Source organism: Pseudomonas sp. MC6 (genome assembly GCF_054790575.1).
In genome coordinates this window covers 3788089-4018774 of the sequence record NZ_CP186504.1, presented here as the reverse complement: position 1 = coordinate 4018774, position 230686 = coordinate 3788089, and the positions used below count along the sequence as shown (strand labels likewise).

Genomic DNA, 230686 nt, shown 5'->3' with positions numbered 1-230686 from the left:
CTGGGCAGGCTGCTGGCACTGGTCTGGTAGACGTCCTCCCAGGCGGTGTCGACCGGAAGTTCGTTGGGAATACGCTCGTTCCATTCGCCGTCCTCGAGATTGTCGACCGTCGGGGCGGTTTCCTGATAGGAGGGTTCCTGGATCTCGGTGTTGGGCTTCTGTTCGGCGTTGTCGGCCATGGGGTCGGAATTGTCGAAGTCTTCGCCTTCTTCCTGGCGTTCGAGCATCGGATTGGATTCCAGCGCCTCCTGGATTTCCTGTTGCAGATCCAGGGTCGACAATTGGAGCAGACGGATGGCCTGTTGCAGCTGCGGTGTCATCGTCAGCTGCTGGCCCATTCTCAAGACTAGCGATGGTTTCATGGCAGGGGCTTAACACCTTATTCGCCGGCGCTATGCGCCATCCACTACAGGGCGCCGAAGCGCCAAACTTAAGCAAATTATATGCCTGAAACTGAAGTGTTTGCCTAGAGCGCTGTAACAATTAAAGCGTATTAAATCCTGCTTGAATCGATACAGCGCCCGGGCGGCGCACCGGGCACTGTTGCGCTTACAGGCGGAACTCGTGGCCCAGATACACTTCCTTGACCAGATCGTTGGCCAGGATGGTTTCTGCATCGCCCTCGGCAATCAACTGACCGTCGTTGACGATGTAAGCGGTTTCGCAGATGTCCAGCGTCTCACGGACGTTGTGGTCGGTGATCAGTACACCGATGCCCTTGGCCTTGAGGTGGTGGATGATCTGCTTGATATCGCCGACCGAGATCGGATCGACACCGGCGAACGGTTCGTCGAGCAGGATGAATTTCGGTGCCGTTGCCAGCGCGCGAGCGATCTCCACCCGGCGGCGTTCACCACCGGACAGGCTCATGCCGAGGTTGTCGCGGATGTGACTGATGTGGAATTCCTGCAGCAGGCTTTCCAGCTCTTTGCGACGGCCGGCCTTGTCGAGCTCCTGGCGGGTCTCGAGTATGGCCATGATGTTGTCGGCCACCGACAGTTTGCGGAAGATCGACGCTTCTTGCGGCAGATAGCCGATCCCGGCCTTGGCACGACCGTGCATCGGCTGGTGGCTGACGTCCAGATCATCGATCAGCACGCGGCCCTGATCGGCCTGTACCAGGCCGACGATCATGTAGAAGCAGGTCGTCTTGCCGGCGCCGTTCGGGCCGAGCAGGCCGACGATCTGGCCGCTGTCGATCGACAGGCTGACATCACGCACGACCTGGCGGCTTTTATAGGCCTTGGCCAGGTGCTGAGCTTTCAGAGTTGCCATTACTGGGTTTTCTCGTCGGTTTTCTTCTTCGGCTGGATCACCATATCGATGCGCGGACGCGCTTCGGTGACCTTGCTGCCGGTAGCGCGACCGGCGCTGGCCAGTTTCTTCACGGTGTCATAGACGATTTTCTCGCCTTGCGTCGTGTTGTTGTCCTTGTCGACCACCTTGGCCTTGTCGATCAGCACGACGCGGTTTTGCGCAGCGTGGTACTGGATCGTTACGCCCCAGCCCTGTACAGGCTTGGCATCACCTTGAGTCTGCAGCTGTTCGAAGTAGGCGAGGTTGCCCACCGACGTCACGACGTCGATATCGCCAGCCGGCGTACGGGTGATGGTCACCGTGTTGCCTTTAACGATCATCGAACCCTGGGTAATGATCACATCACCTTTATAGGTGGCGATGCCGTTCTTGTCATCCAGTTGGGCGTCGTCGGCCTGAATGCGGATAGGTTGCTGCTGATCGTTCGGCAGAGCCCAGGCGCTCACGCTTCCCAGTGCTGCGCCCAGACTGAGCAAAATAGGGAGGGTTTTAACGAGCCTCATACTGTCCTCTTACGTTCGATTGCAGGTGTATCCTGCTTTCCTTCAGGTACGCTTTCATTCCGACGCCAGTCGATACACCGCCAGCACCCTCGATTCTAACGGGTTGCTCGGTCTGCGCATATTCTTGCTGCGGGAACACGGTCATGCGGGTGCTGGTGATCAGAGTGCCGCGTTTTTTCTCATCGGTGCGCTGTACGCGTACCGAATCGATCAGTTCAACTTCGGTACCGCCCGAGTTCACTTCGCCGCGTTCGCTGGTCACGTGCCAAGGGAAGTCGGTGCCGCGATACATGTTCAGGTCCGGCTTTGTGACCAGGGTGACATCGGTAGCCTTGACGTGCTCGGCCTTGTCGGAAGTCATTTCGTACTGCACTTTGCCGTCCGGCAAATATTGCAGGGTATGCGTGTTGGTTGCATACCAGTCGATAGGTGTTTCGACCGAGGTGACCGGTGGCTTGTCGAGGAAGCGTTCCGGGCTGATGTTCCAGTAGCCAACCGCGGCGAATATCGCCGCGATGCAGCCGAACAGCAGGAAGTTGCGAAATTTTTTGCTGAACATGGTTTGGCTCACAGGTACGCGGCATTGGCCGCATCAAGGCGGCCCTGGGCGCGCAGGATCAATTCGCAGAATTCGCGGGCGGCACCTTCGCCACCACGGGCTCGGGTTACACCATGGGCGTGTTCGCGGACGAAATCGGCAGCGTTGGCCACCGCCATGCCCAGGCCAACGCGGCGGATCACCGGCAGGTCGGGCAGGTCATCGCCCAGATAGGCGACCTCTTCGTAGCTTAGGCCCAGTTGCTCAAGAAGACCGTCGAGAACAACCAATTTGTCTTCACGGCCCTGAAACAGGTGGGGAATCCCCAGATTTTTCGCTCGACGCTCGACCACCGGGGTCTTGCGGCCGCTGATGATAGCGGTCTGCACGCCAGCGTTCATCAGCATTTTGATGCCTTGTCCGTCGAGGGTATTGAAGGTCTTGAATTCGCTGCCGTCTTCAAGGAAATACAGGCGCCCGTCGGTGAGGACGCCGTCGACGTCGAAAACCGCCAGTTTGATCGCTTTGCCGCGTTGCAGCAGATCGTTACTCATTACATGACTCCTGCGCGCAGCAGATCGGAGAGGTTGAAGGCGCCGACCGGGCGATCCTCTTCGTCCACAACAACCAGTGCGTTGATTCGGTGATCTTCCATGATTTTCAGGGCTTCGGCGGCCAGCATCTCTGGCCGTGCAGTCTTGCCGTGGGCCGTCATTACCTGGTCGATGGTGGCGCTGCGAATGTCGATACTGCGATCCAGCGTGCGGCGCAAGTCGCCGTCAGTGAAGATTCCAGCCAGTTTACCGTCAGTTTCAAGGATGACGGTCATGCCCAGACCTTTACGAGTCATTTCCATCAATGCGTCTTTGAGCAACGTGCCGCGTTGTACTTGCGGCAATTCCTGCCCGGCGTGCATGACGTTTTCCACCTTCAGCAACAGGCGACGACCAAGAGCACCACCCGGGTGTGAGAACGCGAAATCTTCGGCGGTGAAACCGCGTGCTTCCAGCAGTGCTACAGCCAGCGCGTCACCCATGACCAGCGCTGCGGTGGTCGAGGAGGTCGGGGCCAGGTTAAGCGGACAGGCTTCATGCTCGACGTGAACGTTGAGATTGACCTCGGCAGCCTTGGCCAGCGGCGATTGCGGGTTGCCGGTGACGCTGATGAGCTGGATGCCCAGGCGTTTGATCAGCGGCAGCAGGGTAACGATTTCATTGGTCGAGCCGGAGTTCGACAGGGCCAGGATCACGTCGTCGCGGGTGATCATGCCCATGTCGCCATGGCTGGCCTCGGCCGGGTGCACGAAAAATGCCGGGGTGCCGGTGCTGGCCAGGGTCGCGGCAATCTTGTTGCCGATGTGCCCGGATTTTCCCATGCCGACCACGACTACACGGCCTTTACTGGCCAGAATCATCTCGCAAGCGCGTACGAAATCGGCGTCGATATGGGGCAACAAGCCTTGTACGGCTTCCACTTCGAGTTGGATGGTGCGTTGTGCCGATTGAATCAGGTCGCTGGATTGGCTCATGTCAGAAATCGTATAGCCCGATGAAAAGGCGGCGATTATAGCGGTTATGTTGCAAAGCCTCACGCAAGTTCGTCGTGCTTTGTCATTCCTCGTTACCAAAACCCGGCAAAACAGCCTCCAAGCCTGTCATATCGCCGAACACAGGGCGGTACAAGCCTTGGGCGCGCAGCCTTTGCAGTGATATAGTTCGCCGCCAGTTCGGCCTGCCCGGGATGTACGTACTTTTTAAGTAAAGACAGGCGTCCGAGTGAGAGGCTGCATCGCAAGGAGTTTAGATGAGTGCCGATAACGCCTACGCGGTCGAGCTGAAGGGAGTCTCCTTCAAGCGCGGTGCGCGCAGCATTTTCAATAACGTCGATATTCGCATCCCGCGCGGCAAGGTCACCGGCATCATGGGACCTTCCGGGTGTGGCAAGACCACGCTGCTGCGATTGATGGGCGCACAATTGCGTCCTGCCAGCGGCGAAGTCTGGGTCAACGGCCAGAACCTGCCTGCGCTTTCGCGCAGCGATCTGTTCGATGCGCGAAAGCACATGGGTGTGCTGTTTCAAAGCGGCGCGCTGTTCACCGATCTCGACGTGTTCGAGAACGTGGCTTTCCCTCTGCGTGTTCATACCGATTTGCCGGAAGAAATGATCCGCGACATCGTCCTGCTCAAATTGCAGGCGGTCGGTCTGCGCGGTGCCATCGAGTTGATGCCGGATGAGCTGTCCGGTGGCATGAAGCGCCGTGTCGCACTGGCGCGGGCGATTGCGCTCGATCCGCAGATCCTCATGTACGACGAACCGTTCGTCGGCCAGGACCCGATCGCCATGGGCGTGCTGGTCCGTCTGATCCGTCTGCTCAACGATGCGCTGGGGATCACCAGTATCGTGGTGTCCCACGATCTGGCTGAAACCGCGAGCATCGCCGACTACATCTATGTTGTTGGTGATGGTCAGGTGCTTGGGCAGGGTACGCCGGACGAGTTGATGAATTCGGACGAGCCGCGTATCCGTCAGTTCATGACCGGCGATCCCGATGGCCCGGTGCCGTACCATTTTCCAGCGACGGATTACCGCGCAGATCTTCTGGGGAAGCGCTGATGCGCAGAATTTCATTAATAGAGCGCGTGCGCCGGTTCGGCGAGGCGGCGATCGACGCCGTTGCGGTGTTCGGTCGTGCGACGCTGTTTCTGTTTCATGCCCTGCTGGGGCGTGGCGGGATCAGCGGTGGCTTCGGCCTGCTGGTCAAGCAACTGCATTCGGTCGGCGTGATGTCGCTGGTGATCATCGTCGTCTCCGGGATATTCATCGGCATGGTGCTGGCGCTGCAGGGCTTCAGCATTCTGTCGAGCTACGGTTCGGAACAGGCCGTAGGGCAGATGGTCGCACTGACCCTCTTGCGTGAACTGGGTCCGGTGGTGACGGCACTGTTGTTCGCCGGTCGTGCCGGTTCTGCACTGACTGCCGAGATCGGCAACATGAAGTCCACCGAACAGCTTTCCAGTCTGGAAATGATCGGCGTCGATCCGCTCAAGTACATCATTGCCCCGCGCCTCTGGGCCGGTTTCATTTCCCTGCCGGTGCTGGCGATGATTTTCAGCGTGGTCGGGATTTGGGGCGGTTCGTGGGTGGCTGTCGACTGGCTGGGTGTGTATGAAGGCTCTTATTGGGCGAACATGCAGAACAGCGTGAATTTCACCAGTGACGTGCTCAATGGCGTGATTAAAAGTATCGTTTTTGCCTTTGTAGTGACCTGGATCGCCGTATTCCAAGGCTACGACTGTGAGCCCACTTCCGAGGGAATCAGCCGTGCCACTACCAAGACCGTGGTGTTTGCCTCTCTGGCAGTGCTCGGCCTGGACTTTATTCTGACCGCTTTGATGTTTGGAGATTTCTGATGCAAAACCGCACCCTGGAAATCGGTGTCGGCCTGTTCCTGCTGGCAGGGATCCTGGCTTTGTTGCTGCTTGCTTTGCGGGTCAGTGGTCTGTCTCCGACTTCGACCACCGACACCTATAAACTTTATGCCTACTTTGACAATATTGCCGGTTTGACGGTCAGAGCCAAAGTGACCATGGCCGGTGTAACTATCGGCAAGGTCACGGCGATCGATCTGGATCGCGACAGCTTCACCGGTCGGGTCACTCTGCAAGTGGATAAAAAGGTCGACAATCTTCCGACCGACTCCACAGCGTCTATCCTGACCGCTGGTCTGCTGGGCGAGAAGTACATCGGTATCAGCGTCGGCGGGGAAGACAAACCGTTAAAGGATGGTGGAACCATCCATGACACGCAGTCGTCACTGGTACTGGAAGATCTTATCGGTAAATTCCTGCTCAATACCGTTAGCAAAGACGCCAAATGAGGAGCTTTTGAATGATTTCTACCTTGCGACGTGGCCTGTTGGTGTTGCTCGCGGCATTGCCACTGATGGCTAACGCTGCGCCTGGGCAATCCGCGCATGAACTGGTGCAGGACACTACCACCCGACTGCTGGCCGACCTGGCTGCCAACAAAGAGAAATACAAGCAGGATCCGACTGATTTCTACGCGGCGCTCAACAGCATCGTCGGGCCAGTGGTGGACGCCGAAGGCATTTCCAAGAGCATCATGACGGTCAAGTATTCGCGCAAGGCCACGCCGGCGCAGATGCAGACCTTCCAGGAAAACTTCAAGAAAGGCCTGTTCCAGTTCTACGGCAACGCTCTGCTTGAGTACAACAACCAGGGCATTACCGTTGACCCTGCCAAGGACGAATCGGGTGACCGCACCAGCGTCAACATGACCGTCAAGGGCAGCAGCGGCGCAATCTATCCTGTGCAGTACACGCTGGAGAAGATCAACGGCGAGTGGAAGCTGCGCAACGTGATCATCAACGGCATCAATATCGGCAAACTGTTCCGTGATCAGTTCGCCGACGCGATGCAGCGCAATGGCAACGATCTGGACAAGACCATCAATGGTTGGGCCGGTGAAGTGGCCAAGGCCAAAGAAGCCACCGAGAAACCCGCGCAATGAGTGAGGCCGCAGTTCGTATGAGTGATGTCGACGAGCTTCTGCTCAGCGGAGTGCTGGACTATCGCACCGGTGCCGACCTGCGCAAGCAAGGCCAGACGCTGATCAAGTCCAGCAAGGCTGCTTCGCTGGTGATCGATTGCTCGGCGGTGAAGAAGTCCAGCAGCGTCGGCTTGTCGTTGCTGCTGTGCTTCATGCGCGATGCGAATGCGGCCGGCAAGGCTGTCAGCATCCGTGCGATGCCCGAAGACATGCGCGAAATTGCTCAGGTCAGTGAACTGACCGAACTGTTGGCGCACCCCTGAACCCACATCTATAAAGAAGCCCCCCGTCAGAGTCCTGCCATGCGGGGTTCGCAGGCGCGGGGCTTTTTTGTATGATGTCCGACCCGTGCGCACAGGGCGCCGATTGAGGTTGAGCATGCAGGCCGTAGAAGTGAAGAGCTTCCTTGAAGGAAAGCTGCCCGGAACGTTGGTAGAAGTTGAGGGCGAAGGCTGCAATTTCCAGCTGAACGTGATTAGCGATGAACTGGCGGCGTTGAGCCCGGTGAAGCGTCAGCAGCAGGTCTATGCCCATTTGAACCCATGGATCACCGATGGCAGCATCCATGCGGTCACTATGAAATTTTTCAGCAGCGCGGCCTGGGCCGAGCGCACCTGAGCCTAAGGGCGTCGAGATTCTTATGGATAAATTGATTATTACCGGTGGCGCTCGTCTTGATGGCGAGATCCGCATTTCCGGCGCAAAAAACTCCGCCCTGCCGATACTGGCCGCCACCCTGCTGTGCGATGGCCCGGTGACCGTTGGCAACCTGCCGCACCTGCACGACATCACCACCATGATCGAGCTGTTCGGTCGCATGGGCATCGAGCCGGTGATCGACGAGAAACTCAGCGTCGAAATCGATCCACGCACCATCAAGACCCTGATCGCGCCGTACGAACTGGTGAAAACCATGCGTGCGTCGATCCTGGTTCTGGGTCCGATGGTTGCCCGTTTCGGTGAAGCCGAAGTCGCCCTGCCTGGCGGTTGCGCCATCGGTTCGCGTCCGGTTGACCTGCACATCCGTGGCCTCGAAGCCATGGGCGCGGTGATCGACGTTGAAGGCGGCTACATCAAGGCCAAGGCGCCTGAAGGTGGCCTGCGTGGTGCGCACTTCTTCTTCGACACCGTCAGCGTGACCGGTACCGAGAACATCATGATGGCCGCTGCTCTGGCCAAGGGCCGCAGCGTGTTGCAGAACGCCGCTCGCGAACCTGAAGTGGTTGACCTGGCGAACTTCCTCAACGCCATGGGCGCCAAGGTTTCCGGCGCTGGCACCGACACCATCACCATCGATGGCGTCGAGCGTCTGGGTTCGGCTTTCTATAAGGTCATGCCTGACCGTATCGAAACCGGCACCTACCTCGTTGCCGCTGCCGTGACCGGTGGTCGCGTCAAGGTCAAGGACACCGATCCGACCATCCTCGAAGCCGTTCTGGAAAAACTCCGTGAAGCCGGCGCAGAAATCACCTGTGGTGAAGACTGGATCGAGCTGAACATGCACGGCAAGCGCCCGAAAGCGGTCAACGTGCGCACTGCACCGTACCCTGCTTTCCCGACTGACATGCAAGCGCAGTTCATCTCGCTCAACGCCATTGCCGAAGGCACGGGTGCGGTGATCGAGACGATCTTCGAAAACCGTTTCATGCACGTGTACGAACTGCACCGTATGGGCGCCAAGATTCAGGTCGAAGGCAACACTGCCATCGTTACCGGTACTGAAGTCCTCAAAGGTGCGCCAGTCATGGCCACCGACTTGCGTGCTTCGGCCAGCCTGGTGATCTCGGCTCTGGTTGCCGAAGGCGATACGCTGATCGACCGCATCTACCACATCGACCGTGGTTACGAGTGCATCGAAGAAAAACTGCAGATGCTGGGCGCCAAGATCCGTCGCGTTCCGGGCTGATTGCTGCATTGGGACACAGGGACGTGTCCACTGATTTTAAGAGTCGAGCCGGTTTCCGGCTCGATGTGTGTCCGGCGCCGATTGCGACCGGACATGAGTACCTTGATAAGGACTGACGTTTCCCATGTTGACCATCGCACTGTCCAAGGGCCGCATCCTTGACGACACTCTGCCGCTTCTTGCCGAAGCGGGCATCGTGCCGACCGAGAATCCGGACAAGAGCCGCAAGCTGATCATCCCCACGACGCAGGACGACGTTCGTCTGCTGATCGTGCGCGCCACTGATGTGCCGACTTATGTCGAACATGGCGCGGCTGACCTCGGCGTTGCCGGTAAAGACGTGTTGATGGAATACACCGGTCAGGGTCTGTACGAGCCACTGGATCTGCAGATCGCTCAGTGCAAGTTGATGACTGCCGGCAAGATCGGCGCGCCTGAGCCCAAGGGCCGTCTGCGTGTGGCGACCAAATTTGTCAACGTTGCCAAGCGTTACTACGCCGAGCAGGGCCGTCAGGTCGACATCATCAAGCTCTACGGTTCGATGGAACTGGCGCCGCTGATCGGTCTCGCTGACAAGATCATCGACGTGGTCGACACCGGCAACACCCTGCGCGCCAACGGCCTGGAACCTCAGGAACTGATCGCCACGATCAGCTCGCGCCTGGTGGTCAACAAGGCTTCGATGAAAATGCAACACGCCCGAATCCAGGCGTTGATCGATACCCTGCGCAACGCAGTGGAATCGCGACACCGCGGCTGATTTACCTGCGCGACCCCAGGTCGCGCCGTCTATCCGCCTCATAGCCAGAATTCTCAGGTGCCTAAGCGGATCGAATGATAGTTTCGGGCGCCTGAGTTTTTTGCCATTCCTATGAGGCTCTCGCTATGACCGCAACGACTGCAATTCGCCGACTCAACGCTGCTGACCCGGATTTCGCGCATCATCTGGATCATCTGCTGAGCTGGGAAAGTGTGTCTGACGACTCGGTCAATCAGCGTGTGCTGGACATCATCAAGGCTGTGCGCGAACGTGGTGACGCGGCGCTGGTCGAGTTCACCCAGAAGTTCGACGGCCTCGAAGTCGCGTCGATGGCTGACCTGATCCTGCCGCGCGAGCGTCTGGAACTGGCGCTGACGCGCATCACTGTGCAGCAGCGCGAAGCACTGGAAAAAGCGGCGGCCCGCGTGCGCAGCTACCACGAAAAACAGAAACAGGATTCCTGGAGCTACACCGAAGCCGACGGCACGGTACTCGGCCAAAAGGTCACACCGCTGGATCGTGCCGGCCTGTACGTGCCGGGCGGCAAGGCGTCGTATCCGTCGTCGGTGTTGATGAACGCGATTCCGGCCAAGGTCGCTGGCGTGACCGAAGTGGTCATGGTCGTGCCGACCCCGCGTGGTGAGATCAACGAGCTTGTGCTGGCGGCGGCGTGCATCGCTGGCGTTGACCGCGTGTTCACCATCGGCGGCGCGCAAGCCGTTGCCGCGTTGGCCTACGGCACCGAAAGCGTGCCGAAAGTAGACAAGGTGGTTGGCCCGGGCAACATCTACGTCGCCACCGCCAAGCGCCACGTATTCGGTCAGGTCGGCATCGACATGATCGCCGGCCCTTCGGAAATCCTCGTGGTGTGCGACGGCCAGACCGATCCGGACTGGATCGCCATGGACCTGTTCTCGCAAGCCGAGCACGACGAAGATGCGCAGGCGATTCTGGTCAGCCCGGACGCCGAGTTCCTCGACAAGGTCGCCGCGAGCATCGACAAACTGCTGCCGACCATGGACCGTGCGACCATCATCGAAACCTCGATCAATGGCCGTGGCGCACTGATTCACGTGAAGGACATGGCCCAAGCCATCGAAGTCGCCAACCGCATCGCCCCGGAACACCTGGAGTTATCGGTCGCTGACCCGCAAGCCTGGCTGCCGCTGATCCGCCACGCCGGTGCGATCTTCATGGGCCGTCACACCTCCGAAGCGCTGGGCGACTACTGCGCAGGCCCGAACCACGTGCTGCCGACCTCCGGCACCGCGCGCTTCTCTTCGCCGCTGGGCGTGTACGACTTCCAGAAACGTTCGTCGATCATCTTCTGCTCCGAGGCTGGTGCTTCCGAGCTGGGCAAAACGGCATCGGTGCTGGCCCGTGGCGAATCGCTGAGCGCCCATGCACGCAGCGCCGAATACCGCATCAAAGACGAAGACTTTCTACAAGGGCAGGGGAACTGAGCGATGAGTAAATTCTGGAGCCCGTTCGTCAAGGATCTGGTGCCGTACGTGCCGGGCGAACAGCCGAAGCTGACCAAACTGGTCAAGCTCAACACCAACGAAAACCCGTACGGCCCGTCGCCAAAAGCCTTGGCAGCGATGCAGGTTGAACTGAATGACAACCTGCGTCTGTACCCGGACCCGAACAGCGACCTGCTGAAAACTGCCGTCGCCAAATACTACGGTGTGCAGAGCAATCAGGTGTTCCTCGGCAACGGTTCGGATGAAGTGCTTGCGCACATTTTTCACGGCTTGCTGCAACACGATAAGCCGCTGTTGTTCCCGGACATCAGCTACAGCTTCTATCCGGTGTATTGCGGTTTGTACGGCATCGAGTTTGATGCGGTCCCGCTGGATGCGCAGTTCCAGATCGACCCGGCAGACTACGCCAAGCCGAATGGCGGGATCATTTTCCCGAATCCGAACGCACCCACCGGTTGCCTGCTGGCGCTGGACGCGGTTGAGCAGATCCTCAAGGCCAGCCCGGATTCGGTGGTGGTGGTAGACGAGGCGTACATCGACTTCGGTGGCGAAACGGCGATCAGTCTGGTGGATCGTTATCCGAACCTGCTGGTGACGCAGACCCTGTCCAAGTCGCGCTCGCTGGCGGGCCTGCGTGTGGGCTTTGCGGTGGGGCATCCGGACCTGATCGAGGCACTGGAGCGGATCAAGAACAGCTTCAACTCATATCCGCTGGATCGTCTGGCGATTGTCGGCGCGGCGGCGGCGTTCGAGGATCGCGAGCATTTCGACAAGACCTGCCGACTGGTGATCGAGAGCCGTGAGTGGGTGATTGCGCAATTGCAGACCAAGGGTTTTGAAGTATTGCCTTCGGCGGCGAACTTCATTTTCGCGAGGCATCCGCAGCATGATGCGGCGCGGCTGGCGGCTAAATTGCGCGAGCAGGGCGTAATCGTGCGGCACTTCAAGCAGGAGCGGATTGCGCAGTTCCTGCGGATTTCGATTGGCACGCCGGAGCAGAATCAGGCGTTGATCGATGGGCTTGGCGACCTCTAAAAGCAAGAGCCCCTCACCCTAACCCTCTCCCAGAGGGAGAGGGGACTGATTGGGGGATATTGCAGAGCTTCGTCGACGTGAAAGTGCTGTACCGAATCCATAATCGACTCGGTCTTTCAGGTCGACGTACTTCGCAAGACAACTCGGTCGGCTCCCTCTCCCTCCGGGAGAGGGCTGGGCGGGCGGCGTTTCCGATGAGGGTGTGCTTTTATTCGTGATGCGGCTCGCCAAGGAAAGTCAGTGAGGTAAACAGCCCACGACTATCCACATCCGCGCTGCCCTTCACCGGCACCTCAACCTGCGCCGCAATCACATTCAACCCTTCATTCCTCACCAGCACCTGCGCCCGACCCTCCTTGTCAGTCTCGGTGCTCAACGTGTTCGGCGCACTGCGATAGTCGCCAATCAACTTCACCCCAGCCGCCGGTTTGCCATCGAGCAACACCCGCACCGGCAATGACTTGCCCGGCCCAACCGTCAGCGGATCAACCTCCGGCAGAATCAACAATTTGATCTGATCCAGCTTCGGCAACTTCGCCCCCGGCTGATAAATCGCCAGGCTGTATTTGAACGTCTCCGTCGCCTCGATAGCTCCAGGCACTTTGCTGCGACCTTGGTTGATCCACTTCTTGTCAGCTGTCTGCGACCACATGCCGTTGTTCAGCGCTACGGCCAGGACTGCCGGAGCTTTCAGTGGTTTCAGTCGTGCGTGATCCGTCAGGCGCTCGACGCTCACCGGAATCATCTTGCCGCCCGCGTCATAAGCCCAGGCGCCGCTGATCTTTTGTGCCTTGAACGCGTTGTCTTCGGCGCCATGGCCATAAACCACTTCGATATTGCCGCGCCGTTGTTCGGTCCACAGGCCATGGGCCGAGACTTCGCCTACGAACAGCGCGGCGATCAGCACAAAGGTTTTGCCGAATTGCATGGTGACGTCCTTTTACAGGTTGAGTGTCAGGCTGACGGTGAAGTTGCGCGGTTCGCCGGGGTTGACCCAGTAGTTGCTGTAGGAGCGCTCGTAATACTTCTCGTCGAAGAGGTTGTTCAGGTTCAGGCCGACAGTGACGTTGTCGCTGGCCTTGTAATGCGCGAGCAGGTCGACGGTCTGGTAGGCCGGCAATTCGAAGTCGCTGCCGGATTCTCCGGAGCGGTCGCCGACATAAGTGAACGCTGCGCCGACGTCCGAGCCGCGCAAATGGCCATCCTGGAACTCATAAACCCCGAGCAGACTGCCGCTGCGTTTGGCCACGCCGAGGATGCGACTGCCGGTGGGAATTGCCGCGTCGCCCTTGGTCACTTCTGCGTCAATGTAGGCAAAGGCACCAATGACTCGTACAGCGTCGGTGACCTGTCCGGTGACTTGCAGATCGAAACCACGACTGCGCGCCTTGCCCATGGCGCGGCTGGTGTCGGTGCCAGGATCAAGGGCGAGGACGTTTTCCTTGTCGATGTGGAAGAAGGCGAGGGTGCTACTCAGGCGTTCGTCAAACAACTCGTTCTTGATCCCGACTTCGTAGCCGACGCCTTCTTCCGGGTCGAAGGATTTTCCGGAGGCGTCGAGGCCGTTGTTCGGTTTGAAAGAGGTCGAGGCATTGGCGAACAGGCCGGTGTTCGGCGTCAGTTGGTAGAGCAGGCCGGCGCGCTGGGTGAGGGCGTCATGGCGCTGACTGCTCTTGGCGTTACGGCTGTGATCGTCGATGCGCTGGTCGAAATGTTCGAAACGTGCGCCGATCATTCCGCGCAATTTGTCGGTGAAGATGATCTGATCCTGCAGGTTCAGTGCATGACTTTCGACGTGTTCGAAAAAATCGCTGCCCGAGCGTGCGCCGTTGGGTTTTGGCTTGCCGTAGATCGGCTTATAGATGTCGATGGCGTACGGGCCGCCAGCAATCGTGGTGACGCGCTCGTTCTTGCGGAAGTTTTCATACTCGGTGCCGATCAGCAGTTCATGCTGCCAAGGACCGAGGTCGAACAGACCGCGCAATTCCAGTTGGGTGATGCTGTCGTGCCAACTTGTATCGCGTTCGCGCAAGCGACGGTTGACCGTGTGGCCGTCGGCGTTCAGCGCCCGTTGTTCCGAGGCGTCGCCCCAGAGTTTGCCTTCCTTGTAGTGGCTGGCCAGGCGCAGTTTCCAGCTGTCGTTGAGGTGATGTTCCAACGTGGCCTGAAGCAGATTGTTGTGGTTATCGATGTTGCCGTCGTTGGGTTCACCGAGAAACGTCGAGCGCGGCACGCCGCTCCATTTGTTGTTCGGCGCGACGATGCCGCGATCGAAGGTGGAGCTGTGACGGACGATCTCGCTTTCCACCAACAGCGACGTGTCCGGGTTCAATTGCCAACTGATCGAAGGCGCGACGAACACACGCTTGCTGTCGACGTGATCGCGAAAGCTGTTGTTATCTTCGACTGCGAGGTTGATCCGCGAAAGCACATCACCTTGTTCATCAAGTGGCGTGTTGACGTCCAGCGCGGTGCGATAGCGGTCCCAACTGCCGGCGCTGGTCTGTAGGGTGGTGAACGCTTCGGGCTGCGGTTTCTTGGTGACGATGTTTACCGTGCCGCCGGGATCGCCTCGGCCATACAAACTGGCGGCGGGCCCTTTGAGCACTTCGATGCGCTCGATGTTGGCCGCATCCGGTGTGCTCGGATAGCCGCGATTGGCGCTGAAGCCGTCCTTGTAGAACTCCGAGGTGGTGAAGCCGCGCACGCTGTATTCGTACAGCGTCAGGCCGCCGAAGTTGTTCTGCTTCGATACGCCACCGGCAAAATCCAGCGCGCGCTCGACACTGGTGCTGCCCAGATCTTTGAGCACGCTGGCGGGCACTACGCTGATCGCCTGCGGGATATCACGGATCGCGGTGTCGGTTTTGGTTGCACTGGATGAACGTGTGGCGCGATAGCCCTTGACCGGGCCGGTCGGCGATTCGTAGTCGGAGATGACGCTGATGGCGTCCAGTTCGAGGGGTTTGGATTCTTCGGCGAAGGCTGGGTCGACCAGCAGACCAAGGCTCAGGCCGAGCAGTGAGGCCTTTGTTCGAGACGACATGTTATGTTGTTCCAATTCTTAGAATTGAAACAATATAACATGCCTGTTGAGAATGTCTTTTATTCGCGTGCTTAGCGCGAAGAAAATTTTATTCTTCTTTTTCTTTCACCGGCGCCGGTGGCGGACGCAGGCCGATTTCAGCGGTGAGCTTGAGCTCTTTGCCGTTGCGCATCACCTGAATCGTCACTTTGTCAGTCGGTTTGATCCGCGCGACCTGGTTCATCGAACGACGGCCATCACCGGCTGGCTCGCCATCGATGCTCAGAATCACATCGCCCAATTGCAGGCCGGCCTTCTGTGCCGGGCCATCGCGGAAGATCCCCGCGACGACAATCCCCGGACGCCCGGACAAACCGAACGACTCGGCCAGTTCCTGGGTCAGCGGTTGCACTTCAATGCCCAGCCAGCCACGAATCACCTGACCGTGCTCAATGATCGACTTCATCACCTCCATCGCCAGTTTCACCGGGATCGCAAAGCCAATGCCCTGCGAACCGCCGGACTTGGAGAAAATCGCCGTGTTGATGCCGGTGAGGTTGCCGTTGGCATCGACCAGCGCGCCGCCGGAGTTACCCGGGTTGATCGCCGCGTCAGTCTGGATGAAGTCTTCGTAGTTGTTCAGGCCCAGCTGATTACGCCCGGTGGCGCTGATGATGCCCATGGTCACGGTCTGGCCAACGCCGAACGGGTTGCCGATGGCCAGCGCGACGTCGCCGATACGAATGTTGTCCGAGCGGCCGACGGTGATCGCCGGCAGGGTTTTCAGATCGATCTTCAACACCGCGAGGTCGGTTTCCGGATCGCTGCCGATGACGCGGGCGAGGGTTTCGCGGCCATCCTTCAGCGCCACGACGATTTGGTCGGCACCGCTGGTCACGTGGTTGTTGGTGAGAATGTAGCCTTCCGGGCTCATGATCACGCCGGAACCGAGGCTCGATTCCATGCGTTTCTGCTTCGGCGAGTTATCACCGAAGAAACGCCGGAACTGCGGATCTTCAAACAGTGGATGCGCCGGTTTGTTGATGACTTTGGTGGTGTAGAGGTTGACCACTGATGGCGCGGCGATGGTCACCGCGTCCGCATAGGACACCGGCCCCTGCTGCACGCTGGTGGTTTGCGGGGCCTGTTGCAGGTTGACGTCGAGGCTCGGCAGCCCGACCCACTGCGGGTAACGCTGAATAATCAACAGAGCGATAAGCACACCGGCCAACAACGGCCAGCCCATAAAACGCAGCGCCTTGAACATTAAGCACGTCCTGGAAGAGTTGCAGGCGGGGTCAGACCGCCCATAATGTCGCGCATTATACGAGGCCGCGCGTGCCTCTGAACGGGATATTTAGGAGTCTTTCATGGCCGTTGCCCTCAGCACCCTCGTCGAAGAAGCCGACCGTTACCTCGGCAGTGCGAAAATTGCCGATTATTGCCCGAACGGATTGCAGGTCGAGGGCCGTCCTCAGGTGATGCGTATCGTCAGTGGCGTCACGGCCAGCCAGGCGTTGCTGGACGCTGCCGTCGAGGCCGGGGCCGATCTGGTGCTGGTGCATCACGGTTATTTCTGGAAGGGCGAGAACCCTTGCGTCACTGGCATGAAGCAGCGTCGACTGAAGACGTTGCTCAAGCACGATATCAGTCTGCTCGCTTACCACTTGCCGCTGGATTTGCATCCCGATGTCGGCAATAACGTGCAACTGGCGCGTCAACTGGACATCACTGTGGAAGGCCCGCTGGACCCGGACAATCTCAAAATCGTTGGTCTGGTCGGGTCTTTGAAAGAACCGCTGACCGCTCGCGATTTCGCCCGCAAGGTGCAAGAAGTGATGGGTCGAGAACCTTTGCTGATTGAAGGCAATCCGATGATTCGCCGGGTTGGCTGGTGCACCGGCGGTGGTCAGGGCTATATCGATCAGGCCGTCGCGGCGGGCGTCGATCTGTATCTCAGCGGTGAAGCCTCCGAGCAGACCTTCCACAGCGCCCGCGAAAACGACATCAGCTTCATCGCCGCCGGCCACCACGCGACCGAGCGCTACGGCGTACAGGCGCTGGGCGACTACCTGGCGAAACGCTTTGCCGTCGAACACATCTTCATCGACTGCCCCAACCCGATCTGACGAACGCCACTCACCTGTGTAGGAGCTGCCGAAGGCTGCGATCCTTTGATCTTGTTTTTTAAAAGACCAGATCAAAGGATCGCAGCCTTCGGCAGCTCCTACAGGACCGTCATCGCCCAAACGAGTGGGCATATTCATATGCCCTTTCGATCTAGTTGGCGTCCTGATTAGAAGAGGTCGCTGTGCTAGGATTCCCCGCTCGAACACGGCCCGCTGGCCGTTCATAAGAAAGTTTTCGTGAGTAGCCATGGTCGACAAACTGACGCATCTGAAACAGCTGGAGGCGGAAAGCATCCACATCATCCGCGAGGTGGCCGCCGAGTTCGATAACCCGGTGATGCTGTACTCCATCGGTAAAGACTCCGCCGTGATGCTGCACCTGGCACGCAAGGCGTTCTTCCCGGGCAAACTGCCGTTTCCGGTGATGCACGTCGACACCCGCTGGAAATTCCAGGAAATGTACAAGTTCCGCGACAAGATGGTCGAAGAACTGGGCCTGGACCTGATCACCCACATCAACCCCGATGGCGTGGCGCAGAACATCAACCCGTTCACCCACGGCAGCGCCAAGCACACCGACATCATGAAAACCGAAGGCCTGAAGCAGGCACTCGACAAGCATGGTTTCGACGCAGCGTTCGGCGGCGCCCGTCGCGATGAAGAGAAATCCCGTGCCAAAGAGCGCGTGTACTCGTTCCGCGACAGCAAGCACCGCTGGGACCCGAAAAACCAGCGTCCAGAACTGTGGAACGTCTACAACGGCAAGGTCAACAAGGGCGAATCCATTCGCGTATTCCCTTTGTCAAACTGGACCGAACTGGACATCTGGCAGTACATCTACCTCGAAGGCATCCCGATTGTGCCGTTGTACTTCGCCGCCGAACGCGAAGTGATCGAGAAGAACGGCACGCTGATCATGATCGACGACGAGCGCATCCTTGAGCACCTGTCCGACGAAGACAAAGCGCGCATCGTCAAAAAGAAAGTGCGTTTCCGCACCCTTGGCTGCTACCCGTTGACGGGGGCCGTGGAGTCCGAGGCCGAAAGCCTGACGGACATCATCCAGGAAATGCTCCTGACGCGAACTTCCGAGCGCCAGGGCCGAGTCATCGACCACGATGGCGCAGGCTCGATGGAAGATAAAAAACGTCAAGGCTATTTCTAAGGGGCTGTCATGTCGCATGTTTCTGATTTGATCAGCGAGGACATCCTCGCCTACCTGGGCCAGCACGAACGTAAGGAACTGCTGCGCTTTTTGACCTGCGGTAACGTCGATGACGGCAAGAGCACCCTGATCGGGCGCTTGCTGCACGACTCGAAGATGATCTACGAAGATCACCTCGAAGCGATCACCCGCGACTCGAAGAAAGTCGGCACCACCGGTGACGATATCGATCTGGCATTACTGGTCGACGGTCTGCAGGCCGAGCGGGAGCAGGGCATCACCATCGATGTCGCCTACCGCTATTTCTCCACCGCCAAGCGCAAATTCATCATCGCTGACACGCCCGGCCATGAGCAGTACACCCGCAACATGGCCACCGGAGCGTCCACCTGTGACCTGGCGATCATTCTGGTCGACGCGCGTTACGGCGTGCAGACCCAGACCCGTCGCCACAGCTTCATCGCCTCCCTGTTGGGGATCAAACACATCGTCGTCGCCATCAACAAGATGGACTTGAAGGGCTTCGATGAAGGTGTGTTCGAGTCGATCAAGGCTGACTACCTGAAGTTCGCCGAAGGCTTGAAGATGAAGCCGACCAGCATGCACTTCGTGCCGATGTCTGCCCTAAAAGGCGACAACGTGGTGAACAAGTCCGAGCGCTCGCCTTGGTACAAAGGCCAGTCGTTGATGGAAATCCTCGAGACCGTGGAGGTCGCGGGCGATCGCAACTTCACCGATCTGCGTTTCCCGGTGCAGTACGTCAACCGTCCGAACCTGAACTTCCGTGGTTTCGCCGGCACGCTGGCCAGCGGCATCGTGCACAAGGGTGACGAAGTCGTGGTGCTGCCGTCGGGCAAAAGCAGCCGGGTGAAATCCATCGTCACTTTCGAAGGTGAGCTGGAACACGCCGGTCCAGGTCAGGCCGTAACGCTGACCATGGAAGACGAAATCGACATCTCCCGTGGTGACCTGCTGGTGCATGCCGACAACGTGCCGCCGGTCACCGACAGCTTCGAAGCGATGCTGGTGTGGATGGCTGAAGAGCCGATGCTGCCGGGCAAGAAATACGACATCAAACGCGCCACCAGTTACGTGCCGGGCTCGATTGCCAGCATCGTTAACAAGGTCGACGTGAACACGTTGGAAGAAGGCCCGGCGAGCGCGTTGCAGCTCAACGAAATCGGCAAGGTGAAGATTGCACTTGATGCGCCAATCGCCCTCGACGGTTACGAAAGCAATCGCACCACCGGCGCGTTCATCATCATCGACCGCTTGACCAACGGCACCGTTGGCGCCGGCATGATCGTCGCGCAGCCAGTGACGCATGGCACTGCCACGCACCACGGCAAACTGGCGCACGTGGCGACTGAAGAGCGTGCTCAGCGCTTCGGCCAGCAACCGGCGACCGTGCTGTTCAGCGGCCTGTCGGGCGCGGGCAAAAGTACACTGGCTTATGCGGTCGAGCGCAAGCTGTTCGACATGGGGCGTGCGGTGTTTGTGCTGGATGGCCAGAACTTGCGTCAGGACCTGAACAAAGGCCTGCCACAGGATCGCGCCGGTCGCACCGAGAATTGGCGTCGTGCCGCGCACGTCGCGCGTCAGTTCAACGAAGCAGGTCTGCTGACCCTGGCCTCGTTCGTCGCGCCAAGCGCTGAAGGGCGTGAGCAGGCGAAGGATCTGATCGGCAAGGATCGTCTGCTGACGGTCTACGTTCAGGCCTCGCCGGCCGTGTGCGCCGAGCGTGATCCGCAAGGTCTGTATGCCGCCGCTGGCGACAACATCCCGGGCGAATCCTTCCCGTACGATGTGCCGCTGAATGCCGATCTGGTGATCGACACGCAGACGCTGAGTCTGGAAGAAAGCGTCAAGCAAGTGCTGGATCTGCTGCGTCAGCGTGGCGCGATTTAAGCATTAGCTGCCAAATAAAAAGCCCGCCGATGAGTGATCATCGGCGGGCTTTTTTATTGGGGCCAACTCGGTCAATTGTAGGAGTGAGCCTGCTCGCGATAGCGGTGTGTCATTCAACATTGTTGGTGGCTGATCCACCGCTATCGCGAGCAGGCTCACTCCTACAGGGGGTTAGTGTTTGGCTGGATACTCGCGGTGCATCTGTTCGAGCAGCGCATCCTTGTCCAGCCACAGCTGGTTGATCCAGCCCTGAAACTGCAAACGATACTCGCCGTCCTGATCGTAGTTCTTGCCAATGAATTGCTGCGGAATCTTCAGCTCTTCAAAATGCACCACCACATCGCGCACATTACCGCAGAGCAAATCCCAGAACCCCGGACGCCCGGCCGGGTAGTGGATCGTCACGTTGACGATCGACTCCAGTTGCTCGCCCATCGCATCCAGAACAAACGCAATCCCGCCAGCCTTGGGCTTGAGCAGATATTTGAACGGCGATTGCTGCTGCGCATGTTTGCCTTCGGTAAACCGCGTGCCCTCGACGAAGTTGAAAATCCCCACCGGGTTATTACGAAACTTCGCGCAGGTTTTGCGCGTGGTTTCGAGGTCTTTGCCTTTCTTCTCCGGGTGCTTGGCGAGGTACGCCTTGGAGTAACGCTTCATGAACGGAAAGCCCAGCGCCCACCAGGCCAGACCGATTATCGGGACCCAGATCAGCTCCTGCTTGAGGAAGAATTTCAGCGGCTGAATCCGGCGGTTAAGCACGTATTGCAGCACCAGAATATCAACCCAGCTCTGGTGGTTGCTGGTGATCAGGTACGAGTGCTTGTAGTCGAGCCCTTGCAGACCGCTGATGTGCCAGCGCGTGCGCCGAACCAGGTTCATCCAGCCCTTGTTGTTGCTGATCCACGCTTCATGGGTGTGGCTCATCAGCCACAGTGAGGCACGCCGGGCGAGGTCGAACGGCAGCGCTTTGATCAGCGCCACGCAGAACAGGAACGAGCACAGCAGAATGGTGTTGAGGGCCAACAGCAGCGAGGCGATCACGCCGCGCACGGGTGCAGGTAGAAAATCCAGCATTTACACATCCATAGGTCGGTTGGCGGCTTGAATCGCGGTGAGGGCGATGGTGTAGACGATGTCATCGACTTGCGCGCCGCGCGGCAAGTCATTGACCGGTTTGCGCAGGCCTTGCAGCATCGGCCCGAGGCTGACGCAATCGGCGCTGCGCTGCACGGCTTTGTGCGTGGTGTTGCCGGTGTTCAGATCCGGGAACACAAACACGGTGGCACGACCGGCGACCTGACTGTTTGGCGCCAGTTGCCGGGCGACGTCTGCGTTGGCAGCGGCGTCGTATTGCAACGGGCCGTCGATCAGCAGCGAATGCTGTTGTTCGTGGGCGAGGAGGGTGGCCTCGCGGACTTTTTCGACTTCTTCACCGGTGGCAGATTCGCCGCTGGAATAACTGATCATCGCTACGCGCGGAGTGATACCGAACGCGGCGGCCGAGTCGGCGCTTTGCAGCGCGATTTCGGCAAGTTCGGTGGCACTCGGATGCGGGTTCATCACGCAGTCGCCATAGACCAGCACTTCTTCCGGGAACAGCATGAAGAACACCGACGACACCAGCGTACAGCCCGGCGCGGTCTTGATCAGTTGCAGGGCTGGACGGATAGTGTTGGCGGTGGTGTTGATCACACCCGAGACCAACCCGTCGACTTCATCCAGCGCAAGCATCATGGTGCCGATCACCACGGTGTCTTCCAGTTGCTGCTCGGCCATCGGTGCATTGAGGCTTTTGGTCTTGCGCAGGGCGACCATCGGCTCCACGTAGCGCTCGCGGATCAGATCCGGATCAAGAATCTCCAGGCCCGGCGGCAACACGATGCCTTGGGCGCGAGCGACCGCTTCGACGTCTTCCGGTTTGGCCAGCAATACGCAACGGGCGATCCCGCGTTCCTGACAGATCGCCGCCGCTTGCACAGTGAACGGTTCGCTGCCTTCGGGCAGGACGATGCGCTTGTTGGCGGCTTGGGCGCGCTGAATCAATTGATAGCGGAACACCGCCGGCGACAGGCGCATCTCCCGTGGCGTGCCGCAGCGCTGGTGCAGCCACTTGGCATCGAGATGGCTGGCGACGAAATCGGTGATGATCTCCGCTCGCTCGCGGTCATCGATGGGGATTTCCTTGTTCAGACCGTTCAGCAGGTTGGCGGTGTCGTAAGAGCCTGTGCTCACCGACAACACTGGCAAACCGGCCTGTAAGGCGCCCCGGCACAGATCCATGATGCGCGGATCGGGCAGCGTGTCGCTGGTCAGCAACAGACCGGCCAGCGGCACGCCGTTGATCGCGGCGAGGCTGACGGCGAGGATGATGTCGTCGCGATCACCCGGCGTCACCACCAGCACGCCGGGTTTGAGCAGCTCGACGGTGTTGCGCATGGTCCGTGCGCAAATGATGATTTTGGTCATGCGCCGGGTTTCGTAGTCACCGGCATTGAGCACTTGCGCGCCCATCAGGTCGGCGACGTCGCGGGTGCGTGGTGCGTTGAGTTCGGGTTGGAACGGGATGCAACCGAGCAAGCGGAAATCACCGCTGCGCAGCAACGGCGAATGCTCTTTCAGACGCGTGGCGAAGGCGTCCATGCTCTCGTCGGTCTTGACCTTGTTGAGGATCACGCCGAGGACTTTCGGGTCTTTCGGCCCGCCGAACAATTGCGCCTGCAACTCGACGCGGCCAGATAGCTCGGCGAGCACTTCGTTTTCCGGCGCCGAAACCAGAATCACCTCGGCATCGAGGCTCTTGGCCAAGTGCAGGTTGACCCGCGCGGCGTAACTGGCGCTGCGAGTCGGCACCATGCCTTCGACAACCAGCACGTCTTTGCCGATGGCGGCTTGCTGATAGAGGGCGATGATTTCTTCGAGCAGCTCATCGAGCTGACCGTCGCCGAGCATCCGCTCGACGTGGGCCAGACCCAACGGTTGTGGCGGTTTCAAGCCGTGAGTGCGCGACACCAGTTCGGTGGAACGCTCAGGGCCGGTGTCGCCCGGATGCGGCTGCGCGATCGGCTTGAAGAAGCCGACTTTCAGCCCGGCGCGCTCAAGCGTGCGTACCAGCCCGAGGCTGATGGAGGTCAGACCCACGCCAAAATCGGTGGGGGCGATAAAAAAAGTTTGCATGCGAATTCTCTAAAGTTGCATGGCAATGGCGATCATCTATCTCTGACAATCTGCCGAAATTCAGTCGCCAAGGTTAGCGCTAACCGAGCCTTGTGCGCACCAACCGCAGGCAAAGGGTTGGCCTATTTTTTCAATACGTTGCGCTGGGTCCAGCACCCAGGCGCGCGATTGCCATGGCGGCTGGTGGCGCAGGTGCTGGGTGTGACCACAGGAAAGCTCGGCCACCCAATGGCCTTCCTCGTCTTGATGGAAGCCTGCGATCGTCGAAACCCGTTTGTCCGGGTTGTGTTCGCTTTCGCGCGTTTGCTTCGCTAAACTTGGCCTTTCTATATTCTTCTGCAAAAGGTCTCGCCCCATGCTGATCGCCGCCAATAAGGCTGTCTCCATCGACTATACCCTGACCAACGACGCTGGTGAGGTCATCGACAGCTCCGCCGGCGGCGCTCCGCTGGTCTACCTGCAAGGCGCAGGCAACATCATCCCGGGCCTGGAAAAAGCTCTGGAAGGCAAAGCTGTTGGTGACGAGCTGGAAGTTTCCGTTGAGCCGGAAGACGCTTACGGCGAATACGCCGCTGAGCTGGTCAGCACCCTGAGCCGCAGCATGTTCGAAGGCGTTGACGAGCTGGAAGTCGGCATGCAGTTCCACGCTTCGGCGCCGGACGGCCAAATGCAAATCGTCACCATCCGTGACCTCGACGGCGACGACGTGACAGTCGACGGCAACCACCCACTGGCCGGTCAGCGCCTGAACTTCAAAGTGAAGATCGTTGATATCCGTGAAGCCAGCCAGGAAGAAATCGCTCATGGTCACGTCCATGGCGAAGGTGGCCATCACCACTGATTTTCTGCGCTAAGCTTCGAGTACTGGAGAGGCGCCTGCGGGCGCCTTTTTAGTCCGCGGCTGTCCTTGGTGGCCTCGCCAAGTGGCTGTTTCGAGTAGAACATCGGAATCCTGGAGTTCGTCATGAGTGCTTTTCACGACCTTAAGTTGACAGCCCTGGATGGTCAGGAGCTACCGCTGGCGCCGTTCAAGGGCCAAGTCGTGCTGGTGGTCAACGTCGCCTCCAAGTGCGGCTTGACCACACAGTACGCGGCGCTGGAAATCCTCCATCAGCAATTCAAAGGCAAAGGCTTCAGTGTGCTGGGCCTGCCGTGCAACCAGTTTGCCGGCCAGGAACCTGGCTCTGAAAAGGAAATTCAGGAGTTCTGCAGCCTTAACTATGGTGTGACGTTTCCGTTGTCGAGCAAGCTCGAAGTCAACGGCCACGAACGGCATCAGCTCTACCGCTTGCTGGCGGGCGAGGGCGCGGAGTTTCCCGGTGACATCACCTGGAATTTCGAGAAATTCCTGCTCGGCAAGGATGGTCGGGTGCTGGCGCGGTTCTCGCCGCGCACGGCGCCGGATGATCCGAGCATTGTTCATGCGATTGAAAAAGCGCTGAGCTGAAACAGCAAGATCAAAAGATCGCAGCCTTCGGCAGCTCCTACAGGTGACCTCAAAACCCCATGTAGGAGCTGCCGAAGGCTGCGATCTTTTGCTTTGCGTCTTTTAATCCTTAATCACCCAAATCAATAGTGCTGTTCAAAGGGTTCGCGCCTCCATATTATCGCCGTCATAAAGCCTTCTCTGTGGAGCCCTTCGATGCCCGTTCAAGCCTTGTTCAAACCGTTCCACCTCGGTGCCCTCGAACTGCCGACCCGTGTGGTCATGGCGCCAATGACCCGTTCGTTTTCCCCGGGTGGCGTGCCGAATTCGAAAGTCATCGAGTACTACCGCCGTCGCGCAGCAGCCGGGGTTGGCCTGATCATCACCGAAGGCACCACCGTCGGTCACGTTGCCTCCAACGGTTACCCGAACGTGCCGCAATTCTTTGGTGAAGCACCGTTGGCCGGCTGGAAGAAAGTCGTCGACGCTGTTCACGCTGAAGGCGGCAAGATCGTTCCGCAACTCTGGCATGTCGGCAGCGTGCGCCGCATCGGCACCGAGCCGGACGCCAGCGTGCCGGCTTACGGCCCGTCGGAAAAACTCAAGGACGGTCAGGTCGTGGTGCACGGCATGACCCAACAGGACATCAAGGATGTAATCGCCGCATTCGCCCAAGCCGCCAAGGATGCACATAGCATCGGCATGGACGGCGTGGAAATCCACGGCGCGCACGGTTACCTGATCGACCAGTTCTTCTGGGTAGGCAGCAACCAGCGCACCGATGAATACGGCGGCAGCCTGGCCAACCGTTCGCGCTTTGCCATCGAACTGATTCAAGCAGTACGTGCAGCGGTCGGTGAAGGCTTCCCGATCATCTTCCGTTTCTCGCAGTGGAAACAGCAGGATTACACCGCTCGTCTGGTGCAAACCCCAGAAGCGCTGGGCGAATTCCTCAAGCCGTTGTCCGACGCTGGCGTGGATATTTTCCATTGCTCGACGCGGCGTTTCTGGGAGCCTGAGTTTGACGGCTCCGAGCTGAACCTCGCGGGCTGGACGCGCAAACTCACCGGCAAGCCGACCATCACCGTCGGCAGCGTGGGTCTCGATGGCGAGTTCCTGCAGTTCATGGTCAACACCGACAAGGTCGCGCAACCGGCCAGTCTGGAGAACCTGCTGGAGCGCCTGAACAAGGAGGAATTCGATCTGGTGGCGGTGGGCCGTGCGCTGCTGGTCGATCCGGACTGGGCACAGAAAGTCCGCGAAGGGCGTGAGCAGGATATCTTGCCGTTCAGCCGTGAGGCGTTGATGACGCTGGTTTAATCAGCGGTTGTACTGACGCCATCGCGAGCAGGCTCACTCCTACAATTGGAATGCATTCCACCTGTAGGAGTGAGCCTGCTCGCGATAGCGGTCTCCAAGTCGTCTGGATTCAAGGCAATGTCTGCGCATTCGGCACCACTTGCTCACCCACACAAGCCCCGCGCAAATGCTTTTCAAACTGCTCGATAACCGCCGGCCAGCCCTGGCGACTCGCATGCTGCCGTGCATTCAAACGCACGCAACGCAACGTCTCATCCTCCTCCAGCAACCACGCCGCCGCCTCGCAGAACGCCTGCTCATCACCCGGCATCGCCAGCACGCCGTTGTAGCCGTGGCGAATATGCTGCGCCGCTGCAGCTTGATCGTAAGCCACCACACCCAGCCCCGAGGCAAGCGCTTCCAGCACCACGTTGCCGAAGGTTTCCGTCAGGCTCGGAAACAGAAACAGATCCCCGGACGCATAGTGCGCCGCCAACGCTTCACCGCGCTGCGCACCGCAGAAAACCGCCCCGGGCAAATCCTTTTCCAGCGCCAGCCGTTGCGGCCCGTCGCCGACCACGATCAGTTTCAGATTACGCTGTGGATAAGTGTCACGCAGATTTTCGAAGCAGCGTTTGAGCAGGCCAAGGTTCTTCTCCGGCGCGAGTCGTCCTACGTGAATAACCGCAATGTCCTGCTCGGACACGCCCCACTGCTCACGCAAGGCATTCAGCCGTTTGCTCGGATGAAACAACTGGCTGTCGACACCGCGCGACAACAGCGCCAATCGTTCGAAATGCCGCCGCTCCAGTTCCAGGCGCTGGCTGACACTGGGCACCAACGTCAGCGCCGAGCGATTGTGAAACCAGCGCAGATAATGCGTGAGCATCCGCGTCAGCAGACCGAGGCCGTACTGACTGGTGTATTGCTGAAAGTTGGTGTGAAACCCGCTGACCACCGAAATGCCCAGACGCCGCGCCGCACGCAGGGCTGATAACCCGAGCGGTCCTTCCGTGGCGATATACAGCACATCGGGACGCTGATGCTTCCAGCGCCGCAGCAGTTTGTGCATCGACGACTGACCCCATTGCAGCCCCGGGTACCCCGGCAGCGGCCAGCCCCGACACAACAGCAACGCGTCATCTTCGCTGCGCTGCGGATCGCCGGCCTGACGCGGGCGTACCAGTTCAACCTGATGCCCACGCGCGCGCAGTCCATCGCACAAGCGGCCAAGCGTATTGGCCACGCCGTTGATTTCCGGTGGGAAGGTTTCGCTGATCAGGGTGATATGTAGAGCTGTCGTCATGACCTCAGTGTCGGCTGAGGCCATGTCGTGCTTGTGACGTTCGGATGATGGATTTGTGACGCGCTATGGCTGGGGGCTCAGCGCTGAGTCACCAGATTCTCTGCACCACGCTCGCGCACCCAGAACAACGTCGCCCCGGCCACCGCCGCCGGCATCATCAGGATGTTGACCACCGGAATCAGCAGCACCAGATAGACGATTGCGCCAAAACTCATGCTCTGCCAGCGCTTCTCGCGCAGCCAGGCGAGCATCTCGTTCCATCCGAGTTTGTGGTTGTCCGCCGGGTAGTCGATGTACTGGATCGCCATCATCCACACGCCGAACAACAACCACAGCGGTGCAGCAATGATGTTCACCACCGGGATGAACGATAGGATGAACAGACCGATCGCGCGGGGCAGGAAGTAGCCGAGCTTGCGCATTTCCCGGGCGAGGGTGCGCGGGACCATGGCGATCAGTTCGCCCCAGCTGAAGGCCGGGAAGTCATCAGTGCCACGCACCACCACTTCGACTTTTTCCGCGAGAAAACCGTTGAACGGCGCGGCGATCACGTTGGCGAGCATGGTGAAGGTGAAGAACACCATCAACGCCACCAGCACGACGAATAAGGGCCAGAGGATGTAGCTGAGGAAACTCAGCCATTCGGGCAGCGACGGCATCAGCGTATCGACCCACAGGCTGAACTGGTGGCCGGCCAGATAGATCAATCCGACGAACAGCACCAGGTTGATCGCCAGCGGCAGCAATACGAACAGGCGCAGGCCGGGGCTGAGGACCAGTTTCAGGCCTTCGCGCAGGTATTGCGGGCCGGACAGAACGGGGGCGGGCATAAGGTGCTCCGAGCAAGGGAAATCGCGCCGACCTTACCGGCTTTGCCACGGCGGCGAAAGCGCGGCAGAGCGATCGACATTCACTGTAACAAAGACGTCCATCTCGTCAGTGTGTCGGCATAGAGACCACCTATGAGCTGGATTGTTAAACCGTATTTCCTTAATCTTGCCCCCCTCGATACGCTGCACCCAACTTTTTACAGGACTGTCGAGCTCAAGCCTTCCCCAAGGTTTTCCACAGTCCTTTTTTATTCCCGCCGGCAGTCCGGCGATCCGTGCCCGTTTTTTGGCCCGGTCAACAGGAGCAGGTCATGTCTGAAGTCCGTCATTCGCGAGTGATTATCCTCGGTTCCGGCCCTGCCGGTTACAGCGCCGCGGTATACGCGGCCCGTGCCAACCTCAAGCCACTGCTGATCACCGGCATGCAGGCTGGCGGTCAACTGACCACCACTACCGAAGTCGACAACTGGCCGGGCGACGTCCACGGTCTGACCGGCCCTGCACTGATGGAGCGTATGCGCGAGCACGCCGAGCGTTTTGAAACCGAGATCGTTTTCGATCACATCAACGCCGTCGACTTCGCCGCCAAGCCTTACACCCTGACCGGTGACAGCGCGACTTACACCTGCGACGCCCTGATCATCGCCACCGGCGCCAGCGCGCGCTATCTGGGCCTGCCGTCGGAAGAAGCGTTCATGGGCAAAGGCGTTTCGGCCTGCGCGACCTGTGACGGTTTCTTCTATCGCAACAAGCCTGTTGCAGTGGTCGGCGGCGGCAACACTGCCGTTGAAGAAGCGCTGTACCTGGCCAACATCGCCAGCACCGTGACCCTGATCCACCGTCGCGAAACCTTCCGCGCCGAGAAGATCCTGATCGACAAGCTCAACGCTCGTGTGGCCGAAGGCAAGATCATCCTTAAGTTGAACGCCAACCTCGACGAAGTCCTGGGCGACAACATGGGCGTGACCGGCGCGCGTCTGAAGAACAACGACGGCAGCTTCGACGAAATCACCGTCGACGGCGTGTTCATCGCTATCGGCCACACCCCGAACACTTCGCTGTTCGAAGGCCAACTGACCCTGAAAGACGGTTACCTGGTGGTGCACGGCGGCCGTGAAGGCAATGCCACTGCGACCAGCGTTGAAGGTATCTTCGCCGCCGGTGACGTGGCTGACCACGTTTACCGTCAGGCCATCACCTCGGCCGGCGCCGGCTGCATGGCGGCACTGGACACCGAGCGTTACCTGGACGGTCTGCAGAACGCTTCGTTCTAAAATCGCAGGCATAAAAAAACCGGCCAGAGATTGGCCGGTTTTTTTGTGCCCGTTATTCCTGCTCCAACGCAATTCATTGTAGGAGTGAGCCTGCTCGCGATAGCGGTGTACTGGTCAACATATGAGTCGACTGATACACCGCTATCACGAGCAGGCTCACTCCTACAGGGGGGGCGTTGCAGCTGGGATCAGCGGCGGGTCAGGGGTTGGGCGGTGAATTTGACGCCGGCCAGACCGTGCTGGATCAACGCACGGATGTTGCCGTGATCGCTGCCCTCTGGCGTTGCGACCACCGAGCGGTAATGCTCACCAAACGCCAACAGCGCTTCTTCATCGCTCAGACCTTCCAGCAGCGCCAGACCCAAGGTCTTGCACGAACCTTCGTTCTGCCCGGCGGCGTTTTCCACGCCACCGTTGCTGAAAGCCTGCGGCTGGTAGTCGTAACCGGCGGCGATGAAGGCCAGGGTGTCGGCGAAAGCGTGGTCGCCGCTGTTGAGGCTGGCGCGCAGGGTGTTCAGGTCACTCATGGGTTTTTCCTTTGGCGAACGCTGCTTGTTGTTCAGCGTTGGCTTCTTGCTGAAATTGGGCTTTCCACTCGGCGTACGGCATGCCGTAAACCACTTCGCGGGCGTCATCGAGGCTAACTTCGATCTGACGCTCGTCCGCTTCGGCCTTGTACCACTTCGACAGGCAGTTGCGGCAGAACCCGGCGAGGTTCATCAGGTCGATGTTCTGTACGTCCTTGCGGCTGTCCAGGTGGGCGACCAGCCGGCGGAAAGCGGCGGCTTCGAGTTCGAGGCGTTGTTGATCAGTCATGGGGGTCTCTGCGAGACAGCTTTGAGCGGCAAGCTTCAAGCTGCAAGATTGGATCGGGGTCGGCCGTTAGCTTACCGCTTGCAGCTCGAAGCTTGAAGCTCAGCGGCTAGCCGCGAGCGTGATCGACACCGACTCGGCAAACCTCAGCGCATGTGGCTTGTCGACTTCGACTTCGGCGTACAGTACCGAACCGTTGCTCATCACCAGATCGAGCAATTCCTGCGTCAGGCGTTCTAGCAGGGCAAAGCGGTTGCCTTCGACGTGGGCGATGATCGCTTTGGTGATCGTGCGGTAGTTCAGTGCGTGATCAATGTCGTTGTCACGCACCGCTTCCTGCGCGGCGTACAGAATGGTCAGGTTGATCAGCACATCCTGCTTGTTGAGGATTTCGTCCTCGTTGATCCCGATAAAGGTGCGCAAGCGCAGATCCTTGACCCGGATGCGCGCCATTCCCGGCTGAAGTTGTGGCATTTACTTGCTCCGTCCAATCAATTGCAGGAACTCCTGGCGGGTGTTACTCGACTCGCGGAACGCGCCGAGCATGACCGAGGTGTTCATGGTCGAATTCTGTTTTTCGACACCGCGCATCATCATGCACATGTGTCTGGCCTCGATGACGACGGCGACGCCGGCAGCATCGGTGACCTGTTGCACCGCATCGGCAATTTGCCGGGTGAGGTTTTCCTGAATCTGCAGGCGCCGCGCGAACATGTCCACCAGTCGCGCGATTTTCGACAGGCCCAGTACCTTGCCTGTCGGAATATAAGCCACATGGGCCTTGCCGATGAAGGGCAACAGGTGATGTTCGCACAATGAGTACAGTTCGATGTCGGCGACGATGATCATCTCGTCGCTGTCCGAGGCAAACAGCGCGCCATTGACGATCTCGTCGACGCTTTGCTCATAGCCGTGACACAGGTATTGCATGGCCTTGGCTGCACGCACTGGCGTATCGAGCAATCCTTCACGGTCGGGATTTTCACCGAGACCGATAAGGATTTCGCGGTAATTTTCGGGCAGTGAGCGGGTCATGGACTTCCTCGCAGGCAGGCGTTATTTGACGTGCCTTCCGCCGTTGACGGTCAGGGTTGTCCCGGTGACATAAGGATTTTCGAGCAGGTAGCGCAGGCTCTGATAGATCACTTCGCTGCCCGGTTCGATGCCCAGCGCGGATTTGGCCAGGGCCTTGGCGCGGTAGGCTGCGTCGTCGTCGGCATTGAACAATAGCAGGGCCGGGGCGATGCCGTTGACCTTGATTGCCGGCGCATAGCGTGCTGCGAAGGACAGGGTCAGGCTGTCGAGTCCGGCCTTGGTCGCGCAATAGCCGATGTGCTTGCTGCTGCCTTTGCGGGTGACATCGTCGCTGATGTGGATGATGTCGGCGGGTGTCGAGCGCTTTAGCAATTCACCGCAGTGCAGGTTGATCAGGTACGGCGCGAGCATGTGCAGATTGAACATGCGCGTGAAGGCTTCGGCCTCGCTGTCCGGGGTTTCGGCCAGCCATTCGGAGGCGTTGTGCACGATGGCGCGCAGGCTTTCGCTGTGGTTTTTCAGTGTTTCGATGAAGGCGAGAATCCCGGTTTCGCTGGAAAAATCGGCGAACAGGCCGATGGCGCCCAGATCGCGCAGTGTCTGCACGCCGGGGCGTTCGCTGCGGTAGGTGAAGATGACGCGATAGCCTTCTTCGAGTAACCGCTGCGCGCAATGCAGACCGACACGCTGGCCGGCACCGGTGATGAGGATCGGGGCTGCGGAATTTGGCATGAACGGCTCGCATCGCGGTGGGAGCAAAAACTATAACAGCGACGAGCCTGAAAAGATCGCAGCCTGCGGCAGCTCCTACCCCGGTCTGTATTCAGTCCTGTAGGAGCTGTCGAGTGCAACGAGGCTGCGATCTTTAATGTTTTTGAGGTGTCGCCGAAACAGGCAGGCGCACCGGGGTGCTGTTCAGCCAATTCGCCAGCAAGCGCGTCGACAGCGGAATAAAGAAGTAAACCATCAACGGTGTCAGGCACGCCGTGCTGATCAACACACGCGGCAACAAACTCATGTCAGCGAGCAACGGGCCGAGGACAAAGTTGAACAGCAGCGACACCGGAAAGAACGCCAGCCAGATCGCGACAGCCTGCTTCCAGCGCGGTGGACGCTGACCGGCCGCGCCGAACCAGCCTTCGATACCGCTGACCCGATGCTCTTTCGGATGGGCGAAGAGATCGCTGCCACGGCTCAGCCACGCCGTGCGCGATGCCGAGTATTCCCACGCATGCAGCGTCTGTTCATCGACGAAACGGAAAATGATTTGAAACTCGTTATCACCGGGCGGCGGAGCGAGCACGCCAGAGCCGAGGTAACCGGGGAAGTCAGTGGCCAGTTGTTCGCCTTCGCGCAGCCAGGCGATCAAATCCTGATAACGGCCGTCGGCGACGCGACGGGCAACCATCAGCGTGACGGGGGAAGTAGACATTTTGTATCTCCGTATTTCGAGTGCGTCACTCCGGGTAGGAATTTCGCCTGACGCAGGGCCGGGGTAGAGGCCTGCGTTTTTCAACAAGCAAGGATTATTCCGGTTTTTCACGATTAAACCAGCGACTTTCGTCGCATTTCATCACTTGAACCCCATCGGGGCATAAGCGTTAGAATGGGATCCAATTGAACCGACATGGAAGTTGAACGCCATATGCCTGTCATCACGGACGCAAACCCCGCTACGCAGGCCTCTGTTGCGCTCGAACGCGCTGATCTGTTCCCGATCCGTGAGGTCGCACGTCTGACAGGCGTCAACCCGGTGACCTTGCGCGCCTGGGAGCGACGCTATGGTTTGATTCAGCCGACACGCACTGAAAGTGGACATCGACTCTATTCGATGACCGATATCGAGCGCGTGCGCAGCATCGTCGACTGGATTGATCGCGGTGTTGCCGTGAGCAAGGTCGGCAAGATCCTCGCCAAGACCGAACCGATGAAAGTGCTCGCGCACATCATCCCGGATGATCTGGTGCAGGCCGATTACCTGCAATGGCAGGAGCAGATCCAGCAGGCGGTCAGTGCGTTCGACGATCAGCAACTGGACCGCGTCTATGGGCAGATTTTCTCTTCTTACGCGTTGCCGGTGGTGTTTCAGGACATCCTCATGCCGTTGTGGCTGCAATTGTTGCAGCGCCAGGAGGCTTTCGGGCAAACCAGCGAGTGGCTGTTCTTCGATGGATTCCTGCGCGCGCGCGTATTGCAGCGGATTGTCATGCTGCGCGGCACGCAACCGCGCCGGGTGATCGTCAGTGCGCTGGCCGGGCAGTGTCGGGAGCTGGAATTGCTGGTGGCGGCGTTGTTTCTCAGCGACAGCAATGCCGGTGTTCGAGTGCTGACTACAGGTCAGCCGTTCGATGAGCTGACGCTGGTGTGCGAAAAGATCAAACCTGATGCACTCGTGCTGTTTTCCAATCACGCGCCCAGCGCCGAATTACCTCGGCGTCTGAACCGGCTGGCGTTAAGCCTCGATTGTCAGTTGATGCTGGCGGGCGATGCTTCGGATCTGGCGCAGGATAGCCTGGCAGGATCCTCGGTAGCGTGTCTGGGGAATGAGGGGGCAAACATGCGTCAGCGTATGTTGCAGTTTCTCGCCGGCAATCTGGATACCTGAAACTCAGGTGTGAAGGGCAGGATGCGTCAGGCGATGTTGCTGCAGGATGAACTGGCGCAGGCGTTCGGTTTCGTCGGTGTCGGTCTGGCTCAGTTCGTAGGCGTAGAAACCACTTTCGGTTTCCCGTTCGAAATTGCCGCGCAATGAAATCCGCTCGTAACCCGATGGGCTGAACCACAGAGCAAAATGCTTGGGCGGTTTGGTCTTGTTGCGCACTTCCAGTAGCACACCTTTGTGCGAAACCTCGTGGACCCACAACGTGCCCGGCTGACCTTTGGCGTTTTCCAGGGCTACTGGCTCTTCGAGCGTCAACCGCCATGGCCGCACCATCGGGCCGTCTTCATAAATGCTTGGTACGCCAAGGCGCAGATGCAGCGCGTGAAACTCGTCCTCCACCAGATGCAACGGGAATGTCATTTGCTGATTTTCGAAGTTGGCCTGAATGGTCACTTGCTCGTGAGCGGCCAGGCGTGTGAGCAAATCACGGATCTGCGAACCGCCGTTAACCAGCAGACTCGACGTCGCATCCCGCACGTTCAGTTGCGGGTTGTGCTGCATGGTCTGGATGAAATCCAGCTCATCCTGAGTGAGGAGGGCGTCGCGCTGCATGGCTAACTCGAAAGATATAGATACAAAGTCATTGGTGATTGTAGTTAATGACAATTAGTTCGCTGTTTTGTTTTAACCGTTTGTCGCTTTCAACAACGCCAGTTCCGCTTCAAGGGCCGCGACCTTTGCTTCCAACAGCGCCACGCGCTGCTGGGCCTTGACCTGAACAGTCACGTCCTTCTGCACACCCACAAAATAAGTCAGCCCGTCATCGGCGTTTTTTACCGTTGAAAGCGACAGTTCATTCCAGAACGGCGTGCCATCCTTGCGGTAGTTGCGCAGGATTTCCCGGCACGATCCGTTGTTGCGCAATACATTGCGAATCAGCTCCAGGCTCTCCTGGTCACGGTCTCCGGCCTGCAGAAAGCGGCAATCCTGGTAGAGGATCTCTTCGCTGGTGTAGCCGGTCAGTCGTTCAAAAGCCGGGTTCACATAAATCAGGATATTGTCCTGCTCACCTTCCTTCTCTGCGACCACGATCCCGTCGTTCGACGCATTGATCACCATTTGCAGCAGGCTGGCGTTGATCATCTTTGAATTCTTTCAGAGTTGTCAGTGGCTCGCATTCTAGAAGAACCGCAGGCGCTGTCTACTGGCCATTACCGTCAATTGAGATCCAGTCGCAGCATTGCGTTTGAGGCTGTTACTATCGCCGCTCTTTTTTTCCAGTTTCAGGATCAGATTGATGAAAGTCGCCATCCTCTCCGGTTCGGTCTACGGCACCGCCGAAGAAGTCGCCCGTCACGCCGAGAACCTGTTGAAAGCCGCTGGCTTTGAAACCTTTTACAATTCGCGCGCCAGCCTGGCAGACATTCAAGCGTTCGGCCCTGAGGCGTTTCTCGCAGTGACGTCGACCACCGGCATGGGTGAATTGCCCGACAACCTGATGCCGCTGTATTCGGCGATTCGCGACCAGTTGCCGGCGGCGTGGCGTGGCTTGCCGGGCGCAGTGATTGCCTTGGGCGACGCCAGTTACGGCGACACCTTCTGCGGCGGTGGCGAGCAAATACGTGAACTGTTCAGCGAACTGGGCGTGCGCGAAGTGCAGGACATGCTGCGCATCGACGCCAGTGAAAGTGTCACTCCGGAAACCGACGCCGAACCGTGGCTGGCGCAGTTGGTCGACACGCTCAAGGGCTGATCGCCCGCTCGCGCAGCAAGCTTAGCCATGCCTGTGCGGCTTTTGACAGATAGGCGCCGCGACGCCAGATGAAAGCGATATCCCAGCGCAGATAATCCGGCGCGCGCAAGGCCAGGCGTACCACGCCTGGCCGCACCAGCCCGCGTGCGACCACGCTGGGCAACAGCACCACGCCTTGCCCGGCGGCCACCAACGCCGCGAGAAAATCCGCCTGACCGCTGCGTCCGCCTTCCTTCGGCGTGAAACCCAATTGCTGGCATGCCTGCAGCAAGCGGTCGTTGAGCACGAAACTGCGCTGATAGAGCAGAAACGGCGTCTCGGCCAATTCCTCCAGACCAATCTCGCCGCGATCGGCCAGCGGATGATCCACTGGCAGCAGGGCGTCAAGTTGCTCATCGCAAAATGGCTGACAGTCGAACTGTGGATTCTTGGGCAACAGACTGCCGCCCAATTCCAGTTCCCCGCTCAGCACAGCCTGCTCGATATTGCGGCTACCGCCCTCGAGCAACTGGATGCTGATATTCGGATAGCGCCGCCGGTATTCAGCAAACAGTTTGGCGAATAGCGCGTCGCTGCCGAGTAATGGCAGGCCGAGGCGCAGCTCTCCACGTGCCATATGACTGAGGTCGTCCAGCTCCGCGAGCAGTTCGTTGCGCAAACGCAGCATGCCCTCGGCCCGTTGCAGTACCACGCTGCCCGCGGCGGTCAGACGCAATTGCGAGCCGAGCCGTTCGAGCAAGGGGGTGCCGAGGCTCTGCTCCAGTTGCGCGATTTGTTTGCTGACGGCTGATTGGCTTATGTGCAGGGTTTTCGCCGCTTGGGTGAAACCGCCCTGATGCATGACTTCGACAAAACTGCGCAGCTGTTTGAATTCCATGGCCTGATTCCATTATGGAATGGGTTTGAGTCTAACAATTCGCTTCGGGGATGGCAGGTCACTTCGTAAAATAGGCTTCTGTAAGGAGCCAACCTCATGAACGCCGCCCGCTTCAAACAACTTTCCCGTCTCTTCGTCGAACTCGCCGTGTTGCTCGGTCTCTACCTGCTCGGCTGCCAACTCGCCGCATGGCTAGCCTGGCCGATTCCCGGCGGCGTGATCGGCATGGCGCTGTTGCTGCTGGCGTTTGCCTTTGGCTGGGTCAAACCGGCAGCCCTGCAATTGGGCGCAGGATTGCTGATGGCCGAGATGCTGTTGTTCTTTATCCCGGCGTTGATGAGTCTGCTCGATTACGGCGCGTTGCTGCGCAATGACGGCTGGCGGATTTTGCTGGTGATCGCCGCCAGCACCTTGATGGTGATGCTGGTCACTGCGTTCACCGTGGAACTGGCCGTACGCGCGAGGCGCTCCCATGAAGCTTGAATGGATGCCGATGTTCTGGCTCGCCTTCACCCTGCTGGCGTACCTGTTCAGCCGCTGGATTTATCGGCGTACCGGTCGCTACGTATTGTCGCCGCTGATTCTGGTGCCGGCCTTGCTACTGGCGCTCGCCGTGCCGCTGCACACGGCGTATGCCGAGTATTCGAGCAACACCCACTGGCTGATGCTGGTGCTGGGCCCGGTGACCGTCGCGTTCGCCGTGCCGATCTGGCAGCAACGCCGATTGTTGATGCGGCACTGGTCGGCATTGATGCTGGGCATGGTTGCCGGCAGTGCGGCTTCAATTGGTACTTCATTCGGATTGGCCAAGGCGTTGGCGCTGGACAGTTCGGTGACGATGTCGCTGGTGCCGCGCTCGATCACCACACCGTTCGCTATGCCGCTGGCACAGAACCTGGGTGGCGTGCCGGAACTGACGGCGGTCTTTGTAATGTTCACCGGCGTGTTCGGTGCGATGCTCGGCGGCGTGCTCTTGAAGTGGTTGCCGTTGCGCAGTGCCTTGGCGCGCGGTGCGTTGTTCGGGGTTGGCGCGCACGGTGCAGGCGTCAGTCGCGCCCATGAAGTGGGGGGCGAAGAAGGCTCTGTCGCCGGGCTGGTGATGGTCTTGACCGGTCTGCTCAATCTGTTTGCCGCGCCTTTGTTGGCGTCGTTGCTTTGACATGGATCCAAGCTGTTTGCATTGCTGACTCGATCAGTCATCAAGCTGGCTGCCAATGCAACTACGCGATCCTCTGCGCCTGACTAGACTGCTCACACGTGCAGAACAATAAGAACGCAGAGGTGCATACAGTGAGCGTAGCCCCCGTCCAATCGTCCCTTAATGTCAAAGACCAGGTCAGCGCCGCAGAGTGGCAGACCCGTGTCGATCTCGCCGCCTGTTATCGTCTGGTCGCCGCCCATGGCTGGGACGATTTGATCTTCACCCATATTTCCGCCAAGGTGCCGGGCACCGAAGATTTCCTGATCAACCCGTTCGGGCTGATGTTTCACGAGATCACTGCGTCGAGCCTGGTGAAGGTCGATCAGGCCGGCAACAAACTCATGGACAGCCCCTACGAGATCAACCCCGCCGGCTACACCATCCACAGCGCCGTGCACGAAGTACGGCACGATGTGGTTTGCGTGCTGCATACGCACACCGCGTCCGGTGTCGCGGTGTCGGCGCAAAAGCAGGGCGTGTTGCCGATCAGCCAACAGTCGCTGTTCGTGTTGTCGAGCCTGGCCTATCACGCTTACGAAGGTGTGGCGCTGAACCACGAAGAGAAAGCGCGCTTGCAGGCCGACCTCGGCGAGAACAATTTCCTGATGCTGCACAACCACGGTCTGCTGACCTGTGGCGGCACCATCGCCGATACCTTTCTGATGATGTTCACCTTCCAGCGCGCCTGCGACATTCAGGTCATGGCGCAAACCGGTGGTGCTGAGCTCATCGCCATCGAACCGCAAATCCTGGCGGGCGCCAAAGCGATGATTGCCGGCGTCACCAAAAGTGCTCAAGGCATGGGTGGCGCGCTGGCCTGGCCAGCGTTGCTGCGCAAACTCGATAAACAAGACCCCGGATATAAACTCTAATGCCTCTTGCCGAGATTCCTCTGTGTGTCTGGCGCAAACGCAGCCAGACGTTTGTCTTTCGTGGCCAGCCGATTCGCTACTGGACGGCGGGGCAGGGTGAGCCGCTGTTGCTGATCCACGGCTTCCCGACCGCCAGTTGGGACTGGCATTACCTGTGGCAGCCACTGGCCGCGCGTTATCGGGTGATTGCCTGTGACATGCTCGGGTTTGGCGATTCGGCCAAGCCGATCAATCACACCTACAGCCTGCTGGAGCAGGCTGACCTGCAACAGGCCTTGCTCGCGCATTTGCAGGTCGAACAACCGGTGCATGTGCTGGCGCACGATTACGGTGACAGCGTTGCGCAAGAATTGCTGGCCCGGCATTACGAGGATCGCCTCGAAATCGCCAGTTGCGTGTTCCTCAACGGTGGCCTGTTTCCGGAAACCCATCGTCCGGTGCTGATGCAAAAACTGCTGCTGAGTCCACTGGGCTGGATGATCGGTCGCGCGTTTACCCGCGATGCCCTGGTGAAAAGTTTTCGGCAGATCTTTGGGCCAAACACCCGGCCGACAGAGAGCGAACTGGATGATTTCTGGAGCCTGGTCGATACCAATCGTGGGCCACGGATCATGCACAAACTGATCAGCTACATTCCGGAGCGTCGGGTGCAGCGTGATCGTTGGGTTGCGGCGATGCAGCACGGTGAGATCCCGTTGCGGGTGATTGATGGCGAAGTCGACCCGATCTCTGGTGCACACATGGTGCAGCGTTATTGCGAGTTGATTCCTGATGCCGACGCTGTGCTGCTGCCGGGCATTGGTCACTATCCACAGACCGAAGCGCCGGTGCAGGTGCTCAAGCACTATTTGGAGTTTCGCGAACGTCAGGTGTTGCCGCCGCGCAAAGTTGCCTGCTCCTGAAGATCAAAAGATCGCAGCCTGCGGCAGCTCCTACACCGATCCCCTGGAGCTGCCGCAGGCTGCGATCTTTTGATCTTCACTATCCCCCAACCTTATTGCACACCATTCAGCCTCCGCCGTATTCATTGTGACCAAAAGCTGTGTGCCTGACACTCTGGCTCAATACTGGCCTGCTGGAGTTGCTGCGATGAATGAGTCTGTGCGTTTCGAAGATAAAGTCGTCATCGTCACCGGAGCCGGTGGTGGCCTCGGACGCGCCCACGCATTGTTGTTTGCCAGACAGGGCGCCAAGGTGCTGGTCAATGATCTCGGCGGCTCGACCCAGGGTGAAGGCGCTAATGCATCCGCGGCTGATCGCGTGGTTGCGGAAATCCGCGAAGCCGGCGGTATCGCCGAAGCCAACCATGACTCGGTCACCGACGGCGACAAACTGGTGCAAAACGCCCTTGATGTCTTCGGCCGCGTCGACGTCGTCGTCAACAACGCCGGCATCCTGCGCGACAAGACCTTCCACAAAATGGACGACGCCGACTGGGATCTGGTTTACCGCGTCCATGTCGAAGGCGCCTACAAAGTCACCCGCGCCGCGTGGCCGCACCTGCGCGAGCAAAACTATGGCCGGGTGATCTTCACCGCCTCCACCTCGGGCATCTACGGCAACTTCGGCCAGTCCAACTACGGCATGGCCAAACTGGGCCTCTACGGCCTGACCCGCACACTGGCCATCGAGGGCCGCAAGAACAACATCCTTGTCAACGCCATTGCGCCAACCGGCGGCACGCGCATGACCGAAGGCCTGATCCCGCCGCAAGTGTTCGAGCAACTCAAACCGGAACTGGTCAGCCCGTTGGTGGTGTATCTGGCCAGTGAGCAATGCCAGGAAACCGCCGGACTGTTCGAAGTCGGTGGCGGCTGGATGGGCAAGGTGCGTTGGGAGCGCAGCCTCGGTGCCGGGTTTGATCCGCGCGTTGGTTTCTCGCCGGAAGATGTCGCGGCGCACTGGCAGCAGATTTGTGATTTCGAAGGGGCGGCGCATCCGAAGGATAATATTGAGGCGCTGAAGGAAATGATGGCGAATTTGCAGAAGTATTCACTCTGATCCCTACGCATCACTCGACAGGATTCATCTGGGTCCTGTCATCCCTCTGAAAACCTCTTCTGTACAAAATTCATTGCCCATAAAAAAGGCCGCTGCAAACGCAGCGGCCAAGGTAAGACGTTGGATCAAGGAGCTACAAATCAACGTCAGTGAACACCGGGGCGATAAACCGAAGTCTTCGATTTATCTGAAATCTGTCGGCAATGGCATGAGTCGCTCAAAGGCCAGTGCTTCGTACTTTGCGGCGAGTCCCGTGAAAGCGCGTTCAGAATAAGGTCTTGATCGCGTGGGAAAAATACCGATTCCGGACATGCACTGTTGCGGGGCATGCAACAGTCTCGTGATCCGATATGCACCATGCGCTGCACTGATGATCCTCCATCCAGCCGATCCATGAGCGGCGCAAAGTCCCGTCGTGCAAGGCCATTCATCCTTTCGAGCGACAACACGAATACCTCCTTGGTGCGCTTATCGACGCGGTTGCCCGGCAGTAGGGTGGGGCCTTCTGTCACTCACCGGGGAAGACGCATGACAACAAAAACAATGCGCGCCATCTTCACACCGCAGGCGCTGGCAGCCGCGGTGGCTCTGGGTTGCTGCGCCCAGGCGCAAGCGGTTGCGTTCAACATTGGCGAGATCGAGGGCACGTTCGATTCGTCGCTGTCGATTGGTGCGAGTTGGGGTATGCGCGATGCCGACAAGTCGCTGGTCGGCACGGTCAATGGTGGTTCCGGGCAATCCTCGACCGGTGATGACGGGCGTTTGAATTTCAAGAAGGGCGAGACCTTCTCGAAAATCTTCAAAGGTATTCACGACCTCGAACTCAAGTACGGCGACACCGGTGTCTTCGTGCGTGGCAAGTACTGGTATGACTTCGAGCTGAAGGACGAGGACCGCGAGTTCAAGCCGATCAGCGACAGCGGCCGCAAGGAAGGCGCGAAATCTTCCGGCGCACAAATCCTTGATGCGTTCATCTATCACAACTACTCCATCGCCGATCTGCCGGGCACCGTGCGCGCCGGTAAACAGGTGGTGAGCTGGGGCGAAAGTACCTTCATCGGCAACTCGATCAACAGCATCAACCCGATCGACGTTTCAGCGTTTCGTCGCCCCGGTGCGGAGATCAAGGAAGGTCTGATTCCGGTCAACATGTTGTTCGGCTCGCAAGGCCTGACCGATCAACTGACCGTCGAAGGTTTCTATCAACTGGAATGGGACCAGACCGTTCTCGACAACTGCGGCACCTTCTTCGGCGTCGATGTGGCGGCGGACGGTTGCAACAACGGCTACACCGTTGGCAACCCGGCGATCGCGCCGCTGGTGCCGTTGACCACCGCGTTCGGGCAAGGCATTCAGGTGACTCGCGAAGGCGTGGTGATCCCTCGTGGTGGTGACCGTGACGCGCGGGATTCCGGGCAGTGGGGGACGGCGTTGCGCTGGCTCGGCGACGACACCGAGTACGGTCTCTACTTCATGAACTACCACAGCCGTACGCCTACGGTTGGCACGACCACGGCCGGTCTTTCGACATTGGCAGCATTGCCGGGCATGGTCGGCATCGCCAATGGTCTGGCCCCCGGCAGCGGCTCCGGTTTGGCCCAGAGTGTGATGCTCGGACGCGGCCAGTACTACCTCGAATACCCGGAAGACATCCGTCTGTACGGCGCGAGTTTCTCCACAACGCTACCCACCGGCACTGCGTGGACTGGCGAGATCAGCTACCGGCCCAACGCTCCGGTGCAGGTCAGCACCAACGACCTGACACTGGCGCTGCTCAACCCGATTGCCGGTGGCACGGCGTCGCCACTTTCGACGTCACCGGGAGCGGACAACAAAGGCTATCGGCGCAAAGAAGTCACGCAAATCCAGAGCACACTCACGCACTTTTTCGATCAGGTCTGGGGCGCTCAACGTTTGACCCTGGTCGGTGAAGCCGCCGTGGTTAGGGTCGGTGGCCTGGAGTCGCGCGACAAGCTGCGTTATGGCCGCGACTCGGTATATGGCCAATACGGTTTCGGCGGCGACACCGACGGTTTCGTCACCTCGACCTCGTGGGGCTACCGCGCTCGGGCGATCCTCGATTACGCCAACGTGATCGGCGGGATCAACCTCAAACCCAACCTGTCGTGGTCGCATGACGTCGCCGGTTATGGCCCCAACGGGCTGTTCAACGAAGGCGCGAAAGCGATCAGCGTCGGCGTCGATGCCGACTACCGTAACACCTACACCGCGAGCCTCAGTTACACCGACTTTTTCGGTGGTGACTACAACGTCCTCGAAGACCGTGACTTCGTCGCACTGAGCTTCGGCGTGAACTTCTGATCTGCCCGAGAAGGATGACTGCAATGCGCAAAATGATTCTGCAATGTGGTGTGCTGGCCCTGAGTCTGCTGGCGGCCAATGTGATGGCGGCGGTGTCGCCGGACGAAGCCAATAAACTCGGTACCAGCCTGACCCCGCTCGGCGCCGAGAAAGCCGGTAACGCCGATGGCTCTATTCCGGCATGGACCGGCGGCATCCCGAAAAATGCTGCTGCGGTGGACAGCAAAGGCTTTCTTGCTGACCCGTTCGCCAATGAAAAGCCGTTGTTCACCATCACCGCGGCCAACGTCGACAAGTACAAGGACAAGCTCTCCGACGGCCAGGTGGCGATGTTCAAACGCTACCCGGAGACTTACAAGATCCCGGTCTATCCGACCCACCGAACCGTCGCCGCACCGGCGGAAATCTACGAATCGGCCAAGCGCAGTGCGCTCAACGTGACCACCATCAACGATGGTAACGGCCTGGCCAATTTCACCGGCAATCGCTATTACGCCTTTCCGATACCGAAGAACGGCGTCGAGGTGTTGTGGAACCACATCACCCGTTACCACGGCGGCAACGTCAAACGCATCATTACTCAGGTGACCCCGCAGACCAACGGCAGCTACACGCCGATCCGCTTCGAAGAAGAGATCGCCGTGCCGCAACTGATCAAGGATATCGACCCGGAAAAGGCCGCCAACGTGCTGACCTTCTTCAAGCAGTCGGTGACTGCGCCAGCGCGTCTGGCCGGTAACGTGTTGCTGGTTCACGAGACCCTTGATCAGGTGAAGGAACCGCGCCTGGCGTGGATCTACAACGCCGGTCAGCGTCGTGTGCGTCGTGCACCGCAAGTAGCCTATGACGGCCCGGGCACCGCCGCCGATGGCCTGCGTACCTCGGACAACTTCGACATGTTCTCCGGTGCACCGGATCGCTACGACTGGAAACTGGTCGGCAAGAAGGAAATGTACATCCCGTACAACAGCTACAAACTCGATTCGCCGAAGCTCAAGTACGACGACATCGTCAAGGCCGGGCACATCAATCAGGACCTGACGCGCTATGAGTTGCACCGGGTCTGGGAAGTGATCGGCACTGTCAAACCGAATGAGCGGCATATCTACGCCAAACGCCACATGTATATCGACGAGGACAGTTGGCAGGTTGCACTGGCCGACCACTATGACGGTCGCGGTCAACTCTGGCGCGTAGCCGAAGGCCACTCTGAATATCACTACGAGCATCAGGCACAGGCATACACACTCGAAGCGCTCTACGACATCATTGCCGGCCGCTACATTGCCTTGGGGATGAAGAACGAGGAGAAGCACAGTTACGAATTCGGCTTTGAAGCCAAGGCTGCCGACTACACGCCAGCGGCCTTGCGTGCAGAGGGTGTGCGGTAACGGTTCTGATACATCAGTGGACAAAAGGCGACCGCTCGGTCGCCTTTTTTATGGGCGCCAATCAGCGCGCTGAATACTCGTCAACAAGTACAGAGGAGAGGACTAGGGTGACTGCACAACGATAAAAAGGCTCACCCGATGACCGCCATGACTGCCTGTCTGGATCGCCCCGGATTTCTGCCCAGACTTTCTTCTCATCATCAACTTCGCCCTCGATTGAGTGAGCCTCTGCTGACATCGGCCGCACGAATCAGGCTGATCTGCGCGCCGGCGGGCAGTGGCAAAAGCGCTTTGCTCTCTGAGTGCCTGTCACAGGCACCGGCGCGTTGTCCGGTGCACTGGCTGCCATTGATGGGCATGTCCTTGAGTGCTGACGAATTCTGTCAGCGGCTGAGCCTGGCGCTGGGGCTGGCCGAGATGGCTGAAGCGCAGTTGGCGGTAGCTCTGGCACGCTGGTCGACGCCCACCTGGTTGTTTCTCGACGATTACTGTCGGTTGCCCGCCCCGGCACTTGATGCGCTTCTTGACCGCCTGCTGGCGCTCAGCAGCCCGGCATTGACCTGGTGGATCGGCACGCGACGACGGCCGCAATGCAATTGGCCTCGGTTGCTACTGGACGACGAGTTGTATGAGTGCGAAAGCACGACGCTGGCGCTGACACAAGACGAAATCGCCTTGGCCTTGAAACACTTGTCAGCTGAGCAGGCCGCCAGTGTGGCCGCACGGATCGTTCATCGAACCGGTGGCTGGTGCGCCGGCGTGCGCATGGCGCTGCTGCAAAAATGCGACTGGGCGCAAAGTACCCAACCGCAGCAACGGGTGGAAACGTTGCTTGATTACCTGCAACACGAATTGTTCAGCAGTCTGACGCCGGAGTTGGCGGAAGTCTGGCGGGTGCTGGCGAATCTGCCGCGCTTCAACGCTGAGTTGTGTGAGTACTTGTTCGGTGCCGGAGAGGGCGCGGACTACCTGCGAACCCTGCAAACGCTGGGTTGCTTCATCGAACCATGGAATGACTCGTCCCAGTGGTTGCAGATATTTGCACCGTTGGCTCAAGTAATGCGTGATGAGCGCTGGCCTGCGGCCCGTTCATGGCATCGTCGAGCATGCCAATGGTTCGCCGGTGCCGGGGACTGGCGCTCGGCTTTCGAGCAGGCGTTGTTTGCCGAGGAATTCGAAACGGCAATCAGTCTGTTGCAGCACTTCAACTTTGAGCATCTGTTTGAAGAGCAAACGGTGGTGCTGTTGTTGCGCTTGCATGAATCTCAGGGCGAAGGATTGACCTTGGGATCACCGCAGTTGGTCGGGCTGATTACCGCAGCTCTGCTGTTTGCCGGGCGGTTTGAACAGGCGACGCAGTGCATCTCGCATCTGGCGAGGTTCATGCCGCAACCTTCGGCGGCACTGGAACGACAACTGATTGCACGCTGGCAAGCGCAACAAGGTTGGCTGATGCATTTGCAGGGATGTATGACGCCTGCGCACGAACTCTTTCAACAAGCTCTGGAAGCGCTCGATGGCGATGCCTGGGCCGCAAGGCTGCTGTGCCTGTCAGGGCTGACTCAACAGGCCTTGTTATGCGATGAACTCGAACAAGCGCATGCCATCAGCCGTGAAGCATTGCGTCTGGCGCGGGCACAAGGCTCCTTGCTGTTTGAAGGCTTGCTCGAACTTGATCACGCGCAGTTGCTTGAGCAGCGTGGAACTCCCGCCCGCGCTGACAACCTGCTGCTGAGCGTCGAGCAATTGCTTGGCCAGCGCGCCGAGCGGCCATCACCGCTGCTCGGTCGCATCGCCCTGCGTCGTGGTCGATTGGCATTGGCCATGGGGCTGGAGGAGCAAGCCGCCGTTCTGTTCAAACGTGGCCTGGAGGATTGTCTGCGCAGTTACGATAAACGGGTGTTGTTCGGCTATCTGGGGCTGGCGCAGATAGCGGCCAACCACTGTGAATACACGCAAGCATTCGAGCGCTTGCACGAGGCCGAGCGGTTGATGCAGCAGCGCAGGATTCCAGACACGGTTTACCGTGGTGTGTTGTTACAGGTCAGTAGCCAGATCTGGCTGCAGCAGGGGCGGGCGCAATTGGCGCATGAGGCGCTGAGCCGGGTGCTGCGTCACTATCAACCACCGAACGCATTACAGGCGCCTCCGGCGACAGTTCAATTGATTGCGCGTATCCAATACTTGTTGATATTGGCCACGGCATATTTGCAACGGGCCAGTGACCAGCCAAAGCAACTTCAGTTGTTGCTGGATAAAGCACGTAAGTGTGGGGCGCAGACACTTGAAGCGGAGTTGCATTTTGCCTTGGCCGAAGTGGCATTGCTGCACAACGATTCGTTACGAGTAGTTGAGCATGTGGATTGCGCATTAAGGATCGTTCGGCGCTCGGGGTCGCAATTGCTGATACGGCAGGTCACTCTGCGCTCACCGAAAATATTTGATCCGACCATTGTGTCGGACGAAAAGCAGAAAGTTATAAATGGAACTGAAACCGAAAGTTCACTGAGTCAGCGCGAGTTGCAAGTGTTGACCTTGATTGCGACAGGAGATTCCAATCAACAAATCGCAGAAAAGCTTTTCCTTTCATTGCATACCGTAAAAACACATGTCCGAAGAATTTATATAAAGTTGGGGGTGATGCGTAGAACTCATGCGGTGGCGAAGGCCAGAACATTGGGTTTGATGTTGGGGTGAGCTTGTTAGATATTTGTAGTTGTAACGTCGAAGTTTGTTGTTGTCGTGATTCCACATTGTTGGAAACAGTGTAGTGGGTATCTTTCTGCTCTGGATCTGAATTAGTTTGATTTGGCGAGGCAAGTTCTATTGATTACTTGCCATCATCAAGCTGATAGAGAATTTTTTGTGAAAATTAATAAAGAAGCCGAAAGCCAAAGTCTGCGCGAAGTGGGGGAAGCCCTGGAAAGTATCTCGCAAGAATTGATGCGTGTTCCGTCATTCTCGGTGGTACTGCAGGACACTTTGCGTGAAGCGTTATGGAAAGTCTCCGAAGGTGTGCGGCTAAGCAGCCTGTTCGTCAATGTTGTAGCGGGCGCCAAACCGACAAATAAACAGCCGGTCGGACGTTTGCTGGATGTCGCACTTGAGTGCCTGCGAAGTGGTCGGGCGCCAAACTATGATGTCAATGATTATGGCGTTTTCGATCACCCGAGTTTTACCAGTCGTGAAGACTTGCTTGCGCAAGTGCCGATCTCGGCAGTTGAAAAACTGCTAGCAGATTTGCTGAAGAAGCTTGCAGTTGATTACACGGCGGCTGTACGGCAGTACTGGGAAAACCCGACTGTTCAAAAAGCCGGTGGGGCTTATCCCCAGTTATCGCGGAAGTCTGCTCTAGGCGTTCTCGAGGCTAACCTTTTCACTCGTGAACTGGAGGCGTTGGCGATTCAGGGCCTCCTGACTGCGCAAGAAAGGGCGTTAGTCAGTACAACAGTGCAACCTGGTCTGACAGGCACTGGTTACGGTGTATTTATTGAAGGGCAGAATGGCAAATACATCGAACAGAACGCGATGTTTGTATTACCCCTTAAAGAACCTGTTTACGAACAGTTGGTTCCAGGTGTGCAGGGTGCTGTTGTGCTGTATAGCGCAAGTCGTGGTATTGAGGTGTTTTCCTCCACATCGATACTCGAACAGACGCTACTAAAACGACTGGGCGCTCCGGAGACTCAGGAGGAATTTCTGCAAGCGCTGCCGCTTAGTGAGCGAGCGGGATTTGCCTATGTTCACGCTATTCGCTTTTTGAAAGTTCGTGCGAATTTGTTTGAGCGTTTCGCGGAAAAACGGCTTCAGACGATGTACAGCGACGTCGCTGGGTATCTTCAAACCGTCGGTATGCCAAGTACTGACCTTGATAAAATTGTTGTCGCTGTTGAAGCCGCACAATCCTTGCCAGCTATTATTAGCCAGGCAAAGCAGCGCCAAGTACAACTGCTTAAGCATATAGAGCGCAATGCTTGGCCTCAGTGGTTGAAGAGTACCTCCGATGCCAATCAGGAAGTCTATGTTTCTCTGCAAACGCAGTTGCTGGAAACCGAGGTCAAACATCACGATGTCACTCACGGTGTTTCTTCCCTGAAAGACTATGCGCGATTAGTCGTAGAGGACTTCATATCACCGGGTAAAGATGAACGAATCGATCCGGATACCTTGTTCGTGAAAGTAACTCATACCGTGCCTCTGGCGGACGGCAAGAAAGTGGAGCTCATCGAGCGCAAAACACTGACTCAGGCCTTTATGCACGGTACTCATGATTTGGCAGGGCAATATCAGATCGTTCCGGAAGTCCCCAGCAGTCTTCCAAAACTGAGCCCTTCCAGCATCCTCCGTGCTATCCAGACGTTGAATGTTCGTGTTGCTTATACTTCGGCGCAACGTCTTCTATATTCTACAGAAGAGTTTTCCGAATCTCTTCGAGAGGTCTTTGGTCGCCGAACTGCGCTATCCATGTTCTCGGCGATCCTGCAGAAGCACGTGAGTCCGGCTGCGCAGGATCTGGTGACGCGTTACAACTTCGGCGACGTATCGATTGAAACGCTGGGCGTGGCACTCAAAAATTGGTTCAAGCCCTTCAATGGTTTGCTGGTTTATCGCAGGAAAGGTGTGGCAGCCGATCATAGCGCTCATGTCCTTCATATGCCGGGTTCGCCAGTCGGGCAGGACTGGTTCGAGTTCGCTGACCTGAAAAGCCTGCAGCACAAGCTGGCGCAATGGGCGACCAAACCTGAAATCTGGGCGTACATGTTGAGTCAGGCACACGCCAGCGACAGTGCCGAGATGCAACGTGATTATCTAAGCAAAAAACCATTTGAGATACTGAACGAATGGTGGTGGTCGAAGATCAAGTTGGTCGATTTAGCCGAGAAGGGGCCTTTGTTCGGCGCCGTTAAAAATCACATCACGTGGAATATCGATCAAACCGAAGTCGCTACCCCCCAATGGTACAGAAAGGCTAATTCGAGCGATCAGCAACTACTAAATCGTCTGAGTCATGATTTCAAGGCTATTCATCATCATTCCCGGGAGACACTGGCGGTCGAGCCGTTCAAACAATTTGCCAGCCAACTGGTGAAGCAGGAGCTGAAGCAATATTTTGCGCGGACAGGTGCATCTGTGGACATTAACCCTGATGAGGTCTGGGTCAACTTTCACGCCGATTCGAAAATCAGCCTCACCGATCTGTTTATTCAGTGGCATACGTGGCGCAGTGACGTAAGCGCGTTTGAGAAATTTTTCACTTGGGTGAACCCTCTATTGGCCGGACTTGGTGAATTGAGAGAGCAGCTCAGAAAAGCCACTTTCTGGACGTTTACCGGTCAGCGCATTGACCAACTGGATGCCAAAATCATCAATGACCTCATTGATCTGAGGCCGGGTGAAAAATATCTTCAATATCTAAAGGACAAATTCCTCAATGCATCCGATATTGACCTGAAGGCAAGCCTGTATCGAAAAACAAAACAAAACGAAATGCTTCGGTCTGCATTGATACAGAAAATCAAAGGCGAGCTGTCGGTCGACCAATACAACTGGTTGCAGGCACTCATTAACGGATTTGATCGGGATCTGCCTCGTCAGGACACCGTCACCACGGGTAGTAAGCCGGGCATTGGTGTTTACGAGTTCACCCTTAGGGGACGCGCCCTTGTCGGAGCTTACGTTTTTGGGCGCAGAGTCAGTGGGCGTGATGAGTTTTTTGTCTATATTCCCGATACGCCTGATGGCAAGGATTTCTTCCCTGTGCAGGAACTTGCTGGTCGGTTGAAAAGCGTGACCTTCAACAAAAAGGTCTTGAGCCTCGCTCGTCTGGAACATCAGCAGGAAGTGAAAAATCTCCTGGACGCTTACTGGGACTCGATCCCCGTAGCGACCGGCACTCCGGAATTGACCAACAGTTATCCAGTACTGGCTTTCAAACAGGAGTACCTGGCTAAAATCGGGCAGCTCGTCGCCGATGTGGACTTTCAGACGACCAGTTATCTGGAAGCGCTGTGGAAAGATGTGAGGGTACTGGCCGAATTTGCCCTGGATGTGGCTTCAATGTTCATTGCGCCCCTTGGCCTCGCACTGACCGTATTGCGCATTACTGAGTCGGTTGTGCTGGGCATTGTGGCTTCCAGTCAGGGCTCCGATGAGGCTGCGAACGCACACTTTGCATCGGCGTGGAGAGGGGCGATTCTGTTGTACGTTGGCAAAGTGGCGGCGATCGGCGCGCCCGTCAACCCGATTGCACTCCTATCGAGCGTCAGGGACTTTGCTGACGTGGTGAAAGGCGTCACCGGCGTTGAAGTCAGCATCAGCTACGTGACCGCAGTCACGGCACCTCCTGCGGTCGTGAACAGCACCACTCGCCTGCTCAACTGACAGGTGAAACCGCGCGAGTAACGGACCTCGTTACTCGCTCGATTGGCGCAGTTCAAGCCAGCAGAGGCTCATAACCCATCCGCCAACTCACGGCCCGTGTCGCAGCCAACAACCGCTGCGCCGCCGGGCCGTTTTCGTCGGCGTGGAACAACGAGGTCGGACCGACGATGGTCAGCACGGCGGCGACTTGTCCGACGGCGTTGAACACCGGAGCGGACAACGCATCCACACCCGGCATGAGCAAACCATGCACATGATGCAGACCGCGTTCGCGGATCTGTTCACACAGCGTTAGGTAAGTCTTCTCGTCCTTCAGCGGATGATCGGCAGCGGCAATCTCTCGCACGCGCAAATCATCGGTTTCGCGATGTGGCAGATAGGCACTGAATACCAGTCCGGTCGATGAACTGAGCAGCGGCAGCACTGAACCCAATTGCGTCACCACCGTCACCGCGCGCACTGCCGGTTCGATGTGTACCACCGTTGCGCCCTGATTGCCCCACACCGCCAAAAAGCAGGTTTCGTTGAGTTCGTCGCGCAGTTCGGCCAGCGGCAGGGCGGCGACTTTCAGCACGTCCATACTGTTGAGTGCAGCCAGGCCTACACGCAGCGCTTCGCGGCCGAGACCGTAGTGGTTGGTGGCGGCGTTCTGCTCGGCAAACCCCGAGGCGATCAGCGCCTGCAGATAGCGGTGAACCTTGCTCGCCGGCATCTGCACATGTTCGGCCAGTCGCGACAACGAGGTCGATGGCGACAACTCGGCCAAGGCCTTGAGGATGTCGGTGCCGACTTCGGCGGAGCGGACTTTCTGTTTGCCGTTGCTGTCGCTGGTTTTTTCCATGGTGCGGCCGGGTTCCGAAACGAATGGGCGTCTTTATAGCTTGACGCTGGATAGCGAGCAAATTACGTTATGCGTAATCGAATTACGATAATAACAACCCCGGCGTGCCGAAACCTCTGAGCCAGAGCGATGGGCCACTGCCGACTCCCTGTTCAGGAGGCTCCATGAACCTCGATTCAACCGCTCAGGCGCTGGCGTATCAGTCCGGTTTCGGCAACGAATTCAGCTCTGAAGCGTTGCCCGGCGCGCTGCCCGTCGGCCAGAACTCCCCGCAAAAAGCCCCGTACGGCCTTTACACCGAGTTGTTTTCCGGCACCGCGTTCACCATGACCCGCAGTGAAGCGCGGCGCACCTGGATGTACCGCATTCAGCCGTCGGCCAATCACCCGGCCTTCGTCAAACTGGAGCGACAACTGGCCGGTGGCCCGTTGGGTGAAGTGACGCCCAATCGCCTGCGCTGGAATCCACTGGAGATCCCGGCCGAACCAACCGATTTCATCGACGGACTGGTGAGCATGGCCGCCAACGCTGGGGCGGAAAAACCGGCCGGCATCAGCATCTACAACTACGCCGCCAACCGTTCGATGGAGCGCGTGTTCTTCAATGCCGACGGCGAACTGCTGCTGGTGCCGCAACTTGGCCGTCTGCGTATCGCCACCGAACTGGGTGTGCTGGAAGTCGCACCGCTGGAAATCGTCGTACTGCCACGCGGGCTGAAATTTCGCGTTGAACTGCTCGACCCGCAAGCGCGCGGTTACGTCGCCGAAAACCATGGCGCGCCACTGCGTCTGCCGGATCTGGGACCGATCGGCAGCAACGGTCTGGCCAATCCGCGCGATTTCCTGAGCCCGGTCGCCGCTTACGAAAACCTGCAGCAACCGACCACACTGGTGCAGAAATTCCTCGGTCAGTTGTGGGCCACCGAGCTCAATCACTCGCCGTTGAACGTAGTCGCCTGGCACGGCAACAACGTGCCGTACAAATATGATCTGCGCCGTTTCAACACCATCGGCACGGTCAGCTTCGATCACCCGGACCCGTCGATTTTCACCGTATTAACCTCGCCGACCAGCGTCCACGGTCTGGCCAACCTCGATTTCGTGATCTTCCCGCCGCGCTGGATGGTCGCCGAAAACACCTTCAGGCCACCATGGTTCCACCGCAACCTGATGAACGAATTCATGGGCCTGATCCAGGGCGAATACGACGCCAAGGCTGAAGGTTTTGTGCCCGGCGGTGCCTCGCTGCACAGCTGTATGAGCGCCCACGGCCCGGACGGCGAAACCTGCACCAAAGCGATCAATGCCGAGCTCAAGCCGGCGAAGATCGACAACACCATGGCCTTCATGTTCGAGACCAGCCAAGTGATGCGCCCAAGCCGCTTCGCCCTCGACTGCCCGCAACTGCAATCCACTTACGACGCTTGCTGGGCCACGCTGCCCGCCACGTTCGACCCGACCCGGAGATAACCCATGACGCAGAATTCCATCACCCGCAGTTGGGTCGCCTCGGCCAACGGCCACGCTGATTTCCCGTTGCAGAACCTGCCGCTCGGCGTATTCAGCATCGCCGATTCGGCACCGCGCGCTGGCGTGGCGATTGGCGAACACATCTTCGATCTGCAAGTTGCGCTGGAAGCCGGGCTGTTCGACGGTGTCGCGCGCAGTGCCGTGGAAGCCATGCATGGCGGCCAGTTGAACGCGTTCTTCGAACTGGGCCGCGAGGCACGCGTTGCTTTGCGAGAGCGTCTGCTGGAACTGTTCAGCGAAGGCAGCACTCACCGTGGCAACATCGAAGCCCAAGGCGCGAAACTGCTGCCACTGGCCGCCGATTGCCAACTGCATCTGCCGGCACGCATCAGCGATTACACCGACTTCTACGTCGGCATCGAGCACGCGCAGAATGTCGGCAAACTGTTCCGTCCGGATAACCCGCTGCTGCCGAACTACAAGCACGTGCCAATCGGTTATCACGGTCGCGCCTCCACTGTGCGTGCCTCGGGTACCGATGTGCGTCGCCCGAAAGGCCAGACGCTGCCAGCCGGTCAGACCGAGCCGACGTTTGGCCCGTGCGCACGTCTGGACTATGAGCTGGAACTGGGCATCTGGATCGGCCAAGGCAACGAGATGGGCGATTCGATCGCCATCGGTGACGCCGCTGATCATATCGCCGGTTTCTGCCTGCTCAACGATTGGTCGGCACGCGATATCCAGGCTTGGGAATACCAGCCGCTGGGGCCGTTCCTGTCGAAGAGTTTCATCACCAGCGTGTCGCCGTGGGTCGTCACTGCCGAAGCGCTGGAGCCATTCCGTACCGCGCAACCGAAGCGTCCTGAAGGTGATCCGCAGCCGCTGCCGTACCTGTTCGACAAACGCGATCAGGACGGCGGTGCCTTCGACATCGAACTGGAAGTGCTGCTGCTGACCGAAGCCATGCGCGAGCAGAACCTGCCCGCCCATCGCCTGACCCTGAGCAACACCCGCTACATGTACTGGACCGTCGCGCAAATGGTCGCGCACCACAGCGTCAACGGTTGCCAGTTGCAGGCCGGTGACCTGTTCGGTTCGGGCACTTTGTCCGGCCCGGAAAACGGCCAGTTCGGCAGCCTGCTGGAAATCACCGAGGGCGGTAAAAAACCGATCGAACTGGCCACTGGCGAGGTGCGTAAATTCCTCGAGGACGGTGACGAAATCATTCTGCGCGCACGTTGTGCCCGTGATGGTTTTGCTTCGATCGGATTCGGCGAGTGCCGTGGCAAAGTGCTGGCGGCGCGCTGACAGGAGCGGCTCATGGATCTCTATACCTATTACCGTTCCACTTCGTCGTACCGGGTGCGGATCGCGCTGGCGCTCAAAGGTTTGGACTACCAGGCGCTGCCGGTCAACCTGATCGCACCGCCGGGTGGCGAGCATCGGCAAGCGGCGTATCTGGCGATCAATCCACAGGGCCGGGTACCGGCCTTGCGCACTGATGAGGGCGGTTTGCTGATTCAATCGCCGGCGATCATCGAGTACCTGGAAGAACGTTATCCACAGGTGCCGTTGCTGCCTGAAGATCTGCTCGCCCGTGCACAAGTGCGCGGTGTGGCGGCGGTGATCGGTTGCGATGTGCATCCGCTGCACAACGTCAGCGTGCTCAATCGCTTGCGTCAGTCGGGGCAGGACGAGCCTCAGGTGGTCGAGTGGATCACTCACTGGATCAGCCAAGGGCTGGCGACGGTGGAGCAGTTGATTGGCGACGAGGGATTCTGTTTTGGTGAGTGGCCGTGCGTGGCGGATGTTTATCTGATTCCGCAGTTGTATGCGGCAGAGCGGTTCAACGTCAGCCTTGAGACGTATCCGAAAATTCGTCGGGTCGCCGCACTGGCGGCTGAACATTCAGCATTCATCAAGGCCCATCCTGCCAATCAACCAGACACCCCATAACCCTGTAGGAGTGAGCCTTCTCGCGATGAGGGAGTGTCAGTCACTCATGTTCTGACTGACCCACCGCTATCGCGAGCAGGCTCACTCCTACAAGGGAATATCGCCGTTCACATAATCATAAAAACAAAAAAGGTACCTTGCGATGCACAACCAGATTGCCAGCTTCCGCGCGGCACTCGACGCCCGTCCTGTGTCCCGCTATCAGTGGTTACTGTTGATCCTGCTCGCGCTGTTGCTGGTCACCGACGGCTATGACGCCCAGGTGCTCGGTTACGTGGTGCCCGCGCTGGCCCAGGACTGGGGCCTGGAAAAATCTGCGTTCGGGCCTGTGTTCAGCGCCAATCTGCTGGGTCTCACTCTTGGTTCACTGGCGGTCACGCCGCTGGCTGACCGCTTTGGCGTGCGCCGGATTCTGCTCGCTTGCGTATTGATCTACGCCACACTGACGGTGCTGATGGTCTTCGCCGACTCGCTCAACACGCTGATGATCGCGCGCTTCATCTGTGGCATCGGCATGGGCGGGGCGATGCCCAGTGCCATGGCGTTGATGTCGGAATACTCACCACCGCGTTTGCGCACTTTGATGGTGACGCTGGCGGCGTGTGGCTTTTCGTTTGGTGGGGCGGCGGGTGGTTTTGTTGCCGCCGGGTTCATCGACCAGTTCGGCTGGCAAGCGGTGTTCCTCGCCGGTGGTGTCACGCCGTTGCTGCTGTTTCCGTTTCTGTGGTGGATGCTGCCGGAGTCGCTGCCACGCCTGCTGCGTGATGCGCCGCCATACGCGCGACTGCGCAAAGTCACCGCGCGGATGTTGCCGGACTGGCAAGCACCTGCCGCAACCCTGGAGCAGAACGAGCGCGAGCAGGGCAGCAAACTGACCGTGGTCGAGTTGTTCCGCAATGGCTACGCGCGGCCTACCTTGCTGATCTGGGCGACGTTTTTTGTCAGCCTGATTTTGCTGTATTTCATGATCAGTTGGTTGCCGACGCTGTTGCTGGAAAGTGGCTTGAAACTCAACGAAGCCAATCTGGTGACGTCGATGTTCCTCTTCGCCGGTACTTTGGGCGCGATTAGCATGGCGTGGTTCGCCGATCGCTTGAAGCGCAAGGTGCGTCTGTTGTCAGCGGTGTTGGCAGGGGCTGCGCTGTGCACGATTCTGCTGGGACTCAATCATGACAATCCGCGTTATCTGGTGGCCTGCGTCTTCGCCGCCGGGTTCTGCATCATCGGCGGGCAACTGACGCTGAATGCGTTTGCCAGCAATTTCTACCCGGCGCATGTGCGTGCGACGGGTACCGGTTGGGCATTGGGCGTGGGGCGCTTCGGTTCGATTCTCGGACCACTATTCGGCAGCCTGCTGCTGGCGATGCACATTCCGGTGGCGCAGATTTTCTTCTTCTGCGCGATCCCGGCGGTGATTGCCGCGCTGCTGATTATTCAAGTACGTTCGCCCTCCGAAGGCAGTTCAGCAGCTGGAGTGGGGATGTCTGTCAAATCCTGAAGAGCAAAAGATCGCAGCCTTCGGCAGCTCCTACAGGGAAATACATAATCCCAATGTAGGAGCTGCCGAAGGCTGCGATCTTTTGCTTTTAATGGACGACCGAGTTGGGTGGCAGGTGCCCGAGGCGTTCGGTCAGGCGCAGGCGTTGAATCGGGTCGTCGCTGAGCATCAGCGCGTGTTCCAGATCAAAGCGCTCGGCATTCGGACAGTCGAGCCGCTGATAAAGACTGGCTCGGGCCAGGTAATCAGCAGCTCCGGCGTCACCCAGTTCGAGCACACGTTCGGCATCAATCAGAGCGGCAATGAAGTCATCATGCGTCAGGTGTAACTGCCGCAGGTTGCGCGACAGGCGTTGAAGCATCTGCTGGGGGGAGGCGGTCAGTAGATGCTCGGCATTGAGTTTCATGTTCGGCCCGTACTGGCGCTGCAACAGTTCACGACAGTCATTGGGGTACAAGCGCCGGCCGCCGCACGGATCCAGCAAGTGATCAGCGCCGGGCACCCGCAACAGGAAGTGTCCGGGGAAGTTGACCCCGACCAGAGGAATCTCCAGGCCACGCGCCAGCTCCAAGGCAATCAGCGCCAACGCCAATGGCTGGCCGCGACGGGTCTGCAACACTTTGTGCAACAGCGCAGCCTGCGGACGCAGTGGCAGAAAATCGTCCTGTGCAAAGCCCAGGTCGGTCATGCGGCGTAACAAGGGTTGCGCCAGTTCACTTACCGGCAGCATTGGCAAGCCGTAGCTGACCCGCTGTTGCAAGTCCTTGAGGTCCTGCAGCAACGCTTCTGGGTCGATCGCTTTTTCGTGCTCGGCCGCCATCCACAGCGCGGCTTCGAACAGCGCGGGCGGTGAACGGTGCAGGCATTCGAAAAAACGTTGACGCGCACTCATCGAAATCTCCGGGGAATGCCTCGTTTTAGCCCGGTCCGTGTCATTCGTCCAGTGCCTCGCGACACCGGTGTCGGGTTATGCCGCAAAGCCGTTGTCGACGCGGGCGCTTATTCCGGTGTGCTCCAGCAATTTTCAGGCGCAGGCCTATACTGGCGTTCTACAAGAAGTGATTCGGGAGCCCAACGATGTTTGCGCTCATGCAAAGCACTCGCCTGGAATCGCTGCACCTTAGCGTTGACCCGGTCTCCGGGTTGAAGGCGGTCATTGCCATCCATAACAGTCGCCTCGGGCCAGCCTTGGGCGGATGTCGTTATCTTGCCTATCCCAATGACGAATCGGCTGTCGAGGATGCCATTCGCCTCGCTCAGGGCATGAGTTACAAGGCCGCACTGGCGGGGTTGCCGCAAGGCGGTGGCGTTGCAGTGATCGTGCGTCCGGTGCACGTGGAAAACCGTGGCGCACTGTTCGAAGCCTTTGGCCGCTGCATCGAACAGCTCGACGGTCGCTACATCACCGCTATCGACAGCGGCACCTCGGTGGCGGACATGGATTGCATCGCCCAGCAGACCCAGCATGTCACCAGCACCACGTCGGCCGGTGATCCCGCACCACACGCAGCGATGGGCGTGTTTGCCGGCATTCGGGCAACCGCCATGGCACGGCTGGGCAGCGACAATCTCGAAGGTTTGCGCATCGCGATTCAGGGGCTGGGCAATGTCGGTTACGCATTGGCCGAGCAACTGCACGCTGCCGGGGCGGAATTGTTGGTCAGCGATATTGATCACGGCAAAGTGCAACTGGCGATGGAACAACTCAACGCCCATCCGATCGCCAACGATGCATTGCTCAGCACGCCGTGCGACATCCTTGCGCCGTGCGGTCTGGGTGGCGTGCTGAACAGCCACAGCGTCACTCAACTGCGTTGCTCGGCGGTGGCGGGTTCGGCGAACAATCAACTGACGCATCTGGATGTCGCTGATCAACTGGAACGGCGCGGGATTCTGTATGCGCCGGATTATGTGATCAATGCCGGTGGTTTGATCTACGTCTCGCTCAAGCATCGCGGCGAAGAATTGACCACCATTACCGCGCACCTGTCGAAGATCAGCTCTCGACTCACCGAAGTATTTGCCCATGCACAGGCGGAAAAACGTTCGCCGGCGCGGGTGGCCGACGAGTTGGCCGAGAAAGTTTTGTATCGCTGAAACGCAAAAGATCGCAGCCTTCGGCAGCTCCTACAGGGAATACACATTCCAAATGTAGGAGCTGCCGAAGGCTGCGATCTTTCAAGGGGCGCAGATTACTTCGCGGCTTTTGCCGCTTTGGCAGGTTTGGCCGGCGTTTCAGCAGGTTCTGCAGCTTCGGCATTATCGACCGGTTCGGCCGGTGCATTGAGCAGCTCGGACAGCGCATCCGGCTGGCTCTTGAACGCCCGGGCGAACACATCGCGATTCTTCGCCATGTAGATCCCGGCTTCTTCCACTTGTTGTTCAGTCAGGGACGGAACGGCTTTTTGCAGCACATCGGCCAGATATTCGGCCAGTTCGAGCATTTTGTCATGACGGTCAGCTTCGGCTTTATCCATGAACAAGCGCTCCAGATCTCGGCTGCTGCGGTATACCACTTCGACGGCCATTCACCACCTCACATGCCTTCACATTAAGTTGTCTTGACGACTACTGTATCCATATACAGCGAAAAGGATAAGCGAATCCCTGCGCTATGGGTAGTGGCTTTTCAATGTAGACCGGATTTCGGGTTTGTCAGGGAGACCGTGTCGCTGCATTCGCGAGCAGGCTCGCTCCCACAAAAGCACAGCGGTGCGACCAAACGCCACGGCGCGGGTTTGGCGGCGTCTCGCCATGATGACGTGGCCTCTTTTCTGCATGAAAACCGTTACGTGCAGAAAACCGTCACGTCCAACACGCATCATCCGCTCGCATTCGAGCTAAGGAACATCATCGTGAAAATAAACTGGGCCGAGAAACTGCGGCAAAACGTGCATCAACTGGCCGAGTCCCTGGGTAACCTGTTCGTCGAGACCTTCCATTATCTGGCGCTGTTTGCCATTGGTGCGGTGACGGCGTGGGCGGCGGTGATGGAGTTTCTCGGGATGCTCGAGGAAGGCCACATCAAGATCGATGACATTCTGCTGCTGTTCATCTATCTCGAACTGGGGGCGATGGTCGGAATCTATTTCAAGACCAACCACATGCCGGTGCGCTTCCTGATCTACGTGGCGATCACCGCGCTGACCCGTTTGCTGATTTCCAACGTCTCGCACCACAACCCGCCGGACATGGGCATCATCTACCTGTGCGGCGGGATTCTGCTGCTGGCGTTCTCGATTCTGGTGGTGCGTTACGCCTCGTCACAATTTCCTTCGGTGAAGATCGAGAAACCACAGCGCAAACTTGGCGCCGGCTCCAGCGAGCATCCGGAAGTCGAGAAAGGCGAACTCTAAAGCCCGGCCGCAGGTCGTGGCCGGCCGATGACGCGTGGCGGTGGCGGGGTCAGCCCGGCGCCGCTGGTCATCGCTTCGAGGATCGCCATGGCGCTGTGGCCCTGTTCGATGGCGATGCCGAATTGAATGCTTTGCACCAAGCGTTTGAGGCGCGCGGGATCGTTGCGCTGTTCGGCGCTGATCATGCGTTTGGCCACGATCCGACCGCTGTTGGACAGGGTCAGCATGATGCTGCCGTCCAGGCCCTGAATGCTCAGGTTGATCTGATAGTCCGGCGCGAAGGCATCGGTAATGATCTGAAAAGGATTGTCCATGATGCGTCACCGCCTGATTGAACGTGCAGTTGTTGACCGGCCGTGATCGGGTTGGTTCGCCAAACCGGATCATCGGCCATTCCGTGGCCTGTATTTGCTGCTTCATGTAGGAGCTGTCGAGTGAAACGAGGCTGCGATCTTTTGCTCTTCAGTGTTTTGATTTCGGTCATGAAGAGCAAAAGTTCGCAGCCTGCGGCAGCTCCTGCAGGGACTTAGCAAGGGCTGTGCCGGGAAAATTGTCGAACAATGAACACGGGCATAAAAAAGGCGAGCCACGCGGCTCGCCTTTTTTAATGGCGCGTTTTCAGGGCAGAACCGAGTAGATGATCGCTGACAGTGCAATCAGGCCGATCAACACCACAAACACGTTGGATACCTGGCCCGAATACTGGCGCAAGGCTGGCACGCGGCGGATGGCGTACATCGGCATCAGGAACAACAGACAGGCAATCACCGGCCCGCCGAGGGTTTCGATCATGCCGAGGATGCTCGGGTTGAAGGTCGCCACGGCCCAGCAGCTAAGGATCATGAACACGGCGGTCGCGCGGTTCAGCCAGCTCGCTGACATGACCCGGCCACGGCTGCGCAGGCTTTTCACGATCATGCCCTGGAAGCCTTCGCTGGCGCCGATGTAGTGGCCGAGGAAGGATTTGGTGATCGCCACCAGCGCAATCAGCGGCGCGGCGTAAGCGATCACCGGCGTCTGGAAGTGGTTGGCCAGGTACGACAGGATCGAAATGTTCTGCGCTTTCGCTGCTGCCAGATCCGCCGGCGACAACGCCAGCACGCAACTGAAGCAGAAGAACATCACCGTCACCACCATCATGCCGTGAGCCATGGCGAGGATGCCGCTGCTTTTGCGCTCGGCCTGCCCGCCGTAACGTTGTTTCTGCTCAACCGCGAACGCGGAAATGATCGGCGAATGGTTGAACGAGAACACCATCACCGGGATTGCCAGCCACATTGTCTTGAGGAACGCCGACATCGGCATCGCCTCTTGAGCGCTGGCGAAAAACGCGCCGTTCCAGTTCGGAATCAGGCTGAGCGCGAGCAGCAACAAGGCTGCGACAAACGGATAAACCAGCACGCTCATGGCTTTGATGATGACGCTTTGGCCGCAGCGCACAATCGCCATCAGACCGAGAATCAACACCAGCGAAAGGGTCGCCCGAGGCGGCGGGGCGATGTGCAACTGGTGTTCGAGGAAACTGCTCAAGGTGTTGGTCAGCGCCACGCTGTACACCAGCAGGATCGGGAAGATCGCGAAGAAATACAGCAGCGTGATCAGCTTGCCGGCACCGATGCCGAAGTGTTCTTCGACCACTTCGGTGATATCCCCGGAGCGCCCGGACAAGACAAAACGGGTCAGGCCACGGTGAGCAAAAAACGTCATCGGGAAGGCCAGAACAGCGAGAATCAGCAACGGCCAGAAACCGCCGACACCAGCGTTGATCGGCAGAAACAAAGTCCCTGCACCGATAGCCGTGCCGTACAGGCCAAGCATCCAGGTGGTGTCGAATTTGCTCCAGCCCGTGTGGGCCGTTTCTGTGTTGCTTGTGCGGTCTACAGCGGGATTTTCGGCAGCAGGTGTACGTACATCGGTCATCGGTATCGCCTCGTTATTATTTTTGCTCGGGCTCACGGTTGGCAGACCGTCGAATGCGGTCTGCCGGGGCAGTCAGGGAATGCGCCTCAGCACTCCACCCAGTTCACAGCCAGGCCACCCCGTGAAGTCTCTTTGTATTTGTCATGCATGTCGGCGCCGGTATCGCGCATGGTGCGGATCACCCGGTCGAGGGAAATGAAGTGGTTGCCGTCGCCGCGCAGAGCCATTTGCGTGGCGTTGATCGCCTTCACGGCGGCGATCGCATTGCGTTCAATACACGGCACCTGCACCAGGCCGCCGACCGGGTCGCAGGTCAGGCCGAGGTTGTGTTCCAGGCCGATTTCGGCGGCGTTTTCCAGTTGCTCCGGGGTGGCGCCGAGCACGTCGGCCAGACCGGCAGCCGCCATCGCGCAGGCCGAACCGACTTCACCCTGACAGCCGACTTCGGCGCCCGAGATCGAGGCATTTTTCTTACAGAGAATGCCGACGGCGGCCGCACCGAGAAAGAAAGCGACCACGTCATCGTCAGACGCATCCGGGTTGAATTTCATGTAGTAGTGCAGAACTGCCGGGATGATCCCGGCTGCGCCGTTGGTCGGCGCGGTGACCATGCGCCCGCCGGCCGCGTTTTCTTCGTTGACGGCGAGGGCGAACAGGTTGACCCACTCCATCGCCGACAGCGTTGAGCTGATCACGTTCGGCTTGCCGATTTCCAACAGGCTGCGATGCAGTTTCGCCGCCCGGCGCGGCACATTCAGACCACCGGGCAGGATGCCTTCGTGGCGCAGGCCTTGTTCGACGCACTCGCGCATTACCGACCAGATGTGCAGCAGGCCTTGGCGGATTTCGGCGTCGGTACGCCAGGCGCGCTCGTTGGCCATCATCAGTTCGGACACGCGCAGATTGTGCTGTTTGCATAGTGACAGCAGTTCGGCGGCGCTGGAAAAATCGTACGGCAACGCCACGTCACCGGCCGGTGCGACACCGGACTCAGCTTCTTCCGCTTCGATAATGAAACCGCCACCGACCGAGTAGTACGTCTGCTCGAACAGCTCGGCCGTTTCGCCAAAGGCTGTCAGGGACATGGCGTTGGGATGGTAGGGCAGACTCTCGTCGAGCAGCAGGAGATCACGCTGCCAGTCGAAGGCGATTTCTCTTTGCCCGGCGAGGGACAGTTGGCCTGTCTCGCGCAGTTGCTGAATGCGCGGATCGATGGTCGCCGGATCAATGCTGTCCGGCCATTCGCCCATCAGACCCATGACTGTGGCGCGGTCGGTGGCGTGACCGACGCCGGTGGCTGACAGCGAGCCATATAAACGGATTTCCACACGACGCACATCGTTCAACAAATGCTGATCAATCAGCGCCTGAGCGAAGGTCGCTGCCGCCCGCATCGGGCCGACGGTGTGGGAGCTGGACGGGCCGATGCCGACTTTGAATAGATCGAAAACACTGATAGCCATGCTAAACCCTTACAAGCAATGGAGTACGAATCGCTGCCATTTTTTGTAGGACAAGCGCAATGTCGGCGATACTGCCTACCTCGGTCCTACGTGACTAACGAAACTTCCTAAGTAAGCCTTTAGCAGGACTAAACGATGAGTCGTCAATTGCATGCCCAGACCTATGTCTGGCTGCAGGTGTTTTCCTGTGCCGCGCGGCACCTGTCGTTCACCCGTTGTGCCGAAGAACTGCACATCACCCCGGGGGCGGTCAGCCAACAGATTCGACAACTGGAGGAGCGTCTGGGCTTTCGTCTGTTTCATCGGCGCGCGCGCGGTGTGGAATTGAGTGCAGAAGGGCAGCGGTTGGCCATTACCGTCAATGAGGCGTATGGCAGCATCGATGCGGAATTGCGGCGACTGGATGCCGGAATGATCAGCGGGATTCTGCGCCTGCGCTCGATTCCGTCATTCCTCAGCAAGTGGCTGACGCCCCGTTTGCCGCGCCTGCAACAGCGTTACCCGGACATTCAGCTACGGCTCGTCGCCGAGGACAGCAGCGTGCCGTTGCACGAGGGCGACTTTGATCTGGCGATAGATCTTAACGACGGCAGTTACCCGGGATTGTTATCCACAGCCTTGCTCGACGAGCAGATTTTCCCCGTATGTGCACCGAGCCTGTTGCGTGGGCGTCCACCGTTGCACGGGCCGGCGGATCTGGTGCATTTCCCGTTGCTGCATGACATCACTGCCTGGCGTGGCAGTTATGAATACGCAGAGTGGGAATTCTATTTGAACGCGATCGGCTTCGAGGGCGCCGACGTGAGGCGCGGGCATACGTTCAATCGCAATCACCTGACCATCGAAGCGGCGATTGCCGGCATGGGCGTGGCGATTGCCAGACGCACGTTGCTTAACGATGAGCTGGAGCGGGGGACATTGATTGTGCCGTTTGGCCTGTCGGTGCCCAATCACAAACGCTACGTGTTGCTGTATGCGCCGGGGGCGTTGAGCCATCCGGGCGTACGGGCTGTGCATGATTGGTTGGTCGAGGAAGCGGGGATTTTTCGCAGTTTGCATCCGTTGAATGACGGGCAATTGTGAGCAAATTTTGCCGGGTTGCGAGTCAACCCGACTCCCGACCTTACCAGCGCTTTGCTCGGTTGTCCGGCTTTTTTTGCGAATGAATATTTATCTTTTTTCAGGGGTTGAAATGTTCGCCGGTCGGGCCGATTGTTGTAACCAGGAGGTCAGGAAATTCAACTCAAGGCCTCTGACGAGCTAGCTGAAATAAGGGATGAACTATGCAAATCCAAGTCAACAGCGATAACCATATTCAAAGTAGTCAACGACTGGAGGAGTGGGTACGTACAACCATTGAGAGCACGCTCGAACGTTATGAAGAAGACCTGACCCGCGTCGAAGTCCATCTGGCCGACGAGAACGGTGACAAACCAGGTCCCCATGACATGCGCTGCCAACTGGAAGCGCGGCCAAAAGGCCATCAACCGATTTCCGTGACCCATAAGGCCGATTCGCTGGAACAAGCGATCGACGGCGCTGCCGAAAAACTCGAGCACGCCCTGGAGCACCTTTTCGGCAAGCTGCGAGGTAAGCCACGCGCGGCTGTGGTGCCATTTAGCAAGGCGAATGACGCTCTGCTGGAGGAAGAATTTCTTGAGAACGAACAGGCAGCGATCAACAGTTGATGCGCTGATTTCATAAGCCACCCAATGAGAACGGGCCTGCGAATGCAGGCCCGTTTTTGTTTGTGGCGGTTTTTGCGCAGGGCATAAGAAAGCGGCCCCTCACCCCAGCCCTCTCCCTCCGGGAGAGGGGGCCGACCGAGGTGTCTGAAGAGGTACTTCGACCTGAAAGACCGGGTCGATTATGGATTCGGCAAAGCGGTTTCAGGTCGATGTATTTCTGAAGCATCCCGTAATCAGTCCCCCTCTCTCCGGGAGGGGGCCGACCGAGGTGTCTGAAGAGGTACTTCGACCTGAAAGACCGAGTCGATTATGGATTCGGCAAAGCAGAATCAGGTCGGCGTAGCTCGCAAGCATCCCCCGGTCAGTCCCCTCTCCCTCTGGGAGAGGGTTAGGGTGAGGGCATTTTTCGATTCGCCGCAATTCTTATGATCTGCTCCAGCACGTCGTCCATCTGCTGGATCACCTCAAGATTACTGAAGCGCGCGACTTCAATGCCCTTCTGATTCAGATAGTGCGTCCGGCGTTGGTCATGAATCAGTCCCGACGTTTCATAGTGCTGACCACCGTCCAGTTCAATCGCCAATTTCAGTTCGGCACAGTAAAAGTCCAGCACATAGGGCGGACAGGGAAACTGCCGGCGAAATTTCAGATTGGCGATTTGGCGGGAGCGGAGTTTTTGCCAGAGCAGCTGTTCGCAATCGGTTTGGTTGACACGTAACTGGCGGGCGAATTGGGCGAGGGTGGGGCGGGTTTGCATGCTTCACGATCCTTGTGAAGTTGGTTTGAAGTTTTACTGTAGACCATGACCCAGCTGACCCGCTGACCCTCACCCCAGCCCTCTCCCAGAGGGAGAGGGGGCCGACCGAGGTGTCTGGTGTTGTACATCGACCTGAAAGACCGAGTCGATTATGGATTCGGCAAAACGGTTTCAGGTCGAGTCGATTATGGATTCGGCAAAGCGGTTTCAGGTCGAGTCGATTATGGATTCGGCAAAGCGGTTTCAGGTCGAGTCGATTATGGATTCGGCAAAGCGGTTTCAGGTCGAGTCGATTATGGATTCGGCACAGCACTTTCAGGTCGGCGTACCTCGCAAGCATCCCCCAATCAGTCCCCTCTCCCTCAGGGAGAGGGTTAGGGTGAGGGGCTTTTCAACCCTCAGAACGCCACAGAAGTCTGCACATAAACTGTCCGCGGCTCACCCACATACTTGCCCTTGTTATTGTCATCAAACGAGCGCGTGAAGTACTGCGTGTTGAAGATGTTCTTCACCCCTACCGCCACGTTCAAATCCGACAACTGCGGGCCGAAGTCATATCCGGCGCGGCTGCTGAACAGCATGTAACCCGGGATCTTGCCGGTGCTGCCCTCAGCACTTTCCTTCGAGGTGTTGGCGTTGTCAGCGAACTGGTCGCTCTGGAAGCTGCTATCCAGATTCAACTTCCATGGCCCCTCGGTGTAACCGACGCCAATCGTGCCTTTGTGTTTCGAGGAGAACGGCACGCGATTGCCTTTGTTCGGCCCGTCTTCGCGAATGGTTGCGTCAACATAGGCGTAGCTGGCGTACACATCGAAACCAGCCAGCGCCGGACTCAAATCATCCAGCGCGTAATTGACGCTGGTCTCGATACCTTGATGACGGGTTTCGCCACGGGCAATCACCGAATCGTTGGTCTGATTACTTTCGTACTGATTGTCGAAGTTGATCAGGAACGCGCCGATCTCCGCGCGCAATGCGCCATTATCATAGCGCGTGCCGAGTTCCCAGGTGCGCGCCTTTTCCGGTTTCACTTCGCCGCTGGTCACACGGTTGGGCATCTGGCTGTATTGCACGCTGCCGAACGAGCCTTCGGTGTTGGCGTACAGATTCCAGCTGTCGGTCAGGTGATAGAGCACGTTCAACGCCGGCAACGCGGTGTTGTAGTCGCCCTTGTATTTGACGTTGGTCAGGTTGTTGGTCTGCTGCGATTCGATCATCTCGTAACGCACGCCGGGGGTGATTGTCCATTTGCCGATGTCGATGCGGTCGTCAACGAAGAACGCATTGGCCTCGGTGCCGCCACGGGTATCGCGGTCGTTGCGGCTGGCAGTGGTCGGGTATTCGTTGCTGCTGATCGGCGTGCGATAGCGCAGTTCGTGGCCGGCCTCGTTGATGTAGCGATAGCCGACGCCGACTTCATGACTGGTCGGGCCGAGGTCGAAGCCTTGGGCGAAACGGGTTTCCAGACCGCGCACCCAATACTCGCGCGGCGACAGGGAAAGGAACGTGCCTTGATCGAGATAACCGCTGCGCAAGGTCTTGGTGAAGAAGGTGTTGGCGGTGAATTCGCGGCGATCTTCCTGATAGCGATAGCCAAAATTGAACATCGTCCGACGGCCCCAGAACTGATCTTTCGGTCGGGTCGATTGGTACGGGTCGGCGTCGTAATCGGCGACGTTCAAACCGCCGGGCATATCAGCCTTGCCTTCGTAGTACTGGGCCATGGCGTTGAAACTGTTGGCCTCGTCGAGCTGGTATTTGCCCTTGAGGATCAGGTCGTCGATCTCGGTGTCGCTGTGTTCGCGCCAGTCACCGCCACGGGTGCCGGAGTAGAGCAACGCACCGCCGAGGCCATTGGCATTGGTGCCGCCGGCCAGCAGATTGGCGCTGGTCTTGAAGCCATCATGGCTCGACGAAGGGCTGGTTTCCGTCTGGAAGCCGCCCTTGACCGTCGGCTCGTCGGGAATCGCCCGGGTCACGAAGTTGACCACGCCGCCGACGTTCTGCGGGCCGTAGCGCACAGCACCGCCGCCACGTACCACGTCCACGGCATCCATGTTGCCCATGCTGATCGGCGCGAACGACAGTTGTGGCTGACCGTAAGGCGCGAACGGCACCGGAATGCCGTCCATCAACACCGTCGAGCGTGCGGCCAGGCGTGGATTCAAGCCACGGATACCGAAATTCAGCGCCATATCGTGGCTGCCGGTGCCGTTGTTTTCCGGGGCGTTGACGCCGGGGATGCGGTTGAGCACATCGCGCGCCTGCGTTGCGCCTTGACGTTCGAACTCCTCGCGGCGGATCACGTCGCGAGCACCGGGATGTTCAAACACGTTGATTTGCGCGGCGTCACCCAGCCAGTCGCCGACGACTTTCGAGGTGTCCAGTTCCAGCGCGGCATCCGCCACCGGTTGCAGACTGAACGCATTATTGCCCTCGGCGCGTGCTTGCAGACCGGTGCCTTCGAGCAGCGCATTCAGACCTTGCTCAGGCGTGTAGCTGCCCTCCAGGCCTCGACTTTGCACGCCGCCGGTAACTTGCGATCCGAAAGAAATCAACACGCCCGCTTCACGGCCAAACTGGTTGAGGGCGTTTTCCAGTGACGACGGCGCGATGTGATAGGCCTTGGCATCGGCGGCCATCGCAGCGGGCAGGGCACTGAAACTCAGGCTGGCGCCGAGGACAAGATTGCGCAGGCTGCGGGCCAGTGGCGTGAGGCGGGTGGGGTGCATGTGGATGATCCTGAGAAGGTTGAATCAAGGGGGCTTTCCTTCTCTGTCACGCCAGATCTGAAAAACGGCTCATTTATTTTTCAAAATCAAAAGATCGCAGCCTTCGGCAGCTCCTGCATTTGGAATGCATATCTTCTGTAGGAGCTGCCGAAGGCTCGGGCCGCGATCGGACGATCTTCTGATCTTGCTCCTTAAACCCGCGCTTCGACGGTCACCCAGTAGCGGGTAAAGCGCCTCATCTTCACCGGCAAACTGATTTCCAGCAGATCAAGAATCCGCTCGCTGTCGTCCAGCGGGTAAGTTCCGGAAATCAGCAGATCGGCGACGTTCTTGGCGCAATTGAGCTCGCCGCGACGGTAGCGACCCAGTTCATCAAGGAAGTCGCCCAGGCGCATGTGCGCCGCTACCAGCATGCCGTCGGCCCAGGCGCCGCTGTTGGCATCCAGCGGTTTGGCCTCGCTGACCGATGCCGGAGTGAAACTGAGCTGACGCGCGACCGGCAGCAACATCGGCGCTCGTCCATTACCGTTCAGTTCGACGCGACCTTCGAACAGCGCAATCTGCGTGCGATCGGCAAACTGGCGCACATTGAGGCGCGCGCCCTGAGCTTTCAGAAGGCCCTGAGCCGTGTGCACTTCGAAGGATTGCGCGGCCGTCAGGAGAATTTCGCCTTCGAGCAAGCGGATCAATCGCTGCCCACCGTCGACGTCCACGGCACTGGCGGTGTTGAGTTGCAACTTATCACCGCCACCCAGGGAAATTTTGCGTCGCTGCCCCAGCGGGCTGCGGTAATCGGCGAAGAGCGACGGCAATGGATTGTGCTCACGCATGCCCCAAGTGACAGCCGAACCGGCGCCAAGAATCAGCAGCAGTTTCAGTGCCTGACGACGACTGCCGGACTTCGGCCCGTTCAATGCCCCGTGCGCCAGTGGCGAAGACACACCGCGCAACCGTTGGTTGACCCGCTGAATATGCTCCCACGCGCGGCGGTGCTCGCTGTGCGCGTCCAGCCATTGTTGCATTGCCAAGTGCTGGCGTGGTGACAGCGCGCCTTGCTGCACTTCCATCAGCCAGTGCACAGCCTGTTCGGCAACCTGCGAGGAAAAATCCGGGGCGCGGTTCATAGGGAGAAGTAGCAGCGCATCGCCGCTTTGTTCAGATGACGTTTGACGGTGGCCACGGAGATTCCGAGTTCTGCGGCAATCTGTGGATAAGTCAGGCCATCGACCTGCGCCAGCAAAAAGGCGCGTTTGACCTGACGCGGCAAACCGTCGAGCAACTCGTCCAGCTCCACCAGGGTTTGCAGGATGATCGCTTTGTCTTCTTCCGACGGCGCGACCATTTCCGGCATCTGCGCCAATGTATCGAGGTAGGCGCGTTCCAGATCCTGACGGCGGTAATGATTGAACAGAACGCGTTTGGCCAACGTAGTCAGAAAGGCGCGCGGCTCGATGATCACCGGCGGCTCGCGGGCGGTCAGCACCTTGATGAAGGTGTCCTGTGCCAGGTCCGCCGCGCTGTCCGGGCAGCCGAGCTTGCGCCGCAGCCAGCCAGTCAGCCAACTGTGATGAGCCTGATAGAGCGATTCGACGGGATGGGCGGACGACAACGGTATTACTCCGGGCGCTTGATGGCGCGGTAGAGAGTATGCGTTAGAGAACAAGAACTGTTCGCATTGTAGTGGGCTAAATACTCGGCCGGCAATCAGATGCTTTTGCGTATGAGAATATTTATCATTAGTATTGCTCGCCTCAAGGTTCGGCTGATCGGCCGGACGTTTTTCGTTTCAGGGTCGAAACATGAAAGGCAAACTCGCCACACTTCCCATGTCCTATCGTCTGGCCGTCACCTCACGGGTGCTGGCCGCGGTATTTGGCGGCTATCTCGTCGCGGCACTGGCCAGTGTCACCCTGACGCTGTGGCTGCCGTTGAACCGAGCCGAAGCCGTGGTGACCGGCATGACCATTTCCTTTCTGGTCTATCTGGTAGCGGTGCTGTGGTGCTTTGCCTGTCGTACGGCGTGGTCGGCATGGGTTGGCTTGCTGGTGCCAAGCGTGATTCTGGCAACCATTTCCGGCGCAGCACGTGGATTGGGACTGGCATGAAAGAGGGCTTTCGTCAGGCGATGGCCTGGCTGCACACCTGGGCCGGACTGCTGTTCGGCTGGTTGCTGTTCGCGATTTTCCTGACCGGGACGCTGGCCTATTTCAAGGATGAAATCAGCCACTGGATGCAGCCGGAAATCCCTGCTCGATCGGTGAGTGCCGAGACCAGCCTGACGCTGGCCCAGGATTATCTGCAACAACACGCGGCGGGCGCTTCACGCTGGCTGATCGATTTGCCTGATGCCCGAGATCCCGGCCTGACCGTGCGCTGGCAGCCAGCGCCGGCGAAGCCCGGTGAGCGCGGACGCTTTGAATCGAAAACCCTCGACGCGCAAACCGGCGCTGAAGTGCAGGGCCGCGACAGCATGGGCGGCGAGTTCTTTTACCGCTTCCACTTCCAGCTGCAAATGCCTTATCCGTGGGGCCGTTGGCTATCGACCATCGCTGCCATGGTGATGTTCGTCGCGCTGATCACCGGGATCATCACTCACAAGAAAATCTTCAAAGACTTTTTTACCTTCCGCCCGCGCAAGGGCCAGCGCTCCTGGCTCGACGGGCATAACGCGGTGGGTGTGCTGGTGCTGCCGTTTCACTTGATGATCACCTACAGCAGCCTGGTGATTTTCATGTCGATGGTCATGCCAGCGAGCATCGTCGCGTCTTACGGCAGTGACGTGCGCACGTTTTATGACGAAGTTTTCCCGGCGTCGAAGACCCCGGAGCGCGCCGATATCGCGGCGCCGTTGATGTCCATGGCGCCGCTGTTGAGCAAGGCCAGCGAGCAATGGGCGGGCGGCCACACGGCGCGTCTGTCGGTGAGTAATCCGGGTGATGCCAATGCCACGGTGGTGCTGTCGCGTGCCGGCGATCGCGTGGTGCATGATTTTGGCCGCGCCGTGACGTTCAACGGGGTGACCGGGCTGATGCTCGGCAGCACACCGGAGCAGCCAATGGCGATGGCGGTGGGCGGCGCGTTCTATGGTTTGCACATGGGCCACTTTGCCGGGCCGGTGTTGCGCTGGCTGTACTTCATCTGCGGGCTGGCCGGCACGGCGATGATCGGCACCGGGCTGGTGATCTGGCTCGGCAAGCGTCAGCTCAAACATGCCAGGAGCGGGGTGATGCCGTTCGAACTGCGGCTGGTGGAAGTACTGAACATCGCCAGCATGGCCGGGCTGGTGTCGGCGGTGGCGGTGTTCTTTCTGGCCAATCGTCTATTGCCGGTGAGCCTCGCCGGGCGCGCAGATTGGGAGGTGAACGCGTTCTTCATGGCCTGGGGCCTGAGCGTGCTGCACGCGATGTTACGACCGGGGCGCAAAGCCTGGGTCGAACAGTTGGTGTTGGGGGCGGCGCTGTTTGTCGCGGTGCCGCTGATCAATGCGCTGACCACCCCTTGGAATCTCGGCGTCGCGTTGATGCAGGGTGACTGGGCGTTGGCCGGTTTTGATTTGACTTGCCTCGCCACAGGTTTTTTCCTCGCCTGGGCTGCATGGAAAATGCAGCGCGCCGGCAACACGGTTAGCGTAAAAAAGCCACGTCGCGAAACGCCACGGCCGATCACTCTTGAGCAAGGGGTTAACTGATGCTGCTGGCCCTGTTGCTCACCTACGCCGGATTCACCGCGTTGTGCCTGTCGATGCCTCGGCACCACGATGAATTGCTCGGTCACAAACCGTCCACGCGTCGCCGTCAGGGCCTGAAAGTCGGCGGATGGTTATTGCTGTGTTTGTCGCTTTGGGCGGCGGTGAAGGCCAACGGCTGGAGTTTCGGCCTGGTTGACTGGTTCGCCGTACTGATGCTCAGCGCCCTGGCGTTGGTATTGCTGCTGCCGTATCGCCCACGTCTGGCCTTGGCGCTGGCCGGTGTCAGTCTGCTGGCCAGCCCGGTCGCCGCATGGGCGCAGTGCTGAAGTGCTGATCGGCCTGCCGCCGGAATCCCGCGACGACGAGCCGCGCGGGGCGCGTGCGCATTTTCTGCAGGTGTTCCTGTCCCAGCGTTCGCAAATGGAGGCGCTGGTGAACCGTCGCGTCGGTTGTCGGGCGACGGCGGCGGACCTGGTGCAGGACCTGTTTCTGCGTTTCTGGCGGCGACCGCTGGTGCAGGTCGAAGAACTCAGCACCTATCTTTTGCGCTGCGCCGGCAACATCGCCATCGACCATCTGCGCAGCGAAGGCACACGCACGCGCGTCAACGAAGGCTGGCAACCGGACGAACCGGACAGCCACGGCAGCGAACCACAAGCAGCGCTGGAAGCGGGCAATGATCTGAAACATGTCGAAGCGGCGTTGCGCGCCTTGCCCGAGCGCACCCGGCAGATCTTTTTGCTCAATCGCATTCACGGCCGCAAGTACGCGGAAATCGCCAAAGCCATGGGCTTGTCCCAAAGTGCCGTGGAAAAACATATGATGCGCGCCCTCGAGGCCTGCAAGGCCAGCCTGCGCGAACCCGCGTCACGCCTTCCAGGGAAAGCACCGTGAAGCCATCCGACTCCATTATTCCGACGCCCGCGCAAGAGCAGGCCGCGTTTGCCTGGCTGAGCCTGTTGCATGATCGGCCGAGCACCGGCGATCAATTGACCTTCAGCCAATGGCTGCGGGCTGATCCGGCGCATGCCGAGGCTTACGCGCAGGCGCAGGTGCTCTGGGAACTGAGCGAAAGCCCGGCGCGCAAGCTGGCCGATGAAGAGGCCCTGGCGTTGCAGGGCTATCTCGATGCGATGGATCGCCCGCGCCGTCCGCAGCTTTTGCGTTGGTCAGGCGCGCTGGCAATGGCGGCCTGTCTGCTGCTGATGGTCAGCCTCGGCAGCGGTTGGCAGCCGCAGCGCTGGATCGATGACCTGGGCGCCGATTACGTTTCTGCGCCTGGTGAAATTCGCACCGTGACGCTGGCCGATCAGTCGCAAGTGACACTGGATGCCGACAGCGCGATCGCCGTGGATTTCACTCAGGGCGAACGGCATGTGCAATTGCGCCGCGGCGCCGGATTTTTCAGCGTCACCCACACCGGCGATCCGTTTGTGGTCGCGGCCGAGAAGGGCGAGGCGCGGGTGCTTGGCACGCAATTCGAAGTGCGTCTGCAACCGCAGGGCGCGCAGGTGACGGTATTGTCCGGTCGCGTCGGTGTCACGGCAGAGCGTGGCGCCGTGCAGCAGATTCTCATCGCCGGCCAGCAGGTTGCTTACGCTGGAGGCACGGCAGAAAAACTGCATGTGGCGGACGCTGAGGCGCAACTGGCCTGGCGTCAGGGCTGGTTGACTTATTACAAGTCGACACTGGCTGATGTGGTGGAGGATTTGCGCCGTTATTACCCCGGGCGGATCGTGTTGCTCAACGATGAGCTGGCGGCGCGCAAGGTCAGTGGCAGTTTTCCGAGCAAGGATCCGCAGGCCGTGCTCAGTTCCCTGCAGGGGGTGATGGGGTTTGAGCAGCATCAGGTATTGGGTCATCTGATTATTTTGCGCTGAAGCAAAAGTCAAAAGATCGCAGCCTTCGGCAGCTCCTACATTGGAATGCGATCTCCTGTAGGAGCTGCCGAAGGCTGCGATCTTTTGATCTGCAAAAATATTTTCAGATTTGTGGTGAGGTAAACCCGAGCCCCATCCGTGTAGTGACTGAAACTGCGAGTCATTCGCATCCGTTGCGGTTCTACACAGGTCATTGAGTCATGAAGTCCAGGGCAAAATCGGGTTCGGTCAAACAGTGGTTAAGCGTGTCGGCATTGAGTTTTTCGGCATTGGCACTGCTGCCGATAAGCGTGTCTCTGGCCGCTGAAACCGTCAGCAGCCAGGCGCAAAAGCAGTTCAATTTTTCCCTGGCCGCCAAACCGCTGCCGCAAGCCTTGAGCGACTTCAGCCGCATCACCGGGCAGAGCGTGGTCTACACCGACGAAGCGCCGTACGGCCTCACCGCGCCGGCGGTCAATGGCCAGATGAGTGCCGAGCAGGCACTGCAACGCTTGCTCAGTGGTTCTGGCCTCAACTTCCGCCGCACCGATAGCCGCACGCTGGCGCTGGAGCCGAAGCCTACCGAAGGCGCGTTGAATCTCGGTGCTACGACCATCACCTCGATCCGCGACGAATCGATGAGTTATCAGCCGCCGGAAACCAGTTCGGTGATGCGTTCCTCAGCTTCGCTTCAGGAAATCCCGCAGACCGTCAACGTCATCCCGGCGCAAGTTATCCGTGATCAGGCGCCACGCAATCTGGATGACGCCCTGGCCAATGTCAGCGGTATCACCCAAGGCAACACCTTGGGCAGCACTCAGGATTCGGTGATGACCCGTGGTTTCGGCGACAACCGCAACGGCTCGATCATGCGCGACGGCATGCCGATCGTGCAGGGGCGCGGCATGAACGCTACCGTCGACCGTGTTGAAGTGCTCAAAGGCCCGGCCTCATTGCTGTACGGCATTCAAGATCCCGGTGGCGTGGTCAACCTGGTCAGTAAAAAGCCTGAGCTGACGCAATACAATGCGCTGACCTTGCGCGGCTCGACCTATGGCGATGGCAAGAACGGCAGCGGCGGCACCCTCGACAGCACTGGCCCGCTGGGCGATTCCGGGCTTGCCTACCGTATGGTGCTCGATCACGAAGACGAAGATTACTGGCGCAACTTCGGCACCCACCGTGAAACCCTGATTGCGCCGTCGCTGGCCTGGTTCGGCGAAAGCACCAAGCTGTTGTTCGCCTACGAGCACCGCGAATTTCTCACGCCGTTCGATCGTGGCACGCTGATCGATCCGCGCACCAATCACCCACTGGACATCTCGCGCAAACAACGCCTCGACGAGCCGTTCAACAACATGGAAGGCCGTTCGGATCTGTATCACTTTGAAGCCGACCATGACCTCAACGACGATTGGAAAGCCCACTTCGGTTACAGCTGGAACCGCGAAACCTACGACGCCAGCCAAGTCCGTGTTACCGCCATCGACACCAAAAAAGGCACGCTGACCCGCAGCATGGACGGCACCCAGAATGCGATCAGCACCGACCGTTTCACCACCGCCAGCCTTGAAGGCAAGGTCAACGTGCTGGGTATGCAGCATGATCTGGTATTTGGCGTCGATGACGAGTACCGCAAGATCTACCGCGCCGACCTGATCCGGCAGAAAAGCCTGACCACCTTCAGCTACCTCAATCCGGTGTATGGCCGCGAAGTCGCCGGCACGACTGTCAGCGCTCCCGACAGCGCGCAGACCGATGAGCTGCGCAGTGATTCGGTGTTCATGCAGGACTCGATTCACCTCAACGACCAGTGGATTCTGGTCGCTGGCGGACGCTTTCAGGAGTACGACCAGTACGCCGGCAAAGGCGTGCCGTTCAAGGCCAACACCGACAGCAACGGCCAGAAGTTCGTCCCGCGCGCCGGTCTGGTGTATCGCTACACCGACGCCTTGTCGTTCTACGGCAGCTACACCGAATCGTTCAAACCCAACTCAACCATCGCCCCGCTGAGCGGCAGCAGCACCGTGCTCGACGGCAGTATCGCGCCGGAAGAAGCCAAGTCGTGGGAGCTGGGGGCGCGGCTGGACATGCCGGGGCGTGTCACCGGCAACATCGCGTTGTTCGATATCAAGAAACGCAACGTGCTGGTGGCCAATTCCGAAGGCCCAACGACCATTTACAGTGCGGCCGGTGAGGTGCGTTCGCGAGGCCTGGAGTTGGACCTGATGGGTCAGTTGAGCGACCACTGGAGCATGATCGGCAGCTACGCCTACACCGATGCCGAAGTGACTGAAGACCCGGACTACAAAGGCAAGCGCTTGCAGAACGTGGCAAAGAATTCCGGCTCGTTGTCGGCAGTGTATGACTTCGGCAGCGTGATCGGCGGCGATCAATTGCGCGTAGGGGCTGGAGCGCGTTATGTCGGGGAGCGTGCGGGTAACGCGGTGAATGATTTTGATCTGCCGAGCTATACCGTGGCCGATGCGTTTGCCACTTACGACACCAAGGTTGAAGGGCAGAAGGTCAAGTTTCAGCTCAATGTGAAGAACCTGTTTGATCGCACGTACTACACCTCGGCGGCGAGCCGGTTCTTTGTGTCGATGGGGGATGCGCGGCAGGTTTCGCTGTCCAGCACTTTGGAGTTTTAAGGCAAGATCAAAAGCCCCTCACCCTAACCCTCTCCCGGGGGGAGAGGGGACTGACCGGGGGATATTCCAGAGATACATCGACCTGAAAGTAATGCTTTGAATCCATAATCGATTCGGTGTTTCAGGTCGACGTATAACGCCAGACACCTCGTTCGGCTCCCTCTCCCTCCGGGAGAGGGCTGGGGTGAGGGGAGAAGAGAAGGGCTCAACGCAAAAACGCCTGCCGATACTCACCGGGCGTCCCACCCAACACCTGCTTGAACCGATTAGTGAAATGACTCGCGCTGGCAAACCCGCACGCCAGCGCAATCTCGCCCAACGGCAACCCCGTCCCGCGCAACAATTCCCGTGCCCGGCTCAAGCGCCGCGCCAGCACATACTGATGCGGCGGCAGGCCGAAACTCGTGCGAAACATCCGCGCAAAGTGGTATTCCGACAGCGCGCACAACCCGGCCAATTGTCCGAGGCTGATCGGCTCGGCCAGCTGAGTGTCGATGAACTCCACCAGTTGCCGACGCTGGTGTGGCGCCAGTCCGCCCCTCAAACGCAGACCCTGACGCGCGCCGACCTGACTGAGCAGGGTGTGGCTGATCAGTTCATGGGCGAGGCTGCTGGTCAGCAAACGTTCGGCGGGTTCGTCCCAATTCAGCGTCAGCAACTGCCGAAAGCGTTGTGCCTGCTGCGGGTCGTCGAGAAAGGTCTGCTCGCGCAATTGCATCTCTCGCGGTTCGCGATCGAGCAAGGTGACGCAACCAAGGGCAAATTGTTCGGCGTTAAAATACAGATGCGCCAGGCAGATATCGCCATTGATCACCCAGCCTGACTCATGATCTGCCGGCAGGATGCACAGCTTGTCCGGCCCGCCCTTGTGGCCCGGTTGGCCGCGACGAAACGTGCCTGTGCCACCGGCAATGTAGCAAGAGAGGGTGTGATGGCTCGGCGCTGCATACTCCTGCGCATCATGGTGGTTGGTCCACAAAGCGGCAGACAAGCCATCTCCAAGCTCGGCGCTGTGCACAAGGCGTGCATTCGGCGAACTGTTCAACGCTTGAAAGACTTGCAGGGTATCGATGGCGGCCATGAGCGGTTCTCTTCAACGCCTTGCATCCTACTCCGTAGACGCCGCGCTGCCAGCCTGCTGCCCGACAAAAGCGCAAGAATCTGCAAGCGCGCAATGCACGCTCGGGCAGACACTCAAGCCCTACCGAGGAGTGTGTGCCATGAACCTGTCGTTGTACTTGCTGACCGTGCTGATCTGGGGCACTACCTGGATTGCCCTGAAATGGCAACTGGGCGTGGTGGCGATTCCGGTGTCGATCGTCTATCGCTTCGGCCTTGCCGCGCTGGTGCTGTTTGCGCTGTTGCTGCTCAGCCGCCGTCTGCAACCGATGAACCGCCGTGGGCATTTGATCTGCGTGGCTCAAGGGTTGTGTTTGTTCTGCGTCAATTTCATGTGCTTTCTGACCGCCAGTCAGTGGATCCCGAGCGGTCTGGTCGCGGTGGTGTTCTCAACCGCGACGTTGTGGAACGCGCTGAATGCGCGGGTGTTCTTTGGCCAGCGCATTGCGCGCAATGTGCTGATGGGCGGTGCACTTGGGTTGTTCGGCCTGGGCATGTTGTTCTGGCCGGAACTGGCCGGGCATCACGCCAGCCCGCAAACCTTGCTCGGTCTCGGCCTGGCGTTGTGCGGCACCTTGTGTTTTTCGGCGGGCAACATGCTTTCGAGTCTGCAGCAGAAGGCCGGCCTCAAACCGCTGACCACCAACGCCTGGGGCATGGCCTACGGCGCAGCGATGCTGTCGGTGTGGTGCCTGTTCAAAGGTATTCCGTTCGACATGGATTGGAGCCCGCGTTATGTCGGTGCGTTGCTGTATTTGGTAATCCCTGGTTCGGTGATCGGCTTCACTGCGTATCTGACGCTGGTCGGGCGCATGGGGCCGGAGCGGGCGGCTTACTGCACGGTATTGTTCCCGGTGGTGGCGCTGAACGTCTCGGCTTTTGCCGAAGGTTATCAATGGACAGCGCCGGCGCTGGTCGGGCTGGTGCTAGTGATGCTGGGTAATGTTCTGGTGTTTCGTAAACCGAAAGTGGTGTCGACGCCGGTGCAGGGAAAGTTGGCCTGAAATAAACCAGCGCTGAACCTCAACGCTCGACTTTCAAGGTGATGTAAATCATTACCGGGAATATGAAGTCAACGATATGCCGTGCCCAGTCCTTGGCATTCCAGGATTGCGAAGTGTCCATGTCAAACCATTCCACTCCAACTGTCTGCAGGCAGACGTAATAAATGAAAATCGCCGTCAGTATGCCCATGATCGAGAACTTCTTCGCCTCGTGGAATACTTCTGCGGTCGCATTTATGTGGCGATATAGCTGATAGGTGCCTATCAGGCACAGCAAGGTATACGTGACTTCCAGCGTGATGATGAACCAGTAGATCCGGTGATGAATCATCGGTGATTCAATGGCCCGATACTTGATGGATTCACTGGCGGTGGTGGTGTCCATACTGAGGATATGAGCCACGTAGGTGTAGTTTGAGTTGTAGTCAGTAAAGTTGTGGATCATCACCAGCAGGCCAAAGAAACTGATGTAAGCCATCAAAATAACTTTGCTGTAACGGATAAGTTTGTCAGTGGTCAGGGCGTTCAAGGTTTTTGCTCTCCATAGCGCTTGTCGATAATTCGATGGCCAGGCAGAGCTTATAATGCTGTTGTTTGATTTTGTTTGTTGTTCGATTTCAAGTTGTGTATTGGCGTAACTAACGGGCAACTGCGATAGCGCACTTGCCCGTGTTTTTTTATCCGCGCCAGACTTGCGGGTTGACCAGATCCTGCGGGCGTTCGCCGAGCAGGGCGCTGCGCAGGTTGGCCAGTGCACGATTGGCCATGGCTTCACGGGTTTCATTCGTCGCCGAGCCAATGTGCGGCAGGGTCACGGCGTTACTCAACTGGAACAGCGGCGACTCGGCCAGTGGTTCTTTTTCGTAGACGTCGAGGCCGGCGCCACGAATGCGCTTGTTTTGCAGGGCTTCGATCAGGGCCGGTTCATCGACGACCGGACCACGCGATATGTTCACCAGGATGGCATCGGGTTTCATCAGCGCCAGTTCGCGATGGCTGATGAGGTGGCGGGTTTTTTCACTGAGCGGCACCACCAGGCAGACGAAGTCGGCTTCGCCGAGCAGTTGATCGAGGCTGCGAAATTGCGCGCCGAGTTCTTGCTCCAGTTCAGTCTTGCGGCTGTTGCCGCTGTAGATGATTGGCATGTTGAAGCCGAAGCGGCCACGGCGGGCGACGGCCGCGCCAATGTTGCCTATGCCGACGATGCCGAGTGTTTTGCCGTGGACGTCGCAGCCGAACAGCGGGGCGCCGACGCTGACTTGCCATTGCCCGGCCTTGGTCCAGGCGTCGAGTTCGGCGACGCGGCGGGCGCTGCTCATGATCAGGGCGAAGGCGAGGTCGGCGGTGCTTTCGGTGAGCACGTCGGGGGTGTTGGTGAGCATGATCCCGCGTTCGTTGAAGTAGTCGAGGTCGTAGTTGTCGTAGCCGACGGAGACGCTTGAGACCACTTCGAGTTTTGTTGCGGTTTCGAGTTGGGCCTGGCCGAGTTTGCGGCCGACGCCGATGAGGCCGTGGGCGTGGGGCAGGGCTTCGTTGAATTGGGCGTTGATGTCGCCGGCTTTTGGGTTGGGGACGATGACGTCGAACTCTTGTTGCAGGCGTTCGATCATGGGTGGGGTGATGCGGCTGAAGGCCAGGACAGTCTTTTTCATCGTTTTTGGCTCTTGTTCGGGCTTGATACCAAGCACGCTAACATTTCTGGCTTGGGGTTGTCTTGGCGGCCTCTGGGCCGACCATGTTCTTGGGGGGGGGGTGTATATCCGTTGCTGCGGGTGTTGCTGATTAGGGTTCCGCCCTTACGGCGGGTCACTTTTTCCAGACGCCGAAAAAGTAACCAAAAAGGCTTGCTCCTACGTGCGGCCCGCTCGCTGGGGCTCGGGGTTCCTTCGCTGCGGGATCGATCCGGGCGCAGCGCCTACGGTTTGCTTCGCTGCACCTCCTCTCGCTGTGTTTGGCTGCGCCAAACGGTCGCTGCGCTCCCACCCCCGGATCAATCCCTCCACTCAGCCTTCCGACGTCGCCCGTGGATCAAGATCAAGAGCAGGCGAGCTGACACTCGGCCTATTTGCGCCTGCACTTGGTTCAGACTTTACGACCTGTCTTCTTGATAAACTCAAGGCCTTGGACATCAATCTGACCATGATGAACTTGATGCAGCTCATCTGTGTCGAAATTTACAAAACTAAAGTTGAAGGCTGCCTTGAAAGTTCCCTTGGCAATATTAAATTCTTCTATAAAAATAAACCCTGCATTTTTAGCGCTTGTATAGCCTTTTGTGTGTAAACCTGACGTATATGAGAATCTGAATGGAGAGGGAAAGAGCGCCGCGCTGAATTCATGTCTTCCATGTTTAATGTCTATGTCAAATTTGAGGTTGATGGTGAATGAAGTGGTGTCGGTTTTTTGGTAAGTTGCTTTTAGCGCGACTACATTATTGTCGGTGACAAAATGGTCGGGTTTTCCTTCGAACTTGTCGGTGATGTAGTCTTTGTTTAGTTTGGCAGTTACAGTGCCTTCACCTGATTTATCAAGGTTTTCGAGCTTCAGATCTTTAATGGGCATGTCTTGCTCCTTCAAGCTTATGTCGGGTTGACGACATTCATTGTTCGGCTGAAGGGATTAAAGCGCTACTGTCAGATCTGACAGGTTTACTATATCGATTGGCTATTAAGGTTTTTCGGAAGATGTTTTTTGAGACTTGATTGCCCACTTCAGGTTTGCGGCCATTGGACGATGCTTAAGGCCCTCATCCGGCATCATTCAAGGTAGAGGGAGCCGATTTGTGGGCCTTTCAAAACCGGAGCTCGACTCGGTATTTCACGTCGGCGTAACTCTCCCAAACCCCACGGTCAGTCCCCTCTCCCTCCGGGAGAGGGTTAGGGTGAGGGGCTTTTAGCTGTGTCCCGGAGATTGGGAGATTTCGTGGTTATCCAGCACGCGGTTCACCGCCAGTTCAGCGAGCATGATGATCTGCTGAATCGCCAGAATCGTGCGCCGTTGCGGCAGGTCGATGTAGGCGGCGATGTCGCTGGTCATCAGGCTGGCCTGGGCCAGTGATTCGCAGGCGTGGACCAACAGGCTTTCGCTGTCCTGCTCTGGAGCGACCTGGAACATGGTGCTGGGTTTGTGGAAGCGCAGGGTGAGGGCGTTGGGTTTGAGGTAGTGGTCGAGGGCGCGTTCGGCGGCTTCGTGGAATTTCTTCGAGCCGGGGAATTCGTAGGGGGTGGTGTCGTCGGTTTCAGGTGGATTAGGCGTTGGTTTGAACATAGGAAACATACTCGTGGCAAGTTGAGTTGAAGCTGCCACGTTTCGTTTTCCAGGCGAAAGGGTGGCAGCTGTGCGCGGACTGGAAAAACCGGTCAACTCACCAAAACCGGCAGGCCCAAGGGCCTCCCGCGCACAGCCGCCATAACATTGCGAGCTAAAAAGCGCCGCAGTATGCCATGAGCTTTGGTAGTTGAAATCGGGTTTTCCAGACCCGGTCGCTGATGCGTCAGCGACACCCAAATCCTAGCCACCGCACTTCCGACGGACAACCGTCAAAACCTGTCGGAAACATCCGTGAAATACCCGTTTCTGTAGGCTCTGCCGTAGGCTGCGATTAAACATCAAGATCAAAAGATCGCAGCCTGCGGCAGCTCCTACGGGGTTCGTGGTGTGTTGAAAATCAGTTGGCGACACGCACGCCGGCGAGGCTGCCGCTCAGTTCATAGGCGGCCAATTCGGCCTGGTGGGCGGCGAGAATCTCTGGCAGCGAGCCGCGCAAATACTCAACCCACGTCTTGATCTTCGCATCCAGATATTGTCGCGAGGGGTAGATCGCATACAGGTTCAGCTCTTGCGAGCGGTAGTTCGGCATGACCCGCACCAGCGTGCCGTTGCGCAAGCCTTCGATCGCCGCATACACCGGCAACACGCCCACGCCCATGCCACTGGTGATCGCGGTTTTCATCGCGTCGGCGGAGTTCACCAAAAATGGCGAGCTGTTGATGGTGACCATTTCCTGGCCTTCCGGGCCGTCGAAGGCCCATTTTTCCAGGGGGATTACCGGGCTGACCAGACGCAGGCAGGCATGGTTGAGCAGGTCGCTGGGTTTTTGCGCGGCGCCGTTGGCTTTCACGTAGGCGGGTGATGCGCAGACGATGCTGTAGGTGATGCCCAGACGTTGCGAAACAAAACCCGAATCCGGTAGTTCGCTGGCGAGCACGATCGATACGTCGTAGCCCTCGTCGAGCAGGTCCGGCACGCGGTTGGCCAGGGTCAGGTCGAAGGTCACGTCCGGGTGGGTCTTGCGGTAGCGGGCGATGGCGTCGATGACGAAGTGCTGGCCGATGCCGGTCATGGTGTGCACTTTCAATTGCCCGGCCGGGCGCGCGTGGGCGTCGCTGGCCTCGGCTTCGGCTTCTTCGACGTAGGCCAGAATCTGTTCGCAGCGCAGCAGGTAGCGTTTGCCCGCTTCGGTGAGGGCAATGCGCCGGGTGGTGCGGTTGAGCAAGCGGGTTTGCAGGTGGGCTTCCAGATTGGAGACCGCGCGCGAGACGTTGGCGGTGGTGGTGTCGAGTTGCACGGCAGCGGCGGTGAAGCTGCCGGCTTCGGCGACACAACTGAAGGCGCGCATGTTTTGCAAAGTGTCCATGGGGTGCTCTCAAGGGAGATGGCAAATTGTGACACGAAGTTTCAGGGGCGAGACCCCCGACCAAGGGATTATCTCGTTAACCGTAACAAAGATTCACAGAAATCCCAGCTTATCGCCATTGAGGGCGCCCCCTAGAATTGCGCCGATCCCTGTAGGAGCTGCCGAAGGCTGCGATCTTTTGATTTTGGTTTAAGGGAATCAAGGTCAAAAGATCGCAGCCTGCGGCAGCTCCTACCGAGAGCAAGCCCCGCCTTATCCTCTTCTCAGGAATTCGCAGCTGTGCCGCGTCGCATCAACAGAGCGCTTTTGCCGCTCAGTGTTCTGGCTTTTACCCTGGGTCTCAGCGGCTGCATCTCAACCGAAGGAATTGCCCCGCAAGGCAAGGCGTTGGAGGCCAATTCACTGGCTACCGATGACGCCATCGCCCACGCCACCCGTGACGCCAATTGGCCCACCGCGCAATGGTGGCAAGCCTACGGCGACCCGCAACTCAATCGCTGGATCGACCTCGCCGTGCAGGGCAGCCCGACCATGGCCATGGCCGCCGCGCGAGTGCGTCAGGCCAAAGCCATGGCCGGCGTCGCCGAGGCGGCTGAGTCGTTGCAGATCAATGGCGACTCGACGCTCAAGCGCCACAACTGGCCGACAGATCAGTTCTACGGGCCGGGCGAGTTGGCCAACACCACCACTTGGGACAACAACGCCGCACTGGGTTTCAGCTACGCCCTTGACCTCTGGGGCCGTGAAAGCAATGCCAGTGAACGCGCGGTGGATCTGGCGCACATGAGCGCGGCCGAGGCGCGGCTGGCGCAGCTGGAATTGCAGAACAACATCGTCCGCGCCTATATCGAACTGTCGCTGCATTACGCCCAGCGCGACATCGTCGCGGCGACGCTCAAGCAGCAGCAACAGATTCTCGATCTGGCGCAGAAGCGCTTGAACGGCGGGATCGGCACCCACTTCGAAGTCAGCCAAGCCGAAACGCCACTGCCGGAAACTCATCGTCAGCTCGATGCGCTGGACGAAGAAATCGCCCTGAGTCGCAACCAGATCGCCGCGCTCGCCGGCAAAGGTCCGGGGGCGGGCGCGCAGTTGCAGCGCCCGACCCTGTCGCTCGGTGCTGCGCTGAAACTGCCGTCTGTCTTGCCCGCCGAACTGCTCGGCCAGCGTCCGGATGTGGTTGCCAGTCGCTGGCAAGTGGCGGCGCAGGCTCGTGGAATCGATGTGGCGCACGCCGGGTTTTATCCCAACGTCGATCTGGTCGGCAGCCTCGGTTACATGGCCACCGGCGGTGGCGCGCTGGAGTTTTTGACCGGCAAGAAACTCAACTACAACGTCGGCCCGGCGATCTCGCTGCCGATCTTTGACGGCGGGCGTTTGCGCTCCGAATTGGGCGAGGCTTCCGCCGGTTATGACATTGCCGTGGCGCATTACAACCAGACGCTGGTGAATGCGCTGAAGAACATTTCCGATCAGTTGATCCGCCGCGAGTCGATGGACAAGCAGCAAGGTTTTGCCGCCGAGTCGGTGGCCACGGCGCAGAAGACCTACGACATCGCGATGATCGCTTATCAACGCGGCCTCACCGATTACCTCAATGTGCTCAATGCGCAGACGTTGTTGTTCAAGCAACAGCAAGTTCAGCAGCAAGTGCAGGCGGCGCGGTTGAGTGCGCATGCCGAGCTGGTGACTGCGTTAGGCGGTGGCCTCGGGGCTGGCAACGATGTGCCGACTGCCGAGAAAACCCAAGCGCCGAAAACCCCGGCACTCCTGCGTTGAACACACAACCCATTGTAGGAGTGAGCCTGCTCGCGATAGCGGTGTTTCAGTCGACAGAAATGTTGAATGTGAAATGGCTATCGCGAGCAGGCTCACTCCTACAGGGACCGCGTTTTACCTGAATATTCTTGAGTACATTGAATGACTCCCTTGCCCGCACCTCTGCGCTGGCTCTACTCCCTGGAATGGCGCCGGGGTTTCTTCGACTGGGCGCGCAGCGATGGCGTGACCTGGGTCTACATCTTCAAGGTGTTGCTCGCCGCGTTTCTCACCCTGTGGCTGGCCATGCGCCTGGAATTGCCACAACCACGCACGGCGATGATTACCGTGTTTATCGTCATGCAGCCGCAGAGCGGCCAGGTGTTCGCCAAGAGTTTCTATCGCTTCCTCGGCACGCTGGCCGGGTCGGCGATGATGGTCACGTTGATCGCCTTGTTCGCGCAAAACACCGAGCTGTTTCTTGGCTCGCTGGCGATCTGGGTCGGCATCTGCTCGGCCGGTGCCGCACGTTGCCGCAACTTCCGCGCCTACGGTTTTGTCCTTGCCGGCTACACCGCCGCGATGGTCGGCTTGCCTGCGCTGGCGCACCCGGACGGCGCGTTCATGGCTGCCGTATGGCGAGTGCTGGAGATCTCGCTGGGGATTCTTTGCTCGACCGTGATCAGCGCCGCGATCCTGCCGCAAACCGCCAGCGCCGCCATGCGCAACGCCTTGTATCAGCGTTTCGGTGTGTTCGCGCTATTCGTCACCGATGGCCTGCGCGGACGCAGCAAAGCCGAGTCTTTCGAGGCGAGCAACGTGCGCTTTATCGCCGAAGCCGTGGGGCTGGAAGGGCTGCGCAGCGTGACCGTATTCGAAGACCCGCACATGCGTCGGCGCAACGGCCGATTGAGTCGTTTGAACAGCGAGTTCATGGGCATCACCACACGCTTCAACGCCTTGCATCAGTTGCTTGAACGTCTGCGCGGCAACGGCGAAGAACACGTTGTCGCAGCGATCAGACCGGGCCTGCAGGATCTCGCCGAAGTGCTCGACGGCTTCAGCGGCCGCGCCCTGACCAGTCCCGACGCAGCACGCTTGGCGACAGCGCTGGCCACCTACAAGGAAGGCTTGCCAGCACGTGTACGAACCCTGCGGGGCATCTTTCAGGACACCGATCCGAGCGAAGCCGAACAACTGGATTTCCACACCGCCTACGAATTGCTCTACCGCTTCGTCGACGATCTGCACAGTTATGCACAGACCCACGCTTCGCTCGCCGACCACCGCCACGAACGCGAGCGCTGGGACGAGCCATTCACCCCGCAAACCAACTGGTGGGCGGCCGCTGCGTCGGGCATCCGTGCCTCGTTCATTCTGGTAGTGCTCGGTAGTTATTGGGTTGCTACCGCATGGCCAAGTGGCGCGACGATGACGTTGATTGCCGCTGCGACCGTGGGCCTGTCCGCCGCTACGCCGAACCCGAAACGCATGGCATTTCAAATGGCCTGCGGCACCTTCCTCGGTGCGCTGATCGGCTTCGTCGAGATGTTTTTCATCTTCCCGTGGATCGATGGTTTTCCGCTGCTGTGTGTGATGCTCGCGCCGGTGATCGTGCTTGGCTCGTTCCTCACCTCGCGCCCGCAGTACGCCGGTGTCGGCCTCGGGCTGCTGATCTTCTTCAGTACCGGTTCGGTGCCGGACAACCTGACCATTTACAACCCGTACACCTTCATCAACGACTACATCGCCATGGTCATGGGCATGTTGGTCTGCGCCGCTGCGGGGGCAATTATTCTGCCGCCGAACAGCCGCTGGTTATGGAAACGTCTGGAGCAGGATCTGCGCGGCCAGGTGGTCTATGCAATCAGCGGCAAACTCAAAGGCCTGGCGTCGAGCTTCGAGAGCCGTACCCGCGATCTGCTGCATCAGGCTTACGGTCTGGCGGCTGGGGAGCCGAAGGTGCAAAAGAATCTGCTGCGCTGGATGTTTGTGGTGCTGGAAGTCGGCCACGCGATCATTGAGCTGCGCAAGGAACAGGCGATCCTGCCGGTGCACCCGGCCTATGCCGAATCGCAGCCGTGGCGCCAGGCGATCCGCGTGATGGGCCGCGCGCTGGTGAGGCTGTTTCTGCAGCCGAACTCCAGCAATCTCGAACGCGCACTGGTCGCGGTCGATCATGCGATCAGCCGCGTAGCGGCGACCGATGAGCCATTCGCGCCGCACTTCGATACCTCAGCATTGCGTCGGGTGAAGAGTTATCTGCACTTCATCCGTACCTCGTTGCTCGACCCGCAATCACCGCTCGCTGCTTACGCCATCGCCAAGCCCGAAGGACTTGCCCATGCCTCGTGAAATCGCTTTCCACGGCGTGTACATGCCGACCATGACTTTGATGTTTTTCATTGCTGCGGCACTGGCCTGGGCGGTGGACCGCTTCTTGTCGGGGTTCGACCTATACCGTTTTTTCTGGCACCCGGCGCTGCTGCGTCTGAGTCTGTTTACCTGTCTGTTCGGCGCCATGGCGCTGACTGTCTACCGTTGAGAACGTCACGATGAAAAAGTTTTTCAGCCTGCTCGCGACCCTGCTGGTGCTGGCCCTGGCGCTGTGGATCGGCCGCACGTTGTGGGAGCACTACATGAACACGCCCTGGACCCGTGATGGTCGGGTTCGCGCCGACATCATCAACGTCGCCGCCGACGTTACCGGTGAGGTAATCGATGTGCCGGTGCGTGACAACCAATTGGTGAAGAAGGGCGATCTGCTGATGCAGATCGACCCCGAGCATTACCGCATTGCGGTCAAACAGGCGCAGTCGCTGGTCGCCTCGCGCAAGTCGACCTGGGAGATGCGCAAGGTCAATGCCCATCGCCGCGCCGACCTCGACAACCTGGTGATCTCCAAGGAAAACCGCGACGACGCCAGCAACATCGCTGACGCCGCGCTTGCCGATTACCAACATGCGCAGGCGCAACTGGAAGCGGCCGAGCTCAACCTCAAACGCACCGCAGTGCGCGCGGCGGTCGACGGTTATGTGACCAACCTCAACGTGCATCGCGGTGACTACGCGCGCATCGGCGAGGCGAAAATGGCCGTGGTCGACATGAACTCGTTCTGGGTTTACGGCTTCTTCGAAGAGACCAAATTGCCCCACGTGAAAGTCGGTGATAAAGCCGACATGCAATTGATGAGCGGCGAAGTGCTCACGGGCCACGTGGAAAGCATTTCCCGTGGCATCTACGACCGCGACAACCCGGAAAGCCGGGAGCTGATTGCCGATGTGAACCCGACGTTCAACTGGGTGCGGCTGGCCCAGCGAGTGCCGGTAAGGATTCACATTGATGAGGTGCCAGAGGGTGTTTTGTTGGCGGCGGGGATTACTTGTACGGTTGTGGTGAGTCAGAGCGCTGTGGATAACTGATGGACCGGCTCGTCTGCATCGCGAGCAGGCTCACTCCTACACTGGATCTGTGTGACACCGAAGATCCCCTGTAGGAGCGAGCCTGCTCGCGATGGCGTCGGCGCGGTCTCAGAGCCGCCCGCGCAAACCGAAGCGCTTCATCAACGTCGACTCCAGCAAACCCTTGGGCAACAACGCCGCCAACAACGGCAACGCGCGGCTGCCGTTGCCGATGCGGATCAAGCGTGGCGGTTTGCTCTGCTGCACAGCTTTCAACAGTTCAGCCGCAAATTCATTGGCCGGCGTCGGCTTGTCCTGTGACGCCTTGGCCCGCGCGCGAATGCCCTCACGCAGCGGAAACCATGGCGACTGCTCGTTGATCAATTGCTCGGCTTCATGCCCGGCGTTCTTGGCAAAACTCGACTGGATCGCCCCCGGCTGCACCTCCATCACGCGAATCCCGAACGGTGCCAACTCCATGCGCAGTGCATCGCTCAACGCATGCACCGCTGCTTTCGAGGCGCAGTAAGCACCGGCAAACGGTGTGACCAATACCCCGGAAACACTGCCGATATTCACCACTAATCCTTTGGCCCGGCGCAGCACCGGGAACAGCGCACGGGTGACACCGACAATCGAGAACACATTGGTTTCGAACTGGCGCTGCATCGCCGCAACACCGCCATCGAGCAGCGGCCCCATGGCGCCGTAACCCGCGTTGTTGATCAGCACATCAAGGCCGCCGTGTTGCTGGTTGATCCGCTCGCCAAGTTGCTCCAGCGCGGCGCTGTCATTGACGTCGAGTTGCACGGCGGTGAACCCGGTAGACGCCAGCAACGCCACGTCTTCAGCCTTGCGCGCACTGGCCCAGACTTCGTAACCGGCGGCTTTGAACGCATCGGCGAGGGCGCGGCCGATGCCGCTGGAACAACCGGTAATCAACGCAACGGGCATGGCGCATTCCTTGTGCAAAAGAGTGAGGAAGGGAGGATCAATCGGAGAAACTACCCTGCAATCGCTCGGCGCGAAACTCCAGGGTTTGCGGGCGATAACCAGGGCGTAGCGGCGGCATGGGCAGGCAGTCTTCCCACTCGCCGCCGGCCTGCAGTTCGCCGGGGCCGCGATAGCGCGGAGCGGTGTATTGGTTGTCGGCCAGATTGACCGTGTCACCCGGCGCGTAGGCGGCGATGCGCCAGCGCAGTTCGGTCAGGGGCACATCGTTGCTGTTTTTCATTTTCAGTTGCAGCGGACGATCGGCCGGGCATTGCTGCGGGGCATAGCTGATGCGCATCTCAAGGCGCGCCAGTTGCTTGATCTCGCGGTTGTCCAGCCACACCACCCACATGGCCACGAAACCCAGGCCAATCGCCGCCGCCACCGAGACCGGCAGGGCCTTGGCCGGGTAGCGCAGCAGGAGGATCAACCAGGTGATGACCAGCAGAATGCCGATGAACATGTTGGAACGCTCCAATAGGTCGTGAGCACCATCCTACCGAAGGCCCGCTGGAATGGACATTTGTTGCGCAGGTGATTTAACCGTTGGTCGGAACTGTGATTTCTGACAGTAGGCACTTCGCGACACGTCTGCTCAGATGTTTGCAGGCGCAGAAAATGCAGGCGAGCTATATGGACATTCACAGCAAAACACCGGTGCTGGCCGTAACCGATCCGCGTGGTTTGACCATCTGCAGGGTCGATTATTGGCGCTGCGATGCCAGCCAGGTGCCTGAAACCCGTCTTCATCGCACAGCGCGTGATGCGGCCGGCCACCCGGTGAAGCAGTGGGACCCGCGATTGTGGGCACTGCAAAGCGATGATCCGCTGGCACCGGCCAATCTGGACACCGTGTACTCGATGAACGGGCACGTTCTGCGCTCGAACAGTGTCGACGCCGGCATGCAAATCAGCCTGCTGGGGCTGGGTTCAGAAACACTGACGTATTGGGACAGCCGAGGTACCCGCCGGGACCGTGAGCATGACGCGCTATTGCGGCCGACAGCGGTGTTCGAAGAAGGCGGATTGCAGCCACGCCGTTGCGCCGAGCGCTTTGTTTATGGTCGGCCGGGTGTTGCCGATGCAACCCGTAATCAACTTGGCCAGCTGCTTCGTCACGATGATCCGGCGGGAAGTGTGTTGTTCGATGCCTTCGCCATCAGTGGAGAAAACGTCGAAAACACCCGGCATTTCACCCTCGAACCCGTCTCTGCCGATTGGCCCGAACCGATTGATGAGCGCCAGCGTTTGCTGGAACCCGGTGAGGGGGCAACCACGCGTTGGCGTTTCGGGCCACTCGGTGCGTTGCTGGAACAAGTCGATGCACGGGGCAATCGACATGGCAACGAATGGACGCTTGATGGCGGTTTGCGGGCGTGCCATTTGCAGTTGAAGCATCAGACTGAATGGCTGGCGGTGGTTTGCGATATTCACTACAACGCAGAAAGGCGGGTCACGCAGGAGCGGGCGGGCAATGGCGTACTGACAACGCTGACCTACCGTCAAGAGGATGGGCGTCTGATAGAGCGTCACGCCAAAAACAGTCAGGGCGTGGTCTTGCAGCATCTGCTGTACCAATACGACCGGACAGGCAATGTGCTGAGCATCGAAGACCGGGCGCTGCCCGTGCGCTACTTCGCCAACCAGCGCATCGAACCGATCAGCTGCTTCATCTACGACAGCCTCTACCAGTTGAGCGAGGCCAGCGGCTGGGAGGCGGGGGCGGGCGATGGTGGCCCGACAGCGATCGCCAATTACTCGCAACGTTACCGTTATGACGCTGGCGGCAATTTGCTCAAGTTGATCCACGTGGGGGCACAAAGCCCAGGTCATGATCTGCAGGCTGCCCGCTCCAGTAATCGTTGCCTGCCGTGGCGTAATGGCGTGCCGCCCGATGAGGTAGAGATTGGCGCTGCATTCGACGCTCGCGGCAATTTACTGCTGCTGGATCAAGGGCGGCGGTTGCAGTGGAATCTGCGCAATCAGCTGCAATCGGTAACGGCAGTGCGACGCGATGCGCGCGCGGATGATGGCGAAGTATTTTTCTACAACGGTCACGGCGAGCGCGTGAGCAAGATGCGTACGTTGCAGAACCATGCTCGCAGTGTGGTCTCGCAGGTGCGTTATCTGCCGGCGCTGGAATTGCGCACGGACAGCGGCACCGGTGAGGCATTACAGGTCATCACGGTGCAGACTGGCCTGAACAGTATTCGCGTCCTGCATTGGGAGAGCGTGCCGCCGACAGGCGTCAACGATCAATATCGCTACGGTTTCAGCGATCATCTGGGATCGATCAGTCTTGAACTGGATGCAGATTCACGCTTGATCAGCCGGGAGCATTTCTACCCGTTTGGTGCGACTGCGTGGAGTGAGGAAAGCGAGGTCAGTTACAAAACCCTGCGTTACTCGGGCAAGGAGTGCGATGCAACGGGTCTGTACTACTATGGTTTCCGTTATTACATGCCGTGGTTGCAACGCTGGTTGAATCCTGATCCTGCCGGTGCCATAGACGGGCATAACCGTTATCGGGCAATGCGCAACAACCCCATCGTGTATACCGACGGGGACGGGCGCAAGCCAGGCAACAAAAACGGTGATCGGGTTTATCATGAGCTTGCCGAGCAAAAACTGGTCAATCCGCTGCAAGCTGCCGGAATGCAGCCGGTGCGCAACTATTTTGAAGCCAGCAATGATCCCAAAGTACAGGCCTACCGTAAGGCCATTCCCGATGAATTGGCAAAGCTGGGAGCCAAAAGCGACTCTCTGCTCAATACCCATGAAGCCCATGTGAGGGCGGCGGTCAGAACACAGACCGCATCGCCATCAGGGCCCATTCTTTATCACTCCGGTGAGCTGCTCTCTGCGGGCATGAGCAAGATTATCGGGGAGCAGAACACCAGTCGGATAATGGGCCCGATGTCGGTTGCCTTCAACAGTCCGACCGAAGACCCGCAGGTTCTTGCCGGCAGGCGCGATGCTGTGGCGAAGACCTTCAAGACCGGTGGACAACTGTTGATGCATGCAGCCCATCCCGCGGCCCAATTACTCGGTGCAGCCAGTACCGCGATGGGTAACGTCATGGAAATCTCGGAAGCGCAGACGCGTGTGCAGTACAGGATGTTGAATACGCCGGCCAATGTGGCGATGAACGTCCCGGGGGATAATGCGCAGATATCTTTTCAATCATTCCAGCAAACATTCACTTTGCCTCAGCAATCGCTGTTTTCAGAGGCGTCGGCGGCGCCAAGTGAATGGGCACAACAGTTATTGGCCGTCGCCTTTAAGCCGCCACCGCTACAGATCGTTCATGCGAACGATTATTCAGTAAACGATGACGAATATCTTGATCGTCCGCGTCGAGGCTCACATTACGGTTAAGTAAAAAAGCCCCCGCCCAACCCACTGCGGATAGGGGACGCAGCGGGCTGGACGGGGGCTTCTTGTTCTACTGAACGTTATTGCGCGATGGTCTTCACCGACACGCCGCGTTCGATCGGGGTGGAACGGCCGTAGATATCTTCGAAGCGTTCGATGTCGTCTTCGCCCAGGTACGAACCCGACTGAACTTCGATGATTTCCAGCGGGATCTTGCCCGGGTTGCGCAGGCGATGCACCGAGGCGATCGGGATGTAGGTCGACTGGTTTTCGCAGAGCAGGAACACGTTTTCATCGCAGGTCACTTCGGCGGTGCCGCTGACCACGATCCAGTGTTCGGCGCGGTGATGGTGCATCTGCAGCGACAGGCACGCGCCCGGTTTCACCGAGATGTGCTTGACCTGGAAACGCCCGCCCATGTCCACCGAGTCGTAGGAACCCCACGGACGATAGACTTCGCAGTGGTTCTGGGTTTCGCTGCGGCCTTGCTCGTTGAGGGTGTTGACCATCTGCTTGACGCCCTGAACCTTGTCTTTGTGGGCGATCATCATGGCGTCTTTGGTTTCGACCACCACAATGTTTTCCAGACCGATCACCGACACCAGTTTGCCGTTGCCGTGGATCATGCAGTTCTTGCTGTCCTGAATCACCACATCGCCCTTGGTGACGTTACCGTTGGCGTCTTTCTCGTTGACTTCCCACAGCGACGACCAGCAACCGACATCGCTCCAGCCAGCGGTCAGCGGTACCACGCAGGCGCGCTGGGTTTTTTCCATGACGGAGTAGTCGATGGAATTGTCCGGGCAGCAGGCGAAGGTCGCTTCGTCGAAGGTGATGGTGTCGGCGTCTTGCTGGCTGCGTTCGAGGGTCAGCAGGCAGGTGTCGTAGATGTCCGGATCATGCTTTTTCAGTTCTTCAAGGAAGCGGCTGGCGCGGAACAGGAACATGCCGCTGTTCCAGTAGTAACCGCCGGATTCGACGTACTCGGTGGCACGTTTGACGTCAGGTTTTTCGACGAAGTGCGAAACGCGGCTGACGCCTTCGGGCAGCAGCGAATCGCCGGTGGATTTGATGTAGCCATAACCAGTTTCCGGTTTGGTCGCCGGCACGCCGAACAGGACCATTTCGCCATTTTCGGCGGCGACGGTGGCCAAGGCCAGTGCGCGTTGCAGGGCTTTCTGATCTTCCAGCACGTGGTCGGCCGGCAGCACCAGCATCAATTCGTCACGGCCTTCATTGACCAGCATCATCGCGGTCAGCGCCACGGCCGGTGCGGTGTTGCGGCCGAACGGTTCCATCAGGATGCGCTGGCATTCCAGATTGCGGTTGCTCAACTGCTCGTTGACGATGAAACGGTGATCCTTGTTGCAGACCACGATCGGGGTGTCCATGCCTTCGAACACCAGGCGCTCGAGGGTCTGCTGGAACAGAGTGTGTTCGCCGGTCAGGGCGAGGAATTGCTTAGGGAACTGCTTACGCGAAAGCGGCCAGAGACGCGAACCGCTACCACCTGACAAGATCACCGGAATCATATTGTTTACTCCATAAAATCGATTGGTTAGAGGCACGAACGCTGTGTCGTTTCACTCTTGTTTTTGTCTCGTATCCGAACTGACAACCCGATCCCCTGTAGGAGTGAGCCTGCTCGCGATTGCGGTGGGTCAATCAACACATTCTTTGAATGTGAAACCGATATCGCGAGCAGGCTCACTCCTACATGGGGAAAAGCGTCAGTTCGGAAAAATTGTTAGCGGGTAGATACCGGGCGCTTTACCCAGACTGGCGACAGGCTGCTGCCGCTGCCGGTGACGTACAGCACTGCTGCTTCACCGCGTTCCAGAGCGACCGGTTTGACGTCGCCGACTTTCTTGTCACCTTCGTACAGCGCCAGGCTGACTTTCACCGGGTTGATTTCACGTTCGCCACGGCCCTTGGCGGCCACGTTCGGCACCACGTCGGTCTTGCCGTCGGCAGTCTTCAGGGTCAGCGGCTTGTCGCTGAGGTTCTGCACGCGCACCAGGGATTTCTGCTTGTTCTTGAACGGCGGCTCTTCGATCAGTTGCGGCGCGCCGGAAGCGTTGTTGACCAAGGTGTAGTAGTGGTCCCCGGCGAGTTTCACCGGCAGGGTCTGGCTGCCGACCTTGGCGCTGTAATCACCGCCCGGCATGAAGCTGAAGTCGCTGCTGGCCAGTGGCGCAACGTCGCTCAGGTTGGTGCTGCCAACGGTGGCGCTGACTTCTGCGTTGCTGGCGTTGTAGACACGCACGAAGGTCGAGCCTTTCGGTGCGGTCGGGCCGTACAGTGCGGCGTCGCCACCGGCGAAGGCAGGCACGGAAAGCACGCTGAGGCCAGCAACCAGAGCGAAGCTTTTAGCGAGACGACGAGGAGTAGTAGTGAAAGTCATGGTGTACCTCTCTTTCAGTTTTGCGCCCGATCGGGCGTCTCGGATTTAGTGTTGATTGCTACGTTTTGTTGGCGCGCGCCGGCTTGTTTAAGCTCTGCGACCCACTGCGGGTCGGCGTCGCCGATTTCGTTGTTCACAGGCAGATAACGTTCAGGAAACTCCCAGATCAGCACCTGTGGCGGGCTGTTCTTGAAGTCATCGCTTTTCAGGTAGCTGAGCATCGGCAGGATCGGGCCGTGGCCGTCTTCGGCGTAGCTCACCACGTCGCTGTGCAGCGCCTGTTTCAGTGCACCGACGAAGTTCCAGTTGGGGTTGGCGCTGTAGCTGGTGCCGACCAGTGCGACCGGCACTTCATTGCTGGCAAACAGCGCGTCGTCACTGGCAGGCTGATCGCCGGCCGCGACGGTGTTGCGCTTTTGCAGTGGTTCTTGCGCCGGCATCAGGTTTTCGAACAGCGGATCGAGCGGCAGGAACAAGCGCAGATCGCCCTTGTGCGTAACCTTTTCCGCTGGCGTGGTGACGAAGCGCTGTGGCTCGCCGCTGAGCGGGAACTTGTCGGCGATGGTTTTCGCCAGGGTGTTCGCGGCAATTTCGGCACCTTCCGGCGTCCAGTGGGTGTCGGTGCGCAGGAACACTTGCTGACCGTTCTGCTTGGCCTGTTGGAAAGGCTTGAGCAGGTCAGGGGCGAGGATCTTGTCGGCGGCTACACGAGCATGGAAATCCTGATAGAGATTTTCGTGGATGCTCGCTGGTTTCACTTCACCCAGATGCTCCGGGTACAGACGAACCTTGGCCGGCACGATCGCCATCACCAGTTTCACGCCTTTCTCTTTGAGGGTCTGGCGCACGCCTTCGACCAGCGCGTAGTTGCCTTGCAGGTTCAGCTCTTCGTTGACGATCGGGTTGAATTCCTCATCGCTGTACAACCACTGATCGCGACCGAGCACCACGCCCGGACGACCTTCGTTGAACAGTTTGAAATCCAGCGCGGCCCAGAGGTTGGTGCCCAGACGCTTGATCGGGAATTCTTCGTCGTAATGAGTTTCCACAGCCTTGGTCCAGCGGCCGTTAAGCACCGTTGCGTCGGCGTTGGTGCTGAAGCCGAAGAAGCTGCGAACCGACCACAGACCCAAGACCAACAGGGTCACCAGGAACAGGGCGATGTAGAAGATGCGTAATGAGCGGGTCATGTCAGATCCCTCAGAACTGGAAGTAAAGGAACGGCGAGAAGCTTTGCGCCGAAAGTTTGAGAATCGAGGCGATGAACAGCAGCAGGATCAGGCCGCGCATCACGTAGCGTGACCAGTCCGCGCTCCAGTAGGCCGGTTGCACCTGGGCTTCGACGCCGACGGTGTAGCCAGGCTCGTGGATGCTTGCCGGATTTTCGCCGGGGGCCGCTTTGATCATTCCCGGGGTCGCGGTGGCAGGGCCGTTGGCCTCGACGTTGACTTCAGGTTTGGTTTTGGCCGGCGGCTGGTTGGTGTACAGATCGCGCAGGCCGAAGAAGGCCAGCGTCACGTACGCCACTACCAGAGTCGCCACTTGCAGGCCGGTGAGGCTGGCCTGATTGAGTTCCGACAGCGACCAGTCGCCGAAGCTGAACATCGCGCCGTACATGCGCCCGGCAACGTGCAGGTTTTCGGCACGGAAGATCACCCAGCCCATGACCACGAGCAGGAAGGTCAGCGCCCAGCGAATCGGGTTGAGGCTGCGCGGAGAGGTGTTCAGGCCCAGCGCTTTTTCAATCGCCAGCCACATGCCGTGCCAGGCGCCCCAGACGATGTAGGTGATGTTCGCGCCGTGCCATAGACCGCCGAGGAGCATGGTCAGGAACAGGTTGCGATACGTCATCAGCGTGCCTTTACGGTTACCGCCGAGGGTGATGTACAGATAGTCACGCAGCCACGTCGACAGGCTGATGTGCCAGCGACGCCAGAACTCGGTGATCGACTGGCTTATGTACGGCTGTTTGAAGTTTTCCATGAAGCGGAAACCCATCATCAAGCCCAGACCGATGGCCATGTCGCTGTAACCGGAGAAGTCGAAATACAGCTGCGCGGTGTACGCCAGCGCGCCAAGCCAGGCATCGCCGGTAGTCGGGTTTTGCAGGGCGAAACAATGGTCGGCGACCACCGCGAGGGTGTCGGCAATGAAGACCTTTTTGATGAAACCCTGCATGAACCGCGTGCAGCCCTCGGAGAATTTGTCGAGGGTATGCGTGCGGTTGTTGAACTGGTCGGCGAGGTCGCGGAAACGCAGAACCGGGCCGGCGATCAAGTGCGGGAAGATCGCCACGAATGCCGCGAAGTCGATCAGGTTGCGCGTCGCCGGGGTATCGCCGCGATACACGTCGATGATGTAGCTGATCGACTCGAAGATGTAGAACGAGATACCGATCGGCAGCAGCACGTGGGTGAGGATGAACGGCGACAGACCCACCGACGTCATCATCGCGTTGATGCTATCGACGCCGAAGTTGGCGTACTTGAAGTAGCCGAGGATGCACAGGTCCACCGCGACGCCGAGCAACAGCCAGCGCTGCGCCGGTTTGGTCCGTACGCCGGCGGCACCGACTTTGAGGCCGATCCAGTAGTTCCACAGCGTGACGGCGGCGAACAGCGCGAGGAAGTCCACACGCCACCAGGCGTAGAACACGTAGCTGGCGATCAGCAGCAGCAGGTTGCGATAGCGTTGCCCGCTCAAGTAGTACAAGCCGAGAAAGATCGGCAAGAACAGAAACAGGAACACGTTGGATGAAAATACCATCCCGATCTCTCCATGTTTGAACCAACAGTCAAGGGCCAAAGCCCCCCCAAACCCCCCGTGGTAGTGGAGGGGTGACACAGTGCTTGCTTGAGGTCGGAGCTGGCCGTCAGACCGCGCCCCTCACCCCCCGCCCTCTCCCGGAGGGAGAGGGAGCCTGATCTCCATGGTTTTCAAAAATGGAGATCGACTCGGTATTTCCTTGCAACCTGATCTCGGTTGTTTTTCAACACCTGAGATCGGCTCGGTATTTCATTTCGGCGTAACTCGCGCAGCCACCTCGGTCAGTCCCCTCTCCCTCCGGGAGAGGGTTAGGGTGAGGGGCTTTTGCTTCATGAGCCCTTGTTGCCCTTTTCATGCGACGGGTCGTAGACCTTGGTCAGGTCGCCGCCGAGGCGGAAGGTCTTGAACGGCTGCATGCCGTGCTTCTTCTCGATCACATCAGGCGGGCAGGTGTAGAGCGTGCAGAACGGTTCGAGCCAGGCGAATTTCATGTCCTCTTTCAAGTCGGTCATGTCCTGCTCTTTGCCGTTCTTCTTCTCGAATTCATCCGGGTCTTTCACCCCCGCCAACACCCGATCACCGAGACGCTTCAGCGCACCGTTGTTTTCCTGGCGCAAATCAACCCCGTTGACCTGAGCGAAACTGGCGATCATCGCCAGCGGCGGCAGGGCGTAGTTGTGATAGGCGAGGGCGCGTTGCTGGCGCTTGAGTTCGTTCGGCAGGAAGCCGTCGGCATCGACTTGATTGACGCCAACCTTGTATTCCTTCACCGCCCAGTCAAACAGGTCGCGGCGGTTGGTCGCGACCGAGGTCGCCATCACCGACCATGCAGCCCAGTACGAGTGGTTGTTGGTTTTTTCCAGCGGCAGGTTGTCCCAGTCGCTGACCACCTGATCGGCCATTTTGCTGAACCACGCCTCGATCAACTGCGCTTCCTGCTGATGCTGCGCCAGCGGATGCGAGTCGGAGAACTTCAGACGAATGTACGAAGAGGCCATGCTGCCCAGCGCCCATTTGCGCATCGACTTGCCGGTGTGGTTGAAGTCTTTCGACATCAACGCATCGGCCTTGGTCCACGCGGTCAGCCAGTTCAGCGTGCAATCGAGCTGTTCCGGGCGACCGTCGCGCATGAATTGCATCACGCGTTTGGCGGTGCCGCGTTCCAGCGTGGTGATGTCTTTGGTGGTGTCGCGAAAGGCTTTTTCCGACTGCACGTTCAGCGTCGCGCGGGCCTTGTCCGAACCTTCGTATTTGCTGCGAAATTGCAACGGCCCGGTGTACGGCGTCGGCATCGCATCGCAGCCTTCGCTTTTGTCACCGGTCTTGAATTTATCCACAGGCGCAAAATAGCCCTGAGGTGGACGCAGTGGCGCGGCGGCCTGCGCGGTGCCGGCGAAAATCGCCAGCCCAAGCAGCGTCGGCGCTAAAAGAGTTTTCAGTTTCGAGTTTCGCATAGCAGACCTCATTGCCCGACCTGAGCGGTTTGTTGCCCAGCGCCCGGGAATACGTTGCGTTTGCAGATTTTCGCTTCGACTTTTTGTGGCGCGGTGCCCGCTTCCGGGCCCTGGACTTCGACCGCCAGCAGGTTTTGCGAGGCCCAGTCTTCGTCCGTGCGCAGCTCAAAGGCGAAACGACCGTCGGTGTCGGAGGTTTCCGGTTTCTCGATCTTGATGTCCTCGTGGCGACCGTTCATGTACCAGAGGGTGGCTTGCAGGGTTTTCACCGAAGGGTCGGCGAAGCGGATGTCGACCTGATGGCTGCTGTTCTGCAGGTTCAGGTTCTTGCTGTTGACCAGCAGTTCTTGTTTGCTGCCCGGCTTGAGCGTGGTGCTCGCCGACATTTGCGCGTCTTTGCCTTCGCAGCCATTGTCGAGAAGGGACATCATCTGGCGATAGATGGTTTCCTGATCGAGGCGGTACAGCGGCGAGAATTCCCAGATAAGAATCTTCGGTGGCGTCTTCTGGAATTCGTCGCTGCCGAGGTACTGCAACATCGAGCCTTCCAGACCACCGCCGGGGAAGGCGACGTTGAGAATGTCGGCGCCGATGGCCTCTTCAAGGAAGCCGGCGAAGTTGTAGTTCTTACCGCTGTGCGAAGTACCGACGAGGGTGATTTGCGGGTTGCCGGAATCACCGAACAGGTCGCCGTCACCGGCCTCGCCCTTAGGCTCGGTGGTGAATTGATCCATGTACTGGATCGCGTAACTGGTGCCGCACAATTGCCCGGCCATGTTGTGCAGGGTACCGGTCTTGCCCATGCGCCCGGAGCGCTTGGTTTCGAATTCACGCTTGGGCACGTCGGCGAAGGCCGGGATCTGCTTGACCTTCTCGGCGACGATTTTCGCCGTGCGCTGCGCGCCGTATGGTGTCCAGTGCTGGTCGCCGCGGAAGTAGAAATCGTGGGCGGGCAGGGTGTCCGGCAGCGATTCGTTGGTCAGCGGCGACAGGTCCGGCACCACGTAACCCATCTTGGCGAAACGGCCGAGCATGGTCTTGTAGTTGCCCAGCGCTTTCTCGTAATCGAACGCGGCTTTTTCCTGCGGGTTGAGCTTGTTGCGGTTCACCAGGCCACGGGTCGGCTGATAGACGATCACCAACTCAACGCCTTTGGCTTTGAACGCATCGTGCAGTTGTTGCAGGCGTTTGTAGCCGGCCGGGGTGGTGTTGAACTCGGTGCGCAGATCTTCCTGAGTCCGGAACAGCCAGTCGCCTTGCGCCTGCACCAAGGTGGTGAAGTTCTGCTGGTAACGCGTGGTGTAGTTCTTCGCGTCATGCGCGGCCGGGCACAGGTTGCAGCACGGTTCGGCGCTGAACTTTGGTGGCGTGGCAGCGGCGCCTTCATCGGCGCGGGCGCCGTTGCTGGCCGCGAGAATGCCCACGGTCAGGGCCGACAGGCTGAGTAATCTGATCAAGTGTGGGTGCATAAAATTATCCTCAGTCCTGCATTTCGGTCTGGCGTTCGACAGGGTCGATCAGCACGGCTTTCTGCTGGCGCACCAGCAGGTCGAGAATTTCATCCTGGCGCTCGCCGAGGATGCCGTTGAAGCTGATGCCGCTGGATTTGGTCGGCGCCAGCATCGACACGCGATACAGCTCGACACTCAACGGTGAATCGATCGACAGCGGGCCGCTGCCATTGGCTGCCAGCTCACCGCCAACGACGATCAGCGACACCTGTGCATCGAACGGGTCGAGCTTGATGTCACGGTCGGTGTCGGTGAGGTCTTTGATGTGGCCGTAGACACCGGTCAAACCGTTGGCCATGGCGACGTTTTCGTAGAGGCGGATGTTCACGCTGTTACGAATGCGGATGCCGTGGCGCTTGTTGCTGATGACCTTGTTGCCCCACAGCAGGTTGTCGGCGGACTCGTAGAGGGTGATGCCGTCGGTGTGGTTCTTGTAGATCTCGTTGTAGGCAATGATGTTGTTGACGCTGTTCCGGTCGATCACCAGGCCCGAGAGTTTGTTGTCGTAGCTTTTGTTGTTGAAGATGAAGCTGTCGTTCACTTCACGGGAAATAATGATCCCGTGCTTCTTCTTCGTGCCGTAAACAGTGTTCTCGGCAATGATCAGGCCGTGGGAACGGTCGTGCGGGTCGATGCCGTAAACGATGTTGTCTTTGTAGGTGTTGCCCTTGACCACGAAGTCGCGGGTCTCGTAGCAGTAGAAGCCGTACCACATGTCGGAGAACTCGGAGCCGACGATCCAGCCAGTCGGTTCAGGGCGCTTGAGGACCTTGGCCATGTTCGGCGTGTACTGGGAAATACTCACCCCGTACGACTTACTGTTGGCGTAGCCGAAGCTGGCCATCTTGCTGTTGACGATGTAGGTCTCGGTGCCGCCCCAGGCGAGCAGGAACGGACGGAATTCCTTCGGCGAACGGAAGGTCGCCGGACCGTTTTCCTTTTCGCGCCAGCCGGTGACTTTGGTGTCGCGCACGAACAGTTGGCCGTCGTTGACCATGAACGCACCGGCCTCTTGCGACAGGCGCAGTTCCTGGGTCTGGCCGTCGATTTCGAGGATGCCTTTACGGCCCACGACGATCGGCAGCTTCGACAGGTACACGCCCGGCGCGGTCTCGCTGAAGTACTGCTTGGGCAGCTTCTTCGCCAGATCCTTGAGGTTCATGTAACCGTCGTCGACAAAGATTGCCTGCGGGATGCCGTGCTGACGCACCACCCATTCGGCCATTTTGTTGTCGCCGCCGATGAAGTCCTTCAGCGCGTCTTCCTGCATCATCCGGCGCACGCTGATCTTGCCCGCTTTGCTGCGGTTGACCTTCGCGGCGGCGGCTTCGGCGGTGTAGCCGGAAATGTCCGGCAGTTTCGGCGCGGCCAGATTCAGCGCCTCGGTGGGTGCGCTGCTGACGGTGTAGGTCTTGGCTTGTTGCAGCTCCTTGGCCGTGGTCGCAGGCTTTGCCGGCTCCACGTTGGCAAAGGCGCCAGCGCTGGCCAGCAGCATCGCGCCGGCCAGCAGGCTGAGTGAGCCTATCCTGGTGCTGATCATGTCGGGCACTCCCTTGGCGGTTTGCATCAGAAGCGCCAGATCACGTCGATGAACGCGCGGTGCATGTACGAATCAACCTGCTTGCCGTAGGCATCGCCCGGCTTGAACACACCGCCACGGAAGCGCACGAGGGCTGAAGGCTCGTCGATCGACTGGCTCAGCGCCGCCGGCAACAGGCCTTGCTTGAAGTACTTGGTGACGACCAGATCCATCTCCTGACCGAGGTCCTTGTTGCCGTCTTCAAGCGGCAGCGAGGTGCTGGAAAGGATCGCGCCGGTGACGTCGTCGGTGTTGTTTTCCACCGCGTTGATACCGTTGCTGCCGACTGGCTTGTTGCCGTCGACACGCCAGAACTTGTGGTAGATCAGGCTGGCGTCGTACTCGTCGTTGACCATCCACGAACCGAACAGGGTCGCGGTCTGCATGTTGTTCATTTCGCCACGGAAGGCTTCGCCGAAACGGTGAACCCGCGAGCGCGTACCGGTGTAGTTGGAGCGGTTGCTTTCCAGACCGGTCTGCTCGTAATCGGCGCTGGCGCGGGCATAGGCACCGCCGACTTGCCATTGCGGATCGAGGCGCAGACGCACACCGATGTCGGTGGCCCAGCCGTTGACGTCATCGCTGCGCTTGGCTTGCGCCGGGCGCGAACCATCGGCGTTCAGCGCGTTGACCGTGTCGCGGTCGCCGCTCATGCCGGTGATGCTGCCCCAATAGTTGACGGTGTTGGTGTTGCGCCAGTTGTAGGCGTCACTGTCGGCGGTCAGGCCGATCCAGCTGATGTCGCCGTTCTCGGTCTTGTCCAGCGAGTCGCGCGGTACGCCCGGTTCGGCGTAATCGAGTTTGCCGTCATCGTGGGTGTGGTGACCGCGAATGCCGACCCAGTTGCCCGGCGTCCACTGGTAAGCGGCGTCGGCGTAGGCGTGCAGGCGATCCTTGTCTTTCGGCGCCAGCTCTTTCAAGTCGGTGCGGTATTCGCTGAAGCGTTCGGCGACACCGGCGTTGGCACGCAGCAGGGTGGTGTCGAAGGTCCAGTTCAGCGCTTCGATATTGGTGTCGCGCCATTGGCCGTCGTCATTACGCAGACGCTGGCGACCGAACTTGAGCATCTCGCCCGGGTACGGGGTGAGGCCGCTGTAACCGACCCAGAACTCGCGCATCGCCAGGTAGTTTTTCTTGGTTTTGCGATCACCGTTGTCGGTGGCTTGTTCACCGTCGGATTGTTGCAGGGTGTCGGTTTCGATGATGTCGGTCGAGGTCACGGCCTGGCCCATGGCGTAGGCGCTCCAGGCGCCGCTTTCGCCATAGATCCACGGACGCAGGTCGAGGCCGACGCCGTTGACGTCGCCGCCGCTGGCGGTGCCGAGGTCACGGTCATCTTCGGACTGGCCGGTGACTTTCACTTCGAGGCCGAAGTTCTTGGTTTCAGTCATCGCGGCCAGTGTCGGGCAAGACCAGATCAGCGCGAACGAAAGGCCAATGCCGGCCTTCACGAATGGATTCAACTTCATAATTTTTCCTCGCCGTCTTCTTCTTGCAGGGCGTGCAGTTGCAGCGTGTTCGGGTTCAGAGCGCCACGGCTGGCTTGCTCTTGTTGCAGCAGACGTTGCGCTTCGGCCAGTCGCTCGGGCGGCAATTGCGCGGCGAGGGTGGTCGCCAGCTCATCGGCTTGCGGAGTGTTTTGCGCCTTGGCCAATTGGCTGAACACGTAGGCGTTGAGCGGGTCGGGTTTAGTGCCCTTGCCTTGGGAGAACAGTTGCGCGATGGCGAAGTCGGCGCTGTTCTGGCCGTTGCGCGCGGCGGTCAGCAAGTGGTCGAGAGCCTTTTGCGGATAGACCTTGCCGAGGTAGCCACGGCGATAGATCTGGCCGAGGTAGTAGTCGGCGGCGACTTCGCGGCCAACGGCTTTCTGGAAATGTTCTTCGGCGACTTTGGCGTCGGCCGGGACCATTTTGCCTTCGTAGTAGAGCTTGCCCAGCAACAGTTCGGCGCGCGGCTGGTCGGCGGCGCGGCCGTTGTCGAGGTATTTCATCATCTGGTCGACGTCGCCCAGTTCCGGGTAGTCGTAGAGCAGTTGCGCGAGGGTCACCCACGACGCCGGGTAGCCCGGAGCGATCGGCTCGAGCAGCGACTGCGCGGTTTTCTCGTCGGGCTTGCCGAGGGTCGAATCGGCCAGTACACGGGCCACGGAATCGACGCGCTGCGCGGTGACGGTGCCACGGCTGTAACCGGCCTGCATTTGCTTGATCAGCTCGGCTTGTTGCTCAGGCTGGGCGCGTTTCTGGTAAACGGTGGCCAGTTCGACGTAGCAGATGTCGGTGGTGTTGAGCGCGGCTTTGCAGATCTTTTCCACGTCATCCAGGTGCTGATCGTAGGTGCCTTGGGTGCGATACAGCAGCACCTGCGCCAGACCGGCTTCCGGGTAGCCGGATTTGCGCCATTGATCGATCTGCTGCTGCGCGTTGATATTCGGGAAACTGTGCGGGTATTGCAGGTAGAGCATCGCCAGCGGGATCAACGTGTTGCCTTCGCCATTGGCGGCGGCTTTTTTCAGCAGGGTTTCGGCTTCGTGGTGCTCGGCTTCGGTGGAGCCCGGCTTGGCCACCAGCAAACGGCCGAGACGCGCCTGTGCACGCGGCGAAACACTGGCAGCGGCGCGGTAAGTCGCCTCGGCCTGTTTCATTTGCGCCGGGTCGCGGCTGTCGACCTGGATATCGGCAAGACCGACTTGCGCTTCGCTGTAACCCAGATCGGCCAGTTGCTGATAATTCTGCGCGGCGGTGGCGGTATCGCCCCGCTTCAGCGCTTCGTTGGCCAGACGCTGATCGGGCAGGCCGGCGCAACCGGCCAGACTGACCGCCAATGCCAAGGCACACACTGTTCCCATGTAGGAGTGAGCCTGCTCGCGATTCAGGCGGCGCGGTACATCAGACACACCGCGCTGATCCAATCGCCGGCAGGCCAGCTCCCACAGGGATCGCGGTGTTTTCAGGATGGGTGGAGTAGTCACAGGCATGTCCTCGACTTAAAGACCGGCAGCCATGGCTTTGTCGATCAGCCAGTTCAGGTTCGGGCCACGATCGCTGTTCACTTCCACCGGGCGGCCGGCGAGGCTGCTGTCGAGCGGCTCGTCAGGCTGGATCTGTACGCGGATATCGGAGGACAGGTCGGCGCTTTTCAGGCTGGTGCTGCTGACGATCTTGCCGGTGCGGGTCTTGTCTTCGCCGGCAATCTGGAAGCTCACCGGAGTACCCGGACGCACGTCACCGAACTGGCGATAGGAGAAGCGCGCATCGACGGTGGCTTGGGTGTTGCGCGGCACCAGTTGGAAGATCACATCGCCCTTGCTCGCGTATTGACCGTCAGCCACCAGTTGCTGGGCCACGGTGCAATCGCATGGCGAGGTCAGGGTGCCGGTCATTTGCTTGCCGAACAGTTCTTCAACCTTGGCCGGGGACAATTGATCTTCTTCCAGATGGCCCTTGAGCACGTCGAGCATGCTGGTGCTGAAGGTCGCCAGTGGCGCGCCTTTGGCCGCAACGCCGTCGGACTTGACCAGGCTCTGCACGGTGCCGTCGCGCGGCATGGTGATGTTCATCCCCGGCACGCTGACCAGACCGGCCTGCGCGTGGCTGACGAAGTACATGCCATACACCGATTTGAAAATGAACCCCGCCGCGACCAGGCCGACCGCAAAGATACCGGCGCTGAACGTTACCGCTTTCAGGCGCCCGAACGGGGTCATGCCGGAGCCGCCGTCCTTGACCTTGCGTGCCTTGGTGAAGTTGTCGCGCTGCAGGGTCGCCAGAACTTCGCCGATGCTGACGATGTCGCCGGCCAGGTGCGAAGTGATCAAGTGGCGCAGGGTGGAAATGTCCTGCTGCTCGAGGTTCTGGAACTGGCAGCCGACGCGGCCGGTCTGGCGGTCGTAGGAACGCACTTGCAGTTCAACGTCCATCGCCAGGCCGAGGTTGTCTATGACGAATTGCAGACGCGCCTTGTACACCTCGCCGATGGTCAGCGGCATCTGCCCGGCGTTGAACGCCAGACCACCGGCGGACAGGTCGAGCACCCGCGCTTCTACCGGGGTCCGGTCGGGACCGAAGAAGCGCAGTTTGGCCGGGATTTTCACACGGGCGTGTTGGCGCTGGGCTTCGGATTCATGCACTACGTTGGCGTTGACGGCGGTATTCATAGGGGCGATTTCCTTGTTAATTCAATAGGGGCGGGTCAGACCATCATCAGCAGCACGGCGACAAAAATGCTGCCGGCGGAGAAGGTCATGGTCCGAGACGACCAGGTGTTGAACCAACGTTGAAAGCTGGCGAGATCACGGGTCAGGGATGTGGGTTGGCGCGTCCAGGATTGTTGGTCGAGGCGGAAGAACACGTAGATCTTCACCAGCGCGCCAACGATCTGGTTGTAATAAAGAATCGCCGGGTAAGCCGGGCCGATGCGGTGACCGGAGCACGACAACAGCAGGGTCAGGATCAGGCGGGTGATGCCGATCCACAGCAGGTAAACGAGGATGAACGCGGTGCCGTATTTGAAGCTGGCGATGAGCGCCACGGTCAGACCGAGCAGGGATGTCCACATCGATACGCGTTGATCGAACAGCACCACCGAGGTGAACGCGCCAAGGCGTTTCACACCCAGGCCCAGTGCTCGCGAGTTCTGGCGCAGGTTGTTGCCGTACCAGCGGAACATCAGTTTGCGGCTGGCCTTGATGAAGCTTTTTTCCGGCGGGTGTTCAACGGTGTTGATCGCCGCGTCAGGCACGTAGAAGGTGTCATAACCCAGGCGCATGAGGCTGAACCAGCTCGACTTGTCGTCACCGGTCAAAAACTTGAAGCGGCCCAGACGCCAGTGTTGCAGCGAGTCGCTTTCAACGTCGGCGATGAATTCCGGATTGGTCACCACGGTGGCGCGGAACACCGACATACGACCGGTCATGGTCAGCACGCGTTTGGACAGGGCCATCGAGCACATGTTGATGTGGCGCTGGGCGAAACGCAGCTTGTGCCATTCGCTCATGATGTAGCCGCCGCGTACTTCGCAGAACTCGTTGGTGGTCAGGCCGCCGACGTTGCCGAACAGCTGGAACCACGGCACGGTCTTGCGCACGGTGCCTTCGCCGAGCACGGTGTCGCCATCGATCACGGCCACCACGGCGCGGTCGTCCGGCAGGTGACGGGAGATCGCGCGGAAACCGTAGGCGAGGCCATCGCGTTTGCCGGTGCCGGGAATGCGCACGAAGTCGAGCTTGACGCGGTCGGGCGGATTCATCCGTGCCCACAGTGCCTTGACCAGCAGCTCATCGGACATTTCGACGATCGAGCAGACCACGGTGGTCGGCAGTTCGCAGTCGATGGCTTCGCGGATCACCGAGCTGTAGACCTGCGCGGTGGTCAGCGCGTCGATACGGAAACTGGTGACCATCAGGAACACATGCGACGGGTCCGCCGCCTTGCCCAGCTTGCGCACTTTGCGGCGCAGGTGCGGGTAAACGATGTAGAGGAAAATCATGCCGCGCACAAAGTGCGTTGCACCCATCGAGTAGCGCCAGATACCCACGGCGCCAATCAGGAAAATGAAGTCCTTCGACTCGGAGTCGAATGTGGACGTGGGCAGCATCAAGGCCAGGCCCATCAGCAGACTGAGATAAAAAAGCCAGCCGGCTGATTGCAGAAAAAAATGTTTGAGCTTGCTCATCAGCGTCATCCGAAGGTAAGGGAGGCTTCAAGCTGCAAGCTTCGAGCTGCAAGTAATGCAGCTCGGAGCTTGTCGCTTAGGTCTGCATTACCAGCAGATACCCTCGGTGCGCGTACCGGCGTCGGTGGCTTTGGCCATGAAGCCGACCAGGTCGATGACCTGTTTGCCGTGCGGTGCTTGCTGGGCCAGTGCGCGGAATTTCTCGTCGCGGTTGCCGAGGATGATCACGTCGGAGTTGTCGATCACCGAATCGAAGTCCGCGTTGAGCAGCGACGACACGTGCGGGATTTTCGACTCGATGTAGTCCTTGTTCGCGCCGTGAACACGGGCGTACTCGACGTTGCTGTCGTAGATGCTCAGGTCGTAACCCTTGCCGATCAGCATCTCGGCCAGTTCCACCAGCGGGCTTTCGCGCAGGTCGTCGGTGCCGGCCTTGAAGCTCAGGCCGAGCAGGGCGACTTTGCGTTTGTCGTGGCTTTCAACGATGTCGAAGGCGTTCTGCACTTGCGATTCGTTGCTGCGCATCAGCGAGTTGAGCAGCGGCGCTTCGACGTCCAGCGAGCCGGCGCGGTAGGTCAGAGCGCGCACGTCTTTCGGCAGGCACGAACCGCCGAAGGCGAAGCCCGGGCGCATGTAGTACTGGGAGAGGTTGAGGGTCTTGTCCTGGCAGACCACTTCCATCACTTCACGGCCATCTACGCCGACCGCTTTGGCGATGTTGCCGATCTCGTTGGCGAAGGTCACTTTGGTCGCGTGCCAGACGTTGCAGGTGTACTTGATCATCTCGGCAACGGCGATGTCCTTGCGGATGATCGGTGCGTCGAGTTCTTCGTAAAGCGACTGCAGAACGTCGCCCGAGGCCTTGTCGAACTCGCCGATGACGGTCATCGGTGGCAGGTCGTAGTCGGCGATAGCGGTGGATTCACGCAGGAACTCAGGGTTGACCGCAACGCCGAAGTCGACGCCGGCCTTCTTGCCCGAGCAATCTTCGAGAATCGGGATCACCACGTTGGCAACAGTGCCTGGCAGTACGGTGCTGCGTACGACGATGGTGTGGCGGGTGGTCTTTTCACGCAGGACAAAACCGATCTCGCGGCACACCGCTTCGATGTAGTTCAGTTCCAGATCGCCGTTCTTCTTGCTCGGCGTCCCGACGCAGATCATCGACAGGTCAGTGTCACGAATCGCCTCGGCGAAGTTGGTCGTGCCACGCAGACGACCGGTCTGGATACCCTGTTGCAGAAGTTCACCAAGACCCGGTTCAACAATCGGCGACTTGCCGGCGTTGATCATGTCGATCTTGTCTTTGGCAACATCGACGCCAACCACGTCATGGCCCCGAGCAGACAGGCAACCGGCACATACTGCGCCAACGTAACCCAAACCAAATATGCTGATGCGCATCGCAATTACCTCTGTATATATCAGGCCTTAGAGGGCCGGAGTTAATGGTGTTCAGCGTTCATTAGTGCACTCGAAAGTGCGGCTTACAGGCGCCACAATGCCGTGTGCAGGCATACTAAGTTTCGAGTGTCTAAATAAGTGCACTCAAGATGTGCGCAACCAGGCCTTGTTGTTATGACTTGCCCTGTTATGCAGCCGATCTTCCTTGTGGAAGACTCTTGTGCAATCGTCTTGCGCGCTCGAAAGCAGGATTAAAGTCCTGTAAATCAAGCGGTTTGGTGCTCAGGCGAGCACGTTTATAGGGGCGCGGCCATGGCCTTTGTAGGGGATATAAATGGTGCGTATCTCCTGTCCATCGTTTCGTAATCAGACTAGTTAGTCATCTAGGCAAGTTGCTGTGACAACTTGGTTACATGGCCATCTGCTCTGCGTAAGTTATCTCGTACAAACTCAGCGAGAATCGTTACCGGTGGTATGAGCTATGCATTCGGACGAAGTTCCTGTCCGCTCATCGCGAAATCTGAAATTTCTTGAAATATTGTCAGAGATGGCACTAATCTCAATTTGATAGCACTTTCGTTTCCGACCTTTATTAACAGGCGAATAATCACGTTAGATAGTTTTGTGCCACTACGCTGAAAAAATTTAGGTGCCACTACTGAAAAAAATGATCAGTGTCGAGTGAAACTAATCTTAGAAAAGACAGGGAGGATTTTCTGGCGCCATAAAAATGGCGAAAAGCAGCGGGGTTTTTTTGACATCGTGCGAGCTGCACGACTCTATATAGAAAGAGTCGTGCATTGGGCATGCTTTATTCGGGGGCGTGGTCGCGCAAAAATACCAGATTGTCCGGTTTCGACTGTTCGACGCTGTAGCGATATCCCTGCACATCGAATTGCTTGAGCAGGGTCGGATCGTTGATTTTTTCCTGGATCACGAAACGGCTCATCAGACCGCGAGCCTTCTTCGCGTAGAAGCTAATGATCTTGTACTGACCGTTCTTCTGATCCTTGAACTCGGTGTTGATGATCCGTGCGTTCAATGCCGTTCGTTTGACCGCCGAGAAGTACTCGTTGGAGGCCAGGTTGAGCAGAACGTCGTCGCCTTGATCGGCCAACGCTTCGTTCAGCCATTCGCTGATGCGCGTGCCCCAGAAGGCATACAAGTCCTTGCCCCGGGCGTTGGCCAGTTTGGTGCCCATTTCCAGGCGATACGGTTGCATCAGGTCGAGCGGGCGCAGCAAGCCATACAGGCCTGACAACATGCGCAGGTGTTTTTGCGCGTAGTCGAAATCGGCTTCGCTGAAGGATTGCGCGTCGAGACCGGTATAAACGTCACCCTTGAACGCGAGCAGCGCCTGCTTGGCGTTTTCCGGAGTGAACGCGGGTGTCCAGCTGCCGAAACGCGCGGCATTTAGCCCGCCGATCTTGTCCGACACGTGCATCAGTTCGCTGATTTGCGCAGGCGTCAGGTCGCGCAGTTGCTGGATCAGTTCCTGGGAGTGGTCGAGGTATTGCGGCTGAGTAAAGCGCTGGGTCGCCGGCGGTGTTTCGTAATCGAGGGTCTTGGCGGGGGAAATCACCATCAGCATGAAGTCGTCTCCTTTAATTGTGGAGGCGATTCTAGGGGGTTGTCGGTGTTGACTCCAGCTATAGGGGCAATAGGTGTGGGGAAGCTTGGGCATTTGCGACGGTTGGTGGATTTTTCCCTCACCCCAGCCCTCTCCCAGAGGGAGAGGGGGCTGACCGAGTTGTACTGTCGATTTACGCCGACATGATCTATCGAGTTGAACTCAAATTTTGAAATCAATGAAGATCGGCTCCCTCTCCCTCCGGGAGAGGGCTGGGGTGAGGGCAGCGTCCGTGAGCGTTGCACATCAGCTATAGTGCCGCGCGGGTTTTGTTATGGAGACATCCCTTTTGCGCATTGTTCTTTTATTGACCGCGTGGCTGTTAAGCGTCGGTGCCATCGCGGCGCCGGGCGATGTGGCGACGCTGGATCGCAGCACCTGGCCAGAGCAGCTCAGCAATCCGACGCTGTTTGATGTGGCTTCACGGGCGGAAATCCTCATGTTCGCCCGTGGCCTGCTCGGCACTGAATCGATGGACGAGGCCGCGTTGGCTCAGCGCCTGGGCCTGCGCACAGTCAATATCGATGCGGTCAACAGCCTGCGTCAGCGCCTCTGGCAGCGCTTGTTGGCGAACTACAACTACGCCCAGCAAAGCTGCGATCAGGACGCCTCGTTCTGTTTCCTCGTCGAAGACCTGCCGACCCTGCGTGAGCAAGCCGCCAAGTTCGTGGTCAGTGACGACAGCTATTACACCAAGTGGGCCGAACCGAGCCGGATCTTCCATTTGCAGTATCTGGATGAGTTGATGCGCAAGGCTGCGTTGTCACCGCAAACCAGCAATGAATTCGATCGTTTCGGAGACTACGAGCGCAACGGCGACGACATGCACGACCGGCTGTTTCTGCTGACTTTCGACAGCGCCGCCAACGTGCAACCGGATAACACCGGTTGGCTCACCGAATACCTGCGCAAGGCAAACCTGAGCGGCACGTTCTTTGTATTGGGCAAGGATATTCAGGCGCGGCTGGCCGATCGTTCGGTGAGCAGTCTGCAGGCGGGCTTCTCGAAACAGTGCGTCGGCGTTCAAGGTTGGGAGTTCCGCTCCCACAGCCATTGGCAGGACTGGCAGGATTCGGTGCGGCGCAGTGCTGATCTGGTCAGGAATAAATTGCCGGAAAACTATGTGCCGCTGTTCCGTCCGCCAGAAGGGCAACGCCGCAGTGATGCGCAAGGTTTCTTCAACACCCAGGGCCTGCAAGTGGCACTGTGGGACATCGATGCCCAGGACGGCGCCGGCAAACTCAAGGGCTCAGCGAGCGCGCAACGAGTACTGACCCTGATGCTGTTGTGGCGTCACGGGGTGATCAATTTCAACATGAAACAGGACGCGGTGAAGACCTCGTTGCCGTGGCTGATCACGCAAACCGCGCAGAGCGGTATCGGTTGGGAAGACTGTCAGAACGCTTTTCGCTGAGAAACGAAGAAAGCCCGGAAACATTGGGCGTGGGGCGATTTTTTTGCAGGATTCGGTGCAGGCGGACTTCCGACTTTAGCGGGGTCTTGGCAGTCCGCCAAGGGCTTTTCGTCACTCTGCAAAATAAACTTAAAAAAACCGTCAAAGTACTTTTTTATGTCATCGGTTTTGGAGTATTACGAAGACAGACCGCCGAAACCTGCAACACAGGTGGCGTCTTCCAAGACCCGTTTGTTTGCAGTCACTTGAATCTCCGCAGGTGAGATTTCGGCAGTCACTTCGAGGCGCAGCACCGCCCAGGTATTGCGTCTACTGGCTCTGACAAAGGTGACCGAGTATGGATGATCACGGACGTAGCCCTTCCTCCAACCAGCCAATCCTGTATGTACTCGATACCAACGTATTGATTCACGATCCAAACGCCCTGCTGAATTTCGAAGAACACCACGTCGCAATCCCGATGACCGTGCTTGAAGAGCTGGACAAGCTCAAGAGCGGGCATCACAGCGTGGCCGCTGAATGCCGTCAGGCCATCCGGCTGATCGACAAGACCCTGGGCGATGCGTCCCCGGAAGATGTCGAGCTGGGTGTGCCGATCCAGCGCGGCAAGGGCGGGCCGAAGGGCTTACTGTCAATACTGATGAGCAAACAGGCCGAATCGAATCTGATTCTGCCCGAGCACCTGAACGACAACAAAATCATCAACCAACTGATCGATCTACACACCCGCGACCCGAAAAAACCGGTGGTGCTGGTCACCAAAGACATCAACATGCGCCTCAAGGCGCGCGCCTGCGGCATCGATGCCGAGGATTACAGCACCGACCAACTGGTCGATGACGTGTCCCTGTTGCCCAACGGCTACCACAACATGACCGGCTCCTTCTGGGACCGCGTGAGCAAGGTCGACACCCGTCAGGATCACGGCCGCACCTGGCATCAAGTGCAACTGATCGATAATCTGCCGGCAGTGCATATCAACGAGTTCATCATTGATGAACAGGGCTTTGTCGGCTGGATCAAGGAGATCGACGAGGCCAAGCTGCTGATCCTCGACCTGCATCAGGAACCGCTGCTGCATCAAGAGGCCTGGGGGCTCAAGCCGCGCGACATTTATCAGAGTCTGGCGTTGTACGCGTTGCTCGATCCGGACATTCATCTGGTCAACCTGTCGGGTGCCGCCGGTTCCGGTAAAACCATTCTGGCACTGGCTGCGGCGATCGAGCAGACCATGGTCAGCAAGCGTTATCGCCGCATCATCGCCACCCGCAGCGTGCAGGGCCTGGATCAGGAGATCGGCTTCCTGCCCGGCACCGAAGCGGAAAAAATGGAGCCTTGGCTGGGCGCCATCACCGACAACCTCGAAGCCTTGCACATGGATGACGAAAACACTCATGGCAGCGTCGACTACATCCTCAGCAAAGTGCCGTTGCAGTTCAAATCGCTCAACTACATTCGCGGTCGCAGCTTCCAGCAGAGCCTTATCCTGATCGACGAATGCCAGAACCTCACGCCGCACCAGATGAAAACCATCATCACCCGTGCCGGCGCAGGTTCCAAAGTGGTGTGCCTGGGCAACCTCGCACAGATCGACACCCCTTACCTGTCCGCGACCAGCTCCGGGCTGACCTACCTGACCGAACGCTTCAAGGATTTCCCCAACGGTGTGCACATCACCCTGCAAGGGGTGCCTCGCTCGATTCTGGCCGAATACGCCGAAACCCACCTGTAAAACAGCTGCAAGATTCAAGCTGCAAGCGGCAAGATACAAGCGTAGAGAGTGTTTCTCTCATGCCCTTGTAGCTTGCCGCTTAATGCTTGCAACTGCTTAAATGCTGCCATTCCATACCTGCAAACTACTGCGCTTTTCACTTGCCGCTTGTAGCTTGCCGCTCGCAGCTGCCTCAAGGAGGCCCCCGTGCTGACTCATCTCGATTCCCAAGGTCGCGCCAACATGGTCGACGTCACCGAAAAAGCCGTGACGTTCCGTGAAGCGACGGCCCAAGCGCTGGTGCGCATGCTCCCCGCAACGCTGCAGATGATCGTCAGCGGCGGTCATCCCAAGGGTGACGTGTTCGCCGTGGCGCGCATTGCCGGCATTCAAGCTGCGAAGAAAACCAGCGATCTGATTCCCCTTTGCCACCCGCTGATGCTGACCGGCGTCAAAGTCGAACTCAGTGCTGAAGGCGAAGACACCGTGCGCATCGTTGCCCGCTGCAAATTGTCCGGGCAGACCGGTGTGGAAATGGAAGCATTGACCGCCGCCAGCGTTGCCGCCCTGACCATTTATGACATGTGCAAAGCCGTCGATCGTGGCATGACCATCGAAAGCGTGCGCCTGCTGGAGAAGGTCGGCGGCAAGAGCGGGCACTTTCAAGCGGAGCAGCCATGAACCTGACCGTGAAGTTTTTTGCCCGTTACCGTGAAGCGCTGGGCGTGGATTCGGTAAAGGTTGAGGGCGATTTCGCCACCGTCGACGACGTGCGGGCATTGTTGGCACAACGCGATGGCGCCGAGGTGCTGAGCGAGCAGAACCTGATGTGTGCACGCAACGAAGACCTCTGCCAGCTCGACGAGCCTGTGGTTGATGGCGACGAAGTGGCGTTTTTTCCTACCGTGACCGGGGGCTGAGCCATGGCTATTCGCGTGCAGGCCACGCCGTTCGACCCAGGCGCTGAAGTCAACGCGATGCACGCGGCCAACGTCGGCGTCGGCGCGGTGGTGAGTTTTGTCGGCTACGTGCGCGACTTCAACGATGGCCTGGATGTGGCGGGGATGTTCCTCGAGCACTATCCGGGCATGACCGAAAAAGCCCTCGGCAAGATCGCCATCGAAGCCGAACAGCGTTGGCCGCTGCTGAAACTGGAAGTGCTGCACCGCATCGGCGCGCTGGAACCGGGCGAGCCGATCGTCTTCGTCGGCGCCGCCAGCGCCCATCGCCAAGCCGCGTTCGATGCTTGCGCCTTCGTCATGGACTACCTGAAAACCCGCGCACCGTTCTGGAAGAAAGAAAACACCAGCGACGGCCCGCGTTGGGTTGAAGGGCGGGACAGTGATCATGCCGCCGCGGATCGCTGGAAGAAGTAAATCAAAAGATCGCAGCCTTCGGCAGCTCCTACATTGGGTCGGCATACCCCTGTAGGAGCTGCCGAAGGCTGCGATCTTTTTGCTTCTGCCTCGAATTGACGATTTGTACATATAAGTCCAAGATGGATTTCCAAGTACAAAAAAGCTTCAATCTTGCCGCTCGTAGCGCCTCGCTAGCAGCTGCTCTTCTTCATCTTGCCAAACCAACAACAACCCGCGAGAGAACGAACATGAAGAAACTCCCCCTCATCACCGGTCTGGCCCTCAGCCTGTTAGCCTCAGCCAGCGCGTTCGCCGCCGAACAAACCCTGCGCATCGGCATCGAAGCCGCTTACCCGCCATTTGCGTCGAAAACCGATAAAGGCGAAATCGTCGGTTTCGACTACGACATCGGCAACGCCCTGTGCGCGCAGATGAAGGTCAAGTGCGTGTGGGTTGAAGGTGAGTTTGATGGTCTGATCCCTTCGCTGAAAGTGAAGAAAATCGACATGGCGCTGTCATCGATGACCATCAACGAAGACCGCAAGAAGTCGGTGGATTTCACCCACAAGTACTACTTCACTTCGTCGCGACTGGTGATGAAGGAAGGCGCAACGGTCGATGACCAGTACGCCAGCCTCAAGGGCAAGAACGTCGGCGTGCAGCGCGCAACGACTACTGACCGTTATGCCACCGAGGTGTTCGAGCCGAAGGGCATCAACGTCAAGCGCTACAGCAACAACGAAGAGATCTACATGGATCTGGCGGCGGGGCGGCTGGATGCGATTTTTGCCGACACTATTCCGCTCAATGACTTTCTGTCGATGCCGCGGGGCAAGGGTTATGCGTTTGTCGGGCCTGAGTTGAAGGATCCGAAGTACGTGGGCGAGGGCGCGGGGATTGCGGTGCGCAAGGGTAATGCCGAACTGGTCAGCCAGTTGAATGGCGCGATTGATGGCATTCGTGCGAGTGGCGAGTACCAGAAGATTTCCGAGAAGTATTTCAAGTCCGATATCTACGGCGACTGATAGTCCGCTATCGCGAGCAGGCTCACTCCTACATTTGGAATGCGTTCCCCCTGTAGGAGTGAGCCTGCTCGCGATGGCGTCAGAGAAATCACCGCAAATCTCTAGCCCTTCATTTCCTTCAAATGCTTGTACACCGTCGCCCGCCCCATATTCAGCACATTGGCCACATAGTTCGAGGCGCTCTTGCCCTTGAACGCGCCTTCGGCGTGCAGCGCCAGCACCAGCTCACGTTTGTGATCGCGGGTCAGCACATTCAGGCTCAATTGCCGCTCGCGCAGCCAAGCGTGGAGGAAGGTGTTGATGCGCTCCTGCCAGTCATCACGAAACAGTGAGTCCGGTTGCGGGATCAGTTTGCTCGGCGACAGGAACAGGTCCAGCGCCGCCTTGGCGTTCTCGAACAGCGAAATATTCAGATTGATGCACAGCACCGCCAGCGGCAGGCCTTCGCTGTCGCGCAGGACGCTGCTCAGGCTGCGAATCTTCTGGCCATCCCAATTGAGCTTTTCGTACGGGCCGATGTTTCTGTCGCTGACATCCTCGCTGAGCATGTCTTCCAGTGACGAATCGTCACCGATTTCGCGTTTGGACAGGTTGTTGGCGATGTAATCGACCTTCTGTGTGCGCAGGTCGTGCAGCACCACTTCGGCGTGCGGAAAGAACAGTGTGGCGATGGCATCGGCGATGGCGCGGAAGTTATCCAGCGCCGGGTCGAATTCAGGGGCGGTCATGACAGTGGAGCTCCAGGCAGCGTCAACGCCCCCGTGATCAGGAGGCGCTGCGAGTGTGCCGCAATCCGTTGGGCGCGTCATCCGGATGGACGATCAGGCGAGGCGGGCAGGCGAGAGCATGGCGCTGCTCAGACCGAAGTTACGCAAGTGCTCGGGCAGTGGCTGACCACGCACCAACTCCGCGCTGGCCTGGCCCATCGCTGGCGAAGTCTGGATGCCATAACCACCTTGCGCCGCGACCCAGAACAGCCCCGGCACCTGCGGATCGAAACCGCTGAGCAGATCACCGTCGCCGACGAAACTGCGCAGCCCGGCCCAGGTGCGGGTCGGGCGGCGGATGGTCAGCGTGGTGGCTTCTTCGATCTGGTAAATGCCCATGGCGATATCCAGTTCTTCCGGCTGCACATCGTGGGGTTCGACCGGGTCGGCGTTGGCCGGCGAGCCGAGGAACATGCCAGCGTCGGGTTTCATATAGAAGGACTCGTCGAGGCTCACCAGCATCGGCCAGTGATGAATGTCGACGCCTTCGGGGCCGGCGAAGATGAATGCGGCGCGGCGTTTCGGTTGCAAGCCCAAGGGCTTGGCGCCGGCCAGTGCACCGATCTTGTCGGCCCAGGCGCCGGCGGCGTTGATGATTACCGGTGCGCTGAAGGTCTGGCCGTTTGTTTGTACGTGCCAGAGGCCGTCGGCGTCGCGGTTCAGGCCGAGTACTTCGCAGTCGGTATGCACTTCGCCGTTGTTGCGACGGATGCCGCGCAGGTAGCCCTGATGCAGGGCATCGGTGTCGATGTCGCTGGCGCTCGGGTCGTAGATCGCACCATGGACTTTTTCCCGGCGCAGGATCGGCAGGCGTGCGCAGGCTTCGTCGGCGCTGAGCAATTGCATCTCCGGCACGGTGGCTTTGGCGCTGAGGTATTGGTTGTTGAGTTCGGCGGGGTCGCCGGTGAAGTCGACGGTCATTTCGCCGCGCGGGGTCAGCAGCGGGTGTTCGCAGAAGCCGGCCGGCGGATGATCGAAAAACTCGCGGCTGGCCTGGGTCAGTGCACGTACCTGCGGTGTGCCATAGGCTGCAGTGAACAGCGCGGCGGAGCGCCCGGTGGAGTGATAGGCCGGGTGCGATTCACGTTCGAGCACGATCACTTTGCCGTGCGGCGACAACCAGAAACCGCTGGAAGCGCCGGCAATTCCGCCGCCGATGATGATGAAATCTGCCTGGCTCATGAGGTTCTCCAGTGAGTAAGCAATATCCAATAGTTCGCTATCCCCTGTAGGAGTGAGCCTGCTCGCGATAGCGGTGTATCAGGCAACAATAATGCTGAATGTAAGACCGCATTCGCGAGCAGGCTCGCTCCTACAGGGGATTTGTGGTGTTAGTGGGTTAAGTGATAAACCGCATTGGCCAGGGCGATGTCTTCCAAGCCAAGGCCGATTGAACGGAAAAACACGTGACGATCGTAATCGGGGCGCTGGACTTTCTCGCTGAGCAAGTCGGCGAGATCGCCGACAATCAAATCCTTGCTCCAGCCATGCTGTTCACTGGCAATCAGCATCTCACCCGCCGACCCCGGAGTGGTCAGACGATAGTCACAGAACACCTGCATGTCGTTGAGGCTCTGCGGCGGCACTTCGTGGGCACGTGGGGCGTTGGTGCTGATCGAGGTGATCAGGGCCGGTTTGCTCAGAGCGGCAGGATCGATCACCGGGCCGGGGGACGAGGTACACAGCATGATCACATCAGCCTCGGCAATGGCCGCTTCACGGCTATCGGCAATTTTCAGATTGGGCGTGATGGCTTTCAACAGTGCCTGGGTTTGCGCGTCGGCGGACAGGCTTGGCGAATACAGGCTGATGCTCTGCCAGTCACGCAGCGATTTCACGTAGTGCAAATGCGCCTGGGCAACCTTGCCGCTACCAATGATTGCCAGTCGCGTGGCATTGACCGGAGCGAGGGTGTCGACCGCCACGGCCGTGGTCGCGGCGGTGCGCGCGGTGGTCAGTTCACCGGCATCGCAGAGCAGCAGCGGTTGGCCGGTTTTCATCGACATCAGCAGCGTCCACGCCGTCACCAACGGGCCTTGCTCGCGAACGATGTAGGGCGAGGTCTTTACGCCGTAAACGCCGTCTTCAGCCAGCACGCCCAGGTAGTTGATGAAGTCACCTGCACCTTGAGGAAACTCCACCAGTTGCTGCGCCGGCTGCACGGCATTTCCCGCGGCGAGGTCGCGAAACAGTTTGCGCAGGATCTGCGGCACATCGATGCGCGCCAGCAGCTCGCGGGCCTGATGCTGGTCGATCACGTAGGGCGTACTGGACATATCAGGCTCCGAAAACGAAATCTAAACTTGTTTGTCCATTATGGACTTTTAGTTTTCTCTCGCAAGCACCTGATGAAACGCCGGACGAAAAAAAAGCGCAGTCCGTTGCCGGCTGCGCTTTTCTTTTGAACGTCGCTTACTGCGGACGCTTGCGCTCAACCGCACGCAACAGATGCGTCGGCGGCGTTTCACAGCTGATCTTGCGACCGAGCTTCTCTTCGATGGACGGCAACTGGTAGGAGTCGTCCTCACCGGCGAAGCTGATCGACACGCCATCGGCGCCAGCACGACCGGTCCGGCCGATGCGGTGCACGTAGTCGTCCGGGACTTCCGGCAGGGTGAAGTTGATCACGTGGCTGATGCCGTCGATGTGGATGCCGCGACCGGCGACATCGGTGGCGACGAGTACGCGAATCTTGCCTTCGCGGAAACCTTCGAGGGTCTTGATGCGCTTGTGCTGTGGCACGTCGCCGGACAACTGCGCAGCGTTCACACCGTCGCGCACCAGACGCTCTTCGATACGGCGGACTTCGTCCTTGCGGTTGGCGAAGACCATCACCCGCTCCCAGCCATTATCGTTGACCAGGTTGTAGAGCAATTTGTACTTGTCGGCACCGGCCACGGCGTAGATGTGTTGCTCGACGTTTTCGTTGGCGACGTTGGTGATTTCGATTTCGACGATCGACGGATCGGTCGTCCACTGCTTGGCGAGGTTCATCACATCTTCGGTGAAGGTCGCGGAGAACAGCAGGGTCTGGCGTTCGCTTTTCGGCGGCGTCTGGCGAATGATCTGGCGCACTTGCGGGATGAAACCCATGTCGAGCATGCGGTCGGCTTCGTCCAGCACCATCACTTCGACCATGTCCAGATGCACGTCGCCGCGCTGGTTGAAGTCGAGCAGGCGGCCCGGGGTGGCGACGAGAATGTCGCAGTGACGCGCTTCGAGGTGTTTGAGCTGCTTGTCGAAATCCATACCGCCAACGAAGGTCATGACGTTGAGGCCGGTGTACTTGGTCAGGTCGGCGGCGTCCTTGGCGATCTGCACCACCAGCTCACGGGTCGGCGCGATGATCAGCGCACGAGGTTCGCCCATGTAGCGTTCTTTCGGCGGCGGCGTTTGCAGCAGTTGAGTAATGATCGAGATCAGGAACGCGGCGGTTTTGCCGGTACCGGTCTGCGCGCGACCAATGGCGTCTTTGCCGGCGAGGGTGAAGCCCAGCACCTGCGCCTGGATCGGCGTGCAATACGGGAAGCCCAGATCCTGAATGGCATGCATCAGTTCTGGTGAAAGCTTGAAATCATGGAAGCGGGTTTTGCCTTCCTGTGGCTCGACGACGAAGTCTTCGAGTTTCCACGGAATGACCGGTGCCTTGGGCTTCGGTTCGCGGCGCGGTCTGGCCGGTTTCGGCTCTTCATTGCGCGCAGGCTCGGCGGCGATTGGCGCGGCCGGAGCGGGTTGCGGGTCTTGCTTCGGTGCTGCTACGGCAGCGGGGCGGTCGGCCTGGGGCGCATCGTTGCGATGACCGGGGGCGTGCGACGGCGCACTGGGAACTGGCGCGAGCTGCTCAGCCTCGCTTTTACCGAACATCTTCTTGAGTGCTTTGAGCACGGTCATCTCATCAATTGGTTAAGGAATGTACGCCGGCCAGTGTAATGCAAGAAACGGGCGCGGCGTAGTGTGATGATCAAAGGGCAGGCATTGCTGGCGTGATCAGCGCAGACGTTCGCTCAACCAAACGCCAATGTCGCGAATCTCCTCGGGTAACACTTCGTGCTCCATTGGGTATTCCTGCCATGTCACGGTGACACCATGCTTCACCAAATGCTCATAGGCACTGCGGCCCATCGAGTTCTGCACCACGCCATCGAACTGGCCGTGCAGACATAGCGCGGGAATCCGCTGCTGACTGGCTGAAAGCTCCATCTCATCATTGAAAGTCGGCGCATACGTCGATAACGCCAGCACACCACCCAACGGCCCCTGCCATTTCACAAAAGCGGTGTGCAACACCACGGCGCCACCCTGGGAAAAACCGGCGAGGAAAATCCGCGAGGCGTCTATTCCGCTGGCGCGCTCGTTTTCGATCAATTGAATGATGCGATCCGCCGACGCTTCCAACTGCTCACGGTCAATCGCCCGCGCCGGGCTCATGGCTTTAATGTCGTACCAGCTCGGCATGGCATATCCGCCATTTATCGTCACCGGAAGAGTCGGCGCCTGCGGCAGGACGAAGCGCGTGCTCAACAGGCTTTCCTGCAACGCTTCCGCCACCGGCAGGAAATCGTAGCGGTCGGCGCCGAGGCCGTGCAGCCAGATCACGCAGGCGTCTGCGGGCTTAACAGGCTGAAGAATCAAGGGCTCGGTCATGTCTGCTCCAAATATGTGCGGGCGCTCTCATTAAGTGCGTGATTCGAGTGCGCGCCCGGTTGATCCGTTAAGAAGATGTCGCAAGGGTACAAGTTTTGCTCTTGACCTGTCGCCGAATCGATTCCGCGACAGGTGTGGTACGGGCTTTGCTATGGAAGGTTTTGTACGAAGCGTCCTACGCGTGGCGGTAACACTATCAGTGTACGACCCGCGACGGGATGGCAAAGAATCCGGTGATGGATGTTCGCCAATGGCCGCTACGGGCGCAGCGAACGTGAAAGGGCTACAGCCCGTTCGGCCGATTGGTGAGAAGTGAGTTGTCCATTATGTGGATTTTCTCCTACTAGACTCATAGCGAAGGTCTTACGTCGGTTGACCCCAAAAAAAGCCAACACGGGTCAACAACGCCTCAAAAGGGTGCGACTGGACTCAAGCTCCGACACAACAAGAGCAAAACTGGAGGTTTGAATGAAGATGTTGAAATCCACCCTGGCCATCGTGACTGCAGCAACAGTACTCGGTGTCAGCGGGTTCGCTCAGGCGGGTGCAACCCTGGATGCAGTGCAAAAGAAAGGTTTCGTGCAGTGTGGCGTGAGCGACGGTCTGCCGGGCTTCTCGGTTCCGGACGCGACCGGCAAGATCCTCGGGATTGATGCTGACGTCTGCCGCGCTGTGGCCGCTGCCGTATTCGGCGACGCGACCAAGGTCAAATTCAGTCAGTTGAACGCCAAGGAGCGCTTCACCGCGCTGCAATCGGGCGAGATCGACATCCTGTCGCGTAACACCACCATGACCAGTTCGCGTGACGCGGGCATGGGCCTGAAATTCCCGGGCTTCATTACCTACTACGACGGCATCGGCTTCCTGGTGAACAACAAGCTGGGCGTGAAGAGTGCCAAAGAGCTGGACGGTGCAACTATCTGCATCCAGGCCGGTACCACCACCGAGCTGAACGTTTCCGACTACTTCCGTGGCAACGGTCTGAAATACACCCCGATCACTTTCGACACCTCCGATGAAAGCGCCAAATCGCTGGAATCCGGTCGTTGCGACGTGCTGACCTCCGACAAGTCCCAGCTGTTCGCCCAGCGCTCCAAGCTGGCCTCGCCGAAGGACTACGTGGTTCTGCCGGAAACCATTTCCAAAGAACCGCTGGGCCCGGTCGTACGTAACGGTGACGACGAGTGGCTGGCCATCGTGCGTTGGGTTGGCTACGCGCTGCTCAACACCGAAGAAGCCGGCATCACTTCGAAGAACGTCGAAGCTGAAGCCAAGTCGACCAAGAACCCGGACGTCGCCCGTATGCTCGGCGCTGACGGCGAGTACGGCAAAGACCTGAAACTGCCGAAAGACTGGGTTGTGCAGATCGTCAAACAAGTCGGCAACTACGGTGAAATCTTCGAGAAAAACCTCGGCAAGAGCACTCCGCTGGAAATCGACCGCGGCTTGAACGCCCTGTGGAACAACGGCGGCATTCAGTACGCACCACCAGTGCGCTAATGGTTCTATCACCCGGCGGGCCAACCGCCGGGTGATGTTCTTGTTCCATTTCTTCCGGGGCACTTCATGCAAAATTCAATCGGCGCACCAAAGCAGAGGCTCAGCCTCAGCGATCCACGAGTGCGTGCGTGGCTATTCCAGATCATCACCGTTGTGGCGGTGGTCTCGCTGGGCTGGTACTTGTTCGACAATACGCAAACCAACCTTCAGCACCGGGGCATTACCTCCGGTTTTGGCTTTCTGGAGCGCAGTGCCGGTTTCGGCATCGCTCAACACCTGATCGACTACACCGAAGCGGACAGCTATGCCCGCGTCTTTGTCATCGGTCTTCTCAATACCCTGTTGGTGACGGTGATCGGCGTGATTCTGGCGACGATTCTCGGTTTCATCATCGGTGTAGCGCGGCTGTCGCAGAACTGGATCATCAGCAAACTGGCGACGGTGTATGTGGAAGTGTTCCGCAACATTCCGCCGCTGCTGCAGATTCTGTTCTGGTACTTCGCGGTATTCCTGACCATGCCGGGGCCGCGCAACAGCCATAATTTCGGCGACACCTTCTTCGTCAGCAGCCGTGGCCTGAACATGCCAGCCGCGCTGGCGGCTGATGGTTTCTGGGCGTTCGTGCTCAGCATCGTGGTGGCCATTGTCGGCATCGTGCTGATGACGCGCTGGGCCAACAAGCGCTTTGAAGAAACCGGCGTACCGTTTCACAAGTTCTGGGTGGGGCTGGCGATTCTGCTGGTGATCCCGGCGTTGTGCGCATTGATCTTCGGCGCACCGCTGCATTGGGAAATGCCCGAGCTCAAAGGCTTCAACTTTGTTGGCGGCTGGGTGCTGATCCCGGAACTGCTTGCCTTGACCCTGGCCCTGACCGTGTACACCGCGGCGTTCATCGCCGAGATCGTGCGTTCGGGGATCAAGTCGGTCAGCCATGGCCAGACTGAGGCGGCGCGTTCCCTCGGCCTGCGCAACGGTCCGACCCTGCGCAAGGTGATCATTCCGCAAGCCCTGCGCGTGATCATTCCGCCGCTGACCAGCCAATACCTGAACCTGGCGAAAAACTCTTCGCTGGCGGCCGGTATCGGTTATCCGGAAATGGTGTCGCTGTTCGCGGGCACGGTGCTTAACCAGACCGGCCAGGCGATCGAGGTGATTGCCATCACCATGAGCGTGTACCTGGCGATCAGTATCAGCATTTCCCTGCTGATGAACTGGTACAACAAGCGCATTGCGCTGATCGAGCGGTAAGGAAAAGCGCATGAGTACTCATACTTTCAAACCTGACATGCCCCCACCGAACAGCAGCATCGGCGTGGTGGCGTGGATGCGCGCGAACATGTTCTCCAGCTGGCTCAACACCCTGCTGACGCTGTTTGCGTTCTACCTGATCTACCTCGTGGTGCCGCCGATCCTCAGCTGGGCGATTGTCGATGCCAACTGGGTCGGCACCACCCGCGCCGACTGCACCAAGGAAGGCGCCTGCTGGGTGTTCATTCAGCAGCGTTTCGGCCAGTTCATGTACGGCTACTACCCGACGGAACTGCGCTGGCGTGTCGACCTGACCGTGTGGCTGGCGGTGATCGGTGCAGCGCCATTGTTCATCTCGCGTGTGCCGCGTAAAGCGATCTACGGGCTGAGCTTCCTGGTGCTTTACCCGATCATTGCTTTCACCCTGTTGCACGGCGGTTTCGGCCTGACCAACGTGGCGACCAGCCAGTGGGGCGGCCTGATGCTGACTCTGGTGATCGCCACAGTCGGTATTGCCGGTGCGTTGCCGCTGGGGATTGTGCTGGCGCTGGGTCGACGTTCGAACATGCCGGCGATTCGTGTGGTCTGCGTGACCTTTATCGAATTCTGGCGCGGCGTGCCGTTGATCACGGTGCTGTTCATGTCTTCGGTGATGCTGCCGCTGTTCCTGCCGGAAGGCATGAACTTCGACAAACTGCTGCGGGCACTGATCGGCGTGATCCTGTTCCAGTCGGCCTATGTCGCCGAAGTGGTGCGCGGTGGTCTGCAAGCGATCCCCAAAGGTCAGTACGAAGCAGCTGCAGCGATGGGCCTCGGTTACTGGCGCTCGATGGGCCTGGTGATCCTGCCGCAAGCCCTGAAGCTGGTCATTCCCGGCATCGTCAACACCTTCATTGCGCTGTTCAAGGACACCAGCCTTGTGATCATCATCGGCCTGTTTGACCTGCTCAACAGCGTCAAGCAAGCCGCTGCCGATCCGAAATGGCTGGGCATGGCCACCGAAGGCTACGTGTTCGCCGCCCTGGTGTTCTGGATTTTCTGTTTTGGTATGTCGCGCTATTCCATGCATCTGGAACGCAAGCTCGACACTGGCCACAAGCGTTAGGAGTTCTCTGTAAATGAGCGAAGCAATCAAAAAGCCTGCAGGTCCTGAAGGCATTATTCAGATGCAGGGCGTCAACAAGTGGTACGGCCAGTTCCACGTGCTGAAAGACATCAACCTCAACGTCAAACAGGGCGAGCGTATCGTCCTGTGCGGCCCGTCGGGTTCCGGTAAATCGACGACGATTCGTTGCCTCAATCGTCTGGAAGAACATCAGCAGGGCCGCATCGTCGTTGATGGCGTGGAACTGACCAACGACCTCAAGCAGATCGAAGCGATCCGCCGTGAAGTCGGCATGGTGTTCCAGCACTTCAACCTGTTCCCGCACCTGACCATTTTGCAGAACTGCACCCTGGCACCAATGTGGGTACGCAAGATGCCCAAGCGCAAGGCCGAGGAAATCGCCATGCATTACCTGGAACGCGTACGCATTCCGGAGCAGGCGCACAAATTCCCGGGACAACTGTCCGGTGGTCAGCAGCAGCGTGTGGCGATTGCTCGCGCCCTGTGCATGAAACCGAAAATCATGCTGTTCGACGAACCGACTTCAGCGCTCGATCCGGAGATGGTGAAGGAAGTACTCGACACCATGATCGGTCTGGCTGAAGACGGCATGACCATGCTTTGCGTGACCCACGAAATGGGCTTTGCCCGTACCGTGGCCAATCGCGTGATCTTCATGGACAAGGGTGAGATCGTTGAGCAGGCGGCGCCGAATGACTTCTTCGATAATCCGCAGAACGAGCGGACAAAGTTGTTCTTGAGTCAGATTTTGCATTGATGGTTTGTGTGTGAATCAAACCCGGCCTTGTGCCGGGTTTGATTTTTTGTGGGTCAGGAGGCGGTGAGAGGTTCTTGTTCTTTGTGCTCAGTGAACTTGAAAGCGCCTCTTAAATCAGCCCCTTCGGCCAAGACTCTCGCGTCGGCAAGCAAGTGTGGATAGCGATCCAGCAGACGCATGAGCAGCATCAATGCTTTCGGCGGAAGTATCTCGCCGCGTTCGTATCGTGAAAATGCGTTGTGCCCGCCCCCTGAAAGCAATTGCACCGTTTCCTTTTGCGTCAGGTGCAGTTTGCGACGGATCTTTTTCATTTCGTCACCGACCATTTTTCTACAGGCGATAACGAGTTCATCGCATGCGTCGGAATACCGCTGCCCGCACTCATCGTCCAATTCGACCTCACCGCACTTCTGGCACTCCCAGCCCGACAAATCGTCGATCCGACGCTCCATTCCCTTGGCGCTCAGGGTTTCGCCTCGACCCTTGAAATGCACCATGCCTTCCGGAGCGCCGCAACTGACACACTGCTGCGTATTCATGAATGGTTCTCCTTGAAAGAGATCACGGGTGGGCGCCTGTCGTAGTGATATGACACCTTGATGTAAATCTCCAAACCATGTGATTGGATGTGATAGACGTCTTGCCACATACGGTGATCGTCAAAAGTCGTCATCGATTTGTACAACATGCTGCGCTGCAGTTTGAGAACGATTTCTTGCATCTCTTCGAGAGTGAGTTTGAGTGCAGTGCCGGTTTTTCTTGCCGTGTGCGCGAAAGCCCTCCAGCCAAGTCGCCTGACATCCGCCTTGATCACCGCCAAGTCGTAATGGGGTGTGTTCTTTTCCATAAGAAACCAAAACCCTGTCCCTGAAATTACCCTTAAAGGGTAATTTTGACTAATCGAAAATACCGCTTCATGTGTCTCCGATTGACCCTAGGTAGTTGCCGTCCTACACGGGTCTGACTAACATGTCAGAAAATTCATCCTATGATTGGATGAAAGGGCGAATCCTATGTCAGACATTTCTCCACTCATTAAGCGATCTTTGGTCGATCAGGCCTTGGATCAACTTCGTCAGCGCATCAACAGCGGCGCCTGGCAGGTCGGCGAGCGTTTGCCGACCGAACCCGAGCTGTGCGCCGAACTGGGCATCAGCCGCAATACCGTGCGCGAGGCCATGCGCGTGCTGGCGTTTTCCGGGCTGATCGAGATTCGTCAGGGCGACGGCAGTTACCTGCGCGCAGTGATCGATCCGATGGATACCCTGAAAGCGCTGTCGCAATGCTCGCTGGAACAGGCGCGGGAAACCCGCCACATCCTCGAAGTCGAGGCCATCGGCCTTGCGGCGTTACGTCGTACCGACGAAGACCTCGTCGCATTGCGCGAAGCTCTTGGCACCAGCGGCAGCCACTACCACGGCGATCTCGACACCTACATCGCCTGCGATCTGGTGTTCCACCGCCGTCTGGTCGACGCCGCGCACAACCCGACCCTCAGCGAGTTGTATCGCTATTTCTCCAGCATCGTCGGCGCGCAATTGCGCCAGACCCTGAACATCGTCCCGCGCCGTCAGGAAGTGTTCGACCTGCACATCGAGTTGCTTGATGCGGTCGAGCAACGCGACCCGGAACGGGCCAAAGCCTTGTCGAGGCAGTTGATCAATGAACCTTGAAACCGAGAAAACCATGTCCCGCAGTGAGATATCCACAACCCCGAAACGTACGGCAGAACTTGAAGAGCTGCTGATCGACGCCGAGGCTGACGACGAGCAGGTGCAACAAAGCCATCCGCTGGTGAAGCGCCCGTGGCTGTTGTTGCTGGGGCTGATTCTGGTGGCGCTGAATTTGCGTCCAGCGCTATCGAGCATGGCGCCGCTGCTCAGCGACGTGTCGAAAAGTCTCGGTTTATCGGCGGCTCAGGCCGGTTTGCTGACCACGTTGCCGGTGTTGTGCCTCGGTTTGTTTGCGCCGCTGGCACCGATTCTGGCGCGGCGTTTTGGCGCTGAACGGGTGGTGCTGGGGATTCTGCTGGCGCTCGCCGGCGGGATTATTCTGCGCAGCAACTTCGGTGAAATCGGCCTGTTCGCCGGCAGCGTATTGGGCGGTGCGAGCATCGGCATCATCGGCGTGCTGCTGCCGGGGATCGTCAAGCGCGACTTCGCCAAACACGCCGGCACCATGACCGGCGTCTACACCATGGCGCTGTGTCTGGGCGCAGCGATGGCGGCCGGTTCCAGCGTGCCGTTGAGTGAACACTTCGGTCACAGCTGGGCGATGGGCCTGGGCTTCTGGGTGATTCCGGCGTTGGTTGCAGCGGTGTTCTGGCTGCCGCAAGTCGGGCAGAAACATGGCGCGCACAACGTCGCCTATCGCGTGCGCGGCCTGCTGCGTGATCCGCTGGCCTGGCAGGTGACCTTGTACATGGGCCTGCAATCGTCGCTGGCCTACATCGTCTTCGGCTGGTTGCCGTCGATCCTGATTGGTCGCGGCCTGACGCCAACTCAGGCCGGTCTGGTGTTGTCCGGTTCGGTGATCATTCAACTTGCCAGCTCGTTGGCCGCGCCTTGGCTGGCGACCCGTGGCAAGGATCAGCGTCTGGCAATTGTCGTGGTCATGGCGCTGACCCTTGGCGGTCTGTTCGGCTGCCTGTACGCGCCGATCGAAGGCCTGTGGGGCTGGGCGATTTTGCTGGGTCTGGGGCAGGGCGGTACGTTCAGTCTGGCGTTGACGTTGATTGTGCTGCGCTCGCGCGATTCCCATGTCGCGGCGAACCTGTCGAGCATGTCCCAGGGTTTCGGTTACACGCTGGCGTCGATGGGGCCGTTCGCAGTCGGCGTGGTGCATGACTGGACCGGCGGCTGGAATGCCGTGGGCTGGATCTTCGGGATTATTGGCACAGGTGCGATCATTGCTGGCCTCGGTGCCGGGCGCGCGCTGTACGTGCAAGTGCAAAGCGAGAAGATCTGAATGCACTGATTTTAAATGCGGGAGCGAGCCTGCTCGCGAAGGCGATTTTACATTCAATATCTGTGTCGACTGACACGCCGCTTTCGCGAGCAGGCTCGCTCCCACATGGGTTTTGCGTGCTGCAGGTATTCGGTGTGCGAATGCCGATAGTGTTTCTGCGCATTGCAGATTATCGTGCTGGCAATCTGTACCTATCTTGGAGATTGCCCATGAGCGAAGCCCACGCCGCGTTGATCACCCGCTTCTACCAGGCCTTCCAGCGCCTGGACTCCGAAGCCATGGCCGCCTGCTACACCGATGACGTAGTGTTCAGCGACCCGGCCTTCGGCGAACTGCGCGGGCGCGATGCCGGCGACATGTGGCGCATGCTCACCACCCGCGCCAAGGATTTCTCGCTGACCTTCGACAATGTCCGCGCCGATGAGCGCAGCGGCGGCGCGCATTGGGTCGCGACCTACCTGTTCAGCCAGACCGGCAACGTCGTGGTCAACGATATCCAGGCCCGCTTCGTGTTCCGTGACGGCAAGATCTGCGAGCACCACGATCACTTCGACCTGTGGCGCTGGTCGCGTCAGGCGCTGGGTTTCAAGGGCCTGCTGCTGGGCTGGACGCCGTTGGTGCGCAACGCCGTGCGTGCACAGGCATTGAAGGGACTGAAGGCATTTCAGGCCGGTCGCTGATAAGATCGCCGCCTGTTTCCTACACGTCTTGATCCCGAAGTGACCAGTCTTAGCGAAAAATCTGTCGATGTCGCCGAACCGGTGAGCAAGTCCTGGTTCGTCTACCTCGTTCGCGCCGCCAATGGTTCGTTGTACTGCGGGATCAGCGATGATCCGGTGCGCCGTTTCGCCAAGCATCAAAGCGGCAAAGGCGCGCGGTTCTTCCTCTCCAGCCCTGCGATGGCGCTGGTCTACACCGAGCTGTGCCGCGACAAAAGCGATGCGCTGCGTCAGGAACGCTTGATCAAAAAACTCAGGAAGAGCGCCAAGGAATGTCTGGTTGCGTCTTATCAATCTGACTGATTGGTTCCCATCAGGCAGATCTGTAGGCTGCTAAGCAAATGCACGCTAAGCTGCCAGCTCACTATCTGAGCGGCGGAGCCGAGCATGTCCGAGTTGATTCTGCATCATTACCCGACCTCTCCATTTGCCGAGAAGGCCCGCCTGTTGCTGGGCTTCAAAGGCTTGTCGTGGCGCTCGGTGCATATCTCGCCGGTGATGCCGAAACCGGATCTGACCGCGCTGACTGGCGGCTACCGCAAGACACCTGTATTGCAGATCGGTGCTGACATCTATTGCGACACATCGTTAATCGCGCGGCGCCTGGAGCAGGAAAAGGCGTTGCCGGCGTTCTTCCCCGAAGGTCAGGAATTTACCGCTGCCAGTTTTGCCACGTGGGCTGATTCGGTGGTGTTTCAGCATGCGGTGAGCCTGGTGTTTCAGCCGGAATCGGTGGCGGTGCGTTTCGCCAAGCTGCCGCCGGAAGCGATCAAGGCTTTTATTGCCGACCGCGCCGGTTTGTTCAGTGGTGGCAGCGCCACGCGTTTGTCTGCCGAACAGGCCAAACATCAATGGCCGACGATCATGGCGCGTCTGGAGCAGCAGTTACAGCGCGAGCAGGGCGACTTCCTGTTCGGCGAACCGTCGATTGCCGACTTCGCCCTGGCGCATCCAATGTGGTTCCTCAAGGCCACTCACGTCACGGCGCCGCTGGTGGATGAGTACCCGGCGGTTGCAGCCTGGTTGGGCCGAGTGCTGGGCTTTGGCCATGGCGCGGCGAGTGCGATGACGTCGGAAGAGGCGCTTGAGGTTGCACGCAACGCGACACCGGCGGCATTGCCTGACGAGGAGTTCGTAGATCCGAATGGGTTCAAGGCTGGGCAGCAGGTGGCGATTTCGGCGACGGATTACGGGGTTGATCCGGTGGTGGGTGAGTTGCTGTTTGCCGGTAGCGAAGAGCTGATCATTCGTCGCGAAGACGAGCGTGGCGGCGTGGTGCATGTGCACTTCCCGCGTTTCGGTTTCCGCATCGAGGCCAGGTAAAAGCAAAAGATCGCAGCCTGCGGCAGCTCCTACACAAATCTTATGTAGGAGCTGCCGCAGGCTGCGATCTTTTGATCTTGCTGTTATTTCAGAGCGGCGAGAATCTCGTCCGGGTCAAACCCGCGAATCAACGTGCCGTTAACGTCGATCAGCGGAATCCCGCGCCCCCCCAATGCCTCATACGCCTTGCGTGCCTCGGCATCCTTCTCGATATCGAATTCCTTGAAGGGAATCCCCTTGCTGTCGAGAAAGCGTTTGGTCTGCTTGCAGTAGCCGCACCAGTCGGTGGCGTAGAGCACGACGTTAGCCTGCGCGCGCGTCTGCTCTGTAACCATCTGTGAGGGGTTGAACACCCGCTCGATCTTGCCCCAGTTCTGATAAACCACGACCACCAGCAAAACCAGCGCGACCTTCTTCAGCACATTGCCGAGCATCAGTTACGGCGCTTCAGCTGATCGGTGAGCGAGGTCGGTAGGCCCTTGATCACCAGGGTGCCAGCCTCTTCGTCGTATTCGATCTTCGAGCCCAGCAGGTGCGCTTCAAAGCTGATCGAAAGGCCCTCGGCGCGGCCGGTGAAGCGGCGGAATTGATTCAAGGTGCGTTTGTCCGCCGGAATCTCTGGCGACAGACCGTAGTCCTTGTTGCGAATGTGATCGTAAAAGGCTTTCGGGCGTTCTTCGTCGATCAGCTCCGACAACTCTTCGAGGCCCATCGGTTCGCCGAGTTTGGCCTGGCTGCTGGCGTAATCGACCAGGGTCTTGGTTTTCTCGCGAGCGGACTCTTCGGGCAGGTCTTCGCTCTCGACGAAGTCACTGAACGCCTTGAGCAACGTACGGGTCTCGCCCGGGCCGTCGACGCCTTCCTGGCAGCCGATAAAGTCGCGGAAGTATTCTGAGACCTTTTTGCCGTTCTTGCCCTTGATGAAAGAGATGTACTGCTTCGATTGTTTGTTGTTCTGCCACTCGGAGACGTTGATGCGCGCCGCCAGGTGCAACTGGCCGAGGTCGAGGTGGCGCGACGGGGTCACGTCCAGCTCGTCAGTCACCGCCACGCCTTCGCTGTGGTGCAGCAGGGCGATCGCCAGGTAATCGGTCATGCCTTGCTGATAGTGAGCGAACAGCACATGGCCGCCGACCGACAGGTTCGATTCTTCCATCAACTTTTGCAGGTGCTCGACCGCGACTCTGCTGAACGCGGTGAAATCCTTGCCGCCTTCCATGTATTCCTTCAGCCAGCCGCTGAACGGGAATGCACCGGATTCCGGGTGGAACAGGCCCCAGGCTTTGCCCTGTTTGGCGTTATAGCTCTCGTTGAGGTCGGCGAGCATGTTTTCGATGGCTGCAGACTCGGCCAGTTCCGTGTCACGGGCGTGCAGGACTGCTGGCGTGCCGTCGGGTTTTTTGTCGATCAGGTGGACGATGCAATGACGGATCGGCATGGGCTTCTCGGCTGTTGGATGGGAGGAGGGCAGGCTCCCCCGAAAAAGCGCTCAGTGTACCGCAACCACTGGTTTTGGCGCGGGTTGTAGGGCGAAACCGGGGCGCACGACCGGCCTTATGCAGTTTTTTACCGATTTAGAGCAATAAAGCTGACCAAATGGGTAGCTAGAGGCGGATATTTCCCCGTCTCTGTGCTAGTTTTGCCCGGTCTTACGCGAAGTCACTGCGTTAAGCGTGCAATCAGCATTTGTCAGGTCGAACCAAACCCTGATTTCGGCATCTATAACCCGACTCGTCGTGGTTATCGCCGAGGGTGCCAGATCCAGAAGATCGGGCTCGATGGCTGACACTGCACTCTGCAATCCATATGAATTTGATAGGGAAGGAACACTACATGGCTCTTACTAAAGACCAACTGATCGCCGACATCGCTGAAGCTATCGACGCGCCGAAAACCACCGCGCGTAACGCTCTGGACCAACTGGGCCAAATCGTTGCCGATCAGCTGGAAAACGGCGGCGAAATCACCTTGCCAGGTATCGGCAAGCTGAAAGTGACCGAGCGTCCTGCCCGCACTGGCCGTAACCCTTCGACTGGCGCTGCCATCGAAATCCCTGCAAAGAAAGTGATCAAGCTGGTTGTGGCCAAAGGCCTGACCGACGCTGTGAACAAGTAAGACGCAGCGATAAAAAAACCGTGCTCCGGAGTGATCCGGGCACGGTTTTTTTGTGTCTGCGATTTGGCGAGGCGTTACGCCGCCTGTAGGAGCTGTCGAGTGAAACGAGGCTGCGATCTTTTGATCTTGTTTTCAGGATCGAGATCAAAAGATCGCAGCGTGCCGCAGCTCCTACAGAAGCATCGGCGCAGCTATCAGCGAACCCAGCGCTCGCGGCGCCAGATCTGCTGCTCGGACTTGGTCTGGAACGTCCAGGCGACGAAACGGCTCTGCTTCTGGCCCTGAGACATCTCCACGACCTGGCTTTCCAGCACTCCGGCCTTCTTCAGCGCGGTTTCGATGGCCGGCAGGTTCGACGCTTTCGACACCAAGGTGCTGAACCACAGCACTTTATGCTGGAAGTTCGCGCTCTCGGCGATCAGTTGCGTCACGAAGCGCGCCTCGCCTCCTTCACACCACAGCTCAGCCGACTGGCCACCGAAGTTCAACACCGGCAGTTTGCGTTTCGGGTCGGCCTTGCCCAATGCGCGCCATTTGCGCTCGCTGCCCTTGGTCGCTTCATCCATCGAGGCGTGGAACGGCGGGTTGCACATGGTCAGGTCAAAGCGCTCACCCGGCTCCAGCAGACCGATCAGGATGTGCTTGCGGTTTTCCTGCTGACGCAGCTGGATCACCTTGTTCAGATCGTTGGACTGAACGATGGCTCGCGCGGCAGCCACTGCGGTCGGATCGATCTCCGAGCCGAGGAAGTGCCAGCGGTATTCACTGTTACCGATCAGCGGATAAACGCAGTTGGCGCCCATGCCGATGTCCAGCACGTTGACGATCGCGCCGCGCGGGACCTTGCCGTCGTTCATGCTCGCCAGCAAATCGGCGAGGAAGTGCACGTAATCGGCACGGCCCGGCACCGGTGGACAGAGGTAATCCGCCGGGATGTCCCAATGCTGGATGCCATAAAACGATTTGAGCAGCGCCCGGTTGAACACGCGCACCGCATCGGGGCTGGCGAAGTCGATGCTTTCCTTGCCGTACGGGTTGGTGATCACAAACTTCGCCAGTTCCGGCGTGGTCTTGATCAGCGCCGGGAAGTCGTAACGACCCTGATGGCGATTGCGCGGGTGCAGGCTGGCCTTTTCACGCGGCTCAACGGCTTTGGCCGGGGTCGCGGAGTCAGGCTTTTTGCGCGCAGGTTTGGGTGTGCGGGGGGCGTTCATGGGCGTGGTCGATTCGGGTATGGCTGAAAGTGGCGGGTATTGTCCCACATCTCAAGGCAACACCGTTCAAACTGTGGGAGCGAGCCTGCTCGCGAAGGCGGTTTCACATCCGGCAGATTTGTCGACTGACCCACCGCTTTCGCGAGCAGGCTCGCTCCCACAGGGATTCGTGGTGATCAGGAATAAAAAAGGGAGACCACCTGGGCCTCCCTTTTTCAATGCGATTTGCCGTTACAGGCTGGCAATCCGCGCGTGCTGCTCGGCCAGTTTGCCCAAGGCTTGTTCAGCCTCGGCCAGTTTGGCGCGTTCCTTTTCGATGACTTCAGCCGGGGCCTTGTCAACGAAACCGGCGTTGGACAGTTTGCCACCAACGCGCTGGACTTCACCCTGCAGACGCAGGATTTCCTTGTCCAGACGCGCGAGCTCAGCGCCCTTGTCGATCAGGCCGGCCATCGGCACCAGCACTTCCATCTCGCCAACCAGCGCGGTAGCGGACAACGGTGCTTCTTCGCCAGCCGCCAGAACGGTGATCGATTCCAGACGCGCCAGCTTCTTCAGCAGCGCTTCGTTTTCGGTCAGACGGCGCTGGTCTTCAGCGCTGACGTTCTTCAGGTAGATCGGCAGTGGCTTGCCCGGGCCGATGTTCATTTCGCCACGGATGTTACGCGTGCCGAGCATCAGTTCCTTGAGCCATTCGATATCGTCTTCGGCGGCCGGATCAATGCGCTCTTCGTTGGCCACTGGCCACGCTTGCAGCATGATCGTCTTGCCCTGAATGCCGGCCAGCGGCGCAATGCGCTGCCAGATTTCTTCAGTGATGAACGGCATGAACGGATGCGCCAGACGCAACGCCACTTCCAGTACGCGAACCAGCGTACGGCGAGTACCGCGCTGACGTTCAACCGGCGCGTTCTCGTCCCACAGCACAGGCTTGGACAGTTCCAGATACCAGTCGCAGTATTGGTTCCAGATGAACTCGTACAGCGCTTGTGCAGCGAGGTCGAAACGGAATTGATCCAATTGACGGGTCACTTCGGCTTCGGTGCGTTGCAACTGCGAGATGATCCAGCGGTCCGCCAGCGACAGCTCGTAGGCTTCGCCGTTCTGGCCGCAGTCTTCGCCCTTGTCCAGAACGTAACGCGCGGCGTTCCAGATCTTGTTGCAGAAGTTTCGATAGCCTTCAACGCGGCCCATGTCGAACTTGATGTCGCGCCCGGTCGAAGCCAGCGAGCAGAAGGTGAAGCGCAGGGCGTCGGTGCCGTAGCTGGCGATGCCGTCGGCGAACTCGTCGCGGGTCTGCTTCTCGATCTTCTTCGCCAGTTTCGGCTGCATCAGACCCGAGGTGCGTTTCTGCACCAGTTCTTCCAGCTCGATACCGTCGATGATGTCCAGCGGGTCAAGGACGTTGCCCTTGGACTTGGACATCTTCTGGCCCTGGCCATCGCGCACCAGACCGTGCACATAAACGGTCTTGAACGGCACCTGCGGGGTGCCGTCCTCGTTCTTGATCAGGTGCATGGTCAGCATGATCATCCGGGCAACCCAGAAGAAAATGATGTCGAAGCCCGTCACCAGTACGTCGGTGGAGTGGAATTTCTTCAGGAACTCGGTCTGCTCAGGCCAGCCCAGGGTGGAGAACGTCCACAGGCCGGAACTGAACCAGGTGTCGAGTACGTCGTTGTCCTGTTGCAGCGCAACGTCGGGGCCGAGGTTGTGCTTGGCACGCACTTCGGCTTCGTCGCGACCGACGTAGACTTTGCCCGACTCGTCGTACCAGGCCGGAATCCGGTGACCCCACCACAGCTGACGGCTGATGCACCAGTCCTGGATGTCGCGCATCCACGAGAAGTACATGTTTTCGTACTGCTTCGGCACAAACTGAATGCGACCGTCTTCAACGGCAGCAATCGCCGGCTCGGCCAGCGGTTTGGTCGACACGTACCACTGGTCGGTCAGCCATGGCTCGATGATGGTGCCGGAGCGGTCGCCCTTCGGCACTTTCAGGCCGTGGTCGTTGACGCTGACCAACAGGCCGGCGGCATCGAATGCGGCAACGATCTGCTTGCGCGCTTCGAAACGCTCGAGGCCGGCGTATTCAGCCGGGATCTTGCCGTCGATGCTGTCGTTCAGCGTACCGTCGAGGTTGAACACCTGCGCTGCCGGCAGCACGTTGGCGTTCTTGTCGAAGATGTTCAGCAACGGCAGGTTGTGACGCTTGCCGACTTCGTAGTCGTTGAAATCGTGGGCCGGGGTGATTTTCACGCAGCCGGTGCCGAATTCAGGATCGCAGTAATCGTCGGCGATGATCGGGATGCGGCGGCCAACCAGTGGCAGCTCGACGAATTTGCCGATCAGGGCTTGGTAGCGCTCATCGTTCGGGTTCACCGCAACGGCGGAGTCGCCGAGCATGGTTTCCGGACGGGTGGTCGCGACGATCAGGAAGTCGTTGCCTTCAGCGGTTTTCGCGCCGTCGGCCAGCGGGTATTTCAGGTTCCACAGGAAACCCTTCTCGTCGTGGTTTTCCACTTCGAGGTCGGAAATCGCCGTGTGCAGTTTGGTATCCCAGTTGACCAGACGCTTGCCGCGATAGATCAGACCGTCTTCGTGCAGGCGCACGAAGGCTTCTTTAACCGCTTCCGAGAGGCCGTCGTCCATGGTGAAGCGTTCGCGGCTCCAGTCAACGGACGAGCCGAGGCGGCGGATCTGACGGCTGATGTTGCCGCCGGACTGATCCTTCCATTCCCAGACTTTCTCGAGGAATTTTTCGCGGCCCAGATCATGGCGATTCTGGCCTTGGGCCTCGAGTTGACGCTCCACCAGCATCTGCGTGGCGATACCGGCGTGGTCGGTACCCGGCTGCCACAGGGTGTTGCGACCCTGCATGCGGCGGAAACGGATCAGGGCGTCCATGATCGCGTTGTTGAAACCGTGACCCATGTGCAGGCTGCCGGTGACATTCGGCGGCGGGATCATGATGGTGTAGGAGTCGCCCGCGCCTTGCGGGGCGAAGTAGTTCTCGGACTCCCAGGTGTTGTACCAGGAAGTTTCAATGGCGTGCGGCTGGTAGGTCTTATCCATGCGCGGCGGGACCCTATTGGCATTAATTCAGGAAAAGCCGACGAGTATAGCCGCGGGGACAGCTGCAAGCTACAAGCCACAAGCTGCAAGAAGAGAGTGGCAGGTTTGTTTTAGCTCTGGCTTGCAGCTTAAAGCTTGCCGCTCGTAGCTGCGGCGAGTAGGCGTTCCATGCGTGCATCGAGGCGGCGTTTGATTTCGGTTTCGATGTGCGGAGCGAAGTCGTCGATCACGTCTTGCATGATCAATTGCGCGGCGGCGCGCAGTTCGCTGTCGAGGTGGAGCAGAGCGTCCGGACCTTTATTCACAGGTGCCGCTGGTTGCGCGGCAGGTGTCGGGGCTGGCGCGGGGGGTGGTTCGACAGCGGCCGGCTCGTTGCCTACCGAATCAAACAACATCGGAATCTGTTCCTGCTCACCGTCGTCGACCGTATCGGTCAACAGTGGCGGTTGCAGGTTGTCATCGCCGAGCAGCTGGCGGATCGATTCGAGATCGTCCAGCAGGTGTGCGGACTTTTGCTGCGGTTTCGGAGTGTCCATTGGAATGCTCAGAGTCGCTGTAAACGGTGATCTTGCAGAGGATAGCCCTGTTCGCGGTAGAAACGGAAACTCTCCCGCGCGGCCGCCCGAATCGTCGGATCCTCCACCACCACTTCCGCCACCCGGGCGAATTTGCTGGCGAAGGCCGGGACTTTCAGGTCGAGATTGACCAGTAAATCCTGATGCTGACCGCAGTCGTCACCCAGGCCCAAAACGATCCAACCGTCCGGCTCACTGTCGGCAGGGCCATGCGGCACGAACGTTTCGCCCTTGAATGCCCACAGGCGCGCATCGAGATCGTCGCGCTGAGCTGCATCGCTGCAATGCAGGTAGATGCGGTGCCCCATGCGCCAGGCTTTCTCGGTGAGCTTGCAGGCAAAGTCCAGGCGAGCCGACGGATCGGCGCTGGGCAGGATATAGAAGTCGACTTTGGTCATTGCGGTTCCAGAGCAGCAGGCGGCGTCACCCGAAAGTGACGCCGCCCATCAGCGGGTTCAGGCTTTGGCACGATCCAGCAGGTACTGGGTCAGCAACGGTACTGGACGGCCAGTGGCGCCCTTGTCCTTGCCGCCGCTGGTCCATGCGGTGCCCGCGATGTCCAGGTGCGCCCAGTTGAGGTTCTTGGTGAAGCGCGACAGGAAGCATGCAGCCGTGATGGTGCCGGCTTTCGGCCCGCCAATGTTGGCGATGTCGGCGAACGGGCTGTCCAGTTGCTCCTGGTATTCGTCGAACAGCGGCAATTGCCAGGCACGGTCATCAGCGGCTTTACCGGCGCTGAGCAACTGGTCGATCAGTTCGTCGTTGTTACCCAGCAGGCCCGAGGTGTGAGCGCCCAAGGCAACGACGCAAGCGCCGGTCAGGGTGGCGATGTCGATCACTGCTTGTGGCTTGAAGCGCTCGGAGTAGGTCAGCGCATCGCACAGCACCAGACGGCCTTCGGCGTCAGTGTTGAGGATTTCCACGGTCTGGCCGCTCATGGTGGTGACGATATCGCCCGGACGGGTCGCGTTGCCGCTAGGCATGTTCTCGGCGCAGGCGAGGATGCACACCAGGTTGATCGGCAGTTTCAGTTCAAGCACGGCACGCAGGGTACCGAACACGGAGGCCGCGCCGCCCATGTCGTACTTCATTTCGTCCATGCCGGCGCCTGGTTTCAGGCTGATACCACCCGTGTCGAAGGTGATGCCTTTACCGACCAGTGCGTACGGCTTCTCGGATTTCTTGCCGCCGTTGTATTGCATGACGATCAGGCGCGGCGGTTGCTCGCTGCCCTGGCCGACGGCGTAGAACGAACCCATACCGAGGGATTTGATTTTCTTTTCGTCGAGGACTTCGACTTTCAGATCCTTGAACTCTTTGCCCAGATTCTTGGCTTGTTCGCCGAGGAAGGTCGGGTGGCAGATGTTCGGGGGCAGGTTGCCCAGATCGCGGGTGAAGGCCATGCCGTTGGCGATCGCAGTAGCGTGGTTCACGGCGCGCTGCACTTCAGCTTGGGCAGCCTTGATGGTCAGCAGGGTGATTTTTTTCAGGGCGCGCGGTTCGGCTTTCTGGCTCTTGAACTGGTCGAAGGTGTATTCGCCGTCCACCAGGGTTTCCGCCAGCAGGCGGGTTTTGCCGTAGCTATCGCGGTTTTTAACAATAACTTCATCCAGCGCCAGCACGGCGTCACTGCCGTTCAGGCTTTTCAGGGTATTGAGAATGCCGGCAACGATTTTGCGGAACGGACGGTCGCCCAGCTCTTCTTCCTTGCCCACGCCGACCAGCAGCACGCGCTCGGCTTTGAGGTTCGGCAGGCTGTGCAGCAGCAGGCTTTGACCGACTTTGCCGGACAGATCGCCACGCTTGAGGACGGCGCTGATTGCACCACCGCTCAGTTCGTCGACTTGTTTGGCGGCGACGCCGAGTTTGCGGCCTTCGCCGACAGCAACCACCAGGGTGGCGGTTTTCAACGTTTCTGGGCTAACGCTTTTTACAACCAGTTCCATGTCCGGATCCCTGAATGAATGGTCAACACGCAGGCGTTCGACGGTGTCCGCAGTCGCCTGCTTATAGATAGAAGAGGCGCAGGCCAAAGCCTGCGACAAGGGCCGCAGTTTGAACCTCGCTCCCCGCGCCTGACAACCCTAGGGGGCGTTCTCAATTAGTTTTCACACCGCGTTGTCGCCTTAAAGCCAGCCAGGCAAGGCGCAGGCCGCTGGGAATGGTTGTTCCCTTTCCAAGGCCTGCAACGCAGACTGGCCGGCTTTAAGGCACAACCCGAAGGGCCGGGCCTGCTGTTGTGCAGGGCTGCGTTGCTCGAAGCTTATTTGGAATGACCAAACCACGCTTCTCGCGCCTTGCCCTGCACAACAGCAGACCCGGCGCGGTGTGAAAACTAATTGAGAACGCCCCCTAGGTTGTACGATCTGCAAAGGATTACAGACATGGATGAGTGTGCGCAGTGACAGGCGCCCCCAATCACAGGATAATGCCGCATCTTTTTTCGACGGCTCTGCGTTGCGGGCCGGTCGATGTGTTTGCGTGTTTGGCCGCCTTAGCCTGACAACCCTGGAGTGTCTGGTTTGATCGTCTTCCGTTATCTGTCCCGCGAAGTCCTGTTGACCCTCAGCGCCGTGAGTGCCGTGCTGCTGGTCATCATCATGAGCGGTCGCTTCATCAAATATCTGGCGCAGGCCGCTGCCGGCCAGCTCGATCCGGGCTCTTTGTTCCTGATCATGGGCTTTCGTCTGCCGGGTTTCCTGCAACTGATTCTGCCGCTGGGCCTGTTCCTCGGCATCCTGCTGGCGTACGGTCGCCTGTACCTGGAAAGCGAGATGACCGTGCTCTCGGCCACCGGCATGAGCCAGCAGAAGCTGTTTCGCATGACCCTGTTCCCGGCAACCCTGGTTGCACTGGTCGTGGCATGGCTGAGCCTTGGCCTGGCCCCGCAAGGCGCCAACCAGTTCCAGTTGCTGCTGAACAAGCAGGACGCGCTGACCGAATTCGACACCCTCGAACCGGGACGTTTCCAGGCCCTGCGTGACGGTACGCGGGTGACCTACACCGAGACGTTGAGCGACGATCGCGTCAATCTGGGTAGCGTATTCATTTCGCAGAAAAACCTCGGAGCTGATCAAAAGGATCGCGGGATTTCCGTGCTGGTGGCCGAAGGCGGTCGTCAGGAAGTGCGCCCCGATGGCAATCGCTATCTGATCCTCGATAACGGCTATCGCTACGACGGCAGCCCGGGGCAGGCCGATTACCGCGCCATTCATTACGAAACCTACGGTGTGCTGTTGCCCAAGCCAGACGTCAGCGAAGAAGTCACCGACCGTGACGCCATGCCGACCTCGTCTCTGCTGGGCAGCGATGACATCCGCTCGAAAACCGAACTGCAATGGCGTTTGTCCCTGCCGCTGCTGGTATTTATCGTGACCCTGATGGCGGTGCCGCTGTCGCGAGTCAATCCGCGCCAAGGGCGTTTCCTCAAGCTGCTGCCGGCGATTCTTCTTTATATGGCTTACCTGACCATCCTGATTGCCGCCCGCGGCGCCCTCGAGAAGGGCAAGATCCCGCCGGCCCTCGGCCTGTGGTGGGTGCATGCGATCTTCCTGATCATCGGTCTCGGCCTGCTCTACTGGGAGCCGCTGCGCCTGAAGATGGCCAGCCGTCGCTCTGCAGCGCTGGAGGTGGCCCGTGGTTAAACTCGACCGCTACATCGGCAGCAGCGTGTTCATGGCGATTATCGCCGTGCTGGCCATCATTCTCGGTCTGGCGACCTTGTTTGCCTTTATCGATGAGATGGGCGACGTCAGCGATACCTACACGCTGGTCGATGTTCTGAGCTTTGTATTGCTGACCGCGCCGCGCCGTCTCTACGAAATGTTGCCAATGGCCGCATTGATCGGCTGCCTGATCGGTCTCGGCAGTCTGGCCAGCAGCAGTGAGCTGACGGTCATGCGCGCTGCAGGCGTGTCCATCGGCCGGATCGTCTGGGCCGTCATGAAGCCAATGCTGGTGCTGATGCTGGCCGGTGTGCTGATCGGCGAGTACGTCGCTCCGGCGACCGAAAGCATGGCCCAGGCCAATCGCTCGCTGGCGCAGGGCAGCGGCGACGCGCAAAGCGCCAAGCACGGTATGTGGCACCGCCAGGGTGAAGAGTTCATCCACATCAACGCCGTGCAACCGAACGGCTTGCTGTACGGGGTGACTCGTTATCACTTCGACAAGGAGCGCCATCTGCTCAGTTCGAGCTTCGCCAAAAAGGCTGAGTTCGATGGCAATCACTGGCAGCTCACGGATGTGGCGACCACCAAGTTTCATGAGCGCAGCACTGAAGTCGTGAATACGCCTACCGAGCGCTGGGACGTGTCCCTGAGCCCGCAATTGCTGAGCACCGTGGTCATGGCACCGGAATCGCTGTCGATCAGTGGTTTGTGGGGCTACATCCACTATCTGTCCGAGCAGGGCCTGAGCAACGGCCGCTATTGGCTGGCATTTTGGGTCAAGGTGTTGCAGCCGCTGGTGACCGCAGCACTGGTGCTGATGGCGATCTCCTTCATTTTCGGTCCGCTGCGCTCGGTAACCCTCGGTCAGCGTGTGTTCACCGGCGTACTGGTGGGCTTCACCTTCCGTATCGTCCAGGATTTGCTCGGCCCGTCGAGCCTGGTGTTCGGTTTCTCGCCGCTGTTCGCGGTGCTGGTACCGGCCGGCGTCTGTGCGCTGGCGGGTGTCTGGTTGCTGCGACGAGCCGGTTGATGCGCGCACTTTGACCTGCGCTTTAAACTTGAAAACGCCTCGGTCGACAGATCGGGGCGTTTTTGCATGCAATCCGGGTGACAGGCGAACGTGACGCTTGCGCCGTGTATCAGGTACAATTCCCGGCTATTTTTCGGCGGGCTATGCCTGCAGCCTTTTTGAGTGTTGATCCGTGAGTGATTTGAGTCATATCCGCAATTTCTCCATCATCGCCCACATTGACCATGGCAAGTCGACGCTGGCCGATCGCTTCATCCAGATGTGCGGCGGCCTGGCCGAGCGTGAAATGGAAGCCCAGGTACTGGATTCCATGGATCTGGAGCGTGAACGCGGGATCACCATCAAGGCCCACAGCGTCACCCTTTATTACACCGCCAAAGACGGCATCAAGTACCAGCTGAACTTCATCGACACCCCGGGTCACGTCGACTTCACCTACGAAGTCAGCCGTTCCCTGGCAGCGTGTGAAGGTGCACTGTTGGTGGTCGATGCCGGTCAAGGCGTTGAAGCCCAGTCCGTGGCCAACTGCTACACCGCCATCGAGCAGGGCCTCGAGGTCATGCCGGTGCTGAACAAGATCGACCTGCCGCAGGCCGATCCTGACCGCGTCAAGGACGAGATCGAGAAGATCATCGGCATCGACGCCACCGACGCCGTCACCTGCAGCGCCAAGACCGGCCTGGGTGTCGACGAAGTGCTCGAACGTCTGGTGCACACCATCCCTGCGCCAACCGGCAACATCGAGGATCCGCTGCAAGCGTTGATCATCGATTCCTGGTTCGACAACTACCTGGGCGTTGTCTCCCTGGTGCGCGTGCGTCATGGCCGCGTGAAGAAGGGCGACAAGATCCTCGTCAAGTCCACCGGCAAGATCCATCTGGTCGACAGCGTGGGCGTGTTCAACCCGAAGCACACCGCTACCGCTGACCTGAAGGCTGGCGAAGTGGGCTTCATCATCGCCAGCATCAAGGACATTCACGGTGCGCCAGTCGGTGACACCCTGACCCTGAGCTCGACCCCGGACGTTGAAGTGCTGCCCGGCTTCAAACGCATCCAGCCACAGGTTTACGCCGGTCTGTTCCCGGTCAGTTCCGACGACTTCGAAGATTTCCGCGAAGCGCTGCAGAAGCTGACCCTCAACGACTCGTCGCTGCAGTACACCCCGGAAAGCTCCGACGCACTGGGCTTCGGCTTCCGTTGCGGCTTCCTCGGTATGCTGCACATGGAAATCATCCAGGAGCGCCTCGAGCGCGAGTACGACCTGGACCTGATCACCACCGCGCCAACGGTAATTTTCGAGCTGGTGCTGAAAACCGGTGAAACGATTTACGTCGACAACCCATCCAAGCTTCCGGATGTGTCGTCGATCGAAGACATGCGCGAGCCGATCGTGCGCGCCAATATCCTCGTGCCGCAAGAGCACTTGGGTAACGTCATCACCCTGTGCATCGAGAAGCGTGGCGTTCAAGTCGACATGCTGTTCCTCGGCAATCAGGTGCAAGTCACTTACGACCTGCCGATGAACGAAGTGGTGCTGGACTTCTTCGACCGCCTCAAATCCACCAGCCGTGGCTATGCTTCGCTGGATTACCATTTCGATCGCTACCAATCGGCTAATCTGGTGAAACTGGATGTGCTGATCAACGGCGACAAGGTCGATGCCCTCGCATTGATCGTGCACCGTGACAACTCGCACTACAAAGGTCGCCAGTTGACCGAGAAGATGAAAGAACTGATTCCTCGTCAGATGTTCGACGTAGCCATTCAGGCCGCCATCGGCGGTCAGATCGTTGCCCGGACAACCGTCAAGGCGCTCAGAAAGAACGTATTGGCCAAATGCTACGGTGGTGACGTCAGCCGTAAGAAGAAACTGCTCGAGAAGCAAAAGGCCGGTAAGAAACGCATGAAGCAGGTCGGCAACGTGGAAATTCCACAAGAAGCCTTCCTTGCCGTGCTCAGGTTGGATAGTTAGGTCCTATGTCGCTAAATTTCCCGCTGTTGCTGGTCATCGCCGTGTTTGTCTGCGGCCTGTTGGCGTTGCTTGATCTGTTGATCCTGGCGCCGCGTCGGCGTGCTGCCATTGCCTCTTATCAAGGCAGTGTCAGCCAGCCTGACGGGGTGGTCGTTGAAAAACTGAATAAAGAGCCGCTGCTGGTCGAATACGGCAAGTCGTTCTTTCCGGTGTTGTTCATCGTGCTGGTACTGCGCTCGTTCCTCGTGGAGCCGTTCCAGATCCCTTCGGGTTCGATGAAGCCAACCCTGGATGTCGGCGACTTCATTCTGGTGAACAAGTTTTCTTACGGGATCCGCCTGCCGGTGGTCGACAAGAAAATCATCGAAGTCGGTGATCCGCAGCGCGGCGATGTAATGGTGTTCCGCTACCCGAGCGATCCGAACGTCAACTACATCAAGCGCGTGGTCGGTCTGCCGGGTGACACGGTGCGTTACACCGCCGACAAGCGTCTGTTCGTGAATGGCGAGTCGATTGCCGAGCAGATGGTCGGCGCCGAACCGGGCACGCTGGGCAGCGCCGAACTGTATAAAGAGAAACTGGGCGCCGCCGAGCATCTGATCCGCAAGGAAATGAGTCGCTACCGCGCCACGCCGGATCGCTCGTGGACAGTGCCTGCCGGGCACTACTTCATGATGGGCGACAACCGCGACAACTCGAATGACAGTCGCTACTGGGATGATCCGAACATTCCCAAGGATCTGCTGGGCATGGTTCCCGACCAGAATATCGTCGGCAAGGCCTTCGCGGTCTGGATGAGCTGGCCAGAACCGAAACTCAGTCACCTGCCGAATTTCTCGCGGGTTGGCCTGATCAAGTAATCACACACGGCGCTGTTGACCACAGCGCCGAATGCATTTCTGGAGCCGGCACAATCGGCTTCGCAATCGCCAGGATTTAATTTTTGAACACAGCGTTAATTGTCCCAGGCCTGCGCCGCATCCCGGCGATGGCAGTGGAATCCAGCCACGAACTCAGCGTGGGTAAACCGTGAGCGTTTCTCTAAGCCGTCTCGAGCGCCAGCTCGGCTACACCTTCAAGGACCAGGAGCTGATGCTGCTGGCTCTGACGCACCGCAGTTTTGCCGGGCGCAACAACGAACGCCTGGAATTCCTCGGTGATGCCATCCTCAACTTCGTTGCCGGCGAGGCGCTGTTCGATCGCTTCCCGCTGGCCCGCGAAGGCCAGTTGTCGCGTTTGCGCGCACGTTTGGTAAAAGGTGAGACGCTGGCCGTACTGGCGCGCGGTTTTGACCTTGGCGATTACTTGCGGCTGGGTTCCGGCGAGTTGAAAAGCGGTGGTTTCCGTCGCGAATCGATTCTGGCCGATGCCCTCGAAGCCTTGATCGGTGCGATCTACCTCGACGCCGGCATGGACATGGCGCGTGAGCGCGTGCTGGCCTGGCTGGCTGGCGAGTTCGAAGGCCTGACGCTGGTCGACACCAACAAGGATCCGAAAACCCGCCTGCAGGAACATCTGCAATCGCGCGGTTGCGATCTGCCACGCTATGAAGTGGTGGATATCCAGGGCGAGCCGCACTGCCGAACTTTCTTCGTCGAGTGCGAAGTTGTCTTACTGAATGAAAAAAGCCGAGGTCAGGGTGTGAGTCGTCGTATTGCCGAACAGGTAGCGGCCGCTGCAGCACTGATTGCCCTGGGCGTGGAGAATGGCAATGACTGATACAAACGCAACTCGCTGTGGCTATGTTGCCATCGTCGGCCGTCCCAACGTCGGTAAGTCGACGCTGCTGAACCACATCCTCGGCCAGAAGCTCGCGATCACTTCGCGCAAGCCGCAGACCACTCGCCACAACATGCTCGGGATCAAAACCGAAGGTGACGTGCAAGCGATCTACGTCGACACCCCCGGCATGCACAAGGGTGGCGAAAAGGCCCTGAACCGTTACATGAACAAAACTGCTTCGGCGGCGTTGAAAGACGTCGACGTGGTGATCTTCGTCGTCGATCGCACCAAGTGGACCGACGAAGACCAGATGGTTCTCGAGCGCGTTCAGTACGTGACTGGCCCGCTGATCGTCGCGCTGAACAAGACCGACCGCATCGAAGACAAAGCCGAGCTGATGCCGCACTTGAGCTGGTTGCAGGAACAACTGCCGAACGCGCAGATCATTCCGATTTCCGCGCAGCACGGGCATAACCTCGAAGCGCTGGAAAAGGTTATCGCTGATCATCTGCCGGAGAACGATCACTTCTTCCCGGAAGACCAGATCACCGACCGCAGCAGCCGTTTCCTCGCCGCTGAACTGGTGCGCGAGAAAATCATGCGCCAGATGGGCGCCGAGCTGCCGTACCAGATCACCGTCGAAATCGAAGAGTTCAAGCAGCAGGGCAAGACTCTGCACATCCACGCTTTGATCCTCGTTGAACGTGACGGCCAGAAGAAGATCATCATTGGCGACAAGGGCGAGCGTATCAAGCGCATCGGCACCGAAGCGCGCAAGGACATGGAGCTGCTGTTCGACTCCAAGATCATGCTCAACCTGTGGGTCAAGGTGAAGGGCGGCTGGTCCGATGACGAGCGGGCGCTGCGTTCGCTGGGTTACGGCGACCTGTAATCACCGTTCCAGAGAACACCGATACCCACTGTGGGAGCGAGCCTGCTCGCGAAGGGATGTAACATTCAGCATTGATGTTGACTGTCACTCCGCTTTCGCGAGCAGGCTCGCTCCCACAGTGGTTTTGGGTCGTGTGTAAATCTGCGTTTCTTCATCGAGAACTCAATGTCGCAAAACCCGCCTCCCGCCCAACCCGCCTATGTCCTGCACAGTCGCGCCTACCGCGAAACCAGTGCGTTGGTGGACTTCCTCACGCCGCAAGGTCGGCTGCGGGCGGTGTTGCGCAGTGCGCGGGGCAAGGCCGGGACATTGGCGCGGCCGTTTGTGTCGCTGGAAGTCGAGTTCCGTGGCAAGGGTGAGTTGAAGAATGTCGGGCGCATGGAGAGTTCTGGCACTTCGGCGTGGCTCAACGGCGAGGCGCTGTTCAGCGGTCTCTATCTCAATGAATTGCTGATCCGCTTGCTGCCTGCCGAAGATCCGCATCCAGCGGTGTTCGATCACTACGCTGCAACCTTGCTGGCACTGGCCGAAGGTCGGCCACTGGAACCGTTGCTGCGTTCTTTCGAATGGCGTCTGCTGGACGACCTCGGTTACGGCTTTTCACTGAACACTGACGTTCACGGTGAGCCCGTCGCGCCGGATGGTCTCTATCGCCTGCAAGTGGATGCGGGGCTTGAGAGGGTTTTCCTGTTGCAACCGGGCCTGTTCAACGGCGTTGAACTACTGGCCATGGCTGAAGCCGACTGGACCGCCCCCGGCGCGCTGTCCGCTGCCAAGCGCCTGATGCGTCAGGCATTGGCCGTTCACCTGGGCGGTCGCCCCCTCGTCAGTCGCGAACTGTTTCGCAAGCCCTGATCACCCCGTATGCTGTGCGCCGAATCTCTCAATTCAGGAGCGCATCCGTGACCACCAGCAATCGCATTCTTCTTGGCGTGAACATCGACCACGTCGCCACCCTGCGTCAGGCCCGTGGCACGCGCTATCCGGATCCGGTCAAGGCGGCGCTGGACGCGGAAGAGGCGGGCGCCGATGGCATCACCGTGCATTTGCGTGAAGACCGCCGGCACATTCAGGAGCGCGATGTTCTGTTGCTCAAGGACGTGCTGCAAACCCGCATGAACTTCGAAATGGGCGTCACCGAAGAAATGATGGCGTTCGCCGAGCGTATTCGCCCGGCACACATCTGTCTGGTTCCGGAAACCCGTCAGGAGCTGACTACCGAAGGCGGCCTGGATGTCGCGGGGCAGGAAGAGCGGATCAAAGCAGCGGTCGAGCGTCTGTCGAAGATCGGCAGCGAAGTGTCGCTGTTCATCGATGCGGACGAGCGGCAGATTGCGGCGTCGAAGCGCGTCGGTGCGCCTGCCATCGAGTTGCACACCGGTCGTTATGCTGATGCTGAAACCCCGACTGAAGTCGCTGAAGAGCTTAAGCGTGTGGCGGACGGCGTGGCGTTTGGTCTGGCCCAAGGCCTGATCGTCAACGCAGGTCACGGCTTGCACTACCATAACGTTGAAGCCGTCGCGGCGATCAAGGGCATCAACGAGCTGAACATTGGCCATGCGCTGGTGGCGCATGCGTTGTTCGTTGGCTTCAAGTCTGCCGTATCGGAAATGAAAGCGCTGATCCTGGCGGCTGCCAAGTCCTGATCAACAACACAAACCCCCTGTAGGAGTGAGCCTGCTCGCGATATCGGTGTGTCAGACAAAATTAATTGACTGACCCACCGATATCGCGAGCAGGCTCGCTCCCACATTTGATTTGGGGGGTTGGTTAGAGCGGGGCAGGTTCTTGAGTGGGCTTTGATTTGTCGATACCGGGCACATGCAGATTGCCCTCAGCCACTTGATCACCTTCAAGCTGCGGCTGCGTTACCCACGTCAGAATGTCGTAGTAGCGACGAATGTTCGCCACAAAATGCACCGGCTCGCCGCCTCTGGCGTAGCCATAACGCGTCTTGCTGTACCACTGCTTTTGCGACAGGCGCGGCAGGATCTTCTTCACGTCCAGCCACTTGTCCGGATTCAGCCCTTCCTTGGCCGTCAGCTTGCGCGCGTCATCCAGATGGCCGCTGCCGACGTTGTACGCCGCCAGGGCAAACCAGGTGCGATCCGGTTCCTTGATCGAATCGTCGAGCTGATCCTTCATATAAGCCAGGTATTTCGCCCCGCCCATAATGCTTTGCTTCGGGTCGAGGCGGTTGGACACGCCCATCGCCTGCGCGGTGTTCTGGGTCAGCATCATCAACCCGCGCACGCCGGTTTTCGAGGTGACGGTCGGCTGCCACAGCGATTCCTGATAACCAATGGCCGCCAGCAGGCGCCAGTCGACTTTCTCTTTCTTCGCGTAGTTCTTGAAGTGCTGTTCGTATTTCGGCAGGCGCTGCTGCAGGTGCTGGGCGAAGGTCGTGGCGCCCATGTAGCCAAGCACGTCGACGTGGCCGTAATAACGATCCTTCAAGCGTTGCAGGGTGCCGTTCTTCTGCACCTTGTCCAGATACGCATTGATCTCGTTGAGCAGGCTGTTGTCCTCGCCCGGGCCGACCGCCCAGCTCTGGCTGCGCGCATCGCCAAGGTCGAAAGCCACGCGGATGTTGGTGAAGTACACCTGATTCATCGCCACTTCGTTGGAATCGACCAGGGTCAGGTCAATCTGGCCTTCATCGACCATGCGTAGCAGGTCGACCACTTCAACCGCGTCGGACTCTTCGTATTCGATACCGGGAAATTTCTTTTTCAGCTCGGCCAATTGCTCAGCGTGGGTGCTGCCCTTGAGCACCATGATCTTCTTGCCGACCAGATCACCGGGATCGGTCGGCCGCGACTGACCATTGCGATAGATGATCTGCGGGGTGACTTCAAGGTAGGAGTGCGAGAACCGCACCTGCTGCTTGCGCTGATCGCTGCTGACCAGACCAGCGGCGGCCAGCACCGGGCCGTTCGGCTTGCCGATCTGATCGAACAGGTCATCGAGATTGTCGGCGGTCTCGATCTTCAGTTCGACACCCAAATCGTCGGCGAAGCGCTTCACCAGCTCGTATTCGAAGCCGGTTTCACCGCTGCGATCCTGAAAGTAGGTGGCGGGGCTGTTACGGGTAATCACCCGCAGCACACCATCCTCCTTTACGCGCTCGAGTGTGTTGGGTTTATCAACACAGCCACCGAGCATCAGGAAGAGTCCGGTTGCGATCAGCCATTTGGCGTACCGCGGACGCAAAGCCGTTGGGAAAAACATCTGCGCAGTATACGCAAACGGCCGCGGGCGCCATATCTCGACAGTGCAGGGCGAGTCTGCTAGCGATCACAAAACCGGGCTGAACCCCGCAGAAACGGGCCTTTACGGCTTTTTGTTACAGTAAAAATAAGCGGCCTCAGAATAGCCGATTTACCTGACTCTGAAGTCGGAAACACAGATTGATACCCGAGTGCAACCGTGCGTAGCGTTTCGGGTGATGTTGAAGGCGGTTTAGGCTAGAATGCACGGCCTCAAAGCACACCCCTTCCCGAGGCTGTCCCGAAGATGTTGATCCTGCGCGGCGCTCCTGCCCTTTCTGCCTTTCGCCACAGCAAACTCCTTGAGCAACTGAGCCAGAAGGTTCCAGCTGTCAGTGGCCTGTATGCTGAATTCGCTCACTTCGCCGAAGTCACCGGCGTCCTGACCGGCGACGAACAGCAGGTGCTAGCGCGCCTTCTGAAGTACGGCCCAAGCGTTCCGGTACAAGAGCCGACCGGTCGTCTGTTTCTGGTGTTGCCGCGTTTCGGCACCATCTCGCCATGGTCGAGCAAGGCCAGCGACATCGCCCGCAACTGCGGCTTGAGCAAGATCCAGCGTCTGGAGCGCGGTATCGCCTTCTACGTGGCCGGTCAGTTCAGCGAAGCCGAAGCCCAGCAGATTGCCGACGTGCTGCATGACCGCATGACCCAGATCGTGCTGGCCAACCTCGAACAGGCCGCCGGTCTGTTCAGCCACGCCGAGCCGAAGCCGCTGACGGCCATCGACATCCTTGGTGGCGGTCGCGCCGCGCTGGAAAAAGCCAACACCGAGCTGGGCCTGGCTCTGGCCGAAGACGAGATCGACTATTTGGTCGACGCCTTCAACGGCTTGAAGCGCAACCCGCACGACATCGAACTGATGATGTTCGCCCAGGCCAACTCCGAGCACTGCCGCCACAAGATCTTCAACGCCAGTTGGGATATTGATGGTGAGAACCAGGAAAAAAGCCTGTTCGGCATGATCAAGAACACCTACGTGATGCACAGCGAAGGCGTTCTGTCGGCTTATAAGGACAACGCCTCGGTGATCGTCGGCAACGTCGCCGGCCGTTTTTTCCCGAACCCTGAGACCCGCCAGTACGGCGCGGTGCAGGAGCCGGTGCACATCCTGATGAAGGTTGAAACCCACAACCACCCGACCGCGATCGCTCCGTTCCCGGGCGCGTCGACCGGTTCCGGCGGCGAGATCCGTGACGAAGGTGCCACCGGCCGTGGCGCCAAGCCAAAGGCTGGCCTGACCGGTTTCACCGTATCCAACCTGCAGATCCCGGGCTTCGAACAGCCGTGGGAAGTGCCTTACGGCAAGCCTGAGCGCATCGTCACCGCGCTGGACATCATGATCGAAGGCCCGCTCGGCGGCGCCGCGTTCAACAACGAATTCGGCCGTCCGGCCCTGACTGGCTACTTCCGTACCTTCGAACAGTCGATCAGCACCCCGCACGGTGACGAGGTTCGCGGTTACCACAAGCCGATCATGCTGGCTGGCGGCATGGGCAACATCCGTGAAGAACACGTCAAGAAAGGCGAGATCGTCGTTGGCTCCAAGCTGATCGTTCTCGGCGGCCCGGCGATGTTGATTGGTCTGGGTGGCGGCGCCGCTTCCTCGATGGCCACCGGCACCAGCTCGGCGGATCTCGACTTCGCTTCCGTGCAGCGTGAAAACCCTGAAATGGAACGTCGCTGCCAGGAAGTCATCGACCGTTGCTGGCAACTGGGTGACAAAAACCCGATCAGCTTCATCCACGACGTCGGCGCGGGCGGTCTGTCCAACGCCTTCCCGGAACTGGTCAACGACGGCGACCGCGGTGGCCGTTTCGAACTGCGCAACATTCCCAACGACGAGCCGGGCATGGCCCCGCACGAAATCTGGTCCAACGAATCCCAGGAACGTTACGTTCTGGCCGTCGGCCCTGAAGACTTCGAGCGCTTCCAGGCGATCTGCGAACGTGAGCGTTGCCCGTTTGCCGTAGTGGGCGAGGCGACTGCCGAGCCGCAACTGACCGTGACCGACAGCCACTTCGGCAACAACCCGGTGGACATGCCACTGGAAGTGTTGCTGGGCAAAGCCCCGCGCATGCACCGTTCGGTGGTTCGTGAAGCCGAGCTGGGCGATGACTTCGATCCGTCGAACCTCGACATCAGCGAATCCATCGAACGCGTTCTGCATCACCCGGCCGTGGCGAGCAAAAGCTTCCTGATCACCATCGGCGACCGCACCATCACCGGCCTCGTGGCCCGTGACCAAATGGTCGGCCCGTGGCAGGTTCCGGTGGCCGACGTTGCCGTCACCGCCACCAGTTTCGACGTCTACACCGGTGAAGCGATGGCGATGGGCGAGCGTACTCCGCTGGCACTGCTGGACGCTCCGGCGTCGGGCCGCATGGCCATCGGCGAAACCCTGACCAACATTGCCGCGTCGCGCATCAACAAGATCTCCGACATCAAATTGTCGGCGAACTGGATGTCCGCTGCCGGCCACCCGGGCGAAGACGCGCGTCTGTACGACACCGTGAAAGCGGTCGGTATGGAACTGTGCCCTGAGCTGGGCATCACCATTCCGGTGGGCAAGGACTCGATGTCCATGGCCACCCGTTGGAGCGACAACGGCGAAGAAAAAACCGTGACCTCGCCGATGTCGCTGATCGTGACCGGTTTCGCGCCAGTGGCTGACATCCGTCAGACCCTGACCCCGGAACTGCGCATGGACAAGGGCACCACCGACCTGATCCTGATCGATCTCGGTCGTGGTCAGAACCGCATGGGTGCTTCGATCCTTGCACAGGTTCACGGCAAGCTCGGCAAACACGCGCCGGACGTCGATGACGCCGAAGACCTGAAAGCCTTCTTTGCAGTGATCCAGGGCCTCAACGCCGACGGTCACCTGCTGGCTTACCACGACCGTTCCGACGGTGGTCTGCTGACCTCCGTGGTCGAAATGGCCTTCGCCGGCCACTGCGGTCTGAGCCTGAACCTTGATGGTCTGGCGGAAACCACCGCCGACATCGCCGCCATCCTGTTCAACGAAGAACTGGGTGCAGTGATCCAGGTTCGTCAGGACGCCACGCCAGACATCCTCGCGCAATTTAGCGCGGCCGGTCTGGGCGACTGCGTGTCGGTGATCGGTCAGCCGATCAACAATGGTCAGATCAACATCACCTTCAACGGTGACACCGTGTTCGAAGGCCAGCGTCGTCTGCTGCAACGTACCTGGGCTGAAACCAGCTACCAGATCCAGCGTCTGCGCGACAACGCCGACTGCGCCGAGCAAGAGTTCGACGTGCTGCTGGAAGAAGACAACCCGGGCCTGAGCGTCAAGCTGAGCTACGACGTCAACCAGGACATCGCCGCGCCTTACATCAAGAAAGGCATCCGCCCACAGGTTGCCGTGCTGCGTGAGCAGGGCGTCAACGGTCAGGTGGAAATGGCCGCGGCGTTCGACCGCGCCGGTTTCAACGCGATCGACGTGCACATGAGCGACATTCTCGCTGGCCGTGTCGACCTGAACGAGTTCAAAGGTCTGGTGGCGTGCGGTGGTTTCTCCTACGGCGACGTGCTCGGCGCCGGTGAAGGCTGGGCCAAGTCGGCACTGTTCAACAGCCGTGCCCGCGATGCCTTCCAAGGCTTCTTCGAGCGTAACGACAGCTTCACCCTCGGCGTGTGCAACGGTTGCCAGATGATGTCCAACCTGCACGAGCTGATCCCGGGCAGCGAGTTCTGGCCGCACTTCGTGCGCAACCGCTCCGAGCAGTTCGAAGCGCGCGTGGCGATGGTGCAGATCCAGGAATCGAACTCGATCTTCCTGCAAGGCATGGCCGGTTCGCGTATGCCGATCGCCATTGCTCACGGTGAAGGTCACGCCGAGTTCTCCAGCGAAGAAGCATTGCTGGAAGCCGATCTGTCCGGTTGCGTGGCGATGCGTTTCGTCGACAACCATGGCAAGGTCACCGAGCGTTATCCGGCCAACCCGAACGGTTCGCCGCGCGGGATTACCGGTCTCACCAGCCGTGATGGCCGTGTGACGATCATGATGCCGCACCCGGAGCGTGTGTTCCGTGCCGTGCAGAACTCGTGGCGTTCGGAAGACTGGAACGAAGATGCACCGTGGATGCGTATGTTCCGTAACGCGCGCGTCTGGGTGAACTAAGGCCTGTGTACAAGCTCGCTTTTTTTGTTCCTGACAGTCATGTCGAGGTGGTCAAAGGGGCTGTGTTCGCTGCCGGTGGTGGGCGAATCGGTGACTATGACCACTGTGCCTGGCAGGTGCTCGGTCTGGGCCAGTTTCGACCTTTGGACGGCAGTCAGCCGTTTATTGGCGAGGCGGGGCAGGTTAAGCGGGTTGAGGAATGGAAGGTTGAGCTTGTGGTGGCGGATGAGTTGATTGTTGCTGTTGTGGCGGCGCTCAAGTTGAGCCATCCCTATGAGACACCGGCTTATGAGGTGTGGCGGCTGGAAGATTTCTGATCTTTCTTGCTGCTGAAACGGGAAACCCGCAGATGAGTGATTGTCTGCGGGTTTTTTGTTGCCCCCGATTTGCTTTTCTGTAGGAGTGAGCCTGCTCGCGATGGCGCCCTGACAGGCGACCATGCTCTGTCTGGCTGAGTGAATATCCGTTTTTTCGGGGGCTGCGGCTGGCGGTTTCGCCCTTACGGCGACTCACTTTTTTACAAACGCCTAAAAAAGTAAGCAAAAAACGCTTGCCCCAACGTTCGGCCCACTCGCTAAAGCTCGGGGTTCCTTCGCTCCGGAATTCATCCGGGCGCATCGCCTACGGTTTGCTTCGCTGCACCTCCTCTCGCTGTGTTTGGCTGCGCCAAACGGTCGCTGCGCTCCCACCCCCGGATAAATCCCTCCACTCAGCCTGCCGACGGGGCCGGTGGATCAAGATCAAGAGCTGCAGCCGAGCTAACGCTCATCCTGTTGAGTGGTGAAGAGCACGGGGTGTTCGGCTTTTGATTTGTGTTGGAGCTTCCCCTCACCCCAGCCCTCTCCCGAGGGAGAGGGGGCCGATTTTTGGGCTTTTCAGGATATGAGTTCGACTCGGTATTTCACGTCGGCGAACATCCACCAAACACCCCGGTCAGTCCCCTCTCCCTGTGGGAGAGGGCTAGGGTGAGGGGCTTTGGTCTGTTTCAGAATCTGAATTCGGCTCGGTATTTCACGTCGGCGAACATCCACCAAACACCCCGGTCAGTCCCCTCTCCCTGTGGGAGAGGGCTAGGGTGAGGGGTTTTTGATCTATTTCAGAATCTGAATTCGACTCGGTCTTTCACGTCGGCGTACTTCTACCAAACACCTCGGTCAGTCCCCTCTCCCTCTGGGAGAGGGCTAGGGTGAGGGGCTTTTGATCTGTTTCAGAATCTGAATTCGACTCGGTCTTTCACGTCGGCGTACTTCTACCAAACACCTCGGTCAGTCCCCTCTCCCTCTGGGAGAGGGCTAGGGTGAGGGTTTGCTTTTGACTGTTTAATGATGTGTCGAATAGCCAGAACCTTCCCACAAGGTTTTCAGGTTGTCCGTCGGACGTCGGGTCTCTAGTCTTTGGCTATCACCGCAAATCGGTGATCGGGTGTGAGAACCCGGTAAGAGGTTTTAATCAAACGTCAGTAGCACCATAATCGCCGCCAGCTCATTTGCTGCCGGTGATGTTCTATGGCGGCTGTGTGCGGGCGGACTTCGGTTCGGCCGGGTTGATCTCTTACCGGTTTCTCACTCCGCACATAGCTGCCACCTCTTCGTCGCGTGAGAAACGACCAGTGATGGCTCAATCATTGATTAGAGATCATTGCAATGACTAAGCCCGTACCCGATCCACCCGAAACCAAAACCCCACTCGAAGAAGCTCTCCGCGCCGAAGACCAGGCCCGAAACCGCGAAGCCATCAAACGCGCCCTCGACTTCTACCTAAGCCCCGAACCCGCAAAGCCCCGCCGACCGAGCATCATGTTCATGGTCTGCCCAGAGGTCGACACCGAAAGCCTGCTCGCTCACGCCTGCGAGTCATTAGCCTCGGCAAGTACCGCCGCCAGCAACTTCGCCAATGAGCTAAACGGTTCTCAGCGCAGCACCGCGCTAGGCATCCAGCAAATCATCATGCTCGCCGAACTCGCGGTAAACCGGGCGCTGGATCGAGTCGATCCACAAACCTGACGATCGCGTCATCGTTCATCGCCAGCAGGCTGGCTCCCACAGTTGAAACGCATTCCCTTGTGGGGCCTGGCTTGCCAGCGATGACGCCGATCCAGACAACCCAAGTCTGGCAGAACGCACACACTCCAAACTGTGGGAGCTAGCCTGCTAGCGATGAGGCCTGTCCAAACACCAGACCTCTAAACCTTGGCGCTGACCTCGCTGCGATTGACCAACGCTTCAAGCGCTCCACTCAAACTCGCAGCCTTATCCCCCACCAGCAAATGCCAAACCCCACCCTCCAACTGGCTGACACCCTGACAACCCAGCTCTTTCAACTGCGCCTCGGACAACGCCTTGCCATCCGACAACAGCAAGCGAATCCGGCTCATGGCAATGCAATCCAGTTGCAGCACGTTGTCGCCACCGCCCAGTGCGGTCAGCCATTGCTGCGCTTCGGAGCCGGCAATCACAGCAGCTTTCGACTCATCAGCAACAACAGATGTCTCAACCAGAACGGCACGTCCCAGAGAAGGCATCGCCAGACGAATCTCATCCGCAATACTGTCCGCCATCGGCCCGACAACCACCTGCAAACTTCCACCCTTGCCCGGACGCACAACCGCCATCGCCCCCAGCACTTTCAGCTCAGCATCCGACGCCTTGTTGCGATCGACCATCTCCAGTCGCAACCGCGTAGTGCAGGCGCCAACGGTGACCAAATTCTCCGCCCCACCCAATGCCTTGATGTAAGCACTGGCGCGTTCGTTTTCAGTGAGGACCGCTTTCTCAGCAGCAGCCACATCCTCGCGCCCCGGCGTCTTCAGATTGAAGCGACGAATACAGAAATCAAACACCGCGTAATACACCACGGCATACGCCAGCCCGACAGGAATCACTAACCAGCCATTGGTGGATCGGCCCCAACCCAACACCATGTCGATGAACCCGCCGGAGAAGGTGAAACCGAGGTGAATGTTCAACGCATTGGTGATCGCCATCGACAACCCGGTCAGCAGCGCATGCAGCAGATACAACAACGGCGCCAAAAACATGAAGGCAAATTCAATCGGCTCGGTCACCCCAGTCAAAAACGACGTCAAAGCCATCGACAGAAAAATCCCGCCCATCACCTTGCGCCGTTCCGGCAGGGCATTGCGATACATCGCCAGGCAAGCGGCGGGCAGGCCGAAGATCATCATCGGGAACATGCCGGTCATGAACTGGCCGCCCTTCGGATCACCGGCGAAGTAGCGCGACAGGTCGCCCGTCACCAGTGCGCCTGTGGTTGGGTCGGTGAAGTTGCCGAATACAAACCACGCCATGTTGTTGAGGATGTGGTGCAGGCCGGTGACGATCAGCAGGCGGTTGAACACGCCAAACACGAACGCGCCGATGCTGCCGCTTTCCATCATCAAGGCGCCGAAGCTGTTGATGCCATGCTGGATCGGTGGCCAGATATAGCCAAACACCACGCCCAGACCGACCGCTGCGAACCCGGTGACAATCGGCACAAACCGTCGTCCGCCGAAGAACGCCAGATACTCCGGCAGCTTGATGTTCTTGAAGCGGTTGTACAGCGCGCCGGCCATCAGGCCGCTGACGATCCCGGCGAGCATGCCCATGTTGATGCTCGCGTCGAGCACCTTGAGCGTGGAGATCATCACCAGATAACCGATCACCCCGGCGAGGCCGGCGGTGCCGTTGTTGTCCTTGGCGAAACCGACGGCGATGCCGATGGCGAAGATCATCGCCAGGTTGGCGAAGATCACTTGGCCGGCATCGTGAATGATTGCGATGTTCAGCAGGTCGGTGTCACCCAGGCGCAGCAGCAGGCCGGCAATCGGCAGGATCGCGATCGGCAGCATCAGCGCACGGCCGAGGCGTTGCAGGCCTTCGATGAAGAGTTGGTACATGGCGTTTGTCCTTGTTGTTTTTGTTAGCGCAGTGGCCAATGTTGATGACAGGCGTGACGCACCGCAGCCGCACTGCTCAGCTTGAGCAGGTCACGGGCGAGGCGTTGGCATTCGGCTTCATGCAGTTGGCGCACGCGATCCTTGATTTCACCGATCTGCACCGGGCTGACCGACAATTCGGTGACGCCCAGACCGATCAACACCGGTGTGGCCAGCGGATCGGAGGCGAGGGCCCCGCAGACACCGACCCAGCGTTTGTGCACTGCCGCGCCTGCGCAGGTCATGGCGATCAGGCGCAGCAGCGCCGGGTGCAGGGCATCGACGCGGGCGGCCAGACCTGCGTGATCGCGATCCATGGCCAATGTGTATTGCGACAAATCGTTGGTGCCGATCGAGAGGAAGTCGGCATGTTCGGCGAGTTGTTCGGCTTGCAGCGCGGCGGCGGGGACTTCGATCATCACGCCGATTTCCGGGCGTTGGCTGATACCGAGTTCGATGCACAGGGCATCGACGCGCTGGCGAATGTGCAGCAGCTCATCGACTTCGGTGACCATCGGCAACAGGATCCGGCAGCGCTGCAGCGGGCTGACTTGCAGCAGCGCGCGCAATTGCTGATCGAGAACTTCCGGGCGGGCCTGAGCCAGACGAATGCCGCGCAGGCCGAGCACCGGGTTGGCTTCCGCCGGCAGCGGTAGATAGTCGAGGTGCTTGTCGCCGCCGACGTCGATGGTGCGGATGATTACTGACTTGTCGCCCATCGCATCGATCACAGCCTGGTATGCACTGCGCTGCTCTTCGACGTCTGGAGCGGTCTGGCGATCAACGAACAAAAACTCAGTGCGCAGCAAACCAACACCATCGGCACCGTTGGCAAAGGCATCTGCCGCTTCACCGCTGGAGGCGACATTGGCGACGACTTCGATGTGCACGCCATTTCGCGTTTCGGCTGGCAGGTGAGCTTTGGCTTGTTGTGCGTCACGACGTTGCTGGCGATCAATTTGCGCCCGCTGAACTTCAGCCAAGCGCTCAACGTTTGGCTTCAGTTCCAGACGACCACCGTCGGCATCGAGCACCACCAATTGCCCTTGCGGTTGATCCAGCAGCGCCGAACCCAGCGCCACCATGCACGGCAAACCTTTGCCGCGAGCGAGAATCGCTACGTGTGAAGTTGCGCCACCCTCGGCCATGCACAACCCGGCGACACCTTGGGCGCTGAGTTGCAGCAGATCCGACGGCGTCAGTTCATGCGCCGCGACGATGGCGCCGGCCGGCACATCGTAATTCCACGCTTCGCCGAGCAACGCACGTAGCACGCGTTGCTTGAGGTCGCGCAGATCGTTGGCGCGTTCGGCCAGCAGCGCGCTGCCGGTGTGCTGCAGCATTTCGCACTGCACGTCGATCGACTGACTCCAGGCGTGAGTTGCCGCACAACCTTGTTCTATGGATCGCTGTGCAGCGTCGAGCAGCGCCGGGTCTTCGAGCAGTGCCAGATGCGCGGCGAAGATCGCTTCTTCGTCGGCACTCTTGTGTTTTTTCGCTTGAGCGAGAGTGCCGTCGATTTCGTTGCGCACTTGTGTCAGCGCGGCTTCAAAAATCTGCTGCTGTTGCAGCGGGTCATGATTGCCCGGATCCGCCGGCAAGCTGATCGTGTTCAAACGGAACAGTGGCCCGCCAACTAAACCTGGCGCGGCGCAGACACCGTGCAAAACACCTGCCTCGGCCGGGCGTTTAATAGCGGCAACATCGACCGGTGCCGCCGCGTGATGATCATCCGGCAACGCGGTGGCCAGCGCCGTGAGCAACGCTTGCAACGCCGCTTCGGCATCCGGGCCCTGACAGCTGACTTGCACTTCATCCTGCTCGCCAACCGCCAGGCCCATCAAACCGATCAGGCTGTTGCACGGCGCCGATTTACCGGCGAAGTGCAGTTGCGACTGACTTTTGAAACGTTGCGCAGTCTGCCGAATCAGTGCAGCCGGGCGCGCATGCAGACCACCGCGATGAGCCACCAACACATGACCCTGAACCTCAGGCCCGCCGACCTCTTCAACTTTCGCCGCCGATCCATTGCGCGCAACAATGTGCAGCAACGGCTCACCGACTTTTACCGCTTTGAGCGTGATCGGCCGTACCTGAAAATCCTGGCTGTTGGTCAGGATCAACAAGCTGACGAGGCTTTTGCATTGCTGGCCGACCTTGTCCAGGTCATAGCGCAACAACGGCTGGCCCTTACTGACGCGGGTGCCATCCTTGACCAGCATCGAGAAGCCTTCGCCGTTCAACTCAACGGTGTCGAGCCCCAGGTGCAGGAGGATTTCCGCGCCGTTGTCGGCCCGCAAAGTGAGCGCGTGGCCGGTGCGCGCGACGTGAATGATCACCCCGGCGCACGGCGAGTACAGGGTGTCGTTGATCGGGTCGATGGCAATGCCGTCGCCCATCGCGCCGCTGGCGAACACCGCGTCCGGGACTTTGGCGAGCGTGAGCACCGGGCCGCTGAGCGGGGCGCTGAGGGTCAGCTCTTTATTGTTGTTGTGCATGGCTCGGTCTCATCAGGTGTGCAGTCATTCGGACTTAGTGCGTGCGGGTCACTTTGCTCAGGTGGCGCGGCTGATCCGGGTCCATGCCACGGGCCACGGCCAGACCGGCAGCCATCACATAGAAACTCTGAATTGCCAGAATCGGATCGAGGGCCGGGTGCTCGGCGCGGGTCAGCGTCAGATCGCGTTCGCTCACGTCGTCCGGCGCGGCCAGCAAGACGCGGGCGCCGCGTTGACGCATCTCCGCCGCAAGACTCAGCAGGCCAGCCTGCTCGGCGCCGCGTGGCGCGAAGACCAGCAACGGATAGTGTTCGTCGATCAGCGCCATCGGGCCGTGACGCACTTCGGCGCTGCTGAACGCTTCGGCCTGAATCGCCGAGGTTTCCTTGAATTTCAGCGCCGCCTCCTGAGCAATGGCGAAACCGGCGCCACGGCCGATGACCATCAGCCGCTCGCAATCGCGCAGCGTTTCGATGGCCACGCTCCAGTCCTGTTTCGCCGCTTCGCGCAGGCCTTCAGGCAGGTCGTTACCGGCCTCGAGCAATTCGCTGTCCTCTTTCCAGTGCGCGATCAAACGGGCGCTGGCGCTGAGGGTGGCGATAAAGCTTTTGGTCGCGGCGACGCTGCTTTCAGTGCCGGCGAGTAGCGGCACGCTGAATTCGCACGCGGCTTCCAGTGGTGAATCGGCGGCGTTGACCATCGACACGCTCAGCGCGCCACGCTTGCGCAACAGGCGCAAGCTGTTGACCAGATCCGGGCTCTGCCCCGATTGCGAAAACGCGAACGCGACCTGACCGCTGACCTTCAACGGCGCCTGTTGCATGGTCACCACCGACATCGGCAACGACGCCACCGGCACACCCAGTTGCTGCATGGTCAGGTAGGCGAAGTAGCTCGCCGCGTGGTCGGAGCTGCCGCGCGCAACGGTCATCGCCACTTGCGGTGGCTGACGGCGCAGGCGCCCGGCGATCTCGATCATTGGCGCGTCGAGCTGTTGCAGTTGGGCTTGCACGGCCTCGAACGAGGACAGCGCCTCCTCAAGCATTTTTGAAGTCAATGTCTTCTCCTTCGACCATGACGGCGGTCAGTGTGAGTGAGCGATCCAGCCGCACGCAGTCGGCCCAGGCGCCTGGTGCAAGGCGCCCGCGTTCGGTGATGCCGAGGTAGTCGGCGGGGAATTGCGACAGGCGCTGCGAGGCTTCGGCGATCGGCAACCCGATCTTCACCAGATTGCGCAGGGCCTGATCCATGGTCAGCGTGCTGCCGGCCAAGGTGCCGTCGGGCAGCCGCACGCCGCCCAGGCATTTGGTCACGGTGTGGCTGCCAAGCTTGTATTCACCGTCGGGCATGCCGGCGGCCGCGGTCGAATCGGTGACGCAATACAGGCACGGGATCGAGCGCAGGGCCACGCGGATGGCGCCGGGGTGCACGTGCAGCAAATCCGGAATCAGCTCGGCGAATTTGGCGTGAGCCAGCGCAGCGCCGACGATGCCCGGCTCGCGGTGATGCAGCGGGCTCATGGCGTTGTAAAGGTGAGTGAAACTGGTCGCGCCGGCATCCAGTGCGGCGACGCCTTCCTCGTAACTGCCGAGGGTGTGGCCGATCTGCATGCGCACGCCACGGCTGCTCAGCTCACGAATCAAACCGTCGTGGCCGGCGATTTCCGGGGCAATCGTGATCACCCGAATCGGCGCCAATGCCAGATACTCTTCGACTTCGGCCATCAACGCGTTGTGGGCGAAGTTCGGTTGCGCGCCGAGTTTTCCCGGATTGATGTACGGACCTTCGAGGTGTACGCCGAGGACCCGCGCGGCACCTTTCGGACGCTGTTCGCAGAACTCTCCTACTTCCTTCAGGACGCTGGCGATCTCGGTGCTCGGCGCGGTCATGGTGGTGGCCAGCAGCGAGGTGGTGCCGAAACGCACGTGGGTTCTGGTGATGGTTTCGAAAGCGCTGGCGCCTTCCATGATGTCTTTGCCACCACCGCCGTGAACGTGCAGGTCGATGAAGCCCGGCAGCAGATACGGCAGGTCATTGCTCGCCGGATCGCAGGGCACGCCTTCGATCGACACGACTTTGCCGTGTTCGTGGATCAGCCGGCCGCGAATCCAGCCGCTGGCGGTGAGGATGTTGTCTTCGGACATTTCGGTTCTCGCTTTGGGCCGTTTTAGCGGCGCAGCTCTTTATCTACGAAGCTCTGCAACAAAGTCGTAGTAGTCGTTGCGGCAATAGGTGTCGGTGACTTCGATCGGCGTGTTGTCTTCGAGGTAGCCGACCCGGGTCATCAGCAACATGGCGGTGCCGGGGGCGATGCCGACCAGCGCGGCGAACTCGTCCGAGGCGTTGATTGCCTGAATGTGTTGCAGGGCGCGGACGATCGGTTTGCCGATGCCGTCGAGGTACTCGTAGAGCGAATCGCCGACCCGTTGCGGCCTGGGCATGATCGAGGCGGGCAGGGTGCTCATCTCGATGGCCATGACCGTGTCATCGGCTTTGCGCAGACGCTTCATGCGCGCGACCTTGTCGTTCGGCGACAGGCTGAGGCGGATCAGTTCTTCGTGAGTCGGCAGGGTGATTTCACGTTCCAGCCAGTGTGAGCTGGGTACGAAGCCCTTGAGACGAAGCATTTCGCTGAAGCCCGAAAGGCGCGACAGCGGTTGTTCGAGGCGTGGGGTAATGAAGGTGCCGGAGCCTTGCAAGCGGCGGATCAGGCCTTGATCGAGGAGGACTTCCAGCGCCTTGCGCGCAGTCACTCGGGAGATGCCCAGTTGCTCGCTGAGGTTGCGTTCCGAGGGCATCGCCTGCTCGGACTTCCACTGCCCGGCATGAATCGCAGCTTCCAGATTGCGCGCCAGCTGCAGGTACAGCGGCGTCGGCTGGGAGTCGTCCGGGCGTAGGGTATGGAGGTCGTTCATGTAGGGCATTTCCGTCGCGAGTATAGGATTGTTGTGGCTCGCTTGTGGGGCGGAAATTAATACCACTTGAATACCATGTCAACGTAGGCAATGGGCAGTTAATCCAATGAAATGGCGGGTTTTAGAGGGGGTGGTTTGAAGTGGTATTAAAGGTGGGCTGTAAAAAGCAAAAGATCGCAGCCTGCGGCAGCTCCTACAGTTGAGAGTGGTATCACCCTTGTAGGCGCTGCCGCAGGCTGCGATCTTTTGATTTATTTTTTTGCGGGTGACCAATGGTCAGGGATTAAGGGCGGATTTCGACCATCGTGCCGTCCGGCACCAGGCTCCACACTTCGCGCATATCGACGTTGCGCATGGCGACGCAGCCGTCAGTCCAGTCCAGGGTATGGAACAGGTCTTCCGGGGTTTCTTCCGAATCCGGCGTGCCGTGGATCATGATCATCCCGCCGGGTTCGACGCCTTCACGCCGGGCGCGGGCCGAGTCGCTGATGTTCGGGTAGGAAATGTGCATCGACAGATTGAATTTGTCGCTGGTCTTGCGCCAGTCGATCCAATAGAAACCTTCCGGCGTACGCTTGTCGCCTTCAATCAGTTTCGGACCTTTCTTCGCACCTTTGCCCAAGGAAATGCGATAGGTTTTCAGTGGCTTGCCGTCGGCGATCAACTGCAGTTGATGCGCCGATTTGAGCACCAGGACTTTCTCGATGAGCGGGGTATTCGCACGCGTCACGGTGGTCACGAATGACGCTTGGGAGACGGTAACGAACGACAGGCAGAACAGGGCAAGCAACCAGCGCATTGAAACGATTCCCCAGGAATGACGCAGATACATGATTTATAGGTGTTGTGCAGACGTGCTCGGGTTATCGGCTGGCCGGCGACGAAATCAAGTAATGGCAGGCTGAGCAAGCGGCGGAATCGATTCCGAACGAACCGGATACACCTCAACACGCCGATCAGCAAAGAAGCATTCTAAGGTACGCCCCACCGTGCGGAAAGCCAGCTCGTCCCACGGGATGTCGGCTTCGTCAAATAGTTGTACTTCGAGGCTCTCGGGGCCGGCGGCAAAGTCCAGATCGACCAGCTCGGCACGAAAGAATACATGCACCTGACTGATGTGCGGTACGTCGATCAGCGTATAGATGCTCAGGTTGCGCACCCGGGCGCAGGCTTCTTCGGCAGTCTCGCGCACGGCGGCCTGCTCGATGGTCTCGCCGTTTTCCATGAAACCGGCGGGCAACGTCCAGTAACCGAGGCGCGGTTCGATGGCGCGACGGCAGAGCAACACTTTGGTGCCCCAGGTCGGCACGCAGCCGGCGACAATATTGGGGTTCTGATAGTGAATGGTCTGACAGCTGTCACAGACAAATCGCAGCCGCGAATCGCCTTCGGGAATGCGCTGGGTGACCGGGTTACCGCAGTGGCTGCAAAATTTCATGCTGGGCTTCCTGAATGCTGCGCCTATCTTGGCGTGCAGCGGTGCCGGTCGGCAAGTTGTCGTTTCGCGACACGACGGGTTTCGGGGGGCTTGGGCGCTCGCAATGATTGGTGCATGATGCAGGGTAAGGCACTGATCGAGAACACTCATGCTGGACGAGCTACTGCATAGGGTTAGCAACCACACACCGCGCACGCTGGAGACTGATACACGTTTCCCCGAGGCCGCCGTTCTGGTGCCGATTACTCGCAGTGACGAGCCGGAACTGCTGCTGACCTTGCGCGCCAGCGGGCTCTCGACCCACGGCGGCGAAGTCGCCTTCCCTGGTGGTCGCCGCGATCCGGAAGATCCGGATCTGATCTTTACCGCGCTGCGAGAGGCCGAGGAAGAAATCGGTCTGCCGCCCGGACTGGTCGAAGTCATCGGCCCGCTCAGCCCGCTGATTTCCCTGCACGGCATCAAGGTCACGCCTTATGTCGGCGTTATTCCCGACTTTGTTGAATACCGCGCCAACGACGCCGAAATCGCTGCCGTTTTCAGCGTGCCGCTGGAATTCTTCCGTAAAGACCCTCGTGAACACACGCACCGCATCGACTATCAGGGCCGCAGTTGGTACGTGCCGAGCTATCGCTACGGCGATTTCAAGATCTGGGGCCTGACGGCGATCATGATCGTCGAGTTGATCAATCTGCTCTATGACGCCAAGATCAGCCTGCACCAACCGCCGAAAAGCTTTATCAACACCTGAAGCCGTCGTTCGAACGGCCACTCACCGTGAGCCCTGAGGAAAACAAGATGAAATACCGCTTGGGCGACGCCCGTGTCGAGACCCATCCACAGAGCTGGGTCGCCCCCAATGCCGTGCTGGTGGGCAAGGTCAAACTGGAAGAGGGCGCCAACGTCTGGTTCAACGCCGTGCTGCGCGGCGACAACGAACTGATCCTGATCGGCAAGAACAGCAACGTCCAGGACGGCACCGTGATGCACACCGACATGGGCTATCCGCTGACCATCGGCACCGGCGTGACCATCGGCCACAATGCGATGCTGCATGGCTGCACCGTCGGCGATTACAGCCTGATCGGCATTAACGCGGTGATTCTCAACGGCGCGAAGATCGGCAAGAACTGCATCATCGGCGCCAATTCGCTGATTGGTGAAGGCAAGGAAATTCCCGATGGTTCGCTGGTGATGGGCTCGCCGGGCAAGGTCGTGCGAGAGCTGACCGAGCCGCAGAAGAAGATGCTTGAGGCCAGCGCCGCCCACTATGTGCATAACTCGCAGCGTTATGCCCGCGATCTGGTTGAGCAGGAAGAATGAACACGCCAGAAAGACCGGTCGCCTCGCCGTGCGTGAATATTTGTGCGCTGGATGAGGCTGACATCTGTACCGGCTGTCAGCGTACGGTCGAGGAAATCACCCGCTGGGGCCGGATGACCAATGACGAGCGCCGCGTGGTGTTGGGGTTGTGTCATGAGCGGGCGAAGGCGAGTGGGTTGGTGTGGATGATCCCTTCGAAGTCGTGATCGGCTTGGGACGGCCCTCACCCTAGCCCTCTCCCAGGGGGAGAGGGGACTGACCGAGGTGTCTTACGCTATACGCCGACTTGGCATACCGAGTCGGACTCAGGATTTGAAAAGCCCCCGATCTGCTCCCTTTCCCCCTCGCCCCTTGGGGAGAGGGCTGGGGTGAGGGGGTAGCTCTTGATTTGCCGGTCAAGTAACCTGTGCGCCAATCTGCCAGGTCGCCTCCATGATTTTCCTCATCGCCTACATCAGCAGCGTCGTGCTGATCAACTTCGCCTTTTCCACCGCGCCGCACCTGGACATCATCTGGTCGGCCTGGGGTGGTCTGGTGTTCGTGCTGCGCGACATGGTGCAAACTCGCTTCGGTCACGGCGCGATCGTGGCGATGCTGGCGGCGCTGGTACTGTCTTACGTCACCTCCGATCCTTCCATTGCCCTTGCCAGCGCCACAGCGTTCGCGGTCTCCGAGTGCATCGACTGGCTGGTATTCAGCATCACCAAGCGCCCATTGCGCGACCGCTTGTGGATCAGTTCGGCGCTGAGCATTCCCATCGATACGTTCATCTTCTTCGGTATGATCGACCTGCTGACGCCGCCGGTGATCATTACTGCTCTGCTGTCGAAATTCGCCGGTGTCACCGCCGTCTGGCTGATCATGGCCTGGCGTGAGCGCAAACAGGCCGTCGCCGGCTGAAGCCAAAGCCTCAGGTTCATGTAAAATGCCGCGCTTTCTCCCCATGGAAAGCGCGTCAGGCGTTGCTTTCCTCGATGATCCGCTTCTTTGAGGACCTGAGATGACCCGTATCGGAACTCCATTGTCGCCGACCGCGACCCGCGTATTGCTGTGTGGCTGTGGTGAGTTGGGCAAGGAAGTGGTGATCGAGCTGCAACGCCTGGGCGTTGAAGTGATCGCCGTTGACCGTTACGCCAACGCGCCGGCCATGCAAGTTGCCCATCGCAGCCACGTGATCAACATGCTCGACGGCGCCGCTTTGCGCGCGGTGATCGAAGCCGAGAAGCCGCACTTCATCGTGCCGGAAATCGAAGCCATCGCCACCGCCACCCTGGTTGAGCTGGAAGCCGAAGGCTTCACCGTGATCCCGACCGCGCGCGCTGCGCAACTGACCATGAACCGCGAAGGCATCCGTCGTCTGGCCGCTGAAGAGCTGGACCTGCCGACCTCGCCTTACCACTTTGCCGACACCTTCGAGGACTACAGCAAAGCCGTCGAAGACCTGGGTTTCCCATGCGTCGTCAAACCGGTGATGAGCTCGTCGGGCAAAGGCCAGAGTCTGCTGCGCAGCGTCGATGACGTGCAGAAGGCCTGGGATTACGCGCAGGAGGGCGGTCGCGCCGGCAAAGGTCGGGTAATCATCGAAGGCTTTATCGATTTCGACTACGAAATCACCCTGCTGACCGTGCGCCACATCGGCGGCACTACGTTCTGCGCACCGGTCGGTCACCGTCAGGAGAAGGGCGACTATCAGGAGTCGTGGCAGCCACAAGCCATGAGCCCGATTGCCCTGGCTGAATCCGAGCGTGTTGCCAAAGCGGTAACCGAGGCACTGGGCGGCCGTGGTCTGTTCGGCGTGGAGCTGTTCATCAAAGGTGATCAGGTATGGTTCAGCGAAGTGTCGCCGCGTCCGCACGACACCGGTCTGGTGACGCTGATTTCCCAGGATCTGTCGCAGTTCGCTTTGCACGCCCGCGCGATTCTGGGTCTGCCAGTGCCGTTGATTCGTCAGTTCGGGCCATCGGCTTCGGCGGTGATTCTGGTGGAAGGGCAATCGACCCAGACCGCATTCGCCAACCTCGGCGCTGCGTTGAGCGAGCCGGACACGGCGTTGCGTCTGTTTGGTAAGCCAGAGGTGAATGGTCAGCGTCGCATGGGCGTGGCGCTGGCGCGGGATGAGTCGATCGAGGCTGCTCGTGCCAAGGCGACCCGCGCTGCTCAGGCTGTTGTCGTAGAACTGTAAAGTTGCGACATTCGCGAGCAGGCTCGCTCCCACAGGTTTCTGTGTATGTCACAGACCTAATGTGGGAGCGAGCCTGCTCGCGAAGCTTTTGATCTTCTGTCAGGCAACCCGATTCAGATCGTTATCCCTCGTCTCTTTCAGACACAGCACCGCAATCAAGCTCAGCACCGCCGCCCCCGACACATACCCGCCGACATAACTCAGACCACCCATCGCCACCAGTTTCTGCGCAAAGAACGGCGCCGCCGAGGCCCCGACAATGCCGCCCAGGTTATACGCCGCCGAAGCGCCGGTATAACGCACATGGGTCGGAAACAGCTCAGGCAACAGTGCCCCCATCGGCGCAAACGTCACGCCCATCAAGAACAGCTCGATGCACAGAAACAGTGCCACGCCCCAGGTCGAGCCCTGAGTCAGCAGCGGCTCCATCAGAAATCCGGACAGAATTGCCAGCACGCCACCGATGATCAGCACCGGTTTGCGCCCGTAACGGTCGCTGGCCCACGCGGACAGTGGCGTAGCGGCGGCCATGAACAGCACGGCGAAACACAGCAACCCAAGGAACGTTTCACGGCTATAGCCGAGTGTGGAAACCCCGTAACTCAGGGAGAACACCGTCGAGATATAGAACAGCGCATAGCACACCACCATCGCTGCCGCGCCCAGCAACGTTGGTGCCCAATACTGGCTGAACAGCTCGACCAGCGGGATTTTTACCCGCTCCTGACGGGCGATGGCGTTGGCGAAAACTGGCGTTTCGTGGAGTTTCAGGCGCACATAGAGGCCGACCATCACCAGGACCGCGCTGAGCAGGAACGGAATGCGCCAGCCCCAACTACGGAATTGCTCGTCATCGAGGGTCATGGCCAAGGTCAGGAACAAACCGTTGGCCGCGAGAAAACCAATCGAAGGTCCAAGCTGCGGGAACATGCCGAACCACGCGCGTTTGCCCTTTGGCGCATTTTCCGTGGCGAGGAGGGCAGCGCCACCCCATTCACCGCCCAATCCCAGCCCCTGCCCGAAGCGCAGCACGCACAGCAGAATCGGTGCCCACGCACCAATCGTGGCGTAACCCGGCAGCACGCCGATCAGCGTCGTACACACGCCCATCAACAGCAAGGATGCGACCAGTGTCGATTTGCGCCCGATACGGTCACCAAAATGGCCGAACAACGCCGAGCCCAGCGGTCGGGCGAGGAAGGCAATGCCAAAGGTCAGAAACGCCGAAAGCATCTGTGCGGTGCCGGAGGTCTGCGGAAAGAACACCGGACCGATCACCAGCGCAGCAGCCGTGGCGTAAACATAGAAGTCGTAGAACTCGATCGCGGTGCCGATAAAACTCGCCGTGGCCACGCGGGTAGCGGAGTTGGTCGGTTGGGCAGGCGCGGTGTCGCTGAAAGCGGTACTGGTCGTCATGCGGTGATCCCTGACAGTCATGAGCTCCATTGGAGCGAATTATTATGGTCGAACACCCAGGGATGTGGGATGAGGCGCGGTCGCTGTTTCAGGTAGAAACAGTCGCCGGAGTACAGCGGAAATGGCCGAAACCTGTTGGGTGCGGGGTAAGCACGAGGCTCGGCGGCGCTTGGGTAAGCGCCTCGATTATAGGAAGGGGGCTAACAATCAAACAAGAGCAAAGATCGCAGGGTAGGAGCTGCCGAAGGCTGCGATCTTTTGATCTTTTACCTGGCAGGCACCAAAGCAGGCACAGAAGAGGTATGCCAAATCAGCACTTTGCTAACCCGGTTCTCTTCAGTCTCAAGAATCTCCAGGCGATAACGCCCGATCTTCAAGCAAACCGCACTTTCCGGAATAGTCTCCAACGCCTCGGTCACCAGACCATTCAGCGTTTTCGGACCATCGCTCGGCAAATGCCAGCCCAGGCACTTGTTCAACTCGCGGATCGAAGCGGCACCGTCAATCACCATGCGGCCATCAGACTGCGGATGAATGTGCGGATTATCGATGCTGTGCTCGCTTTCGAACTCGCCGACAATTTCTTCGAGAATATCCTCCAGCGTGACGACACCGAGGACTTCGCCGTATTCGTCGACCACCATGCCGAGGCGCCGCTGCTGCTTGTGGAAATTCAGCAGTTGCAGTTGCAGCGGTGTGCTTTCCGGCACGAAGTAAGGCTCGTAACTGGCCGCTAGCAGCGCCTCGCGGGTCAGATCGCCATTGTTCAGCAAATGTCGGATCTGCCGGGTGTTGAGCACTGCTTCAACTTGGTTGATATCGCTGTGGAACACCGGCAGGCGGGTGCGCTTGTTGTGGCGCAGCTGTTCGATGATCTCGTCGATCGAATCGTCGAGGTTGATACCGTCGACGTCACTGCGCGGCACCAGAATGTCATTGACCGTAATGTTGTCCAGCGCATGAATCCCCGAAACCGGGTGTGCGTGAACCGGGTGCTCCGGATCGTCGTAACGGTCAGCAGGTGAGTCATCCTCACTTTGCTGTACGACTTGAGCCTTGCGCACAAACGGCCGCATCAGCAGGCCACTGATGCGGCTGAACAACCAGGCAAACGGATAAACAATCTTCAGCGGCACCGCCAGCAAGGTATTGCCGAACGCCAGCACCGCATCGGGATAGCGTTGGGCGACGGTACGTGGAAAGTAATCGGCAAACACCAGCAGGATTGCGCCAGCACCGAGGCACGCTGCCCACGGGCCGTTTTCTTCGCAGAGAAAAATCGCCAGCAGCGTCGCAATCACCATGGCGAGCGCACGGCACAAGGTGTTACAGAGAATCAGGCTGTCGAGCGGGAAGCTCAGCTTCGCCAGCGGTTTATCGCTGGCGCGCGAGGCGGTGCGTTGCGCGAGCAGGTGCTGCTGCGCGATTTCGACGGCGGTAAACAGCCCTGACCATAAAATCAGCAGGACAAATACCGCGAGCATCGGCCCTATGGGCAAACCGTCCATTTATGCCGCCCGTCAGATGTGCAGGATGTATTCACGAACCAGTTTGCTGCCGAAATACGCCAACATCAGCAGGCAGAAACCGGCGAGGGTCCAGCGAATCGCCTTGTGACCGCGCCAGCCGAGACGGTTGCGGCCCCACAACAACACGCTGAAGACGATCCAGGCCAGGCACGCCAGCAGGGTCTTGTGCACCAGATGCTGGGCGAACAGGTTCTCGACGAACAGCCAGCCGGAAATCAGCGACAGCGACAGCAGCGTCCAGCCGGCCCACAGGAAACCGAACAACAGGCTTTCCATGGTTTGCAGTGGCGGGAAGTTCTTGATCAGCCCGGACGGGTGCTTGTGCTTGAGTTGGTGGTCTTGCACCAGCAGCAACAAGGCCTGGAACACCGCAATGGTGAACATGCCGTAGGCGAGGATCGACAACAGAATATGCGCGAGGATGCCTGGCTCTTCATCGATGATCTGCACCGTGCCGGTCGGCGCGAACTGCGCCAGCAGCACGGTAATTGCGCCCAGCGGGAACAGCAGCACCAGCAGGTTTTCCACCGGAATACGCGAGCAGGCGATCAACGTCAGGGCGATCACCGCCGCCGCGATCAGGCTGGAGGCGCTGAAGAAGTCCAGGCCCAGACCGATTGGTGTCAGCAAGTGGGTGAGCAGGCTGGCGGCGTGGGCCACCACGGCGAAAGCGCCGAGGCTAACCAGCAGGCGTTTGTTCGCCTTGGCGCCAGTGGCCAGACGAGTGCTCTGATAAAGGGTCGCAGCGGCATACAGAAGGGCGGCGGCGAGGGTGGTCAATAAACTGGGTGACAAGGGGAGCATAAATCCTGTTAGGCAGGCCCGAAAGGGGCTGAGTTTGGCATAGAACCGCCATGGCACGAAAGACTCAGGAAGCTGACAGCGAGGTGTCCGCCAGCCGCAGTCTTCGCTATAATCCGCGACCTGCCCACGCCGCAGGCTCGCCGAGCACATGTTGATTCCGGTCTGGGCCGCCATTATCCCGGTCTACACAGGGCCTGAAAGGATCGCGCAATGTTTGAAAACTTAACCGACCGTCTCTCGCAGACGCTGCGCCATGTCACCGGCAAGGCGAAGCTGACCGAGGACAACATCAAAGACACCCTGCGTGAAGTGCGCATGGCGTTGCTCGAAGCCGACGTCGCCCTGCCGGTGGTCAAGGACTTCGTCAATTCGGTCAAGGAACGCGCTGTCGGCACCGAGGTGTCGCGCAGTCTGACGCCGGGCCAGGCGTTCGTGAAGATCGTCCAGGCCGAACTCGAAAGCCTGATGGGCGCGGCCAACGAAGATTTGAACCTGAGCGCCGTGCCGCCCGCCGTCATTCTGATGGCCGGTCTGCAGGGCGCCGGTAAAACCACTACCGCTGGTAAACTGGCGCGCTTCCTTAAAGAGCGCAAGAAGAAGTCGGTCATGGTCGTGTCGGCGGACGTTTACCGTCCTGCTGCTATTAAACAGCTGGAAACCCTGGCCAACGACATCGGCGTGACGTTCTTCCCGTCCGACCTGAGCCAGAAGCCGGTCGACATCGCCACCGCAGCTATTAAAGAAGCCAAACTGAAATTCATCGACGTAGTCATCGTCGACACCGCCGGTCGTCTGCACATCGACGAAGAGATGATGGGCGAGATCAAGGCGCTGCACGCCGCGATCAACCCGGTCGAGACTCTGTTCGTGGTCGACGCCATGACCGGTCAGGATGCCGCTAACACGGCCAAGGCCTTCGGTGATGCGCTGCCGCTGACCGGTGTGATCCTGACCAAGGTCGACGGCGACGCCCGTGGCGGTGCCGCCCTGTCGGTGCGCGCCATCACCGGCAAGCCGATCAAGTTCATCGGTATGGGCGAGAAGAGCGAAGCGCTCGATCCGTTCCACCCTGAGCGTATCGCCTCGCGGATTCTCGGCATGGGCGACGTGCTCAGCCTGATCGAACAGGCTGAAGCGACCCTCGACAAAGACAAGGCCGACAAGCTGGCCAAGAAGCTGAAGAAGGGTAAGGGCTTCGACCTCGAAGACTTCCGCGATCAGCTGCAACAGATGAAGAACATGGGCGGCCTCGGCGGCCTCATGGACAAACTGCCGAGTATCGGCGGCGTCAACCTGTCGCAAATGGGCAATGCCCAGAACGCCGCAGAGAAGCAATTCAAGCAGATGGAAGCCATCATCAACTCCATGACCCCGGCCGAGCGCCGCGACCCTGAGCTGATCAGCGGTTCGCGCAAACGCCGTATCGCCATGGGTTCCGGTACTCAGGTGCAGGACATCGGCCGCTTGATCAAGCAGCACAAGCAGATGCAGAAGATGATGAAGAAATTCACCGCCAAGGGCGGAATGGCGAAAATGATGCGCGGCATGGGCGGAATGTTGCCCGGCGGCGGCATGCCAAAGATGTGAGGTGCCCCGTCCCACCCATTCTGCTCACCAAAAGTGAGCGAGATGGGTGAGACAGGACACTAAGACTTCGCCGGTCGTCGCACCGGCGCAGACCCTGCAAGGACGCAGGATCAACAGCAAACCCGCACTCGGCGGGAGCTGACTGGCCGTTTTCATCGACGGCTCTATATGCAGATCTGCACGGCATGCCATAGGCGCCGGAAAAAGTCATTTGCAAAAGTCCGGATATTCCTTAGAATATGCGGCCTTTCGGGCACCCATGCCCGCTGTGCATTTAGATTTGCAGCACCGACTACAGGAACGATGTTCACATGCTAACAATCCGTCTTGCCCTTGGCGGCTCCAAAAAGCGCCCGTTTTATCACCTGACCGTAACCGACTCGCGTAACCCGCGTGACGGCTCCCACAAAGAACAGGTTGGTTTCTTCAACCCTGTTGCACGTGGTCAGGAAATCCGTCTGTCCGTGAACCAAGAGCGCGTAGCCTACTGGCTGAGCGTTGGTGCACAGCCTTCTGAGCGTGTTGCTCAGTTGCTGAAGGAATCTGCAAAGGCTGCGGCCTGAGCAATATGAACGCGACGCCTGCTGTTGCCGATGATTTGATCGTTATTGGCAAAATTTATTCTGTTCATGGCGTTCGCGGCGAAGTGAAGGTTTATTCCTTTACTGATCCGACTGAAAACCTGTTGCAGTACAAAACCTGGACGCTCAAGCGCGAAGGCAATGTCAAACAGGTCGAGCTGGTCAGTGGACGCGGGAGCGATAAGTTCCTGGTCGCCAAGCTCAAGGGTCTTGATGATCGTGAAGAAGCTCGTCTTCTGGCCGGTTATGAGATCTGCGTGCCGCGCAACCTGTTCCCTGAATTGACCGACGGCGAGTACTACTGGTACCAGCTGGAAGGTCTGAAGGTCATCGATCAACTGGGGCAATTGCTCGGGAAAGTCGATCATCTTCTGGAAACCGGCGCCAATGATGTAATGGTCGTCAAGCCTTGCGCTGGCAGCCTGGATGATCGCGAACGCTTGTTGCCCTATACGGCGCAATGTGTGTTGGCAGTCGATCTGGCCGCGGGCGAGATGAAGGTGGATTGGGACGCGGACTTCTAAGCGTGGCTAACTTGCGCGTAGAAGTGATCAGTTTGTTTCCCGAGATGTTTTCCGCCATCGGCGACTACGGCATCACCAGTCGAGCGGTCAAACAGGGGCTCTTGCAGCTGACCTGTTGGAACCCGCGGGATTACACGACGGATCGGCATCACACTGTGGACGATCGCCCGTTTGGCGGTGGTCCGGGCATGGTGATGAAGATCAAGCCCCTGGAAGATGCTCTGGTTCAGGCCAAGGCAGCAGCCGGGGAGGCGGCGAAGGTGATTTACCTGTCCCCCCAAGGCCGTCAACTGACTCAGTCGGCGGTACGCGAGTTGGCACAATCGGATGCATTGATCCTGATTGCCGGCCGCTATGAAGGCATTGACGAGCGTTTTATTGAAGCTCATGTCGATGAAGAGTGGTCGATTGGCGACTATGTACTGTCTGGCGGCGAGCTGCCGGCGATGGTCCTGATCGATGCGGTTACACGACTGCTGCCTGGAGCTTTAGGGCATGCGGATTCCGCCGAGGAAGATTCCTTTACGGATGGTCTGCTGGATTGCCCGCACTACACCCGACCTGAGGTGTATGCGGATCAGCGTGTTCCCGACGTGTTGCTGAGTGGCAATCACGCGCATATCCGGCGTTGGCGTTTACAGCAGTCCCTTGGTAGGACCTTTGAACGACGCGCCGATCTTCTGGAAAGCCGCTCGCTTTCTGGAGAAGAGAAGAAGCTGCTCGAGGAATACATCCGCGAGCGGGACGATAGTTAACAACGTATCGATGGTAGATCGAACGATTTACCTTAGGAGCACAGCATGACCAACAAAATCATCCTTGCACTCGAAGCAGAGCAGATGACCAAAGAAATCCCTACCTTCGCCCCAGGCGACACCATTGTCGTTCAGGTGAAAGTGAAGGAAGGCGATCGTTCCCGTCTGCAAGCGTTCGAAGGCGTTGTAATCGCCAAGCGTAACCGCGGCGTGAACAGTGCGTTCACCGTTCGTAAAATCTCCAACGGTGTTGGCGTAGAACGTACTTTCCAGACCTACTCCCCGCAGATCGACAGCATGGCTGTTAAACGTCGCGGTGACGTACGTAAAGCCAAGCTGTACTACCTGCGCGACCTGTCGGGTAAAGCAGCTCGCATCAAGGAAAAACTGGCTTAAGTCCAGCTTCCGATGCAGAAAAAAGCAGCCTACGGGCTGCTTTTTTGTTGTCCGAAATTCCTCCCCTGTAAGAGCTGCCGAAGGCTGCGATCTTTTGATCTTGCTTTTACCGGCGGACAAACACACGAGCAGTAACCGCCATGAAGCCCCGCGACCAGGAAATCCAACGCCGCACCGAACTCTCGGTGACCCGCGTGACCAAAGCCGTCTTCCCGCCGACCACAAACCACCACAACACTCTGTTCGGCGGCACCGCGCTGGCATGGATGGACGAAGTGTCGTTCATCACCGCCACACGCTTCTGCCGCTTGCCACTGGTGACCGTGTCCACCGACCGCATTGACTTCAATCACGCGATCCCGGCGGGGTCCATCGTCGAATTGGTCGGGAAGGTGATCAAGGTCGGCAATACCAGCCTCAAGGTCGAGGTGGAAGTGTTTGTCGAGAGCATGAGCTGTGATGGCCGCGAGAAGGCGATTCATGGGCAGTTCAGCTTTGTCGCCATCGACGACGACAAGCGGCCAGTGCCGGTGCTGCCAGGTTTTGCGGCCTGATCTGATATCGAGTCGCGCCATTCGCGAGCAAGCTCGCTCCCACAGTGATCGGGTGAACACAACTTTTGTGTCCGGCACAGAACCTGTGGGAGCGAGCCTGCTCGCGAAGGCGTCAGTTCAGGCGATGGAAGTCTCCGGCTGAATCAGCGCCAGAAGCGTCCATCCCGCCCCAGGCCTCACCGTAGTCTCCGGCGTCACCACATGCACCCAGCCACTGTCATCGCGCATGAACAGCAAGGTCGCACGATTACCATGCAGCGCGCGGTAATCCTCCCAACCAAAACCATCCGTCAGCGTCGTGCTGTACAACTCGGCACCCTGGCCCATCTGGCTGGCCAGTTTCGCGTAGGTAAACGCCTCGCTGCCCAATTGATTACCCCGGTGTTCCAGACTCGCCCGATGTTTATCGCTGCGCCGACTCTCATGCCCACTGGCCAACCCGAACAAACGTTGATGCCCGAAGTCATGACGGAAACGCATCGCCGCTAACGTATTCAGCTCACCCGACGGTGACAGCGCCAGCAAATGCCCCAACCCGACCAAATCCAGATGCGCATCGGCATGCTGTGAAGCCGGGTTGCCGAAGTACGTCGGCAGACCTTCCATGCGCGCCGCACGAATGTTTTCCCAGCTCGAATCAGTCAGCAACACGCGACTGCCCAATTGCTGCAACGACTTGCCCAACTCGCGAGCCGGGCCGTTGGCGCCGACGATCAGGAAGCCGCTAGGCGCCGGTTCGGCCACCTTAAGCAAGCGCGCCAACGGACGCGCCGTCGCACTCTGCAGCACCACCGTGCCGATGATCACCGCGAACGTCAGCGGCACCAGCAGCAGCGCCCCTTCATGCCCGGCCTCGTGCAGACGAATCGCAAAAATCGCCGACACCGCGGCTGCGACGATCCCGCGTGGCGCGATCCAGCACAGCAGAGCGCGCTCACGCCAGCTCAGGCTCGAACCAGCGGTGCTGAGCAGTACGTTCAGCGGCCGAGCGATCAACTGAATCACCAGCAGCAGAATCAACACCAGCGGCCCCAGCCCGATCAGCGCGTACAAATCCAGACGCGCCGCCAGCAAAATGAACAACCCGGAAATCAGCAGCACGCTGAGGTTTTCCTTGAAATGCAGGATGTGCCGCACATCCACGCCCTTCATGTTGGCCAGCCACATGCCCATCAGCGTCACGGCCAGCAGGCCGGATTCATGCATTACTTCGTTGGAGGCAATGAAAATCCCCAGCACCGCCGCCAGCGAAGCGAGGTTATGCAGATACTCCGGCAGCCACTGCCGGCGGATCACTGTGCCGAGCAACCAGCCGCCGACAATCCCGAACACTGCGCCACAGACAATCACGCCGCCAAAAGTGAACAGGCTCTGCTTGAGGCCATGGCCTTCAGCGCTGGCAATAATGAAACTGTAAACCACCACGGCGAGGAGGGCGCCGATCGGGTCGATGACAATGCCTTCCCAGCGCAGAATGTTGGCAATCGAGGCTTTCGGTCGTACCACCCGCAACATCGGCACGATCACCGTCGGGCCGGTGACCAGAGTCAGGCTGCCGAACAGGATGGCCAGCATCCAGTCGAAGCCGAGCAGAAAGTGCGTAGCCACCGCGATAACGATCCAGGTCGAAATCGCACCAAGGGTCACCAGACGATGGACGACGCTGCCGATCTCCTTCCACTCAGAGAGGTGCAGAGTCAGGCTGCCCTCGAACAGAATCAACGCCACCGCCAGTGACACCAGCGGCATCAACAGTGGGCCGAACATTTCCTGCGGATCGAGCCAGCCCAACACCGGGCCGACCAGAATACCGGTCAGCAACAGGAACAGAATCGCTGGCAGCTTCAGGCGCCAGGCCAGCCATTGGCAACCCAGCGCCGCCGCACCAATCCCGCCAAATGCCAGTAGAATTTGCTGCTCGTTCATTGATGCTCCCTGTTCCTTGAAATAGCGGGCTATGAAAGACTAGCGCCCATTCCTACAGTTCACTCTACATTTGCGCACAGTCCCTGAGGCTGTGTGTCTTGAGCGCCCATGCCTGCCATCGACCATCCGCTGATTGACCAATTCCTCGACGCTTTATGGCTGGAGAAGGGCCTGTCCGAGAACACCCGTGGCGCCTATCGCAGCGATCTGGCGCTGTTCAATGGCTGGCTGCAGGAGAAAAATCTCGAGCTGATCAATGCAGGCCGCGAGCTGATCCTTGATCATCTGGCCTGGCGTCTGGAGCAGAACTACAAACCGCGTTCCACGGCGAGATTTCTCTCCGGTGTGCGTGGCTTTTATCGCTATCTGTTGCGGGAAAAGATGATCAGCGTCGACCCGACGTTGCGCGTCGATATGCCCCAACTCGGTAGGCCGTTGCCTAAGTCCCTGTCGGAAGCTGACGTCGAGGCGCTGCTTAAAGCGCCGGATCTGAGCGAAGCCATCGGCCAGCGTGACCGCGCCATGCTTGAAGTTCTGTACGCCTGTGGCCTGCGCGTGACCGAACTGGTCAGTCTGACGCTGGAACAGGTCAACCTGCGTCAGGGTGTGTTGCGGGTGATGGGCAAGGGCAGCAAGGAGCGGCTGGTGCCAATGGGCGAGGAAGCGATAGTCTGGATTGAGCGCTACATGCGCGATGGTCGCCGCGAACTGCTCGGCGGCCGGCCCAGCGATGTGTTGTTCCCCAGCCAGCGCGGTGAGCAGATGACTCGCCAGACCTTCTGGCACCGGATCAAGCATCAGGCCAAGGTCGCGGGGATTGGCAAGTCGCTGTCGCCGCACACTTTGCGTCACGCGTTTGCCACGCACCTGCTCAACCACGGCGCGGATTTACGCGTGGTGCAGATGCTGCTCGGGCACAGCGACCTCTCCACCACGCAGATCTACACCCACGTTGCCCGCGCCCGCTTGCAGGACCTGCACGCCAAACACCACCCGAGAGGTTAACTCCATACCTCCCCCTGTAGGAGCTGCCGAAGGCTGCGATCTTTTGATCTTAAAAACAAAATCAAAAGATCGCAGCCTTCGGCAGCTCCTACATAAAGCGGTGTGATCTATGGCGACAGGCGCATTCGGCCACCGTGGCCTTATGTGTTAGGCTTTGCCGGTTTGCACGATGGACGGTTATGACCCGGTGTTCCGGCACGGGCGTTCTGATCGTTCCATTTGTCCGCCTTCAGGAGTTCTCATGCGTCTGACCCAGATTTTCGCCGCCGCAGCCATTGCGTTGGTCAGCACCTTTGCCGTCGCCGATGACGCGGCCGACAAAGCCATTCGTCAAAGCCTGGAAAAACTCGAACTCGAGGTTCCGGTCGAAAGCATCAGCGCCAGTCCGTTGCCGGGCATGTACGAAGTCAAACTCAAGGGCAGCCGCGTGCTCTACGCCAGCGCCGACGGCCAATACATCGTTCAGGGCTACCTGTTCCAGCTCAAGGACGGCAAACCGGTCAACCTGACCGAGAAGACCGAACGCCTGGGCATCTCCAAACTGATCAACGCCATTCCGGTTGCCGAAACCGTGGTGTACCCGGCCGTGGGCGAAACCAAATCGCACATTACCGTGTTCACCGACACCACTTGCCCTTACTGCCACAAGCTGCACGCCGAAGTGCCTGAGCTGAACAAGCGCGGCATCGAAGTGCGCTATGTCGCTTTCCCGCGCCAGGGTCTGAACTCGCCGGGTGATGAGCAACTGCAAGCCGTTTGGTGCTCGAAAGACAAGAAAGCCGCCATGGACAAAATGGTCGATGGCAAGGAAATCAAGGCCGCCAAATGCGATAACCCGGTTTCCAAACAGTTCGCCCTCGGTCAGTCGATCGGCGTGAACGGTACACCGGCCATCGTTTTGGCTGACGGACAAGTGATTCCGGGCTACCAGCCTGCGCCACAAGTCGCCAAACTGGCGCTGGGCGCGAAGTAAATTCGCATCGTCACGGTCAGCCGTGACGATCATGGCCCGGCAGCGACATCGCCGGGCCATCAATAGAGAGCCGCGAGCACGCGGTTGTTTTCCGGCCGACCCCGCGTCGGCCGTTTTATGGGGAGTTCACAGTGAATCCGGTCAAAGTAGGCATCTGTGGGTTAGGGACCGTCGGTGGCGGTACCTTCAACGTACTTCAGCGCAACGCCGAGGAAATTGCTCGTCGTGCCGGGCGTGGGATCGAAGTGGCACAAATTGCCATGCGCACGCCAAAGCCTCAGTTCCAGACGACCGGTATTGCGATTACCAACGATGTCTTCGAAGTGGCCACAAACCCTGAGATCGACATCGTTATAGAGCTGATGGGCGGCTACACCGTTGCCCGCGAGCTGGTACTCAAGGCCATCGAGAATGGCAAGCATGTGGTCACCGCGAACAAGGCTCTGATTGCCGTTCACGGTAATGAAATTTTCGCCAAGGCTCGCGAGAAAGGCGTGATCGTCGCATTCGAAGCGGCCGTGGCCGGTGGCATTCCGGTGATCAAGGCGATCCGTGAAGGCCTGTCCGCCAACCGCATCAACTGGGTCGCCGGGATCATCAACGGCACCGGTAACTTCATCCTTACCGAAATGCGCGAGAAGGGCCGTACCTTCGAAGACGTGTTGGCCGAAGCTCAGGCACTGGGTTACGCCGAAGCCGATCCGACCTTCGACGTTGAAGGCATCGACGCCGCGCACAAGCTGACGATTCTGGCCTCCATCGCCTTCGGCATTCCACTGCAATTCGACAAGGCTTACACCGAAGGCATCACCAAGCTGACCACCGCTGACGTCAACTACGCCGAAGCGCTGGGCTATCGCATCAAGCACCTCGGTGTGGCGCGCAGCACTGCCGCCGGCATCGAGTTGCGCGTGCACCCGACGTTGATCCCGGCTGATCGCCTGATCGCCAACGTCAACGGCGTGATGAACGCGGTAATGGTCAACGGTGACGCTGCCGGCTCGACGCTGTTCTACGGCGCTGGCGCTGGCATGGAGCCAACTGCTTCGTCGGTGATCGCCGATCTGGTCGACGTGGTTCGCGCCATGACTTCCGATCCGGAAAACCGCGTGCCGCACCTGGCCTTCCAGCCAGACTCGCTGTCGGCCCATCCGATCCTGCCGATCGAAGCCTGCGAAAGCGCTTATTACCTGCGCATTCAGGCCAAGGACCATCCGGGCGTACTCGCTCAGGTGGCGAGCATCCTCTCGGAGCGCGGCATCAACATCGAGTCGATCATGCAGAAGGAAGTCGAGGAACACGACGGTCTGGTGCCGATGATCCTGCTGACCCACCGTGTCGTGGAACAGCGCATCAACGATGCCATCGCCGCCCTCGAAGCGCTGGCCGGCGTGAATGGTCCGGTTGTACGGATCCGCGTCGAACACTTGAATTAACAGCAGCGGCAAGTTTCCAGCTTCAAGCTGCAAGTAAAAGCAGAGCCGCTTTTCACTTGTAGCTTGCAGCTTGCAGCTTGTAGCTCAAACCGAAGGTTTGCCCTTATGCGTTATATCAGTACCCGCGGCCAGGCACCGGCCCTGAATTTCGAAGAGGTCCTGCTGGCCGGTCTGGCGACCGACGGCGGTCTGTACGTTCCGGAAAACCTGCCACGTTTCACCCAGGAAGAGATCGCTTCCTGGGCCGGCCTGCCGTATCACGAGCTGGCCTTCCGGGTGATGCGCCCGTTCGTCACCGGCAGCATTCCGGACGCCGATTTCAAAAAGATTCTCGAAGAAACCTACGGCGTGTTCTCGCACAGCGCCGTGGCGCCGCTGCGTCAGCTGAACGGCAACGAATGGGTCATGGAGCTGTTCCACGGTCCAACCCTGGCGTTCAAGGACTTCGCCCTGCAATTGCTCGGTCGTCTGCTCGACTATGTGCTGGAAAAACGCGGCGAGCGCGTAGTGATCGTCGGCGCCACTTCCGGTGATACCGGTTCGGCCGCCATCGAAGGCTGCAAGCACTGCGAAAACGTCGACATCTTCATCCTGCACCCGCACAACCGTGTGTCCGAAGTGCAGCGCCGACAGATGACCACGATTTTCGGCGAGAATATCCACAACATTGCCATCGAAGGTAATTTCGATGACTGCCAGGAAATGGTCAAGGCGAGCTTCGCCGACCAGAGCTTCCTCAAAGGCACGCGCTTGGTGGCGGTGAACTCGATCAACTGGGCGCGGATCATGGCCCAGATCGTTTACTACTTCCACGCATCGCTGCAACTGGGCGGCCCGGCGCGTTCGGTGTCGTTCTCGGTACCAACCGGCAACTTCGGCGACATCTTCGCCGGCTACCTGGCCCGCAACATGGGCCTGCCGATCAACCAGTTGATCGTCGCCACCAACCGCAACGACATCCTGCACCGCTTCATGAGCGGCAATCAGTACGTCAAGGAAACCCTGCACGCCACGCTGTCGCCGTCGATGGACATCATGGTCTCGTCGAACTTCGAGCGCCTGCTGTTCGACCTGCACGGTCGCAACGGCGCGGCAATCGCCGGTCTGATGGATTCGTTCAAGCAGGGCGGCGGTTTCAGCGTCGAACAAGAACGCTGGACCGAAGCGCGCAAACTGTTCGACTCGCTGGCCGTGGATGACGCGCAGACTTGCGAAACCATTGCCGAAGTCTACGAGCAGACTGGCGAAGTGCTGGATCCGCACACCGCCATCGGCGTCAAGGCTGCACGCGAATGCCGTCGTAGCCTCGATATCCCGATGGTAATTCTCGGGACCGCACACCCGGTGAAATTCCCGGATGCGGTAGAGAAGGCCGGTGTAGGAAAAGCGCTCGAACTACCTGCACATCTTTCTGATTTGTTTGAGCGAAACGAGCGTTGCACCGTTCTGCCAAACGAGCTGAAAGCCGTGCAAGCCTTTGTCAGCCAGCATGGCAACCGCGGCAAGCCGCTTTAAGCCAGTAAAAGCTGTCACATTTTGAAGCCCGTCTCCTGACGGGCTTTTTTGTTTCTGCTGCCACACTGCTCGGGTTTTCACCCACGAAGGACGGGTGAGTCGATCACGAAGGAAGTGGCAATGCTGTTTTATAGAGGTTTGAAACCGGCACTGGCTGGGCTGTTCTTGTTCGCATTACTGGCCTTGATGCGCAGCAGTGAGGCGGCGCAACTGGCGCTGCATGACGAGGCCGTGGCCGGCAAAGTCCAGCCCATCGAACTGGCCGCACACGAGCGTCAATGGATTCGCGACAACCCCGAGGTGACGGTCACGTCGGTGCAGTACCCGTTGTATCTGTTCCAGGATGAGCACGGGCAGTGGAGCGGCTTGAACAACGATGTACTCAAGCGTGTGACGGCGATGACCGGGTTGCGGTTTGTGCATCAGGAATCGTTTTCCACCGATCACATGCTCGAACGACTGGAGAGCGGCGCGGCCGATATCAGTACGACCCTGGCGATGAGCGAGGAGCGCAAGGCATTCCTGGATTACAGCCACGCGTTCGGTGGCGCGGGCTGGGTGTTTGTTGGACGCGCTGACGCACCTCGGCTGGATGCCTTCGAGCAGTTGAGCAAACGGGTGCTGGTGCTACCGGCCCGGCATGCGCTGGAAGACATGATCAGGCGTGACTTCCCCTTGATCGAGATTCGCTCGGTCAAGACCTACGCCGAGGCGCGGGCGCTGGTTGAAAGCGGTGAAGCCTACGCCACCATCGAAAACGAAATTGGCGCGCAGCTTTACCCGCTGGGTTTGCTCAAGGTCGGAGGTCTGGTTGAGGGCAAATGGGAAGCGGATAACCTGGCCGTGCGCAAAGGCATGCCTGTGCTCCTGAGTATTCTCAACAAGGCCCTTGAGGCGTTTCCCGCAGCCGAATTGCGGGCCATCCGCCTGAAATGGCTGGAAGGTATTGCACCGGCGCCCGTGCCGTCAGTCTGGCAGCAGATGCTTGAATGGGGTTGCTGGGGCATGGGTGGGCTTGGCGTGTTCGGCCTGCTGTCGCTGATATGGAATCGGCGTCTGACCGCCGTGATCAAGCTGCGGCGCACGGCGGAAAAAGATCTGGGCGATCAACTGGCATTTCAGCATGCATTGATCGACTCCATGCCTGATCCGGTGTTTGTCCGTGATCTGCAAGGGCGGCTGATCATGTGCAATCGTAGCTATGAGGAAGCGCTCTCGGTTCGACTGGATCAGGTGCTGGGGCGGCTGCTGATTGAAGTCAACGCGTTGCCTGAAGCCACGGCGCTGATGTTGCACGATGAGTTCATGGTGCAGTTGCGCACGCGCAAGTCGCGTTTCAGCAAACGGCGATTGCAGTTCAAGAATGGCACCCGTGAGGTCTATCAATGGACGGTGCCGTTTTACAGTGCTGATGGCAAATTGCGTGGGCTTTTGGGCGGTTGGACAGACATCACCCAGCGTCGGACAGAGAGTGGGTGCCGATGTCCGCATTGAAGATGGGAAATGTCCTATATGACGCGGCTACTTTTCCGATGGGAGGCTTAGGACTGCTGCCCTAGAGTGACAACCACTGCGGTGAGAGTCCGCGATTGTCGCTTCAGAGGCCGCTTATGCGCTCGCTTAAAGTCCTGATACTTGAACCCAATCCGTTCCAACTGATGGCATTGCATCAAATGCTCAATGCCATTGGTATCTATGACGTACTGACGGCGCCGTCGCTGGCCTCGGCCCTGTCTTCACTGGGCCATCGCGGCGTGGTCGATATCGCCATTTGCGATCCGCAGCTCAAGGGCGGCGATGGCCTGGCGCTGATCCATCATCTGGCGGTTCAGCAGGAGGCACGCGCGCTGATCCTGCTGGGAACGGTCGCGCCAAGCCTGCTGAACGATCTCGAACCCTTGCTGAGCGAGCATAGAATGCGGCTGTTGGGTCGCCTGCAAACCCCAGTGTCGGCGGTACTGATGCGCGGTTTGCTCGACAGCTACCTGATCGCCGCTTCGCCACCCGTGCGGGTTTGACGGGGACGGTTATTTTTCTGTCATCTTCGGCGTGCATGCTCTGACAGACCGGTGACACTCCAGGAACGGGGCAGTCGGTATGCAGAACTTTCTTCTCGGGCCGGTGGTCATTTATTGTGAACACGCCCCAGGCACACAGTTTTCGGACTATTGAGTGGAGATCGAGATGGAAAGTATCAGTCTATTGCTCGGTGAGGCTCTGAGCCCGTATCAGGTTTCGTTGTCTCCAAGCGGTTCCCATGGCGAATGCCTGGTGACCTTGAAGAACAGTCATGGCGCCATCGTGGTGGAACGCGAATTCAATCAGGCACAACTGACCGACAAGCGTCAGTTGACCGATGTCGTTGACGGCTTGCACCGCGACGTTCTGATCGCTGAAGGACGGCTGGAGCCTTGTGTGATCGCGGCCTTGCGCAACGCAGCACTGGACAAACGTGCGGCGCTGTAAAGATGAAATATTTTTTGTGGGAACCTTCCTGCATCCCTGTCAGTCAGACCACGTAACAGCAGGATCAAGCATTGTGCTCCGGTGCTTGTCGCTTGCTGCTACGGGTCTTTATGTAGGCCACGTTTAACCCCGAGTCGTCTCCCCACTTCTCGGGGTTTCTTTTGTCTGCGATTTGCCTACTGCGCGGCTTGGCGTTCGAAGAATGTGCGGGCCTGTTCCAGATAATCCTCACGTCTGTCAGGGTCCAGCCATGCGGCGTAGAGCTGGTTCAGGTGTTCATGCGGCAGGGTGCGCAGCAGATGATTGATCTCGCTGATGGCCTGGCGGCCCTGCGTGGTGTCGGAACAGGCGACGTAGCCTGACAGATACTTGCCGTTGCCCTGAATCGGATAGAACTCCAGTTCATCTTCATTGATCTGTGCCTGTTTCGCCTGATAGCGAATCTCCGGCCAATAGCCCAACACCACCTGCAACCGCCCGAGACGCTGCATCGACAGCAGATTGGTCAGCGCATCGTTGCCGTAATGCGCCGTCAGCGCACCGCTGGGCGCTTGATGCAAAAGGGTGTCGATGAACTCACCGTAGCTGCGTTCCGCCACCACACCGACTTTGCGTTCCGTATCGGCCAGCAGCGCCGACAGATCCACTTCATCGTCGACCAGATACGGTTCGAGCACCGAGCGATCTTGCTGGCGCACCACCAGGCCGTTGCTCACGGCGCGAATTGCAGGGATCGAATACGCGACCCACTGCGCGCGCTCCTTGTTCCACAGCAGCGCGGGGTCACAGGCAAACGGGTTTTCGTGGAGCATCTGCAGACCACGGGCGCGATTGACCCGCATCAGCGTGTGTTCGTACTGCGGCATGCCGGCGATCAGCAACGGCATCAGTTGGTCGATCACACCCTGGCCCTTTTTCGGGCCTTCGAAAATGGTCAGCGGCGGCAAGTCTCGCAGCAGCCAGATCAGCGTCGGTTTCGCCTGCGCTCCGGTCGACAGGGCGAGTAAAAACAATAGGCCGAACAGGCGCCACGTCCACCAATGGTGGGCGCGGTTGGCGTGCGATGTCTGCCGGCGCTTCAGCTTAGATGGCTCCGTCTTCACGCAGCTTGGCGATCTGTCTCTCGTCGTAGCCAAGGTCGTGAAGTACCTGCGCATTGTGTTCACCCAGTTGCGGTCCGACCCATTCTGAACTGCCCGGTGTCTCAGAGAGTTTCGGCACAATGCCCGGCATCTTGAAATCTTTGCCGTCGGGCAGTTTGGCGTGCAGGAACATCTCTCGGGCCAGGTACTGCGGATCGTTGAACATGTCCTCGGCACTGAAGATCCTGCTGGCCGGTACCTCGGCCTGATTGAGCAGGTCGAGCACGCTTTGCAGCGGCAGCGAATTGACCCAGCGATCAATCACGCCATACAGTTCGTCGCGGCGATTATCGCGCCCGTCGTTGCTGGCCAGTGTCGGATCGTTGGCGAGGTCTTCGCGACCGATGATCAGCATGAAGCGTTTGAAGATCGCATCACCGTTGGCGCCGATCTGCACATGCTTGCCGTCAGCGCTGGTGTGAATCGAAGAGGGCGTAATCCCGGGCATGATGTTGCCGGTGCGCTCGCGGATAAAACCGAACACGTCGAACTCCGGCACCATGCTTTCCATCATTGCGAAAATCGCTTCATACAGCGCCACATCGACGACTTGGCCGAGGCCACCGTTGACCTCGCGATGACGCAGCGCCATCAGCGCACCGATCACGCCCCACAGCGCAGCTATCGAATCGCCGATGGAAATGCCGGTGCGCACCGGCGGACGGTCCTCGAAACCAGTGATGTAGCGCAAACCGCCCATGGACTCGCCCACCGCACCGAAGCCCGGCTGATCCTTCATCGGCCCGGTCTGGCCGAAACCGGAAAGGCGCACCATCACCAGTTTCGGGTTCAAGGCGTGCAGGGTTTCCCAGCTCAGGCCAAGCTTTTCCAGCACGCCGGGGCGGAAGTTCTCGATGAGGATGTCGGCTTCGCTGAGCAGTTTTTTCAGGATCGCCAAGCCGTCAGGGTGTTTGAGGTTCAGCGTCAGCGACTTTTTATTGCGCGCCTGAACGAACCACCACAGCGACGTGCCTTCGTACAGTTTTCGCCATTTGCGCAAGGGATCACCGCCGTCTGGCGACTCGATCTTGATCACTTCGGCGCCGAACTCGCCGCAAATGCGCGAGGCAAACGGCCCGGCAATCAATGTACCCAATTCAATGACTTTCAGACCCGAGAGCGGTTTGCTGGTGAACGGCATGCGAAATCCTGTAGGACAAGGCGGAACGGATACAGCGTTTTAACATAGCCGGCTGTCAGACGCCGCAGCTTGATCGCCATCAATTCGATGATTGCCTACCGCATCGGTTAGACTTGCCGACTTTCCTCGTATCAAGAAGCCCGTTCATGGCCCAGCCGTCCACTACCTACAAATTTGAACTGAACCTCACCGACCTCGACCGCAGTGTCTACGAGAGCGTCAAGCAGACCATCGCCCGTCACCCTTCGGAAACCGAAGAGCGCATGACCGTGCGCCTGCTGGCCTACGCCCTCTGGTACAACGAGCAGTTGTCATTCGGCCGTGGTCTGTCAGACGTGGATGAACCTGCGCTGTGGGAAAAGAGCCTGGACGACCGTGTTCTGCACTGGATCGAAGTCGGCCAGCCAGACGCCGACCGTCTGACCTGGTGCTCGCGTCGTACCGAACGTACCAGCCTGCTGGCCTACGGCAGCCTGCGCGTTTGGGAAACCAAAGTGATCCCGGCGATCAAGAACCTGAAGAACGTCAACATCGCAGCAGTCCCGCAAGAAGTGCTGGAAATCCTGGCCAAGGACATGCCCCGCGTCATCAAGTGGGACGTGATGATCAGCGAAGGGACGATCTTCGTCACCGACGACCGTGGTCAGCACGAAGTCCAGTTGCAATGGCTGCAAGGTGAGCGCGGCTGATCCTGCGCCCTCAACTGATTAATCCCCCGTATTAAAGAGAAGTCTCCGTCACCCCATGCGTATCGAACCTCGTCAACTGCCCGAAACTCTGCCTTTTCTCGGTGATATTCCGCCGCTGCTGACCCGCCTGTATGCGGCGCGGGGCGTGCAATCCGAGGCAGAGCTGGACAAGAGTCTGGCGCGGTTGATCCCGTTCCAGCAACTCAAGGGCATCGACGCAGCGGTGGACCTGCTGGTGACGGCGCTGGAACAGCGCCAGCGCATCCTCATCGTCGGTGACTTCGATGCGGACGGTGCGACGGCCAGCACTGTTGGCATGCTTGGCTTGCGTCTGCTCGGTGCAGCACATGTCGATTATCTGGTACCGAACCGCTTTGAATATGGCTATGGCCTGACTCCGGAAATCGTCGAAGTTGCGATGACCCGCGAGCCGCATTTGCTGGTCACCGTGGACAACGGCATCTCCAGCGTCGAAGGCGTGGCTGCCGCCAAACGCCATGGCCTGAAAGTGCTGATCACCGATCACCACTTGCCCGGCGATGAACTGCCACTGGCTGATGCGCTGGTCAACCCGAACCAGCCCGGTTGCGAGTTCCCGAGCAAGGCGCTGGCCGGCGTCGGGGTGATTTTTTATGTGCTGATGGCGTTGCGCGCGCGTTTGCGCAGCCTCGGCTGGTACGAGAACAAGCCGCAGCCGAACATCGGTGAACTGCTCGATCTGGTGGCGCTGGGCAGCGTTGCCGACGTGGTGCCGCTGGACGCCAACAACCGGATTCTGGTGCATCAGGGTCTTGAGCGAATTCGCGCCGGTCGCGCACGGCCGGGCATCAAAGCGATACTTGAAGTCGCCAAGCGTGACGCTGCACGCATTACCTCCACCGATCTCGGTTTCATCGTCGGCCCGCGGCTGAATGCCGCCGGACGGCTGGATGACATGAGTCTGGGCATCGAGTGCCTGCTGACCGGCGACGCCAATCTGGCCCGGGAAATGGCCGCGCAACTCGACGGCATGAACCAGGATCGTAAATCCATCGAGCAGGGCATGCAGCGTGAAGCGCTGGCGCAGCTCAAGGACTTGCCGGTCGAGTCGATGCCGTTTGGTCTGTGCCTGTTCGATCCGGAATGGCACCAGGGCGTGATCGGTATTCTCGCGTCGCGGATGAAAGAGCGTTACTTCCGTCCGACCATTGCCTTTGCTGATGCCGGTGATGGTTTGCTCAAAGGCTCGGGCCGTTCGGTGCAGGGCTTCCACATTCGTGACGCGTTGAGCGTGGTGGCGGCGCAGCATCCAAACCTGATCGCCAAGTACGGCGGCCACGCAATGGCGGCCGGTCTGACCTTGCCGCAGGAGAATTTTCCGCTTTTCGCCGAGGCCTTTGACGCTGAAGTGCGTAGGCAACTTCGCGAAGACGACCTGACCGGGCGCATGCTGACCGATGGCACGCTGGCGGTTGAAGAGTTCCACCTCGAACTGGCCCGCGCGCTGCGCCACGCCGGGCCTTGGGGGCAGCACTTCCCGGAGCCGCTGTTTCATGGCGTGTTTCAGTTGGTCGAACAGCGGGTGGTCGGTGAACGGCATTTGAAAGTGGTGCTGAAGAGCGAGTGTGGCTCGGTGAAACTGGACGGTATTGCGTTTGGGATTGACCGGGATATCTGGCCGAATCCGACGATCAAGTGGGTTGAGCTCGCCTATAAGCTCGACGTTAACGAGTTTCGGGGTAATGAGACCGTTCAGTTGATGATTGCTCATATCGAACCGCGCTGAAGATCAAAAGATCGCAGCCTGCGGCAGCTCCTACATAGAAGTGCGCTCTGTAGGAGCTGCCGCAGGCTGCGATCTTTTCTTGAATTTCCCGCGATCCCCCGTTGTCGACTAGGCTCTAAGCACTGCTTGATTGGCCTTGTGACGTCTTGTCGAATTTTTTGCCCGCGGGGGCGGGTGCTGCACCTTTTTCCTGTCACTCGTCGACTATTCAAACAGAACCCTGGAGCCTGCCCACTGATTTGAGAGGTGCCCCATGAGTCTGCTGCTTGAACCCTTCACTCTTCGTCAACTGACCCTGCCCAACCGCATCGCTGTATCACCGATGTGCCAGTACTCCAGCGTCGACGGTCTGGCCAACGACTGGCATCTGGTGCACCTCGGCAGCCGCGCGGTGGGTGGCGCCGGCCTGGTATTCACTGAAGCCACGGCGGTCACCGCCGATGGGCGAATCACCGCCGAAGACCTCGGCCTGTGGAACGACGAACAGATCGAACCGCTGCAACGCATCACCCGCTTCATCACGTCTCAGGGCGCGGTTGCCGGCATTCAACTAGCCCACGCCGGGCGCAAGGCCAGCACCCATCGGCCGTGGATCGGCAAGCATGGCAGCGTCAAACCCGATGATGGTGGCTGGACCCCGGTAGGGCCGTCACCGATTGCCTTTGACCCACAACACACGCAACCGAAACAGCTGGATGAAGGGCAGATCGCCGACGTTATTCAGGCCTTTGTCGATGCCGCCAAACGTGCGTTGAAGGCGGGTTTCAGTGTGGTTGAGGTGCACGCGGCGCATGGTTATCTGCTGCATCAGTTTCTTTCGCCGTTGAGCAATCAGCGCCGCGATCAATATGGTGGCTCTTTTGAAAACCGTATTCGGCTGGTGCTGCAGGTTACCGAGGCGGTGAGGGCGGTCTGGCCTGAGGAGTTGCCGGTGTTTGTCCGCGTATCCGCCACCGACTGGGTGGAGGACGGCTGGAACCCGGACGAAACCGTAGAGCTGGCGCGACGCCTGCACACGTTGGGCGCGGACCTGATCGATGTGTCGTCGGGCGGGACAGCGGCCAACGCGGAAATTCCGGTTGGGCCGGGTTATCAGACGCGTTTCGCCGAACGTGTGCGTAAGGAGTCAGGCATCGCCACAGGCACCGTGGGAATGATTACCGAGCCGGCGCAGGCTGAACACATTCTGCGCACCTGTCAGGCCGACATCATCTTCCTCGCCCGCGAGTTGCTGCGTGATCCGTACTGGCCGCTGCATGCCGACGATGATCTGGGCGGGCGCAAAGCGGTGTGGCCGGCGCAGTATCAGCGCGCGACTCATCGTGATCAGCCGATTCATGAGTCTGATTTGCGCGATTGAGTCAGTCGCAATAAAGCAAAAAGCCCCGGTCAGTGATGGCCGGGGCTTTGTTTTTGGAAGGTGTTTTTGTGCTGACTAGGCGGATGCTATCGCGAGCAGGCTCCCTCCTACAGTTGATCTGCGTCGAACACTGATTTTGTGAACGACATATCTCCCCTGTAGGAGTGAGCCTGCTCGCGATGAGGCTCAATCAGACGCTAGAGAACCCTCAAGGGTATTTACGCTTGTCCGGCGCCGGCGGGAAGTACTGGTACAACCAGGTCTCGCTCAACGTGCGGTCATTGGTGCGAATGAACAAACGCAGCTCCACCGGCTCAACGCTGTCACTGGTCGGGTACCAGTCAAACAGGATCCGGTAACCCTTGATGTCATCCAGCACCAGCACGCTGAAGTCCTGCACCTTGCCGTTCGAGCAGGTCACCACCGGCTCGATCCCGGTGCCCTGCGGCAGGCGATCCAGACCACCGCCGGTGAAGTCCACGGCGAAGCGACGGGCCCAAACCGGCGGATAATGCTCGCCCGGGGCCCAACCTTCGGTGAAACCGCCCATGCCGGAACGGGTCGCGTGCACCCGTGCCAACGGCGTACCCACTGGCGGCAATGCGCTCCAGTAAAGCTTGTAGCCGTAGTTCAGCGAATCCCCGGCAGCGACCGGTTTTTTCGGTGTCCAGAACGCTACGATGTTGTCGAGGGTCTCGCCGGTGGTAGGGATTTCCAACAGATCGATAGAGCCTTCGCCCCATGCCGTGGTCGGTTCGACCCACAGGCTCGGACGCTTGCTGTACCAGTCGACGGTGTCCTGATAGTTGGCGAATTCATGATCGGTCTGCACCAGCCCGAAACCTTTTGGATCGGTGTCGGCAAACGCATTGAATTGCAGGGTCGCCGGGTTGTTCAGCGGACGGCAGATCCACTCGCCGTTGCCGCGCCACATCGCCAGACGATCCGAGTCGTGGATCTGCGGGTGGATGGTGTCGCACATGCGGCGCTCGTGGGTGCCGCAACTGAACATACTGGTCATCGGCGAGATGCCCAATTGCTCGATCGCCGTGCGCGCATTGATGTGCGCATCGACTTCCATCACCACGCGCTCGGCCTGGCAGTCGATGTCGAAACGGTAAGCGCCAGTGGCACTCGGCGAGTCGAGCAGGGCATACACCACAAATCGGGTGGCGTTCTTGTCCGGTGTCTCGAACCAGAACTTGGTGAAGTCAGGGAATTCTTCGCGTTTTTTCGCGTACGTGTCGATCGCCAGGCCGCGCGCCGAGAGGCCATATTGGCCAGTGGCGTCTACCGCACGGAAATAGCTGGCGCCGAGGAACGACAACACATCGTGACGATCCAGCTCCGGCGCTTTGAACAGCTTGAAGCCGGCAAAACCGAGGTCACCCTTGAGCTGCTGGGTGTCGACTGAAGTGTTTTCATAGTTGAACAGTGCCGGGCGGAAATGCACCTCGCGGGCAGTGCGCGTTTTGGCGTCGACGCTGTACATGCGCACCGGCTGACGGAACCCCATGCCGACGTGGAAGAACTGCACGTCCAGCTGGCCCTTGTTTTCCTTCCACAGCGAATGCTCGCCGTCGTAACGGATCGCGTTGAAGTTCTGCGGGGTCATGGTCGCCAGGGTTGGCGGCAGCACCTGTTTGGTGTCCTGATAGGCGCTGCCAGCCAGTTGCTTGGCCTGGCGTTTCAGCGCTTCGAAGTCAAACGCCTGCGCCTCGCCATCGGCGGCGCCGCCATTGGCCGCCCACGCACGGCTGGCCAGCAGACCAGTGGCCGAAAGACCGGTGTAAGCCGCAATGGCCATGGACGCTTTGAGCAAATTCCTGCGATGCATAAATACAACCTGTCGTGTGCAATCCCGCGCCGTTCCTGGCACGTGCTGGATCAGAAATAACGGTTCGGACAAGCCTTCGGCCAAACGCAACGGACTATTAACAGATGCCCGCTAGCTTAAACGGTTCGCTCGCAATGCAAAATTCGTTGATTCACCGCGCCAGTGTGTCAATGAAACAAGACATGTCGGTTAAAAATCTGACAGGGCGTTCTGATTTACACGGCATATCTGCTTTTTTCGACTAATTACTCTAAAAACCGCTTTTCAGCGCCGATTTAATTTCTATTCTATGGGCATGACCGGTGCTGACCGGTAGGGCACACGGCGCTGCTGTAAGGGGCAGGGCGATGTGGTGGTTTAGCAATTCTTTGAAGTATTGAAGGACATCGTCCATGGCAAAAATACAAGGGATCACCGACATGTTGGGCATCTTTCCCTGCCTCGGCAGCGGCCGCAAAAGGCGTCGGCTCAGCTCTGACGAAGTAAAACTGGTGGAGCGATATCGGGAGCTTTCGGAGAACGACCGGATTGCGATGCGGTATCTGGTGGATGCGATGCGGAGTGTTTCGCGTTTTTAACGCTGGGGTGGGCACCGTGAAAGCCATTTGGCTTTTACGGTGGCCAGGTCAATCAAATTGCCCGCGTCGGCATCGGTGATGCCGACGTGAATGGCTTTCTGAAGCTCGGCATTGTCGTTTAGTTTCAGGTAAGAGATCGCAAAGCTTTCATCACAGGGAATGACTTCCTCAATCTGAGGAGGTTTGAGAAAAGTTCTACTCATCTGAATCAACTCGCTAGAGGGGACGCGCTAAACCTGTGGCGAGGGAGCTAGCTTCCTCGCCACAGGTTTTTTGTTTATGAGCCTTAGCTGCAAGTGCTCAGAACCGGAGACGGCCGCTGGCCGCGCATCAACTTCGGCACATCCCGCCATTTGACCCACGCCTGCTGTTGCCAGTGCAGCAGCGGCACGGTAACGCCTGCCCAATGCATTGAGCTCAAGCTCGGGTGGTTTTCCACAGGGCTTGATTGGGTTTCGCGCAGCATCGGGATGACTTCATGGCTCAGCCATTGTCGCAGGTGTCGGTTTTCCGGGACGAAGTGATGGACGAGCAGGGCGAACAGGCCAGACTCGCTGACCATCGCGCAATCGATGATTTCGCCGTCCCGACGCAGAAGGACATGGCGACGCTGATCGGGATCGAGTTTCAGGGTGAGGCGTTCGTTCAGGGGGTAACCCATCAAGCGACCGAGATCTTGCACGCAGAACCAGGCTTCGTGGTCTTGCATGAAGGCGTGGAGGAAGCGGTTGTGGCGGGTGAAGGCGGTGGGGGTGAAGTGCGTTGAAGGTGGATTCTGGATTTGCGTAGACATGTAGTGACTTCCGTTTCGAGTTGGAAAGTCGCCACCAATTCTTCGAAAAATTGGGTGGCGAGCCGAGTGGCGTTCGAAGTCGGGTTACTTCCTGTCGAAACGGTAAAGCCGGAAGGCCCGCGCCACACGGCCCGCCATAAAGCAGAACTGAAGTTGTGAAAAAGCCGCAGTTCAATGGAGGGCATGCAAGCACCGTTTTGACAGTTTCCGGCTTCGACCCCGGATCGCTGAATTAACAGCGACGGGATAAAGCCTATCGGTCAGGCGCTTGCGGCGACAAGTCTACCCTTTCGCCACACATCGTAGGAAATGGGGCTTTTTCAGGCAGGTTGTGTCTGTAGGAAATTCCTGTTTTTTTAGATTCCGCTGCTAAACCATCCCTGCACCGAAGATTTTCCTTTATGAGTTAGCAATCGGGAAAAGGGAGAAGCAATTCTGTGAGCAAAGATGAAGCGAAGGGTAAAAAGAGAAAGGTGATCGATCTGGATCGCTTCGAAGCTGTTAGAGGTAAAGCCGATATCAAATGGCGTACTGATGAATTGATGACAGTGCTTCGAGGAGACCCCGGAATCAAATCTCGATTCCGGGGTGATTCTTCTTAGCGACTCACCTTCCAAGCATCCCCAGCCGGCGCCTTCCCATGGTCATACGGCTTGCCAATCCACATATAAACCAGCCCCAAACCAATCACGATGGCCGTGCTCAATACCATCGCATAGTTCACGTACCACGCCGCATCCGGCGTACGTGGCCAGGCCATGTTGATGATTGCGCCAACGCCGTACACCAGCGCGCCGATGTTCACCGGCCAGCCCCACGCGCCGAGGGTGAATTTGCCGCTCGGTTTCCAGCCTTTGCTGCGGGCGTACAGCGCGGCCAGGACGATCATCTGGAATGCGAGGTAGATGCCGATGGCGGCGAAGCTGACGATGGTGGCGACGGCGTCTTGCAGGAAGAAGCCGAGGGCGATGATCAGCGCGGGCAGGACGCCGGACACGAACAGTGCTGCAACCGGTACTTGGGTGGTAGGAGAAATCTTTTTCAGCAGTCGGCTGCCGATGACCATTTCATCGCGAGCGTAGGAGTACAGCAGACGGCTCGCCGCGGCTTGTAGGCTAATGACGCAGGAGATGAAGGAAATCATTACCACGCCCATTACCACTTTCGAACCGACCGGGCCGAAGGCGTTGTTGAGGATGGTGGTGACCGGGTCTTTGTCGGTGCCGTTGATCACCGCTTGCATGTCCGGCACGGCGAGGATCAGCGCCAGGCAGGCAAACATCGCTGCGATGCCGCCGATGTAGATGGTCATGCGCATGGCCACCGGGATTTTCGCACTCGGGTTCGGGGTTTCTTCGGCGACGTCGCCGCAGGCCTCGAAGCCGTAGTAGAGGAACATCCCTGCCAGCGATGCGGTGAGGAACGCCGGCAGGTACGAGCCGTCGACGCTGATGTCGAAGGTGTTGAACAGCACGCTGAGCGGTTGATGGTGTTCGAATACCAGCAGGTACACGCCGACGATCACCGCGCCCACCAGTTCGCAGAGAAAACCGAACATGGCGATGCGCGCCAGCACTTTGGTGCCGCTGAGGTTGACCAGCGTGGCGAACAGGGTCAGCACCAGGGCGATGACGATGTTGGTGTTGTTGCTTGGCTCGAAACCGAGCATGGCGGCCAGGTACGGGCCAGCGCCGACGGCAACTGCAGCAATGGTGACGCACAGGGCGATGGAGTAGATCCAGCCGACCATCCATGCCCATTTTTTACCGACCAATCGGCGTGCCCAAGGGTAAACACCGCCGGAAATCGGGAACTGCGAAACCACTTCGCCGAAGATCAGGCACACCAGCAACTGGCCGCAACCGACCAGCAAGTAGGCCCAGAACATCGGTGGGCCGCCAGCGGCGAGGCACAGGCCGAAGAGGGTATAAACCCCTACGACCGGTGACAGATAAGTGAAGCCCAAAGCGAAGTTTTCCCACAGGCTCATGCTGCGGTTGAAGTTCGAGGTGTAGCCCAGTTTGCGCAGTTGTTCGGCATCGCTGTCGGCAACGGCTGCGGCGAGATCGGGTGAGGAACTCATGTGTGTTTGCTCCGTGAAATCGGCAGATTTCGGATGGCCGAGGCCGTGGCGGGGCCATGCAGGCGCCGCCCAGATCGGTAGTTATTGTTTTGGGATCCTGGTGGTGCGTAGTGCCGGTTTCCTTCCTGAAACCGAGGTGACGCCTTCGCGAGCAGGCTCGCTCCCACAGGGGGAACGCATTTCAATTAATGTGGGAGCGAGCCTGCTCGCGAAGCTATTAAAGGCTTAGTGCTTGAACATCACATGCCGAACGGTGGTGTAGTCCTCCAGCCCATACATGGACATGTCTTTCCCGTAACCGGACAATTTCTGACCGCCATGGGGCATTTCGCTGACGAGCATGAAGTGCGTGTTTACCCACGTGCAGCCGTACTGCAAGCGCGCCGACATGCGATGCGCACGTCCTACATCTGCCGTCCACACGGAGGAGGCGAGGCCGTAGTCCGAATCGTTGGCCCATTCCAGCGCCTGCGCTTCATCGGTGAATTTGGTCACGGAAACTACTGGCCCAAACACTTCGCGACGAACAATTTCGTCGTCCTGCTGCGCATCGGCTAGAACGGTTGGTTCAAAGAAAAAACCGTTGCCGTCGACTGCCTTGCCACCAGTGATCAAACGAATGTGCGACTGCGCCACAGCACGCTCGACCAACCCGGCAACACGATCGCGATGTTGCGCGGTGATCAGCGGCCCCAGTTCAGTCGACGGGTCATCCTGCAATCCGTACTTGATGCTGCTCACCGCCGCGCCGAGCTTCTCGACGAACTTGTCGTAGATGCCTTGTTGCGCATAGATCCGGCACGCAGCGGTGCAATCCTGCCCAGCGTTGTAGAAACCGAAGGTGCGAATACCTTCAACCGCCGCATCGATATCCGCGTCGTCGAAGATGATCACCGGCGCCTTGCCGCCCAGTTCCATGTGCATGCGTTTAACGCTGTCGGCGGTGCTGGAAATGATATTGGCGCCCGTGGCGATGGAGCCGGTCAGCGAAACCATGCGCACTTTCGGATGGGTAACCAACGGACTGCCAACGGTAGGACCGCGACCAAACACCAGATTGAGTACGCCGGCCGGGAAGATTTCCGACGCCAGTTCGGCCAGACGCAACGCGGTCAGCGGCGTTTGTTCCGATGGCTTGAGCACCACGGTATTACCGGCCGCCAGCGCCGGGGCGATTTTCCAGGCGACCATCATCAACGGGTAGTTCCACGGCGCGATGGAGGCGATCACGCCGACCGGGTCGCGGCGGATCATCGAGGTGTGGCCGGGCAGGTATTCGCCACCGGCCGAACCGCTCATGCAACGGCTGGCGCCGGCGAAGAAACGGAACACGTCGGCAATCGCCGGAATTTCGTCGTTGAGCGCGGCGCTGTAGGGTTTGCCGCAGTTATCGGATTCGAGTTTGGCCAGTTCTTCGCCGTGGGCTTCGATGGCGTCGGCGAGTTTGAGTAGCAGCAGCGAACGGTCTTTCGGCGCGGTTTGTGACCAGTCGGCGAAAGCGTTATCGGCAGCGCGCACGGCGGCGTCGACCTGGGCTTCGCTGGCTTCGTTGATTTCTACCAGGACTTCGCCGAGCGAGGGATTGAGCACTGGTTGCGCCGGGCCTTCGCCGTTGACCAGTTGGCCGTTGATCAAGAGTTTGGTTTGCATCGTTCTGTCCTCTTCGAATCTATTATTTTTCTGCCGAAACCGGATTAAAAACTGTGGGAGCGAGCTTGCTCGCGAAAGCGGTGTGTCAGTCCACATCAATGTCTGATGTGACGGCCTCTTCGCGAGCAGGCTCGCTCCCACAGGGGATGGTGGTGTCTGTCAGGGATTCATTTGCCGCCGCTGCCGGCAACGCTTTCGCCACCGCGTGTCAGGTAATACGCGCCGAGAATCGGCAGCATGGTCACCATCATCACCAGCATGGCGACGACGTTGGTCACCGGCACATCCCGTGGTCGGCTCAGTTGATTGAGCAGCCACAACGGCAAGGTGCGTTCATGCCCGGCGGTGAACGTGGTGACGATGATTTCGTCGAACGACAACGCAAATGCCAACATGCCGCCGGCCAGCAACGCCGAGCCGAGGTTGGGCAGGATGATGTAGCGAAAGGTCTGCCAGCCATCGGCGCCGAGGTCCATCGACGCCTCGATCAAGCTGTGCGAAGTGCGGCGCAGGCGGGCGATAACATTGTTGTAGACGATCACCACGCAGAAGGTCGCGTGGCCGACGATGATGGTGAACATCCCCGGCTCGATCCCCAGCGTCTTGAACGTCGCCAGCAAGGCAATCCCGGTGATGATCCCCGGCAGCGCAATCGGCAAAATCAGCATCAGCGAAATGCCTTGTTTGCCGAAGAAATCCCGGCGGTACAAAGCTGCCGATGCGAGTGTGCCAAGCACCATCGCAATCAACGTGGCGATAGCTGCGATCTGCAATGAAAGCTTGATCGCCTCCAGAACATCCGGCCGCGAAAACGCCACGCTGAACCAGTGCAGCGTGAAACCTTTCGGCGGGAAACTGAACGCGGCTTCTTCAGTGTTGAAGGCGTAAAGGAAGATGATCAGGATCGGGAAGTGCAGAAACATCAACCCGCCCCAGGCTGCGATTTTCAGGCCCAGTGAGGCTTTCTCCCCCTGCTTTTCTGAATTAGAGCGCATCGAAAGCCCCCAGTCGTTTGACGATGGACAGGTAAACCGCGATCAACACAATCGGCACCAACGTGAATGCCGCCGCCATCGGCATGTTGCCGATCGCACCTTGCTGCGCGTACACCATGCTGCCGACAAAGTAGCCCGGCGGCCCGACCAGTTGCGGCACGATGAAGTCGCCCAAGGTCAGCGAAAACGTGAAGATCGAACCGGCGGCGATGCCCGGAATCGACAGCGGCAAAATCACCTGCATAAAGGTCTGACGCGGCTTCGCACCAAGGTCAGCGGAGGCCTGCAACAGCGACGGCGGCAGACGTTCCAGCGACGCCTGAATCGGCAGAATCATGAACGGCAGCCAGATATAAACAAACACCATGAATCGCCCCAGATGCGAGGTCGACAAAGTGCTGCCACCCACCCCGGGAATCCCCAGAATGAACTGCAACACCGGCTCCAGCCCCAGGTGCTGCACGAACCACTGCGCCACGCCGCCCTTGGCCAGCAGCAACGTCCACGCATAGGCCTTGACGATGTAACTGGCCCACATCGGCATCATCACCGCGATGTAGAAAAACGCCTTGGTCTTGCCCGTGGTGTAGCGCGCCATGTAGTAGGCGATCGGGAACGCGACGATGGCGCTGGCGATCGACACGACGATGGCCATGCTCAGCGTGCGCAGGATGATGTCGAAGTTCGACGGCTGAAACAGCGCGGCGAAATTGGCCAGCGTCAGGTCAGGGGTGACCGCCATGGTGAAGTCGTCGAAGGTGTAGAAACCCTGCCACAACAGCACCAGCAGCGAGCCGAGATAAATCGCGCCGAACCACAGCAGTGGCGGCACCAGCAGCATCGACAGATACAGGTTCGGCTTGCGGTAGAGCAGGTTGGAAAACCTGCGCAATGGCGGCGATGCAGTCATCGCGAGCGTGCTCATGTCACACCCCGCTCGCTACGGTGTCGTGCAGCGCAATCATCGCTTCCCGCGCCCAACGCGCGCTCAGACGCTGGCCGGTCTGGTGCTGGGCGCTGCTGTCGATCCACTGATTGTTGGCGTGGCTGATGCTCAGGGTCTGACCGTTTTCCAGCTTCAATTCATAACGCGTGGCGCTGCCCTGATACTGAATGTCGTGGAGTAATCCGCTGACTTCGATTTCGTGGCTGGCCAGCGGGCCTTCGGCGAAACGCACGTGTTCCGGGCGAATCGAAAACGGTTGCGGATGACCGCTGATTTCACGTGCCAGATCACCACGAATCACGTTCGAGGTGCCGACGAATTCGGCGACAAATGTGGTGGTCGGTTTCATGTACAGATTGCGCGGTGTGTCGACCTGTTCGATGCGACCCTTGTTGAATACGGCAACGCGATCGGACATCGACAGCGCTTCGGTTTGATCGTGAGTGACGAAGATGAAGGTGATGCCGAGCTGGCGTTGCAGCTTCTTTAATTCACTTTGCATTTGTTCGCGCAATTTCAAATCGAGCGCGCCCAAAGGCTCATCGAGCAACAGCACGCGGGGACGATTGACCAAGGCGCGGGCGAGGGCGACACGCTGGCGCTGACCACCGGACAATTGCACAGGTTTGCGGGCGCCGTAACCGCCGAGGGCGACCATGTCCAAGGCTTCTTCGGCGCGTTTGTGCCGTTCGGTCTTGCCGACGCCTTTGACCTTCAAGCCGTAGGCGACGTTGTCGAGCACGTTCATGTGCGGGAACAGCGCGTAATCCTGAAACACCGTGTTGACGTCACGTTGATACGGCGGCAACCCGGCCGCCTCGGCGCCATGGATGCGGATTGAGCCAGCACTCGGTTGTTCGAACCCGGCGATCAGGCGCAGGCAGGTGGTTTTGCCCGAGCCGGAAGGGCCGAGCATGGAAAAGAACTCGCCGTCCTCGATATCGATGGAAACCCGGTCAACGGCCTTCACCTCGCCGAACTGCCGGGAAACGTTGGTGAACTGGACTGCAAGCGTCATGGTGCGGTGCTCCAAAAAGGCGAGGGCCGTCGCAGCGGCCCAGCCTGGACTTCTGAAAAATCTGAATCGTTTACGGTTTGCTTGGCTTACACATTCGGCGGACGAGATGCGATCTGCTTTTAGCGCCCTCTCCCTCCGGGAGAGGGCTGGGGGTGAGGGTGGCTTATTGGCCGTTGCTCTGAAGTCAAAGGCAAGGTCAAAAGCTACCCCCTCACCCCAACCCTCTCCCCCAGGGGGGCGAGGGGGAAAGGGAGCAGGCCGCGTCGTTATTGAGAGCTAGCGGCCGCCCATGATCGCGATGTAGTCCTGCGTCCAGCGGCTATACGGCACAAATTTGCCACCTTCAGCCTGCGGAGTTTTCCAGAAGGCGATCTTGTTGAACTGGTCGAAGCCGTTGGTCTTGCAACCTTCAGCGCCGAGCAATTCGCTCTCCTTGCACGCCGCTGGCACCGCTGGCAACGAACCAAACCACGCCGCTACATCACCCTGGACTTTCGGTTTCAGCGACCAGTCCATCCACTTGTAAGCGCAATTCGGATGCTTGGCCTCGGCGTGCAACATGGTGGTGTCGGCCCAGCCCGTAGCGCCTTCTTTCGGAATGGTCGAAGCAATCGGCTGCTTCTCGCTCATCAAACCGTTGACCTGATACGGCCAGGCACTCGATGCCACTACGCCTTCGTTTTTGAAGTCGCTCATTTGCACCGTGGTGTCATGCCAGTAGCGGTGGATCAGCGGCTGCTGCGCGCGCAACAGGTCGAGCACGGCTTTGTACTGATCTTCGGTCAGTTGATACGGATCCTTGATGCCCAGTTCAGGCTTGGTCGATTTCAGATAGAGCGCCGCGTCGGCGATATAAATCGGGCCGTCATACGCCTGCACGCGGCCCTTGTTCGGCTTGCCGTCGGGCAGATCCTGAGCGGCGAACACCACGTTCCAACTGCTCGGCGCGGTCTTGAACACGTTGGTGTTGTACATCAGCACGTTCGGGCCCCACTGGTACGGGGTGCCGTAAGTCTGCTGGTTGACCACGTACCACGGCGCGTCTTTGAGGCGCGGGTCGAGGGTGTTCCAGTTCGGGATCAACGCGGTGTTGATCGGTTGCACACGCTTGCCGACGATCAACCGCAGCGAGGCATCGCCGGACGCGGTGACCAGGTCGTAACCGCCCTTGGCCATCAAGCTGACCATTTCGTCCGAGGTGGCGGCGGTCTTCACATTGACCTTGCAACCGGTTTCCTTTTCGAAACCGGTGACCCAGTCGTAAGCCTTGTCGCTCTCGCCACGTTCGATGTAACCCGGCCACGCAACGATATCCAGCTGACCTTCGCCAGCGCCGACAGCCTTAAGCGGCTCGGCAGCTTGCAGGCTGGCGCTGGCCAGCAGGGCCGTGGTGATTGCACTGAGCAATGCGGTCTTGTGCACGAACATGGTTGAACCCTCTTCTTTAAATTATGGTCGGGGCAGTTTTGAACGCGGTGAAGCATGCCGTTGGCGGCTTGTTATTAGCGTAGTCAGAGATGCTGGCCGTGGCGGGTCATGATGTGCCGCACCACGCTGTAGTCCTGCAGCGAATCACTGGATAAGTCTTTGCCGTAACCCGAACGTTTCAGGCCACCGTGGGGCATTTCGCTGACCAGCATGAAATGGCTGTTGATCCACGTGCAGCCGTACTGCAAGCGCGCGGCAACCTGCATGGCCTTGTCCAGATTCTGTGTCCAGACCGACGAGGCGAGGCCGTATTCGGAGTCGTTGGCCCAGTCGACCGCTTGCGCTAGTTCGTCGAAACGGGTCACGGTGACTACCGGGCCGAACACTTCGCGCTGGACGATTTCGTCGCTCTGTTTGCAACCGGCGAGCAACGTCGGTTGATAGTAGAAACCGGCGCCGGAATGCACCGCCGCACCGGTCACGCGTTCGATGTGCGGCTGACCGAGGGCGCGTTCGACGAAACTGGCGACGCGGTCACGCTGGCGGGTGCTGATCAGCGGGCCGATCTCGTTGTCAGCGTCACGTTTGCCGGCGAAGCGCAGGCTGCTGACGGCGGCGCCGAGTTCGGCGACCAATTTGTCGTGAATCCCGGCTTGCGCGTAGATCCGGCAGGCGGCGGTGCAGTCCTGCCCGGCGTTGTAGTAACCGTAGGTGCGCACGCCCTCGACCACGGCTTGAATGTCAGCGTCGTTGCAGACGATTACCGGGGCTTTACCGCCGAGTTCGAGGTGCGTGCGTTTCAGGGTTTTCGCGGCGGCCTGGAGGATTTTCTGCCCGGTGACGATATCGCCGGTCAGCGAGACCATGCGCACTTTGGCGTGGCCGACCAAATGGCTGCCAACGCCTTCGCCGCCGCCACAGATGATATTGATCACCCCGCGCGGAAGGATTTCGGCCAGCGCTGGCGCCAGGGCGAGGATCGACAGCGGTGTGTGTTCGGACGGTTTGAACACCAGCGTGTTGCCGGCGGCGAGGGCCGGGGCGATTTTCCACGCGGCCATCATGATCGGGTAATTCCACGGCGCGATCGAGGCGACCACGCCAATCGGATCGCGCCGCACCATGCTGGTGTAGCCCGGCAGGTATTCGCCGCTCAACTGACCAGTCTGGCAACGCACCGCGCCGGCGAAGAAGCGGAATACATCGACGGTCGCGGTCAGATCGTCCTGACGCGCCAGGTGCAACGGCTTGCCGCAGTTCAGCGATTCGAGGCGGGCGAGGTGATCGGCGTGTTTTTCCACGGCGTTGGCGATGTCGAGCAGCAGATTCGAACGTTGCTGCGGCGTGGTGCGCGACCATTCGGCGAAGGCGCGGTGGGCGGCGAGGATGGCGGCTTCGACTTGCTCGGTGCTGGCTTCGGCGATGTGCGTAAGGATTTCACCGGTGGCCGGGTTGAGAATCGGCTCGACGAAACCTTCGCCGGCGACCAGTTCGCCGTCGATCAACAACGCGGTACACATCGGGGTCTGCGCGCCAGCCATTTTCCGCGGTCTCTTTTCTTGTGTGGCCATTGTTGCTCCCTGATATCGGGAGCCGACCGTCTTATAGATGCAGCAAGACTAGTGCGCGGCTCCGAGGTCGACAAATTCTAAATACTGAAGGCAGCATTCGATTAAATAGATGGCTTGCGACCGCCATGTGGTTGTTCGCGGGCCACGGTGAGGAAGGGGTCGACCAGCGCCGGGCGCGCGGTGCCACGGCGCCAGGCCAGACCGACGTCGAGGGTCTGGTTGAGGTCGGCGATCGGCCGCGCTTCGATGATGTCGCCCTCCAGTGACCACGGGCGATAAGTCATGTCCGGCTGAATCGACACGCCCAAACCGGCGGCGACCAGGCTTCGCACGGCCTCGGTGGACGCGGTTCTCAAAGTGATTTTCGGTTGCAGCCCGGAACCGCGCCAGAAACGCTGGGCGTTGCGATCCATTTCATCGACGTTGAGTTGAATCAACGGTTCGCGGGCGACGTCGGCGAGATTGATGCTGTCGTGTTCCAGCAGTGGATGCTGGGCCGGGAGCCACAAACGGTGCGGTGAGTGGGTCAGTACTTCAGTCTGCAAAGCGTGGCGATCTTCGAGGTTGGAGAGGATCAACACGCCGACATCGATCTCGCCACTGACCAGCAAATGCTCGATGTAAGGGCGCTCGTCTTCCATCACGCGGATGTCGACGTTGGGATAGGCGCGTTGGAATCGTGTGAGCAAATCCGCCAGGTAATAACCGGCGACCAGACTGGTTACGCCGACGATCAACTGCCCGGCGACCTGATCGGTGCTTTGTTGAAGGCTGCGCTTAGCGTTGTCCACGGTCGCCAGAATCAGGTGCGCCTGACGCAGGAATTGATGACCTTGGTGCGTCAGCGTCATGCCCTTGGCGTGGCGGCTGAACAGGCTGACGCTGATTTCCTCTTCCAGTTGCTGGATCGCCAGAGTCAGGGTCGATTGGGAAATGAACGCGGTTTGTGCGGCGGCAGAGATCGAGCCGGTCTCGGCCACGGCGATGAAGTGACGGATCTGACGCAGGGTCATCATGACGGGAATACCCGATGGGCGATTTAATCGATGGCTCGGACTGTATATCTTTTTATTCGATGGATCGATTTCCGAAAATGAATCGCCAGTTTGCTCCTGCCATTCGTCGGGAAAGGGCCTCTACCTGTAATTTCTGACAGTTGTCCATGTAGCCCTTATCGGCGCTCACTGATTGCAGAGATTTCTGGCGTTCAATTTGCGATAAGGAGATTCACATGGACACGATCCCCACCGGGCAGTCTGATAGCTCAGAACCGGTAGCTCCGACTTGTTTGCCACAAAGTGATGAGCTGATGTCAGGTGTCATGGAGGTGGACAATCAGGTGCTGGCGTTGAGTCCACCTGATCTGCCAGAAGCCATACGACCGGTCAAAGGCGCGCATTTGGGTGTTCCATTGCGCATCTATGATTTGGCGCCGAAAGGCGCAAAAGTTGTCTTCGATCCGTATCTGAACCAGCGACGGGGCGATACGGTGTTTTTGAATCTGAATGGTCAACCCGGCATCGACAGTGTGCAGACGCTCGCCGAAGACGATGCTGTAACACTGCACATTCCCCATAAGTTACTGCTTCCCGATGTTGTTAACCGGATCACCTGTACCGTGAAGCGGGGCAGTGGAAACATTGGCACCTCCGAGCCACCGCTGGAGTTGCTATACAACAAGGTCCGTCCCGGTAATCAAGACACCACTCCAGGAGACGGCGAACATTCCGAGCTTGAGTTGATCCTGTCCGATGCATTGCGCAACGGCGTTGGCCCGGACTTTCCTGCCGCTGGTGCCCAAGTGTGCGTTTCTTATCCATATTGCCGTGCTTTTGACCGCATTCGATTGAACCTCAACGGCCATGATGTGTACCACGATGTCACCGAGACTCAGGCGCCAGATCCGGGTTCCAGTGATCCGGTCAAGGTCTGTTTCAGCGTCACCCGTGCAGACTTGGAAAGGGCCGGGGATCATCCGAAATTCAACATCTCTTATACGGTTACCGATCAGTTGGGTAACAATCCGGATCCGGACTCACTCTGGTCGGCTGTGCAAACCATTGATGTGGATTTGGCGGGTAACCAATTGCCCAAGGCTTTGTTGCGCGAAATCCTTGATGATCCCGAGGATGACCCGGATATTCAACTTGAGAAGCTCGGTGCAAATGATTTGCTGATCGTTGTACTCACCAGTGATCCGCGTTTCCTGTTTGGCGATTTGATCTTTGCCACCTTCACCGCAAGAGTCACAGGCAACCCGGACGTTGTCGTTACGGCCACGGGCACCGTCGGCAAAGACCAGTTCGGGCAGAAGCAACCGAGCATTTTAAAGATCGAGAACAAGAGCGTTATCGCTGGTAGTGACGTGTCGGTGACCTACACACTTATCAGAGAGGGCGCCTCGGTCGGCAACTCGGCAGTCACCACTGCCAAAGTCAAGGGCGAGGGGTTGCCAGGGTTGCTTGCACCGCAGCTGCTCAAATCCGTCAAACAAGTCCTCGACCCACTGGACTCTGCCAATCTGCAAGGTGCTACGGGTCGGGTCGAAATCGTCGGTTATCTTCCGCGCCCGGACGAAAAATTCCTCCTCATCGTTAAGGGCGCCGCGGGAGCGGGATCTCCAACCTTCGAGCCCAAGCCGCTGAATTCCTACAGTCGGGCCAACTTTCAACTCGACAGTGCATTCATTGCGGCGAATCTCGGCAAGCGGGTCGAGCTCAGTTCTGTACACCTGCGCGGAGACAAGCCGATTCAGACATCGCCGATACTTGCGGCCACTATCGGGCCCATTACGGACTACCATCCTGACCTGCCGAGCCCGATTATCGGTGATGCGCATGGTGGCGATCTGGACGTCACGCAACTGCACGCGCAAACGCTTCTGGATGTCAGACAGTGGCCACATCAAGTCAAAAACCAACCGGTCTCGCTCATTTACAGCGGTACAGACCGCGATGGAAAAGTGACGAGTTTCGAGGACAAGGGAATTCTTGCTCCAGCTTCAGGGCTGAGCCGTTCAATACCTTTGAATTGGCTTTTCACGCTGGGTGACGCAAGCCAGCTGAGCATCGGTATGAGCGTGAATTATTCGGGCAGCCCCGATGGCAAGCAGGTCGTGAAGTTTCCGGAGAGGATCTATACGGTCAAGACATTGTTGGTCGAGAATTTTGAAAATGAGCTTTCTCGGACGATCAGAAGGGCAGGTGAGGTGCTGGTTACACCGGTTCTTACCTTCAAGCTGTTGACGACTGCGGTTTGGCCGGCTAATCCGGCTGTCTATACACACGCGGAAATAGGCACTGGTGAGCCTGGCAAACAACTTCATTGGTATGTGGTGGCGCAAGAGAAAGCAGATATTACGTTCATTCGGCCATGCCAAAAGGTGAACTTCAAATTCGCTGCAAATCAACCCCTGAATACCTATGGCGAAGTTCATTTTTATGACAACGACGGCCGCTCTCTCGGACAAGTCAGACTCGATAGGCCATACAGAGTTATCGAATTCTCAGGGTTGAATATCAAGAGATTGGAGCTTGTCGCACGAGGTAACGTTGCCTGGGTGTTTGACGATTTTGTGCTGACGCCTTGATGACTGAACACAGTGGATGGGCTTCTTCAATTTATGGCGCACAAGGAAGAGCAGTAATATCTGGAAGCACACTCACTGGCAGGTCGTGGGCACTTTCGAACTAGGCTGAAAGCCTTATAGAGCCGGATACCCCTAGTTTGGAGGCGTGACATGAACACCCGTGGATTGCTCGATCAATTACTCAAGTCCGGTCAGGATCTGTTGCAGAACAAGGCGGGCGGTGCGCAAAACAAATCGGCTGGCGGTGGCTTGGGCGGTTTGCTTGGCGGCGCCTCTGGCTCCGGCGGCCTCGGCGGTCTGCTGTCGGGCGCCGGTGGCGGTGCACTCGCGGCTGGCGCGATGGGCCTGCTGCTCGGTAACAAGAAGGTGCGCAAGGTCGGCGGTAAAGTCGCGATTTACGGCGGGCTAGCTGCGCTTGGTGTGCTGGCGTACAAGGCTTACGGCAACTACAACGCGCAAAAAGGCACAGCGCCACAAAGCGAGCCGCAAACCCTCGACCGCTTGCCACCGGCACAAGCCGAACAGCACAGTCAGGCCATTCTCAAGGCGCTGGTCGCCGCCGCAAAGGCTGACGGCCACATCGATGACCGTGAGCGCCAACTGATCGAAGGCGAATTCACCAAACTCGACAACGACCGGGAGCTACAGCACTGGCTCCACGCCGAACTCAACAAACCCCTCGACCCGACCGATGTCGCTCGCGCCGCGAGTACGCCGGAGATGGCCGCGGAGATGTACATCGCCAGCGTGATGTTGGTGGATGAGGAGAACTTCATGGAGAAGAGCTATCTGGATGAACTGGCGCGACAGTTGAAGCTCGAGCCGGGGTTGAAGTCGGAGCTGGAGAAGCAGGTGCGGCTGGCCTCTGTGTAGAGACGGCGTGCTTTAACAATCGCAACCCCCTGTGGGAGCGAGCCTGCTCGCGAAAGCGCCGGGTCAGACGACATCGATGTTGACCGTTCCGGCCTCTTCGCGAGCATGCTCGCTCCCACAGGTTATTCCGGCGTGCACGGAGCCTGCTCGCGATGATGTTTCAGCCTCACTGCATACGCCATGGCCGATCTATCGCCTCCTTTTGCCAGTACCCCACTGGCACGCCCACCCGTAATTGTCGGACATTCCCACCCCAGAGCCCTCCCGCAAACCACTGCGGACGGGCCCGAAGGTTAAAAAGCGTCTTATAAATGAAACACCGCCCTCGGCTATACTCCCCGCATTTCGATCAGGCACGAGGAATCACTGTGAAGAACTGGACGTTGCGCCAACGCATTTTGGCGAGCTTTGCGGTGATTATCGCCATCATGTTGCTGATGGTCGTCGTCTCGTATTCGCGACTGTTGAAGATTGAAACCAGTGAAAACAGCGTGCGCGATGACGCGATTCCCGGCGTCTATTACAGCTCGATGATCCGTGGCGCCTGGGTCGACAGTTATCTGCAGACGCAAGAACTGCTCGGGCTCAAGGAAGGTCAGGGGGTTTCCAGCGAGGACGCGGCAGACTACAAGGCGTTCGAGGCGCGTCTGCAAGAGCAAATGGCCAACTATCGCAAAACCATGGCCACCGACGAGGACCGTACCGAGTTCGCTACGTTCGAGAAGTACCACGACGCCTACATCCAGATTCAGGATGCCGTACTGGATCTGCATAAACGCAATCTGGAAGCCGACGCGGTCAAGATGTTCCACGATAAGCTCACACCCGCCTGGTATTCCGGGCGTATGAAGCTCAACGACATCATCGGTGAAAACAAGAGAGTCGCCGATCAGGCCATGAACAATATCGACGATGCCGTGGCGGCTGCCAAAGTCAGCATGTTCATTTCCCTGCTGGTCGCCGTGTTCGCCGCTGGCCCTGTGCGGTCTGTTGTTGATGCGCGCGATCATGGCGCCGATGAACCGCATTGTGCAGATCCTCGAAACCATGCGCACTGGCGACCTCAGTTCGCGCCTGAACCTTGAGCGCAAGGACGAGTTCGGCGCCGTCGAAACCGGCTTCAATGACATGATGACCGAGCTGACCGCGCTGGTGTCCCAGGCGCAGCGTTCTTCGGTGCAGGTCACCACCTCGGTGACCGAGATCGCCGCGACCTCCAAGCAACAACAAGCCACCGCTACCGAAACCGCCGCGACCACCACAGAAATTGGCGCGACCTCCCGCGAAATCGCCGCCACGTCGCGCGATCTGGTGCGCACCATGACCGAAGTGTCCACCGCCGCCGATCAGGCCTCGGTGCTGGCCGGCTCCGGCCAGCAAGGTCTGGCGCGGATGGAAGACACCATGCACTCGGTGATGGGCGCGGCCGATCTGGTCAACGCCAAACTGGCGATCCTCAATGAGAAGGCCGGCAACATCAATCAAGTGGTGGTGACCATCGTCAAGGTCGCCGACCAGACCAACCTGTTGTCGCTCAACGCAGCGATTGAAGCGGAGAAGGCTGGTGAATACGGTCGCGGTTTTGCCGTGGTCGCCACCGAAGTGCGGCGTCTGGCGGATCAGACAGCTGTTGCCACTTACGACATCGAACAAATGGTTCGCGAGATCCAGTCGGCGGTGTCTGCCGGTGTGATGGGCATGGACAAGTTCTCTGAAGAAGTGCGCCGTGGCATGTCAGAAGTGCAGCAGGTTGGCGAGCAGCTGTCGCAGATCATCCATCAGGTACAGGCGCTGGCGCCGCGGGTGTTGATGGTCAACGAAGGCATGCAGGCCCAAGCCACCGGCGCCGAGCAGATCAACCACGCGCTGGTGCAGTTGGGCGATGCCAGCAGCCAGACAGTCGAGTCGCTGCGTCAGGCCAGTTTCGCCATCGACGAACTGAGCCAGGTGGCCGTCGGGCTGCGCAGCGGCGTTTCGCGATTCAAAGTCTGATGAGCGAAATCATCGCCAAACGGAGCGCCGCGCAGGTGGCGAAGCCGGCGTTGTTCCTGCTGTTTCGCATCGGCAGCGAGCGTTACGCCCTGCGCGCCACCGAAGTGGCGGAAGTGTTGCCGCGCCTGCCGTTGAAGCCGATTGCGCGGGCGCCGCAGTGGGTAGCAGGCGTATTCGCCTATCGCGGTGCGGTGGTGCCGGTGATCGACCTCAGCGCATTGACCTTCGGCCATGCCGCCGAGGCGCGCACCAGCACCCGTCTGGTGCTGGTCAATTATCGGCCGGATGAAGCGCAGCCCGCGCAATGGCTCGGGCTGATTCTCGAACAGGCCACCGACACCCTGCGTTGCCATCCGCAGGAGTTTCAGTCTTACGGCCTCGACAATCGCGAGGCGCCTTACCTCGGCCCCGTGCGCGAAGATGCCCAGGGATTGGTGCAATGGGTGCGGGTCAATGACTTGCTCGATGACGCCGTGCGCGGTGTGCTGTTTCCCGATCCGCCGCTGAATCCGCCGCTGAATCCGGCGCAGCTTGAGGCGCAGCCATGAGCAGTGATCAGCGTTTTTTCGACTTTCTCAAGGAACGCATCGGCCTCGATGTGACGTCGGTCGGCCCGGCGATCATCGAGCGGGCCGTGCGCCAGCGCACAACGCTCTCGCAAGCCGCGCATGCCGATGAATATTGGCAATTGCTGCAAGGCTCACGGGATGAGCAACAGGCGCTGATCGAAGCAGTGATCGTCCCGGAAACGTGGTTTTTCCGTTACCCGGAATCCTTCGCCACGCTGGGTAAGCTGGCGCGCAATCGCCTCGCTGAACTGAACAACATGCGTGCACTGCGCATCCTCAGCCTGCCGTGTTCCACCGGCGAAGAGCCTTATTCGATTACCATGGCCTTGCTCGATGCCGGGCTCAAGCCGCATCAGTTCAAGGTCGATGGCATGGACGTCAGCCCGCTGTCGGTGGAGAAGGCGCGGCGTGCGCTGTATGGCAAGAATTCGTTTCGCGGTCAGGATCTGGATTTTCGCGACCGGCATTTCACGGCTGAGCAGGAAGGCCATCGGGTCAATGACGACGTGCGTGAGCAGGTGCGTTTGCAGGTCGGCAATGTGCTCGATCCGACGCTGTTGGCCAGTGAGCCGGCGTTCGATTTCGTGTTCTGCCGCAACTTGCTGATCTATTTCGATCAGCCGACGCAAAAACTGGTGTTCGAGGTGCTCAAGCGCCTGACGCATTTCGATGGCGTGCTGTTTATCGGCCCGGCCGAGGGCAGTCTGCTCGGGCGTTTGGGCATGCGCTCGATCGGTATCCCGCAATCCTTCGCTTTCAGCCGCCACAGCGATCCGCACCCCGAACCACTACCGACGCCCAAACCGGTCGCGGTGCCGGTCAGCCAACCACTGCGCAGTCCGCCACCGCCGGTTGTGCGTACTCGACCGTTTGCCGCAGTGACTCCACTGCCGATTGCCAGCAACAGTGCGAACCCGGACGCCGCGACCCTGCTGGCCAACATCGCCGCGCTGGCCAACGAGGGCAAAAGTGCTGAGGCACGGGCCGCGTGCGAACAGTATTTGCGCAGCCACGAACCGGTGGCTCAGGTATTTTACTGGCTCGGTCTGCTCAGCGATGTCGCCGGCCTGACCCTCGAAGCCCAGGGTTTCTACCGCAAGGCGTTGTACCTCGAACCGCAACATCCCGAAGCGTTGATGCACCTGGCCGCATTGCTGCAGGCCCAGGGCGACAGCGTCGGTGCCAGACGATTGCAGGAGCGCGCCGCCCGCAGCGGGCGCACCGCCGACAGTGAGCGTAAACGATGATCCCGTCCGACACCTTGAACGTCACCCACGAAGACGCCCGGGCCATCGACGATTGCTGGAACCGCATCGGCATTCATGGCGACAAGTCCTGTCCGCTGCTTGAAGACCACATTCATTGCCGCAATTGCTCGGTGTATTCCGCCGCCGCCACGCGCCTGCTTGATCGTTATGCGTTGCAGCAGGATGAGCGCGACCCGGTGGCGACTGCCGTAGAAAGCGATGTGAAAACCCGCTCGTTGCTGATGTTCCGTCTCGGCGAAGAATGGCTGGGGCTGGCGACGCGCAGTCTCGTTGAAGTGGCGCCGCTGCAAGCGATTCACTCGCTGCCTCACCAGCGTTCGCGGGCCTTGCTCGGCGTGGCCAATGTGCGCGGCGCGCTGGTGGCGTGCCTTTCGCTGGTCGAGCTGCTCGATCTGGATGGCAATGCCGTGCCGGCCACAGGAGTGCGAATCATGCCGCGCATGTTGATCATCGCCGCCCATGGCGGGCCGGTGGTGGTGCCGGTGGATGAAGTTGACGGGATTCATGCCATCGACGAGCGCATCCTCGATGCAGCGTCGCAATCCGGGGCGCAGGCCAGCGCCAAATACACCCGTGGTGTTCTGCAATATCGGGGGCGCAGCCTGCGTTGGCTGGATGAAGAACAGCTGCTGTCCGCCGTGACCCGGAGCCTCACATGACCCCCGAGCAAATGCGCGACGCCTCCTTGCTGGAGCTGTTCAGTCTCGAAGCCGAGGCCCAGACCCAAGTGCTCAGCGCCGGGCTGCTGACACTCGAGCGCAACCCGACCCAGGCCGATCAACTGGAATCGTGCATGCGCGCCGCGCACTCGCTTAAAGGGGCGGCGCGGATTGTCGGCATCGACAGCGGCGTCAGCGTCGCTCACGTCATGGAGGATTGCCTGGTCAGCGCACAGGAAGGACGCTTGTTGCTGCGGCCCGAGCATATCGATGCGTTGTTACAGGGTACCGATTTGCTCATGCGCATTGCGACGCCGACGAATGCGCCGCAGCCGAGTGATATCGACGCTTACGTGGCGTTGATGGCGAGTTTGCTCGATCCGTCGACACCGCCGGCAACGCTGATTGCACCGTCGATGGCCGAGTTGCAACTTGACGCGCCGCCGGTGTTTGAACCTGCGCTGGCTCCGATCATGGAAGCCCCAGTCGAAACCTCGGAACCGGCGCCACGCAAAAACAAACGCACCACCGAAGGTGGCGAACGCGTCTTGCGCGTAACCGCCGAGCGCCTGAACAGCCTGCTCGATCTGTCGAGCAAATCGCTGGTGGAAACCCAGCGCCTCAAACCGCATCTGGCGACCATGCAACGCCTCAAGCGTATGCAGAACAACGGTCTGCGAGCGCTGGAAAACCTCAACGTCCATCTCAAAGAACACGCGCTGAGCCTTGAAGCGCTGGAAGCGTTGGAAGACGCGCGGCGTTTGCTCGCCGAATCCCAGCAACTGCTGAGCGAGAAAAACGCCGAACTCGACGAATTCGCCTGGCAGGCCAGCCAGCGCGCGCAAGTGCTCTACGACACGGCGTTGGCCTGTCGTATGCGGCCCTTCGCCGACGTCCTCACCGGTCAAGTGCGCATGGTCCGTGATCTGGGCCGCAGCCTTGGCAAACAGGTACGGCTGGAGATCGAGGGCGAAAAAACCCAGGTCGACCGTGATGTGCTGGAAAAGCTCGAAGCGCCGCTGACGCATTTGCTGCGCAATGCCGTCGATCACGGCATCGAAACCCCGGAGCAACGTTTGCTCAAGGGCAAACCCGAAGAAGGCCTGATCCGCCTGCGGGCTTCACATCAGGCCGGACTGCTGGTTCTGGAATTGAGCGATGACGGCAACGGCGTCGATCTGGAAAAGGTTCGTCGCAGCATCATCGAACGGCAGTTATCCCCAGCGGAAACCGCCGCGCAGTTGAGCGAAGAGGAACTGCTGACCTTCCTGTTCCTGCCCGGCTTCAGCCTGCGCGACACCGTCACTGAAGTGTCTGGGCGCGGCGTCGGCCTCGATGCTGTTCAACACATGGTTCGCCAGTTGCGCGGTGCCGTGGTGCTGGAGCAGGCAGCGGGCGAAGGCAGTCGCTTCCATCTGGAAGTGCCGCTGACCTTGTCGGTGGTGCGCAGCCTCGTCGTGGAAGTCGGCGAAGAGGCCTACGCGTTCCCACTGGCGCACATCGAGCGCATGTGCGATCTGGCCCCGGAAGACATCGTGCAGGTCGAGGGCCGTCAGCATTTCTGGCATGAAGACCAGCACGTCGGGTTGGTTGCTGCCAGTCAGTTGCTTAACCGTCCGGCCAGTCAGAGCAGCGGCGAAACCCTCAAAGTTGTGGTGATCCGTGAGCGCGATGCGATTTATGGCGTTGCCGTGGAGCGCTTCATTGGCGAGCGCACCCTGGTGGTGTTGCCACTCGATGAGCGGCTGGGCAAAGTGCAAGACATCTCCGCCGGAGCTTTGCTCGACGACGGCTCGGTGGTGCTGATCGTCGATGTCGAAGACATGCTGCGGTCGGTGGATAAACTGCTCAATACCGGACGCTTGGAACGCATCGCCCGCCACGGCAATCAGGCTGCTGAGGCAGCGCGTAAACGGGTGTTGGTGGTCGACGACTCGCTGACGGTGCGCGAGCTGCAACGCAAGCTGCTGCTCAATCGCGGCTACGACGTCGCGGTGGCGGTGGACGGCATGGACGGTTGGAACGCGCTGCGTTCGGAGGACTTCGATTTGCTGATCACCGACATCGACATGCCGCGCATGGACGGCATTGAACTGGTCACGTTGCTGCGTCGCGACAACCGTCTGCAGTCGCTGCCGGTAATGGTCGTGTCGTACAAGGATCGTGAAGAGGATCGCCGCCGTGGCCTGGACGCCGGGGCGGACTATTATTTAGCCAAAGCCAGTTTTCATGACGACGCCCTGCTCGACGCAGTGGTCGAGCTGATCGGGGGAGCGCGGGCATGAAGATCGCAATCGTCAACGACATGCCCATGGCGGTGGAGGCACTGCGCCGGGCGTTGGCCTTCGAGCCGGCGCATCAGGTGGTCTGGGTCGCCCGCAACGGCGCCGAGGCGGTGCAACTGTGCGCCGAAAACACCCCGGATCTGATCCTCATGGATCTGATCATGCCGGTGATGGACGGCGTCGAAGCCACCCGCCGGATCATGGCCGAAACCCCGTGTGCCATTGTCATTGTGACCGTCGACCGCCAGCAGAACGTGCACCGGGTCTTCGAAGCCATGGGCCACGGCGCGCTGGATGTGGTCGATACACCGGCACTCGGTGCTGGCGACGCTCGGGACGCCGCCGCGCCACTGTTGCGCAAGATCCTCAACATCGGCTGGCTGATTGGCGACAAAGCGCCGCGCTCACGTCCCGCGCCGACGCCTCCGCGCAGTTCGGGTTCGCGCCAGCGATTGGTGGCGATCGGCTCATCGGCAGGTGGGCCGGCGGCGCTGGAGGTGTTGCTCAAAGGCTTGCCGAAGGATTTCTCGGCGGCGATTGTGCTGGTGCAGCACGTCGATCAGGTATTCGCCGCCGGCATGGCAGAGTGGCTGGCCAGCGCCAGCGGCCTCGATGTACGACTGGCCCGTGAAGGCGAACCGCCGCAGGCTGGCGCCGTACTGCTGGCCGGCACCAACCACCATATTCGCTTGTTGAAAAACGGTACGCTGGCCTACACCGCCGAGCCGGTCAACGAGATCTACCGTCCCTCGATCGACGTGTTTTTCGAAAGTGTCGCCAGTTATTGGACTGGCGACGCTGTCGGGGTTTTATTGACCGGGATGGGACGCGACGGCGCGCAAGGGCTTAAGCTCATGCGCCAACAGGGCTACTTGACCATCGCGCAGGATCAGCAAAGCAGTGCGGTGTACGGCATGCCCAAAGCCGCTGCGGCCATTGATGCCGCCGTAGAAATACGTCCGCTGGAAAGAATAGCGCCGCGATTGCAGGAGGTTTTCCCCAAATGATCAGGTCAATCCGCAATCCTGGCCTCCGCAGTACTCAGGTGACCGCCCATGAATGACTTACAGATCGACGACATTAAAACCGACGAAAACGCCGCCATGGTGTTGTTGGTGGACGATCAGGCGATGATCGGCGAAGCCGTACGCCGTGGGCTGTCGAATGAAGAGAACATAGACTTTCACTTCTGTTCGGACCCGCATCAGGCCATTGCGCAAGCGGTGCGGATCAAGCCGACAGTGATTTTGCAGGATTTGGTGATGCCCGGTCTCGATGGCCTGAGCCTGGTGCGTGAGTACCGCAATCACCCTGCGACCAAGGACATTCCGATCATTGTCCTGTCGACCAAGGAAGACCCGCTGATCAAAAGCGCGGCGTTCTCGGCCGGGGCCAATGATTACCTGGTGAAACTGCCGGACACTATCGAACTGGTGGCGCGCATCCGCTATCACTCGCGCTCGTACATGACCTTGTTGCAACGTGATGCCGCGTACCGCGCGCTACGGGTCAGCCAGCAGCAATTGCTCGACACCAATCTGGTGCTGCAACGCCTGATGAACTCCGACGGCCTTACCGGGCTGTCCAATCGCCGGCACTTCGACGAATACCTGGAACTGGAGTGGCGCCGTTCGCTGCGGGATCAGAGCCAGTTGTCGTTGCTGATGATCGACGTTGATTACTTCAAGCACTACAACGACAGTTTTGGCCACGTTGAAGGTGATGAGGCGTTGCGCAAGGTCGCCACGGCGATTCGTGATGCCAGTGCGCGACCGTCGGACCTGCCGGCGCGTTATGGCGGTGAGGAATTTGTGCTGGTGCTGCCGAACACCTCGCCGGGCGGCGCGCGACTGGTGGCGGAAAAGCTGCGGCAGACTGTGGTTTCGCTGAAGATTCCGCACAACACTCCGGCGGAAGGGGCGAGTCTTACGATCAGTATTGGTCTGGCGACGATGGTGCCGCAGGCGGGTAGCGATTGTCGGTTGCTGATCTCGGCGGCGGATCGTGGCCTTTACCTGGCTAAAAACAACGGGCGTAACCAGGTCGGGATCGAGTAACGGCTAACCCTCATCGGAACGCCGCCCGCCCAGCCCTCTCCCGGAGGGAGAGGGGGCCGACCGAGGTGTCTGGCGCTGTACATCGACCTGATCGACCGAGTCGATTATGGATCTTCAAGCTTGGCAGTTCCGAATTCAGCTAAGCCCTTTCACGTCGGCGTACCTCCCGAACATCCCCCGATCGGTCCCCTCTCCCTCTGGGAGAGGGCTAGGGTGAGGGCTGGCAATCTTGACTCAGACAGAAACCTCAAGCCATTCACCCCCGGAGCCGCCAGACGGGCTGCCGTTACAGCCTGTTTACGTTATACTCGCCGGCTTTCAAAAGTTCGCCAACGAGTGCTGCCCGTCATGGAAATCAACCCGATCCTGAACACCATCAAGGACCTGTCCGAGCGCTCCGAAACTATTCGGGGGTATCTTTGACTACGATCAAAAGCATGAGCGTCTGACTGAGGTCAATCGCGAGCTTGAAGATCCGAGTGTCTGGAACAAACCTGAATATGCCCAGGAGTTGGGCCGCGAGCGTTCGGCGCTGGCGCAGATCGTCGATACCCTCGATGAACTGAACGCCGGCCTGGCCGATTGCCGCGATCTGCTGGACATGGCCGTCGAAGAAAACGACGAAGGCGCAGTGGGCGATGTCGTCGCCGAGCTGGCCCGTCTCGAGGAAAATCTGGCCAAGCTGGAATTCCGTCGCATGTTCAGCCATGAAATGGACCCGAACAACGCCTACCTGGACATCCAGGCCGGTTCCGGCGGCACCGAAGCCCAGGACTGGGCCAACATCCTCCTGCGCATGTACCTGCGCTGGGCGGATAAGCGCGGTTTCGATGCGACCATCATGGAACTGTCGGCCGGTGAAGTCGCCGGTATCAAAGGTGCGACCGTGCACATCAAGGGCGAATACGCCTTTGGCTGGTTGCGTACCGAGATCGGCGTACACCGTCTGGTGCGCAAGAGCCCGTTCGACTCCGGCAACCGTCGCCACACCTCGTTCTCCGCGGTTTTCGTTTCGCCAGAGATCGATGACAAGGTCGAAATCGAAATCAACCCGGCAGACCTGCGGATCGACACCTATCGTTCCTCCGGTGCCGGTGGTCAGCACGTAAACACCACCGACTCGGCCGTACGTATCACTCACGTACCGACCAACACCGTGGTCAGCTGCCAGAACGAACGTTCCCAGCACGCCAACAAGGACACCGCCATGAAAATGCTGCGGGCCAAGTTGTACGAGCAGGAAATGCAGAAACGCAACGCCGCGTCGCAAGCGCTGGAAGACACCAAGTCGGACATCGGCTGGGGGCACCAGATCCGCTCGTACGTGCTCGATGCGTCGCGGATCAAGGATCTGCGCACCAACATCGAACGCAGCGACTGCGACAAGGTACTCGACGGCGACATCGACGAATATCTGTATGCCAGCCTGAAATCGGGCCTGTAAAAGACGCAATACAGCATCGGCTGATTCAAGCCGATCCCTGTAGGAGCCAGCCCAGCTGGCGATCTCCGGGCCGCAAGGCCCGGGGGCAACGAACCTGATGGAATATCTAAAGACATGAGCGACCAACAACTCGACCCGCAAGCCCTGCAACAGGAAGAAAACTCCCTGATCGCCCTGCGCAAGGAAAAGCTGGCTGCCGAGCGCGCCAAGGGCAACGCCTTCCCGAACGACTTCCGCCGCGAAAACTACTGCGAAGATCTGCAGAAGAAATACGCGGACAAGACCAAGGAAGAGCTGGCAGAGGCTGCAATCCCGGTCAAGGTTGCCGGTCGCATCATGCTCAACCGTGGCTCGTTCATGGTGATCCAGGACATGACCGGTCGCATCCAGGTCTACGTCAACCGTAAAACCCTGTCGGAAGACACCCTGGCCGCGGTGAAAACCTGGGACATGGGCGACATCATTGCCGCCGAAGGCACCCTGGCGCGTTCCGGCAAGGGTGACCTGTACGTTGAAATGACCAGCGTGCGTCTGCTGACCAAATCGCTGCGTCCGCTGCCGGACAAGCACCACGGCCTGACCGACACCGAACAGCGTTACCGTCAGCGCTACGTTGACCTGATCGTCAACGACGAAGTGCGTCAGACGTTCCGCGTGCGTTCGCAAGTGATCGCGCACATCCGCAGCTTCCTGATGAAGCGCGACTTCCTCGAAGTCGAAACGCCGATGCTGCAGACCATTCCTGGCGGCGCCGCAGCCAAGCCGTTCGAAACCCACCACAACGCGCTGGACATGGAAATGTTCCTGCGTATCGCCCCAGAGCTGTATCTGAAGCGTCTGGTGGTCGGTGGCTTTGAAAAGGTTTTCGAGATCAACCGCAACTTCCGTAACGAAGGCGTTTCGACTCGTCACAACCCTGAATTCACCATGTTGGAGTTCTATCAGGCTTACGCCGATTACGAAGACAACATGGACCTGACCGAAGAATTGTTCCGTGAACTGGCGCAGCTGGTTCTGGGCAGCACCGACGTGCCGTACGGCGACAAGGTGTTCCACTTCGGCGAGCCGTTCGTACGTCTGTCGGTGTTCGACTCGATCCTCAAGTACAACCCTGAGCTGACCGCCGATGATCTGAACGACATCGACAAGGCCCGCGCCATTGCTAAGAAAGCCGGCGCCAAGGTGCTGGGCTTCGAAGGTCTGGGCAAGCTGCAGGTGATGATTTTCGAAGAACTGGTCGAGCACAAGCTGGAACAGCCGCACTTCATCACTCAGTACCCGTTTGAAGTGTCGCCGCTGGCCCGTCGTAACGACGACAACCCGAACGTCACCGACCGTTTCGAGCTGTTCATCGGCGGCCGCGAAATCGCCAACGCCTACTCCGAGTTGAACGACGCCGAAGACCAGGCCGAGCGCTTCATGGCGCAGGTGGCCGACAAGGACGCCGGCGACGACGAAGCCATGCACTACGACGCCGACTTCGTGCGTGCGCTGGAGTACGGCATGCCGCCAACGGCGGGTGAAGGCATCGGCATCGATCGTCTGGTGATGTTGTTGACCAACTCGCCGTCGATTCGCGATGTGATCCTGTTCCCGCACATGCGACCGCAAGCGTAAACGTTTCAGTTGAAAAGCCGCCTAAAACAGGCGGCTTTTTATTGCCTGTCTGGTACAAATGTATCAATTGGTTAATTTTGCAATAGCAGAGGAAGTTCTGTCGTGATGGGTGCAATAGCTCAAGAGGGTGCAGCGGGTATCGCCACTGCGGTCGCTGAAAGTGTTCAGTACCAGGGTCGCAAGGCCAGCCGACAGGGCAGTGAGCAGCGTCGACAGGACATTCTCGACGCGGCGATGCGCATTGTCGTGCGCGACGGCGTGCGTGCCGTGCGCCACCGCGCCGTGGCTGCCGAGGCCGGTGTGCCGTTGTCGGCGACCACCTATTACTTCAAAGACATCGACGACTTGCTCACCGATACCTTCGCCCAGTATGTGGAGCGCAGTGCAGCGTACATGGCCAAGTTGTGGATCAACAACGAAGGCTTGCTGCGTGAAATGGTGGTCAGCGGTGACGGCAGCCCGGAGTCGCGCTCGCAACTGGCCGATGACATTGCACGGTTGATGGCTGATTACGTGCACCGGCAATTGATTAATCGCCGTGAGCATTTGATGGCCGAACAGGCATTCCGTCAGGAGGCGCTGCTCAACCCGCGCCTGGCGATTCTGGTGCGCTCGCATCAGCAGATTCTGTTGCAGGGCACCTGCCAGTTGTTTCAGGTACTGGGCTCGCGTGAGCCACAGCAGGATGCCAAGGTGTTGACGGCGATTATCGGACGGATGGAATATCAGGGCCTGCTCAACGACGCCGAGCCTTTGGCCGAAGAGGACATGCTCGGGATTCTGACGCGCTACATGCACCTGGTGCTCGCGTCGGTGTAATCCGCTGTTGCTTCACCCTGTGGGAGCGAGCCTGCTCGCGAATGCGGTCTGACATTCAACATCTTTGTTGCCTGACACACCGCTTTCGCGAGCAGGCTCGCTCACACAGGGTAATGTGGCGATGTTCAGGGCCGTGTGTTCATAGGGAGTGTTGAATGAAAGCCTGGCGTGGTGTGCTGATCGCCTTGTCGTTCCTGCTGCTCAGTGGCTGTCTGGTGACCTTCAAAGAGCCGCTGGCCGCCAGTGATCCCGCGCCCAAGGGCTTGCTCGGCAAATGGTCGAGCACCAATGCCTGGGGCGAGCCGATGAACCTTGAGCTGACGCGATTGGGCAGCGATCGTTACCAGGCCGTCACGTACTTCAAGGCCAAACCCCACGAACGCGAAGCCTATCCCTTCACCGTGTCGCGCCACGGCAACCGCTGGTATCTGTCGGCGAAAGTCCCGGCGCAGTACGGCGGCCACTTCACCATCGCCGGTTTCGAACTCACCGAAAAACACGAATTGGTGGTCTACAACCTCGATCTCGAGCAGATCAATCAAGCGATCAAACAGAAAGCCCTCGACGGTCAGGCCTTCCAGACCGACGATGGCGACGGCGTGCAAGTCGACAGCAACCTCGACAAGGTCTTTGCTTACCTCGACGATCCGGCCAATTCCGATGTCTTCGTTGAAGCCGTGCGCTACCAGCGCCAGGCCCGCGACAAATAATTCATACGTCAGGTGTTCTACAGGAGTTTCGGGTGGACGATTACCAGCAGACGATACGCATGTTGTCCGACCGCATTGTGCTGGCGCAGACGCCGATCCGCGTACTCGACGCGGTCAAGTGGGACGAAAACATCCGCAAGGGCTTCCTCAAGGCCAAAGGCAAGGAAATGCCGGCGGTGGATCGCGACTACTACCTCAACCGGCCGCTGAGTTTCGATTCGAGCAAGGTCAAACTGGAATTCCAGAACATCGAGCGCGACATCACCCGCCAGCTCGGCCAGTTCAACCCGGTCGGGCAGATCATGCGGCGCATGTGCAAGGAGTACCGCATGGTGGTACGCATGCTCGAAGCGCGCGGCACCGAGGATTTCGGGTTGATCTCGCAAGAACTGTATGGCGCAGCGTCCGATGCGTTCCACGCCGGTGACCCTACGCTGGCCGACCTCGGTCTGATGATGTCCGACTACCTGAACAACATCGATGGCCGTGGCGACCTCAAGGACGAGCCGAAAGTCCTCACCGCCAAGGACGCCGTGCACTTGCTGCAGACCCGTCTGAACAAGGTGTTCGGCGAGGCCGAGGAAACCATCCGCGTGTTCGAGTCCGACGGCATCGTTGCCGACGCGGCGGCGGGCGCCGATTACATCAAGATCCGCACCGACGCAATGTTCAACGACCGCGACGTGCGCGCGCTGGAGGTTCACGAAGGCCTGGTGCACGTCGGCACTACGCTAAACGGTTTGAACCAGCCGATCTGCACCTTCCTGTCCAAAGGCCCACCGTCGTCGACGGTGACCCAGGAAGGCCTGGCGATTCTGATGGAAATCATCACCTTCGCCTCCTACCCGAGTCGCCTGCGCAAACTGACCAACCGCACCCGCGCCATTCACATGGTCGAGGAGGGCGCGGACTTCTTGCAGATCTTCGAGTTTTTCCGCGAACAGGGTTTTGAGATGGCGGACAGCTACGGCAACGCCAGTCGCGTTTTCCGTGGATCGACGCCGACGGGGCTGCCATTTACCAAAGACTTGTCCTACCTCAAGGGCTTTATCATGGTTTACAACTACATTCAGTTGGCCGTGCGTAAAGGCAAGCTTGAACAGATACCGCTGTTGTTCTGCGGCAAGACCACGCTGGAAGACATGCGTACCTTGCGTCAGCTGGTGGATGAAGGATTGGTGGTACCGCCCAAGTATCTGCCGGATCAGTTCCGCGATTTGAATGCGTTGTCGGCGTGGATGTGCTTCTCCAACTTCCTCAACCACTTGAGCCTGGACCGGATCGAAGCGGACTACTCCAATATTCTTTGACCCACAAAAAATCCCCTGTAGGAGTGAGCCTGCTCGCGATAGCGGTGTGTCAATCAACATTAATATCGACTGATGCACCGCTATCGCGAGCAGGCTCACTCCTACAGGTTTGTTCTGTATTCCAACCCGAATTTCTGCGAGGTTTCACCGGATGAGAATCCTCGGCATCTTCTGCCTGCTCCTGACCCTCGGCGGTTGCAGCTCTTTGTTGTTCTACCCCGAACCCGGCCAGATCTTCACGCCGGAAAAAGCCAAGCTCGAATACCGGACGGTAACTCTGGTTACCGCTGATGGCTTGAAGCTCAACGCCTGGTGGCTGCCGGCCAAATCCGGCGTCGAAGTCAAAGGCACTGTCCTGCACTTGCACGGCAACGGCGGCAATCTGCCGATGCACCTCGGCGGCAGTTGGTGGTTGCCGAAGAACGGCTATCAAGTGTTGCTGGTCGACTATCGCGGTTATGGCTTGTCCGAGGGCGAGCCGAGTTTGCCGGCGATCTATCAGGATATCGACGCCGCATTCGCCTGGCTCGACAAGGCGCCGGAGGTGAACGGCAAACCGCTGGTTTTACTCGGCCAGAGCCTCGGTGGTTCGATGGCGGTGCATTGGCTGGTACAACATCCTGAAAGACAAAAACAGCTCAAGGCTTTGGTGCTCGACGGCGTGCCCGCCAGCTATCGCAGCGTGGGGCAATACGCGCTGAGCACAGCGTGGCTGACCTGGCCATTTCAGGTGCCGCTGTCGTGGCTGGTGCCGGACGGTGACAGCGCAATCAACTCGATGCCGCAGCTCAACGGCGTGCCGAAGCTGATCTTCCACAGCATCGACGATCCGCTGGTGCCACTTTCCAACGGCATCCGTCTGTATCAAGCTGCGCCGCCACCGCGCGTGCTGCAACTGACTCGCGGCGGCCATGTGCAGACCTTCGGCGATCCGGTGTGGCGTCAGGTCATGCTGCGCTACCTCGACGACCCCGAGCATTTCAACGGCTTGCGCCGTCTCGGCGAAATCCCCAATTACCCGCAGCCCCCGAATTCTGAAGATGAGAGTCCGCAATGACTGAAGAACGTAACGCCATCCCGCTAATCATCACCGGTATCTGCAGCATTCTCGGCACTGTCGGGGCGCTGTGGTACTACGGCTACCTGCATTTCGCCAAACCCGAGGATGCGTTGCTGCTTAACGAGTTCACCATGCTCAAGACCGTGCCGGGTGAGGATTACAAAGTCTCGCTGGACCCGGCGCCGCAAGTGGCGCAGTGCATTGATGGCGTACTGGTGTTGTTCGATACCGAACAGAAAGGTTTGACCGGTGTACTGATCAACGCGCAGAAGAAAGCGGTGCGTTGCATGGGCGAAGAAACCCCGCAGAAGCTGCAAGAGTGATTCTGCAGGTTCAGCCCTCACCCTAACCCTCCCGAAACGTCGGACCGCCCAGAGGGAGAGGGGACTGACCGTGGTGTCTTTCGAGTTACGCCGACCTGATCCATCGTGTAGAACACAAATTCTGAAAGCACCACAAATCGCCTCCCTCTCCCTCGGGAGAGGGCTGGGGTGAGGGGCCGCGATGTCAGCGCCACAAAAAAGCCCCGCCTGATCACTCAAGCGGGGCTTTTGCGTTACAGCAGGGCGCTTAGTTCGAGCTAACCGCCGAACGTGGCATCACTGGCTGGTTGTCGTTGGAAATGGTTACTTCCACACGACGGTTCATCGCACGGCCGGAGACGCTGCCGTTCTCGGCAACCGGGTATTCCTTGCCGTAGCCCTGAGCCACGATGCGCGCTGGATCAACGCCCATTTTCACCAGAGCGGTACGTACGGAATTGGCGCGACGCTCGGACAGAGTCTGGTTGTGGCTCGCAGTACCGGTGCTGTCGGTGTAGCCCTCGACGATCACCTTGCGATCAGGGTTTTCCTGGAGGAATTGCGCTAGTTTGTTGATGTTCACCAGACCGCTGGATTTCAGATCGGCACGGTCGGTGGCGAATAGCACGTCACCGAAAGTCACCAGCGTACCGCGATCGGTCTGCTTGGCGTTCAGGCTGTCCTGCAGCTGTTTGATCTGCTGATCGCGAGCATCCAGACGCGCTTGAGCACGTTGGGCAGCAGCGTTCTTCAGATTGTTTTCAGCGGTGCGCAGGGCGATGGTCTGCTTGGCCACCTCCACACGCTGGTTGGTCAGGTAGGCCAGTTGGTCGACCTTGGCGGCGTCTTGCTTGTCCAGATAAGCCTTGTCGGCCTTGTCCAGGTAATCACTGGCGTCCTTGGTTTCCAGCGCCGCGACTTTGCTGGCCTGCGGGTTGGCCTGCAGGCCGGCGTAGTTGGTGCGCGCGTTTTCCAGATTCGGGTTAGGCGGAGTGGAGCAGGCAGCCAGGGCAACGCTTGCGGCCAGAAGAGCTGGGATCATCAGTTGCTTACGCATAATTTGTCGTCCTTTCTATCGATAAAAGTTTCAGCTTTGCGATCGGGATGCGCGCTTACTGCACGGTGCGCTGACTTTCCTGACGCAGTTCCTGAACACCTTTCTGGGAATCCTTCACAGCCTGTTCGGCTTTCGCGGCCTGAGCCTTGCGTTCTGCTACACGAGCGTCCCATTCGGCTTGCTCGGACAGGGTGCGCGCTTCGTCATACTTCTTGTCGTGCATGGCGATTTCGGCTTGTTTCAGCTTGTCCTGCGCTTGCTTCATCTCAACGGCAGCGAATTCGGTACCGCCGGCACTGACGGCGCTGTTCACGGCCGATTGGGTCACGGCGTATTGCTCGGTCGGTGGATTACCAGCGCAACCGGCCAGTACGAAGCTGGTGCCGATGGCCAGAGCCGCCAGTTTCAGACCGCGCAGGTGGGTAAACGAGGTTTGGTTTTTCATGGTCTTCAACTCCATTAGGCATCTCCTGAAAACATCTGAATCCATCCTGGCCGAGGAGCCGCAAGCGACGTGTGAAAGCGCGTTTTTGAAACGCTCGTTCCAGGCGTGGTTACAGGTTCCGACCGGAGGCGTTTTTCAAAAGTTCAGAAAAGATGGCCTATCGCCAAAAAAAATTTTGACCGAATGGACAAGGCTCTAGAGCGGGAACTTTGGCGAGGGAGAGTGGTACGCGCGGGTGTTTCCAATACTGAAAACACGTCGATCCAGAGACAGAAATGCAGTCAATGTGGGAGCGAGCCTGCTCGCGAAAGCGGTGTGCCAGTCACCATCAATGTCGACTGATATAACGCATTCGCGAGCAGGCTCGCTCCCACAGTTTTGATCTGTGGAGTGTCAGTGTTTTGGCTTGCCGGCAGCGGCCGAGAGGTCATGCAAATGTCGGCGCGAAAGGGCTAGAAATCGCGGCGTCGGCCCGACATCCTCATACAACGGATCACCTTCCTCATCCGTCGCCACCACCGTCGAACCTTTCACATACGGCAGGCTCGCTTCAAACTCCTCGAGCGCTGCGCCAATCAGTTCGCCGAGCAGTTCTTCGGCATGCCGTTTGGGGTACATCTCGGCAATCGCAGCCAGACGCGCAGCAGCTTCAACGTCCAGATGAATCGTGTAGCCAGTGTCGGTCAGGCGACCCTTGGCGTTTTCTTCCCAATGCTGGGCGAGTTCACGAATTTTCATGATGACCTCATTTCGCGCCTGCTCATGGCAGGCCTGGGTGAGTGTCCGGCAGCGCCGGCGGCAAGCCGTTGTACGGCTTACTGTTGAGACTAGCTTTTGTCCGCAAGGTTTAAAGTCCCTTGGTCGGCTGCTTGTAAGAAGCGTCGTAGAGCGGCACTCTCTAGGTCATGCACTCGTTTCTAAGCCGTCCGGATTACTGCTGGGGAATTGCTGATGACCGATATTGATGCACGCTTGCGCGAAGACGTTCACCTGCTCGGAGAGCTGTTGGGCAACACCATTCGAGACCAGTACGGCGAAGCCTTTCTCGACAAGATCGAGCAGATTCGCAAGGGCGCCAAGGCCGATCGCCGTGGCTCGATGGACGCTGAACTGAGCGCCAGCCTCAATCAATTGAGCGAGGACGAATTGCTCCCGGTGGCGCGGGCGTTCAACCAGTTTCTCAATCTGGCGAACATCGCCGAGCAGTATCAACTGATCCATCGCCGCGAAGAGTCGCAGCCGGCGCCGTTCGAATCCCGCGTACTGCCTGAGTTGCTCGCCCGTTTACGCAACGAAGGCCACAGCGCCGAGTCGCTGGCCCGGCAACTGGCGCGACTGGAAATCGAACTGGTGCTGACCGCGCACCCGACCGAAGTGGCGCGGCGCACGTTGATCCAGAAATACGACGCGATCGCCGGGCAACTCGCCGCGCAGGATCATCGCGACCTGACCAGCGCCGAACGCGAGCAGATTCAAAACACCCTGCAACGGCTGATCGCCGAAGCCTGGCACACCGAAGAAATCCGCCGCACGCGCCCAACGCCGGTTGATGAGGCCAAGTGGGGTTTCGCAGTGATCGAGCATTCGCTGTGGCAAGCGATCCCCAACCATATGCGCAAGGCCGACAAGGCCTTGTACGAAGCGACCGGCCTGCGTCTGCCACTGGAAGCGGCGCCGATTCGCTTCGCCTCGTGGATGGGCGGCGACCGTGACGGCAACCCCAACGTCACCGCCGCCGTGACTCGCGAAGTGTTGCTGCTGGCGCGCTGGATGGCCGCCGATTTGTACCTGCGCGATGTCGACCATCTGGCGGCTGAACTGTCGATGCAGCAGGCCAGCGATGCCCTCAAAGCCAAGGCCGGCGACAGCGCCGAACCGTATCGTGCGGTGCTCAAACAATTGCGCGAACGCCTGCGCGCGACGCGCAACTGGGCACATGCCGCGCTGACCGCACCGACGCCAGCGCCGTCTGATGTGCTGAGCAACAACCGTGATCTGCTAGATCCGCTGGAGCTGTGCTTCAACTCGTTGCACGAATGCGGCATGGGTGTGATCGCCGATGGCCCGCTGCTTGATTGCCTGCGTCGGGCGGTGACCTTCGGCTTGTTCCTCGTGCGTCTCGATGTACGCCAGGATTCGTCGCGACACAGCTCGGCGA

The 230686-nt window shown here is 59.2% G+C and carries 209 protein-coding genes and 2 pseudogenes (2 of these 211 running past the window's edge); 115 read left to right on the top strand and 96 right to left on the bottom strand.

The genetic code is table 11. From position 1 onward, the window contains the following. The 6 genes from ACOYXE_RS18100 to ACOYXE_RS18075 all read right to left on the bottom strand — a co-directional run. Positions 1-362 carry the beginning of an RNA polymerase factor sigma-54 gene (locus tag ACOYXE_RS18100; protein WP_405122299.1) on the bottom strand. The gene continues 1132 nt to the left of window position 1, outside the view, so only the first 362 of its 1494 coding nucleotides appear in the window; its start codon is at positions 360-362; its stop codon lies beyond the left edge, outside the window. Positions 363-549: 187 nt separating this feature from the next. Beyond that, complete coding sequence (gene lptB, locus ACOYXE_RS18095; protein ID WP_008085069.1) at positions 550-1275, bottom strand: LPS export ABC transporter ATP-binding protein; 726 nt, start codon at positions 1273-1275, stop codon at positions 550-552. Beyond that, positions 1275-1820, bottom strand: a complete 546-nt coding sequence (gene lptA, locus ACOYXE_RS18090) for a lipopolysaccharide transport periplasmic protein LptA (protein WP_007912414.1) — start codon at positions 1818-1820, stop codon at positions 1275-1277. Before lptA ends, lptB begins: the two co-directional genes overlap by 1 nt. After that, positions 1807-2379: an LPS export ABC transporter periplasmic protein LptC gene (lptC, locus tag ACOYXE_RS18085; protein WP_007912413.1), complete on the bottom strand. Its 573-nt coding sequence runs from the start codon at positions 2377-2379 to the stop codon at positions 1807-1809. The genes lptA and lptC overlap by 14 nt, the downstream gene beginning before the upstream one ends. 8 nt (positions 2380-2387) lie before the next feature. Beyond that, the gene (locus tag ACOYXE_RS18080) at positions 2388-2912 is read right to left on the bottom strand and encodes a KdsC family phosphatase (RefSeq protein ID WP_007912407.1); all 525 of its coding nucleotides are present in this window, start codon (positions 2910-2912) and stop codon (positions 2388-2390) included. Next, a complete protein-coding gene (locus ACOYXE_RS18075) occupies positions 2912-3886 on the bottom strand; it encodes a KpsF/GutQ family sugar-phosphate isomerase (RefSeq protein ID WP_007912405.1) in 975 nt (324 codons plus the stop codon). The genes ACOYXE_RS18080 and ACOYXE_RS18075 overlap by 1 nt, the downstream gene beginning before the upstream one ends. A gap of 275 nt (positions 3887-4161) precedes the next feature. Between ACOYXE_RS18075 and ACOYXE_RS18070 the strand changes: the two genes are divergently transcribed. From ACOYXE_RS18070 to hisC, 10 genes are all read left to right on the top strand, one after another. Further along, on the top strand, positions 4162-4971 hold the full coding sequence (locus ACOYXE_RS18070) for an ATP-binding cassette domain-containing protein (RefSeq protein ID WP_007912403.1): 810 nt from the start codon (positions 4162-4164) through the stop codon (positions 4969-4971). Continuing rightward, a complete protein-coding gene (gene mlaE / locus ACOYXE_RS18065; protein WP_003221704.1) occupies positions 4971-5768 on the top strand; it encodes a lipid asymmetry maintenance ABC transporter permease subunit MlaE in 798 nt (265 codons plus the stop codon). Before ACOYXE_RS18070 ends, mlaE begins: the two co-directional genes overlap by 1 nt. Further along, complete coding sequence (gene mlaD, locus ACOYXE_RS18060) at positions 5768-6235, top strand: outer membrane lipid asymmetry maintenance protein MlaD (protein WP_007912400.1); 468 nt, start codon at positions 5768-5770, stop codon at positions 6233-6235. Before mlaE ends, mlaD begins: the two co-directional genes overlap by 1 nt. Positions 6236-6246: 11 nt before the next feature. Then, positions 6247-6888, top strand: coding sequence for an MlaC/ttg2D family ABC transporter substrate-binding protein (locus tag ACOYXE_RS18055; protein WP_160055879.1), 642 nt, complete (start codon positions 6247-6249; stop codon positions 6886-6888). After that, complete coding sequence (locus tag ACOYXE_RS18050; protein ID WP_150792348.1) at positions 6885-7190, top strand: STAS domain-containing protein; 306 nt, start codon at positions 6885-6887, stop codon at positions 7188-7190. Before ACOYXE_RS18055 ends, ACOYXE_RS18050 begins: the two co-directional genes overlap by 4 nt. 115 nt (positions 7191-7305) lie before the next feature. After that, entirely contained in the window at positions 7306-7545 is a 240-nt protein-coding gene (locus ACOYXE_RS18045) for a BolA family protein (RefSeq protein ID WP_008085051.1), read from the top strand. Positions 7546-7567: 22 nt separating this feature from the next. Beyond that, entirely contained in the window at positions 7568-8833 is a 1266-nt protein-coding gene (murA, locus tag ACOYXE_RS18040) for a UDP-N-acetylglucosamine 1-carboxyvinyltransferase (protein WP_007912385.1), read from the top strand. Positions 8834-8957: 124 nt separating this feature from the next. Then, on the top strand, positions 8958-9593 hold the full coding sequence (gene hisG / locus ACOYXE_RS18035) for an ATP phosphoribosyltransferase (RefSeq protein ID WP_007912384.1): 636 nt from the start codon (positions 8958-8960) through the stop codon (positions 9591-9593). Between the two features lie 125 nt (positions 9594-9718). Further along, positions 9719-11056 (top strand): histidinol dehydrogenase, encoded by a 1338-nt coding sequence (gene hisD, locus ACOYXE_RS18030; protein WP_160055881.1) that lies wholly within the window; start codon positions 9719-9721, stop codon positions 11054-11056. 3 nt (positions 11057-11059) lie between these two features. Continuing rightward, the gene (gene hisC, locus ACOYXE_RS18025; protein ID WP_160055883.1) at positions 11060-12112 is read left to right on the top strand and encodes a histidinol-phosphate transaminase; all 1053 of its coding nucleotides are present in this window, start codon (positions 11060-11062) and stop codon (positions 12110-12112) included. 208 nt (positions 12113-12320) lie between these two features. Here the strand turns inward: hisC and ACOYXE_RS18020 are convergent, their stop codons facing one another. The 3 genes from ACOYXE_RS18020 to algW all read right to left on the bottom strand — a co-directional run bounded on the left by ACOYXE_RS18020 (position 12321) and on the right by algW (position 16404). Further along, positions 12321-13040 carry a DUF4198 domain-containing protein gene (locus ACOYXE_RS18020; protein ID WP_405122297.1) on the bottom strand — a complete coding sequence of 240 codons (720 nt, stop codon included), beginning with the start codon at positions 13038-13040 and terminating at the stop codon, positions 12321-12323. A gap of 12 nt (positions 13041-13052) precedes the next feature. Then, positions 13053-15158 (bottom strand): TonB-dependent siderophore receptor, encoded by a 2106-nt coding sequence (locus ACOYXE_RS18015; protein ID WP_160055887.1) that lies wholly within the window; start codon positions 15156-15158, stop codon positions 13053-13055. Positions 15159-15246: 88 nt separating this feature from the next. Beyond that, positions 15247-16404 (bottom strand): Do family serine endopeptidase AlgW, encoded by a 1158-nt coding sequence (algW, locus tag ACOYXE_RS18010; protein WP_064387994.1) that lies wholly within the window; start codon positions 16402-16404, stop codon positions 15247-15249. Between the two features lie 103 nt (positions 16405-16507). Between algW and ACOYXE_RS18005 the strand changes: the two genes are divergently transcribed. The 3 genes from ACOYXE_RS18005 to cysN all read left to right on the top strand — a co-directional run bounded on the left by ACOYXE_RS18005 (position 16508) and on the right by cysN (position 20339). Next, on the top strand, positions 16508-17266 hold the full coding sequence (locus ACOYXE_RS18005; RefSeq protein WP_077571140.1) for a Nif3-like dinuclear metal center hexameric protein: 759 nt from the start codon (positions 16508-16510) through the stop codon (positions 17264-17266). Positions 17267-17513: 247 nt separating this feature from the next. After that, positions 17514-18431, top strand: coding sequence for a sulfate adenylyltransferase subunit CysD (gene cysD, locus ACOYXE_RS18000; RefSeq protein ID WP_007912374.1), 918 nt, complete (start codon positions 17514-17516; stop codon positions 18429-18431). Positions 18432-18440: 9 nt separating this feature from the next. Then, complete coding sequence (gene cysN, locus ACOYXE_RS17995; RefSeq protein ID WP_160055889.1) at positions 18441-20339, top strand: sulfate adenylyltransferase subunit CysN; 1899 nt, start codon at positions 18441-18443, stop codon at positions 20337-20339. A 171-nt stretch (positions 20340-20510) separates the two neighbouring features. Here the strand turns inward: cysN and ACOYXE_RS17990 are convergent, their stop codons facing one another. From ACOYXE_RS17990 to ACOYXE_RS17980, 3 genes are read right to left on the bottom strand one after another with little or no spacing between them, the layout of a single operon-like run. Continuing rightward, positions 20511-21416 carry an acyltransferase gene (locus tag ACOYXE_RS17990; protein ID WP_160055891.1) on the bottom strand — a complete coding sequence of 302 codons (906 nt, stop codon included), beginning with the start codon at positions 21414-21416 and terminating at the stop codon, positions 20511-20513. Further along, positions 21417-23516: a phosphate acetyltransferase gene (gene pta, locus ACOYXE_RS17985; protein WP_160055893.1), complete on the bottom strand. Its 2100-nt coding sequence runs from the start codon at positions 23514-23516 to the stop codon at positions 21417-21419. Positions 23517-23576: 60 nt separating this feature from the next. Continuing rightward, complete coding sequence (locus ACOYXE_RS17980; protein WP_077571443.1) at positions 23577-23903, bottom strand: DUF3565 domain-containing protein; 327 nt, start codon at positions 23901-23903, stop codon at positions 23577-23579. Here ACOYXE_RS17980 and ACOYXE_RS17975 point away from each other — a divergent pair. The 3 genes from ACOYXE_RS17975 to ACOYXE_RS17965 all read left to right on the top strand — a co-directional run bounded on the left by ACOYXE_RS17975 (position 23872) and on the right by ACOYXE_RS17965 (position 26262). Further along, a complete protein-coding gene (locus ACOYXE_RS17975) occupies positions 23872-24357 on the top strand; it encodes an FKBP-type peptidyl-prolyl cis-trans isomerase (RefSeq protein WP_160055895.1) in 486 nt (161 codons plus the stop codon). The two genes, ACOYXE_RS17980 and ACOYXE_RS17975, sit on opposite strands and share 32 nt — an antisense overlap. Before the next feature lie 123 nt (positions 24358-24480). After that, the gene (locus ACOYXE_RS17970) at positions 24481-24963 is read left to right on the top strand and encodes a glutathione peroxidase (RefSeq protein ID WP_160055897.1); all 483 of its coding nucleotides are present in this window, start codon (positions 24481-24483) and stop codon (positions 24961-24963) included. Between the two features lie 195 nt (positions 24964-25158). Then, entirely contained in the window at positions 25159-26262 is a 1104-nt protein-coding gene (locus tag ACOYXE_RS17965; RefSeq protein WP_460926368.1) for an NADH:flavin oxidoreductase, read from the top strand. 109 nt (positions 26263-26371) lie between these two features. On the opposite strand, the gene ACOYXE_RS17960 is transcribed toward ACOYXE_RS17965, so the two are convergent. Then, positions 26372-27571 carry a glycosyltransferase family 4 protein gene (locus tag ACOYXE_RS17960; protein WP_460926367.1) on the bottom strand — a complete coding sequence of 400 codons (1200 nt, stop codon included), beginning with the start codon at positions 27569-27571 and terminating at the stop codon, positions 26372-26374. A gap of 53 nt (positions 27572-27624) precedes the next feature. Further along, positions 27625-28377: a sulfate transporter CysZ gene (cysZ, locus tag ACOYXE_RS17955; RefSeq protein WP_160055903.1), complete on the bottom strand. Its 753-nt coding sequence runs from the start codon at positions 28375-28377 to the stop codon at positions 27625-27627. A 311-nt stretch (positions 28378-28688) separates the two neighbouring features. Here cysZ and trxB point away from each other — a divergent pair, with 311 nt between their 5' ends. Continuing rightward, complete coding sequence (gene trxB / locus ACOYXE_RS17950) at positions 28689-29651, top strand: thioredoxin-disulfide reductase (RefSeq protein ID WP_007912350.1); 963 nt, start codon at positions 28689-28691, stop codon at positions 29649-29651. 188 nt (positions 29652-29839) lie between these two features. On the opposite strand, the gene ACOYXE_RS17945 is transcribed toward trxB, so the two are convergent. From ACOYXE_RS17945 to ACOYXE_RS17920, 6 genes are all read right to left on the bottom strand, one after another. Beyond that, on the bottom strand, positions 29840-30178 hold the full coding sequence (locus tag ACOYXE_RS17945) for a HopJ type III effector protein (protein WP_160055907.1): 339 nt from the start codon (positions 30176-30178) through the stop codon (positions 29840-29842). Next, complete coding sequence (locus tag ACOYXE_RS17940; protein WP_077571159.1) at positions 30171-30467, bottom strand: DUF1244 domain-containing protein; 297 nt, start codon at positions 30465-30467, stop codon at positions 30171-30173. Before ACOYXE_RS17940 ends, ACOYXE_RS17945 begins: the two co-directional genes overlap by 8 nt. Before the next feature lie 99 nt (positions 30468-30566). Next, positions 30567-30938, bottom strand: a complete 372-nt coding sequence (gene folX / locus ACOYXE_RS17935; protein ID WP_007914273.1) for a dihydroneopterin triphosphate 2'-epimerase — start codon at positions 30936-30938, stop codon at positions 30567-30569. Continuing rightward, complete coding sequence (gene folE / locus ACOYXE_RS17930; RefSeq protein ID WP_160055911.1) at positions 30939-31499, bottom strand: GTP cyclohydrolase I FolE; 561 nt, start codon at positions 31497-31499, stop codon at positions 30939-30941. It abuts the gene before it with no gap. Positions 31500-31520: 21 nt separating this feature from the next. Beyond that, positions 31521-32231, bottom strand: a complete 711-nt coding sequence (gene folM / locus ACOYXE_RS17925; protein ID WP_405122292.1) for a dihydromonapterin reductase — start codon at positions 32229-32231, stop codon at positions 31521-31523. Between the two features lie 133 nt (positions 32232-32364). Further along, positions 32365-32931, bottom strand: a complete 567-nt coding sequence (locus ACOYXE_RS17920; RefSeq protein ID WP_160055915.1) for an antibiotic biosynthesis monooxygenase — start codon at positions 32929-32931, stop codon at positions 32365-32367. 213 nt (positions 32932-33144) lie between these two features. Between ACOYXE_RS17920 and ACOYXE_RS17915 the strand changes: the two genes are divergently transcribed. Further along, positions 33145-34104 (top strand): MerR family transcriptional regulator, encoded by a 960-nt coding sequence (locus ACOYXE_RS17915; RefSeq protein ID WP_077571445.1) that lies wholly within the window; start codon positions 33145-33147, stop codon positions 34102-34104. 3 nt (positions 34105-34107) lie between these two features. Here ACOYXE_RS17915 and ACOYXE_RS17910 read toward each other — a convergent pair whose 3' ends face one another. Both ACOYXE_RS17910 and ACOYXE_RS17905 read right to left on the bottom strand, forming a co-directional pair. Next, positions 34108-34713, bottom strand: coding sequence for a hypothetical protein (locus tag ACOYXE_RS17910; RefSeq protein ID WP_016987019.1), 606 nt, complete (start codon positions 34711-34713; stop codon positions 34108-34110). Positions 34714-34785: 72 nt separating this feature from the next. Then, positions 34786-35244, bottom strand: a complete 459-nt coding sequence (locus ACOYXE_RS17905; protein WP_160055919.1) for a PAS domain-containing protein — start codon at positions 35242-35244, stop codon at positions 34786-34788. A 154-nt stretch (positions 35245-35398) separates the two neighbouring features. Between ACOYXE_RS17905 and ACOYXE_RS17900 the strand changes: the two genes are divergently transcribed. Beyond that, positions 35399-35854, top strand: coding sequence for a flavodoxin (locus ACOYXE_RS17900; RefSeq protein WP_460926366.1), 456 nt, complete (start codon positions 35399-35401; stop codon positions 35852-35854). Here ACOYXE_RS17900 and ACOYXE_RS17895 read toward each other — a convergent pair. Beyond that, positions 35844-36731 carry a LysR family transcriptional regulator gene (locus tag ACOYXE_RS17895; RefSeq protein ID WP_160055923.1) on the bottom strand — a complete coding sequence of 296 codons (888 nt, stop codon included), beginning with the start codon at positions 36729-36731 and terminating at the stop codon, positions 35844-35846. The two genes, ACOYXE_RS17900 and ACOYXE_RS17895, sit on opposite strands and share 11 nt — an antisense overlap. A 96-nt stretch (positions 36732-36827) precedes the next feature. Here ACOYXE_RS17895 and ACOYXE_RS17890 point away from each other — a divergent pair, with 96 nt between their 5' ends. The 9 genes from ACOYXE_RS17890 to ACOYXE_RS17850 all read left to right on the top strand — a co-directional run bounded on the left by ACOYXE_RS17890 (position 36828) and on the right by ACOYXE_RS17850 (position 50899). Continuing rightward, complete coding sequence (locus ACOYXE_RS17890) at positions 36828-37214, top strand: CidA/LrgA family protein (RefSeq protein ID WP_460926365.1); 387 nt, start codon at positions 36828-36830, stop codon at positions 37212-37214. Beyond that, on the top strand, positions 37204-37890 hold the full coding sequence (locus ACOYXE_RS17885; RefSeq protein ID WP_053117198.1) for an LrgB family protein: 687 nt from the start codon (positions 37204-37206) through the stop codon (positions 37888-37890). Before ACOYXE_RS17890 ends, ACOYXE_RS17885 begins: the two co-directional genes overlap by 11 nt. Positions 37891-38021: 131 nt before the next feature. Next, positions 38022-38804 (top strand): class II aldolase/adducin family protein, encoded by a 783-nt coding sequence (locus ACOYXE_RS17880; RefSeq protein WP_007950070.1) that lies wholly within the window; start codon positions 38022-38024, stop codon positions 38802-38804. Continuing rightward, positions 38804-39706, top strand: a complete 903-nt coding sequence (locus ACOYXE_RS17875; RefSeq protein WP_160055931.1) for an alpha/beta fold hydrolase — start codon at positions 38804-38806, stop codon at positions 39704-39706. Before ACOYXE_RS17880 ends, ACOYXE_RS17875 begins: the two co-directional genes overlap by 1 nt. A gap of 187 nt (positions 39707-39893) precedes the next feature. Continuing rightward, complete coding sequence (locus ACOYXE_RS17870) at positions 39894-40805, top strand: SDR family oxidoreductase (protein ID WP_160055933.1); 912 nt, start codon at positions 39894-39896, stop codon at positions 40803-40805. Positions 40806-41333: 528 nt separating this feature from the next. After that, entirely contained in the window at positions 41334-43127 is a 1794-nt protein-coding gene (locus ACOYXE_RS17865; protein ID WP_160055935.1) for a DUF1302 domain-containing protein, read from the top strand. Between the two features lie 23 nt (positions 43128-43150). Further along, a complete protein-coding gene (locus ACOYXE_RS17860) occupies positions 43151-44518 on the top strand; it encodes a DUF1329 domain-containing protein (RefSeq protein ID WP_077571173.1) in 1368 nt (455 codons plus the stop codon). A gap of 138 nt (positions 44519-44656) precedes the next feature. Then, positions 44657-47215 (top strand): LuxR C-terminal-related transcriptional regulator, encoded by a 2559-nt coding sequence (locus ACOYXE_RS17855; protein ID WP_460926364.1) that lies wholly within the window; start codon positions 44657-44659, stop codon positions 47213-47215. Positions 47216-47383: 168 nt separating this feature from the next. Then, positions 47384-50899, top strand: a complete 3516-nt coding sequence (locus ACOYXE_RS17850; protein ID WP_460926363.1) for a dermonecrotic toxin domain-containing protein — start codon at positions 47384-47386, stop codon at positions 50897-50899. Between the two features lie 52 nt (positions 50900-50951). Here ACOYXE_RS17850 and ACOYXE_RS17845 read toward each other — a convergent pair whose 3' ends face one another. Next, complete coding sequence (locus ACOYXE_RS17845) at positions 50952-51740, bottom strand: IclR family transcriptional regulator (protein ID WP_160055941.1); 789 nt, start codon at positions 51738-51740, stop codon at positions 50952-50954. Positions 51741-51904: 164 nt separating this feature from the next. Between ACOYXE_RS17845 and hmgA the strand changes: the two genes are divergently transcribed. The 4 genes from hmgA (at position 51905) to ACOYXE_RS17825 (ending at position 56663) form a co-directional block, all read left to right on the top strand. Further along, on the top strand, positions 51905-53209 hold the full coding sequence (hmgA, locus tag ACOYXE_RS17840; RefSeq protein ID WP_460926362.1) for a homogentisate 1,2-dioxygenase: 1305 nt from the start codon (positions 51905-51907) through the stop codon (positions 53207-53209). 3 nt (positions 53210-53212) lie between these two features. After that, positions 53213-54517: a fumarylacetoacetase gene (gene fahA / locus ACOYXE_RS17835; protein WP_405122287.1), complete on the top strand. Its 1305-nt coding sequence runs from the start codon at positions 53213-53215 to the stop codon at positions 54515-54517. Between the two features lie 12 nt (positions 54518-54529). Beyond that, positions 54530-55165, top strand: coding sequence for a maleylacetoacetate isomerase (maiA, locus tag ACOYXE_RS17830; protein WP_160055947.1), 636 nt, complete (start codon positions 54530-54532; stop codon positions 55163-55165). 142 nt (positions 55166-55307) lie between these two features. Next, positions 55308-56663 (top strand): MFS transporter, encoded by a 1356-nt coding sequence (locus tag ACOYXE_RS17825; RefSeq protein WP_160055949.1) that lies wholly within the window; start codon positions 55308-55310, stop codon positions 56661-56663. A gap of 88 nt (positions 56664-56751) precedes the next feature. Here ACOYXE_RS17825 and ACOYXE_RS17820 read toward each other — a convergent pair whose 3' ends face one another. Then, complete coding sequence (locus tag ACOYXE_RS17820; RefSeq protein WP_160055951.1) at positions 56752-57555, bottom strand: SirB1 family protein; 804 nt, start codon at positions 57553-57555, stop codon at positions 56752-56754. 185 nt (positions 57556-57740) lie between these two features. On the opposite strand from ACOYXE_RS17820, the gene ACOYXE_RS17815 reads away from it, so the two are divergent. Continuing rightward, positions 57741-58760 carry a Leu/Phe/Val dehydrogenase gene (locus tag ACOYXE_RS17815; protein ID WP_160055953.1) on the top strand — a complete coding sequence of 340 codons (1020 nt, stop codon included), beginning with the start codon at positions 57741-57743 and terminating at the stop codon, positions 58758-58760. 176 nt (positions 58761-58936) lie between these two features. Here the strand turns inward: ACOYXE_RS17815 and ACOYXE_RS17810 are convergent. Then, positions 58937-59191, bottom strand: a pseudogene (locus ACOYXE_RS17810) (YebG family protein); the annotation flags it as partial. Positions 59192-59518: 327 nt separating this feature from the next. Here ACOYXE_RS17810 and ACOYXE_RS17805 point away from each other — a divergent pair. Next, a complete protein-coding gene (locus ACOYXE_RS17805; protein ID WP_026000737.1) occupies positions 59519-60019 on the top strand; it encodes a phosphate-starvation-inducible protein PsiE in 501 nt (166 codons plus the stop codon). On the opposite strand, the gene ACOYXE_RS17800 is transcribed toward ACOYXE_RS17805, so the two are convergent. The 3 genes from ACOYXE_RS17800 to ACOYXE_RS17790 form a co-directional block, all read right to left on the bottom strand. Beyond that, positions 60016-60333 (bottom strand): DUF3509 domain-containing protein, encoded by a 318-nt coding sequence (locus ACOYXE_RS17800; protein ID WP_160055955.1) that lies wholly within the window; start codon positions 60331-60333, stop codon positions 60016-60018. The genes ACOYXE_RS17805 and ACOYXE_RS17800 overlap by 4 nt on opposite strands. Positions 60334-60637: 304 nt before the next feature. After that, entirely contained in the window at positions 60638-61939 is a 1302-nt protein-coding gene (locus tag ACOYXE_RS17795; protein ID WP_460926361.1) for a serine/threonine transporter, read from the bottom strand. A gap of 86 nt (positions 61940-62025) precedes the next feature. Continuing rightward, on the bottom strand, positions 62026-63402 hold the full coding sequence (locus ACOYXE_RS17790; RefSeq protein WP_160055959.1) for an L-serine ammonia-lyase: 1377 nt from the start codon (positions 63400-63402) through the stop codon (positions 62026-62028). A 135-nt stretch (positions 63403-63537) separates the two neighbouring features. On the opposite strand from ACOYXE_RS17790, the gene ACOYXE_RS17785 reads away from it, so the two are divergent. Together ACOYXE_RS17785 and ACOYXE_RS17780 are read left to right on the top strand one after the other, a co-directional pair. After that, a complete protein-coding gene (locus tag ACOYXE_RS17785) occupies positions 63538-64485 on the top strand; it encodes a LysR substrate-binding domain-containing protein (protein WP_160055961.1) in 948 nt (315 codons plus the stop codon). Between the two features lie 200 nt (positions 64486-64685). After that, on the top strand, positions 64686-65090 hold the full coding sequence (locus ACOYXE_RS17780; protein ID WP_116029519.1) for an HPF/RaiA family ribosome-associated protein: 405 nt from the start codon (positions 64686-64688) through the stop codon (positions 65088-65090). A 388-nt stretch (positions 65091-65478) separates the two neighbouring features. Here the strand turns inward: ACOYXE_RS17780 and ACOYXE_RS17775 are convergent, their stop codons facing one another. From ACOYXE_RS17775 to ACOYXE_RS17760, 4 genes are all read right to left on the bottom strand, one after another. Continuing rightward, complete coding sequence (locus ACOYXE_RS17775; RefSeq protein WP_460926360.1) at positions 65479-65847, bottom strand: endonuclease domain-containing protein; 369 nt, start codon at positions 65845-65847, stop codon at positions 65479-65481. A gap of 398 nt (positions 65848-66245) precedes the next feature. Beyond that, the gene (gene fecA, locus ACOYXE_RS17770; protein ID WP_460926359.1) at positions 66246-68579 is read right to left on the bottom strand and encodes a TonB-dependent Fe(3+) dicitrate receptor FecA; all 2334 of its coding nucleotides are present in this window, start codon (positions 68577-68579) and stop codon (positions 66246-66248) included. A 191-nt stretch (positions 68580-68770) separates the two neighbouring features. Continuing rightward, positions 68771-69703: a FecR domain-containing protein gene (locus ACOYXE_RS17765; protein WP_460926358.1), complete on the bottom strand. Its 933-nt coding sequence runs from the start codon at positions 69701-69703 to the stop codon at positions 68771-68773. Next, complete coding sequence (locus ACOYXE_RS17760) at positions 69700-70188, bottom strand: sigma-70 family RNA polymerase sigma factor (RefSeq protein WP_460926357.1); 489 nt, start codon at positions 70186-70188, stop codon at positions 69700-69702. Before ACOYXE_RS17760 ends, ACOYXE_RS17765 begins: the two co-directional genes overlap by 4 nt. Before the next feature lie 190 nt (positions 70189-70378). On the opposite strand from ACOYXE_RS17760, the gene ACOYXE_RS17755 reads away from it, so the two are divergent. The 6 genes from ACOYXE_RS17755 (at position 70379) to ACOYXE_RS17730 (ending at position 76777) form a co-directional block, all read left to right on the top strand. Next, positions 70379-70684: a DUF3649 domain-containing protein gene (locus ACOYXE_RS17755; RefSeq protein ID WP_038357590.1), complete on the top strand. Its 306-nt coding sequence runs from the start codon at positions 70379-70381 to the stop codon at positions 70682-70684. Further along, a complete protein-coding gene (locus tag ACOYXE_RS17750) occupies positions 70681-72267 on the top strand; it encodes a PepSY-associated TM helix domain-containing protein (protein WP_405122280.1) in 1587 nt (528 codons plus the stop codon). The genes ACOYXE_RS17755 and ACOYXE_RS17750 overlap by 4 nt, the downstream gene beginning before the upstream one ends. Continuing rightward, positions 72267-72593, top strand: a complete 327-nt coding sequence (locus tag ACOYXE_RS17745; protein WP_405122279.1) for a DUF3325 domain-containing protein — start codon at positions 72267-72269, stop codon at positions 72591-72593. Before ACOYXE_RS17750 ends, ACOYXE_RS17745 begins: the two co-directional genes overlap by 1 nt. Before the next feature lies 1 nt (position 72594). After that, the gene (locus ACOYXE_RS17740; protein ID WP_460929849.1) at positions 72595-73161 is read left to right on the top strand and encodes an RNA polymerase sigma factor; all 567 of its coding nucleotides are present in this window, start codon (positions 72595-72597) and stop codon (positions 73159-73161) included. Next, positions 73158-74147 carry a FecR family protein gene (locus tag ACOYXE_RS17735; protein ID WP_460926356.1) on the top strand — a complete coding sequence of 330 codons (990 nt, stop codon included), beginning with the start codon at positions 73158-73160 and terminating at the stop codon, positions 74145-74147. The genes ACOYXE_RS17740 and ACOYXE_RS17735 overlap by 4 nt, the downstream gene beginning before the upstream one ends. 200 nt (positions 74148-74347) lie before the next feature. Further along, complete coding sequence (locus tag ACOYXE_RS17730; protein WP_460926355.1) at positions 74348-76777, top strand: TonB-dependent siderophore receptor; 2430 nt, start codon at positions 74348-74350, stop codon at positions 76775-76777. A gap of 205 nt (positions 76778-76982) precedes the next feature. Here the strand turns inward: ACOYXE_RS17730 and ACOYXE_RS17725 are convergent, their stop codons facing one another. Continuing rightward, positions 76983-77858, bottom strand: a complete 876-nt coding sequence (locus ACOYXE_RS17725) for an AraC family transcriptional regulator (protein ID WP_160055982.1) — start codon at positions 77856-77858, stop codon at positions 76983-76985. 139 nt (positions 77859-77997) lie between these two features. Here ACOYXE_RS17725 and ACOYXE_RS17720 point away from each other — a divergent pair, with 139 nt between their 5' ends. Next, complete coding sequence (locus ACOYXE_RS17720) at positions 77998-78900, top strand: DMT family transporter (RefSeq protein ID WP_160055984.1); 903 nt, start codon at positions 77998-78000, stop codon at positions 78898-78900. A gap of 19 nt (positions 78901-78919) precedes the next feature. Here the strand turns inward: ACOYXE_RS17720 and ACOYXE_RS17715 are convergent, their stop codons facing one another. From ACOYXE_RS17715 to ACOYXE_RS17695, 5 genes are all read right to left on the bottom strand, one after another. Further along, a complete protein-coding gene (locus ACOYXE_RS17715) occupies positions 78920-79429 on the bottom strand; it encodes a DUF2165 family protein (RefSeq protein WP_160055986.1) in 510 nt (169 codons plus the stop codon). 148 nt (positions 79430-79577) lie between these two features. Then, positions 79578-80552 (bottom strand): 2-hydroxyacid dehydrogenase, encoded by a 975-nt coding sequence (locus ACOYXE_RS17710; protein WP_460926354.1) that lies wholly within the window; start codon positions 80550-80552, stop codon positions 79578-79580. 430 nt (positions 80553-80982) lie between these two features. Further along, complete coding sequence (locus ACOYXE_RS17705; protein ID WP_160055990.1) at positions 80983-81462, bottom strand: hypothetical protein; 480 nt, start codon at positions 81460-81462, stop codon at positions 80983-80985. Between the two features lie 330 nt (positions 81463-81792). Further along, positions 81793-82167, bottom strand: coding sequence for a DUF6124 family protein (locus ACOYXE_RS17700; protein ID WP_460926353.1), 375 nt, complete (start codon positions 82165-82167; stop codon positions 81793-81795). A 400-nt stretch (positions 82168-82567) separates the two neighbouring features. Beyond that, the gene (locus tag ACOYXE_RS17695; RefSeq protein ID WP_102900633.1) at positions 82568-83536 is read right to left on the bottom strand and encodes a LysR family transcriptional regulator; all 969 of its coding nucleotides are present in this window, start codon (positions 83534-83536) and stop codon (positions 82568-82570) included. A 279-nt stretch (positions 83537-83815) separates the two neighbouring features. On the opposite strand from ACOYXE_RS17695, the gene ACOYXE_RS17690 reads away from it, so the two are divergent. From ACOYXE_RS17690 to ACOYXE_RS17675, 4 genes are all read left to right on the top strand, one after another. After that, complete coding sequence (locus ACOYXE_RS17690) at positions 83816-85315, top strand: efflux transporter outer membrane subunit (RefSeq protein ID WP_460926352.1); 1500 nt, start codon at positions 83816-83818, stop codon at positions 85313-85315. A gap of 141 nt (positions 85316-85456) precedes the next feature. Then, positions 85457-87649 (top strand): FUSC family protein, encoded by a 2193-nt coding sequence (locus ACOYXE_RS17685; RefSeq protein ID WP_160055996.1) that lies wholly within the window; start codon positions 85457-85459, stop codon positions 87647-87649. After that, positions 87639-87839, top strand: coding sequence for a DUF1656 domain-containing protein (locus ACOYXE_RS17680; RefSeq protein ID WP_007914106.1), 201 nt, complete (start codon positions 87639-87641; stop codon positions 87837-87839). Before ACOYXE_RS17685 ends, ACOYXE_RS17680 begins: the two co-directional genes overlap by 11 nt. Before the next feature lie 10 nt (positions 87840-87849). Next, the gene (locus ACOYXE_RS17675; RefSeq protein WP_460926351.1) at positions 87850-88716 is read left to right on the top strand and encodes an efflux RND transporter periplasmic adaptor subunit; all 867 of its coding nucleotides are present in this window, start codon (positions 87850-87852) and stop codon (positions 88714-88716) included. 108 nt (positions 88717-88824) lie between these two features. On the opposite strand, the gene ACOYXE_RS17670 is transcribed toward ACOYXE_RS17675, so the two are convergent. Together ACOYXE_RS17670 and ACOYXE_RS17665 are read right to left on the bottom strand one after the other, a co-directional pair. After that, complete coding sequence (locus tag ACOYXE_RS17670) at positions 88825-89649, bottom strand: SDR family oxidoreductase (protein WP_160056002.1); 825 nt, start codon at positions 89647-89649, stop codon at positions 88825-88827. A 37-nt stretch (positions 89650-89686) separates the two neighbouring features. Further along, positions 89687-90151, bottom strand: a complete 465-nt coding sequence (locus tag ACOYXE_RS17665) for a multidrug transporter (protein WP_160056004.1) — start codon at positions 90149-90151, stop codon at positions 89687-89689. A 155-nt stretch (positions 90152-90306) separates the two neighbouring features. Between ACOYXE_RS17665 and ACOYXE_RS17660 the strand changes: the two genes are divergently transcribed. Next, positions 90307-93066, top strand: a complete 2760-nt coding sequence (locus ACOYXE_RS17660; RefSeq protein WP_460926350.1) for an RHS repeat domain-containing protein — start codon at positions 90307-90309, stop codon at positions 93064-93066. 77 nt (positions 93067-93143) lie between these two features. Here ACOYXE_RS17660 and ACOYXE_RS17655 read toward each other — a convergent pair whose 3' ends face one another. The 13 genes from ACOYXE_RS17655 to yaaA form a co-directional block, all read right to left on the bottom strand. Then, on the bottom strand, positions 93144-94595 hold the full coding sequence (locus ACOYXE_RS17655) for a mannose-1-phosphate guanylyltransferase/mannose-6-phosphate isomerase (protein ID WP_077571209.1): 1452 nt from the start codon (positions 94593-94595) through the stop codon (positions 93144-93146). A 215-nt stretch (positions 94596-94810) separates the two neighbouring features. Then, a complete protein-coding gene (locus ACOYXE_RS17650) occupies positions 94811-95467 on the bottom strand; it encodes an alginate O-acetyltransferase AlgF (RefSeq protein WP_007914291.1) in 657 nt (218 codons plus the stop codon). Between the two features lie 14 nt (positions 95468-95481). After that, positions 95482-96657 carry an alginate O-acetyltransferase gene (locus ACOYXE_RS17645; RefSeq protein ID WP_160056006.1) on the bottom strand — a complete coding sequence of 392 codons (1176 nt, stop codon included), beginning with the start codon at positions 96655-96657 and terminating at the stop codon, positions 95482-95484. 10 nt (positions 96658-96667) lie between these two features. Then, complete coding sequence (locus ACOYXE_RS17640) at positions 96668-98233, bottom strand: MBOAT family O-acyltransferase (protein WP_160056008.1); 1566 nt, start codon at positions 98231-98233, stop codon at positions 96668-96670. Positions 98234-98562: 329 nt separating this feature from the next. Next, entirely contained in the window at positions 98563-99687 is a 1125-nt protein-coding gene (locus tag ACOYXE_RS17635) for a mannuronate-specific alginate lyase (RefSeq protein WP_460926349.1), read from the bottom strand. A gap of 8 nt (positions 99688-99695) precedes the next feature. Continuing rightward, on the bottom strand, positions 99696-101156 hold the full coding sequence (locus tag ACOYXE_RS17630; protein WP_077571213.1) for an alginate O-acetyltransferase: 1461 nt from the start codon (positions 101154-101156) through the stop codon (positions 99696-99698). Between the two features lie 10 nt (positions 101157-101166). Continuing rightward, positions 101167-102738 (bottom strand): mannuronan 5-epimerase AlgG, encoded by a 1572-nt coding sequence (gene algG / locus ACOYXE_RS17625; protein ID WP_160056012.1) that lies wholly within the window; start codon positions 102736-102738, stop codon positions 101167-101169. 26 nt (positions 102739-102764) lie between these two features. After that, a complete protein-coding gene (locus tag ACOYXE_RS17620; protein ID WP_102900627.1) occupies positions 102765-104246 on the bottom strand; it encodes an alginate export family protein in 1482 nt (493 codons plus the stop codon). Beyond that, the gene (gene algK / locus ACOYXE_RS17615; RefSeq protein ID WP_318271631.1) at positions 104243-105751 is read right to left on the bottom strand and encodes an alginate biosynthesis TPR repeat lipoprotein AlgK; all 1509 of its coding nucleotides are present in this window, start codon (positions 105749-105751) and stop codon (positions 104243-104245) included. The genes ACOYXE_RS17620 and algK overlap by 4 nt, the downstream gene beginning before the upstream one ends. Before the next feature lie 9 nt (positions 105752-105760). After that, positions 105761-106930, bottom strand: a complete 1170-nt coding sequence (locus ACOYXE_RS17610; protein ID WP_077571216.1) for an alginate biosynthesis protein Alg44 — start codon at positions 106928-106930, stop codon at positions 105761-105763. 35 nt (positions 106931-106965) lie between these two features. Continuing rightward, positions 106966-108447: a mannuronan synthase gene (gene alg8 / locus ACOYXE_RS17605; RefSeq protein WP_007914304.1), complete on the bottom strand. Its 1482-nt coding sequence runs from the start codon at positions 108445-108447 to the stop codon at positions 106966-106968. An 87-nt stretch (positions 108448-108534) separates the two neighbouring features. After that, positions 108535-109851 carry a nucleotide sugar dehydrogenase gene (locus ACOYXE_RS17600; protein ID WP_008087506.1) on the bottom strand — a complete coding sequence of 439 codons (1317 nt, stop codon included), beginning with the start codon at positions 109849-109851 and terminating at the stop codon, positions 108535-108537. A gap of 811 nt (positions 109852-110662) precedes the next feature. After that, positions 110663-111442 (bottom strand): peroxide stress protein YaaA, encoded by a 780-nt coding sequence (yaaA, locus tag ACOYXE_RS17595; protein WP_160056016.1) that lies wholly within the window; start codon positions 111440-111442, stop codon positions 110663-110665. 328 nt (positions 111443-111770) lie between these two features. Here yaaA and ACOYXE_RS17590 point away from each other — a divergent pair, with 328 nt between their 5' ends. From ACOYXE_RS17590 to ACOYXE_RS17565, 6 genes are all read left to right on the top strand, one after another. Continuing rightward, complete coding sequence (locus ACOYXE_RS17590; protein ID WP_160056018.1) at positions 111771-112895, top strand: polysaccharide deacetylase family protein; 1125 nt, start codon at positions 111771-111773, stop codon at positions 112893-112895. A gap of 337 nt (positions 112896-113232) precedes the next feature. After that, on the top strand, positions 113233-114627 hold the full coding sequence (locus ACOYXE_RS17585; protein ID WP_016985016.1) for a PhoH family protein: 1395 nt from the start codon (positions 113233-113235) through the stop codon (positions 114625-114627). A 186-nt stretch (positions 114628-114813) separates the two neighbouring features. Then, entirely contained in the window at positions 114814-115287 is a 474-nt protein-coding gene (gene moaC / locus ACOYXE_RS17580; protein WP_160056020.1) for a cyclic pyranopterin monophosphate synthase MoaC, read from the top strand. Beyond that, entirely contained in the window at positions 115284-115526 is a 243-nt protein-coding gene (locus ACOYXE_RS17575) for a MoaD/ThiS family protein (RefSeq protein ID WP_016985014.1), read from the top strand. The genes moaC and ACOYXE_RS17575 overlap by 4 nt, the downstream gene beginning before the upstream one ends. A 3-nt stretch (positions 115527-115529) precedes the next feature. After that, the gene (gene moaE, locus ACOYXE_RS17570; protein WP_038357637.1) at positions 115530-115982 is read left to right on the top strand and encodes a molybdopterin synthase catalytic subunit MoaE; all 453 of its coding nucleotides are present in this window, start codon (positions 115530-115532) and stop codon (positions 115980-115982) included. 230 nt (positions 115983-116212) lie between these two features. Further along, complete coding sequence (locus ACOYXE_RS17565; protein WP_160056022.1) at positions 116213-116989, top strand: ABC transporter substrate-binding protein; 777 nt, start codon at positions 116213-116215, stop codon at positions 116987-116989. 101 nt (positions 116990-117090) lie between these two features. Here the strand turns inward: ACOYXE_RS17565 and ACOYXE_RS17560 are convergent, their stop codons facing one another. From ACOYXE_RS17560 to ACOYXE_RS17540, 5 genes are all read right to left on the bottom strand, one after another. After that, positions 117091-117717 (bottom strand): helix-turn-helix transcriptional regulator, encoded by a 627-nt coding sequence (locus ACOYXE_RS17560; protein WP_064393297.1) that lies wholly within the window; start codon positions 117715-117717, stop codon positions 117091-117093. 93 nt (positions 117718-117810) lie between these two features. Beyond that, a complete protein-coding gene (locus ACOYXE_RS17555) occupies positions 117811-118938 on the bottom strand; it encodes an NAD(P)/FAD-dependent oxidoreductase (protein WP_160056024.1) in 1128 nt (375 codons plus the stop codon). Between the two features lie 149 nt (positions 118939-119087). Beyond that, positions 119088-120032 (bottom strand): ornithine cyclodeaminase family protein, encoded by a 945-nt coding sequence (locus ACOYXE_RS17550; protein ID WP_460926348.1) that lies wholly within the window; start codon positions 120030-120032, stop codon positions 119088-119090. Positions 120033-120168: 136 nt separating this feature from the next. Continuing rightward, a complete protein-coding gene (gene rhlB / locus ACOYXE_RS17545; RefSeq protein ID WP_460926347.1) occupies positions 120169-121647 on the bottom strand; it encodes an ATP-dependent RNA helicase RhlB in 1479 nt (492 codons plus the stop codon). 96 nt (positions 121648-121743) lie between these two features. Continuing rightward, the gene (locus ACOYXE_RS17540) at positions 121744-122400 is read right to left on the bottom strand and encodes an alpha/beta hydrolase (RefSeq protein ID WP_460926346.1); all 657 of its coding nucleotides are present in this window, start codon (positions 122398-122400) and stop codon (positions 121744-121746) included. A 468-nt stretch (positions 122401-122868) separates the two neighbouring features. On the opposite strand from ACOYXE_RS17540, the gene ACOYXE_RS17535 reads away from it, so the two are divergent. The 4 genes from ACOYXE_RS17535 (at position 122869) to ACOYXE_RS17520 (ending at position 127031) form a co-directional block, all read left to right on the top strand. Continuing rightward, positions 122869-123900: an amino acid ABC transporter substrate-binding protein gene (locus ACOYXE_RS17535; protein ID WP_007914328.1), complete on the top strand. Its 1032-nt coding sequence runs from the start codon at positions 122869-122871 to the stop codon at positions 123898-123900. 66 nt (positions 123901-123966) lie between these two features. After that, on the top strand, positions 123967-125148 hold the full coding sequence (locus tag ACOYXE_RS17530; RefSeq protein WP_160056032.1) for an amino acid ABC transporter permease: 1182 nt from the start codon (positions 123967-123969) through the stop codon (positions 125146-125148). A 10-nt stretch (positions 125149-125158) separates the two neighbouring features. Next, a complete protein-coding gene (locus tag ACOYXE_RS17525; protein WP_095112603.1) occupies positions 125159-126253 on the top strand; it encodes an amino acid ABC transporter permease in 1095 nt (364 codons plus the stop codon). A gap of 13 nt (positions 126254-126266) precedes the next feature. Further along, entirely contained in the window at positions 126267-127031 is a 765-nt protein-coding gene (locus tag ACOYXE_RS17520) for an amino acid ABC transporter ATP-binding protein (RefSeq protein ID WP_038357653.1), read from the top strand. 53 nt (positions 127032-127084) lie between these two features. Here the strand turns inward: ACOYXE_RS17520 and ACOYXE_RS17515 are convergent, their stop codons facing one another. Together ACOYXE_RS17515 and ACOYXE_RS17510 are read right to left on the bottom strand one after the other, a co-directional pair. Next, entirely contained in the window at positions 127085-127570 is a 486-nt protein-coding gene (locus tag ACOYXE_RS17515) for a type II TA system antitoxin MqsA family protein (RefSeq protein WP_160056034.1), read from the bottom strand. Further along, positions 127567-127878 (bottom strand): type II toxin-antitoxin system MqsR family toxin, encoded by a 312-nt coding sequence (locus ACOYXE_RS17510; protein WP_160056036.1) that lies wholly within the window; start codon positions 127876-127878, stop codon positions 127567-127569. Before ACOYXE_RS17510 ends, ACOYXE_RS17515 begins: the two co-directional genes overlap by 4 nt. 166 nt (positions 127879-128044) lie before the next feature. Between ACOYXE_RS17510 and ACOYXE_RS17505 the strand changes: the two genes are divergently transcribed. The 5 genes from ACOYXE_RS17505 to ACOYXE_RS17485 all read left to right on the top strand — a co-directional run bounded on the left by ACOYXE_RS17505 (position 128045) and on the right by ACOYXE_RS17485 (position 132040). Further along, positions 128045-128704 carry a FadR/GntR family transcriptional regulator gene (locus ACOYXE_RS17505; RefSeq protein WP_160056038.1) on the top strand — a complete coding sequence of 220 codons (660 nt, stop codon included), beginning with the start codon at positions 128045-128047 and terminating at the stop codon, positions 128702-128704. Beyond that, a complete protein-coding gene (locus tag ACOYXE_RS17500) occupies positions 128694-129998 on the top strand; it encodes a CynX/NimT family MFS transporter (RefSeq protein WP_160056040.1) in 1305 nt (434 codons plus the stop codon). The genes ACOYXE_RS17505 and ACOYXE_RS17500 overlap by 11 nt, the downstream gene beginning before the upstream one ends. 209 nt (positions 129999-130207) lie before the next feature. Continuing rightward, on the top strand, positions 130208-130678 hold the full coding sequence (locus tag ACOYXE_RS17495) for a nuclear transport factor 2 family protein (protein WP_460926345.1): 471 nt from the start codon (positions 130208-130210) through the stop codon (positions 130676-130678). Between the two features lie 39 nt (positions 130679-130717). Further along, on the top strand, positions 130718-131020 hold the full coding sequence (locus tag ACOYXE_RS17490) for a GIY-YIG nuclease family protein (protein ID WP_008083651.1): 303 nt from the start codon (positions 130718-130720) through the stop codon (positions 131018-131020). 84 nt (positions 131021-131104) lie between these two features. After that, positions 131105-132040, top strand: a complete 936-nt coding sequence (locus tag ACOYXE_RS17485) for a glutathione S-transferase family protein (protein WP_460926344.1) — start codon at positions 131105-131107, stop codon at positions 132038-132040. A gap of 83 nt (positions 132041-132123) precedes the next feature. On the opposite strand, the gene ACOYXE_RS17480 is transcribed toward ACOYXE_RS17485, so the two are convergent. Together ACOYXE_RS17480 and yejK are read right to left on the bottom strand one after the other, a co-directional pair. Next, positions 132124-132474: a glutaredoxin family protein gene (locus ACOYXE_RS17480; RefSeq protein ID WP_150729530.1), complete on the bottom strand. Its 351-nt coding sequence runs from the start codon at positions 132472-132474 to the stop codon at positions 132124-132126. Beyond that, complete coding sequence (gene yejK / locus ACOYXE_RS17475; protein ID WP_460926343.1) at positions 132474-133478, bottom strand: nucleoid-associated protein YejK; 1005 nt, start codon at positions 133476-133478, stop codon at positions 132474-132476. The genes ACOYXE_RS17480 and yejK overlap by 1 nt, the downstream gene beginning before the upstream one ends. A gap of 395 nt (positions 133479-133873) precedes the next feature. Here yejK and ACOYXE_RS17470 point away from each other — a divergent pair, with 395 nt between their 5' ends. Next, on the top strand, positions 133874-134155 hold the full coding sequence (locus ACOYXE_RS17470; protein WP_003221909.1) for an HU family DNA-binding protein: 282 nt from the start codon (positions 133874-133876) through the stop codon (positions 134153-134155). A gap of 194 nt (positions 134156-134349) precedes the next feature. On the opposite strand, the gene rlmF is transcribed toward ACOYXE_RS17470, so the two are convergent. The 5 genes from rlmF to ACOYXE_RS17445 all read right to left on the bottom strand — a co-directional run bounded on the left by rlmF (position 134350) and on the right by ACOYXE_RS17445 (position 140968). After that, complete coding sequence (gene rlmF / locus ACOYXE_RS17465) at positions 134350-135369, bottom strand: 23S rRNA (adenine(1618)-N(6))-methyltransferase RlmF (protein WP_371042400.1); 1020 nt, start codon at positions 135367-135369, stop codon at positions 134350-134352. Positions 135370-135600: 231 nt separating this feature from the next. Next, positions 135601-138447, bottom strand: a complete 2847-nt coding sequence (locus ACOYXE_RS17460) for a valine--tRNA ligase (RefSeq protein ID WP_160056055.1) — start codon at positions 138445-138447, stop codon at positions 135601-135603. A gap of 128 nt (positions 138448-138575) precedes the next feature. After that, entirely contained in the window at positions 138576-138983 is a 408-nt protein-coding gene (locus ACOYXE_RS17455; RefSeq protein WP_160056057.1) for a DNA polymerase III subunit chi, read from the bottom strand. Positions 138984-138991: 8 nt separating this feature from the next. Further along, positions 138992-139420, bottom strand: coding sequence for a DNA polymerase III subunit chi (locus ACOYXE_RS17450; protein WP_160056059.1), 429 nt, complete (start codon positions 139418-139420; stop codon positions 138992-138994). Positions 139421-139477: 57 nt separating this feature from the next. Further along, positions 139478-140968 (bottom strand): leucyl aminopeptidase, encoded by a 1491-nt coding sequence (locus ACOYXE_RS17445; RefSeq protein WP_160056061.1) that lies wholly within the window; start codon positions 140966-140968, stop codon positions 139478-139480. Positions 140969-141544: 576 nt separating this feature from the next. Between ACOYXE_RS17445 and lptF the strand changes: the two genes are divergently transcribed. The 8 genes from lptF to pdxJ all read left to right on the top strand — a co-directional run bounded on the left by lptF (position 141545) and on the right by pdxJ (position 149952). Then, entirely contained in the window at positions 141545-142666 is a 1122-nt protein-coding gene (gene lptF / locus ACOYXE_RS17440; RefSeq protein ID WP_160056063.1) for an LPS export ABC transporter permease LptF, read from the top strand. Continuing rightward, complete coding sequence (gene lptG, locus ACOYXE_RS17435) at positions 142659-143720, top strand: LPS export ABC transporter permease LptG (RefSeq protein ID WP_160056065.1); 1062 nt, start codon at positions 142659-142661, stop codon at positions 143718-143720. The genes lptF and lptG overlap by 8 nt, the downstream gene beginning before the upstream one ends. A gap of 172 nt (positions 143721-143892) precedes the next feature. Continuing rightward, positions 143893-145692 (top strand): translation elongation factor 4, encoded by a 1800-nt coding sequence (lepA, locus tag ACOYXE_RS17430; protein WP_016986097.1) that lies wholly within the window; start codon positions 143893-143895, stop codon positions 145690-145692. 5 nt (positions 145693-145697) lie between these two features. Further along, positions 145698-146552 carry a signal peptidase I gene (gene lepB / locus ACOYXE_RS17425; RefSeq protein ID WP_127925937.1) on the top strand — a complete coding sequence of 285 codons (855 nt, stop codon included), beginning with the start codon at positions 145698-145700 and terminating at the stop codon, positions 146550-146552. 169 nt (positions 146553-146721) lie between these two features. After that, a complete protein-coding gene (gene rnc, locus ACOYXE_RS17420) occupies positions 146722-147411 on the top strand; it encodes a ribonuclease III (RefSeq protein ID WP_016986099.1) in 690 nt (229 codons plus the stop codon). Then, the gene (gene era, locus ACOYXE_RS17415) at positions 147404-148306 is read left to right on the top strand and encodes a GTPase Era (protein ID WP_016771562.1); all 903 of its coding nucleotides are present in this window, start codon (positions 147404-147406) and stop codon (positions 148304-148306) included. The genes rnc and era overlap by 8 nt, the downstream gene beginning before the upstream one ends. Before the next feature lie 165 nt (positions 148307-148471). Next, a complete protein-coding gene (gene recO / locus ACOYXE_RS17410; protein WP_134174770.1) occupies positions 148472-149161 on the top strand; it encodes a DNA repair protein RecO in 690 nt (229 codons plus the stop codon). Between the two features lie 47 nt (positions 149162-149208). Further along, on the top strand, positions 149209-149952 hold the full coding sequence (gene pdxJ, locus ACOYXE_RS17405; RefSeq protein WP_160056067.1) for a pyridoxine 5'-phosphate synthase: 744 nt from the start codon (positions 149209-149211) through the stop codon (positions 149950-149952). A 124-nt stretch (positions 149953-150076) separates the two neighbouring features. Here pdxJ and mltF read toward each other — a convergent pair whose 3' ends face one another. Then, positions 150077-151537, bottom strand: a complete 1461-nt coding sequence (mltF, locus tag ACOYXE_RS17400; RefSeq protein ID WP_160056069.1) for a membrane-bound lytic murein transglycosylase MltF — start codon at positions 151535-151537, stop codon at positions 150077-150079. Between the two features lie 285 nt (positions 151538-151822). On the opposite strand from mltF, the gene purL reads away from it, so the two are divergent. From purL to ACOYXE_RS17385, 3 genes are all read left to right on the top strand, one after another. Next, the gene (gene purL / locus ACOYXE_RS17395) at positions 151823-155719 is read left to right on the top strand and encodes a phosphoribosylformylglycinamidine synthase (protein WP_160056071.1); all 3897 of its coding nucleotides are present in this window, start codon (positions 151823-151825) and stop codon (positions 155717-155719) included. Between the two features lie 5 nt (positions 155720-155724). Further along, positions 155725-156036, top strand: a complete 312-nt coding sequence (locus ACOYXE_RS17390) for an NGG1p interacting factor NIF3 (RefSeq protein WP_460926342.1) — start codon at positions 155725-155727, stop codon at positions 156034-156036. Between the two features lie 1326 nt (positions 156037-157362). After that, positions 157363-157722: a DUF6124 family protein gene (locus ACOYXE_RS17385; RefSeq protein WP_460926341.1), complete on the top strand. Its 360-nt coding sequence runs from the start codon at positions 157363-157365 to the stop codon at positions 157720-157722. A 179-nt stretch (positions 157723-157901) separates the two neighbouring features. Here ACOYXE_RS17385 and nagE read toward each other — a convergent pair whose 3' ends face one another. The 7 genes from nagE to ACOYXE_RS17350 form a co-directional block, all read right to left on the bottom strand. Next, positions 157902-159617, bottom strand: coding sequence for an N-acetylglucosamine-specific PTS transporter subunit IIBC (gene nagE, locus ACOYXE_RS17380; RefSeq protein WP_460926340.1), 1716 nt, complete (start codon positions 159615-159617; stop codon positions 157902-157904). A gap of 23 nt (positions 159618-159640) precedes the next feature. After that, positions 159641-162154, bottom strand: coding sequence for a phosphoenolpyruvate--protein phosphotransferase (gene ptsP, locus ACOYXE_RS17375; RefSeq protein WP_460926339.1), 2514 nt, complete (start codon positions 162152-162154; stop codon positions 159641-159643). A gap of 34 nt (positions 162155-162188) precedes the next feature. Continuing rightward, the gene (locus tag ACOYXE_RS17370) at positions 162189-163211 is read right to left on the bottom strand and encodes an SIS domain-containing protein (protein ID WP_460926338.1); all 1023 of its coding nucleotides are present in this window, start codon (positions 163209-163211) and stop codon (positions 162189-162191) included. Then, positions 163192-164298 (bottom strand): N-acetylglucosamine-6-phosphate deacetylase, encoded by a 1107-nt coding sequence (nagA, locus tag ACOYXE_RS17365; RefSeq protein ID WP_460926337.1) that lies wholly within the window; start codon positions 164296-164298, stop codon positions 163192-163194. The genes ACOYXE_RS17370 and nagA overlap by 20 nt, the downstream gene beginning before the upstream one ends. 39 nt (positions 164299-164337) lie before the next feature. Next, complete coding sequence (locus ACOYXE_RS17360) at positions 164338-165069, bottom strand: GntR family transcriptional regulator (protein ID WP_460926336.1); 732 nt, start codon at positions 165067-165069, stop codon at positions 164338-164340. A gap of 283 nt (positions 165070-165352) precedes the next feature. Beyond that, positions 165353-165868 (bottom strand): L,D-transpeptidase family protein, encoded by a 516-nt coding sequence (locus ACOYXE_RS17355; RefSeq protein WP_460926335.1) that lies wholly within the window; start codon positions 165866-165868, stop codon positions 165353-165355. 87 nt (positions 165869-165955) lie between these two features. After that, positions 165956-166507: an NUDIX hydrolase gene (locus ACOYXE_RS17350; RefSeq protein ID WP_095119357.1), complete on the bottom strand. Its 552-nt coding sequence runs from the start codon at positions 166505-166507 to the stop codon at positions 165956-165958. Between the two features lie 148 nt (positions 166508-166655). Here ACOYXE_RS17350 and ACOYXE_RS17345 point away from each other — a divergent pair, with 148 nt between their 5' ends. The 5 genes from ACOYXE_RS17345 to purT all read left to right on the top strand — a co-directional run bounded on the left by ACOYXE_RS17345 (position 166656) and on the right by purT (position 170009). Then, a complete protein-coding gene (locus ACOYXE_RS17345; RefSeq protein ID WP_160056085.1) occupies positions 166656-167255 on the top strand; it encodes a CoA pyrophosphatase in 600 nt (199 codons plus the stop codon). Positions 167256-167302: 47 nt separating this feature from the next. After that, on the top strand, positions 167303-167827 hold the full coding sequence (locus ACOYXE_RS17340) for a gamma carbonic anhydrase family protein (RefSeq protein WP_007954617.1): 525 nt from the start codon (positions 167303-167305) through the stop codon (positions 167825-167827). Next, positions 167824-168033, top strand: a complete 210-nt coding sequence (locus ACOYXE_RS17335) for a DUF1289 domain-containing protein (RefSeq protein ID WP_007908996.1) — start codon at positions 167824-167826, stop codon at positions 168031-168033. Before ACOYXE_RS17340 ends, ACOYXE_RS17335 begins: the two co-directional genes overlap by 4 nt. A 226-nt stretch (positions 168034-168259) precedes the next feature. Beyond that, on the top strand, positions 168260-168727 hold the full coding sequence (locus ACOYXE_RS17330) for a VUT family protein (protein ID WP_160056087.1): 468 nt from the start codon (positions 168260-168262) through the stop codon (positions 168725-168727). A 100-nt stretch (positions 168728-168827) separates the two neighbouring features. Beyond that, entirely contained in the window at positions 168828-170009 is a 1182-nt protein-coding gene (purT, locus tag ACOYXE_RS17325; protein WP_016986367.1) for a formate-dependent phosphoribosylglycinamide formyltransferase, read from the top strand. 99 nt (positions 170010-170108) lie between these two features. On the opposite strand, the gene ACOYXE_RS17320 is transcribed toward purT, so the two are convergent. The 3 genes from ACOYXE_RS17320 to ACOYXE_RS17310 all read right to left on the bottom strand — a co-directional run bounded on the left by ACOYXE_RS17320 (position 170109) and on the right by ACOYXE_RS17310 (position 173758). Next, a complete protein-coding gene (locus ACOYXE_RS17320) occupies positions 170109-171425 on the bottom strand; it encodes an MFS transporter (protein ID WP_405122258.1) in 1317 nt (438 codons plus the stop codon). Between the two features lie 266 nt (positions 171426-171691). After that, a complete protein-coding gene (locus tag ACOYXE_RS17315; RefSeq protein ID WP_160056091.1) occupies positions 171692-172933 on the bottom strand; it encodes a transporter associated domain-containing protein in 1242 nt (413 codons plus the stop codon). A 12-nt stretch (positions 172934-172945) separates the two neighbouring features. After that, positions 172946-173758 (bottom strand): cytochrome C assembly family protein, encoded by an 813-nt coding sequence (locus ACOYXE_RS17310; RefSeq protein ID WP_007908989.1) that lies wholly within the window; start codon positions 173756-173758, stop codon positions 172946-172948. A 210-nt stretch (positions 173759-173968) separates the two neighbouring features. Here ACOYXE_RS17310 and ffh point away from each other — a divergent pair, with 210 nt between their 5' ends. The 6 genes from ffh to ACOYXE_RS17280 all read left to right on the top strand — a co-directional run bounded on the left by ffh (position 173969) and on the right by ACOYXE_RS17280 (position 178155). Next, the gene (gene ffh, locus ACOYXE_RS17305; protein WP_008081630.1) at positions 173969-175345 is read left to right on the top strand and encodes a signal recognition particle protein; all 1377 of its coding nucleotides are present in this window, start codon (positions 173969-173971) and stop codon (positions 175343-175345) included. A 311-nt stretch (positions 175346-175656) separates the two neighbouring features. Further along, the gene (gene rpsP / locus ACOYXE_RS17300; protein ID WP_003185073.1) at positions 175657-175908 is read left to right on the top strand and encodes a 30S ribosomal protein S16; all 252 of its coding nucleotides are present in this window, start codon (positions 175657-175659) and stop codon (positions 175906-175908) included. A 5-nt stretch (positions 175909-175913) separates the two neighbouring features. After that, complete coding sequence (rimM, locus tag ACOYXE_RS17295) at positions 175914-176450, top strand: ribosome maturation factor RimM (protein ID WP_160056093.1); 537 nt, start codon at positions 175914-175916, stop codon at positions 176448-176450. A gap of 44 nt (positions 176451-176494) precedes the next feature. Next, positions 176495-177205: a tRNA (guanosine(37)-N1)-methyltransferase TrmD gene (gene trmD, locus ACOYXE_RS17290; RefSeq protein WP_230669539.1), complete on the top strand. Its 711-nt coding sequence runs from the start codon at positions 176495-176497 to the stop codon at positions 177203-177205. Positions 177206-177250: 45 nt separating this feature from the next. After that, positions 177251-177601, top strand: coding sequence for a 50S ribosomal protein L19 (rplS, locus tag ACOYXE_RS17285; RefSeq protein WP_003175895.1), 351 nt, complete (start codon positions 177251-177253; stop codon positions 177599-177601). A gap of 140 nt (positions 177602-177741) precedes the next feature. Then, the gene (locus ACOYXE_RS17280; protein ID WP_160056095.1) at positions 177742-178155 is read left to right on the top strand and encodes an acyl-CoA thioesterase; all 414 of its coding nucleotides are present in this window, start codon (positions 177742-177744) and stop codon (positions 178153-178155) included. A 117-nt stretch (positions 178156-178272) separates the two neighbouring features. Here ACOYXE_RS17280 and ACOYXE_RS17275 read toward each other — a convergent pair whose 3' ends face one another. Then, positions 178273-180081, bottom strand: coding sequence for a cation:proton antiporter (locus ACOYXE_RS17275; protein ID WP_160056097.1), 1809 nt, complete (start codon positions 180079-180081; stop codon positions 178273-178275). A gap of 108 nt (positions 180082-180189) precedes the next feature. Here ACOYXE_RS17275 and xerD point away from each other — a divergent pair, with 108 nt between their 5' ends. The 7 genes from xerD (at position 180190) to ACOYXE_RS17240 (ending at position 187476) form a co-directional block, all read left to right on the top strand. Continuing rightward, the gene (gene xerD / locus ACOYXE_RS17270; RefSeq protein ID WP_160056099.1) at positions 180190-181086 is read left to right on the top strand and encodes a site-specific tyrosine recombinase XerD; all 897 of its coding nucleotides are present in this window, start codon (positions 180190-180192) and stop codon (positions 181084-181086) included. Between the two features lie 241 nt (positions 181087-181327). Further along, on the top strand, positions 181328-182059 hold the full coding sequence (gene dsbC / locus ACOYXE_RS17265) for a bifunctional protein-disulfide isomerase/oxidoreductase DsbC (protein WP_007908974.1): 732 nt from the start codon (positions 181328-181330) through the stop codon (positions 182057-182059). Between the two features lie 131 nt (positions 182060-182190). After that, complete coding sequence (locus ACOYXE_RS17260) at positions 182191-183495, top strand: homoserine dehydrogenase (RefSeq protein ID WP_007908972.1); 1305 nt, start codon at positions 182191-182193, stop codon at positions 183493-183495. 105 nt (positions 183496-183600) lie between these two features. Continuing rightward, entirely contained in the window at positions 183601-185010 is a 1410-nt protein-coding gene (gene thrC, locus ACOYXE_RS17255) for a threonine synthase (protein ID WP_160056101.1), read from the top strand. A gap of 120 nt (positions 185011-185130) precedes the next feature. Continuing rightward, positions 185131-186504 (top strand): transporter substrate-binding domain-containing protein, encoded by a 1374-nt coding sequence (locus tag ACOYXE_RS17250; protein ID WP_160056103.1) that lies wholly within the window; start codon positions 185131-185133, stop codon positions 186502-186504. A 116-nt stretch (positions 186505-186620) separates the two neighbouring features. Next, the gene (locus ACOYXE_RS17245) at positions 186621-187028 is read left to right on the top strand and encodes a response regulator (protein ID WP_460926332.1); all 408 of its coding nucleotides are present in this window, start codon (positions 186621-186623) and stop codon (positions 187026-187028) included. 166 nt (positions 187029-187194) lie between these two features. After that, a complete protein-coding gene (locus ACOYXE_RS17240) occupies positions 187195-187476 on the top strand; it encodes a DUF3509 domain-containing protein (RefSeq protein WP_122598066.1) in 282 nt (93 codons plus the stop codon). 176 nt (positions 187477-187652) lie between these two features. Here the strand turns inward: ACOYXE_RS17240 and ACOYXE_RS17235 are convergent, their stop codons facing one another. After that, positions 187653-188633 (bottom strand): TIGR02285 family protein, encoded by a 981-nt coding sequence (locus ACOYXE_RS17235; RefSeq protein WP_460926331.1) that lies wholly within the window; start codon positions 188631-188633, stop codon positions 187653-187655. Then, positions 188560-189759 (bottom strand): CaiB/BaiF CoA transferase family protein, encoded by a 1200-nt coding sequence (locus ACOYXE_RS17230; RefSeq protein WP_160056107.1) that lies wholly within the window; start codon positions 189757-189759, stop codon positions 188560-188562. The genes ACOYXE_RS17235 and ACOYXE_RS17230 overlap by 74 nt, the downstream gene beginning before the upstream one ends. A gap of 146 nt (positions 189760-189905) precedes the next feature. Here ACOYXE_RS17230 and ACOYXE_RS17225 point away from each other — a divergent pair, with 146 nt between their 5' ends. The 3 genes from ACOYXE_RS17225 to ACOYXE_RS17215 all read left to right on the top strand — a co-directional run bounded on the left by ACOYXE_RS17225 (position 189906) and on the right by ACOYXE_RS17215 (position 193573). Beyond that, positions 189906-190448 (top strand): YaeQ family protein, encoded by a 543-nt coding sequence (locus ACOYXE_RS17225; protein WP_160056109.1) that lies wholly within the window; start codon positions 189906-189908, stop codon positions 190446-190448. Between the two features lie 55 nt (positions 190449-190503). Next, positions 190504-192213, top strand: coding sequence for a single-stranded-DNA-specific exonuclease RecJ (gene recJ, locus ACOYXE_RS17220; protein WP_160056111.1), 1710 nt, complete (start codon positions 190504-190506; stop codon positions 192211-192213). Positions 192214-192466: 253 nt separating this feature from the next. Then, positions 192467-193573: an NADH:flavin oxidoreductase/NADH oxidase gene (locus ACOYXE_RS17215; protein WP_095119340.1), complete on the top strand. Its 1107-nt coding sequence runs from the start codon at positions 192467-192469 to the stop codon at positions 193571-193573. A 208-nt stretch (positions 193574-193781) separates the two neighbouring features. Here the strand turns inward: ACOYXE_RS17215 and ACOYXE_RS17210 are convergent, their stop codons facing one another. Next, the gene (locus ACOYXE_RS17210; RefSeq protein WP_099758089.1) at positions 193782-195410 is read right to left on the bottom strand and encodes a glucan biosynthesis protein D; all 1629 of its coding nucleotides are present in this window, start codon (positions 195408-195410) and stop codon (positions 193782-193784) included. A gap of 392 nt (positions 195411-195802) precedes the next feature. On the opposite strand from ACOYXE_RS17210, the gene ACOYXE_RS17205 reads away from it, so the two are divergent. Continuing rightward, a complete protein-coding gene (locus tag ACOYXE_RS17205) occupies positions 195803-195988 on the top strand; it encodes a hypothetical protein (RefSeq protein WP_007908956.1) in 186 nt (61 codons plus the stop codon). On the opposite strand, the gene ACOYXE_RS17200 is transcribed toward ACOYXE_RS17205, so the two are convergent. Both ACOYXE_RS17200 and ACOYXE_RS17195 read right to left on the bottom strand, forming a co-directional pair. Next, positions 195985-196191, bottom strand: a complete 207-nt coding sequence (locus tag ACOYXE_RS17200) for a hypothetical protein (protein WP_160056115.1) — start codon at positions 196189-196191, stop codon at positions 195985-195987. The genes ACOYXE_RS17205 and ACOYXE_RS17200 overlap by 4 nt on opposite strands. A gap of 83 nt (positions 196192-196274) precedes the next feature. After that, a complete protein-coding gene (locus tag ACOYXE_RS17195) occupies positions 196275-196781 on the bottom strand; it encodes a BRO-N domain-containing protein (protein ID WP_460926330.1) in 507 nt (168 codons plus the stop codon). Between the two features lie 437 nt (positions 196782-197218). Here ACOYXE_RS17195 and ACOYXE_RS17190 point away from each other — a divergent pair, with 437 nt between their 5' ends. Further along, entirely contained in the window at positions 197219-197383 is a 165-nt protein-coding gene (locus ACOYXE_RS17190; protein ID WP_160056119.1) for a hypothetical protein, read from the top strand. On the opposite strand, the gene ACOYXE_RS17185 is transcribed toward ACOYXE_RS17190, so the two are convergent. The 8 genes from ACOYXE_RS17185 to ACOYXE_RS17150 form a co-directional block, all read right to left on the bottom strand. Continuing rightward, positions 197380-198864 carry an APC family permease gene (locus ACOYXE_RS17185; RefSeq protein WP_460926329.1) on the bottom strand — a complete coding sequence of 495 codons (1485 nt, stop codon included), beginning with the start codon at positions 198862-198864 and terminating at the stop codon, positions 197380-197382. The genes ACOYXE_RS17190 and ACOYXE_RS17185 overlap by 4 nt on opposite strands. Before the next feature lie 225 nt (positions 198865-199089). Beyond that, entirely contained in the window at positions 199090-200514 is a 1425-nt protein-coding gene (locus tag ACOYXE_RS17180) for a gamma-aminobutyraldehyde dehydrogenase (RefSeq protein ID WP_460926328.1), read from the bottom strand. 167 nt (positions 200515-200681) lie between these two features. After that, a complete protein-coding gene (locus ACOYXE_RS17175) occupies positions 200682-201509 on the bottom strand; it encodes an ABC transporter permease (RefSeq protein WP_460926327.1) in 828 nt (275 codons plus the stop codon). Beyond that, positions 201499-202419: an ABC transporter permease gene (locus tag ACOYXE_RS17170; protein ID WP_007908947.1), complete on the bottom strand. Its 921-nt coding sequence runs from the start codon at positions 202417-202419 to the stop codon at positions 201499-201501. The genes ACOYXE_RS17175 and ACOYXE_RS17170 overlap by 11 nt, the downstream gene beginning before the upstream one ends. Before the next feature lie 16 nt (positions 202420-202435). Beyond that, positions 202436-203473 carry an ABC transporter ATP-binding protein gene (locus tag ACOYXE_RS17165; protein WP_405122251.1) on the bottom strand — a complete coding sequence of 346 codons (1038 nt, stop codon included), beginning with the start codon at positions 203471-203473 and terminating at the stop codon, positions 202436-202438. Positions 203474-203749: 276 nt separating this feature from the next. Continuing rightward, on the bottom strand, positions 203750-204901 hold the full coding sequence (gene ydcS / locus ACOYXE_RS17160; protein WP_460926326.1) for a putative ABC transporter substrate-binding protein YdcS: 1152 nt from the start codon (positions 204899-204901) through the stop codon (positions 203750-203752). Between the two features lie 83 nt (positions 204902-204984). After that, entirely contained in the window at positions 204985-206442 is a 1458-nt protein-coding gene (locus ACOYXE_RS17155; RefSeq protein WP_460929847.1) for a gamma-aminobutyraldehyde dehydrogenase, read from the bottom strand. Between the two features lie 131 nt (positions 206443-206573). Next, complete coding sequence (locus tag ACOYXE_RS17150; RefSeq protein ID WP_460926325.1) at positions 206574-207488, bottom strand: LysR family transcriptional regulator; 915 nt, start codon at positions 207486-207488, stop codon at positions 206574-206576. A 215-nt stretch (positions 207489-207703) separates the two neighbouring features. Here ACOYXE_RS17150 and ACOYXE_RS17145 point away from each other — a divergent pair, with 215 nt between their 5' ends. From ACOYXE_RS17145 to ACOYXE_RS17070, 16 genes and pseudogenes are all read left to right on the top strand, one after another. Further along, positions 207704-210061 (top strand): hypothetical protein, encoded by a 2358-nt coding sequence (locus tag ACOYXE_RS17145; protein ID WP_460926324.1) that lies wholly within the window; start codon positions 207704-207706, stop codon positions 210059-210061. Positions 210062-210211: 150 nt separating this feature from the next. Next, positions 210212-210934: a tellurite resistance TerB family protein gene (locus ACOYXE_RS17140; RefSeq protein ID WP_460926323.1), complete on the top strand. Its 723-nt coding sequence runs from the start codon at positions 210212-210214 to the stop codon at positions 210932-210934. Between the two features lie 368 nt (positions 210935-211302). Beyond that, positions 211303-212926: pseudogene (locus tag ACOYXE_RS17135) on the top strand (methyl-accepting chemotaxis protein). Beyond that, positions 212926-213474: a chemotaxis protein CheW gene (locus ACOYXE_RS17130; RefSeq protein ID WP_460926322.1), complete on the top strand. Its 549-nt coding sequence runs from the start codon at positions 212926-212928 to the stop codon at positions 213472-213474. The pseudogene ACOYXE_RS17135 and the gene ACOYXE_RS17130 overlap by 1 nt, the downstream one beginning before the upstream one ends. After that, positions 213471-214742, top strand: a complete 1272-nt coding sequence (locus ACOYXE_RS17125) for a CheR family methyltransferase (protein WP_460926321.1) — start codon at positions 213471-213473, stop codon at positions 214740-214742. The genes ACOYXE_RS17130 and ACOYXE_RS17125 overlap by 4 nt, the downstream gene beginning before the upstream one ends. Continuing rightward, on the top strand, positions 214739-215422 hold the full coding sequence (locus ACOYXE_RS17120; protein ID WP_405122247.1) for a chemotaxis protein CheW: 684 nt from the start codon (positions 214739-214741) through the stop codon (positions 215420-215422). Before ACOYXE_RS17125 ends, ACOYXE_RS17120 begins: the two co-directional genes overlap by 4 nt. Next, positions 215419-217707, top strand: coding sequence for a hybrid sensor histidine kinase/response regulator (locus ACOYXE_RS17115; protein WP_405122246.1), 2289 nt, complete (start codon positions 215419-215421; stop codon positions 217705-217707). Before ACOYXE_RS17120 ends, ACOYXE_RS17115 begins: the two co-directional genes overlap by 4 nt. Then, positions 217704-218714, top strand: coding sequence for a chemotaxis response regulator protein-glutamate methylesterase (cheB, locus tag ACOYXE_RS17110; protein WP_160056137.1), 1011 nt, complete (start codon positions 217704-217706; stop codon positions 218712-218714). Before ACOYXE_RS17115 ends, cheB begins: the two co-directional genes overlap by 4 nt. Positions 218715-218762: 48 nt before the next feature. After that, positions 218763-219764: a response regulator gene (locus ACOYXE_RS17105; RefSeq protein WP_160056147.1), complete on the top strand. Its 1002-nt coding sequence runs from the start codon at positions 218763-218765 to the stop codon at positions 219762-219764. Between the two features lie 348 nt (positions 219765-220112). Next, positions 220113-221208, top strand: a protein-coding gene (gene prfB / locus ACOYXE_RS17100; RefSeq protein WP_102358477.1) for a peptide chain release factor 2 whose coding sequence is annotated in 2 segments (ribosomal slippage) — positions 220113-220184 and positions 220186-221208 — 1095 coding nt in all. Because the reading frame shifts where the segments join, the coding sequence is not laid out codon by codon here. A 114-nt stretch (positions 221209-221322) separates the two neighbouring features. Then, positions 221323-222825 carry a lysine--tRNA ligase gene (lysS, locus tag ACOYXE_RS17095; protein ID WP_064120555.1) on the top strand — a complete coding sequence of 501 codons (1503 nt, stop codon included), beginning with the start codon at positions 221323-221325 and terminating at the stop codon, positions 222823-222825. Between the two features lie 105 nt (positions 222826-222930). Continuing rightward, positions 222931-223644 carry a TetR/AcrR family transcriptional regulator gene (locus ACOYXE_RS17090; protein ID WP_093104335.1) on the top strand — a complete coding sequence of 238 codons (714 nt, stop codon included), beginning with the start codon at positions 222931-222933 and terminating at the stop codon, positions 223642-223644. Positions 223645-223799: 155 nt separating this feature from the next. Next, a complete protein-coding gene (locus ACOYXE_RS17085; RefSeq protein ID WP_460926320.1) occupies positions 223800-224354 on the top strand; it encodes a hypothetical protein in 555 nt (184 codons plus the stop codon). A 59-nt stretch (positions 224355-224413) separates the two neighbouring features. Beyond that, on the top strand, positions 224414-225664 hold the full coding sequence (locus tag ACOYXE_RS17080; protein ID WP_174244492.1) for a flavohemoglobin expression-modulating QEGLA motif protein: 1251 nt from the start codon (positions 224414-224416) through the stop codon (positions 225662-225664). A gap of 151 nt (positions 225665-225815) precedes the next feature. Next, positions 225816-226721, top strand: coding sequence for an alpha/beta hydrolase (locus ACOYXE_RS17075; protein ID WP_160056155.1), 906 nt, complete (start codon positions 225816-225818; stop codon positions 226719-226721). Next, positions 226718-227047, top strand: a complete 330-nt coding sequence (locus ACOYXE_RS17070; protein WP_194933264.1) for a hypothetical protein — start codon at positions 226718-226720, stop codon at positions 227045-227047. The genes ACOYXE_RS17075 and ACOYXE_RS17070 overlap by 4 nt, the downstream gene beginning before the upstream one ends. A gap of 247 nt (positions 227048-227294) precedes the next feature. Here ACOYXE_RS17070 and ACOYXE_RS17065 read toward each other — a convergent pair whose 3' ends face one another. The 3 genes from ACOYXE_RS17065 to ACOYXE_RS17055 form a co-directional block, all read right to left on the bottom strand. Continuing rightward, entirely contained in the window at positions 227295-228083 is a 789-nt protein-coding gene (locus tag ACOYXE_RS17065) for an OmpA family protein (protein ID WP_116028721.1), read from the bottom strand. Between the two features lie 55 nt (positions 228084-228138). Continuing rightward, positions 228139-228543, bottom strand: a complete 405-nt coding sequence (locus ACOYXE_RS17060) for a DUF4398 domain-containing protein (RefSeq protein WP_034154861.1) — start codon at positions 228541-228543, stop codon at positions 228139-228141. A 378-nt stretch (positions 228544-228921) separates the two neighbouring features. Beyond that, positions 228922-229266, bottom strand: a complete 345-nt coding sequence (locus tag ACOYXE_RS17055) for a pilin assembly protein (protein WP_405122244.1) — start codon at positions 229264-229266, stop codon at positions 228922-228924. Positions 229267-229479: 213 nt separating this feature from the next. Here ACOYXE_RS17055 and ppc point away from each other — a divergent pair, with 213 nt between their 5' ends. Further along, positions 229480-230686: the 5' portion of a phosphoenolpyruvate carboxylase gene (gene ppc, locus ACOYXE_RS17050; RefSeq protein WP_460926319.1), read on the top strand. It continues 1424 nt past the right edge of the window; only the first 1207 of its 2631 coding nucleotides appear in the window; its start codon is at positions 229480-229482; the stop codon falls past the right edge of the window.

Excerpts from the sequence above, each read along its gene's own strand:
- lptB (WP_008085069.1), bottom strand. The coding sequence starts at position 1,275 with ATGGCAACTCTGAAAGCTCAGCACCTGGCCAAGGCCTATAAAAGCCGC.
- lptA (WP_007912414.1), bottom strand. The coding sequence starts at position 1,820 with ATGAGGCTCGTTAAAACCCTCCCTATTTTGCTCAGTCTGGGCGCAGCA.
- lptC (WP_007912413.1), bottom strand. The coding sequence starts at position 2,379 with ATGTTCAGCAAAAAATTTCGCAACTTCCTGCTGTTCGGCTGCATCGCG.
- ACOYXE_RS18080 (WP_007912407.1), bottom strand. The coding sequence starts at position 2,912 with ATGAGTAACGATCTGCTGCAACGCGGCAAAGCGATCAAACTGGCGGTT.
- ACOYXE_RS18075 (WP_007912405.1), bottom strand. The coding sequence starts at position 3,886 with ATGAGCCAATCCAGCGACCTGATTCAATCGGCACAACGCACCATCCAA.
- ACOYXE_RS18070 (WP_007912403.1), top strand. The coding sequence starts at position 4,162 with ATGAGTGCCGATAACGCCTACGCGGTCGAGCTGAAGGGAGTCTCCTTC.
- mlaE (WP_003221704.1), top strand. The coding sequence starts at position 4,971 with ATGCGCAGAATTTCATTAATAGAGCGCGTGCGCCGGTTCGGCGAGGCG.
- mlaD (WP_007912400.1), top strand. The coding sequence starts at position 5,768 with ATGCAAAACCGCACCCTGGAAATCGGTGTCGGCCTGTTCCTGCTGGCA.
- ACOYXE_RS18055 (WP_160055879.1), top strand. The coding sequence starts at position 6,247 with ATGATTTCTACCTTGCGACGTGGCCTGTTGGTGTTGCTCGCGGCATTG.
- ACOYXE_RS18050 (WP_150792348.1), top strand. The coding sequence starts at position 6,885 with ATGAGTGAGGCCGCAGTTCGTATGAGTGATGTCGACGAGCTTCTGCTC.
- ACOYXE_RS18045 (WP_008085051.1), top strand. The coding sequence starts at position 7,306 with ATGCAGGCCGTAGAAGTGAAGAGCTTCCTTGAAGGAAAGCTGCCCGGA.
- murA (WP_007912385.1), top strand. The coding sequence starts at position 7,568 with ATGGATAAATTGATTATTACCGGTGGCGCTCGTCTTGATGGCGAGATC.
- hisG (WP_007912384.1), top strand. The coding sequence starts at position 8,958 with ATGTTGACCATCGCACTGTCCAAGGGCCGCATCCTTGACGACACTCTG.
- hisD (WP_160055881.1), top strand. The coding sequence starts at position 9,719 with ATGACCGCAACGACTGCAATTCGCCGACTCAACGCTGCTGACCCGGAT.
- hisC (WP_160055883.1), top strand. The coding sequence starts at position 11,060 with ATGAGTAAATTCTGGAGCCCGTTCGTCAAGGATCTGGTGCCGTACGTG.
- ACOYXE_RS18020 (WP_405122297.1), bottom strand. The coding sequence starts at position 13,040 with ATGCAATTCGGCAAAACCTTTGTGCTGATCGCCGCGCTGTTCGTAGGC.
- ACOYXE_RS18015 (WP_160055887.1), bottom strand. The coding sequence starts at position 15,158 with ATGTCGTCTCGAACAAAGGCCTCACTGCTCGGCCTGAGCCTTGGTCTG.
- algW (WP_064387994.1), bottom strand. The coding sequence starts at position 16,404 with ATGTTCAAGGCGCTGCGTTTTATGGGCTGGCCGTTGTTGGCCGGTGTG.
- ACOYXE_RS18005 (WP_077571140.1), top strand. The coding sequence starts at position 16,508 with ATGGCCGTTGCCCTCAGCACCCTCGTCGAAGAAGCCGACCGTTACCTC.
- cysD (WP_007912374.1), top strand. The coding sequence starts at position 17,514 with ATGGTCGACAAACTGACGCATCTGAAACAGCTGGAGGCGGAAAGCATC.
- cysN (WP_160055889.1), top strand. The coding sequence starts at position 18,441 with ATGTCGCATGTTTCTGATTTGATCAGCGAGGACATCCTCGCCTACCTG.
- ACOYXE_RS17990 (WP_160055891.1), bottom strand. The coding sequence starts at position 21,416 with ATGCTGGATTTTCTACCTGCACCCGTGCGCGGCGTGATCGCCTCGCTG.
- pta (WP_160055893.1), bottom strand. The coding sequence starts at position 23,516 with ATGCAAACTTTTTTTATCGCCCCCACCGATTTTGGCGTGGGTCTGACC.
- ACOYXE_RS17975 (WP_160055895.1), top strand. The coding sequence starts at position 23,872 with ATGCTGATCGCCGCCAATAAGGCTGTCTCCATCGACTATACCCTGACC.
- ACOYXE_RS17980 (WP_077571443.1), bottom strand. The coding sequence starts at position 23,903 with ATGGAGACAGCCTTATTGGCGGCGATCAGCATGGGGCGAGACCTTTTG.
- ACOYXE_RS17970 (WP_160055897.1), top strand. The coding sequence starts at position 24,481 with ATGAGTGCTTTTCACGACCTTAAGTTGACAGCCCTGGATGGTCAGGAG.
- ACOYXE_RS17965 (WP_460926368.1), top strand. The coding sequence starts at position 25,159 with ATGCCCGTTCAAGCCTTGTTCAAACCGTTCCACCTCGGTGCCCTCGAA.
- ACOYXE_RS17960 (WP_460926367.1), bottom strand. The coding sequence starts at position 27,571 with ATGGCCTCAGCCGACACTGAGGTCATGACGACAGCTCTACATATCACC.
- cysZ (WP_160055903.1), bottom strand. The coding sequence starts at position 28,377 with ATGCCCGCCCCCGTTCTGTCCGGCCCGCAATACCTGCGCGAAGGCCTG.
- trxB (WP_007912350.1), top strand. The coding sequence starts at position 28,689 with ATGTCTGAAGTCCGTCATTCGCGAGTGATTATCCTCGGTTCCGGCCCT.
- ACOYXE_RS17945 (WP_160055907.1), bottom strand. The coding sequence starts at position 30,178 with ATGAGTGACCTGAACACCCTGCGCGCCAGCCTCAACAGCGGCGACCAC.
- ACOYXE_RS17940 (WP_077571159.1), bottom strand. The coding sequence starts at position 30,467 with ATGACTGATCAACAACGCCTCGAACTCGAAGCCGCCGCTTTCCGCCGG.
- folX (WP_007914273.1), bottom strand. The coding sequence starts at position 30,938 with ATGCCACAACTTCAGCCGGGAATGGCGCGCATCCGGGTCAAGGATCTG.
- folE (WP_160055911.1), bottom strand. The coding sequence starts at position 31,499 with ATGACCCGCTCACTGCCCGAAAATTACCGCGAAATCCTTATCGGTCTC.
- folM (WP_405122292.1), bottom strand. The coding sequence starts at position 32,231 with ATGCCAAATTCCGCAGCCCCGATCCTCATCACCGGTGCCGGCCAGCGT.
- ACOYXE_RS17920 (WP_160055915.1), bottom strand. The coding sequence starts at position 32,931 with ATGTCTACTTCCCCCGTCACGCTGATGGTTGCCCGTCGCGTCGCCGAC.
- ACOYXE_RS17915 (WP_077571445.1), top strand. The coding sequence starts at position 33,145 with ATGCCTGTCATCACGGACGCAAACCCCGCTACGCAGGCCTCTGTTGCG.
- ACOYXE_RS17910 (WP_016987019.1), bottom strand. The coding sequence starts at position 34,713 with ATGCAGCGCGACGCCCTCCTCACTCAGGATGAGCTGGATTTCATCCAG.
- ACOYXE_RS17905 (WP_160055919.1), bottom strand. The coding sequence starts at position 35,244 with ATGATCAACGCCAGCCTGCTGCAAATGGTGATCAATGCGTCGAACGAC.
- ACOYXE_RS17900 (WP_460926366.1), top strand. The coding sequence starts at position 35,399 with ATGAAAGTCGCCATCCTCTCCGGTTCGGTCTACGGCACCGCCGAAGAA.
- ACOYXE_RS17895 (WP_160055923.1), bottom strand. The coding sequence starts at position 36,731 with ATGGAATTCAAACAGCTGCGCAGTTTTGTCGAAGTCATGCATCAGGGC.
- ACOYXE_RS17890 (WP_460926365.1), top strand. The coding sequence starts at position 36,828 with ATGAACGCCGCCCGCTTCAAACAACTTTCCCGTCTCTTCGTCGAACTC.
- ACOYXE_RS17885 (WP_053117198.1), top strand. The coding sequence starts at position 37,204 with ATGAAGCTTGAATGGATGCCGATGTTCTGGCTCGCCTTCACCCTGCTG.
- ACOYXE_RS17875 (WP_160055931.1), top strand. The coding sequence starts at position 38,804 with ATGCCTCTTGCCGAGATTCCTCTGTGTGTCTGGCGCAAACGCAGCCAG.
- ACOYXE_RS17870 (WP_160055933.1), top strand. The coding sequence starts at position 39,894 with ATGAATGAGTCTGTGCGTTTCGAAGATAAAGTCGTCATCGTCACCGGA.
- ACOYXE_RS17865 (WP_160055935.1), top strand. The coding sequence starts at position 41,334 with ATGACAACAAAAACAATGCGCGCCATCTTCACACCGCAGGCGCTGGCA.
- ACOYXE_RS17860 (WP_077571173.1), top strand. The coding sequence starts at position 43,151 with ATGCGCAAAATGATTCTGCAATGTGGTGTGCTGGCCCTGAGTCTGCTG.
- ACOYXE_RS17855 (WP_460926364.1), top strand. The coding sequence starts at position 44,657 with ATGACCGCCATGACTGCCTGTCTGGATCGCCCCGGATTTCTGCCCAGA.
- ACOYXE_RS17845 (WP_160055941.1), bottom strand. The coding sequence starts at position 51,740 with ATGGAAAAAACCAGCGACAGCAACGGCAAACAGAAAGTCCGCTCCGCC.
- hmgA (WP_460926362.1), top strand. The coding sequence starts at position 51,905 with ATGAACCTCGATTCAACCGCTCAGGCGCTGGCGTATCAGTCCGGTTTC.
- fahA (WP_405122287.1), top strand. The coding sequence starts at position 53,213 with ATGACGCAGAATTCCATCACCCGCAGTTGGGTCGCCTCGGCCAACGGC.
- maiA (WP_160055947.1), top strand. The coding sequence starts at position 54,530 with ATGGATCTCTATACCTATTACCGTTCCACTTCGTCGTACCGGGTGCGG.
- ACOYXE_RS17825 (WP_160055949.1), top strand. The coding sequence starts at position 55,308 with ATGCACAACCAGATTGCCAGCTTCCGCGCGGCACTCGACGCCCGTCCT.
- ACOYXE_RS17820 (WP_160055951.1), bottom strand. The coding sequence starts at position 57,555 with ATGAGTGCGCGTCAACGTTTTTTCGAATGCCTGCACCGTTCACCGCCC.
- ACOYXE_RS17815 (WP_160055953.1), top strand. The coding sequence starts at position 57,741 with ATGTTTGCGCTCATGCAAAGCACTCGCCTGGAATCGCTGCACCTTAGC.
- ACOYXE_RS17800 (WP_160055955.1), bottom strand. The coding sequence starts at position 60,333 with ATGGACAATCCTTTTCAGATCATTACCGATGCCTTCGCGCCGGACTAT.
- ACOYXE_RS17795 (WP_460926361.1), bottom strand. The coding sequence starts at position 61,939 with ATGACCGATGTACGTACACCTGCTGCCGAAAATCCCGCTGTAGACCGC.
- ACOYXE_RS17790 (WP_160055959.1), bottom strand. The coding sequence starts at position 63,402 with ATGGCTATCAGTGTTTTCGATCTATTCAAAGTCGGCATCGGCCCGTCC.
- ACOYXE_RS17785 (WP_160055961.1), top strand. The coding sequence starts at position 63,538 with ATGAGTCGTCAATTGCATGCCCAGACCTATGTCTGGCTGCAGGTGTTT.
- ACOYXE_RS17780 (WP_116029519.1), top strand. The coding sequence starts at position 64,686 with ATGCAAATCCAAGTCAACAGCGATAACCATATTCAAAGTAGTCAACGA.
- ACOYXE_RS17775 (WP_460926360.1), bottom strand. The coding sequence starts at position 65,847 with ATGCAAACCCGCCCCACCCTCGCCCAATTCGCCCGCCAGTTACGTGTC.
- fecA (WP_460926359.1), bottom strand. The coding sequence starts at position 68,579 with ATGCACCCCACCCGCCTCACGCCACTGGCCCGCAGCCTGCGCAATCTT.
- ACOYXE_RS17765 (WP_460926358.1), bottom strand. The coding sequence starts at position 69,703 with ATGAACCGCGCCCCGGATTTTTCCTCGCAGGTTGCCGAACAGGCTGTG.
- ACOYXE_RS17755 (WP_038357590.1), top strand. The coding sequence starts at position 70,379 with ATGAAAGGCAAACTCGCCACACTTCCCATGTCCTATCGTCTGGCCGTC.
- ACOYXE_RS17750 (WP_405122280.1), top strand. The coding sequence starts at position 70,681 with ATGAAAGAGGGCTTTCGTCAGGCGATGGCCTGGCTGCACACCTGGGCC.
- ACOYXE_RS17745 (WP_405122279.1), top strand. The coding sequence starts at position 72,267 with ATGCTGCTGGCCCTGTTGCTCACCTACGCCGGATTCACCGCGTTGTGC.
- ACOYXE_RS17730 (WP_460926355.1), top strand. The coding sequence starts at position 74,348 with ATGAAGTCCAGGGCAAAATCGGGTTCGGTCAAACAGTGGTTAAGCGTG.
- ACOYXE_RS17725 (WP_160055982.1), bottom strand. The coding sequence starts at position 77,858 with ATGGCCGCCATCGATACCCTGCAAGTCTTTCAAGCGTTGAACAGTTCG.
- ACOYXE_RS17720 (WP_160055984.1), top strand. The coding sequence starts at position 77,998 with ATGAACCTGTCGTTGTACTTGCTGACCGTGCTGATCTGGGGCACTACC.
- ACOYXE_RS17710 (WP_460926354.1), bottom strand. The coding sequence starts at position 80,552 with ATGAAAAAGACTGTCCTGGCCTTCAGCCGCATCACCCCACCCATGATC.
- ACOYXE_RS17705 (WP_160055990.1), bottom strand. The coding sequence starts at position 81,462 with ATGCCCATTAAAGATCTGAAGCTCGAAAACCTTGATAAATCAGGTGAA.
- ACOYXE_RS17700 (WP_460926353.1), bottom strand. The coding sequence starts at position 82,167 with ATGTTCAAACCAACGCCTAATCCACCTGAAACCGACGACACCACCCCC.
- ACOYXE_RS17695 (WP_102900633.1), bottom strand. The coding sequence starts at position 83,536 with ATGGACACTTTGCAAAACATGCGCGCCTTCAGTTGTGTCGCCGAAGCC.
- ACOYXE_RS17685 (WP_160055996.1), top strand. The coding sequence starts at position 85,457 with ATGACTCCCTTGCCCGCACCTCTGCGCTGGCTCTACTCCCTGGAATGG.
- ACOYXE_RS17680 (WP_007914106.1), top strand. The coding sequence starts at position 87,639 with ATGCCTCGTGAAATCGCTTTCCACGGCGTGTACATGCCGACCATGACT.
- ACOYXE_RS17675 (WP_460926351.1), top strand. The coding sequence starts at position 87,850 with ATGAAAAAGTTTTTCAGCCTGCTCGCGACCCTGCTGGTGCTGGCCCTG.
- ACOYXE_RS17670 (WP_160056002.1), bottom strand. The coding sequence starts at position 89,649 with ATGCCCGTTGCGTTGATTACCGGTTGTTCCAGCGGCATCGGCCGCGCC.
- ACOYXE_RS17665 (WP_160056004.1), bottom strand. The coding sequence starts at position 90,151 with ATGTTCATCGGCATTCTGCTGGTCATCACCTGGTTGATCCTCCTGCTG.
- ACOYXE_RS17660 (WP_460926350.1), top strand. The coding sequence starts at position 90,307 with ATGCAGGCGAGCTATATGGACATTCACAGCAAAACACCGGTGCTGGCC.
- ACOYXE_RS17655 (WP_077571209.1), bottom strand. The coding sequence starts at position 94,595 with ATGATTCCGGTGATCTTGTCAGGTGGTAGCGGTTCGCGTCTCTGGCCG.
- ACOYXE_RS17650 (WP_007914291.1), bottom strand. The coding sequence starts at position 95,467 with ATGACTTTCACTACTACTCCTCGTCGTCTCGCTAAAAGCTTCGCTCTG.
- ACOYXE_RS17645 (WP_160056006.1), bottom strand. The coding sequence starts at position 96,657 with ATGACCCGCTCATTACGCATCTTCTACATCGCCCTGTTCCTGGTGACC.
- ACOYXE_RS17640 (WP_160056008.1), bottom strand. The coding sequence starts at position 98,233 with ATGGTATTTTCATCCAACGTGTTCCTGTTTCTGTTCTTGCCGATCTTT.
- ACOYXE_RS17635 (WP_460926349.1), bottom strand. The coding sequence starts at position 99,687 with ATGCGAAACTCGAAACTGAAAACTCTTTTAGCGCCGACGCTGCTTGGG.
- ACOYXE_RS17630 (WP_077571213.1), bottom strand. The coding sequence starts at position 101,156 with ATGCACCCACACTTGATCAGATTACTCAGCCTGTCGGCCCTGACCGTG.
- algG (WP_160056012.1), bottom strand. The coding sequence starts at position 102,738 with ATGATCAGCACCAGGATAGGCTCACTCAGCCTGCTGGCCGGCGCGATG.
- ACOYXE_RS17620 (WP_102900627.1), bottom strand. The coding sequence starts at position 104,246 with ATGAAGTTGAATCCATTCGTGAAGGCCGGCATTGGCCTTTCGTTCGCG.
- algK (WP_318271631.1), bottom strand. The coding sequence starts at position 105,751 with ATGCCTGTGACTACTCCACCCATCCTGAAAACACCGCGATCCCTGTGG.
- ACOYXE_RS17610 (WP_077571216.1), bottom strand. The coding sequence starts at position 106,930 with ATGAATACCGCCGTCAACGCCAACGTAGTGCATGAATCCGAAGCCCAG.
- alg8 (WP_007914304.1), bottom strand. The coding sequence starts at position 108,447 with ATGAGCAAGCTCAAACATTTTTTTCTGCAATCAGCCGGCTGGCTTTTT.
- ACOYXE_RS17600 (WP_008087506.1), bottom strand. The coding sequence starts at position 109,851 with ATGCGCATCAGCATATTTGGTTTGGGTTACGTTGGCGCAGTATGTGCC.
- yaaA (WP_160056016.1), bottom strand. The coding sequence starts at position 111,442 with ATGCTGATGGTGATTTCCCCCGCCAAGACCCTCGATTACGAAACACCG.
- ACOYXE_RS17585 (WP_016985016.1), top strand. The coding sequence starts at position 113,233 with ATGGATGATCACGGACGTAGCCCTTCCTCCAACCAGCCAATCCTGTAT.
- ACOYXE_RS17575 (WP_016985014.1), top strand. The coding sequence starts at position 115,284 with ATGAACCTGACCGTGAAGTTTTTTGCCCGTTACCGTGAAGCGCTGGGC.
- moaE (WP_038357637.1), top strand. The coding sequence starts at position 115,530 with ATGGCTATTCGCGTGCAGGCCACGCCGTTCGACCCAGGCGCTGAAGTC.
- ACOYXE_RS17565 (WP_160056022.1), top strand. The coding sequence starts at position 116,213 with ATGAAGAAACTCCCCCTCATCACCGGTCTGGCCCTCAGCCTGTTAGCC.
- ACOYXE_RS17560 (WP_064393297.1), bottom strand. The coding sequence starts at position 117,717 with ATGACCGCCCCTGAATTCGACCCGGCGCTGGATAACTTCCGCGCCATC.
- ACOYXE_RS17555 (WP_160056024.1), bottom strand. The coding sequence starts at position 118,938 with ATGAGCCAGGCAGATTTCATCATCATCGGCGGCGGAATTGCCGGCGCT.
- ACOYXE_RS17550 (WP_460926348.1), bottom strand. The coding sequence starts at position 120,032 with ATGTCCAGTACGCCCTACGTGATCGACCAGCATCAGGCCCGCGAGCTG.
- rhlB (WP_460926347.1), bottom strand. The coding sequence starts at position 121,647 with ATGACCGTGCTCAAAGCACTCAAGAAGATGTTCGGTAAAAGCGAGGCT.
- ACOYXE_RS17540 (WP_460926346.1), bottom strand. The coding sequence starts at position 122,400 with ATGACCGAGCCCTTGATTCTTCAGCCTGTTAAGCCCGCAGACGCCTGC.
- ACOYXE_RS17535 (WP_007914328.1), top strand. The coding sequence starts at position 122,869 with ATGAAGATGTTGAAATCCACCCTGGCCATCGTGACTGCAGCAACAGTA.
- ACOYXE_RS17530 (WP_160056032.1), top strand. The coding sequence starts at position 123,967 with ATGCAAAATTCAATCGGCGCACCAAAGCAGAGGCTCAGCCTCAGCGAT.
- ACOYXE_RS17525 (WP_095112603.1), top strand. The coding sequence starts at position 125,159 with ATGAGTACTCATACTTTCAAACCTGACATGCCCCCACCGAACAGCAGC.
- ACOYXE_RS17520 (WP_038357653.1), top strand. The coding sequence starts at position 126,267 with ATGAGCGAAGCAATCAAAAAGCCTGCAGGTCCTGAAGGCATTATTCAG.
- ACOYXE_RS17515 (WP_160056034.1), bottom strand. The coding sequence starts at position 127,570 with ATGAATACGCAGCAGTGTGTCAGTTGCGGCGCTCCGGAAGGCATGGTG.
- ACOYXE_RS17510 (WP_160056036.1), bottom strand. The coding sequence starts at position 127,878 with ATGGAAAAGAACACACCCCATTACGACTTGGCGGTGATCAAGGCGGAT.
- ACOYXE_RS17505 (WP_160056038.1), top strand. The coding sequence starts at position 128,045 with ATGTCAGACATTTCTCCACTCATTAAGCGATCTTTGGTCGATCAGGCC.
- ACOYXE_RS17500 (WP_160056040.1), top strand. The coding sequence starts at position 128,694 with ATGAACCTTGAAACCGAGAAAACCATGTCCCGCAGTGAGATATCCACA.
- ACOYXE_RS17495 (WP_460926345.1), top strand. The coding sequence starts at position 130,208 with ATGAGCGAAGCCCACGCCGCGTTGATCACCCGCTTCTACCAGGCCTTC.
- ACOYXE_RS17485 (WP_460926344.1), top strand. The coding sequence starts at position 131,105 with ATGTCCGAGTTGATTCTGCATCATTACCCGACCTCTCCATTTGCCGAG.
- ACOYXE_RS17480 (WP_150729530.1), bottom strand. The coding sequence starts at position 132,474 with ATGCTCGGCAATGTGCTGAAGAAGGTCGCGCTGGTTTTGCTGGTGGTC.
- yejK (WP_460926343.1), bottom strand. The coding sequence starts at position 133,478 with ATGCCGATCCGTCATTGCATCGTCCACCTGATCGACAAAAAACCCGAC.
- ACOYXE_RS17470 (WP_003221909.1), top strand. The coding sequence starts at position 133,874 with ATGGCTCTTACTAAAGACCAACTGATCGCCGACATCGCTGAAGCTATC.
- rlmF (WP_371042400.1), bottom strand. The coding sequence starts at position 135,369 with ATGAACGCCCCCCGCACACCCAAACCTGCGCGCAAAAAGCCTGACTCC.
- ACOYXE_RS17460 (WP_160056055.1), bottom strand. The coding sequence starts at position 138,447 with ATGGATAAGACCTACCAGCCGCACGCCATTGAAACTTCCTGGTACAAC.
- ACOYXE_RS17455 (WP_160056057.1), bottom strand. The coding sequence starts at position 138,983 with ATGGACACTCCGAAACCGCAGCAAAAGTCCGCACACCTGCTGGACGAT.
- ACOYXE_RS17450 (WP_160056059.1), bottom strand. The coding sequence starts at position 139,420 with ATGACCAAAGTCGACTTCTATATCCTGCCCAGCGCCGATCCGTCGGCT.
- ACOYXE_RS17445 (WP_160056061.1), bottom strand. The coding sequence starts at position 140,968 with ATGGAACTGGTTGTAAAAAGCGTTAGCCCAGAAACGTTGAAAACCGCC.
- lepB (WP_127925937.1), top strand. The coding sequence starts at position 145,698 with ATGTCGCTAAATTTCCCGCTGTTGCTGGTCATCGCCGTGTTTGTCTGC.
- era (WP_016771562.1), top strand. The coding sequence starts at position 147,404 with ATGACTGATACAAACGCAACTCGCTGTGGCTATGTTGCCATCGTCGGC.
- recO (WP_134174770.1), top strand. The coding sequence starts at position 148,472 with ATGTCGCAAAACCCGCCTCCCGCCCAACCCGCCTATGTCCTGCACAGT.
- mltF (WP_160056069.1), bottom strand. The coding sequence starts at position 151,537 with ATGTTTTTCCCAACGGCTTTGCGTCCGCGGTACGCCAAATGGCTGATC.
- purL (WP_160056071.1), top strand. The coding sequence starts at position 151,823 with ATGTTGATCCTGCGCGGCGCTCCTGCCCTTTCTGCCTTTCGCCACAGC.
- ACOYXE_RS17385 (WP_460926341.1), top strand. The coding sequence starts at position 157,363 with ATGACTAAGCCCGTACCCGATCCACCCGAAACCAAAACCCCACTCGAA.
- nagE (WP_460926340.1), bottom strand. The coding sequence starts at position 159,617 with ATGTACCAACTCTTCATCGAAGGCCTGCAACGCCTCGGCCGTGCGCTG.
- ptsP (WP_460926339.1), bottom strand. The coding sequence starts at position 162,154 with ATGCACAACAACAATAAAGAGCTGACCCTCAGCGCCCCGCTCAGCGGC.
- nagA (WP_460926337.1), bottom strand. The coding sequence starts at position 164,298 with ATGTCCGAAGACAACATCCTCACCGCCAGCGGCTGGATTCGCGGCCGG.
- ACOYXE_RS17360 (WP_460926336.1), bottom strand. The coding sequence starts at position 165,069 with ATGAACGACCTCCATACCCTACGCCCGGACGACTCCCAGCCGACGCCG.
- ACOYXE_RS17355 (WP_460926335.1), bottom strand. The coding sequence starts at position 165,868 with ATGCGCTGGTTGCTTGCCCTGTTCTGCCTGTCGTTCGTTACCGTCTCC.
- ACOYXE_RS17350 (WP_095119357.1), bottom strand. The coding sequence starts at position 166,507 with ATGAAATTTTGCAGCCACTGCGGTAACCCGGTCACCCAGCGCATTCCC.
- ACOYXE_RS17345 (WP_160056085.1), top strand. The coding sequence starts at position 166,656 with ATGCTGGACGAGCTACTGCATAGGGTTAGCAACCACACACCGCGCACG.
- ACOYXE_RS17340 (WP_007954617.1), top strand. The coding sequence starts at position 167,303 with ATGAAATACCGCTTGGGCGACGCCCGTGTCGAGACCCATCCACAGAGC.
- ACOYXE_RS17335 (WP_007908996.1), top strand. The coding sequence starts at position 167,824 with ATGAACACGCCAGAAAGACCGGTCGCCTCGCCGTGCGTGAATATTTGT.
- ACOYXE_RS17330 (WP_160056087.1), top strand. The coding sequence starts at position 168,260 with ATGATTTTCCTCATCGCCTACATCAGCAGCGTCGTGCTGATCAACTTC.
- purT (WP_016986367.1), top strand. The coding sequence starts at position 168,828 with ATGACCCGTATCGGAACTCCATTGTCGCCGACCGCGACCCGCGTATTG.
- ACOYXE_RS17320 (WP_405122258.1), bottom strand. The coding sequence starts at position 171,425 with ATGACGACCAGTACCGCTTTCAGCGACACCGCGCCTGCCCAACCGACC.
- ACOYXE_RS17315 (WP_160056091.1), bottom strand. The coding sequence starts at position 172,933 with ATGGACGGTTTGCCCATAGGGCCGATGCTCGCGGTATTTGTCCTGCTG.
- ACOYXE_RS17310 (WP_007908989.1), bottom strand. The coding sequence starts at position 173,758 with ATGCTCCCCTTGTCACCCAGTTTATTGACCACCCTCGCCGCCGCCCTT.
- ffh (WP_008081630.1), top strand. The coding sequence starts at position 173,969 with ATGTTTGAAAACTTAACCGACCGTCTCTCGCAGACGCTGCGCCATGTC.
- rpsP (WP_003185073.1), top strand. The coding sequence starts at position 175,657 with ATGCTAACAATCCGTCTTGCCCTTGGCGGCTCCAAAAAGCGCCCGTTT.
- rimM (WP_160056093.1), top strand. The coding sequence starts at position 175,914 with ATGAACGCGACGCCTGCTGTTGCCGATGATTTGATCGTTATTGGCAAA.
- trmD (WP_230669539.1), top strand. The coding sequence starts at position 176,495 with ATGTTTTCCGCCATCGGCGACTACGGCATCACCAGTCGAGCGGTCAAA.
- rplS (WP_003175895.1), top strand. The coding sequence starts at position 177,251 with ATGACCAACAAAATCATCCTTGCACTCGAAGCAGAGCAGATGACCAAA.
- ACOYXE_RS17280 (WP_160056095.1), top strand. The coding sequence starts at position 177,742 with ATGAAGCCCCGCGACCAGGAAATCCAACGCCGCACCGAACTCTCGGTG.
- ACOYXE_RS17275 (WP_160056097.1), bottom strand. The coding sequence starts at position 180,081 with ATGAACGAGCAGCAAATTCTACTGGCATTTGGCGGGATTGGTGCGGCG.
- xerD (WP_160056099.1), top strand. The coding sequence starts at position 180,190 with ATGCCTGCCATCGACCATCCGCTGATTGACCAATTCCTCGACGCTTTA.
- dsbC (WP_007908974.1), top strand. The coding sequence starts at position 181,328 with ATGCGTCTGACCCAGATTTTCGCCGCCGCAGCCATTGCGTTGGTCAGC.
- thrC (WP_160056101.1), top strand. The coding sequence starts at position 183,601 with ATGCGTTATATCAGTACCCGCGGCCAGGCACCGGCCCTGAATTTCGAA.
- ACOYXE_RS17250 (WP_160056103.1), top strand. The coding sequence starts at position 185,131 with ATGCTGTTTTATAGAGGTTTGAAACCGGCACTGGCTGGGCTGTTCTTG.
- ACOYXE_RS17245 (WP_460926332.1), top strand. The coding sequence starts at position 186,621 with ATGCGCTCGCTTAAAGTCCTGATACTTGAACCCAATCCGTTCCAACTG.
- ACOYXE_RS17240 (WP_122598066.1), top strand. The coding sequence starts at position 187,195 with ATGGAAAGTATCAGTCTATTGCTCGGTGAGGCTCTGAGCCCGTATCAG.
- ACOYXE_RS17235 (WP_460926331.1), bottom strand. The coding sequence starts at position 188,633 with ATGCGCAGGTACTTCACGACCTTGGCTACGACGAGAGACAGATCGCCA.
- ACOYXE_RS17230 (WP_160056107.1), bottom strand. The coding sequence starts at position 189,759 with ATGCCGTTCACCAGCAAACCGCTCTCGGGTCTGAAAGTCATTGAATTG.
- ACOYXE_RS17225 (WP_160056109.1), top strand. The coding sequence starts at position 189,906 with ATGGCCCAGCCGTCCACTACCTACAAATTTGAACTGAACCTCACCGAC.
- recJ (WP_160056111.1), top strand. The coding sequence starts at position 190,504 with ATGCGTATCGAACCTCGTCAACTGCCCGAAACTCTGCCTTTTCTCGGT.
- ACOYXE_RS17215 (WP_095119340.1), top strand. The coding sequence starts at position 192,467 with ATGAGTCTGCTGCTTGAACCCTTCACTCTTCGTCAACTGACCCTGCCC.
- ACOYXE_RS17210 (WP_099758089.1), bottom strand. The coding sequence starts at position 195,410 with ATGCATCGCAGGAATTTGCTCAAAGCGTCCATGGCCATTGCGGCTTAC.
- ACOYXE_RS17205 (WP_007908956.1), top strand. The coding sequence starts at position 195,803 with ATGGCAAAAATACAAGGGATCACCGACATGTTGGGCATCTTTCCCTGC.
- ACOYXE_RS17200 (WP_160056115.1), bottom strand. The coding sequence starts at position 196,191 with ATGAGTAGAACTTTTCTCAAACCTCCTCAGATTGAGGAAGTCATTCCC.
- ACOYXE_RS17195 (WP_460926330.1), bottom strand. The coding sequence starts at position 196,781 with ATGTCTACGCAAATCCAGAATCCACCTTCAACGCACTTCACCCCCACC.
- ACOYXE_RS17185 (WP_460926329.1), bottom strand. The coding sequence starts at position 198,864 with ATGAGTTCCTCACCCGATCTCGCCGCAGCCGTTGCCGACAGCGATGCC.
- ACOYXE_RS17180 (WP_460926328.1), bottom strand. The coding sequence starts at position 200,514 with ATGCAAACCAAACTCTTGATCAACGGCCAACTGGTCAACGGCGAAGGC.
- ACOYXE_RS17175 (WP_460926327.1), bottom strand. The coding sequence starts at position 201,509 with ATGCGCTCTAATTCAGAAAAGCAGGGGGAGAAAGCCTCACTGGGCCTG.
- ACOYXE_RS17170 (WP_007908947.1), bottom strand. The coding sequence starts at position 202,419 with ATGACTGCATCGCCGCCATTGCGCAGGTTTTCCAACCTGCTCTACCGC.
- ACOYXE_RS17165 (WP_405122251.1), bottom strand. The coding sequence starts at position 203,473 with ATGACGCTTGCAGTCCAGTTCACCAACGTTTCCCGGCAGTTCGGCGAG.
- ydcS (WP_460926326.1), bottom strand. The coding sequence starts at position 204,901 with ATGTTCGTGCACAAGACCGCATTGCTCAGTGCAATCACCACGGCCCTG.
- ACOYXE_RS17155 (WP_460929847.1), bottom strand. The coding sequence starts at position 206,442 with ATGGCTGGCGCGCAGACCCCGATGTGTACCGCGTTGTTGATCGACGGC.
- ACOYXE_RS17150 (WP_460926325.1), bottom strand. The coding sequence starts at position 207,488 with ATGATGACCCTGCGTCAGATCCGTCACTTCATCGCCGTGGCCGAGACC.
- ACOYXE_RS17145 (WP_460926324.1), top strand. The coding sequence starts at position 207,704 with ATGGACACGATCCCCACCGGGCAGTCTGATAGCTCAGAACCGGTAGCT.
- ACOYXE_RS17140 (WP_460926323.1), top strand. The coding sequence starts at position 210,212 with ATGAACACCCGTGGATTGCTCGATCAATTACTCAAGTCCGGTCAGGAT.
- ACOYXE_RS17130 (WP_460926322.1), top strand. The coding sequence starts at position 212,926 with ATGAGCGAAATCATCGCCAAACGGAGCGCCGCGCAGGTGGCGAAGCCG.
- ACOYXE_RS17125 (WP_460926321.1), top strand. The coding sequence starts at position 213,471 with ATGAGCAGTGATCAGCGTTTTTTCGACTTTCTCAAGGAACGCATCGGC.
- ACOYXE_RS17120 (WP_405122247.1), top strand. The coding sequence starts at position 214,739 with ATGATCCCGTCCGACACCTTGAACGTCACCCACGAAGACGCCCGGGCC.
- ACOYXE_RS17115 (WP_405122246.1), top strand. The coding sequence starts at position 215,419 with ATGACCCCCGAGCAAATGCGCGACGCCTCCTTGCTGGAGCTGTTCAGT.
- cheB (WP_160056137.1), top strand. The coding sequence starts at position 217,704 with ATGAAGATCGCAATCGTCAACGACATGCCCATGGCGGTGGAGGCACTG.
- ACOYXE_RS17105 (WP_160056147.1), top strand. The coding sequence starts at position 218,763 with ATGAATGACTTACAGATCGACGACATTAAAACCGACGAAAACGCCGCC.
- lysS (WP_064120555.1), top strand. The coding sequence starts at position 221,323 with ATGAGCGACCAACAACTCGACCCGCAAGCCCTGCAACAGGAAGAAAAC.
- ACOYXE_RS17090 (WP_093104335.1), top strand. The coding sequence starts at position 222,931 with ATGGGTGCAATAGCTCAAGAGGGTGCAGCGGGTATCGCCACTGCGGTC.
- ACOYXE_RS17085 (WP_460926320.1), top strand. The coding sequence starts at position 223,800 with ATGAAAGCCTGGCGTGGTGTGCTGATCGCCTTGTCGTTCCTGCTGCTC.
- ACOYXE_RS17080 (WP_174244492.1), top strand. The coding sequence starts at position 224,414 with ATGTTGTCCGACCGCATTGTGCTGGCGCAGACGCCGATCCGCGTACTC.
- ACOYXE_RS17075 (WP_160056155.1), top strand. The coding sequence starts at position 225,816 with ATGAGAATCCTCGGCATCTTCTGCCTGCTCCTGACCCTCGGCGGTTGC.
- ACOYXE_RS17070 (WP_194933264.1), top strand. The coding sequence starts at position 226,718 with ATGACTGAAGAACGTAACGCCATCCCGCTAATCATCACCGGTATCTGC.
- ACOYXE_RS17065 (WP_116028721.1), bottom strand. The coding sequence starts at position 228,083 with ATGCGTAAGCAACTGATGATCCCAGCTCTTCTGGCCGCAAGCGTTGCC.
- ACOYXE_RS17060 (WP_034154861.1), bottom strand. The coding sequence starts at position 228,543 with ATGGAGTTGAAGACCATGAAAAACCAAACCTCGTTTACCCACCTGCGC.
- ACOYXE_RS17055 (WP_405122244.1), bottom strand. The coding sequence starts at position 229,266 with ATGAAAATTCGTGAACTCGCCCAGCATTGGGAAGAAAACGCCAAGGGT.